At 69.4% G+C, this 223,701-nt stretch carries 217 protein-coding genes, 3 tRNA genes and 1 pseudogene (2 of these 221 only partly in view); 109 read left to right on the forward strand and 112 right to left on the reverse strand.

Going from position 1 to position 223,701, the window contains the following annotated elements; all coding sequences use genetic code 11:
* Positions 1-790, reverse strand: partial view of a BGTF surface domain-containing protein gene (locus tag HZS55_RS03360; protein WP_179910337.1) — the 5' portion only. Its footprint begins 731 nt before the window's first position; only the first 790 of its 1,521 coding nucleotides appear in the window; it begins with the start codon at positions 788-790; its stop codon lies off the left edge, out of view.
* A gap of 276 nt (positions 791-1,066) precedes the next feature.
* Between HZS55_RS03360 and HZS55_RS03365 the strand changes: the two genes are divergently transcribed.
* On the forward strand, positions 1,067-1,315 hold the full coding sequence (locus HZS55_RS03365; RefSeq protein WP_179910338.1) for a glutathione S-transferase N-terminal domain-containing protein: 249 nt from the start codon (positions 1,067-1,069) through the stop codon (positions 1,313-1,315).
* A 33-nt stretch (positions 1,316-1,348) separates the two neighbouring features.
* Here the strand turns inward: HZS55_RS03365 and HZS55_RS03370 are convergent, their stop codons facing one another.
* A complete protein-coding gene (locus tag HZS55_RS03370; protein ID WP_179910339.1) occupies positions 1,349-2,746 on the reverse strand; it encodes a UDP-N-acetyl glucosamine 2-epimerase in 1,398 nt (465 codons plus the stop codon).
* Between the two features lie 127 nt (positions 2,747-2,873).
* Complete coding sequence (gene nirK, locus HZS55_RS03375) at positions 2,874-3,959, reverse strand: copper-containing nitrite reductase (RefSeq protein WP_179910340.1); 1,086 nt, start codon at positions 3,957-3,959, stop codon at positions 2,874-2,876.
* Between the two features lie 162 nt (positions 3,960-4,121).
* Between nirK and HZS55_RS03380 the strand changes: the two genes are divergently transcribed.
* The gene (locus tag HZS55_RS03380; RefSeq protein WP_179910341.1) at positions 4,122-5,204 is read left to right on the forward strand and encodes a halocyanin domain-containing protein; all 1,083 of its coding nucleotides are present in this window, start codon (positions 4,122-4,124) and stop codon (positions 5,202-5,204) included.
* 52 nt (positions 5,205-5,256) lie between these two features.
* Here HZS55_RS03380 and HZS55_RS03385 read toward each other — a convergent pair whose 3' ends face one another.
* A complete protein-coding gene (locus HZS55_RS03385; RefSeq protein ID WP_179910342.1) occupies positions 5,257-6,225 on the reverse strand; it encodes a transcriptional regulator in 969 nt (322 codons plus the stop codon).
* Between the two features lie 142 nt (positions 6,226-6,367).
* Here HZS55_RS03385 and HZS55_RS03390 point away from each other — a divergent pair, with 142 nt between their 5' ends.
* Complete coding sequence (locus HZS55_RS03390) at positions 6,368-7,639, forward strand: tRNA(Ile)(2)-agmatinylcytidine synthase (RefSeq protein WP_179911780.1); 1,272 nt, start codon at positions 6,368-6,370, stop codon at positions 7,637-7,639.
* A gap of 36 nt (positions 7,640-7,675) precedes the next feature.
* Here HZS55_RS03390 and HZS55_RS03395 read toward each other — a convergent pair whose 3' ends face one another.
* Positions 7,676-8,089 carry an SRPBCC family protein gene (locus HZS55_RS03395; RefSeq protein ID WP_179910343.1) on the reverse strand — a complete coding sequence of 138 codons (414 nt, stop codon included), beginning with the start codon at positions 8,087-8,089 and terminating at the stop codon, positions 7,676-7,678.
* Between the two features lie 167 nt (positions 8,090-8,256).
* Between HZS55_RS03395 and HZS55_RS03400 the strand changes: the two genes are divergently transcribed.
* The 3 genes from HZS55_RS03400 (at position 8,257) to HZS55_RS03410 (ending at position 10,502) form a co-directional block, all read left to right on the forward strand.
* Positions 8,257-8,496, forward strand: coding sequence for a DUF2249 domain-containing protein (locus tag HZS55_RS03400; protein ID WP_179910344.1), 240 nt, complete (start codon positions 8,257-8,259; stop codon positions 8,494-8,496).
* 70 nt (positions 8,497-8,566) lie between these two features.
* Complete coding sequence (locus HZS55_RS03405; protein ID WP_179910345.1) at positions 8,567-9,220, forward strand: hypothetical protein; 654 nt, start codon at positions 8,567-8,569, stop codon at positions 9,218-9,220.
* Between the two features lie 91 nt (positions 9,221-9,311).
* Positions 9,312-10,502, forward strand: a complete 1,191-nt coding sequence (locus HZS55_RS03410) for an MFS transporter (RefSeq protein WP_179910346.1) — start codon at positions 9,312-9,314, stop codon at positions 10,500-10,502.
* A gap of 511 nt (positions 10,503-11,013) precedes the next feature.
* On the opposite strand, the gene HZS55_RS03415 is transcribed toward HZS55_RS03410, so the two are convergent.
* From HZS55_RS03415 to HZS55_RS03440, 6 genes are all read right to left on the reverse strand, one after another.
* A tRNA-Ser gene (locus tag HZS55_RS03415) sits at positions 11,014-11,094 on the reverse strand.
* A gap of 74 nt (positions 11,095-11,168) precedes the next feature.
* Positions 11,169-11,308 (reverse strand) — tRNA-Ser (locus tag HZS55_RS03420).
* Between the two features lie 65 nt (positions 11,309-11,373).
* Positions 11,374-11,679 carry a hypothetical protein gene (locus HZS55_RS22960; protein WP_246308348.1) on the reverse strand — a complete coding sequence of 102 codons (306 nt, stop codon included), beginning with the start codon at positions 11,677-11,679 and terminating at the stop codon, positions 11,374-11,376.
* Entirely contained in the window at positions 11,679-12,056 is a 378-nt protein-coding gene (locus HZS55_RS03430) for a Rid family detoxifying hydrolase (RefSeq protein ID WP_179910347.1), read from the reverse strand. Before HZS55_RS03430 ends, HZS55_RS22960 begins: the two co-directional genes overlap by 1 nt.
* A 60-nt stretch (positions 12,057-12,116) precedes the next feature.
* Entirely contained in the window at positions 12,117-12,458 is a 342-nt protein-coding gene (locus HZS55_RS03435) for a glutaredoxin family protein (RefSeq protein ID WP_179910348.1), read from the reverse strand.
* A gap of 87 nt (positions 12,459-12,545) precedes the next feature.
* The gene (locus tag HZS55_RS03440) at positions 12,546-12,962 is read right to left on the reverse strand and encodes a VOC family protein (RefSeq protein WP_179910349.1); all 417 of its coding nucleotides are present in this window, start codon (positions 12,960-12,962) and stop codon (positions 12,546-12,548) included.
* A gap of 192 nt (positions 12,963-13,154) precedes the next feature.
* On the opposite strand from HZS55_RS03440, the gene HZS55_RS03445 reads away from it, so the two are divergent.
* Positions 13,155-13,379, forward strand: a complete 225-nt coding sequence (locus tag HZS55_RS03445; RefSeq protein ID WP_179910350.1) for a hypothetical protein — start codon at positions 13,155-13,157, stop codon at positions 13,377-13,379.
* A 1-nt stretch (position 13,380) separates the two neighbouring features.
* On the opposite strand, the gene HZS55_RS03450 is transcribed toward HZS55_RS03445, so the two are convergent.
* The 4 genes from HZS55_RS03450 to HZS55_RS03465 are packed head-to-tail and all read right to left on the reverse strand — an operon-like array spanning position 13,381 to position 15,808.
* Entirely contained in the window at positions 13,381-13,977 is a 597-nt protein-coding gene (locus HZS55_RS03450) for an NUDIX hydrolase (RefSeq protein ID WP_179910351.1), read from the reverse strand.
* Entirely contained in the window at positions 13,977-14,384 is a 408-nt protein-coding gene (locus HZS55_RS03455; RefSeq protein ID WP_179910352.1) for a type II toxin-antitoxin system VapC family toxin, read from the reverse strand. Before HZS55_RS03455 ends, HZS55_RS03450 begins: the two co-directional genes overlap by 1 nt.
* Positions 14,381-14,674, reverse strand: coding sequence for an antitoxin VapB family protein (locus tag HZS55_RS03460; RefSeq protein ID WP_179910353.1), 294 nt, complete (start codon positions 14,672-14,674; stop codon positions 14,381-14,383). The genes HZS55_RS03455 and HZS55_RS03460 overlap by 4 nt, the downstream gene beginning before the upstream one ends.
* 42 nt (positions 14,675-14,716) lie before the next feature.
* Positions 14,717-15,808, reverse strand: a complete 1,092-nt coding sequence (locus HZS55_RS03465) for a threonine synthase (protein WP_179910354.1) — start codon at positions 15,806-15,808, stop codon at positions 14,717-14,719.
* Between the two features lie 150 nt (positions 15,809-15,958).
* Between HZS55_RS03465 and HZS55_RS03470 the strand changes: the two genes are divergently transcribed.
* The gene (locus tag HZS55_RS03470; protein WP_179910355.1) at positions 15,959-17,035 is read left to right on the forward strand and encodes an aminopeptidase; all 1,077 of its coding nucleotides are present in this window, start codon (positions 15,959-15,961) and stop codon (positions 17,033-17,035) included.
* A 266-nt stretch (positions 17,036-17,301) separates the two neighbouring features.
* Here HZS55_RS03470 and citZ read toward each other — a convergent pair whose 3' ends face one another.
* On the reverse strand, positions 17,302-18,438 hold the full coding sequence (gene citZ, locus HZS55_RS03475; RefSeq protein ID WP_179910356.1) for a citrate synthase: 1,137 nt from the start codon (positions 18,436-18,438) through the stop codon (positions 17,302-17,304).
* A gap of 359 nt (positions 18,439-18,797) precedes the next feature.
* Complete coding sequence (locus HZS55_RS03480) at positions 18,798-19,097, reverse strand: DUF7536 family protein (RefSeq protein WP_179910357.1); 300 nt, start codon at positions 19,095-19,097, stop codon at positions 18,798-18,800.
* 138 nt (positions 19,098-19,235) lie between these two features.
* Here HZS55_RS03480 and HZS55_RS03485 point away from each other — a divergent pair, with 138 nt between their 5' ends.
* On the forward strand, positions 19,236-20,192 hold the full coding sequence (locus HZS55_RS03485; RefSeq protein WP_179910358.1) for a succinylglutamate desuccinylase/aspartoacylase family protein: 957 nt from the start codon (positions 19,236-19,238) through the stop codon (positions 20,190-20,192).
* Between the two features lie 15 nt (positions 20,193-20,207).
* On the opposite strand, the gene HZS55_RS03490 is transcribed toward HZS55_RS03485, so the two are convergent.
* The 4 genes from HZS55_RS03490 to HZS55_RS03505 form a co-directional block, all read right to left on the reverse strand.
* Entirely contained in the window at positions 20,208-20,636 is a 429-nt protein-coding gene (locus HZS55_RS03490; RefSeq protein WP_179910359.1) for a type II toxin-antitoxin system VapC family toxin, read from the reverse strand.
* Positions 20,636-20,872 carry an AbrB/MazE/SpoVT family DNA-binding domain-containing protein gene (locus HZS55_RS03495; protein ID WP_179910360.1) on the reverse strand — a complete coding sequence of 79 codons (237 nt, stop codon included), beginning with the start codon at positions 20,870-20,872 and terminating at the stop codon, positions 20,636-20,638. Before HZS55_RS03495 ends, HZS55_RS03490 begins: the two co-directional genes overlap by 1 nt.
* Before the next feature lie 66 nt (positions 20,873-20,938).
* A complete protein-coding gene (locus HZS55_RS03500; RefSeq protein ID WP_179910361.1) occupies positions 20,939-21,424 on the reverse strand; it encodes a dihydrofolate reductase in 486 nt (161 codons plus the stop codon).
* 24 nt (positions 21,425-21,448) lie between these two features.
* Positions 21,449-22,858: an MATE family efflux transporter gene (locus HZS55_RS03505; protein ID WP_179910362.1), complete on the reverse strand. Its 1,410-nt coding sequence runs from the start codon at positions 22,856-22,858 to the stop codon at positions 21,449-21,451.
* Positions 22,859-23,055: 197 nt separating this feature from the next.
* Here HZS55_RS03505 and ilvA point away from each other — a divergent pair, with 197 nt between their 5' ends.
* Together ilvA and HZS55_RS03515 are read left to right on the forward strand one after the other, a co-directional pair.
* Positions 23,056-24,267 carry a threonine ammonia-lyase gene (ilvA, locus tag HZS55_RS03510; RefSeq protein WP_179910363.1) on the forward strand — a complete coding sequence of 404 codons (1,212 nt, stop codon included), beginning with the start codon at positions 23,056-23,058 and terminating at the stop codon, positions 24,265-24,267.
* A gap of 214 nt (positions 24,268-24,481) precedes the next feature.
* Positions 24,482-24,727, forward strand: a complete 246-nt coding sequence (locus HZS55_RS03515) for a BolA family protein (RefSeq protein WP_179910364.1) — start codon at positions 24,482-24,484, stop codon at positions 24,725-24,727.
* A gap of 133 nt (positions 24,728-24,860) precedes the next feature.
* Here HZS55_RS03515 and HZS55_RS03520 read toward each other — a convergent pair whose 3' ends face one another.
* From HZS55_RS03520 to HZS55_RS03540, 5 genes are all read right to left on the reverse strand, one after another.
* Positions 24,861-26,036 (reverse strand): DUF7118 family protein, encoded by a 1,176-nt coding sequence (locus HZS55_RS03520; protein WP_179910365.1) that lies wholly within the window; start codon positions 26,034-26,036, stop codon positions 24,861-24,863.
* A gap of 4 nt (positions 26,037-26,040) precedes the next feature.
* Positions 26,041-26,406: a phosphoribosyl-AMP cyclohydrolase gene (gene hisI, locus HZS55_RS03525; RefSeq protein ID WP_179910366.1), complete on the reverse strand. Its 366-nt coding sequence runs from the start codon at positions 26,404-26,406 to the stop codon at positions 26,041-26,043.
* A gap of 69 nt (positions 26,407-26,475) precedes the next feature.
* On the reverse strand, positions 26,476-27,435 hold the full coding sequence (locus tag HZS55_RS03530) for a GNAT family N-acetyltransferase (protein WP_179910367.1): 960 nt from the start codon (positions 27,433-27,435) through the stop codon (positions 26,476-26,478).
* Positions 27,436-27,448: 13 nt separating this feature from the next.
* On the reverse strand, positions 27,449-28,702 hold the full coding sequence (gatD, locus tag HZS55_RS03535) for a Glu-tRNA(Gln) amidotransferase subunit GatD (protein WP_179910368.1): 1,254 nt from the start codon (positions 28,700-28,702) through the stop codon (positions 27,449-27,451).
* Positions 28,703-28,776: 74 nt separating this feature from the next.
* Positions 28,777-29,193, reverse strand: coding sequence for a DUF5802 family protein (locus HZS55_RS03540; protein WP_179910369.1), 417 nt, complete (start codon positions 29,191-29,193; stop codon positions 28,777-28,779).
* 191 nt (positions 29,194-29,384) lie between these two features.
* Between HZS55_RS03540 and HZS55_RS03545 the strand changes: the two genes are divergently transcribed.
* Positions 29,385-30,089, forward strand: a complete 705-nt coding sequence (locus HZS55_RS03545) for a DUF1405 domain-containing protein (RefSeq protein ID WP_179910370.1) — start codon at positions 29,385-29,387, stop codon at positions 30,087-30,089.
* Positions 30,090-30,170: 81 nt separating this feature from the next.
* Positions 30,171-30,818 carry an ArsR/SmtB family transcription factor gene (locus tag HZS55_RS03550; RefSeq protein ID WP_179910371.1) on the forward strand — a complete coding sequence of 216 codons (648 nt, stop codon included), beginning with the start codon at positions 30,171-30,173 and terminating at the stop codon, positions 30,816-30,818.
* A 10-nt stretch (positions 30,819-30,828) separates the two neighbouring features.
* Here the strand turns inward: HZS55_RS03550 and HZS55_RS03555 are convergent, their stop codons facing one another.
* Entirely contained in the window at positions 30,829-31,452 is a 624-nt protein-coding gene (locus HZS55_RS03555; protein ID WP_179910372.1) for a hypothetical protein, read from the reverse strand.
* A 141-nt stretch (positions 31,453-31,593) separates the two neighbouring features.
* Here HZS55_RS03555 and HZS55_RS03560 point away from each other — a divergent pair, with 141 nt between their 5' ends.
* Both HZS55_RS03560 and HZS55_RS03565 read left to right on the forward strand, forming a co-directional pair.
* Positions 31,594-32,442 (forward strand): alpha/beta fold hydrolase, encoded by an 849-nt coding sequence (locus HZS55_RS03560; protein ID WP_179910373.1) that lies wholly within the window; start codon positions 31,594-31,596, stop codon positions 32,440-32,442.
* 180 nt (positions 32,443-32,622) lie between these two features.
* Positions 32,623-33,075 (forward strand): hypothetical protein, encoded by a 453-nt coding sequence (locus HZS55_RS03565; protein WP_179910374.1) that lies wholly within the window; start codon positions 32,623-32,625, stop codon positions 33,073-33,075.
* Between the two features lie 76 nt (positions 33,076-33,151).
* Here the strand turns inward: HZS55_RS03565 and serA are convergent, their stop codons facing one another.
* The 3 genes from serA to HZS55_RS03580 all read right to left on the reverse strand — a co-directional run bounded on the left by serA (position 33,152) and on the right by HZS55_RS03580 (position 36,040).
* On the reverse strand, positions 33,152-34,741 hold the full coding sequence (gene serA, locus HZS55_RS03570) for a phosphoglycerate dehydrogenase (RefSeq protein WP_179910375.1): 1,590 nt from the start codon (positions 34,739-34,741) through the stop codon (positions 33,152-33,154).
* A gap of 245 nt (positions 34,742-34,986) precedes the next feature.
* Complete coding sequence (locus HZS55_RS03575) at positions 34,987-35,154, reverse strand: DUF7556 family protein (RefSeq protein ID WP_179910376.1); 168 nt, start codon at positions 35,152-35,154, stop codon at positions 34,987-34,989.
* A 208-nt stretch (positions 35,155-35,362) separates the two neighbouring features.
* Positions 35,363-36,040, reverse strand: a complete 678-nt coding sequence (locus HZS55_RS03580; RefSeq protein ID WP_179910377.1) for an MBL fold metallo-hydrolase — start codon at positions 36,038-36,040, stop codon at positions 35,363-35,365.
* Between the two features lie 100 nt (positions 36,041-36,140).
* On the opposite strand from HZS55_RS03580, the gene HZS55_RS03585 reads away from it, so the two are divergent.
* Together HZS55_RS03585 and HZS55_RS03590 are read left to right on the forward strand one after the other, a co-directional pair.
* Positions 36,141-36,350 carry a hypothetical protein gene (locus HZS55_RS03585; RefSeq protein ID WP_179910378.1) on the forward strand — a complete coding sequence of 70 codons (210 nt, stop codon included), beginning with the start codon at positions 36,141-36,143 and terminating at the stop codon, positions 36,348-36,350.
* A gap of 79 nt (positions 36,351-36,429) precedes the next feature.
* Complete coding sequence (locus HZS55_RS03590) at positions 36,430-37,089, forward strand: helix-turn-helix domain-containing protein (protein WP_179910379.1); 660 nt, start codon at positions 36,430-36,432, stop codon at positions 37,087-37,089.
* Positions 37,090-37,252: 163 nt separating this feature from the next.
* Here the strand turns inward: HZS55_RS03590 and HZS55_RS03595 are convergent, their stop codons facing one another.
* A complete protein-coding gene (locus tag HZS55_RS03595; protein WP_179910380.1) occupies positions 37,253-38,347 on the reverse strand; it encodes an aminopeptidase in 1,095 nt (364 codons plus the stop codon).
* Positions 38,348-38,558: 211 nt separating this feature from the next.
* On the opposite strand from HZS55_RS03595, the gene HZS55_RS03600 reads away from it, so the two are divergent.
* A complete protein-coding gene (locus HZS55_RS03600; protein WP_179910381.1) occupies positions 38,559-39,395 on the forward strand; it encodes a hypothetical protein in 837 nt (278 codons plus the stop codon).
* 176 nt (positions 39,396-39,571) lie between these two features.
* Here the strand turns inward: HZS55_RS03600 and HZS55_RS03605 are convergent, their stop codons facing one another.
* Positions 39,572-40,660 carry a nucleotidyl transferase family protein gene (locus tag HZS55_RS03605; RefSeq protein WP_179910382.1) on the reverse strand — a complete coding sequence of 363 codons (1,089 nt, stop codon included), beginning with the start codon at positions 40,658-40,660 and terminating at the stop codon, positions 39,572-39,574.
* A 186-nt stretch (positions 40,661-40,846) separates the two neighbouring features.
* Between HZS55_RS03605 and HZS55_RS03610 the strand changes: the two genes are divergently transcribed.
* Both HZS55_RS03610 and HZS55_RS03615 read left to right on the forward strand, forming a co-directional pair.
* The gene (locus HZS55_RS03610; RefSeq protein WP_179910383.1) at positions 40,847-42,094 is read left to right on the forward strand and encodes a hypothetical protein; all 1,248 of its coding nucleotides are present in this window, start codon (positions 40,847-40,849) and stop codon (positions 42,092-42,094) included.
* Positions 42,095-42,143: 49 nt separating this feature from the next.
* On the forward strand, positions 42,144-43,154 hold the full coding sequence (locus tag HZS55_RS03615; RefSeq protein ID WP_179910384.1) for a threonine aldolase family protein: 1,011 nt from the start codon (positions 42,144-42,146) through the stop codon (positions 43,152-43,154).
* A 36-nt stretch (positions 43,155-43,190) separates the two neighbouring features.
* Here HZS55_RS03615 and HZS55_RS03620 read toward each other — a convergent pair whose 3' ends face one another.
* A complete protein-coding gene (locus HZS55_RS03620; protein ID WP_179910385.1) occupies positions 43,191-43,343 on the reverse strand; it encodes a DUF7859 family protein in 153 nt (50 codons plus the stop codon).
* 184 nt (positions 43,344-43,527) lie between these two features.
* Between HZS55_RS03620 and HZS55_RS03625 the strand changes: the two genes are divergently transcribed.
* Positions 43,528-44,157 carry an ArsR/SmtB family transcription factor gene (locus HZS55_RS03625; RefSeq protein WP_179910386.1) on the forward strand — a complete coding sequence of 210 codons (630 nt, stop codon included), beginning with the start codon at positions 43,528-43,530 and terminating at the stop codon, positions 44,155-44,157.
* A gap of 179 nt (positions 44,158-44,336) precedes the next feature.
* Here the strand turns inward: HZS55_RS03625 and HZS55_RS03630 are convergent, their stop codons facing one another.
* Entirely contained in the window at positions 44,337-44,888 is a 552-nt protein-coding gene (locus tag HZS55_RS03630) for a metallophosphoesterase (RefSeq protein ID WP_179910387.1), read from the reverse strand.
* Between the two features lie 120 nt (positions 44,889-45,008).
* On the opposite strand from HZS55_RS03630, the gene HZS55_RS03635 reads away from it, so the two are divergent.
* The 4 genes from HZS55_RS03635 to HZS55_RS03650 all read left to right on the forward strand — a co-directional run bounded on the left by HZS55_RS03635 (position 45,009) and on the right by HZS55_RS03650 (position 49,905).
* Positions 45,009-45,971 carry a cation diffusion facilitator family transporter gene (locus tag HZS55_RS03635; RefSeq protein ID WP_179910388.1) on the forward strand — a complete coding sequence of 321 codons (963 nt, stop codon included), beginning with the start codon at positions 45,009-45,011 and terminating at the stop codon, positions 45,969-45,971.
* A gap of 93 nt (positions 45,972-46,064) precedes the next feature.
* Complete coding sequence (locus HZS55_RS03640; protein WP_394353550.1) at positions 46,065-48,314, forward strand: ATP-dependent DNA helicase; 2,250 nt, start codon at positions 46,065-46,067, stop codon at positions 48,312-48,314.
* A 346-nt stretch (positions 48,315-48,660) separates the two neighbouring features.
* Entirely contained in the window at positions 48,661-49,134 is a 474-nt protein-coding gene (locus tag HZS55_RS03645; RefSeq protein WP_179910390.1) for a GyrI-like domain-containing protein, read from the forward strand.
* An 81-nt stretch (positions 49,135-49,215) separates the two neighbouring features.
* On the forward strand, positions 49,216-49,905 hold the full coding sequence (locus tag HZS55_RS03650) for an HAD family hydrolase (protein WP_179910391.1): 690 nt from the start codon (positions 49,216-49,218) through the stop codon (positions 49,903-49,905).
* Positions 49,906-49,911: 6 nt separating this feature from the next.
* On the opposite strand, the gene HZS55_RS03655 is transcribed toward HZS55_RS03650, so the two are convergent.
* On the reverse strand, positions 49,912-51,204 hold the full coding sequence (locus HZS55_RS03655; protein WP_179910392.1) for an O-acetylhomoserine aminocarboxypropyltransferase/cysteine synthase family protein: 1,293 nt from the start codon (positions 51,202-51,204) through the stop codon (positions 49,912-49,914).
* Between the two features lie 191 nt (positions 51,205-51,395).
* Between HZS55_RS03655 and HZS55_RS03660 the strand changes: the two genes are divergently transcribed.
* Positions 51,396-51,692, forward strand: a complete 297-nt coding sequence (locus HZS55_RS03660) for a hypothetical protein (RefSeq protein ID WP_179910393.1) — start codon at positions 51,396-51,398, stop codon at positions 51,690-51,692.
* A gap of 109 nt (positions 51,693-51,801) precedes the next feature.
* Positions 51,802-52,098, forward strand: a complete 297-nt coding sequence (locus tag HZS55_RS03665) for a hypothetical protein (protein WP_179910394.1) — start codon at positions 51,802-51,804, stop codon at positions 52,096-52,098.
* A gap of 59 nt (positions 52,099-52,157) precedes the next feature.
* Here the strand turns inward: HZS55_RS03665 and HZS55_RS03670 are convergent, their stop codons facing one another.
* Positions 52,158-53,819 carry a DNA-directed DNA polymerase II small subunit gene (locus HZS55_RS03670; RefSeq protein ID WP_179910395.1) on the reverse strand — a complete coding sequence of 554 codons (1,662 nt, stop codon included), beginning with the start codon at positions 53,817-53,819 and terminating at the stop codon, positions 52,158-52,160.
* A 161-nt stretch (positions 53,820-53,980) separates the two neighbouring features.
* Between HZS55_RS03670 and HZS55_RS03675 the strand changes: the two genes are divergently transcribed.
* On the forward strand, positions 53,981-55,018 hold the full coding sequence (locus HZS55_RS03675; RefSeq protein ID WP_179910396.1) for a S26 family signal peptidase: 1,038 nt from the start codon (positions 53,981-53,983) through the stop codon (positions 55,016-55,018).
* 36 nt (positions 55,019-55,054) lie between these two features.
* Here the strand turns inward: HZS55_RS03675 and HZS55_RS03680 are convergent, their stop codons facing one another.
* A complete protein-coding gene (locus HZS55_RS03680) occupies positions 55,055-56,833 on the reverse strand; it encodes a Cdc6/Cdc18 family protein (RefSeq protein ID WP_179910397.1) in 1,779 nt (592 codons plus the stop codon).
* Between the two features lie 1,042 nt (positions 56,834-57,875).
* On the opposite strand from HZS55_RS03680, the gene HZS55_RS03685 reads away from it, so the two are divergent.
* Genes HZS55_RS03685 through HZS55_RS03695 form a run of 3 tightly spaced genes read left to right on the forward strand, consistent with a single transcriptional unit; the run spans position 57,876 to position 59,877 of the window.
* On the forward strand, positions 57,876-58,517 hold the full coding sequence (locus HZS55_RS03685) for an Era-like GTP-binding protein (RefSeq protein ID WP_006882467.1): 642 nt from the start codon (positions 57,876-57,878) through the stop codon (positions 58,515-58,517).
* A gap of 4 nt (positions 58,518-58,521) precedes the next feature.
* Positions 58,522-58,911, forward strand: a complete 390-nt coding sequence (locus tag HZS55_RS03690) for a DUF2073 domain-containing protein (RefSeq protein ID WP_123535269.1) — start codon at positions 58,522-58,524, stop codon at positions 58,909-58,911.
* 6 nt (positions 58,912-58,917) lie between these two features.
* Complete coding sequence (locus tag HZS55_RS03695) at positions 58,918-59,877, forward strand: OapC/ArvC family zinc-ribbon domain-containing protein (protein ID WP_179910398.1); 960 nt, start codon at positions 58,918-58,920, stop codon at positions 59,875-59,877.
* 440 nt (positions 59,878-60,317) lie between these two features.
* Here HZS55_RS03695 and mdh read toward each other — a convergent pair whose 3' ends face one another.
* Positions 60,318-61,241, reverse strand: a complete 924-nt coding sequence (gene mdh / locus HZS55_RS03700) for a malate dehydrogenase (protein WP_179910399.1) — start codon at positions 61,239-61,241, stop codon at positions 60,318-60,320.
* Between the two features lie 174 nt (positions 61,242-61,415).
* On the opposite strand from mdh, the gene HZS55_RS03705 reads away from it, so the two are divergent.
* Positions 61,416-62,186, forward strand: a complete 771-nt coding sequence (locus tag HZS55_RS03705; RefSeq protein ID WP_179910400.1) for an Sjogren's syndrome/scleroderma autoantigen 1 family protein — start codon at positions 61,416-61,418, stop codon at positions 62,184-62,186.
* Between the two features lie 64 nt (positions 62,187-62,250).
* Here HZS55_RS03705 and HZS55_RS03710 read toward each other — a convergent pair whose 3' ends face one another.
* The 11 genes and pseudogenes from HZS55_RS03710 to HZS55_RS03760 all read right to left on the reverse strand — a co-directional run bounded on the left by HZS55_RS03710 (position 62,251) and on the right by HZS55_RS03760 (position 74,331).
* Positions 62,251-62,784, reverse strand: a complete 534-nt coding sequence (locus tag HZS55_RS03710) for a redoxin domain-containing protein (protein ID WP_179910401.1) — start codon at positions 62,782-62,784, stop codon at positions 62,251-62,253.
* Between the two features lie 132 nt (positions 62,785-62,916).
* Complete coding sequence (locus HZS55_RS03715; RefSeq protein WP_179910402.1) at positions 62,917-65,502, reverse strand: DEAD/DEAH box helicase; 2,586 nt, start codon at positions 65,500-65,502, stop codon at positions 62,917-62,919.
* A gap of 78 nt (positions 65,503-65,580) precedes the next feature.
* Positions 65,581-65,910, reverse strand: a complete 330-nt coding sequence (locus HZS55_RS03720; RefSeq protein ID WP_179910403.1) for a hypothetical protein — start codon at positions 65,908-65,910, stop codon at positions 65,581-65,583.
* A 92-nt stretch (positions 65,911-66,002) separates the two neighbouring features.
* Positions 66,003-66,584 (reverse strand): diacylglycerol/polyprenol kinase family protein, encoded by a 582-nt coding sequence (locus HZS55_RS03725; RefSeq protein ID WP_179910404.1) that lies wholly within the window; start codon positions 66,582-66,584, stop codon positions 66,003-66,005.
* Positions 66,585-66,618: 34 nt separating this feature from the next.
* Positions 66,619-68,418, reverse strand: a complete 1,800-nt coding sequence (gene glyS / locus HZS55_RS03730; RefSeq protein ID WP_179910405.1) for a glycine--tRNA ligase — start codon at positions 68,416-68,418, stop codon at positions 66,619-66,621.
* Positions 68,415-69,263: a CBS domain-containing protein gene (locus HZS55_RS03735; protein WP_179910406.1), complete on the reverse strand. Its 849-nt coding sequence runs from the start codon at positions 69,261-69,263 to the stop codon at positions 68,415-68,417. The genes glyS and HZS55_RS03735 overlap by 4 nt, the downstream gene beginning before the upstream one ends.
* Positions 69,264-69,348: 85 nt before the next feature.
* Positions 69,349-69,807, reverse strand: a complete 459-nt coding sequence (locus tag HZS55_RS03740) for an Lrp/AsnC family transcriptional regulator (RefSeq protein ID WP_179910407.1) — start codon at positions 69,805-69,807, stop codon at positions 69,349-69,351.
* Positions 69,808-69,831: 24 nt separating this feature from the next.
* A pseudogene (locus HZS55_RS03745) lies at positions 69,832-71,691 on the reverse strand (ammonium transporter).
* A gap of 368 nt (positions 71,692-72,059) precedes the next feature.
* Positions 72,060-72,524 carry an Lrp/AsnC family transcriptional regulator gene (locus HZS55_RS03750; protein ID WP_179910408.1) on the reverse strand — a complete coding sequence of 155 codons (465 nt, stop codon included), beginning with the start codon at positions 72,522-72,524 and terminating at the stop codon, positions 72,060-72,062.
* Between the two features lie 6 nt (positions 72,525-72,530).
* Positions 72,531-72,884, reverse strand: a complete 354-nt coding sequence (locus tag HZS55_RS03755; RefSeq protein WP_179910409.1) for a P-II family nitrogen regulator — start codon at positions 72,882-72,884, stop codon at positions 72,531-72,533.
* Positions 72,877-74,331, reverse strand: a complete 1,455-nt coding sequence (locus HZS55_RS03760; protein WP_179910410.1) for an ammonium transporter — start codon at positions 74,329-74,331, stop codon at positions 72,877-72,879. Before HZS55_RS03760 ends, HZS55_RS03755 begins: the two co-directional genes overlap by 8 nt.
* 475 nt (positions 74,332-74,806) lie before the next feature.
* Between HZS55_RS03760 and HZS55_RS03765 the strand changes: the two genes are divergently transcribed.
* Together HZS55_RS03765 and HZS55_RS03770 are read left to right on the forward strand one after the other, a co-directional pair.
* Positions 74,807-76,414, forward strand: coding sequence for a methyl-accepting chemotaxis protein (locus HZS55_RS03765; protein WP_179910411.1), 1,608 nt, complete (start codon positions 74,807-74,809; stop codon positions 76,412-76,414).
* The gene (locus tag HZS55_RS03770; RefSeq protein ID WP_179910412.1) at positions 76,411-77,439 is read left to right on the forward strand and encodes an ATP-binding protein; all 1,029 of its coding nucleotides are present in this window, start codon (positions 76,411-76,413) and stop codon (positions 77,437-77,439) included. The genes HZS55_RS03765 and HZS55_RS03770 overlap by 4 nt, the downstream gene beginning before the upstream one ends.
* 42 nt (positions 77,440-77,481) lie before the next feature.
* Here the strand turns inward: HZS55_RS03770 and hemB are convergent, their stop codons facing one another.
* The gene (gene hemB / locus HZS55_RS03775; RefSeq protein WP_179910413.1) at positions 77,482-78,462 is read right to left on the reverse strand and encodes a porphobilinogen synthase; all 981 of its coding nucleotides are present in this window, start codon (positions 78,460-78,462) and stop codon (positions 77,482-77,484) included.
* A gap of 124 nt (positions 78,463-78,586) precedes the next feature.
* Here hemB and HZS55_RS03780 point away from each other — a divergent pair, with 124 nt between their 5' ends.
* Both HZS55_RS03780 and HZS55_RS03785 read left to right on the forward strand, forming a co-directional pair.
* Positions 78,587-79,234 carry a DedA family protein gene (locus HZS55_RS03780; protein WP_179910414.1) on the forward strand — a complete coding sequence of 216 codons (648 nt, stop codon included), beginning with the start codon at positions 78,587-78,589 and terminating at the stop codon, positions 79,232-79,234.
* Positions 79,235-79,299: 65 nt separating this feature from the next.
* The gene (locus HZS55_RS03785; protein ID WP_179910415.1) at positions 79,300-79,839 is read left to right on the forward strand and encodes a GNAT family N-acetyltransferase; all 540 of its coding nucleotides are present in this window, start codon (positions 79,300-79,302) and stop codon (positions 79,837-79,839) included.
* Between the two features lie 2 nt (positions 79,840-79,841).
* Here HZS55_RS03785 and HZS55_RS03790 read toward each other — a convergent pair whose 3' ends face one another.
* The 4 genes from HZS55_RS03790 to HZS55_RS03805 all read right to left on the reverse strand — a co-directional run bounded on the left by HZS55_RS03790 (position 79,842) and on the right by HZS55_RS03805 (position 82,948).
* Positions 79,842-80,582, reverse strand: coding sequence for a competence/damage-inducible protein A (locus HZS55_RS03790; RefSeq protein WP_179910416.1), 741 nt, complete (start codon positions 80,580-80,582; stop codon positions 79,842-79,844).
* Positions 80,583-80,673: 91 nt separating this feature from the next.
* On the reverse strand, positions 80,674-81,927 hold the full coding sequence (locus tag HZS55_RS03795; protein ID WP_179910417.1) for a DNA double-strand break repair nuclease NurA: 1,254 nt from the start codon (positions 81,925-81,927) through the stop codon (positions 80,674-80,676).
* Entirely contained in the window at positions 81,924-82,316 is a 393-nt protein-coding gene (locus tag HZS55_RS03800) for a DUF7522 family protein (RefSeq protein WP_179910418.1), read from the reverse strand. Before HZS55_RS03800 ends, HZS55_RS03795 begins: the two co-directional genes overlap by 4 nt.
* 62 nt (positions 82,317-82,378) lie before the next feature.
* Positions 82,379-82,948 (reverse strand): NUDIX domain-containing protein, encoded by a 570-nt coding sequence (locus HZS55_RS03805; protein WP_179910419.1) that lies wholly within the window; start codon positions 82,946-82,948, stop codon positions 82,379-82,381.
* Positions 82,949-83,100: 152 nt separating this feature from the next.
* Between HZS55_RS03805 and gpmI the strand changes: the two genes are divergently transcribed.
* From gpmI to HZS55_RS03820, 3 genes are read left to right on the forward strand one after another with little or no spacing between them, the layout of a single operon-like run.
* Positions 83,101-84,657 carry a 2,3-bisphosphoglycerate-independent phosphoglycerate mutase gene (gpmI, locus tag HZS55_RS03810; protein WP_179910420.1) on the forward strand — a complete coding sequence of 519 codons (1,557 nt, stop codon included), beginning with the start codon at positions 83,101-83,103 and terminating at the stop codon, positions 84,655-84,657.
* Positions 84,658-84,694: 37 nt separating this feature from the next.
* Positions 84,695-84,976 (forward strand): type II toxin-antitoxin system HicB family antitoxin, encoded by a 282-nt coding sequence (locus tag HZS55_RS03815; protein ID WP_179910421.1) that lies wholly within the window; start codon positions 84,695-84,697, stop codon positions 84,974-84,976.
* An 8-nt stretch (positions 84,977-84,984) separates the two neighbouring features.
* On the forward strand, positions 84,985-85,239 hold the full coding sequence (locus tag HZS55_RS03820) for a type II toxin-antitoxin system HicA family toxin (protein ID WP_179910422.1): 255 nt from the start codon (positions 84,985-84,987) through the stop codon (positions 85,237-85,239).
* Between the two features lie 21 nt (positions 85,240-85,260).
* Here HZS55_RS03820 and HZS55_RS03825 read toward each other — a convergent pair whose 3' ends face one another.
* The 3 genes from HZS55_RS03825 to HZS55_RS03835 all read right to left on the reverse strand — a co-directional run bounded on the left by HZS55_RS03825 (position 85,261) and on the right by HZS55_RS03835 (position 87,713).
* Positions 85,261-86,220, reverse strand: coding sequence for a Gfo/Idh/MocA family protein (locus HZS55_RS03825; protein ID WP_179910423.1), 960 nt, complete (start codon positions 86,218-86,220; stop codon positions 85,261-85,263).
* Positions 86,221-86,305: 85 nt separating this feature from the next.
* On the reverse strand, positions 86,306-86,542 hold the full coding sequence (locus HZS55_RS03830) for an amphi-Trp domain-containing protein (protein WP_179910424.1): 237 nt from the start codon (positions 86,540-86,542) through the stop codon (positions 86,306-86,308).
* A gap of 94 nt (positions 86,543-86,636) precedes the next feature.
* Positions 86,637-87,713 (reverse strand): saccharopine dehydrogenase family protein, encoded by a 1,077-nt coding sequence (locus HZS55_RS03835; protein ID WP_179910425.1) that lies wholly within the window; start codon positions 87,711-87,713, stop codon positions 86,637-86,639.
* Positions 87,714-87,962: 249 nt separating this feature from the next.
* Between HZS55_RS03835 and HZS55_RS03840 the strand changes: the two genes are divergently transcribed.
* From HZS55_RS03840 to HZS55_RS03850, 3 genes are all read left to right on the forward strand, one after another.
* Complete coding sequence (locus HZS55_RS03840) at positions 87,963-88,457, forward strand: YciE/YciF ferroxidase family protein (RefSeq protein ID WP_179910426.1); 495 nt, start codon at positions 87,963-87,965, stop codon at positions 88,455-88,457.
* Positions 88,458-88,562: 105 nt separating this feature from the next.
* On the forward strand, positions 88,563-88,907 hold the full coding sequence (locus tag HZS55_RS03845) for a hypothetical protein (protein ID WP_179910427.1): 345 nt from the start codon (positions 88,563-88,565) through the stop codon (positions 88,905-88,907).
* A gap of 138 nt (positions 88,908-89,045) precedes the next feature.
* Positions 89,046-89,333 carry a GYD domain-containing protein gene (locus HZS55_RS03850; protein ID WP_179910428.1) on the forward strand — a complete coding sequence of 96 codons (288 nt, stop codon included), beginning with the start codon at positions 89,046-89,048 and terminating at the stop codon, positions 89,331-89,333.
* A 65-nt stretch (positions 89,334-89,398) separates the two neighbouring features.
* Here the strand turns inward: HZS55_RS03850 and HZS55_RS03855 are convergent, their stop codons facing one another.
* Complete coding sequence (locus HZS55_RS03855) at positions 89,399-90,604, reverse strand: site-2 protease family protein (protein ID WP_179910429.1); 1,206 nt, start codon at positions 90,602-90,604, stop codon at positions 89,399-89,401.
* Positions 90,605-90,710: 106 nt separating this feature from the next.
* Between HZS55_RS03855 and HZS55_RS03860 the strand changes: the two genes are divergently transcribed.
* From HZS55_RS03860 to HZS55_RS03870, 3 genes are all read left to right on the forward strand, one after another.
* A complete protein-coding gene (locus tag HZS55_RS03860) occupies positions 90,711-91,550 on the forward strand; it encodes a sugar phosphate isomerase/epimerase family protein (RefSeq protein WP_179910430.1) in 840 nt (279 codons plus the stop codon).
* 73 nt (positions 91,551-91,623) lie between these two features.
* Complete coding sequence (locus HZS55_RS03865; protein WP_179910431.1) at positions 91,624-92,103, forward strand: cupin domain-containing protein; 480 nt, start codon at positions 91,624-91,626, stop codon at positions 92,101-92,103.
* A 103-nt stretch (positions 92,104-92,206) separates the two neighbouring features.
* Positions 92,207-93,826 (forward strand): hypothetical protein, encoded by a 1,620-nt coding sequence (locus HZS55_RS03870; RefSeq protein WP_179910432.1) that lies wholly within the window; start codon positions 92,207-92,209, stop codon positions 93,824-93,826.
* A gap of 101 nt (positions 93,827-93,927) precedes the next feature.
* Here the strand turns inward: HZS55_RS03870 and HZS55_RS03875 are convergent, their stop codons facing one another.
* Positions 93,928-95,184 carry an RNA-guided endonuclease InsQ/TnpB family protein gene (locus HZS55_RS03875; protein WP_179910433.1) on the reverse strand — a complete coding sequence of 419 codons (1,257 nt, stop codon included), beginning with the start codon at positions 95,182-95,184 and terminating at the stop codon, positions 93,928-93,930.
* A gap of 236 nt (positions 95,185-95,420) precedes the next feature.
* Here HZS55_RS03875 and HZS55_RS03880 point away from each other — a divergent pair, with 236 nt between their 5' ends.
* Positions 95,421-95,894, forward strand: coding sequence for a DUF6789 family protein (locus HZS55_RS03880; RefSeq protein WP_179910434.1), 474 nt, complete (start codon positions 95,421-95,423; stop codon positions 95,892-95,894).
* A 24-nt stretch (positions 95,895-95,918) separates the two neighbouring features.
* On the opposite strand, the gene HZS55_RS03885 is transcribed toward HZS55_RS03880, so the two are convergent.
* Both HZS55_RS03885 and HZS55_RS03890 read right to left on the reverse strand, forming a co-directional pair.
* Entirely contained in the window at positions 95,919-96,941 is a 1,023-nt protein-coding gene (locus HZS55_RS03885) for a DUF1611 domain-containing protein (RefSeq protein WP_179910435.1), read from the reverse strand.
* Positions 96,942-97,468: 527 nt separating this feature from the next.
* On the reverse strand, positions 97,469-98,368 hold the full coding sequence (locus HZS55_RS03890; RefSeq protein WP_179910436.1) for a Vms1/Ankzf1 family peptidyl-tRNA hydrolase: 900 nt from the start codon (positions 98,366-98,368) through the stop codon (positions 97,469-97,471).
* 210 nt (positions 98,369-98,578) lie between these two features.
* Here HZS55_RS03890 and HZS55_RS03895 point away from each other — a divergent pair, with 210 nt between their 5' ends.
* A complete protein-coding gene (locus HZS55_RS03895) occupies positions 98,579-99,856 on the forward strand; it encodes an adenosylhomocysteinase (protein ID WP_179910437.1) in 1,278 nt (425 codons plus the stop codon).
* A 243-nt stretch (positions 99,857-100,099) separates the two neighbouring features.
* Here the strand turns inward: HZS55_RS03895 and HZS55_RS03900 are convergent, their stop codons facing one another.
* The 3 genes from HZS55_RS03900 to HZS55_RS03910 all read right to left on the reverse strand — a co-directional run bounded on the left by HZS55_RS03900 (position 100,100) and on the right by HZS55_RS03910 (position 101,370).
* The gene (locus HZS55_RS03900) at positions 100,100-100,879 is read right to left on the reverse strand and encodes a response regulator (RefSeq protein ID WP_179910438.1); all 780 of its coding nucleotides are present in this window, start codon (positions 100,877-100,879) and stop codon (positions 100,100-100,102) included.
* A gap of 100 nt (positions 100,880-100,979) precedes the next feature.
* Positions 100,980-101,135 carry a hypothetical protein gene (locus HZS55_RS03905; protein WP_006882497.1) on the reverse strand — a complete coding sequence of 52 codons (156 nt, stop codon included), beginning with the start codon at positions 101,133-101,135 and terminating at the stop codon, positions 100,980-100,982.
* Position 101,136: 1 nt separating this feature from the next.
* Positions 101,137-101,370 carry a HalOD1 output domain-containing protein gene (locus HZS55_RS03910; protein ID WP_246308350.1) on the reverse strand — a complete coding sequence of 78 codons (234 nt, stop codon included), beginning with the start codon at positions 101,368-101,370 and terminating at the stop codon, positions 101,137-101,139.
* A 275-nt stretch (positions 101,371-101,645) separates the two neighbouring features.
* Here HZS55_RS03910 and HZS55_RS03915 point away from each other — a divergent pair, with 275 nt between their 5' ends.
* The 4 genes from HZS55_RS03915 (at position 101,646) to HZS55_RS03930 (ending at position 110,404) form a co-directional block, all read left to right on the forward strand.
* The gene (locus HZS55_RS03915) at positions 101,646-107,168 is read left to right on the forward strand and encodes a PAS domain S-box protein (RefSeq protein WP_179910440.1); all 5,523 of its coding nucleotides are present in this window, start codon (positions 101,646-101,648) and stop codon (positions 107,166-107,168) included.
* A 104-nt stretch (positions 107,169-107,272) separates the two neighbouring features.
* Positions 107,273-108,106 carry a class I SAM-dependent methyltransferase gene (locus HZS55_RS03920; RefSeq protein ID WP_179910441.1) on the forward strand — a complete coding sequence of 278 codons (834 nt, stop codon included), beginning with the start codon at positions 107,273-107,275 and terminating at the stop codon, positions 108,104-108,106.
* A gap of 160 nt (positions 108,107-108,266) precedes the next feature.
* Positions 108,267-108,833: a type IV pilin gene (locus tag HZS55_RS03925; RefSeq protein WP_179910442.1), complete on the forward strand. Its 567-nt coding sequence runs from the start codon at positions 108,267-108,269 to the stop codon at positions 108,831-108,833.
* Positions 108,834-108,991: 158 nt separating this feature from the next.
* On the forward strand, positions 108,992-110,404 hold the full coding sequence (locus HZS55_RS03930) for a hemolysin family protein (RefSeq protein WP_179910443.1): 1,413 nt from the start codon (positions 108,992-108,994) through the stop codon (positions 110,402-110,404).
* 190 nt (positions 110,405-110,594) lie between these two features.
* Here HZS55_RS03930 and HZS55_RS03935 read toward each other — a convergent pair whose 3' ends face one another.
* Genes HZS55_RS03935 through hisB form a run of 4 tightly spaced genes read right to left on the reverse strand, consistent with a single transcriptional unit; the run spans position 110,595 to position 112,750 of the window.
* Positions 110,595-111,200, reverse strand: a complete 606-nt coding sequence (locus tag HZS55_RS03935; RefSeq protein ID WP_179910444.1) for an IMPACT family protein — start codon at positions 111,198-111,200, stop codon at positions 110,595-110,597.
* Positions 111,201-111,237: 37 nt separating this feature from the next.
* Positions 111,238-111,633: a 2Fe-2S iron-sulfur cluster-binding protein gene (locus HZS55_RS03940; RefSeq protein ID WP_179910445.1), complete on the reverse strand. Its 396-nt coding sequence runs from the start codon at positions 111,631-111,633 to the stop codon at positions 111,238-111,240.
* Positions 111,630-112,166: an amino acid-binding protein gene (locus tag HZS55_RS03945; protein WP_179910446.1), complete on the reverse strand. Its 537-nt coding sequence runs from the start codon at positions 112,164-112,166 to the stop codon at positions 111,630-111,632. The genes HZS55_RS03940 and HZS55_RS03945 overlap by 4 nt, the downstream gene beginning before the upstream one ends.
* Positions 112,163-112,750 carry an imidazoleglycerol-phosphate dehydratase HisB gene (gene hisB / locus HZS55_RS03950; RefSeq protein ID WP_179910447.1) on the reverse strand — a complete coding sequence of 196 codons (588 nt, stop codon included), beginning with the start codon at positions 112,748-112,750 and terminating at the stop codon, positions 112,163-112,165. Before hisB ends, HZS55_RS03945 begins: the two co-directional genes overlap by 4 nt.
* 177 nt (positions 112,751-112,927) lie before the next feature.
* Here hisB and HZS55_RS03955 point away from each other — a divergent pair, with 177 nt between their 5' ends.
* Positions 112,928-113,095 carry a hypothetical protein gene (locus HZS55_RS03955; protein ID WP_179910448.1) on the forward strand — a complete coding sequence of 56 codons (168 nt, stop codon included), beginning with the start codon at positions 112,928-112,930 and terminating at the stop codon, positions 113,093-113,095.
* A 15-nt stretch (positions 113,096-113,110) separates the two neighbouring features.
* Here the strand turns inward: HZS55_RS03955 and HZS55_RS03960 are convergent, their stop codons facing one another.
* Positions 113,111-114,349 (reverse strand): MFS transporter, encoded by a 1,239-nt coding sequence (locus HZS55_RS03960; protein ID WP_179910449.1) that lies wholly within the window; start codon positions 114,347-114,349, stop codon positions 113,111-113,113.
* Positions 114,350-114,475: 126 nt separating this feature from the next.
* Here HZS55_RS03960 and HZS55_RS03965 point away from each other — a divergent pair, with 126 nt between their 5' ends.
* Complete coding sequence (locus HZS55_RS03965; RefSeq protein ID WP_179910450.1) at positions 114,476-115,549, forward strand: TrmB family transcriptional regulator; 1,074 nt, start codon at positions 114,476-114,478, stop codon at positions 115,547-115,549.
* On the opposite strand, the gene HZS55_RS03970 is transcribed toward HZS55_RS03965, so the two are convergent.
* The gene (locus tag HZS55_RS03970) at positions 115,530-115,853 is read right to left on the reverse strand and encodes a hypothetical protein (RefSeq protein WP_179910451.1); all 324 of its coding nucleotides are present in this window, start codon (positions 115,851-115,853) and stop codon (positions 115,530-115,532) included. The genes HZS55_RS03965 and HZS55_RS03970 overlap by 20 nt on opposite strands.
* Before the next feature lie 181 nt (positions 115,854-116,034).
* On the reverse strand, positions 116,035-116,754 hold the full coding sequence (gene hisA / locus HZS55_RS03975; RefSeq protein WP_179910452.1) for a 1-(5-phosphoribosyl)-5-[(5-phosphoribosylamino)methylideneamino]imidazole-4-carboxamide isomerase: 720 nt from the start codon (positions 116,752-116,754) through the stop codon (positions 116,035-116,037).
* Positions 116,755-116,905: 151 nt separating this feature from the next.
* Here hisA and HZS55_RS03980 point away from each other — a divergent pair, with 151 nt between their 5' ends.
* The 3 genes from HZS55_RS03980 (at position 116,906) to fer (ending at position 120,347) form a co-directional block, all read left to right on the forward strand.
* Complete coding sequence (locus HZS55_RS03980) at positions 116,906-118,549, forward strand: globin-coupled sensor protein (protein ID WP_179910453.1); 1,644 nt, start codon at positions 116,906-116,908, stop codon at positions 118,547-118,549.
* Between the two features lie 74 nt (positions 118,550-118,623).
* Positions 118,624-119,832: an inorganic phosphate transporter gene (locus HZS55_RS03985; protein ID WP_179910454.1), complete on the forward strand. Its 1,209-nt coding sequence runs from the start codon at positions 118,624-118,626 to the stop codon at positions 119,830-119,832.
* Positions 119,833-119,960: 128 nt separating this feature from the next.
* Complete coding sequence (fer, locus tag HZS55_RS03990; protein WP_179910455.1) at positions 119,961-120,347, forward strand: ferredoxin Fer; 387 nt, start codon at positions 119,961-119,963, stop codon at positions 120,345-120,347.
* Positions 120,348-120,831: 484 nt separating this feature from the next.
* Here the strand turns inward: fer and HZS55_RS03995 are convergent, their stop codons facing one another.
* Positions 120,832-123,192, reverse strand: coding sequence for an urea ABC transporter substrate-binding protein (locus HZS55_RS03995; RefSeq protein ID WP_246308351.1), 2,361 nt, complete (start codon positions 123,190-123,192; stop codon positions 120,832-120,834).
* Between the two features lie 304 nt (positions 123,193-123,496).
* Here HZS55_RS03995 and HZS55_RS04000 point away from each other — a divergent pair, with 304 nt between their 5' ends.
* Positions 123,497-124,555 (forward strand): A24 family peptidase, encoded by a 1,059-nt coding sequence (locus HZS55_RS04000; protein WP_179910456.1) that lies wholly within the window; start codon positions 123,497-123,499, stop codon positions 124,553-124,555.
* A gap of 27 nt (positions 124,556-124,582) precedes the next feature.
* Here HZS55_RS04000 and HZS55_RS04005 read toward each other — a convergent pair whose 3' ends face one another.
* The 7 genes from HZS55_RS04005 to HZS55_RS04035 all read right to left on the reverse strand — a co-directional run bounded on the left by HZS55_RS04005 (position 124,583) and on the right by HZS55_RS04035 (position 130,888).
* Positions 124,583-124,840, reverse strand: a complete 258-nt coding sequence (locus HZS55_RS04005; protein ID WP_179910457.1) for a hypothetical protein — start codon at positions 124,838-124,840, stop codon at positions 124,583-124,585.
* Positions 124,841-124,901: 61 nt separating this feature from the next.
* Positions 124,902-126,182 (reverse strand): S8 family serine peptidase, encoded by a 1,281-nt coding sequence (locus HZS55_RS04010; protein WP_179910458.1) that lies wholly within the window; start codon positions 126,180-126,182, stop codon positions 124,902-124,904.
* A 159-nt stretch (positions 126,183-126,341) separates the two neighbouring features.
* A complete protein-coding gene (locus HZS55_RS04015; RefSeq protein ID WP_179910459.1) occupies positions 126,342-126,743 on the reverse strand; it encodes a hypothetical protein in 402 nt (133 codons plus the stop codon).
* Positions 126,744-126,809: 66 nt separating this feature from the next.
* On the reverse strand, positions 126,810-127,634 hold the full coding sequence (locus tag HZS55_RS04020) for an MBL fold metallo-hydrolase (RefSeq protein WP_179910460.1): 825 nt from the start codon (positions 127,632-127,634) through the stop codon (positions 126,810-126,812).
* 302 nt (positions 127,635-127,936) lie between these two features.
* Positions 127,937-128,344 carry a pyridoxamine 5'-phosphate oxidase family protein gene (locus HZS55_RS04025; protein WP_179910461.1) on the reverse strand — a complete coding sequence of 136 codons (408 nt, stop codon included), beginning with the start codon at positions 128,342-128,344 and terminating at the stop codon, positions 127,937-127,939.
* 43 nt (positions 128,345-128,387) lie between these two features.
* Positions 128,388-128,999: a zinc metalloprotease gene (locus HZS55_RS04030; RefSeq protein WP_179911783.1), complete on the reverse strand. Its 612-nt coding sequence runs from the start codon at positions 128,997-128,999 to the stop codon at positions 128,388-128,390.
* A gap of 89 nt (positions 129,000-129,088) precedes the next feature.
* Positions 129,089-130,888: a TraB/GumN family protein gene (locus HZS55_RS04035; RefSeq protein WP_179910462.1), complete on the reverse strand. Its 1,800-nt coding sequence runs from the start codon at positions 130,886-130,888 to the stop codon at positions 129,089-129,091.
* 260 nt (positions 130,889-131,148) lie between these two features.
* On the opposite strand from HZS55_RS04035, the gene HZS55_RS22540 reads away from it, so the two are divergent.
* Together HZS55_RS22540 and HZS55_RS22545 are read left to right on the forward strand one after the other, a co-directional pair.
* Positions 131,149-133,170 carry a cache domain-containing protein gene (locus tag HZS55_RS22540; RefSeq protein ID WP_246308352.1) on the forward strand — a complete coding sequence of 674 codons (2,022 nt, stop codon included), beginning with the start codon at positions 131,149-131,151 and terminating at the stop codon, positions 133,168-133,170.
* Complete coding sequence (locus tag HZS55_RS22545; protein ID WP_246308353.1) at positions 133,170-134,432, forward strand: methyl-accepting chemotaxis protein; 1,263 nt, start codon at positions 133,170-133,172, stop codon at positions 134,430-134,432. Before HZS55_RS22540 ends, HZS55_RS22545 begins: the two co-directional genes overlap by 1 nt.
* Before the next feature lie 58 nt (positions 134,433-134,490).
* Here HZS55_RS22545 and HZS55_RS04045 read toward each other — a convergent pair whose 3' ends face one another.
* Positions 134,491-135,498, reverse strand: a complete 1,008-nt coding sequence (locus HZS55_RS04045; RefSeq protein WP_179910463.1) for an AI-2E family transporter — start codon at positions 135,496-135,498, stop codon at positions 134,491-134,493.
* 293 nt (positions 135,499-135,791) lie between these two features.
* Positions 135,792-136,535, reverse strand: a complete 744-nt coding sequence (locus HZS55_RS04050) for a DNA polymerase sliding clamp (RefSeq protein ID WP_179910464.1) — start codon at positions 136,533-136,535, stop codon at positions 135,792-135,794.
* 159 nt (positions 136,536-136,694) lie between these two features.
* Between HZS55_RS04050 and HZS55_RS04055 the strand changes: the two genes are divergently transcribed.
* Both HZS55_RS04055 and HZS55_RS04060 read left to right on the forward strand, forming a co-directional pair.
* Complete coding sequence (locus HZS55_RS04055) at positions 136,695-137,351, forward strand: hypothetical protein (protein ID WP_179910465.1); 657 nt, start codon at positions 136,695-136,697, stop codon at positions 137,349-137,351.
* Between the two features lie 69 nt (positions 137,352-137,420).
* Positions 137,421-138,155 (forward strand): sporulation protein, encoded by a 735-nt coding sequence (locus HZS55_RS04060; RefSeq protein ID WP_179910466.1) that lies wholly within the window; start codon positions 137,421-137,423, stop codon positions 138,153-138,155.
* A gap of 97 nt (positions 138,156-138,252) precedes the next feature.
* On the opposite strand, the gene HZS55_RS04065 is transcribed toward HZS55_RS04060, so the two are convergent.
* From HZS55_RS04065 to HZS55_RS04075, 3 genes are all read right to left on the reverse strand, one after another.
* Positions 138,253-139,167, reverse strand: coding sequence for an NmrA/HSCARG family protein (locus HZS55_RS04065; protein ID WP_179910467.1), 915 nt, complete (start codon positions 139,165-139,167; stop codon positions 138,253-138,255).
* 169 nt (positions 139,168-139,336) lie between these two features.
* Positions 139,337-139,849, reverse strand: a complete 513-nt coding sequence (locus HZS55_RS04070) for a DNA-binding protein (RefSeq protein ID WP_179910468.1) — start codon at positions 139,847-139,849, stop codon at positions 139,337-139,339.
* Positions 139,842-140,522 carry a nucleotidyltransferase domain-containing protein gene (locus tag HZS55_RS04075; protein ID WP_179910469.1) on the reverse strand — a complete coding sequence of 227 codons (681 nt, stop codon included), beginning with the start codon at positions 140,520-140,522 and terminating at the stop codon, positions 139,842-139,844. The genes HZS55_RS04070 and HZS55_RS04075 overlap by 8 nt, the downstream gene beginning before the upstream one ends.
* A 171-nt stretch (positions 140,523-140,693) precedes the next feature.
* Here HZS55_RS04075 and HZS55_RS04080 point away from each other — a divergent pair, with 171 nt between their 5' ends.
* Positions 140,694-141,479 carry a 23S rRNA (uridine(2552)-2'-O)-methyltransferase gene (locus HZS55_RS04080; RefSeq protein ID WP_179910470.1) on the forward strand — a complete coding sequence of 262 codons (786 nt, stop codon included), beginning with the start codon at positions 140,694-140,696 and terminating at the stop codon, positions 141,477-141,479.
* A 12-nt stretch (positions 141,480-141,491) separates the two neighbouring features.
* On the opposite strand, the gene rio1 is transcribed toward HZS55_RS04080, so the two are convergent.
* The 6 genes from rio1 to HZS55_RS04110 all read right to left on the reverse strand — a co-directional run bounded on the left by rio1 (position 141,492) and on the right by HZS55_RS04110 (position 144,965).
* Positions 141,492-142,364, reverse strand: coding sequence for a serine/threonine-protein kinase Rio1 (gene rio1, locus HZS55_RS04085; RefSeq protein ID WP_246308354.1), 873 nt, complete (start codon positions 142,362-142,364; stop codon positions 141,492-141,494).
* Between the two features lie 72 nt (positions 142,365-142,436).
* Positions 142,437-142,724 (reverse strand): translation initiation factor eIF-1A, encoded by a 288-nt coding sequence (gene eif1A / locus HZS55_RS04090; protein WP_179910471.1) that lies wholly within the window; start codon positions 142,722-142,724, stop codon positions 142,437-142,439.
* Between the two features lie 109 nt (positions 142,725-142,833).
* The gene (locus HZS55_RS04095) at positions 142,834-143,754 is read right to left on the reverse strand and encodes a metal-dependent hydrolase (RefSeq protein WP_179910472.1); all 921 of its coding nucleotides are present in this window, start codon (positions 143,752-143,754) and stop codon (positions 142,834-142,836) included.
* Positions 143,755-143,842: 88 nt separating this feature from the next.
* On the reverse strand, positions 143,843-144,169 hold the full coding sequence (locus tag HZS55_RS04100) for a DUF5783 family protein (protein ID WP_179910473.1): 327 nt from the start codon (positions 144,167-144,169) through the stop codon (positions 143,843-143,845).
* A gap of 86 nt (positions 144,170-144,255) precedes the next feature.
* Entirely contained in the window at positions 144,256-144,537 is a 282-nt protein-coding gene (locus HZS55_RS04105; RefSeq protein ID WP_179910474.1) for a hypothetical protein, read from the reverse strand.
* A 206-nt stretch (positions 144,538-144,743) separates the two neighbouring features.
* Positions 144,744-144,965, reverse strand: coding sequence for a hypothetical protein (locus HZS55_RS04110; protein WP_179910475.1), 222 nt, complete (start codon positions 144,963-144,965; stop codon positions 144,744-144,746).
* A 136-nt stretch (positions 144,966-145,101) separates the two neighbouring features.
* On the opposite strand from HZS55_RS04110, the gene HZS55_RS04115 reads away from it, so the two are divergent.
* On the forward strand, positions 145,102-145,962 hold the full coding sequence (locus HZS55_RS04115) for a DUF7551 domain-containing protein (RefSeq protein WP_179910476.1): 861 nt from the start codon (positions 145,102-145,104) through the stop codon (positions 145,960-145,962).
* 175 nt (positions 145,963-146,137) lie between these two features.
* On the opposite strand, the gene HZS55_RS04120 is transcribed toward HZS55_RS04115, so the two are convergent.
* The gene (locus tag HZS55_RS04120; protein ID WP_179910477.1) at positions 146,138-147,565 is read right to left on the reverse strand and encodes a single-stranded-DNA-specific exonuclease RecJ; all 1,428 of its coding nucleotides are present in this window, start codon (positions 147,563-147,565) and stop codon (positions 146,138-146,140) included.
* Between the two features lie 207 nt (positions 147,566-147,772).
* Between HZS55_RS04120 and HZS55_RS04125 the strand changes: the two genes are divergently transcribed.
* Positions 147,773-148,120 carry a hypothetical protein gene (locus tag HZS55_RS04125; RefSeq protein ID WP_179910478.1) on the forward strand — a complete coding sequence of 116 codons (348 nt, stop codon included), beginning with the start codon at positions 147,773-147,775 and terminating at the stop codon, positions 148,118-148,120.
* A gap of 156 nt (positions 148,121-148,276) precedes the next feature.
* The gene (locus HZS55_RS04130) at positions 148,277-148,828 is read left to right on the forward strand and encodes a mechanosensitive ion channel domain-containing protein (RefSeq protein ID WP_179910479.1); all 552 of its coding nucleotides are present in this window, start codon (positions 148,277-148,279) and stop codon (positions 148,826-148,828) included.
* On the opposite strand, the gene HZS55_RS04135 is transcribed toward HZS55_RS04130, so the two are convergent.
* Positions 148,829-149,212, reverse strand: coding sequence for a hypothetical protein (locus tag HZS55_RS04135; RefSeq protein WP_179910480.1), 384 nt, complete (start codon positions 149,210-149,212; stop codon positions 148,829-148,831). It abuts the gene before it with no gap.
* A 163-nt stretch (positions 149,213-149,375) separates the two neighbouring features.
* Here HZS55_RS04135 and HZS55_RS04140 point away from each other — a divergent pair, with 163 nt between their 5' ends.
* The 4 genes from HZS55_RS04140 (at position 149,376) to HZS55_RS04155 (ending at position 153,424) form a co-directional block, all read left to right on the forward strand.
* Positions 149,376-150,365 carry a formylglycine-generating enzyme family protein gene (locus HZS55_RS04140; RefSeq protein WP_246308355.1) on the forward strand — a complete coding sequence of 330 codons (990 nt, stop codon included), beginning with the start codon at positions 149,376-149,378 and terminating at the stop codon, positions 150,363-150,365.
* 102 nt (positions 150,366-150,467) lie between these two features.
* Positions 150,468-152,000 carry an alpha/beta hydrolase gene (locus HZS55_RS04145; RefSeq protein ID WP_179910481.1) on the forward strand — a complete coding sequence of 511 codons (1,533 nt, stop codon included), beginning with the start codon at positions 150,468-150,470 and terminating at the stop codon, positions 151,998-152,000.
* A 125-nt stretch (positions 152,001-152,125) separates the two neighbouring features.
* Complete coding sequence (locus HZS55_RS04150; protein WP_246308356.1) at positions 152,126-153,103, forward strand: winged helix-turn-helix domain-containing protein; 978 nt, start codon at positions 152,126-152,128, stop codon at positions 153,101-153,103.
* Between the two features lie 63 nt (positions 153,104-153,166).
* Positions 153,167-153,424, forward strand: coding sequence for a hypothetical protein (locus HZS55_RS04155; RefSeq protein WP_179910482.1), 258 nt, complete (start codon positions 153,167-153,169; stop codon positions 153,422-153,424).
* 144 nt (positions 153,425-153,568) lie between these two features.
* Here HZS55_RS04155 and HZS55_RS04160 read toward each other — a convergent pair whose 3' ends face one another.
* Both HZS55_RS04160 and thrC read right to left on the reverse strand, forming a co-directional pair.
* Positions 153,569-154,348 carry an SDR family NAD(P)-dependent oxidoreductase gene (locus tag HZS55_RS04160; protein WP_179910483.1) on the reverse strand — a complete coding sequence of 260 codons (780 nt, stop codon included), beginning with the start codon at positions 154,346-154,348 and terminating at the stop codon, positions 153,569-153,571.
* 65 nt (positions 154,349-154,413) lie between these two features.
* Complete coding sequence (gene thrC, locus HZS55_RS04165) at positions 154,414-155,694, reverse strand: threonine synthase (RefSeq protein WP_179910484.1); 1,281 nt, start codon at positions 155,692-155,694, stop codon at positions 154,414-154,416.
* 117 nt (positions 155,695-155,811) lie between these two features.
* Here thrC and HZS55_RS04170 point away from each other — a divergent pair.
* The 4 genes from HZS55_RS04170 to HZS55_RS04185 all read left to right on the forward strand — a co-directional run bounded on the left by HZS55_RS04170 (position 155,812) and on the right by HZS55_RS04185 (position 159,062).
* Positions 155,812-155,886 (forward strand) — tRNA-Arg (locus HZS55_RS04170).
* 254 nt (positions 155,887-156,140) lie between these two features.
* Complete coding sequence (locus HZS55_RS04175) at positions 156,141-157,109, forward strand: hypothetical protein (protein WP_179910485.1); 969 nt, start codon at positions 156,141-156,143, stop codon at positions 157,107-157,109.
* A 251-nt stretch (positions 157,110-157,360) separates the two neighbouring features.
* Entirely contained in the window at positions 157,361-158,341 is a 981-nt protein-coding gene (locus tag HZS55_RS04180) for a hypothetical protein (RefSeq protein ID WP_179910486.1), read from the forward strand.
* Position 158,342: 1 nt separating this feature from the next.
* Positions 158,343-159,062, forward strand: coding sequence for a hypothetical protein (locus HZS55_RS04185; protein WP_179910487.1), 720 nt, complete (start codon positions 158,343-158,345; stop codon positions 159,060-159,062).
* On the opposite strand, the gene HZS55_RS04190 is transcribed toward HZS55_RS04185, so the two are convergent.
* Together HZS55_RS04190 and HZS55_RS04195 are read right to left on the reverse strand one after the other, a co-directional pair.
* A complete protein-coding gene (locus HZS55_RS04190; protein WP_179910488.1) occupies positions 159,056-159,568 on the reverse strand; it encodes a hypothetical protein in 513 nt (170 codons plus the stop codon). The two genes, HZS55_RS04185 and HZS55_RS04190, sit on opposite strands and share 7 nt — an antisense overlap.
* A gap of 252 nt (positions 159,569-159,820) precedes the next feature.
* On the reverse strand, positions 159,821-160,018 hold the full coding sequence (locus HZS55_RS04195; protein WP_179910489.1) for a hypothetical protein: 198 nt from the start codon (positions 160,016-160,018) through the stop codon (positions 159,821-159,823).
* 114 nt (positions 160,019-160,132) lie between these two features.
* Between HZS55_RS04195 and HZS55_RS04200 the strand changes: the two genes are divergently transcribed.
* Positions 160,133-160,414, forward strand: coding sequence for a hypothetical protein (locus HZS55_RS04200; RefSeq protein ID WP_179910490.1), 282 nt, complete (start codon positions 160,133-160,135; stop codon positions 160,412-160,414).
* A 22-nt stretch (positions 160,415-160,436) separates the two neighbouring features.
* Here the strand turns inward: HZS55_RS04200 and HZS55_RS04205 are convergent, their stop codons facing one another.
* Positions 160,437-160,736 (reverse strand): hypothetical protein, encoded by a 300-nt coding sequence (locus HZS55_RS04205; protein ID WP_179910491.1) that lies wholly within the window; start codon positions 160,734-160,736, stop codon positions 160,437-160,439.
* Positions 160,737-160,775: 39 nt separating this feature from the next.
* Entirely contained in the window at positions 160,776-161,549 is a 774-nt protein-coding gene (locus HZS55_RS04210) for a creatininase family protein (RefSeq protein WP_179910492.1), read from the reverse strand.
* 251 nt (positions 161,550-161,800) lie between these two features.
* Here HZS55_RS04210 and HZS55_RS04215 point away from each other — a divergent pair, with 251 nt between their 5' ends.
* The 11 genes from HZS55_RS04215 (at position 161,801) to HZS55_RS04265 (ending at position 180,402) form a co-directional block, all read left to right on the forward strand.
* Positions 161,801-163,633 carry a hypothetical protein gene (locus HZS55_RS04215; RefSeq protein WP_218927271.1) on the forward strand — a complete coding sequence of 611 codons (1,833 nt, stop codon included), beginning with the start codon at positions 161,801-161,803 and terminating at the stop codon, positions 163,631-163,633.
* Positions 163,634-163,676: 43 nt separating this feature from the next.
* Positions 163,677-165,497, forward strand: a complete 1,821-nt coding sequence (locus HZS55_RS04220) for an FtsZ/tubulin family protein (protein ID WP_179910494.1) — start codon at positions 163,677-163,679, stop codon at positions 165,495-165,497.
* 2 nt (positions 165,498-165,499) lie between these two features.
* Positions 165,500-167,128, forward strand: coding sequence for a coiled-coil domain-containing protein (locus HZS55_RS04225; RefSeq protein ID WP_179910495.1), 1,629 nt, complete (start codon positions 165,500-165,502; stop codon positions 167,126-167,128).
* A gap of 136 nt (positions 167,129-167,264) precedes the next feature.
* Positions 167,265-168,488, forward strand: a complete 1,224-nt coding sequence (locus HZS55_RS04230; RefSeq protein ID WP_179910496.1) for an FtsZ/tubulin family protein — start codon at positions 167,265-167,267, stop codon at positions 168,486-168,488.
* Positions 168,485-168,766, forward strand: a complete 282-nt coding sequence (locus HZS55_RS04235; protein WP_179910497.1) for a hypothetical protein — start codon at positions 168,485-168,487, stop codon at positions 168,764-168,766. Before HZS55_RS04230 ends, HZS55_RS04235 begins: the two co-directional genes overlap by 4 nt.
* On the forward strand, positions 168,763-169,833 hold the full coding sequence (locus HZS55_RS04240) for a hypothetical protein (protein WP_179910498.1): 1,071 nt from the start codon (positions 168,763-168,765) through the stop codon (positions 169,831-169,833). The genes HZS55_RS04235 and HZS55_RS04240 overlap by 4 nt, the downstream gene beginning before the upstream one ends.
* Complete coding sequence (locus tag HZS55_RS04245; RefSeq protein WP_179910499.1) at positions 169,830-171,935, forward strand: hypothetical protein; 2,106 nt, start codon at positions 169,830-169,832, stop codon at positions 171,933-171,935. Before HZS55_RS04240 ends, HZS55_RS04245 begins: the two co-directional genes overlap by 4 nt.
* A complete protein-coding gene (locus tag HZS55_RS04250; RefSeq protein ID WP_179910500.1) occupies positions 171,936-173,177 on the forward strand; it encodes an FtsZ/tubulin family protein in 1,242 nt (413 codons plus the stop codon).
* Between the two features lie 5 nt (positions 173,178-173,182).
* Positions 173,183-176,485 carry a carboxypeptidase regulatory-like domain-containing protein gene (locus HZS55_RS04255; protein ID WP_179910501.1) on the forward strand — a complete coding sequence of 1,101 codons (3,303 nt, stop codon included), beginning with the start codon at positions 173,183-173,185 and terminating at the stop codon, positions 176,483-176,485.
* Between the two features lies 1 nt (position 176,486).
* Positions 176,487-177,521, forward strand: coding sequence for a hypothetical protein (locus HZS55_RS04260; RefSeq protein WP_179910502.1), 1,035 nt, complete (start codon positions 176,487-176,489; stop codon positions 177,519-177,521).
* Positions 177,514-180,402 carry a COG1361 family protein gene (locus HZS55_RS04265; protein ID WP_179910503.1) on the forward strand — a complete coding sequence of 963 codons (2,889 nt, stop codon included), beginning with the start codon at positions 177,514-177,516 and terminating at the stop codon, positions 180,400-180,402. Before HZS55_RS04260 ends, HZS55_RS04265 begins: the two co-directional genes overlap by 8 nt.
* 144 nt (positions 180,403-180,546) lie before the next feature.
* Here the strand turns inward: HZS55_RS04265 and HZS55_RS04270 are convergent, their stop codons facing one another.
* The 5 genes from HZS55_RS04270 to HZS55_RS04290 are packed head-to-tail and all read right to left on the reverse strand — an operon-like array spanning position 180,547 to position 187,872.
* A complete protein-coding gene (locus HZS55_RS04270) occupies positions 180,547-183,495 on the reverse strand; it encodes an outer membrane protein assembly factor BamB family protein (RefSeq protein WP_179910504.1) in 2,949 nt (982 codons plus the stop codon).
* A gap of 3 nt (positions 183,496-183,498) precedes the next feature.
* Positions 183,499-185,115, reverse strand: a complete 1,617-nt coding sequence (locus tag HZS55_RS04275) for an ATP-binding protein (protein WP_179910505.1) — start codon at positions 185,113-185,115, stop codon at positions 183,499-183,501.
* Positions 185,116-185,118: 3 nt separating this feature from the next.
* Positions 185,119-185,751 carry a hypothetical protein gene (locus HZS55_RS04280; protein WP_179910506.1) on the reverse strand — a complete coding sequence of 211 codons (633 nt, stop codon included), beginning with the start codon at positions 185,749-185,751 and terminating at the stop codon, positions 185,119-185,121.
* A gap of 9 nt (positions 185,752-185,760) precedes the next feature.
* Complete coding sequence (locus tag HZS55_RS04285) at positions 185,761-186,819, reverse strand: hypothetical protein (RefSeq protein WP_179910507.1); 1,059 nt, start codon at positions 186,817-186,819, stop codon at positions 185,761-185,763.
* A gap of 15 nt (positions 186,820-186,834) precedes the next feature.
* Positions 186,835-187,872, reverse strand: coding sequence for a hypothetical protein (locus HZS55_RS04290; RefSeq protein ID WP_179910508.1), 1,038 nt, complete (start codon positions 187,870-187,872; stop codon positions 186,835-186,837).
* Between the two features lie 215 nt (positions 187,873-188,087).
* On the opposite strand from HZS55_RS04290, the gene HZS55_RS04295 reads away from it, so the two are divergent.
* The 4 genes from HZS55_RS04295 (at position 188,088) to HZS55_RS04310 (ending at position 191,587) form a co-directional block, all read left to right on the forward strand.
* A complete protein-coding gene (locus HZS55_RS04295) occupies positions 188,088-188,852 on the forward strand; it encodes a class I SAM-dependent methyltransferase (RefSeq protein WP_179910509.1) in 765 nt (254 codons plus the stop codon).
* An 86-nt stretch (positions 188,853-188,938) separates the two neighbouring features.
* Positions 188,939-189,490, forward strand: coding sequence for a (2Fe-2S)-binding protein (locus tag HZS55_RS04300; protein WP_246308357.1), 552 nt, complete (start codon positions 188,939-188,941; stop codon positions 189,488-189,490).
* A 1-nt stretch (position 189,491) separates the two neighbouring features.
* Positions 189,492-190,418 carry an FAD binding domain-containing protein gene (locus tag HZS55_RS04305; RefSeq protein WP_179910510.1) on the forward strand — a complete coding sequence of 309 codons (927 nt, stop codon included), beginning with the start codon at positions 189,492-189,494 and terminating at the stop codon, positions 190,416-190,418.
* Complete coding sequence (locus HZS55_RS04310; RefSeq protein WP_179910511.1) at positions 190,415-191,587, forward strand: XdhC family protein; 1,173 nt, start codon at positions 190,415-190,417, stop codon at positions 191,585-191,587. Before HZS55_RS04305 ends, HZS55_RS04310 begins: the two co-directional genes overlap by 4 nt.
* A gap of 37 nt (positions 191,588-191,624) precedes the next feature.
* Here HZS55_RS04310 and HZS55_RS04315 read toward each other — a convergent pair whose 3' ends face one another.
* The gene (locus tag HZS55_RS04315; protein ID WP_179910512.1) at positions 191,625-192,407 is read right to left on the reverse strand and encodes an SDR family NAD(P)-dependent oxidoreductase; all 783 of its coding nucleotides are present in this window, start codon (positions 192,405-192,407) and stop codon (positions 191,625-191,627) included.
* Between the two features lie 164 nt (positions 192,408-192,571).
* Between HZS55_RS04315 and HZS55_RS04320 the strand changes: the two genes are divergently transcribed.
* The 3 genes from HZS55_RS04320 to HZS55_RS04330 all read left to right on the forward strand — a co-directional run bounded on the left by HZS55_RS04320 (position 192,572) and on the right by HZS55_RS04330 (position 198,990).
* A complete protein-coding gene (locus HZS55_RS04320) occupies positions 192,572-192,994 on the forward strand; it encodes a PPC domain-containing DNA-binding protein (protein ID WP_179910513.1) in 423 nt (140 codons plus the stop codon).
* Between the two features lie 79 nt (positions 192,995-193,073).
* Positions 193,074-198,428 carry an LAGLIDADG family homing endonuclease gene (locus HZS55_RS04325; RefSeq protein WP_179910514.1) on the forward strand — a complete coding sequence of 1,785 codons (5,355 nt, stop codon included), beginning with the start codon at positions 193,074-193,076 and terminating at the stop codon, positions 198,426-198,428.
* Positions 198,429-198,768: 340 nt separating this feature from the next.
* Positions 198,769-198,990 carry a DUF7535 family protein gene (locus tag HZS55_RS04330; protein ID WP_179910515.1) on the forward strand — a complete coding sequence of 74 codons (222 nt, stop codon included), beginning with the start codon at positions 198,769-198,771 and terminating at the stop codon, positions 198,988-198,990.
* A 39-nt stretch (positions 198,991-199,029) separates the two neighbouring features.
* Here the strand turns inward: HZS55_RS04330 and HZS55_RS04335 are convergent, their stop codons facing one another.
* Genes HZS55_RS04335 through HZS55_RS04345 form a run of 3 tightly spaced genes read right to left on the reverse strand, consistent with a single transcriptional unit; the run spans position 199,030 to position 202,167 of the window.
* Positions 199,030-201,369: a xanthine dehydrogenase family protein molybdopterin-binding subunit gene (locus HZS55_RS04335; protein WP_179910516.1), complete on the reverse strand. Its 2,340-nt coding sequence runs from the start codon at positions 201,367-201,369 to the stop codon at positions 199,030-199,032.
* A gap of 57 nt (positions 201,370-201,426) precedes the next feature.
* Complete coding sequence (locus tag HZS55_RS04340; RefSeq protein ID WP_179910517.1) at positions 201,427-201,936, reverse strand: 2'-5' RNA ligase family protein; 510 nt, start codon at positions 201,934-201,936, stop codon at positions 201,427-201,429.
* Between the two features lie 48 nt (positions 201,937-201,984).
* Entirely contained in the window at positions 201,985-202,167 is a 183-nt protein-coding gene (locus tag HZS55_RS04345; RefSeq protein ID WP_179910518.1) for a DUF7554 family protein, read from the reverse strand.
* Between the two features lie 110 nt (positions 202,168-202,277).
* Here HZS55_RS04345 and HZS55_RS04350 point away from each other — a divergent pair, with 110 nt between their 5' ends.
* From HZS55_RS04350 to HZS55_RS22775, 12 genes are all read left to right on the forward strand, one after another.
* Positions 202,278-203,414, forward strand: a complete 1,137-nt coding sequence (locus HZS55_RS04350) for a helix-turn-helix transcriptional regulator (RefSeq protein WP_179910519.1) — start codon at positions 202,278-202,280, stop codon at positions 203,412-203,414.
* 155 nt (positions 203,415-203,569) lie between these two features.
* On the forward strand, positions 203,570-204,547 hold the full coding sequence (locus HZS55_RS04355; protein ID WP_179910520.1) for a DUF7096 domain-containing protein: 978 nt from the start codon (positions 203,570-203,572) through the stop codon (positions 204,545-204,547).
* Between the two features lie 396 nt (positions 204,548-204,943).
* Positions 204,944-206,200 carry an argininosuccinate synthase gene (locus tag HZS55_RS04360; protein WP_179910521.1) on the forward strand — a complete coding sequence of 419 codons (1,257 nt, stop codon included), beginning with the start codon at positions 204,944-204,946 and terminating at the stop codon, positions 206,198-206,200.
* Between the two features lies 1 nt (position 206,201).
* Positions 206,202-207,743: an argininosuccinate lyase gene (gene argH / locus HZS55_RS04365; RefSeq protein ID WP_179910522.1), complete on the forward strand. Its 1,542-nt coding sequence runs from the start codon at positions 206,202-206,204 to the stop codon at positions 207,741-207,743.
* A 191-nt stretch (positions 207,744-207,934) separates the two neighbouring features.
* On the forward strand, positions 207,935-208,099 hold the full coding sequence (gene lysW / locus HZS55_RS04370) for a lysine biosynthesis protein LysW (protein ID WP_006882170.1): 165 nt from the start codon (positions 207,935-207,937) through the stop codon (positions 208,097-208,099).
* A 2-nt stretch (positions 208,100-208,101) separates the two neighbouring features.
* Positions 208,102-209,001: a lysine biosynthesis protein LysX gene (gene lysX / locus HZS55_RS04375; RefSeq protein ID WP_179911787.1), complete on the forward strand. Its 900-nt coding sequence runs from the start codon at positions 208,102-208,104 to the stop codon at positions 208,999-209,001.
* A 16-nt stretch (positions 209,002-209,017) separates the two neighbouring features.
* Positions 209,018-210,067: an N-acetyl-gamma-glutamyl-phosphate reductase gene (gene argC / locus HZS55_RS04380; RefSeq protein WP_179910523.1), complete on the forward strand. Its 1,050-nt coding sequence runs from the start codon at positions 209,018-209,020 to the stop codon at positions 210,065-210,067.
* A 14-nt stretch (positions 210,068-210,081) separates the two neighbouring features.
* Complete coding sequence (locus HZS55_RS04385; protein ID WP_179910524.1) at positions 210,082-210,936, forward strand: acetylglutamate/acetylaminoadipate kinase; 855 nt, start codon at positions 210,082-210,084, stop codon at positions 210,934-210,936.
* The gene (locus tag HZS55_RS04390) at positions 210,933-212,066 is read left to right on the forward strand and encodes an aspartate aminotransferase family protein (protein ID WP_179910525.1); all 1,134 of its coding nucleotides are present in this window, start codon (positions 210,933-210,935) and stop codon (positions 212,064-212,066) included. The genes HZS55_RS04385 and HZS55_RS04390 overlap by 4 nt, the downstream gene beginning before the upstream one ends.
* Positions 212,059-213,141 (forward strand): [LysW]-lysine hydrolase, encoded by a 1,083-nt coding sequence (locus tag HZS55_RS04395; protein ID WP_179910526.1) that lies wholly within the window; start codon positions 212,059-212,061, stop codon positions 213,139-213,141. The genes HZS55_RS04390 and HZS55_RS04395 overlap by 8 nt, the downstream gene beginning before the upstream one ends.
* Complete coding sequence (gene argF / locus HZS55_RS04400; RefSeq protein ID WP_179910527.1) at positions 213,138-214,025, forward strand: ornithine carbamoyltransferase; 888 nt, start codon at positions 213,138-213,140, stop codon at positions 214,023-214,025. Before HZS55_RS04395 ends, argF begins: the two co-directional genes overlap by 4 nt.
* A gap of 108 nt (positions 214,026-214,133) precedes the next feature.
* Positions 214,134-214,256: a hypothetical protein gene (locus tag HZS55_RS22775; protein WP_281372955.1), complete on the forward strand. Its 123-nt coding sequence runs from the start codon at positions 214,134-214,136 to the stop codon at positions 214,254-214,256.
* Positions 214,257-214,448: 192 nt separating this feature from the next.
* On the opposite strand, the gene HZS55_RS04405 is transcribed toward HZS55_RS22775, so the two are convergent.
* Entirely contained in the window at positions 214,449-214,934 is a 486-nt protein-coding gene (locus HZS55_RS04405) for a hypothetical protein (RefSeq protein ID WP_179910528.1), read from the reverse strand.
* A 166-nt stretch (positions 214,935-215,100) separates the two neighbouring features.
* On the opposite strand from HZS55_RS04405, the gene HZS55_RS04410 reads away from it, so the two are divergent.
* The 4 genes from HZS55_RS04410 to HZS55_RS04425 all read left to right on the forward strand — a co-directional run bounded on the left by HZS55_RS04410 (position 215,101) and on the right by HZS55_RS04425 (position 217,273).
* Positions 215,101-215,913: a DUF5518 domain-containing protein gene (locus HZS55_RS04410; protein ID WP_179910529.1), complete on the forward strand. Its 813-nt coding sequence runs from the start codon at positions 215,101-215,103 to the stop codon at positions 215,911-215,913.
* Between the two features lie 165 nt (positions 215,914-216,078).
* On the forward strand, positions 216,079-216,360 hold the full coding sequence (locus tag HZS55_RS04415; RefSeq protein ID WP_179910530.1) for a DUF5789 family protein: 282 nt from the start codon (positions 216,079-216,081) through the stop codon (positions 216,358-216,360).
* 222 nt (positions 216,361-216,582) lie between these two features.
* A complete protein-coding gene (locus HZS55_RS04420) occupies positions 216,583-216,816 on the forward strand; it encodes a hypothetical protein (RefSeq protein WP_179910531.1) in 234 nt (77 codons plus the stop codon).
* Positions 216,817-216,883: 67 nt separating this feature from the next.
* Complete coding sequence (locus HZS55_RS04425) at positions 216,884-217,273, forward strand: helix-turn-helix domain-containing protein (protein ID WP_179910532.1); 390 nt, start codon at positions 216,884-216,886, stop codon at positions 217,271-217,273.
* A 275-nt stretch (positions 217,274-217,548) separates the two neighbouring features.
* Here the strand turns inward: HZS55_RS04425 and lpdA are convergent, their stop codons facing one another.
* The 4 genes from lpdA to pdhA form a co-directional block, all read right to left on the reverse strand.
* Entirely contained in the window at positions 217,549-218,973 is a 1,425-nt protein-coding gene (gene lpdA / locus HZS55_RS04430; RefSeq protein ID WP_179910533.1) for a dihydrolipoyl dehydrogenase, read from the reverse strand.
* Between the two features lie 103 nt (positions 218,974-219,076).
* On the reverse strand, positions 219,077-220,696 hold the full coding sequence (locus HZS55_RS04435; protein ID WP_179910534.1) for a dihydrolipoamide acetyltransferase family protein: 1,620 nt from the start codon (positions 220,694-220,696) through the stop codon (positions 219,077-219,079).
* 3 nt (positions 220,697-220,699) lie between these two features.
* The gene (locus tag HZS55_RS04440; protein WP_179910535.1) at positions 220,700-221,725 is read right to left on the reverse strand and encodes an alpha-ketoacid dehydrogenase subunit beta; all 1,026 of its coding nucleotides are present in this window, start codon (positions 221,723-221,725) and stop codon (positions 220,700-220,702) included.
* 2 nt (positions 221,726-221,727) lie between these two features.
* Positions 221,728-222,831, reverse strand: a complete 1,104-nt coding sequence (gene pdhA, locus HZS55_RS04445) for a pyruvate dehydrogenase (acetyl-transferring) E1 component subunit alpha (protein ID WP_179910536.1) — start codon at positions 222,829-222,831, stop codon at positions 221,728-221,730.
* A gap of 389 nt (positions 222,832-223,220) precedes the next feature.
* Between pdhA and HZS55_RS04450 the strand changes: the two genes are divergently transcribed.
* Positions 223,221-223,701, forward strand: partial view of a hypothetical protein gene (locus HZS55_RS04450; RefSeq protein ID WP_246308358.1) — the 5' portion only. 383 nt of this gene lie beyond the right edge of the window; only the first 481 of its 864 coding nucleotides appear in the window; the start codon lies at positions 223,221-223,223; its stop codon lies beyond the right edge, outside the window.

Consider the following 223,701-nt stretch of genomic DNA (forward strand, 5'->3'; position numbering starts at 1 on the left):
GCACGCTGCTGAAGTCGGCCGGCGCGGAGAACGCGCCGTCGTCGTCGACGGCCGTCTCGACCTGCATGAGGAACGGCGACTTCGACGACCGGGAGGTCACCCGGATCGACAGCGCCGTCCCGGGGTCGAGCGTCGTCTCGCCGGTGATCGACTGCTGGGCGGCCGCGTCGACGACGACCCGACCGTCGCCGTTCGTGTCGATAGTCGTCCCGTCGTGCAGCGGGCGCGGCGTCGCCGTCCCGTCGCTCCCGTCGCCGTCGCCCCCGTTCGAGCGCTCGTCGGCACGCATCAGCGCCAGCGTCCCGATCGCGGTCGGATCCGCGGGGTCGCCCAGCGTGAGGTCGTAGGCCGTCGGCGCGAGCGGGTCGTCGGTGCCCGCGCGTTCGGTCCGATTCTCGATCGCGTCGTCGCCGGCGACGGTGAGGTACGACTCGGGGCCGCCCTCGTCGACGGCGGCGGTGTCGAAGCGGACGAGAACGGTTCCGTCGCCGTCGGCGTCGGTGACCGTCCCGCGCGCCTCGAAGTTCTGGTCCTCGGCCTCGGCGTCGCCGATCACGAACTGGACGCCGTCGCCGGCGGAACCGGTCGTGCTGATGGCGATCTCGGCCGTCTCGCCCTGGCGGACCGTGGTGAGCGACTCCTCGAAGGAGGGGTCGGGGCCGTCCGCCCCACCGGCAGCGACGACGCCGGCCAGCGGACCCGTGACCAGCGTCGCGACGAGGAGCGCGACGAGAGCGGGCCGCGCACTGCGGCGCACTCGCGCGGAGAGTCGGCCGTCGAGGCGGGTCATTCGACCGCCTCCGCGGGGCGGGCGCGGGCGTCACGGGGCTGTCTGCGGGCGATACGTCCGTCGTGGAGGCCGGTCGCGGGCGACCGGTCAGGGTGGCGGTCGTCTGTCATCGCACTCGGATCGTCGGTCGGTACACAAATACCACTCCCGTAAGCTTCAACCTGGCTTTGAGCGGCGTCGGGCCGCTCCGTCGACGGTCCGTCGCCACGGTCCGTTCCTGCGTCGCGGGTACACACGACCGTTGGCCCTTTTACCGTGGATCCCCAAGTCGGACCGATGGCAAACCTCGAACTGTACGAACTCGAAGGCTGTCCCTACTGCGCGAAGGTCACGAGCAAGCTCGACGAACTCGATCTGGACTACGAGTCGCACATGGTCCCCCGGTCCCATTCCGAGCGGATCGAGGTCGAAGACGTGAGCGGCCAGACGGGCGTCCCCGTCCTCGTCGACCCCGAAAACGACGTCGAGGGCATGCCCGAGAGCGACGACATCGTCGAGTATCTCGAAGAAGAGTACGGCAGTTAGAATCTCTATCGGCCGTTTTCGGTCCGTTCGCCGCTACAGATAGTCGACCGACTGCCCGGCGAGGTCGTCGAAGCCGTTGCGTTCGTGTGACCACTCGAAGACGTCGGCGTCGCGGCGCTCGGCGAGGAAGTCGACGATGCGCTCGCCGACCGACTCGCCGTAGAGGTCGGGACCGGACTGCAGGCGCTCGCGCACGGCGTCGGTCTCCAGGGCGTGAGTCACCGTCTCGTGGACGAACTCGCCGGAGACCGGCGGGACGAGCAGGTTCGTCTCGGCGTCGAAGACGGTCTCGGGCCGGTCGGTGTTGAACCGGACGGTGAGACAACAGGCCTCGTCGATGTAGTTCAGTTCCTCCTGCATGCTGCCCGAATCGGTCAGTTCGGCGAGACACTGCCCGGAGCGGAGGAACTCGTAGACGTGGGCGTGTTTCTTCCAGAGACCGGTGAACAGGAAGTTGTCGCGCTCGTCGGCCAGCCGCTGGAGCCGGTCGCGGTAGCCGTGGCGTTCCAGCGCGTGGCGCGTGGCGTTCAACTCGACGAAGTTGACGTTGTAGCCGTCCTCGACGAGGGCGACCACGCCCTCGACGAGCGCCGTGAACCGTCCGGGCAGGAGGTTCGCGCGGCGGTGGATGTCGACGCGGATCCAGTCGTCCCGTTCTTCGAGGACGGGGTAGACGTCGAAGACGCTCTCGCCGTCGTGGTCGGCCTTCATCTCGATGGCGTCGACCACGGAGTTGCCAACAACGGGGACGCGCTCGTCGCCGTTGACTTCCTGCGGGTAGCCCTCGGATTCGAGGTGGTCGCGGTTGAGTTCGACCGGCGCGAACTGGTAGCGGGCGGCCGCCGAGCCGACGAAGGTGTCGTACTGCTCGGGGAACGGCTCGGTGCGGTCGACCGACCACTCGCCGTCCCACTGGGCGTCGACGAGGGCGGCCGGGTCGGGGTAGTTGCCCTCGTGAGCATCGGGAACGGCGCCGTAGTCTGGAGCCATCGCGCGCAGGCCGGCCTCGTTGTGAGCCACTTGCTGGTTGGTGGCGAACAGCCAGGCCTGGGGGAAGATAGCGGCGGCGTGGGTGTCGCCGTGGACCAGCGGGAGGACGGTGGTATCGGGCCACTCGTCGAGGCGCTCGGCCAGCTGGCGAACGGCGAGCATGGTCTGGGCGGTCTTCTCGCTCAGGTCGCCGCGGATGCCCAGGTCGGCGGCGATGGCCGGTTCGAGGTCGTACTCCTCGAGACCGTGGCCGAGCAGGTCGTCGTAGTGCTGGCCGGTGTGGACCACGAAACAGGGCAGCCCGCGCTCGCGGGCGGCGGCGACGACCGGCGCCTGCTTGTAGAAGTCGGGTTTGGTCGCGGTGACGACCGCGAGGACGAACTCGCCCCGATCCATCTCGGCGGCGAGGCGGTCGTCGTAGATCGTCGGGTCGGCATCCATACCCGTCCTCCAGTCGGGGACCGCTTGTCGGTTTCCATGTCTGTCCGGCGGCCCGTCCGCGGGGAGCCGTCCACGGAGGCCCGTCCGCGGCGGTCGTCGGCCCCGTCGTGGCGCCGGCGACGGCCGGTCAGGCGTCGGGGTCCGGGTCGAATATCTCGGGGTTCTCCTCGCCCTCGACGCCGACGACGGCCATCGCGCCCTTGCGGGCGACCCGCGAGAGGGCGTGGTCGACCAGCTTGATCGGGCCGGGAACGGGGAACTGCATCGTGGCGATGGCGGTGCTGCCGGGCTGGACCGGCGTGGTCTGGATGTTCCGCTGTGGTCGGCCGCCCAGGCCACCTTGGGGGTACACCTCGTCCCAGACGCTCCCGATAGGGTGGAAGGAGCTGGCGAGGTTCGGACCGCCGACGCAGTAGTACACCCGAGCGGTCTCGCCCGTCTCGGCGGCCATCGCGCCGTAGTTGTCCGGCGTGACGGCGTACTTCTCGCCGTTGATCAGCACGTAGGTGGGCTCCTCGCGGGCCATCGCGCCCATGTCGAAGGTGTGGTGGCCCTCCTGGCCGGTCTCGCCGTCGGTGTACACCTCGTGCTGGCCGAGGTAGAACTCGCGGTCCACCTCGGGGAGGCCCTCCTCGGGTTCGACGAGGACGATGCCGAACATCCCCGAGGAGATGTGGTAGTCCATGTTGGCGACGGCGCAGTGATAGATGAAGGCGCCGGGGTAGGTGACCTTGAAGCGGACCCGCTCGGTCTCGCCGGGAGCGACGTTGGTCGCCTCGGCGCCGCCGCCCGGGCCCCGCACCGCGTGCAGGTCGACGTTGTGGGGCATGCGGTTGTCCTCGGCGCTGCGGACGGTGAGATCGACGGTGTCGCCGACGCGGGCGCGGATCATCGGCCCCGGGATCTGCCCGTCGAAGGTCATGTACTCGAAGGTGACGCCCGGTTCGATCTCGGCGGTCACCTCCCGCGTGGTGAGTTCGGCCTCGACCGTGGCCGGTTCCGACCGGTCGACGGGGTCGGGGATCGCCGTCGGGTCGGCGGCGACCCGGTCGACCGTCGGCTCCTTCGGGGCGTCGAGCGACCGCGGGGCGCTGTCGACCTCGGTGACGGTGACCCTGTCGTCGGGGATCTCGCCGGCACAGCCGGCGACGGCCGCAGCGCCCGCCGCGGCGCCGGTCTTCAGGAACGTTCGACGGGTGGATTTTCGGGTCATGGCCGGTTCACATCCGGACGTGAGTTGACCGCACGGATAAGGGGGACGCGGGTTCTCGCCCCGAGAGCGGCGGGCCGAACACGTTCGCCGCCGGGCGGCGGCGTTCCCAGCCTCCGGGAACGCCCGAGGGAGGTTATTTGCAGAAGGCGGCAACGGACGTGTATGAGCACGGACGACGGTATCGACGAGGGGCGGCGGAGCGCTATGAAGACCCTCGCTATCGGGGCGACGGTCGGCGGGCTGGCCGCGGCGGGCGCGCGGCCGGCGGCCGCCCAGTCGACGGACCTGACCGACTGGTTCTCGAACGTGGGCAACGCCGACGGCGTCGTCGACGAGACCGGGAGCGACGAGGTGACCGTCGAGGTCGGCGTCCAGGCCAACAACGGCGCGTTCGGGTTCGGGCCCGCCGCCGTCCGGGTCGACCCCGGGACGACGGTCGTCTGGGAGTGGACCGGCGAGGGCACGCCCCACAACGTCGTCGCCGAGGACGGCAGCTACGAGAGCGACATGATCAGCGAGGCCGGCGCCACGTTCACCCACACCTTCGAGTCGGCGGGCGTCTCGAAGTACTACTGTGGTCCCCACCGGACGATGGGGATGAAAGGCGCCGTCGTCGTCGGCGACGCCGACGTGACGGTCTCCGCCGGGAGTTCGACGGCGACGCCGGCCGGCGGGAGCGCCACCGGGAACGAGACCAGCGGGAGCGGTTCCGGCGGCGACTTCGTCGAACCCGACTACGAGGGCTGGTTCGACGGCGTCGGCAACTACGACGGCACCGTCGACATGACCGGCCAGGACGAGGTCACCATCGAAGTAGGCACCGAGGGCAACGGCGGCCCGTTCGCGTTCGGGCCCGCGGCGGTGCGGGTCGACCCCGGGACGACGGTCGTCTGGGAGTGGACCGGACGGGGCGGCTCACACAACGTCGTCGGCGAGAGCCACGACTTCGAGAGCCCGATGCAGGGGTCGGAGGGCGACAGCTACGCCCTCGAACTCGACGGCGAGGGCGTCGTCACGTACGCCTGCACGCCCCACGAGGCCGCCGGGATGAAAGGCGCCGTCGTCGTCGGCAACCCCGCCGCGGCGAGCGGCGGCGACGCGGGGATCGACCTCTTCGAGACCTCGCTGTGGGGCCTGGCCGGCGCCATCGTCGCCGCGCCGTTCGTCGCCAGCCAGATCGTCGCCAGTCGACGGGCGAGCGACGACGACGAGCGTCGCCGCGGGCCGCACCAGCCCGCGGACTGAGCGCCGCTGGGCGGCGCGGTGCGGTACCGGACGGACTCGAAAAACGGACGGCCTACGCCGAACTGCCTTCGATGTCGGCCCGTTCGCGGATGATGTCCCGGAGTTCGTCGGCCTCCCGGATGTCCTCCATCTCGCTTTCCTCGACGATTGCGGTGCCCTCGACTGACTTCCTGGTCGCGCGCTCGACGACGTACACCGACCGCGTCCGGGTGACCCTGCCAACAGAGGACATGATACGGGCGCGCTTCTCCGCGGTCTTGGTGAGTTCGGAGTGGCCGGTCAGCATCTCCTCCTCGCGGCGCTCGTTCTCGCTGACCGTCTTGAACGGGGCCCTGTCGGTGGGGTGGACGTCGAAGCCGACCCGTGTGAGGACGGCGACGATGGGTTCGTCTTCGGGGTCGACCTCGGGGTCCTCGGGCGTCTCCTCGTCTTCCCGTACTTCGTCGGCGCCGTCGAGGACCTCGACGGGAGAGGTGAGCGGTGCGTCGAAGAGTTCCTGCAGCTGGCTGGCGACCTCGACGGAGGCGTCCATGCCGTCCTCGTACTTCGAGACCGTCCGTCTGGAGACGCCGAGTTCGTTGGCGAGCCGGCCGAGCGACCAGTCCCGGTCCTCGCGGGCGTCGGCGAGCACTTCGCTCTCGATGTTGACGTAGAGGCCGCCCGGCGCCGCGTAGATGAGCGGCGGGACCTCCTCGACGAACAGATCCATGGCGGTGTCGGGCGAGAGCACCGGGACGCCGTGGCGGAAGTAGGTGACGCCCGGTTTGAGTTCCTCGTCTCTGGTTCGCAGGCCGATGACCATCGGCGTGGCGCCGAGGTAGGTTCCCAGCCGGCGCATCTCGGCGCCGGTGTGACCGTCGAAGGCGTCGATGTTGCCGAGGATCTTCACGAGGAGGACCTCCTCCCCGCGGCGGGCCGCGACGTCGAAGCTCTTGGGCCGGATGGCACAGCGTTCGCTCACCACGAAGCCCGCGTCCTCCAACATCGCGGTGACGTTGCCGACCAGTGCCGACCGTGACATGGTGAGAGGTAAGTAGGTCTTGGCATATATGCGTTGTGCCCCCGCAGACTCCGCGTGCGCCCCGTTTTTTCACGCCGACCGATAGATTGATATAGAATTTCTCGGTCGAAACCCGTTTGCCCGCGGTCGCGTAATGGCCGCTGTGACCGTCATCGGGCTCGACGACACGGATTCCCGCGAGCGCGGGATGTGTACCACCTTCGTCGCCGCAACCCTCGCCGAGCGCGTCGAGGCGGCGGGGGCGAGCGTCGACCGGCGCGTCCTCGCGCGACTCAACCCCGGCGTCGAGCACAAGACTCGCGGCAACGCCGCGCTCGCCGTCCACACCGACCTCGACCCCAAGCGCGCGCGCGAACTCGCCGTCGAACACCTCGACCTGGCGGAGACGGCGGACCCGCGGACCAACCCCGGCGTCGTCGTCGCGCCGGGGGAGCCGAGCGCGGTCCCCGACGCGGTGGCCGCGTTCGCCCGCGACGCCGTCCGCGACTACCACGACATCGACGACGCCGTGGCGCTGGCCGACCGGGCGGGCTACGAGCACGCCCACGCCGGCAACGGTCGCGGCCGCATCGGCGCGCTGGCCGCCGTCGGGGCCTGGCGCGCGTTCGACGACTGGACCTGCGAGTGCATCTCCTACCGCGAACGCGACCGCTGGGGGACCGACCGGGAGGTCGACCGCGAGAGCGTCTTCGCCGCCGCCGACGCGGCCTCCCCCGACGCCTGGGACACCGTGGACCGGGGCGAGGGCTACCCCGTCTGCGTCCCGCGGACGCCGTGTCCGATCCTCCACGGTATCCGCGGCGACGACTCCAGTACTGTGCGCGGCGTCGCCGAAGCGATCGACGGCGAACCGGTCGCGAGCCGCGCGCTGTTCGTCACCAACCAGGGCACGGACGCCCACCTCCGCCGCGTCGACGGGTTCGCGGACGCCTCGGAGGGGCGAGCCTACCGGGTCGACGGGAAGGTCGTCGCCGAGCCCGAGACGCGCGAGGGCGGCCACGTGTTCGCCGCCCTGCGGAGCGCCGACGGCGAAACCGCCGAGGTCGCCGCGTTCGAACCCACCAAGCGGTTCCGCGACCGCGTGCGGGCGCTCCGCGTCGGCGACCGGCTGACCGTCTGCGGCGAGGTGAGCGACGGGACGCTGAAACTGGAGAAGTTCGCCGTCCGGGAGCTGGTGCGAACCGAACCGGCCAATCCGGAGTGTCCCGACTGTGGCCGCTCGATGGGCTCGGCGGGCGCCGGTCAGGGCTACCGCTGTCGGGACTGCGGGACGAGCGCCGACGGGAAGGTCGCGGTCCCCGTCGAGCGCGACATCGAGCGCGGCTGGTACGAGGTGCCGCCCTGCGCCCGGCGACACGTCGCGAAACCGCTCGTCCGCGGCGGCTTCGACGCGCCCGTCCACCCCGAGCGGTAGGCTCCGTTCGCGACCCGGCGGCGTCGGCGACCGGAGCTACCCCGCGAACTCCGACTCCAGCCAGTCGAACTGCGATTCGAGTTCGTGGCGGCGCTGTCGCTTGATCACGGTGGCGTCGAGGATCTGCCCGACGAGCGCTACGTCGAGTTCGAAGTCGGTGGTCGCCGTTATCTCCGAGCCGCCGTCGACGGGCTCGACGCGGTAGGCGGTGTCCATGGTCTCGAAGAAGCCGTCGGCCTGCTCGTAGGCCAGGTCGGCCCCCGTGTCGACGAGTCGCAGGTCGAGCGTCACGGTCGCGAGCCCGACCTGGTTCTCCAGGTGCATGTCGTCGCCGTCGACGGTCACCTCGGTGAACCCCGCGGCGAGCATGAACACCTCCAGATCGTCCATCGCGGCGCGCACCTGTTCGGGCGGGGCGTCGACCCGTCGCGAGACCGTGACCGTCTGCATACGCGCCCGGACTCGCCCCAGCCCCGTCAGTGTCACGCCGCACCGGTTCGGCGCGACCGAGAGCCGCGACGGCGGTGACCGGCCGCCCGCCGAGACTCCCGCACGGCGACGAGCCACCCGAACGTCTTCGGGGCAACGCGCTCGCCCGCGGACCCGCAAGTACGGGTATGGCCAGCGACGTACCGAGGGAGGCGACGCGAACGCTCGACGCCCGGGAGATCGACGGCGAACCGTTCGGCGACATCGTGGCCGCGCTGGAGGACCTCCCCGCGGAGGGCACGCTCGAACTCGTCAACAGCTTCGAGCCGGAGCCGCTGTACGGCGTGCTCGACGACCGCGGGTTCGCCCACGAGACCGAGCGCGTCGCCGACGACGAGGTCCGCGTCTACATCAGCCGCGCCGATTGACATCCTCCCCGCGACCGCGCCCGAACCAGTTCGGGGCGACTCATAGCCCGACGGCGACCCAAGCCGGGGTATGGTCAACGTTCCGTCGCCGTTCGGCGGGAGCGACGACACCTTCGACGCCTACGACGAGTTCGTCCCGGGACACGCGCCGGCGCCCGGGCAGTTCCTCGACGGCCACGACGTGCTCGACGGGCGACGCCACCTCGCCGTCCACCGGCTGGCCCGCGAGCTGTTCGAGGCGCGGGCGGTGTACGACATGACCTTCGGCTACAACCTCGCGCGGCTCAACAACGACCGGCGCCACCCCGACGCGGGGTATCGCTACGCCGTCGAACGGGCCGAGGCGGTCGACGACGACCTGCCGGCGCCCGACGGTGCGGCCGAGGGGGCAGACGGCGACGCGGTGCGCGTCCTGCGCGCGGAGTTCACGCCGACGACCGCCTTCTGCCCGCAGAGCGACACGCTCACCAGAGGGTCGCTGCGCGCGTGGAACGGCCTGGCCGACCGCCACGAGTTCGACCTCGTGCGCGTCCGCGTCGCGCCGATGCACCAGCGCGCGACCGAGATCGACGCCGCGCTCCGCGAGGCGGAGACGGCGCTCGTCGAGACCGGAGAGTTGCCCGAACCGGAGGGCGGCGGCGACACCTCGCCGACCGGGGACGGGTTCGACGACGACGCCGTCCCGGGGTCGGCCGGTCGAGACGGGTCCCGCGCGCCGTTCTGAACGCTCGGCGCCGCTCGCCGCTTCCGCCCCCGCCCCGGCGCCGCGTCGCTTCCGACAGTCGGATATCCCAGTGGTCCCTTCGAGACGGTAGATGACGAACTCGCGGGACCGGGCGTGGCTGGCGGCGATGGTGTTCGCCGTCCTGCTCGCACAGGTGCTGCTGTACCCGGGCGTCGACCGGCTGGTCGGCGCGCTCGGCGCGACGACGGATCTGGACGCGAGCATGTGGTTCCTCGCGGCGGAGTTCGCGGCGTTCGTCGCCTTCGCCGGCCTCTGGGGCGCCGCCAGCGACCGCGCCGGTCGACGGACACCGTTCATCGCCGCGGGCGCGCTGGGCGGCAGCGTCGGGTATCTCGCGCTCGCGCTGATCCCCGGATTCACCGCGCTCTCCTTCGAGGGCGTGCTCGCCGTCCGCGCGGCCCAGGGCGCCGCCACGATCGGCGCCTTCTCGCTCGCGATGACGATGCTGATGGACCTCGACGGGGGCCACGGACGCAACATGGCCGCCGCCGGTGCAGCTATCGGCGGCGGGACGGCGCTGGGCGCGCCCCTTGGCGGCCAGCTCTACGAGGTCGGCCCGTTCGTCCCCCTCTACCTCGCGAGCGCCCTGCTCGCAGCCGTCGCGGTCCTCGCGCTGGCGGTCGACGACCGCGCGCCCGCCGGCGGCCGCGACTCGCTGGCTCGCGCCGTCGCGAACCTCCGCGGGACGCCGACGCTCGCCGTCCCCTACGCCTTCGGCTTCCTCGACCGGCTCACCGCCGGCTTCTTCGCGCTCGTCGGAACGCTGTATTTCAGGTCCGCCTTCGAACTCGGCCCCGGCGCCACCGGCCTGATGCTCGCCCTGTTTTTCGCCCCGTTCGCGCTCCTGCAGTACCCGATGGGCATCCTCTCGGACAGGGTCGGACGCACCGCCCCCATCGTCGCCGGGTCGGCCTGTTACGGCCTGGTCGTGATCGGCGTCGGCCGCGCGCCGACGGTCGCGCTCGCCGGCGCGGGGATGCTCGCGGTCGGGATCCTCGGCGCGCTGATGTCGCCGGCGACGATGGCGCTCGTGAGCGACCTGGCCGACGACACCGAACGCGGTGTCGCGATGGCCGGCTTCAACGTTTTCGGCAGTCTGGGCTTCCTGGCCGGCGTCGTCGTCGGCGGCGGCGTCGCGAGCGCCTACGGCTACCCCGAGGCGTTCCTCGTCGCCGGCGGCCTGGAGATCCTCGTCGCCGGCGCGACCCTGCCCGTGTTCCTGCGGCTGGACATCGGCCGGACCGCGACGTTCGCGGAGTGAACGGCGGCTGGGCGGTGCGGTGTGGAGCGGCGGCTGGGCGGTGCGGTGTGGAGCGGCGGCTGTGCGGTGCGGTGTGGAGCGGCGGCTGTGCGGTGCGGTGTGGAGCGGCGGCTGTGCGGTGCGGTGTGGAGCGGCGGCTGTGCGGGACAGTGAACGTACCGTGCGAAGCGCCGTGAGCGGAGCGAGCGCGGTTTCACCGGTCGCGACCGATGGGAGCGACCGGCTTTTTTGCCCCATCTTTTTCGAGGAGTCCTCCCGCAGCGCAGCCGTCAGGCTGCGCGAGGAAGGGCGACGACGAAAAAGGTGGTACGCCAGGACTGGGAGTGAGCGAACGCGCCGCGTTCGCTCACCTCGCGGGACGCAGAGCGTCCCGCGGTGTTTGAACCCGATGCCAGACGGTCGCTCACTCCGTTCGTGCTGCGTCTGCCGTGATTCAAATCCCAGTCGGCGACGATTCGGCGCTCACGATGGCGAGCACACGAGGTGCTCGCCGGGGTGTTCGCGACAGAAGCGCCAGGACTGGGATTTGAACCCAGAATCCCAAAGGGAACACGCTTTCCAGGCGTGCGCCTTACCGTTCGGCCATCCTGGCACGCGTCTGCGTATCCGCAATCGGTCGGTTAAGGGCTTTCGTTCTGAGCCGGCAGTCGAGGTGGACGGCCGAACCGTCAGGACTGGGAGTGAGCAAACGCGAAGCGTTTGCGAACGCCGAGAGACGAACGGAGTGAGTCTCTCGGAATTTGAACCCAGAATCCCAAAGGGAACACGCTTTCCAGGCGTGCGCCTTACCGTTCGGCCATCCTGGCTCAGGTGGAAATACCGCGGTCGGGTGGTTAAGGGCTTTCGTTCTCGGTCGGCAGTCGACGACCGGTCATCGGCCGCCGCTGGCTGGCAGCCGACCCCGGGCGAGGTACGTCGCGACGGCCGCGAGCCCGGCGACGACCATCGCCACCGCGACCTTCGCGCCGAATCCGACGCCCAGGTCGCCGAGCAGTTCGTAGCCCTGGGCGAGCACGAGGAAGGCCAGCCCGCCGACGACGCCCCACAGCAGGCTCGCCTTCGTCGCGGGGGCGAGTAGCGGTTCCCGCGGGGCAGCGTCGTCCGAGCCAGGGCTGCTGCCGGACGTGCGGTCGGCGGGGGAGCCGGCGTCGGTGGGCCCCTCGGCGGAGTCGGCCATCACTTCGCCGCGATGGCCTCGATCTCGACGCCGACGCCCTTGGGGAGGTCCTCGACGCCGACGGCGCTGCGGGCGGGCGGCTCGTCGTCGAAGAACGTCCCGTAGGTGTCGTTCATCTCGTCGAAGTCGTCGATGTCGTCGAGGTAGACGGTGACTTTCAGCACGTCGTCCATGCCCGCGCCGGCCTCCTCCAGAACCGCTTCGACGTTCTCCAGAGCCTGCTGGGTCTGGACGTCGATCGCGGCGTTGTCCAGGAGTTCCCCGTCGGGGGTCAGGGGGATCTGGCCGGCGGTGAAGACCAGATCGTCGGTCTCGGTCGCCTGGCTGTACGCGCCCACTGCCTCGGGTGCCGCGTCGGTGCTGACGATGCGCTTCATACCGGATGGGCGGTCGCGACGGGCTTAAACTCCGTGACGGCCGGACGGGTCGAACCGGGCTCAGGCGGTCAGCTTCGGTTCGAGGTCGCCGCGCTCGTCGAGCTGTTTGAGGATGTCGCTGCCGCCGACGAACTCGCCGTCGACGAAGGTCTGGGGGACGGTCTCGCGGCCGCTGTGGCGTTCGAGCGCGGCGCGGAACTCGTCGAGCGATTCGAGTGTGTCGACGACCTCGACGTCCTCGCGGTACTGCTTGAGCAGTGTCAGCGCGCGGTCGGAGTAGCCACACTGGGGCATGATCTCCGTCCCCTTCATGAACAGCACTACCTCGTTGGCCTCGATGGCCTCGTCGACGCGTTCGTCGACCTCCTCCTGCGGGAGGCTCTCGTTGGGTTCGAACGTCATACCCGTGGTCTGGGTCCCCTCGTGGATACCTCTTGCGACGGCGCGGGTCCGCGTCCGCAGTTCGGGTCGGGAGCGCGGGCCGAAGCCCTACGCGTCGAGGACTTCGATCAGGTTGCCCTCGGGGTCGCGGACGAAGAGGATCGTGGTGCCGGTGCTGGAGGTCTGCGGTTCGCTGACCGTCTCCACGTCGTCGGGCAGGTCCTCGTAGAAGGCCTCGACGTCGTCGACGCCGAAGCCGAGGTGTTTGGCGCCGCGGTCGTTGACGCTCTCGGCGACCGCCTCGCCGCCCTCGGGCTCGTACTCGACGAGTTCGACGCGAGTCCCGTCGCCGTCGAGGTGGGCGAAGCGGCCGGTGGCGTTCTCGACGCCGACGCCCCGGGAGAAGTTCTCCCCCGACGATTCGAACTCCGCGAGCACGTCGAGGTCGAAGACCTCGGTGTAGAACTCGACGGCGCGATCCAGGTCGGCGACGGTCGTCCCGGTGTGGTGGACGCTTCCGGACATGGGCGAGTGGGGGCGGGCCAGCGCCGAAACGGTGTCGGTCGAAGGGCGGCCGAGCAGTCGCGAGGCGTCGGACGGCGGGACCGGTCGGACGGCCCGAGGTGGGCCGGTAGGGACCGTCCAATCCGCGGTTATACGGCCCCGATCGCGGGTAACTGACCGGTAACAATGCTCGGTGTCGGCGTAAGCCGAGCCATGCGAGAGGAACACTCGGACCCACCCGAAGGGCGGGTCGTCGTCGGGCCGCCGCCGCCACCGACCGCCGCGCCGGAGGACGTGCTCCCGGCGGTCGTTCGGACCCGCAGCGACGACAGCGAGCGGTACATCTGCTACTCCGCGGCCCCGGAGTACGACGGCGTCGCCGAGACGCGGCTGTCGGTCGACACCGACGCCGTCGTCGAGCGGGAGCTGTGGCGGTAGTTCAGTCGAAGCGCACGCCGCCCTCGTTCCGGAGTCGTTCGACGGCCGCCGCGACCCGCCGCCGATCGATCGGCCGAATCCAGGCGTCGGCCGCCGACAGCTCCGCGATGGGCCACCAGCGCGCGTCGGCGCACTCCGGACCGGGGTCAAGCGACCCCGTCGTGTCGGCCCGCCCGATGGCGAAACAGACCGAGAGGTAGGAACCCTCGTCGGGGTCGTCGATATCGAATCCGGTGCGGACGAGTTCGAGCGCGTCGGGGTCGACCGCGAGCCCGGTCTCCTCTTCGAGTTCGCGGGCGGCGCCGACGCGGGCGGGTTCATCGACTTCGAGGATACCGCCGGGGACCGCCCACGCGCCCAGGTCCGGTTCGATGGCGCGTTCGATCAGCAGGACGGAGTCGCCGTCGTGCGGCTTCGCCGCACCGCCCGGGGGATTCCGTCCGCCGCCGTCGAGGACGACGACGTGCGCGCCGGGAAACGGGTTCTGGAAGACGATGTCGTCGCAGTCGGGACAGTACCGGCGGTCCCGATCCTCGAAGCGTTTCGTCTCCAGCGCGGCCCCGCAGTACGGGCAGTAGTCGGGTCGACGCTTGGTCATCAGTAAGACGCCACCGGGACGCCGAGCGTCTCGAAGTCGTCGGCGTTCTCGGTGACGACCGTCGCGCCACGGTTCTCGGCGACGCCGGCGATCAACACGTCGCCCGCCAGCGCGTTGATCCTGTCCTGAGCGACGGTATCGTCCGTGTAGAGATCCGCCTCGATCCCGGCGGCAGCGAACGCGTCCGCCGGTTCGAACGACAGGATCGTGAGCCAGCCCAGTTCGACGAAGATCGACTCAAGCGACGGATCGTCTTCGACGGTGTGGACGCCGACGGCGATCTCCTCGACGTTGATCGCCGAGGTGACCAGATCCTCTTCTCCGTCGTCGTGGGCGTCGAGAAACGACTCGACGCGGTCGTCGCCGCGGTAGTAGTGGGCCAGAAACGTCGTGTCGAGGAGCTTCACGCGTCGTCCTCGTGGCTCGGATCGCCGGCGTCGCCGTCACCCGTCAGCGCGTCGAGCACCTCGGACTGCCTGTCCGCCAGCCCCGCTCCACGGCGCTCCCGACTCTCTCGGGCTGCCCGCTCAAAGCGCTCACCGTCGGCGTCCTCGTACTTCCCGAACCCGCGTCGCCAGTCGGTCCGGACCGCCTCGGTCACCCGCTTGACCACGTCACTGAAGCTCTCCCCCTCCCGTTTCTCGGCGCTGAGGCGCTCGTAGGCCTCGTCGTCGAGTCCGATCGTCTTCGTTCCCATGAGTTGTGTTTGTGCGCACAAGCACAAAATCGTTCGGTCGAGCTACCCCTTCAATCCTGTCCCGGTGAGCGCGACGACCGCGTCGTCGTCGGGTGCGACGACGCCCCTGTCGCGATACTCGGCGAGCGCCGCCGTCGCGGTCGCACAGGTCGGCTCGACGTGAAACCCCGCGCGAGCGAGACGCTCGTGTTCGCGCTCGGTCGCGTCGGGCCCGACCGCGAGTGCATCGCCGTCGGTCGCTTCGATAGCGTCGAGAATCTGGCTGGACCGGGCGGGTTCGCGGATCTGGATGCCGTCGGCGGCGTCGTTGGTCGGCGAGTCCATCGCGACCCCCTCGCCGTGTAGTTCGTCCGCGACCGGCGCGGCGCCGGTGGCCTGCACGCCGAGCAGTCGCGGCATGCCGTCGGTCCAGCCGGCGTCGCGGAGCGACCGGAAGCCGCGATAGGCGCCGAGAAAGAGAGTGCCGTGGCCCAGCGGCGTGACGACGGCGTCCGGGACGTCCCAGCCCCGTTGTGCGGCGAGTTCGAACGCGAACGTCGCCGTCCCGCGGAAGAAGGCGGGGTTCCAGGCGTGGCTGGCGTACCAGCCGCTCTCGCTGCTCGCTACTGCTTCGACGCAGGCGTCGGTCACGTCGCCCCGGGCGCCCTCGACGCGAACCACGTCGGCGCCCGTCCGCTCGATGGCCCGGAGCTTGCCGGGGTTGGCGTCGGCGGGAACGTAGATCTCGGCGTCGATACCCGCACGGGCGGCGTAGGTGGCGATCGCGAGCCCGGCGTTGCCCGATGAGTCTTCGAGGACGCGTTCGACGCCGAGTTCGACCGCTCGCGAGATCGTGAGGGCGGCGCCGCGGTCCTTGAAACTCCCCGTCGGAAAGATCGATTCGAGCTTGAACTGCGCGTCCCACTCGGGCGCGTCGACGACCGGCGTCCACCCTTCGCCCAGCGTGACCGCGCGTTCGGTATCGAGGAACGGATCGAACGCCCACAGCCCGCGGTCGCGGTCGAGGTGTGCCGGGGGGTGGTCGGTGTCCGGCAGCGGGGTGTCGGCGTAGTCGAACGCGCCCCCGCAGTCGCAGCGCCACGGAGCGTCGGCGTCGTCGGGGTAGGTGCGGCCGCAGTCGCCGCAGGTGAGCATAGCGGCCGTTCGGTCCGGCCCGACCAGTAGGTGACGGTCCCGCCCGGCGCCCTCGACCCAACGGCCGCTCGTTGGCCCCCGCGGACGGACCGTTCACTTTCACTCCGGCCGGCGGAGGTTCATGACGGACCCGTCCGTGGGTCCGGCGACATGGACGACCGCGTCAGACGACACGCCGAGATCCTCGTCGACCACTGTACAGATGTCTCCGCCGACGACAACGTGCTCGTCCGGGCCCCGACCGCCGCGGCGGACCTCGTGGAGGCGCTGTACGAGCGCCTCGGCGAGCGCGGTGCCCGCCCGACGACCGAGTGGCGCCACCGCCGTGCCGCCCGGGCCTATCGCCGGGCGCTCGACGCCGGAGACGTACGGACCGCCGACCACCGGCTGGCGGCGATGGCGGAGACCGACGTGGTCATCCTGATCAAGGGCGGGGAGAACGCCGCCGAGGGGAGCGACGTCGACCCCGAGAAGAGCGCCGCGGCGAGCCGCGCGAAACGGCCGATACTCGAGGAGCGCCTCGACACCCGCTGGGTGATCACCCAGCACCCGACGCCGGCCGACGCCCAGCGGGCCGAACTGTCCACGCGGGCGTGGGAGGAGTTCGTCTACGACGCCGTCGACTGCGACTGGGACGCCCAGCGGCGGTTTCAGGAGCGACTCGTCGACGTGTTGGAGCCCGCCGCGTCGGTCCGCGTCGTCTCGGGCGACGACACCGACCTCCGCCTCTCGGTCGACGGGATGGGGACGTTCAACGACGCCGGCGAGGACAACATGCCCGGCGGCGAAGTGGCGACCGTCCCGGTCGTCGACTCCGCCGACGGACGGATCGCCTTCGACCTGCCGGTCACCCGCAACGGCCGGGAGATCCGCGGCGCTCGGCTCACCTTCGAGGACGGCGAGGTCGTCGACCACGCCGCCGAGCGCAACGAGGCGGTCCTGACGGCCCTGCTGGAGACCGACGACGGCGCCCGCCGGCTCGGCGAACTCGGGATCGGGATGAACCGCGGTATCGACGAGTTCACGGACAACCTCCTGTTCGACGAGAAGATGGGCGACACCGTCCACGTCGCCCTAGGCGACGCGATGGCCGAGTGCGTCCCCGACGACCGCGAACTGAACGAGAGCGCCGTCCACGCGGACATGCTCGTCGACGTGAGCGAGCGCTCGCGGATCGAGGTGGACGGCGAGGTCGTCCAGGAGAACGGGACGTTCGTCTTCGAGTGAGCGAGCGGGCGCTCGTCGACGGCGGGAGTTATCGCTCGTCGATCGGGGGGTACGTCAGATCCTCGGGGCCGGTGTAGCGGGCCCGCGGGCGGATGAGGCGGTCGTGCCACCACCTTTTTCTTCGACGGGTTTCCTCGCTCACTCGGCTCACGGCTTCGCCGTTCGCATCGAGGTCTCCCTTCGGTCGACCTCGCCCCGTTCGCTGCGGGAACCCGCCTCGAAAAAAAGGGGGCGAAAAGCGGCCGCTCACTCCGTTCGCGGCCGTGCTATCGCTCGTCCAGCGGCGGGTACTCCAGATCCTCGGGACCGGTGTACCGCGCACGGGGACGGATCAGGCGGTTGTCCTCGACGTACTCGGCGGCGTGGGCGATCCAGCCGGCCGAGCGACTCATGGCGAAGATGGGGGTGTAGATGTCGACGGGGATACCCATCTGGTAGTACGTCGACGCCGAATAGAAGTCGACGTTCGGGGCCAGCCCCTTCTCGTCGGCCATGAACTGCTCGATCTTCGTGGAGTACTCGTACCACTTGGGGGTGCCGGCGGCCTCGCCGAGCTCCTGGGAGCGCTCGCCGAGGATCTTCGCGCGGGGGTCCTTGACGTTGTAGACGCGGTGACCGAACCCGGAGACGCGGCGGCCCTCCTCCAGGGCCTTCTCCGCCCAGCCGACGGGGTCGCGGTCGCTCTCGTCGACCTCCTCGAGCATCTCCATCACGTCCTGGTTGGCGCCGCCGTGGAGCGGGCCCTTCAGCGTGCCGATGGCCGAGGTGACGGAGCTGTGCAGGTCCGAGAGCGTCGAGGCCGTGGTGATGGCGGAGAACGTCGAGGCGTTGAACCCGTGGTCGGCGTGCAGAACGAGCGCCATGTCGAACGTCTCGGCAAGCACCTCGTCGGGCTCCTCGCCGTTGAGCATGTAGAGGAAGTTCGCGGCGTGGGAGAGGTCCTCGCGGGGTTCGACGGGGTCGTCGCCGTCGCGCATCCGCGTGAACGCCGCGAGGATCGTGGGGATCTTGGCGGTGATGCGCCGCCCCTTGCGGAGCGTCGCCTCGCGGTCGGTGGCGGGCTCGTCGGCGTCGGGGTCGTACGCCGAGAGCATCGAGACCGCCGTCCGGAGCGCGGCCATCGGGTTCTCGTCGGCGGCGGCGAGCTGGCCGACCGTTTCGAGCACGTCCTCGTCGACCGAGCGCTCGGCGACCATCGAGTCGGTGAAGGCGTCGAGGCGGTCGGCGTCGGGCAACTCGCCGTGCCAGAGCAGGTGGATGACTTCCTCGTAGCTCGCGTGTCTGGCGAGGTCCTCGATCGCGTAGCCGCGGTAGATGAGTCGCCCCTCGTCGCCGTCGATCTTGCTGAGATCGGACTCGGCGACGAGCACGCCCTCGAGGCCCTTCCGTAGCTCGTCGGTCATACCCCATTCGTTCGCCTGGACCGGCCAAAAGGGTTACCGTTCGACGGTGGACGCGTACGGAATCACCGAACACCTTTCTGGACGAACGTCTACACACCCGACGGCGACACCTTCCCGGGATCGTCGCCCTCCGCACCGCAGCCCCCGACGTATCGGCGATCCAGTCGTCGATACACAGTTCGTCGATCGTCGTTCTCGTATCGTTCGATCCCGGCGATGTTCGATTCTCGCGAACGTCGGTGCCCCGCGCCGGACGGGGCGTTCGGACGGGCGGCGGGAGTGATTCGAGAGGCGGTCACGTGCAGCTGTTCGGGAGATAGCGGGCACGACGGACCGTTTCGCGGGAGCGGCGACCGCGGTCACAGCCGCCGGGAGAGGCGGACGGCGCGGCCCAGCGTCAGGAGAAATGCGACGAGGCCGGCGGTCGACAGCGCGAGGACGAACCCGAGCCCGACGTACAGCGCGGGCGAGCGCCGCGACCCCGGGAGGAGGACGAACAGGACGAACGCCGCGAGCGCGAGCGCGAGGCCGGCCGCGAGACCCCACTTGGCGTTACGGCGGACGCGGAGCGCGGCGACGAAGGCGGCTCTGCCGCTGTCGGCGTCGGCGGCTTCGGGGACGGGGGCCGACTCGCCGCCGTCCCGTCGCTCGCTGGCCATATCCGTAGTTGGGCCACGACCGGCAAAGTCGCGTCGATCGACGGCCGTCGAGGCGGGGCGCGAGCGGAGGGCGCCGCCGGTCCCGACGGCCGGGAGACACCGAACCGCTAAAGAACGGGCGGTCCCGCAGTGTTGGTAATGACGACGCTCGGTACGGCCCAGGCGGCCCCCGGCGAGATGGACACGGGGCGCCTGTCGGTCGGCGAGACGCGCGACGGGACCGAGGTGGGGCTCCCGGTCGCGGTCATCAACGGCGCCGACGACGGCGACACCCTCTACATGCAGGCGGCCAGCGACGGCGACGAACTCAACGGCGTCGGCGTCCTCCAGCGGGTCGTCCCGCAGCTCGACCCCGCCGAGCTGTCGGGGACGATCCTCGTCGTCGGCATCGTCAACTACCACGCCTTCCAGGTGGCCGAACACCGCAACCCCATCGACGACACCAAGACCAACCGCGCCTACCCCGGCGACGAGACGGGCACCTCCACCGAACGCATCGCCGCCGCGACGTTCGGCGCCGCCCGCCGCGCCGACCTGATCCTCGACCTCCATCAGGGGTCGACCTCCCGGATGATCGACGAGTGTCGCGTCCGCTGTGGCAAACGCCACCGCCTCCACGACGCCTGCCTCGAACTCGCGAAGGTCTTCGACTGCGGCTACGTCTTAGACCAGAAGGGCCCCGACGGCCAGCTCGCCCGCGCCGCCCCCGACGAGGGCATCCCCACCATCGACCCCGAGTTAGGGGGGTGTGTCGGCTGGGACGAGCAGTCCATCCGGGCCGGCGTCGAGGGCGTGTTCAACGTCCTCTCCTATTACGGATTCGCCGACGGAACCGTCGACACGAGCCCGCAGACCCGCGCCAGCGGCTTCGAGCAGTACGGCGCCCCCGCCGGCGGCCTCGTCTCGCTGAAACCCGACCTGGGCCAGCGCGTCGCCCGGGGCGACACCCTCTTCGAGGTCACCGACCCCTTCGGCGGCGTCAAGGAGACCGTCACCGCCGACTCCTCGGGCGTCTTCTGGCGCGCCCGCCGGCTCCCCCAGGTCGCCACCGGCGAGTACGTCTGCTCGGTCGGGACGGACGTGGATTCGTACTGAACGGCGGGGAGCCGATCAGCTGAACGGGTCGTCCGCCGTCGTAAGTCTCGTCACGCCGTCGAACCTGTCGAAGTCGTCGTCGAAGCTGTAGATGTATTCGGTATCGGTCCGCCGCATGTGCGCCACCAGAACTGCATCAGTGATCTCCAACCCCGCCTTTCGACGAAACAGGGCGCGTCCCCGCTCGAAGTCCTCCTGTGCCACCTGCCGGATCTGGAACCCCCGGCTCTCGGTCAGAACGTCCAACGTCTCGACGGCGCGGTCGTGGCCGCCGAGCTTCGTAATCGGGTTCAGGATCTCCGGAACGGAGTAGTTCGTCACGACGCCGCGAGGAAGGTCTCCGTGGTCGATCGCTTCCACGATCGGCGTCGCTCGGTCGTGGTACTGGTCACGGCTGTTCCGATACGCCAAAATGACGTTCGAATCGACTATCGCGTCGGCCATCAGGACCAGTCGTACCTCTCTGTCACTTCGACAGCGTCCGTCTCACCCATGTCGACCGGCTCGACATCGTCGGTGACGCCATACCGCTCGCGAACGATCTCGGCGACCAATCGCCCCTCGTCGTCCACGTTCCACTTGAGTTGATCACCGGGCTCTAAGTCGAGGTCCTCTCGGACAGAAGCAGGGATCGTGACGGCGTAGCTTCGATTGACTGTCGTCTCGTCTTCCGCGGCCATACCAATACGTACCGCTCCCTGCCCGAAAACAATTTCCCAGGCAATTGGAGTGTCCCGGGCGTTCAGCTACCGGTCGTTAGTTCCCGTTCGCTCCCACCGCTCGACGGCGAAGTTCTCGTACTCCTCGCGCTCGACGAGTCGCCAGTCGTCCTCGCTCCACTCGGGGTAGTAACTGTCGCCCTCGTACTCGCCGGGAACCCGTGTCAGGACCATCCCGTCGAGATGGGGCTGGAAGAGCGCGTAGATGCCGGCGCCGCCGAGGACGTAGGCGCGGTCGGCGTCCAGCGACTCGGCGATTTCGGCCGCGTCGTCGACGCTCTCGGCGTGGTAAGCGTTCTCGCGGTCGTAGGCCCGTTCCGTCCGGCTGAGGACGACGTACGCCGAGCCGGGCGGGTCGTCGAACATCTCGTAGGTGCGCCGCCCGTAGACGGTGGGGTAGTCGGCGACGCGCTCGCGGTACTGCCGCTTGTCCTCCGGGAGGTGCCAGGGCACCTCGTCGTCGTCGCCGATGACGCCGTTGTCGGCGACCGCGGCGACGGAGATCAGCTGCATACACCCGCTTCGGACGGGAACGGCTTAATCGCCCGCCTCCGCGTCGCCGGCGCCGTCGCCGCTCGCGCTCCCGCGTTCGTCCATCATCGCGGCGGCTTTCTCCGCCCACCCGCCGTACGCGAACCCCCAGGCGACGACGGCGAGCGCCCAGAACTGCTGGAGCGCGATGGCGGCGTAGATGCCGATCACGCCCCAGCCGAGGAGCACGCTCGTCAGGTAGCCGAAGCCGAGGAGGAAGCCGAACATCCCCGTCGTTCGCGCGATAAAGGGCGTACGGGTGTCGCTGCCGCCCTGAAGCGACCCCGAGATAGCGAGGTAGGCGCCGATAGCGGGGGCGGCGACGGCGTAGGCCCGACAGAAGCCGACGGCGTACTCGGCGGTGGAGGGGTCGCTCGTGAACAGCGAGACGAACCAGTCGGCGCCGAAGAAGAGCGCGACGGCGATGGCGCCCATCGTGAGGACGGCGAGGACGGTCGTCGCCCACCCCTGGAAGCGCGCGGCGGCCACGTCGCCGTCGCCCAGCGACTGCCCGACGACGACGCTGGCGGCGGTGTGGTAGGCCCGCCCCAGCGGCGAGGTGACCTGCTGGTACATCCGCCGGCCGATCTGGTAGGCGGCGTTGACGTCCGTCCCGAAGGTAAGGAGGAGGGCGTTGAACGGGAACTCCGCCAGCGTCGTCACCAGTCCCTCGCCGATCCGGGGGGCGCTGACCGTCAACAGCTGCTTGGCGATGACCAGATCCCGCGGGCGGGCGAACGACGCCTCCGTCCGGGAACTCCAGATCGCGACGGAGAGCGCGCCGGCGGTGACGGTGTTGCCGACGGCAGTCGCGATCCCGACGCCGACGATGGCGAGTCTGGGCGCGCCGAAGAGTCCGAGACCGAGCACGAGCGACCCGACGATGTTGAGCAGCGAGGAGGTCACGTCGACGTACATCGGCGTCCGGGTGTCGCCGGTGCCCTGCAGCGCCCGCGCCGCGACCAGCGCGACGTGTCTCGCGGGCGCGCTCGCGAAGACGATCGCGAGATAGGTCCCGCCCATCTCGGCCACGTCCGCCGGGGCCCCCAGCAGGGCGATGGCCGCCTCGCCGAAGAGGAACCCGAACGCGACGAAGGGGATGCCCGAAAGCAGCCCCAGCAGGACGGCCTGGGTGACCGCCTGGTCGCGGTTCTCGACGGCCGCGCTCCCGGTGTCCTGGCTGGACAGCGCGATGGCGCCGCTGCCGAGACCGAGGCCGATCCGCAGCGGGAAGCGGGCGTACAGGTCCGCGAGGCCGACCGCGGCGACCGCCGCCGGCGAAAAGAGCCCGGTGACGACCACGTCGGTCGTCCGCATGAGCGTGCGGAAGACGTGCTGGATCATCATCGGCCACGACAGCGAGAGCACTCGCCGCCAGACACCGAGTCCGCGCTCGCGCACGCTCGCCGCCGACATTGCCCGTGCTGGGGACCCGCTCCGATTGAAGGTGTCGATGGCCGACGCGTCCCGGTCGAGACGAGAGCGGCCGTCCGCTGTCCGCCGGTTTCACGTTCACTCCGCGTGGCTCGCCGTCAAGTACACGCCCGCGGTAGTCGTCGGTGTCACACGCGTCCTCCCCTTACATCTAACTCCCGTCGAGCGGTAGCGGTGGTATGATCGAACTCGCGGACGTGCTCGACGCGCGCGAACGGGTGGCCGCGACGGCGCGGCACACGCCGCTGGACTACTCGCACACGTTCTCGTCGATGACCGGCGCCGACGTACACCTGAAACTGGAGACGTTCCAGCGGACGGGGTCGTTCAAGATCCGCGGCGCCACCAACAAGATCGCGACGCTGTCCGACGAGGAGCAGGCGTCGGGGGTCGTCACGGCCTCCGCCGGCAACCACGCCCAGGGCGTCGCCCTCGCCGCGACGCGGATCGGCGTCGACTCGAAGATCGTCATGCCCGAGCACGCCCCGGTCTCGAAGGTCGAGGCCACCCGCAGCTACGGCGCGGAGGTCGTCCTCCACGGCGCCGACTACGACGAGGCCGCCGAGAAGGCCCACGAGATCGAGCGCGCGGAGGACCGGGTCTACGTCCACGCCTTCGACGACCCCATGGTGATGGCCGGCCAGGGCACCATCGGCCTCGAAGTCCTCGAAGAGCTCCCGGAGGTCGAGACCCTCGTGGTCCCCATCGGCGGCGGCGGACTCATCAGCGGCATCGCGACCGCCGTGAAGGCGAAGAGTCCGGACACCCGCGTCGTCGGCGTCCAGGCGGAGGGCGCCTCCAGCGTCGCCGATTCCCTGCAGAAAGGGGAGATCGTCGAACGCGAGAGCGTCGACACCATCGCCGACGGCATCGCTACTCGCAAGGTCGGCACGGAGACCTTCGAGGTGATCCGCGAGCGCGTCGACGAGGTCGTCACCGTCACCGACGCCGAGACCGCCGTCGCGCTGACGACGCTGCTGGAGCGGGGCAAGACGCTCGTCGAGGGCGCCGGCGCGGTGCCGCTCGCGGCCCTGCTGGAGAGGAAGTTCGACTACGCCGACGACGAGGTGGTCGTCCCCTGTTGCTGCGGCGGGAACATCGACCTGAACGTCCTCACCACCGTGATCATGCGCGGGCTGGTCGAGACGGGGCGGTACCTGCGGATCCGCACGACGCTCAAGGACCGACCCGGGGAACTGGAGCGACTGGTCGAGGTCATCAGCGACGCCCGCGCGAACATCCACGCCATCGAGCACGACCGCGCCGGCAAGGACGTGGCCATGAACGCCGCCGAGGTGGAGCTGGACCTGGAGACGAAGGGACCGGACCACGCCGAGAAACTGCTGGCGGCGCTGCGCGCGGAGGGGTACGAGGTCGACGTGCTCGTGTGAGCGGTCCGGGCCGTGGAGCGCGGGTTGGGGCGTCGGCGCCGCTACCGGGTTCGGAACCGCGGCGGCTCGGAGTCCCGTGTCGTCACAAGGGGCTCGGAGGGGTAACCATTCGTCATCGCCGCCACGTCGAGAGAGCGAGCGCCGGCGTATGAAACTCCCGTCTCCCGAGCGGACAGTGGCAAGCGTTTTTCCGCTCGCCCGCCTCGCTCCGGACATGCAACTCGGCGACATCGAGTCTCTCATCGAGGAGTCGATCCCCGACGCGGAGGCCACCGTCACCCGCGCCCGCGGCGCCGACGACGACGACCACCTCGCCGCCACCGTCGTCTCACCGGCCTTCGCCGACGAGTCGCTCGTCGACCGCCACCAGATGGTCTACGACGCGCTGGGCGAGCGCATGACCACCGACATCCACGCCCTGGAGGTCGAGACCTACACGCCCGAGGAACGGGAGGCGTAGTACCCGAACGAACTGAGAGCGGCTCTACTGCGGCGACCCGTCCGACCGCACCGCAGAACAGCGTGAAAGCCCCGATCGATCCGGGCGCGGTACCGGCGGCGACGGATTCGGCGAGAACACCGAAACGAACGGCTCAAACCGCTGGATATTCGCCGAGCGCGTCCTCCAGCCGTTCCTTCGCGTCGCGACACGCCGCCAGTTCGTCGGCCACGTCTCCGCTCGCCAGGCGCTCGCGCTCGTCGGAACCGAGCTGTGCGCGGGCCTGCGCGCTGTTGCGGAGGCGCTCGTAGTCGGTCTCGCGAGGCAAGTCCCGCACGTCACGCAACGCCACGAGCGCCGCCTCGCCGCCCTCGACTTCGTCGGCGAAGCGAGCGACGACGCTGGTCAGCTCGCGAGCGCGATACCGCAGGGTTTCCGCCTCGACGGGCGGCCAGTCGACGGTCAGCGGCTCGGCGTCCAGCCGCCGGAGGTACGTCCGGCGGGTCGAGACGTTTCGCTTCAGCGCGTCGGGGTCGCCGACGTAGTGGTCGAGCTTGGACTTCGAGTACTCGGCGTACTCCAGCAGTTGCCCGACCGACTCCTCGCCGGCGGCGCGGGTCTCGACGTACTCCCGGAGGTCGTCGGGGGGTGACTCGAATGGGACGAGGGGGTAGGCGTCGGTCTTCGCGACGAACGCCAGCAGGTCCCGGGCGCTGGCCGAGGTGCGAAAGGCCGCGAAGGCGTCGGCGACCCGGTCGTTGTACGCCTCGATGGGGTCGCGCAGCCGCTCGGTCGGGGCGTCGAGGTCGGCGTCGCCCAACCGCCGCAGGTCCTCCAGGTCGGCGATGCGGTCGGCGAGGTCGTCGATGCGGCGCTCGGCGGAAAAGCGGGCGTCCTCGTAGCGCTCGCGGGCCTCGTCGCGGTCGTCGAGCCGTGACACGTCGGCGCGGACGGGTTCGAGCGCCGAGCGGACCTTCCGCCAGTCCGACTCGGTGAGCCGGCGCTGCTGGAGCAGGTCGTCGACCTCCTCGAAGACCTCGCGGTGGCGCACGTCCTCGGGGAGTTCCTCGGTGATCGCGGCGATCTGGCTCTGGAACTCGATGAACGTCTTGAAGTCGCCGTCGCCGGTGACCTCCTCCTCGTAGCGGTCGAAGAGGGTGGTGAGGTCGTCGTAGGCGTCGGCGACGGCCTGCAGTTCGGACTCGCCGACCTCGTCGACGCGGTCGCGAGCGCGGTCGAGGGCGTCGCGAGCCTCGCGCAGTTCGGCGACGAGGTCGTCGGCGACGGCGCGGGCGTCGTCGGTCGCGGGGTCGAAGGCGGCGTCGCTCATCCGGCTACTCGTAGACCTCGTCGGGGTCGAACACCCGCTCGCCGACGGTCTCGCCGTCGAGGGTCCGGTAGAAACACGACTCGTAGCCGGTGTGACAGGCGCCGCCCTCCTGGTCGACGAGGTACAGCAGGGCGTCGCCGTCGCAGTCGACGCGGATCTCTTCGATCGACTGGACGTGGCCGCTGGAGCCGCCCTTCTTCCAGAGCTCCTCGCGGCTGCGCGAGTAGTAGTGGGCGAAGCCGGTCTCGCGGCTGCGCTCGACGGCCTCGGGGGTGACATACGCGAGCATGAGTACCTCCCCCGAGTCGGCGTCCTGGGCGACCGCGGGGAGGCGTTCGTGCTCGTCGAACGCCAGCTCGATGTCGGTCATACCCGCAACTGGGACCGACCGCCGAATAGGTCTTTTGTCGCCGGCGACGAGGGGCGCGGAACCGCCCGCTCAATCCCGACCGGTCAGGTCGGCGGCCATGACGAAATCGGGGGTCTCCGAGACGGCGATACCGGCGTAGGCCGCGTCGGAGACGTGGCGCGCCGTCTCCGGGATCAGGACTCTCGTCCGGTCGGCCCCGAGATCGGCTGCGTCGCGGGCGATAGCGGCAAAGAGCGTCTGGGCGGCCGGCACGTCGTCCCAGGCACCGACGCCGTACTCGACCCACCGCTCCGATCCGTCGTCTCCGTCCCCCTCGCCGCCGTCGCCGCCGCTCTCGCGCTCGTACTCGCGCGTCCGGACGGCGGCACCGCGGGTCCCGTCGTTCCCCCGGACCGCGAACGCCTGCCGCTCGTCGGCGGCCGTCCTGAACCGCTCGCGGGTCACCTCCGAGAGCGCCCACGACTCGTCGGGGTCGAGCGCGAGCCCGGCGAGTTCCCGGGCGGCGTCGCTGCGCTGCCAGTAGCTCCAGGCGGCGTCGGGGTCGGCGGTCGCGTCCAGCCCGCTCGCGCCGTCGGTGTCCGCGCGGGCGTCCGTGTCGGGGTCGGGGTGCGCCCAGCGGAACTCGGTGGCGGGGTCGTAGCCGACGCCGCGGGCGGCGCCGAGGCCGGGCGCGTTCCACGAAAACACCATGTTGCGACAGACCGTCGCACCGCGGTCGCGCGCCCACTCGAAGCAGGCGTCGTTCATCGCCTCCGCGACCCCCTTCGCCCGCGCGTCGTCGGCCACGCGCATCCCCTGGGCCCACGTCTCGTGGGCCGAGAGCGCGACGACCTGGCAGACCCCGACAGCGCGGCCGTCGTCCGCCTCGGCGACGACGGTGTGCTGGTCGGGCCCGTCGCCCTCGACCCACTCGGGGAACACCTCGGGGACGTAGTCGCCCCGGTCGAAGCGGTCGCTCCACGTGTCGCTCGCGAACGCGATAACGTCCTCGTGGTCGTCGGCGCGGGCCTGGCGGACCTCGATCGTCATCGGGTCGCCCCCGTCAGGTCCACGGCACCGACCGCTCGTTGATCTCGCCGACGAGCGACGTGCCCATCGCCTCCGCGACGCTCTCGGTGTTCGCCAGCGCCCACATCAGCTTAACCTTCGCCGTGCCCGGCAGGGTGTCCTCGCCCTCGACGATGCCGGCCTCCAGCAGGTCGCGACCGGTGTCGTACACCCGGTCGCAGACCCGCCCCTCGAGACACTGGCTCGTCATCACGACCGTCGTCCCGTCGTCGACCAGCTCCTCGATACGCGGGATCCAGTCGGTGTGGACGTGACCCAGCCCCGTCCCTTCCAGCACGACCCCCGATTTGCCTTCGAGGGCATCGAGGAACGCGGGGTCGGTGCTGGGCGTGAACTTCAGCAGTTCCACGTCGGTGTCGAGGTCGGGGTCGATATCGAGGTCGACGCCGTCGCGCTCGCGGTGCTCGCGGCGGAACGACACGTCGGTCTCGCCGTCGACGTCGTAGTCGACGACCCCGAGCGGCTTCGCGCCGACGGTCTCGAAGGCGTCCCGGCGGGAGGTGTGGTTCTTCCGCGCGCGCACCCCGCGGTGGAGCGCGCAGCGGTCGTCGGACTCGCCGGCGTGCATGCAGATCAGCACCTCGGCGCACTCTGATTTGGCCGCCTCGACCGCCGAGACGGCGTTCATCACGTTGTCCGAGGACGGGCGGTCCGCAGAGCGCTGGCTCCCGGTGAAGACGACCGGGACGGGCGTGTCGAGCATGAAAGCCATCGCCGCGGCGGTGAACTGCATCGTGTCGGTGCCGTGCATGACGACGACGCCGTCGGCGCCGGCCTCGATCTCCTCGTGGATCGCCTCGGCCAGGTCCCCCCACACCTCGGGCGTCATGTTCTCCGAGAGGATGTTCGCGACGACGCGCCCGCGGTAGTTGGCGCGGCCGGCGAGGTCGGGGACGGCCCGGAGCACGTCCTCGGCGTCGAACTGCGCGGTGACGGCGCCGGTGCGGTAGTCGACCGTCGAGGCGATGGTCCCGCCGGTCGAGATGAGCGACACGGTGGGCAGCTCGTCGTCGAACTCGATGGTCGACCGGTCGCTCTCGGCCTGGGCCGATTCGACGTCGTACACGTCCGATTCGAGGACCTCCACGTCGGCCTCGCTCCGGTCGACGCCGACGTTGTACCCCCCGTCGAGTTTGACGACCAGGTGTTCGCCCGTCGTCGAGGGCAGGAGGACCCCTTCGTAGCTCTGGTCCGCGCGGTCGACGCGGACGCGGTCTCCGGCGTTCATGGGAGTCGCTTCCGCCGCGGCGGACTTGAATCCACTCGTTCGTCGGACGACCGGGCCGTCCCGCCGGTCGCCGCTCAGATCCCGGCCGGTCCCCCGAACCCGTCGTCGAGGGGGTGGTCGGGGACGGCTTCGTCCATCGCTTCCTCGCTGGTGGGGGTGCCGGCGGCGACCGAGAGGAGCTGCCTGGCGCGCTCGGCCTTGGCGAGGAACACCTCCCGGAGCGAAGGCGGGTTGCGGACGTTCGTCTCTTCGACGAGCGACTCGGGGATCGCGACGGTGTCGGCGGGGACGCGCTCGTCGCCGTAGACGGTGAAGTGTGTGTTCTCCAGTTTCATGACCAGCGGGAGGTCCGTCCGGGAGACCCCCTCGCCCGCGTACAACTGCTCGTTGACCCGCTCGTGCTGGGCGGCCGCGATGGCCGCCGCGTCGCTCTCTCTGGGTTCGACGTAGAGCCGCCCCAGGTAGTAGCCGCTGGAGAACTGTTCGAACATTGCTGTGCGAGTGGATCACAACCATGGTAACGCATAAGTCTTCCCCGGTAGCCTTATGCCGACGCGCTTTCAGACCGCACGACGCGACCGCGACGCGACCGCACCGAGGTCGGTCAGCGAGGTGACAGGGGAGGTCCGCGGGCGTCTACGGCTCCGGTACGGCTATGTGGTCGGGGGACTCGGAGTCGACCATGGACGAGTCGGTCGGCGACGAGCGGGCGGACGGGGAAGCGGCCGGCCGCCACGCCGTCGTGCCGCGGCGGTGGGCCCGGTACTACCTGGAGAACGCCCCGAGTCTCGTCTGGCTGATCTTCGCCAACGTCGCTGGCGTGTTCGTCGGCGTGTTCTTCTACCTGGAGACGCTGCCCGAGGTGGACACGCTGGCGTGGCCGGTGTACATGGACTCGCCGGTCGCGACGCTGCTGATGGCGCTGGCGCTCGCCACGCTGCTGCCGAACCTCGGCCGCCGACTCGACGCCGCGCCCGCCAACCTCGTGCTCGCCTACCTGTACACGATATCGTTCGTCTGGCTGGTCGAGACCGGACTGTGGCTCGCGCTCGCGCTGAACCTCCACTTCGGGCTGTACTACCCCGACGTGTGGCGCTACTTCGGCGTGCTGATCACACATCTCCTCTTCATCCCCGAGGCGTACCTCCTGCCGCACTTCGGGCGGACCACTCCCGGCGCGCTCGGCCTCGCGCTGGCGCTCGCGCTGGGCAACGACCTCGTCGACTACGGCTTCGGCCTCCACCCGCCGCTGCGCTACGAGACGGGCGCGCTCTTCTCGGCGGGCGGGCTCACCGCCTCCGGAGTCGTCCTGACCGTGGGGAGCGTCGTCACCTCGGTCGTCGCCGTCGCCCTCGCCGCCCGCGCGTTCCCGCGGCTGCCGTCCTGAGACTCGGCGTCCCACCGACCGCACGACTGCAACGGGGCGCCGGGGACACGCTTATCAGGCTCGACCGCGAACCTCAGGTGAATGGACTCCGCCGAACTGCTCGACCTGCTGGGCAACGCCAACCGTCGGCGGATCCTCCGGTTGCTCGCGCACAAGCCCTGTTACGTCACGGAGATCAGCGAGTACATCGGCGTGAGCCCGAAGGCGGTCATCGACCACCTCGAACGGCTGGACGACGCGGGCCTCGTCGAGAGCAGCGTCGACGACCAGCGCCGCAAGTACTTCCGCATCGCGCGCAACCTCCGGCTGGAAGTGACCGTCTCGCCGTACACGTTCGGCACCAAGAGCGCCTACCCCGGCAGTTCCATCGACGTGACCACCTGCCGGCACGTCTCCATCGACGCCGAGGTTCAGGAGGAGTCGGACACGGGCGAACTCGCCGCGGAACTCGACCGCCTGCAGGACTTAGACCGGGAGCTGTCGCTGGCACAGCGGTGGGTCCACGGCCGCCTCGCGGAGGTGATGGGCGAGCTGACCGACCAGTTCGAGGGCGAGGACGCCCGGCTGCTGGGCGACGTGGTCTCGGCGCTCGCCACCCGCGCGGGCACCGTCGAGGAACTGAGTCGCCGCGTCGAGGCCCCCCCGGAGGTCGTCGAGGAGGCGCTCGAACGGCTCGCCGAGGAGGACGTGGCCGAACGCGACGGCGACGAGTGGTCGCTGCCCGACTGACGACGGAGCCCTACACGTCGCGGGTGAGCCCGTCGCGCAGGTCTCGGCCGAAGTAGTGGCCGACGACGGCGACGAGGATGCCGGTAGTCGCGCCGAGCGCGGCGGTCGGGGCCAGGCCGAGGCTCTCGACGGCCGTCAGCGTGAGCACGCCCTGCATCATCGTCGCGAAGACGGCCGCGCCCGCGCCGGCGACCGCGACCGGGACGTACCGGCGGGTGCCGCTGGCCGCGCCCAGGAGGAAGGCCCCCAGGAACAGGCCGACCAGACCGGTGACCGACCCGATAAAGGGGACGGCGCTCCCCGCGAACATCCCGCCGACCACGACGACCGCGGCGAGCAGGAACGAGCGCAGCGACGGGACGCTGATCCCGAGGCTCGGGCGACCGAGAGAGGGCGTGAGCCGCGAGCGCAGGCTCGGTCCCGAGTCGGTGCTCGATGCGGTGCTCGACGCGGCGCTCGACTCGCCCTCGGCGTCCGGGGTCGCGGTCGACCCGCCGCCGCCGTCCGGCCCGCTCGTCAGCGCGTCCACGTCGACGCCGAGTTCGTCGTCGCTGAAGCCCACGTCGCCGTCGTCGGCGTCGCCGAGGTCGCCGTCGAAGCGGTCCTCGACCCGCTCGTCCGTCCGCTCTGACATACCCGACACTCCGGACCGAGGGCCCATGTGCCTTTTCCTCGCGTCGCCCGTGCGACGACAGAACGCGACGGGAGCGGTGGAGTGGCGGCGCGCGGTGCCGGTGTCCGCACGCTTTTCCGCCCGATCGACGTACGAGGGGCCATGACGGTCGAAGCGCGGCCGCCCGCCGAGTGGGAACAGGCGTTCGTCGAGGTCGACGACGGGGTACGACTGCACTACGCCCGCACCGGCGGCGACGGCCCGACGGTGGTCGTCGCCCACGGCGTCTTCGACGACGGGCGCTGCCGGACGCCGCTGGCCCGCGACCTGGCGGACGACTACGACGTGGTCTGCTACGACGCCCGCGGCCACGGCCAGTCCGACGCCCCCGAATCCGGCTACGACGCCGACACGCGCGCCGCCGACCTCGTCGGGCTGCTCGACGGGCTCGACGTCGCGGACCCGATCCTCGTCGGGCACTCCATGGGCGGCGACACGGTGCTGGCGGCCGCTGCAAACTACCCCGACCGTCCGCGGGCCGTCGTCGCGGTCGACCCGGCCTGTCTGCTGGGCCACAACGCCGAGAACCGCGGCGAGGACCGCGTGGACGACGCGGAACTCGAGGGGATCCGCCAGCGGGTCCTCTGGTGGCAGGACCACACCAAGGCCGAGCTGCTCGACGCCGACGACGAACTCGCCGGCCACGTCGCTGCCGGCGACGAGGAACTGGCGAGCCTGCTCGCGGACGCCCGCCTGCGGGTCAGCCCCAACATCGTCGAGGTGTTCGCGAGCGGGTGGGTCGACCCCGAGGCGGCCTTCCCCGGGATCGAGACGCCGACGCTCGTCCTCCGTGCCGACGTCGACGAGACGGCCCGCGAGCGCGACCGAGCGGCCGTCGACCGGCTCCCGGACGGTCGGCTGCTGCACGTCGACGACGCAGGCCACTGCGTCTTCCGCGACCGCCGCGAGCGCGCGACCGAGGAGCTGCGGTCGTTCCTCGACGGGGTCTGAGCGACGGCGCGCGGCGGTCGGGCGACCGAGGGCGGGAAGCGAAGCGGCACGCTCGCGAGCGCGTCGAGACGACGAGGCGGTAGACCGCAAGACTGCGACCGGATCGGAACGGGCGTCAGACGCGCGTCGGGTGTCCGTCTGCCCCGTCTTTTTCCGCGAGCGACACCTCGGTTCGGAGGCATGGCCGCGAACGCCGACCCACCAGAACAGGGGGAGCTCTACCCATGCACCGACCGCCAGTCGGCGGGCGAGTCGTGCGGCCACTCGACGAGCGACGCCGGAGCGACCGGCGGGACCGACGCCGGAGCCGCCGGCCGGACCGACCTCACGGTAGACCACACGGCCGAAACGCTCTACCTGGCGAAGATCGCGCTGCTGGAAGCGAGAGTCGCGACGCTCGAACGACGTCTCGAATCGAGCGAGGCCGACCTCCAGCACGTCGTCGACCGCTACGAACGCGTCCTCCAGGGACGCGACGCCTGCCGCGACGAACCACTCGTGACCGACGAGTTCGACATCGAAGCCGGCCGTTCCGCGGACGCCGACCGCACCGCCGGAGCCGACCGGACCGCCGAGCGCGACGGCGAGCGCTCGACCGGCCCGCTCGGCCGGCTCCGCGAACTGCTGGGCTAGTCGCGGCCGTCGCGTGGGGAGGAACCTTCGTTTTCGAACGCGCCGAGTATCGACCGAACCGGTGCGAAAAGCGAGCTTACTGCCCGTTCAGGGAGATCTGCGTGATGTCGGTGACGCGCTCGTCGTCGAGCAGTCGCGCGACGGTGTCCTCGGAGACGGGGTCGTCGAGGTTGTACACCGTCAGCGCCTCGCCGCCGATGGTCTCGCGGCCGTTGAACATGCCGGCGATGTTCACGTCGGACTCGCCGAGGACGGTGCCGATGAAGCCGATGACGCCGGGCACGTCCTCGTTGCGGGCGACGAGCATGTGGCCGTGCGGGACGGCGTCGACGCGGTAGCCGTCGATGCGGACGATGCGGGCGTCGTCGCCGGCGAACTGCGTCCCGGAGACGCTGATGGACTCCTCGCCGTCGGAGACGGTGACGGTGATCAGGCTCTGGAAGTCCTCGGCGGAGCTGGTCTTGGACTCGGTCACGTCGATGCCGCGTTCCTCGGCGATGCGCTCGGCGTTGACCGCGTTGACCTGCGTCTCGACGACGTCCTCGAAGACGCCCTTGAGCGCGGTGGCGGTGACGATCTCGGTGTCGTGCTCGGCGATGTCGCCGGCGTAGGTGACCTCCACGTCGGAGACGCCGCCGTCGAACAGCTGGACGGCGATCGTGCCGGCGGTGTCCGCGAGTTCGAGGTACGGCTCGACGGCGGGGAACGCGCTCTCGTCCATCGACGGGGCGTTCAGCGCGTTGAGGACGGGCTCGCCGTTGAACGCGGCGACGATCTGGTCGGCGGTGGAGGTGGCGACGTGCTCCTGGGCGGCCTCCGTGGAGGCACCGAGGTGGGGTGTGACGACCACGTCGTCCACGTCGAGCAGCGGGTTGTCCGGGTCGAGCGGCTCGTCGGCGAAGACGTCGATGGCGGCGCCCTTGAGCAGGCCGTCCTCGACGGCCTCGGCGAGGGCCGGCTCGTCGATGATGCCGCCGCGGGCGCAGTTGACGACGTAGCCGCCTTCGAGCTGGGCGAGCTCCGCCTCGCCGATCATGTTCTCGGTCTCGTCGGTCAGCGGCGTGTGGATGGTGATGAAGTCGGCGCGGGCGAGACACTCGTCGAGGCTGTCGACGAGTTCGGCGCCGAAGCGCTCGGCGCGCTCCTGGCTGATGTAGGGGTCGTAGGTGACGAGATCCATGCCGAGCGCGTCGAGCCGGCGGGCGACCTCCTGGCCGACGCGGCCGAAGCCGACCACGCCCAGCGTCTTCTCGTTGAGTTCGGTGCCGAGGAAGTCGCCCTTGGCCCACTCGCCGTCGCGCAGGCGGTTGTGGGCCTGCGGGATGGAACGGGCGGTGGCGAAGGCCATCGCGACGGAGTGTTCGGCGGCGGCACGGACGTTGCCTTGGGGCGCGTTGGCGACGATGACGCCGTGGTCGGTCGCGGCCTCGATGTCGATGTTGTCGACGCCGATGCCGGCGCGGCCGACGATCTGGAGGGTCGGCGCGGCGGCGAACACCTCGGCGGTGACCTCCGTGCCCGAGCGGACGACCATCGCGTCGGCGTCCGCGACGGCGTCCAGCAGCGCCTCACCCTCGACATCGTAGGCTGTCTCGACTTCGTGGCCCGCATCGCGCAGCCGGTCCAGACCCGCGTCCGCGATCGGGTCCGTGACGAGTACCTTCATGCGGGTGGGATCCGCTCGCCGGGGTATAACGCTTGTTTTCTCCGGACGGCGCCGAGGACACCATCGACACTGTCGACACAGTCGGGACGGCCGGGACGGCCGCTTCCCGACGGTAGAACGACCGCAGTGACGGCGACGAGACGGGCGACCGCAGTCACGAACAGTGAGAATCGGGCCGATCGGCGGGCCGAGTCGTCACGGACTCGGCGACGGAAACGCCGAGGCGGAACGGAACGGGGCGGCCGTCACCGCCACTCCGCGAGGGTGGCGGTGTCGGCGAGCGGCGCTGTGAGATAGGCGTCGTCGCAGCTGATGTCGGCGATTACGAGCGTCTCGGTGGGGCCCTCCTCGACGGAGGCCATGACTTCGGCGTTCGTTTCCACCTCGGCTTCAGCGACCATATCCGGCGCCATGCATGACAACATGTAGCAACCACCTATATACCTGTCGGAACGATTCTCATGGACTGAAAACCCGGTGTCAGACGGGCGTCAGACGGGCGAACGACGCGGGTCCGGCCGTCGCAAAAACTGCCGCGGTTTTTCCCGCCGTAGTGCGCGAGTGGGCCGTCCGGACCGGCGCTGGGTCGGTCGCGAGCGAGTCGAACGCTCGGTCGCGGGCTCAGCCCTCGATCGACCGGCCGATCGCGGCGATCCGGTCGTCGTCGGCCGCGGCGAACCCGCCGTGATAGCAGAGGACGCCGTCGACGGCCAGACTCGCGAGCCGGGCGACCGACTGGCCCGCCTCAGTCACGTCGAGCGTGAAGTGTTCGCTGGGGCCCTGCAGTTCCCCGTCGGCGGCCGTCAGCGCGTCGGCGGCCAGCAGCAGTCGCTCCTCGGGCAGGTACAGCGAGACGTGCCCCGGCGCGTGGCCGGGCGTGTAGACCACCCGCATCGGTCCGGCGGTCGTCCGGACGGTCTCCTCGCCGACGAGTTCCACGTCGACCGGGACCGGCGGATAGCGCTCGCCGTCGCCCTTGATCGGCTCCTCCCGGCCGTCGACGTACGGCGCGCAGGCCTCGTGAGCGAACACGACCGCGTCGGTCTCCTCGCGCACGCTCGCGAGCGCTCCCGCGTGGTCGCCGTCCTGATGTGTTATCAGCACGGCCCACACGTCCGCCCACTCGAAGCCGGCCGCTTCGATCTCCGCGCCCAGGGCCTCGGCCTGACCCCCGAGACCGGCGTCCAGCAACAGGAGCCCGCGTTCGGTCTCGACCGCCGCCGGGTGGAAGGCCCGCTCGCCGTCGTCGGTCTCGATCGTCTCGGTGAACGCGTAGACGCCCTCGGTGAGTTCCTCCATACGCCGAGTTCGGGAGCGAGCCACAAAGTACGACGGGCCGCGGCGACCCCAGCTCACCGGCCGATGGAATTTTGACGGATCGATGTCGTATCGAGGCCGTATGGACGACGACGCCCTCCGGGCGCGGCTCCGCGGTATCGAGCGCCGACAGTACCTCCTGCTCGCGCTGCTGGTCCCACCGAACTACCTCGCCGCCGCCGACCTGTTCGGCTACTGGGTCGCGGGCGTGGTACTGTTCGCACTCGTGTGCCTGGGCTTCTCGTTCGTCCTCGTCAAGGGCAGACAGCGCCGCGACAGCGCGGGCGTGTGACACCGCCCGTCGGGCCGGAACGGGTCACCGCTGGTCCGGGAATCGACGAACCTTTGCCGAGCGGGCCGTACGCCCGCCCATGCGGTACGTCACGCTGCTGGTGAGTCCGACCGAGGGCCAGGGGTTCCACCCCGTCGGCGAGGCGATCGCTCGCGACCCCGACGTGACCGGCGAGGCGATCCACCGGATGAACGACCTGGGCGACGGGACCGTGACGCTGTTGACCGAGCTATCCGGCGACGTCGACCGCTACCGTGAGATCATGACCGACACGCCCGAGGTCCGCGAGTTCACCGTCGCCGTCGACGACGAGGGCCACGGGTGGGCGTACTCCCGCGTCGAGACGAACGATCTGGTCGAGTATATGCTCGCCCGCGGACGCGACCTCGAACTCGTTCGCGACATGCCGATCGAACTCACCGAGCGGGGCGGCCAGCGGGTGACGCTGATCGGCACCGAGGCGGCGTTCGCCACCGCCGCCGAGTTCGACGAACCCCCGGGCTACGAGATCACGGTCGAGAAGACCGGCGAGTACCACCCCGAGGGCGGCCGCCTGCTCGACGCGCTGACGGCCCGCCAGCGCGAAGTGCTCGAAGCCGCGGTCGCCGTCGGCTACTACGAGGCTCCCCGCGAGGCGACCCACGAGGACGTGGCCGACGCCGTCGGCTGCTCGCCCGCCACCGCCGGCGAACACCTCCAGAAGGTCGAGCGGGCCGTCTTCGGCGCGCTGGTTGGCTAAATCCGTCGTTCGACGCGTCGCTTTCACTGACCCCTCGAACCCGTCCTCACGGCTCGCTCCGTTCACCGTTCGACCCTCCGAGACGCTCACTTCGCTCGCGTCTCGCTATTCCTCCGCGGCTCCCGGCGGTCGCCGCTTCGGTACGAGGCCTCGTTCCCTCCAGTCACTCGGCCTCGCTCTCCTCGAACCGGAAGGTACCGTTGCGCTGGACGACCTCGCCGTCGACCTCGATGTACGACTCGTCGCTCATGTCGACGATCATGTCGACGTGGACCGCCGAGTCGTTCTGCTCGTTGCCCTCGCCGACGGTGTCGTCGTAGGCGCGGCCGACGGCCATGTGGACCGTATCGCCCATCTTCTCGTCGAACAGCATGTTGTACGTGAACTCGTCGATGGCGCGGTTCATCCCGATGCCCAGCTCGCCGAGGCGGTTCGACCCCTCGTCGGTCTCCAGCACGTTGGTCAGCACGTCCTCGTTCTTCCCGGCGGAGTGCTCGACGACCTCGCCGTCCTCGAACTTGCAGTACACGTCGGTCACCTCGCGACCCTGGTGGTACAGCGGCTTGTCGAAGTAGACTTCGCCCTCGACGGAGTCGGGGACCGGAGCGGTAAAGACCTCGCCGCCGGGGAGGTTGCGCTCGCCGTAGTCGTTGAGCGTGGGGTTGCCCGCGACGCTCATCGTCACGTCCGTCGAGTCCCCGGAGACGATCCGCACCTCCTCGGCGTCGTCCATAATCGAGACCATCTGGGCCTGGAACTCGCGCTGTTCGTCCCAGTCGCGGAGGACGGCGTCCCAGACGAAGTTCTCGTAGCCCTCGGTGCTCTTCTGGGCGAGCTGGGCGTTGGCGGGGGCGGGGTACTGCGTGAGACACCAGCGCTTCGACAGTCGCTCGGCCAGCAACGGCTGGACCGCGGCCTCGTAGGCCGTCGACGTTTCGGGGTCCACGTCGCTGGTCTGAGTGACGTTGTCGCTGCCGCGGATCACGATGTACACGTCCATCTCCTCGTACAGCGCCATCTGGTGGTCGGGCAGCTCGAAGTCGCCGTCGTGGTTGCGGAGGAAGGCTCGCCGGAAGCGCTTGCCCATCCGGTCCTGGATCACGAGGGGGTGAGCGCCGCGGTCGGCGACGACCTCGTGCAGCGCGGCCACCAGGTCCTCGGCCTCGGGGTGGGCGTCGATGACGACCTCGTCGCCCGCCTGCAGGTCGACGGAGTGGTCACAGATGATCTCGGCGTGTTCGCGAACGCGCGCGTCCATGCCGGGGTGGTCGGGCGGCGACGTGAAACCGGTTTCGTCCCGACTTTCTGCGATCCTCGGGGCCGATCCGCGACCGCACGGACCGACGCGACGACATCGCACACGGACGACGTGGTGACATCGCCCGCCGGTCCCGTCGGGGAAAGAACTACCCCGCGGTGATACCACGTAGCGCTCACAAGTGACCCGGGAATTCGACGAGTTCGAGCGGATGTCGGACAGTCGCGAACGAGCGATACTCGCGTCGACGCGGGATGGCGAACGGATAGTCCGTCTCGACGGGGCGCTGGACCCGGAGACGGTCGCCCTCGGCGGCGCCTGCGGGGCCGTATTGCGGGAGGCGTTCCATCTGGTCAAGTGGGACGGCGTCGGGAACGTGGCCGACGAGACGGTCCCGCGTTCGGACCTCATCGCGGGCGTCCGCGGCGAGGCTTACGGGCCCGCCGAAGTCGACTCCGAGGCGCAGGCGACGGCGCTCGTCGATTGCTTCGTCGACGCGGGCGTCTGGACGGACGAGGGGTTCCGCGTCGGGCTCTTCGAGAGCCTGGAGCCGAGCGACGACCCTGGCGCCGACGAACTCACGAAGTGGATCGCGCTCGCCGAAGTCGCGATCGAGCGCCACGAGTCGGCGATCGCCGAACTCGAAGAGATCGAGGGGACGGTCAGAGCCGACCCGTCGAGCGAACTCGCCAGGCACGTCGACGGCGAGGCGCTCCAGCTACGGTCGGAGAACCTCGACCGGACGCGGGAGATCCTCGAGACGAAGCGGCGGCAGGCCGAACACATCTACAAGTACCGCGAGGAGACCGACGCCGAGAAGGCGACCGAGATCGCCACGGATCTGCGGACCATCGTCACGTCCGACGCGGAGACGGAGGACGACCGGACGGCCGACGATCCCGGGGAAAACGAACCGGAATCGACGATAGAAGTCGCCGAAAGAATGCTCGACGACACAGAGGACATCGACGTGGAAGACATGTGTGCAACGTCCGATGACGACTCGACGGACGACGACGGACTGGGTGACCTCGAATACAACAACTAGGTTGATCCCGGCCGAGACCGTCCGGGGGGAGCGCGGCCGGGATAGCCGCGGTACCCGCTGGCCCGTCCCGTCGGTCGGCACGGCTGTCCGAACGGCGGTCACGTTCAGACCGCGTGCGAGAGACACCGTCCGGTCGATCGCCGTCCGCGCGCTCCTCGGCGCCTGATCCGTCGGTCTCAGTCGCCGGTCGCCCGCCAGCGCTCGGCCAGTCCGACCACGAACTCGGCGTACGCCGCCTTCGCTCGGTCCCACTCATCGCCCCCTGCCTCACAGGCCGCCTCCAGTCGGTCCAGTCGCTCGGCGTCGTAGTGCGAGGCGAGACACATCGCCCCGAAGACCGGCGACCGGGCGGGGTCGCCACCCGAATCCCCTCCGATCCGATCGCGGATCTCGGCGGGGGCCATCGCGAGCGAGACGCCGGATCCGGGGATCGACTTCGCCATCTTCGGCGTCCCGTCGAATCCCGGGAGCATCCGAGTGTACAGTCCCGCCACGCCGCCCTCCACGGGCGCGGCGTCGCGGAACCGGCGGGTCATCCGGGTCAGATGGCGCTCGTCGACCCCGAGCTGGAGGACCAACTGCTCGTAGTCGCCGGCGTACAGCGGGTGGAGGAAGTCGGCGCCGTGCAGGACCGCGCTGTGGTAGTCGGCGGCCTCGGAGGTCGGTCCCGAACGCTCGACCGCGGCGGTCGCCGGTCCCTGCTCCCCGTCGGCCGCCTCGTAGGCCTCGCGCACGGCCCGCTCCCACTCGGTCGGCGGCGGATCGGCGTCCGCGGCGGCGTCGCCGTCGCCGGCATCCCGGCCCTCGTCCCACGCCTCGGGATCGTAGTACGGCGCCAGCAGCTGGGCGGTGTGCATCACCTCGCGGGCCTCGCTCTGGGTGCGGAGCCGGCCCCGATCGGGGTCGAAGCCCAGGTCGAGCGCGAACGCGCGGTAGCGCTCGGCGAGCGCCCGCACGCGGTCGAGCGGTACACCGCTGTGATACGGCTCCAGGTCGGCGATCACGAACTGCACGTCCAGCCCCGCCTCCTGCAGCGCGACCGCGGTCAGGAACTGGCCGACGGTGCCGAGGTGGGGCGGACCGGTCATCCCGACCCCGGTCGCGACCAGCGTCCGGCGCTCGTCGGTTCGGGTCAGGACGCCCCCGTCGTCGACGGCGACGAACCGCCGCCGCTCGGCGGCCGGGACCGGACCGACGGCCCCCTCGACCGGTTCGTAGTCGTCGCGTTCGCGGACGGTCTCGTAGTGGTCGGGCAGCGAAGTCACGTGCGGAACGCGTAGCCGAGGCGTAAAGTGCTAATTTGTGACGAGGTATCGAATCACATACACGCCCGACCGCACCGGCGACGGTAGCGTCGCGATCCGGTGAAAGCGCGGGGTCGATAACCCGTGCCTACCGGGAGTTGTGGGCCTATAACGAAATAGGGGGTTCCCCCTACCGGGGAGCGTGCTATGACGGACCGACCACTGCGGAACACGAGACGCACCTTCCTCGCGTCGAGCGCCCTGGGGGCGCTCTCGGCGGTCGCAACCGGTGCAACGGCGGCCGCAACCGACGAAACTGTCGAGCCGACGACGACGGTCGAGTGTTCGACGGTCAGCGTCGACGACTGGGGGAGCGCCGTGAGCGCGCGGGCGGTGTTCGACGACGGGAGCGTCGTCACCGTCGGGGAGGGGAGGCCCGAGACCTTCGGGGCGCCCGGGCGCGTGATCGAATCGGTGACGTTCGCTGATCTCGACGGCAACGAGTGGACGGTGGCGAACGACGCGCCCGACTGCGACGCCGGCGGGAAGTCGGTCACGTTCACCGACTCGCGGGCGACCGTCCGGCCGGGGCAGTTCCTGGAGATGGACACCTATCCCGGGGAGCTGATCTCGCAGGTCGACCTGCACTTCGTCGACGGGACGAGCCAGGAGAAGGTCCACCTCGACGGCCCGGAGTCGCCGGACGGCATCACCGGCGTCTACCGTGGCACCGGCGAGCACGCGGGCACGGTCGTCGAGGCCATCGAGATCTTCCACGACCTCGGCTACGTGAGCCACTACGTCCGCAACCCCGCCGCCGAGCAGTACCTGCTCGGGAAGGCCACCCCCCAGGAGCGACTCGTCGAGGTGATGGGCGCGACCGAGGGCGCGGTCGACTACGAGTTCACCGTCGAGGGGGCGGTCCGCGCCGTGACGCTCTCGGACCGCCGCGGCGCCTCGCCCGGCGGCAACGACGCCATCTCGACGAGCGGCGACACGACGACCGTCACGGGAACGACCGGGAACCCGGGCTACAGCGACGTGTACGCCGTCGACGGCGCGATCACGGATTTCACCCAGACCGGCGGGGACGGCGACTACCTCCTCCGGGAGGCCGAGTGGCGCATCGTCGAGGACACCGCGCCAGCGACCGACCTGCTCGCTGTCGTCGCGACCGAGGAGGGCGAGGTCCCCTACGAGCTCACCGTCGACGGCACCGTCCGTCCGATCGGTAACGCCGGCCCGAAGCGCTCGACCTCCGGCAACGACGAAGTGACCGACAACGGCGACGGCACCGTCACCGTCAGCGGGTTCACCGGCAACACCGGCTACGGCGACACCTACGCCGTCACCGGCGACGTGACCGACTTCACCCGCACCGGCGGGTCCGCCGCGTTCCGCATCGACTACAACGGCCGCGAGCGGACGCCCGAGGAACTGGTCGACCAGCACTGACGGCGGTCGGCGAGCCACCTATTTCCCGCGCGAGCGCCAACCGGGTGCTATGATCGACCTGCGCAGCGACACGGTCACGAAGCCCGACGAGGCGATGCGCGAGGCCGCCCGCGACGCCGATGTCGGCGACGACGTCTACGGCGAGGACCCGACCGTCAACGAGCTGGAGACCCGCGTCGCCGACGTGCTGGGCTTCGACGACGCCCTCCTGGTCCCCTCCGGGACGATGGGCAACCAGGTCGCCGTCCGCACCCACACCGAGCGCGGTCAGGAGGCGGTCCTCGAACGCGAGAGCCACGTTTACAAGTGGGAACTCGGCGGCGTCGCCCAGCACTCCGGGGTCCAGACTCGTCCGGTGGACGGCGACGACCGCGGCGTGATCTCGGCCGAGCAGGTCCGCGAGGCGTACGTCCCGGCCGACGGCCACCGCGCCGGCACCGGCCTGCTCGCGCTGGAGAACACCCACAACAGCAAGGGCGGCACCGCCATCGCGCCCGAGGCCGTCGACGCCGCGGCCGGGGTAGCCCGCGAACGCGACGTGCCGGTCCACCTCGACGGCGCGCGGCTGTTCAACGCCGCCGCGGCGCTGGACACCTCGGCGGAGCGGATCGCCCGCGAAGTCGACTCGGCGATGGTCTGTCTCTCGAAGGGACTGGGCGCGCCGGTCGGCTCCGTGCTGGCGGGGAGCGACGAGTTCGTCGAGCGCGCCCGCCGCCACCGCAAGCTCATGGGCGGCGGGATGCGCCAGGCCGGCATCCTCGCCGCGCCGGGACTCCGGGCGCTGGAGAACCGCGACCGCCTCGCCGCCGACCACGAGCGCGCCCGGCGGCTGGCCGCGGGGCTCGACGACATCCCGGGGGTCGCCGTCCCCGAACCGGAGACGAACATCGTCGTCGCCGAGACGGCCGACCCCGCCGACGAGGTGGTCGACGCCTGCGAGCGCGAGGGCGTCGGCTGCGTGGCCTTCGGCGACTATCGGGTACGCTTCTGTACGCACTGGGACGTCGACGACGAGGATATCGACGCGGCGCTGTCGGCCGTCGAACGGGCGGTCGAATGAGCGATCGGAGCCGACCGACGAGACGCGCGGACGCCGCTACTGCCGGCCCCGGTCCATGCCCTCTTTGAACCCCTGGGCGGTCCGGCGGAGGAACAGGTAGACGAGGAAGACGAACCCGAGGATGATCGCGACGATGGCCACGAGAACGGGGTCCTCGAAGAACCACGAGACCAGATCACCGATCTGCATACGCCGGCTACCGCGCCACCGGGCAAAGAGGTTTCGGCACGGCGACAGTCCCCGGTGCGCCCGCTGGGGACAGCGCCGAACCGTCGGCGGGGTGGCGATAGCGCCGCCAACCTCGACGAACGACGCCTGGCGCGTCTGTCAGGTGGTAAGACTGATACTGCAGGGGACCAAAGCGCGACGTGAGATGTCGCTGCTGCCCTCCAAACCCGACACCACCGCGGCCGAGGACGCGGAGCCGCGGGTAGTCGGCGTCGAGAGCGACGACGCCGACGACCTCCTCTCTGCCCTCTCCTCGGAGACCGCCCGTCGCCTCCTCGGCGAACTCCACGAGTCCCCCGCACCGCCGGCGGAGCTCGCCGAACGGGTCGACACCTCGTTGCAGAACGCACAGTACCATCTGGAGAACCTACAGGAGGCCGGCGCCGTCGAAGTCGTCGACACGGCTTACTCCCAGAAGGGCCGCGAGATGGACGTCTACGCCCCGGCCGACCAGCCGCTGGTCATCTTCGCCGGCGACCAGGAGAAGTCGACCAGCATCAGGACGGCCCTCTCGCGACTGCTCGGCGCCGTCGGCCTGCTCGCCGTCGTCAGCCTCGTCGTCTCGGCGCTGGCCGGCCGGGACCTCCCCTCTCTGGGCGCCGGGTCCGACGCGGCCGGCGAGGGCGCCGCGGCCGCCGCCCATACCCCGACGCCCGCCGGCGTCCCCGCCGCCTCGACCGGCGTCGTCGAGGGACTGGGACCGGGCGCCTTTTTCTTCCTCGGCGGCGCCGCGGTGCTCGCCGGCGCCTTCGCCGTCTGGTACGTCCGGGGCTGAGCGCCGTCCGGTACGTCCGGGGCTGAGCGCCGTCCGACACGCCAGGACGCGTCCGCTCGCCGGCGGACGGTGAAACGACCGTTTGAGTTTCCGCCGGCTACTTTTCCGTCCCCGTCGAAGGGACGGATGCACGCCGCCCCGCCCTGCCCCGCTTCGACCCGCTCCGCTTCGGCCCGTCGTCACTCCCGCCCCGTGGCGGCGAGGTCGAACTCGTCGAAGACCTCCCCGTCGGGCGCCACCAGCCGGCCGGTCGCCCCCTCCCCGGTCGGTTCCAGTTCCGCGTGGCCCGGGCGGTACCAGCGCGGGTCGGCGTGGCTCCCGGGGTTCAGGACCGTGACCGCCCCTACCCGTCGCCGCCCTGGCTCGTGGGAGTGCCCGACCACGACGACGTCCGCTCGCTCCTGGCGCCCCAGCAGCGATAGCGACGTGTCGTCGTGTTCGTGGCCGTGAACGACGACGAACCGGACGCCGGCGTGCTCGACGGTCCGCTCCGCCGTCAGCCGCCCCCGGACCTCCGGGCCGTCGTTGTTTCCGTACACCGCGACGAACTCCGCGCCGCCACCGTCGCCGCCGCGTTCGGTCCCGGTCTCCGCCTCGAACGCGTCGAGCACCGCCTCCGTGGTGAAGTCGCCGGCGTGGATCACCAGCTCCGCCTCGCGGACGGCTTCCAGCGTTCGCCCTTCGAGTCGGTGCCCGCCGGTACCGTGAGTGTCCGAGACGACCGCGATCATACCCCGAGTTCGCGGCCCCGCCCGAAGACTCCCTCGGCTCGCGCCCTCGCCCGCGCGCTCTGGCCGGCCGTCACCCGCGAAAACCCAAGGATTTTGATTGGTCCGGGAGTGGCTCGGACAATGGCAGAGAGCAAGTCGGTCGTGATGGCGGCGCTGATCGCGAACGGGGCCATCGCGATCATGAAGTTCGCCGGCTTCCTGTTGACCGGGAGCGCCGCGATGCTCTCGGAGACGTACCACTCCATCTCCGACACCGGCAACCAGGTGTTCCTGCTGATCGGCCTCCGCTACGGCGGTCGCGAGGCCGACCGGCGCCACCCCTTCGGCTACGGCAAGGCGCAGTTCTTCTACGCCTTCCTGGTCTCGGTGTTCCTGTTCGGCATCGCCGGCTGGGAGTCGGCGAAACACGGGTTCAACGCGCTGTTCGGGTCGGGCGGCCACGGCGGGGGCGGCGAGGCCGTCGAGTTCCTCTGGCTCTCCTTCCAGCCGCCGGGGTTCGACCCGATCCTCGTCAACTACACGGTGCTCCTGCTGGGCATCGCCTTCGAGAGCTGGGCGTTCAGGAAGGCCTACGCGGGCATGAAGACTCAGATCGAGGAGAACGACTGGTCGGGCTTCCGCGAGGCGTTCCGCAAGACCAGCGACGTGACCACCCTCACGGCGCTGACCGAGGACACCATCGCACTCATCGGACTCGGGCTGGCGCTCGCCGGCGTCTTCCTCGAACAGCAGACCGGCGACCCGATCTACGACGCCATCGCCGCCCTGCTCATCGGGGTCATGCTGATGGGCTTCGCCGTCGCGCTCGCCTGGGAGAACAAGCGGCTCATCCTCGGCGAGAGCCTCCCGGCCGACGAGGAGCGAAGGCTCCGAGCCATCGTCGAGGACCGCGAGGAGGTCGAGCGCATCGTCGACTTCCGCACCGTCTACTTCGGCCCCGAGCGCATCGTCGTCTCCACGGACGTGGAGTTCCATCCCGGATTGGACGGGACCGACCTCGACGCGACCATCACCGAGATCGAGGAGGCGATGAAGTCGGCCAACGCCAGCGTCCGCACCGTCTACCTCGAACCGGAGGTCTGAGCGCTCCGGCCGATCCCATCGTGGTCGCGACCGTTCCACTTCCGCCGCGGTGGGGCCAGGGCTTTTACCCGGGCGCGCAAACAGATGTCCACAGTGGCGAGTGCGTCAGACCCGGATCCGGACTACCTGCGCTTTTTCCCCTACGACCAGCCCTACGACCACCAGACGGAGGCGATGGGGACCATCTACGACGCGCTCGACGAGCGGCGGAACGTCCTCTTCGAGGGCGCGACGGGGACGGGCAAGACCCTCTCGGCGCTGGCGCCCGCGCTGGAGTACGCCCGCGAGACGGGCAAGACGGTCGTCATCACGACCAACGTCCACCAGCAGATGCGCCAGTTCGTCCGCGAAGCGGCCGCTATCACCGACCAGGAGCCCATCCGCGCCGTCGTCTTCCAGGGGAAGGCGTCGATGTGTCACATCGACGTGGGCTACGAGGAGTGTCAGGCGCTGCGCGATACGACCCGGGAACTCGTCGACGCCGAGGAGAACCGCGCCGAACTGGAGGACCAGCAGCGCGCGCTGCTGGAGGAGAGCCAGGACGGCAGCGCCGAGGCGGCCGACGCCCGCGGCGCGGTGATGGACGAACTCGAGTCGGTCGAGGCGGAGATCGACCAACTGCGCGAGGAACGGAACGTCTGCGACCACTACTACCGGAACCTGACCGCCGACACCGACGCCTTCTACGGGTGGCTCTACGACGACGTGCGCACGCCCGAGGACGTGTACGGCTACGCCGAACGGGAGGGCATGTGCGGCTACGAACTCCTCAAGGAGGGCATGGAGGGGGTCGATCTCGTGGTCTGCAACTATCACCACCTGCTCGACTCGATGATCCGCGAGCAGTTCTTCCGGTGGCTGGGCCGCGACCCGGAGGACGTGATCGCCGTCTTCGACGAGGCCCACAACGTCGAGGACGCCGCCCGCGACCACGCCCGGCGCACGCTCACCGAGACGACGCTGGACCAGGCGGTCGAGGAGCTAGAGAGCGCCGAGGACCCCCGCGCCGAGGGGGCGCTGAACGTCCTCGACACCTTCCGGCGGGCGCTGGTCGACGCCTACGACGAGGCCTTCGGCTTCGGCGAGCGCGAGGGGGTCGGCGAGGACTGGTACGACCTGTCGATCGACAACGAGGACGCCCGCGACGAGTTGACCCTCGCCTTTCTACAGAACTACTCCGGACCGGGCTTTCACGAGGAACTCGACCGGACGCTGGACCTGGCGCGGGAACTCGACCAGTCCTACGAGGAGGCCTACAAGAACGGGGAGACGACCACGCGCCAGGAGTGCCAGACGCTGCAGGCCGCCACCTTCGTCGAGGCGTGGCTCGACGAGTCGGCCGCCGAGGGGCAGTACCCGGTCGTGAGCGTCCGCCGCGCCGAGGAGGGCGGGCCGCGGGAGGCCGGCGAGATCTACGGCCGCGCGGAGCTGTACACCTGCATCCCGAGTCAGGTGACCGCCGATCTGTTCGGCGACCTGCACGCGGGCGTGCTGATGAGCGCGACGCTGCGGCCGTTCGACGTGACCGAGGACGTGCTCGGCCTCGACGACCCGGAGACGCTGGCCTACGGCCCGCAGTTCCCCGAGGAGCGCCGGCGGACCTACGCCGTCGACGGGCCGGCCCTGTTCGCCAGCAAGCGCGACGACATGCAGGTCCAATCGACCGTCGCCGGCGCGCTGGAGGACGCCGCGCGGTTCACGCCCGGCAACACCCTGGCCTTCTTCCCGAGTTACGCCGAGGCCGAGCGCTACCACCAGCGCGTCGACACCGGCGGCGCGACCTACCTCGACCGCCCGGGCACCTCGGCCAAGGAGTTGCGCGAGCGGTTCACCGACGACGACGACGCCGTCCTGTTCACGTCGCTGTGGGGCACCCTCGCGGAAGGGGTGAGCTTCGACGGCGACGACGCCCGGACGGTCGCCGTCGTCGGCGTCCCCTACCCTCACCTCGACGACCGCATGGAGGCCGTTCAGGAGGCCTACGACGCAGAGTTCGGTGAGGACGGGGACGCGGGTCGCGGCGGCTCGGGGTCGGGCGGCGGCCGGGACGACGGCGAGGGCGCCGGCTGGCGCTACGCCGTCGAGATCCCCACCGTCAGAAAGACCCGCCAGGCGCTCGGCCGCGTCGTCCGCTCGCCCGAGGACTTCGGCGCCCGGATCCTGCTCGACCGGCGCTACACCGAGCGCTCGGAGGTCGAGATGTCCGACTACTCCGTCCGCACCACCTTCCCGCCCGAGGAGCGCCGCGAGATGGTCGACGTCGAGCCCGGGAAGCTGAAGTTCGCGCTGCTGAACTTCTATCGGGACGTGGACGGCTACGACGGCGAGCCGCCGCGACCGTAGGGAGACACCTCGTCCGCGAACGAAGCGAGCGGTTCGCCGCGCCGAGCGGAGCGAGACGCGGCCTTTTCGCCCACGTTTTTCGCCGAGTGGTCCCGAGCGAAGCGAGCGACCCCCGGCGAAAAAGGTGGTCTCATCAGGACGTGGACGGCTACGACGGCGAGCCGCCGCGGCCGTAAGGTCGAGTTACCCGACCCGGGCGCCGACAGCGACGAGACGGCGGTCCCGTTCGGACGGCTGAACTCGCAAGCGCAGGTTGCGGGTCACCCCGGTCTGGACGCGACCTGTTCGCGGAGTGGTCCCCCGATTCCGGATACGTAAGCCGGGCCCGACCCAACGACGCCACGCTATGGTACTCGACACAGAGGAGCCCGAGACGGAACGGCACGGCAACTTCACGGTCGCCGGCGTCGCCCACCGCGGGACCGATGTCGACGAGGCCGCGCTGTGGGACTCGATCGACGACTACGCCGACGACCTCGACGACGCCGCGGTCGGCACCGACCGCTACGCCGTCATGTTCGACGTGGACGCCGACAGCGGCGAGTTCACCTACGTCGCCGGCCGCGAGGTCGCGGACACCGACGGTCTCTCGGCGGAGCTGACGGCCGTCGAGATCCCGCAGGCGACCTACGCCGTCCTCCACCCCGAGTACGAGTCCGTCGAGGAGATGGTCGTCGAGATCCACGAGGAGGAACTCGACGGCGACCGCGACGACGACGTACCCGCGCCCGTCTTCGAGCGCTACGACTCCGGCCGCGACCCGACCGCGACCGCCGACCGCGAGATCTACGTCCCGGTCCGCGACGACGACGAGTACTGACGCCGCCGCTCCGGCACCCGACGGGCGCTCGTCCACCCGAAATCGGGGGCTTTGAATCCCCCCGTGGCGAACCGACGAGCAATGACCGTAGTCGCGTTCGACTTCGACGGCACGCTCTCGGACTCGGAGATGACCGTCCTGCTGGGCGAGCGAAACGGGACCGCCGACGACATGGCGGCGATCACCGAGCGGGCGATGAACGACGAGATCGAGTACGCCGAGAGCCTCCGCCAGCGCTGTGCGCTGCTGGAGGATCTGCCCGACGAGGAGGCACAGGCCGCCTTCGACCAGGTGGAACTGCGGCCGGGCGCCGCCGACGTGATCGCGGCGCTGCGGGAAGCCGGCGTCTACGTCGCCATCCTCACCGGCGGGTTCGAGCGCGGGGTCGCCCGCGCACTCGAAACGGAGGGCGTCGAGGTCGATGCCATCGTCGCGAATCGGCTCCCGGTCGCCGACGGGGAGAGCGAGGCGCGAAGCGCCTCGGAAGACGCGAGCGGGCAACGCCCGCGAGCGCTGACCGGCACCGTCGAGGGGCCGCTCATCGAGGGGACCAAAGACGACGCCCTGGAGGTGCTGACCGCGGTCGTCGGCGCCGACCGATCCGACACCGTCGCCGTCGGCGACGGCGCCAACGACCTCCCGATGTTGCAGGTCGCGGGGCTGGCCGTCGGCTTCGACCCAAAACCGGCCGTCGCGCCCGCCTGCGACACTATCGTCGAGACGATGGAAGACCTCCACGAGGTGCTGCAGGGCGAAGACGTGCTCGACTGACCGGCCTCAGTTCGTCGCTTCGTCGATCGCCTGGTCGAGGTCGCCGACGATGTCGTCGACCGATTCCAGCCCGACCGAGAGGCGGACCATGTCGTCGGTGACGCCCGCGGCGGCCTTCTCCTCGTCGCTCAGTTGCTGGTGGGTCGTCGAGGCGGGGTGGATGATCAGCGTTTTCGCGTCGCCGACGTTCGCCAGGAGGGAGGCGATCTCCGTCGATTCGACGGTGGTCCGGGCGGCGTCGTAGCCAGCCTCCAGCCCGAAGGTGATCATCCCGCCGTAGCCGCCGTCGAGGTACTCGCTCGCCTCGCCGTGGGTCTCGTGGTCGTCGAGGCCCGGGTAGGTGACCCAGGAGACCTCAGGGTGGTCGGAGAGGTGCTCGGCGACGGCCATCGCGTTCTCGCAGTGGCGGTCCATCCGCATGGGCAGCGACTCCAGACCCTGCATGGTGGTCCAGGAATCGAACGGCGACTGCTGGCAGCCCAGGTCGCGCAGGCCGCGGGCGACCGCGGCGTAGGTGAACGCGGCGTCGCCGAAGCGCTCGCGGAAGTTGACGCCGTGATACGCGGGGTTCGGCTCGGCGATCTCCGGGAAGGAGTCGGCGTGCTCGTCCCAGGGGAACGAGCCGCCGTCGACGAGGACGCCGCCGACGGTGGTGCCGTGGCCGTGGATCCACTTTGTGGTGGAGTTCCACACCAGATCCGCACCGTGGTCGAGCGGCCGGCAGAGATGCGGCGTCGCGAACGTGTTGTCGACGAACAGCGGGACGCCGTGGTCGTGGGCGATGTCGGCGATGCGTTCGATGTCGGGGGTCACCAGCGCGGGGTTGCCGATGGTCTCGAAGTGGACGTAGGCGGTGTCGTCGTCGATGGCCTCCTCGTAGGCCTCGTAGTCGAGCGTGTCGACGAACCGCGCCTCGACGCCCATCCGCGGCGCCGTGTGCGTGTAGTAGGTGTAGGTGCCGCCGTACAGCGACGACGCGGTGACGACGTTGTCGCCCACGTCCGCGAGCATGAAGGTAGCGAGGTTCAGCGCGGCCATCCCCGAGGACGTGGCGATGGCGGCGGCGCCGTTCTCCAGGGAGGCGATGCGCTCTTCGAGCATCGCGTTCGTCGGGTTCATCAGCCGCGAGTAGATGTGACCCGGCTTCTCCAGGGCGAACTGCTCGGCGGCGTCGTCGGCGTCGTCGAAGACGTAGCTCGTGGTCTGATAGATCGGCGGCGCGCGCGCGCCGGTCGCCGCGTCGGGTTCCTCCTGGCCAACGTGCAGTGCTTTGGTCGCCGGGTCCCAGTCGTCGGACATACCCCGAACCCACGCCCGCCGACCACATAAGTTCCCCTCAGCGCGGCGAGACCCGCGCGCTGTCAGCGATCGCGGCAGGATTTCGCGCCGACCGAACGGGTTCGCCGCCGAACTGACGGGGGCTCACCCGCGGACGCCGACCGTCCCGTGTAACGCGCAGTTAAGTCACTGGAAGCCGTTCGTATCCGGTAATGAGCTCCTCCGGGATCGGATCGCGGCTGGTGACGGCCGTCAGCGCGCACGTGTTGCGGGTCGTCGGCTGCCTCATGATCGCCCTCTCGGTCGGTATCGCCGCGGCCAGCGTCTCCACGGACTACGGGCTGGGCGGCGCCAACGCGACCGGTGTGGCCGCGGCCTACACCGCCAACGCGGGAGCGGTCGCCGGCCTCGTCGAGTTCGCCGCCGCCCATCCGGCCTACCCCGTCGCGGTGCTGGTCGGACTGGTTCTCGTCGCCGCCGGCGATGAAGCGCCGCTGATCGGGAGCTAAGCCGGTCAATCGACGGGTGTCCCCGCGGCGGTTTGGACCGGTCGATCTGCCACCGACCCGGACCGCGTCTGACGTAGATTTATGCGGTCGTGACGCCTGCACACGCTCGATGGCGAGACTCGGTGGCGAAGCCGGAACGGGAACGGTGCTCGACGGGCAGACGCTTCGGATCGCCGGGCTGGTGACGATCGTCTGTTCGGCGACCGTCACCGCCGCGAGTATCGGCACGTCCCACGGGCTCTCGATCCACAGCCAGTCGACGGCGAACACCGCGCCGGTCGTCGCCGACGTGGGCGCCGCGACGGCGCTGGTCGAGTTCGCCGCCGCACACCCCGCGTATCCGGTGGCCGCGCTGGTCGGTCTCGTCCTCGTCGTCGCCGGCGAGGAGACGCCGCTGCTCGGCTGAGACCGGCTCGACCCGAAACGACGGCGTCGCACCCGTCTCACTCTCGGTACTGCGCGGCCCTACTCGAAGTCGTGGATGCGCAGGTCCAGCGTGTCCAGCGAGACGATGGGCGCGAAGCCCACGTCGGGGTCGATGTTGACGCTCTTCTGGAAGTCGGTCTGGGCCTGCCAGCAGCCGGAGTTGATGGCGAGGACGTTGTGGTACTTGCCGTATCCCAGCTTGTGGACGTGGCCCGTGTGGAAGACATCGGGCACCGATTCCATGACGAGGTGGTCCTCCTCCTCGGGGGCGAGACGGGTCTGCCCGCCGAACTGCGGGGCGACGTGGCGCTTCTTCAGCAGCTGGTACATCGGTTTGTGGGGTTCGTCGTAGCTGGCCTTCTCGTCGGGCAGTTCGGCGATCACCTCGTCGAGGCTGACGCCGTGGTACATCAGCACGTCGACGCCCTCGACGGTGACGGTGGAGGGGTTGCCCGAGATGCGGGCGTCGTGGGCGTTCATGATATCCCGGAGTTCCTCGTCGAAGGCCGGCTGGGGTTCGGCCAGGCGGACCGCGTCGTGGTTGCCCGGGATCATGACGATCTCCACGTCCCCGGGCACCTCCTTGAGGTACTCGCTGAATCGCTCGTACTGCTCGTAGATGTCGACGATGTCGAGTTCCTCGTCCTGGTTCGGGTAGACGCCGACGCCCTCGACCATGTCGCCGGCGATGAGGAGATATTCGACCCGGTCGGCGTCGGCGGTGTGGAGCCAGTCGGTGAAGCGGTGCCAGGCGTCGGCCTCGAACTCCTGGCTGCCGACGTGGACGTCGCTGATGAGCGCCGCCTCGACCTCGCGGTCGGCGGTCGAGGGCTCGTAGGTGCGCGGGATCTCGGGGAAGTACAGCGAGTCGACGAAGAGGATGCCGCCGTCGTCGGCGAGCGTCCCGTCGACCGCGATCACCTCGTCGAGCAGGAGTTCGTTCACCAGGTCGGCGATGTCGCGGTCTTTCATCACCAGACACGGGAACGTCCCGTTGGTGTCTTCGAGCTCGACCAGCCAGTGACCGCTGGCGGTCGAGCGGATGTCCGAGACCATCCCGACCATCGCGGCCTCGCTGTTGCCCGGCATCGACTCGATGGCGTCGGTCGGCCGGTGGTTGACCCGCCCGCGCAACTGCTTCGAGAGCTTCTCGTAGCGGTCGCGGAACACCGCGACGAAATCGGAGTACTCGCCCGTTCCCGTGCTCTGGATGTCGCCCTCGACGGCGACCGACTGCTTCGTGGGGTCGGCCGGCGTCCGTCCGCCACCGGTCGCCCCCGCCGCGTCCGCCGAACCCGGGTCGGCCGTCGCCGCCTCGCTCTCAGCGGGCGCGACGCCGTCCCCCCTCCCTGCGGACCCCCCCGTTTCGACTGCAGCGTCCGCATCACCGTCCGACGATTTCGGGGCGCCCGTTCCAGTTGAAACAGAGGGGTCTTCCGTGGAGGGTTCCGTGGTGGTGTCCGCGGTCGGTTCCGGGTCGGCCCGAGCCGACGAACCACCGGACCGCGAACGGGTCTCGACGGCTTCCTTGACGTGGTCGGCGGTGAGCACGACGGCGTCGTCGGGGACCGTTTCGAGTGTACGGTCGAGCGCGCCGGCCGGGTCGGAGGTCGAGGCGAGAAGGGTGACCGCCTCGGGTTCGGCGTTGTAGCCCCGCCTGGCGAGTTCGTTGGCGACGTGGACCGGCGTCTCGAGCGGCACAGTCGGTGATCGGCGGCGGTCCGCAAAAGCGTAGCGAACCCGTCGGCCGGCGGAGCGGGGCGCTCGCCCGAACCGATCCCGCCGCGAACGGGAATCGACCGACGGGACCGGGCGGATGCGGGTCAGAACATTCAAACGCCCACTGACCCAACGGGCTGGCAATGAGTCCGCCCCGCGACGACGAGTCGCCCTCCGAGTCCCCCGACGGACCCGTCCGCGGTAGTGGCTCCGGCGAGGCCGACGACGGTGCTCTCGACGACGGGAACACGGATCCGGAGCGACCGGGCGGCGCATCGTCCGACCGGGAAGACACCGGCGTCGACGAGGGTCGGGACGCCGAGGCCGACGGGGAGCGAGGGCCGGAGGATCGGACCGGAGTTCCGGAGACGGGTGAGAGCGCGGCCGGCGGAACGGAGGCGGGCGTCGCCGTCAACGGCGGCGAGCCGACGGCGGACGCGCCACCGGTTCGACACCGCGACGGCGACGAGAGTGAGACCACCGAACGCAGCGGGGTGCGGACCTTCGTGGTGGACGTGGTGTCGAGCGCGCTGGCGGTGTTGCTGGTCGGCGCGCTGCTGTTCGCGGTCAGCGGGGTGTGGCCCCCGATGGTCGCCATCGAGAGTTCGAGCATGGCGCCGCACATGCAGACCGGCGACCTGGTGTTCGTGATGGAGGAACAGCGGTTCCCCGGCGACGGCGCAGTCGCCGGCAGCGGTATCGTCACGCTGGAGTCGGGACGGGAGACCGACTACACGATGTTCCAGCGCCCGGGGGACGTGATCGTCTACAAGCCCGACGGCAACGACGGGACCACGCCGATCATCCACCGGGCGATGTTCTACGTCGAGGAGGGCGAGAACTGGTACGAGGAGGCCGATCGACAGTCGATCGGCCGTTTCAGCGAGTGCGGGGAGTCGCCGGACGAGGCGCTGCCGTACTGCCCGGCACCGCACGCCGGGTTCATCACGAAAGGCGACGCCAACGGCGGGTACGACCAGGCGCAGGCGGACCCGCTGAGCGCACCGGTCAAACCCGAGTGGGTCGTCGGCACCGCCGAGGTCCGCGTCCCGAAGCTCGGGTGTATCCGCCTGCGGAACGAGCGGTGTCTCGGCGGCAGTCGCGCGGCGACCACCGGTACGACGCTCGCGACCGGCACGGCGGATCGGAGCGCAGTGAATCGGAGCGCAGCCGCTCGGTAAAGGCGAGTCCTGAGTTCCGAGGGACAGTTCACCGGCTCAGCTCGAGTCGTTGTCGAAGCGGGTCTGGACGAACGGCTGGGTGTCCTCGATGTCGGAGAGCCGCGAGTCCGAGAGGAGCACGGCCTCGGTCTCGTCGATGGGCACCGACAGGGAGATCTCCTTGGTGCGCCCGTACCGGCCCTTGCTGACGACGACCGCGTTGACGATCCCGAGCATGTCGAGTTCGGAGATGAGGTCGGTGACCCGCCGCTGCGTGAGGGTGTCGACGTCGATCTCCTCGCAGAGCCGTTGATAGACGTTGTACACCTCGCCGGTGTTGATGTTGTGGACGCCGTTCTTCTCGAGCATGATGATGGCGAAGAGGACCAGCTTCGACTGGGTGGGAAGGGTACGGACGACCTCGACGACGCGGTCGAGTTCGATCTTCTCCTGGGCCTTGCGGACGTGGTCCTCGTCGACGTCGTCGGTCTGGTCGCGCTCGGCGAGTTCACCGGCGGTCCGCAGGAGGTCGAGCGCGCGGCGGGCGTCGCCGTGTTCCTGGGCGGCGAAGGCCGCACACAGGGGGATCACGTCGTCGGTCAGCGCGTCGCCCTCGAAGGCGACCTCGGCGCGGTGTTCGAGGATGTCCCGCAGCTGGTTGGCGTCGTAGGGCGGGAAGACGATCTCCTCCTCGCCGAGGCTGGACTTGACGCGGGGGTCGAGGAAGTCGGTGAACTTCAGGTCGTTCGAGATGCCCATGATCGACACGCGCGAGCGTTCCAGCTCGGAGTTCATCCGCGAGAGGTTGTAGAGTGTGTCGTCGCCCGATTTCTCGACGAGCTTGTCGATCTCGTCGAGCATGATGACGACGACCCGCTCGTGGTAGTCGACGGCGTCGAAGAAGGTGCTGTACACCCGGTCGGTGGGCCAGCCGGTCATCGGGACCTGTTCGAACGACTCGCGGTCGTCCTCGAGTTGCTCGATGCGGTCTTCGACGGCGGCGACCGAGTCGTACTCCGTCCCGGCCAGCACCGTCGGGTCCTCGTGTGCGCGCTCGCGCAAGTCTTCGAGGTCGTCGAGTTCCTCGTCGATGACCGCCTCGTTCTTCTCGATGAACTTGTTTGCGAGCTGGGCGAGCACGCGGTACTGCGTGTCGGTGACCTCGCAGTTGATGTACTCCACCTCGCAGGGGACTTCGTACTTCTGGGAGGTCGATTCGAGCTCCGTGCTGACGAACTTCGCGCTGGCCGTCTTGCCGGTCCCCGTCTTCCCGTAGATGAGGATGTTCGAGGGCGAATCCCCGCGGAGGGCGGTCACGAGGATGGTCGCCATGTTGTTGATCTGCTCCTCGCGATGGGGGAGCTTGCGCGGCGTGTAGGAGGGGCGGAGGACCTCTTTGTTCTCGAAGATCGGATCGCCGGCCAGCAGGTCGTCGAACAGCCCCTGGGAGGCCTCCTCGGGGTCCTCGGACCCGACATCGTCGAGCATCACTTCGTCGAGTACCGACGAGTCGACGTCGTCGCCGCTCCCGGAGTCGACATCGACGCCCGACGAATCGACGCCGTCCCGGACGGGCGACGCCGAGTCGGTGTCGACGGGGTCCGCTGTCTCGGGATCGAGCGGCTCGTCGTCCGTCGACTCTTCGCCTCCGGCGGTCGGCTTCTCGGTCCCGTCGGCCGACTCCTCCCGGTCCGCCGACTCCTCCTCGGCGTCGGGTTCCGGTCGCGTTCCGTCCCCACCCGCCGACGAGGGTAGCTGTTCGTCGTCTCCGTCCGCCCCATCCACGAACCGCTGTGAATCGAGCGTCGTGTCCTGGTCTGTGTCGTCCCCGTTCATCGTAGTCGTTCGAGTACCGCGATACCGAACCCCTCTGTTTCGTCTGGAAGTGCCGTCGCGCACCCGCGGAGCGCGACTCATACCGATGATATCACCGCGTTCCGTCGATTCCGACGAGAGCGGCGAGTCCAGTTGAACCACAAGAACCCGTGGTTGATACGATATTAAATATTTCGGTGACTATCGCGGGGAGCCCCGCGGCGACGACCGAATCGCCCCGACATACCATTTCAGCCGGGATTATCGAGGGATATCACGATGCCAGTGTCGCATCGGTCTGCGGACTCCGCCGGAGACTGCGTCGGACAGGTTCGAATATATCACTGTAGTGTCCGATTTGGCCGACCCACCCCCACCCCTTCGTTTCGGGTGGAGCGACCAAAAGGAGGGGTGGGGGGGGGGTCAGCGACGAGCGTTCGACCCCTATAGAGAGAAAGATTTACTATCTAGACCGTAAAACCAAATCCGCACTAGAGAGAAAACAATATTTCGTATAGTTTTGTGTCTAGTTGTAGAGCATCTACGTTCCCTAGTTATGGTGAAATCACTAGAGGTAATCCTAGACTAGGTCGAAATCACTGAGCCGCATCTCTTTCCGACCCCGGTCCGAGGACACATCCCGACACCGCTCGAACCGCCCCCACGGGTCTCGACCGTTCCAGTTGAAACGAAGGGGTGGGGGTTGGTGAAGTTCCGTCGATAAGTCGAGTGGACATGTGACAGCCTGTCGGAGTTCGGGAGTACCGACTCGACTCACCGACCCGTCTCCGAGCCGACGGAACCACACCGCGTTCGGCTCGCCGCACACGCTCCGTCGCGCGGGTGACATCCCGTCTCGCCCCGTCCGACATCTATCCGTCTCGCCCCGTACTATATCTTCCCTGACCGTTTTCGCGAGTGTGCTCGTAACCTGCGGTGACGGAGGCTGAACCGACCGAAATCCGGCAGTAGTATCGGAATATTTATATATGTCTGACGTAGGCTTAAGTGAGTCGGAGCGGCTTATTCGCTCAGATGCGCCCTCGCGGCGCAGGAGGATAGGATGGGACTGTTCACAGAACTCAAAGACAGTATTTCGCGGGCAGCATCGACGCTGTTCTCCGAGGAGGATCCGAAACGTATCGGCATCTACGGCCCGCCGAACGCGGGGAAGACGACGCTTGCCAACCGCATCGCCCGGGACTGGACCGGCGACGCGGTCGGTCCGGAGAGCCACGTTCCCCACGAGACGCGCCGGGCTCGCAGGAAGGAAGACGTCGAGATCGAGCGCGACGGCAAGACGGTCAACATCGACATCGTCGACACCCCGGGCGTGACGACGAAGGTCGACTACACGGAGTTTCTCGAACACGACATGGAGAAAGACGACGCCGTGCGTCGCTCCAGGGAGGCGACGGAGGGCGTCGCGGAGGCGATGCACTGGCTCCGCGAGGACGTCGACGGCGTGATCTACGTCCTCGACTCGACGGAGGACCCGTTCACGCAGGTCAACACGATGCTCATCGGGATCATCGAGAGCCAGGACCTGCCCGTGCTGATCCTCGCGAACAAGATCGACCTGGAGGAGTCGTCGGTCCAGCGGATCCGCAACGCCTTCCCCCAGCACGAGACGACGGAGCTGTCGGCCCTCGAAGGTGACAACATGGACGAAGTGTACGACCAGATCGCGGAGTACTTCGGGTGATATCATGGCGGAAGCAAAACACCCCGAAGACGAAGACGGAGTGCAGATCGACCTGATCAGCGCCGAGCGGATGGACGGCAAGACGACGATGGAGAAGATCCGGATGATCTTAGACGGCGTCCGGGACAACAACATCGTCATCCTCGAAGCCGGTCTCACGCCCGACGAGGAGTCGCGGCTCATCGAGGTCACGATGACCGAGATCAGCCCCGACGAGTTCAACGGCATCGAGATCGAGACCTACCCCAAATCGCAGGCCGACGATTCGAGCCTGCTCGGCCGGCTGATGGGTAAAGAGGAGACCAAGAAGCTGACCGTCATCGGGCCGGCCAACCAGATCGAGACGCTCCACAAGGACGAAACCCTCATCAGCGCGCTCGTCTCACGGAAATAGCCAGGTATGCCCCACCAGTGTACGAACTGCGACCGGACGTTCGCCGACGGCTCCAAGGAGATGCTGTCGGGGTGTCCGGAGTGTGGCGGCACGAAGTTCCAGTTCCGTCCGGACGGCTTCGACGGCTCCGCGGGCGGGTCCGGCCCGGCCGACAGCGGCGCCGACGATTCGGGTACCGACGACGGCGGCGCCGTCGACGCGACGGCCGAGTCGCCGCCCGACCCGACCGACCGGTCGGGCGACTCGGTGAGCCGGACGGTCGGCAACGCCGCCGCGACGGTTCGAGACCTGGTCGGCGGCTCGGCGGGCAGCGACGCTACGGAGGCCCGCCCCCCGGCGGAGTCCGGCGGAGCGGGCCCCTCAACCGACGCCGCGAACGCCTCGGACGCCGCGACCGTCGGTGCCTCGGCGGCCACCGCCGAGGGTTCGGAATCGCCCGCCTCGACGGGTGAGTCGTTCGACGACGACATCATCGTCGCCGAGTCCGAGCCCGGTACCGAGGACACCGCCCAGGCCGACGCGCGCAGTCAGCTCGTCGACCCCGACGAGATGCCCGACTCCGGAGGGTTCGACCCGACGGAAGCCGACGACGCGGTCGAGGAGGCTGACCCGTCACCCGGCGACGCGGCGACCGACTCCGTCGAGGACGGGGTCGACGAACCCGCCGACGACGGAGCCGAACCTGCCGATATCGACGGTTCGGCCCACGGGGTGGCCGACGGTGACTCGGCGGACGAGCGCACCGTCGCCGAGGAACCGGACGCCGAGCGGGCGGACCGACCGGACCTGGCCGAGTTGCGCGAGGAGCTCAACGACCAGTTCGAGAGCATCCGCGTCCTCGAACCCGGCCAGTACGAACTCAACCTGATGGAGCTGTACGACCGCGAGGAGTACATCATCGCGCTCCAGGAAGACGGTCGCTACAGCATTCAGGTACCCGAGACCTGGCGTCAGGCCGACGCCTGAACGGCTCCTCCTGCGCCGCTCGACGCCCCGGTTTCGACTCGACAGCTTTCGTATCGACGATTCCACAGCGACGGTTCTACGCCGACGATTCCGTATCGACGATTCCGTATCGACGATTCCATATCGACGATTCTACAGCGTCCACTTCGAAGCGCCGCGATCTCGCGATCCACGGCCACGGCGGCGAGGATGCGCTCCGGAAGTAGCCGGTGCAGGCACAATCGTTATACTCTCGGCCGTCGATACTCGGGCCAACGGAGGATATCCGTGACTCACCAGCGTTCACACCTCGAGGAGTGGGCGTCACTGCTCGACGAGCGAGTGTCCGAAGAAGCCCTCGACGAGGGTCGCCCACCGGACGGTCGCGTCGACCGGTCGGAGCCGCGCCGGGGCGGCTAACTCGTCAGCGCCGGGTCGTCGTCACGCTCCGCTCGACGCCGTCACTCCTCGCTGGTCATCTGATCGTACTGGTCGGAGAGCTTCTCGGCGGCGTCGTCCATCAGTTCCCGCTCGTACTCGGAGAGTTCCCACTCGACGACCTCCTCGACGCCGTCGGAGCCCAGCTTGACCGGGACGCCGAAGGCGGTGTCCTCGTAGCCGAACTCGCCGTCGAGGACGAGCGAACCGGGGAGCACCTCGCCGGTGTCGCGGAGGATGGCCTCGACCATGTGGGCGACGCCCGTGGCGGGGCCCCACTCGGTGGCGCCCTTGCGCTCGATGACGTTCATGGCCGACTCCTGAAGATCCTCGAGGATGGCCTCGCGCTCGTCGGCGTCGAACTCGGGGTCGCGGCCGTCGACGCGGACCTTCGAGAACACGGGGACCTGCGCGTCGCCGTGCTCGCCGAGGATGGTCGCCTCGACGTTGCCGACCTGCGTGTCGAAGCGCTCCGAGAGGACGTAGCGGAAGCGCGCGGAGTCGAGGCGGCCGCCGAAGCCGACTACTTTCTCGCGTGCGCGCGAGCCCGTCTCGTAGAGGTGGCGGTTGAGCAGGTCGACGGGGTTGGAGGTGGTGACGGTCACGAAGTCGTCGTTGTGTTCGGCGAGCGAGGAGCCGATGTCGTCCATGATCGGCGCGTTGTCGCCCGCCAGATCGATCCGGGTCTGGCCGGGCTGGCGCGGGATACCGGCGGTGATGACGACCACGTCCGAGCCGGCGGTGTCCTCGTAGGTGCCCTGCCGGACGGTCGTGTTCGAGTCGTAGGCGACGCCGTGGTTGGCGTCCGCGGCCTGGCCGATCGTCACGTCCTCCTGGTCCGGGATGTCCACGAAGAGGAGGTCGTCGACGATGTCCCGAAGCGCCAGATTGTACCCCGCTGCCGCCCCGACGGTGCCCGCGGCACCGACGATGCTGACTTTCGTCATATCACGTCAAACTGTGTCACGTTCAGGGGGTAAATCTATCGAAACCCGACCGTTGGCCGCGTCGTTCGTCACTTCTCGATTCGACAGTCGTCGATCCGATCGCGGTCGGCGGGGGGCCGACGGTGGGGGAACCGTGGCGACGGTCTTTTTGGCGGTGGCCGGTATCCTACGGGTATGAGCGACTTCGACAAGGAAGCCGAGCGCGAGCGGCTCCGCGAGAAGTACGAAGAGGACAAGCAAAAGCGGGAGGCCAGCGAGCGGATGAGCGACCTGCTCCTGAAGGGCGCGACGATGACCAACGCCCACTGCAACGACTGCGGCGACCCGATCTTCCGCTACGACGGCGACGAGTTCTGTCCCACCTGCCAGCGCGTGGTCACGAACGACGAGGCCGTCGAGGAAGCCGCCGAGGGCGAGGGGCAGGTCGACGAACCCGTCCAGACACCCGACGAGGGCGGGGACGCCGCTCCCGCCGAGGCGGACGGGACGACCGCCCAGCCCTCGGCGACGGAGAACGGCGATACTCCCGACCACATCGAAGTCAAACAGCCCGACGGTCCCGCCGTCCGAACCGGCGGGGACGAGACCGGTACCGAGCAGGCGACGGCCGAGGGGCCGAGCGCAGACGCCGGCCCCGCGGGTGACCAGCAGCAGCCGACCCAGTCGCAGCCGACCCAGTCGCAGCCGACCCAGTCGCAGTCGACCCAGTCACAGCCGACTCAGCAGCGGTCGACCCAACAGCCGTCGGCGTCCGGGCCGGCGGGATCCGCGGTCGCCGCCGGCGCCGGCGACGACTTCGGCGCGGCTCGCGCGTCGCTGGTGCGAACCCTCCGGAAACACGCCGAGCGCGCCGAGAACGCCGACGACCCGCGCCGCGCCCGCGACCACCTCGCGGCGGCACGCGAGGCGGCCGAGGCGCTGGGCGCGCTGTCCGGGTCGTACTGAACGGAACCGTCCCACCGCGCTTTCCCCTCCTGCGGCCGATCGTCCCGGTCGACAGCCGTCGTCCCTACGTTCCCAGTGCGTCCCGCCCCGCGTCGAGCGCTTCGGCCGGGCTCGGACACTCCTGGAGCGTCTCCCCGCCCTCGGTGTGGACGAGCCGCGGGAACTTCGAGCGCGTGTCGAGGACCCCGATCCCCGGCAGCGTGTCGACGCCGACCTCGATGTCGGAGAAGGCGTCGAACCGCGGCGTCCCGTCGGTCATCGCCGTCGCGGCCCCGGCGTCGGCGTCCGCGGCCGACGGCCCCTCCGAGGAGTCGGCGAGGACGGGATAGGTCAGGTCGTACCGGCGCCGCCAGTAGCCGGCCCGCTCGGCGGTGTCCGGGAGCGCCCCGACGACGGCGATATCCTCGGCGGCGAACTCGTCGAACGCCTCGCTGTAGGCCGTGGCGCGCTCGCGTGATACCTGACAGTAGTGGTCTCGCAACAGGAGTACGACCACGGCGTCGAACTCGCCCGCGAGATCCTCGCTCGCGACCGTGTCCGGCCCTGGCCCCCCGTTCGGCAACTCGAACCTGACGATCCATTGCATGCCGTCGCTCATCTGTGGCCCCCTGTTGGTACCGGCTTTGAACCCGGGGGTAATCGTTGTTCGGATCGTTCGGAATCTCGACTCGAAACGAAGGGGTGTCGAGGCCGGGACGCCGCCGGCCGGTCCGACGGTCGGGCCCCGCAGTCACCCGTCGTAGTCGCTTCCCACCACTTCGCGGATCCGTTCGGCGGTCACCTCGCCGACCCCCTCCGCAGCCACGAGTTCGTCGGCGCCGGCGGTCATCACGGCCTCGACGCTGCCGAACTCGGCCAGCAGGGATTCGGCGGTTACGGGTCCGACTTCGGCGACGCTGGCCACGACGTACTCCTGCTGTTCGGCCAGCGTCTTCGAACTCTTCTCGCCGTGGACGCTGACCGTGCGGTCCTCGTCTTCCTGCTCGCGGGTCGCGACGGCCGCCAGGAGGTCCCGGGTCTCGTCGGCGTCGGCCGTCCGGAGGACGCTCGCGCCGAAGTCCACCGCTATCGAGGCCAGCGCACCGTGGATCGCGTTGGGGTGGACGTTGCGCTCGCCGTAGAGGTCCTCGCCTTCGACGACGACCACGGGTCGGGCGTAGTAGCGGGCGGCGTCGGTGAGTTGCTCGAACAGCGAGCGCTCGTCGTCGCCGGTCAGCGTGTCGAGGAAGTCCGCGACGGTCTTGCGCTCGACGACCACCCGGTCGGAGAGCACGTAGTCGCCGACCGCCAGCGTCTCCAGGCGCGTCACGACCCCCTCCTGGCGCGAGAGGTCCTTCGCGATCGACGCGTCGAGCTCCCGCTGGTCGACGACGATCTCCACGGTCTCGCCGTCGTCCGCGCTCGCCGTCGCGATCTCGCCCTCCGGATCCTCGCGGTCTGCGGTGCCGTCGGAACCCCCCTCGCCGTCCACAGCGGTACTCCCGTCTTCACCACCCCCCGACCCGCCACCGGCGAACGCGTCCAGCCCCGCCTGGCCGTCGCCGTCACTACCGCCGCTGTCGTCGCCGTCGGACGTTTGCGAGTCGGTTGCGGACTCCCCGGTTTCGGGTGCGGCGTCGCCCGCCTCCGATGCGGTTTCCCCGTCGTCGGCTGCGGGTTCGCCCTCCGTTTCGTGTGGAGCCGAACCGTCCCCCGCTGCCCTGCCGGCACCACCGCCGGCGTCGGCGAACTCGTCCATCCCGGTCTGGGTGAGCTCGCTCTCGATCTCGCCGGCCATCGACTTCAGCGAGCGCAGTTCCTTCTCCATGCGCTTCTGGTCGTTGCGGGCCTTCCAGAAGTAGGCCTCGTCGCGGGTGTCCTCCGCGAGCAGCACCGAGACGGCGCCCTCGGTCTGGCGGCCGGTTCGCCCCTTGCGCTGGATCGCCCTGATCGCGGTCGGGACGGGCTCGTAGAACAGCACCAGGTCGACCTCGGGCACGTCCAGGCCCTCCTCGGCGACGGAAGTCGAAACGAGCACCTCGAACTCCCCGGCGCGGAACTCGTCTAAGGTCTCCTGTTGCTCGGTCTGGGTCATCCCGTCGCTGCCCTCGGTGTCGGACTGGCCGACGAACTTGCGGGTGGTGAAGTGCTCGCCGAGGAAGTCAGTCAGCGTCTCGGCGGTGTCCCGGGACTCGGTGAAGACGATGACGCGCTCGCCGTTCTCGATGCCGAGCGTCTGAGCGAGGAGCATCCGTGTCCGCCTGAACTTCGGGTGCAGGTCGTCGTAGTCCTCCGCGCGCCGGATCGCCTCTCGAACCTTGGGCTCGGAGATCATCCGCTGGTCGGCCTTCGAGGCGCCCGAGGAGCGAGCGGCCTGTTTCTGGCGCTCGAAGTAGCGTCGGAGGCTCTCGACGCTCTGGGTCTCGGCGTAGGTCACCGCGGTCCGGAGCTTGCGGATCTCCGCCAGGAAGCTCATCCCCTCGTAGCCCTCCGACTGGTCGTTGTTCATCAGCTCCCGGAGCTTGCCCTGGATCGTCTGGATCTCCCGTTCGGACACGTCCGGCTTGCTGGTGTTCGTGACCCCCAGGTCCCGCAGCTTCGACAGCCGGTCGGCGATCACGTCGTTGATCGCGTCGCGGAGCTCGACGACCGTCTCCGGCAACTCTACGCGCTCCCAGTCGACGGTGGTCTCGTGAGTGTAGGTCGACACGTCGGCGTCGTCTTCGGTCATCACCTCGACCTGGGCGAGCCCCAGGTTCCCGCAGACTTCGAGGATGGCCTCCTCGTCGTCGCCGGGGGAGGCGCTCATGCCGGTCGCCAGCGAGTCGCGGGCCTGTTCGTGGTAGCGCTCGGCGATGTAGTTGTAGGCGTAGTCGCCGGTGGCGCGGTGGCACTCGTCGAAGGTGCAGTGGACCACGTCGGTCAGGTCGACGCGGTTGCCGACGAGGTCGTTCTCGACGACTTCGGGGGTCGCGACGACGATGCGGGCCCCGTTCCACAGCTCCGCGCGGTCGTCGGGGCGGGTGTCGCCGGTGTAGACGACGATCTCGTCGTCGGGGACCTCCAGGGCCTCGCGGTAGAACTCGGCGTGCTGGGTGACCAGCGGTTTCGTCGGCGCGAGCAGCAGCGACTTGTTCACCACGTCGCCGGCCAGCCGGTCGGCGGTCACCAGCAGGCTCACCGTCGTCTTACCCAGCCCCGTGGGGAGACAGACCAGGGTGTGTGTCTCCAGCGCCGCGTCGGCCAGCTTGCGCTGGTAGGTCCGGTCTTCGAGAAAGCCGTCCGCGAGGAGCGGCCCGGAGACCCCCTCGCCGTCGCCCTCGTCGGTCGTCGCCATTTCGTGTGGCTTGGCCCCGCCACCCGATAAGGGTTCAGATACCACGGCGGAAGTGGAACGGCGGCACTCCCCGACGCTTCAGGTCGCGTTCACCAGTCGCAGTTCTCCGCCGTCCCCGCTCTCTTCGAGGCGAGCATTGGGGAGCCGGCAGGGCCACTCGTCGAAGTCGACGGGGAGGTCGCTCTCGCCGTCGCGCCAGCGGTCGTAGTCCACGTCTTCCCAGTTGCGGTCGTAGTCGGCGCGGTCGCCCCACCCCAGCCCGTTCCAGGTGTTCTCGTCGAGCTCCGGCGAGGGTTCGAGGTAGAACGCCGCGCGGTCGGCGTCGAAGTCCACGACCGTCCCGACGGGTTTGCCGCGGTCGCGAACCTGAACGCCGAGGTACGACTGCCAGTTCGGGTCGTCGAGCATACCCGCATTTGCCCCGAGGCCCGGATGAACGCCGGGCCTGCCGTGGCAAGCCCCGAGACGCGGCGTCGGGGCCGCGAGCGGTCGGCAGTCGCTCAGAGCGCGCTCGCGGGCAGGAACTGTATCGCGAGGGACATCGCGGCGGCACTGGCGAGTGGGATCGAGAGGTTGTCGTCGATCACGTACCCGCGGATCACGGGCTTGATGCCGTCGGCGACGGTCGCGGCGGCGCCGCCGAGGACCGCCGCGATGGGGGTGACGAACGGGACCGCCAGTAGCGTCGCGACGGCGAAGGTCACGAGAAGCACCGTCACGTCCTTCGCGGTCCGCAACTCGCCCGATCCGAGCAGTCCCGAGACGGGGTCGGCGATCGTCAGCATCAGGATAGCGGGGACGGCGACCCTCGGGTCGAAGGCGAGCGCGACGACGGCCATGCCGAAGACGGCGAGGAAGTAGCCCGCGAGGTTGTCCTGTTCGTACTCGCGGGTGAGTTTCTCGTAGACCCACCAGTCCAGTCCGACGACCAGCCGAACGACTTCCAGCACCAGCGCGACGGCGAGTCCGCCCACGAGGAGCGCCTGGACGTGGACCCACTCCACTGCCGGCACGAGCACGTAGGCCAGCGGCACGGCTGTCCCGCTCGCGTGGACCAGCCGCCGGAGTATCTCGTCGCGCATTGGTGAGAGCGGGTCGCCCGGTCCCGGGCGAGGGTTACAGCTCCGCGAACGCCAGGTCGCCCTCACGGAGCGCGTCGAGCGTCTCCGGGAGGGCCTCGACGTCGACGCGCTTCTGGGCTGTCGTGTCCCGTTCGCGGACCGTCACGGTGCCGGGTTCGCCCTCGTCGTCGTCGCGGGCCTCGCCGATGGTCGCGTAGTCGACGGTGACGCAGAACGGTGTGCCGACCTCGTCCTGGCGGCGGTAGCGCCGGCCGATGGCGCCCGAGTCGTCGTAGGCGACCGAGAGGCCGCGCTCGCGGAGTTCGGCGGCGACCTCGCGGGCCTCCTCGCCGAGGCCGTCGCGGTCCATCAGCGGGAAGACGCCGACGGTCGTCGGCGCCACTTCCGCGGGGAGTTCGAGGAAGGTTCGTTCCTCCCCGTCGATCTCGTCCTCGCGGTAGCAGTGGTCGAGGACGGTGTACAGCGCGCGGTCGATACCGAGCGACGGCTCGACGACGTGGGGCGTGATGTGCTCGCCGGACTCGGTGACTTCCTCGACGGCGAAGCCGGTCTGCCCGACGGGCACCTCGTGGGAGTCGCCGTCGACCTCGACGGTGACCGTCCCCTCGCCGTCGGCGTCGGTCTCGGCTTCCCGGAACGCGTCCGGATCTTCCTCGGCCAGCGCTTCGAGCGCGTCGGCCACGTCGCCGGCGGCGCCGCCGAACTCGGGCCCGAGGTAGCTCATGTCGGGGTCGACCGTGGGGCGTTCGACGGTGATCGGTTCGTCGTACTGTTTGAACACCGTGTAGTCCTCGTCGGAGTACTCGTCGTGTTTCGAGAGGTCGTAGTCCCCGCGGTAGGCGAAGCCGGCGATCTCCACCCAGTCACCCGTGACGTAGCTCTCGGCGTCCCAGCAGTCGGCAGCGTAGTGGGCGAGTTCGCCGGACAGGTGCTGGCGGAACCGGAAGCGGTCCATGTCGACGCCGATGCGCTCGTACCACTCCGTCGCGACGCCGAGGTAGTAGGCGATCCACGGGTCGGTGACGACGCCCTCCTCGACCGCCTCCCCGATCGTCAGCTCTCGCGGCTCGCCCCCGTCGGCCTCCTGAGCCTCGGCGCTGTAGAAGGGCGCGACGACGTCCTCGACCGTCGAGAGGTCCGGTTCGTCTTCCTCGGGGTCGATGAACAGTTCGAGTTCGGCCTGCGTGAACTCCCGGACGCGCACCAGCGACTTCCGGGGGCTGATCTCGTTGCGGTAGGCCCGGCCGATCTGCGTGACGCCGAACGGAAGCTGGTTGCGGGCGTACTCGGCTAGCTGGGGGAACTCGACGAAGATTCCCTGTGCGGTCTCGGGGCGCAGATAGCCCGGCGAGGACGAGCCGGGACCGATGTTCGTCTCGAACATGAGGTTGAAGTCCTCGACGGCCTCGCCGGCGAGGCCGGTGCCGCAGTCGGGACAGACGAGTTCGTACTCGGCGATGATCTCGCCGACGCGTTCCGGACCGAGCGCCTCGGCCTCCTCGTAGTCGGTCTCGTCCTCGACGACGTGGTCGGCGCGGTGGGACGCCCCACACTGGGGACACTCGACTATCATGTCGTCGAAGCCGTCGAGGTGGCCCGACGCCTCGAAGACTGGTTCGGGCATCACGGTGGGCGCGTCGATCTCCATGTTACCCTCGCGGACGGTGAAGCGGTCGCGCCAGGTGTCCTCGACGTTGTCTTTGAGACTGGCGCCGTTGGGGCCGAAGGTGTAGAAGCCGGAGACGCCGCCGTAGGCGCCGGCGCTCTGGAGGAAGAAACCCCTGCGCTTGGCGAGTTCGGTGAGGTCGCCGCTCCGGTCCTCGCCCTCGCTCATCGAAGCGCCTCCAGCAGGTCCATGTCCCGGACGACGCCGGTCAGGTCGTCGCCGGAGACCAGGGGGATCTGCTCGATGTCGTGTTCGATCATCAGCTGGGCGGCCTCGGTGGCGGTGCGGCGGCCGCTGATGGTGACCAGATCCGTGGTCATGAACTCCGAGACGGAGCCGGCGGGGATCTCGACGTTGCGGGTGGGCATGTACCGGGAGCCGACGGCCTTGACGCTCTCCCACTTCCAGTCGTCGTCGTCGGCGGCGAGGCTGTCGCCGGTCTCCTCCTCGCCCTCGACGACACGGGCCACGTCGATGATGTCGACCTCGGTGATCATCCCGCTGGTCTCGCCGGCGTCGTCCAGCGCGACGCCGTAGGGGGCGTCGGCGTGGGAGAGCTCCCGCTCGGCGACGGGCAGCGGCGCGCCCTCGTAGACGCAGTTGATCTCGCGCTGGGCGAGTTCGTCGACGGTCACGTCGCCGTCCACGTCACCGGTGGCGATGGCTCGGACCACGTCGGTGATGGTGACGATCCCTTCGAGTCGGCCGTCGACGACGGGGACGCGGCGGGCGCCCTCGGCGAGCATGAGCTCGGCCAGTTCCGTGAGGGTGGCGTCGGCGGCGGTGGTGGGGACCGCCTCGACGAGCATGGCGAGCTGGTCCTCGTCGGGCTGGTCGATCAGCGCGTCACGGGAGACGAGGCCGCGGAACTCCTCGCCGTCGTCGCTCTCCTTGATCACGGGGACCGACGAGAACGCCCGCTCTTGGAGATACTCGAGGACGTCGTCGCGGGTACCGGGTAACTCGACCGTGACGAGGTCCTCGCGGGGCGTCATTACGTCTGCGACGTTCATAGTACAGCGTACTCCCAGCCCCAAATACTAAGACCTTACACTTCACCGCTCGCACGAGCGTCGGCGCGAAAATACCGGGTGTCGCTCAGTCCTCGGCGAGCGGGAGCGGCTCGTTCTCGGCGACGACCTCCAGCGCGATGTTCGTCGCGATCGACTCGATGTCGTCGTCGACGAGCAGCTCCTTGATCCGGGCGTTCAGCGACGCCGTGTCGGTGAACTTCCCGATCGCGATCACGTCCTGCGAGCCGGTGACCTCGTAGACGCCGACCATGTTGCCGGCGTCGGCCAACTCCGCGACGACCGCCTCGATCCCGCTGCCGGCCACGTCGAGGTTGAACACCGCGGTCACCGCGAACCCGAGCGCGCCGTAGTCGATGTCGGGCCGGTAGCCGTCGATGACGCCCTCGTCTTCGAGGGTCTGTACGCGCTTGGTCGCGGTCGCGGTCGCGATTCCGACCTCCGCGGCGAGTTCGTTCGCGCTCGCCCGACCGTCGGCCAGCAGCGCGTCGACCAGCCGCCTGTCCGTCTCGTCGATGTCGACCATTGCGCTCTCCGCCCTCCGGGTCCGTTAGACTGCGTCCCGGCCGGTCTTGCCCGTGCGGATCTGCGTGGCGCCCTCGACGGGCAGGACGAACACTTTCCCGTCGCCCTTCTCGCCGGTGTTGGCGCCCTCGACGATGGCGTCGACCACGTCCTGAGCCGGGATGTCCGCGACGACGCACTCGATTTTGACCTTCTGGTGGAGGTCGACGACGTACTCCTCGCCGCGCCACTGCCCCTTTTTCGCCGGCTGGGAGCCCCGTCCCGAGACGTTCGTCACCGTCAGCGACGGGGCGCCGATCTCCGCCAGCGCCTGCTTCACGTCGCCGAGCTTGTCGGGGCGGACGACCGCGACGACCATCTTGATCTCGCCGTCGTTGGGTTCGTCCTCGCCGCCGTCCGTGCGAATGTCGTGTTCGTTCGTGTCGATGCCGCCGTCCGTGCGAATGTCGTTGTCGGTCATGGTCGTGGTCTCCGTGTTCGCGTGGTCGTCCGTCTCGATGTCGTCGGTCCCCGTGTCGTCGTTCATCGGTCAGTCACTCCGTTCGTCCGTCGTGCGTTCGGCGGGGACGGGGGTCTCGCCGCTCACGAACCCACCGTCGGCGACCGCGGCGCCCTCGTCGCCGAACTCGGGGTAGGTCTCGACGCCGTGTTCGCTCACGTCGAGGCCCTCCTGCTCGTGTTCGCGGCTGACGCGGGCCTGACCGAGCGCCTTGAGGACGCCCCAGACGAGGCCGGTCATCACGACCGTCCAGGCGACGATGACGACGACGCCGGTCAGCTGGGCGAGGAACATGTTGACGCGGCTGGTGCCGCCGAGGTAGCTCGGCGCGACGACGAGCGGCAGCATGAGCGTCCCGATGACCCCCGCGCTCCCGTGGACGGGGAACACCGCACACACGTCGTCGATGTTCAAGCGCTTCTCGACGAAGCTGAAGACGACGGGCAGCTGCGCGCCGCAGACGCCGCCGACGAGGAACGCGCCCCACCACGAGGAGGCGTGGGGGATGGCGGTGATGCCGACGAGGCCCGCGAGCAGGCCGTTGGCGACGTAGAGGGTGTCGACCTTGCCGGTCTTGGCCCACGCGACGCCGCCGGCGGCCATCGCGCCCGCGGCCATCGCGAGCGTGGTCGTCATCGCGACGCGGCCGAGCTGCTCGCCGAGGAAGGCGCCCTCACCGTTGAAGATCGCCGAGGTGCCGACGTTGAAGCCGTACCAGCCGAAGGCGAGCATCAGCGTGCCGAGCACGGCGAAGGTCATCGAGTGGCCGGGGATGACGTTCGCGGAGCCGTCGTCGTTGAACCGACCGATGCGGGGGCCGAGCACCCACGCGGCGGTGAGGCCGGCGATGCCGCCCATCGCGTGGACGACCGTCCCGCCGGCGAAGTCGTCGAAGGCGACGCCGAACGTCGAGCCGACGAACCCGTCGATGCCGAGCAGGCCGGCGTCGTACCAGGCCATCCCGGAGACGACCGGGTAGATGACCGCGGCCAGCAGGAACGTGTACGTCACGTAGGCGCGCAGCTTCGCGCGGCCCGCGACGGCACCCGAGACGATGGTCGCGGCGGTCATCGCGAAGACGGCGCCGTAGAGCCAGTCGATCCAGCCCGTGCCGCTGGAGCCGAACGCCGGCGCGAAGCCGCCGCCACCGACGGCGCTGTCGACCCCGGCACCTATCAGGAAGAACACCGAAACCCCGACCGACCAGGTCAGCAGGTTCTTGGTCAGCTGGTTCGAGACGTTCTTCGAGCGCACCTGGCCCGCCTCCAGCATGGCGAAGCCGGCGTGCATGAAGAAGATGAGGAACGTCACGACCAGTACCCACGTGTAGTTGATCGCGTCTATCAGCGTCTGGGTCTCCGTCTGCAAGGCGGTGAGTTCGAGCATGTGTTGTGTGATTGTGGCGCCGACCGGTTTCGGATCGTTCAGTCGAACGCTGTTTTGCCCTCCGAACGTTTCGGAGAGTACGGGAGAACTGTGCGGAATCACATCGTATAAGGGTTGGCTTTAAAATAGGGCAGATTTCAGGGATTCCGTAGACACTCGTCAAAATTATGGTAGAGTATTATCCATTTAAGGTTGTATTCCGTCCAGAAACGGTGGGTTGACACGCGTCTAATTTGGACGCTCGTAAACCGGGAAAGGCGGCAAAATCGGCCTATCAGGGGGGTAGACGCTCTCGCGCGTTCGACGTGACGATCGGACGCGAGTGGAGCGGAAAGTGATCGGCTGTGCTCAGGCCGCGGGGACGACCGTTACTCGTCGGCGTCGACCGGGAGGCGGTCGTACTCGCAGACGGTGTCGAGGACGATGCTCGTCCGGGCCGAGCGCACTTCGGGGTGGGTGAGCACCGACTTGATCTGGGCGTTCAGGGCTTGTGTGTTCTCGAACTTCCCGACGGCGACCACGTCGTCGCTCCCGGTGACCTCGTAGACGCCGACCATGTTGCCGGTGTCGCGCAGGTCGTCGACGACCGTCTCGAGGCCGGCGCCGTCGATGTCGAGCCGGAAGACAGCCGTGACCTCGTAGCCGAAGGCGCCGTAGTCGACCTCCGGCTGGTAGCCGTCGATGACGCCGTCCTCTTCGAGGCGCTGGAGCCGCTTGGTCGCGGTCGCGGTGGCGACCTCGGCCTGCTCGGCGAGTTCGCTCGCGCTGGCGCGCCCGTTGTCGAGCAGGGCGTCGATGATCCGCCGGTCGGTGTCGTCCAGATCAGCCGACATCGAATTTCAGACGGCCTCTGGCCCCGACTCGCCGGTCCGGACCTGAACGGCGTCCTCGACGGGCAGGACGAAGATCTTGCCGTCGCCGGGCTCGCCCGTCTGGGCGGCGTCGGCGATGGCGTCGACCACGTCCTGTGCGGGGATCTCGGAGACGACGCACTCGATTTTCACTTTCTGGTGGAGGTCGACGACGTACTCCTCGCCGCGCCACTGGCCCGTCTTGGCGGGCTGGGAACCACGACCGGAGACGTTCGTCACCGTCAGCGACGGGGCGCCCGCCTCCGCGAGCGCCTGTTTCACGTCGCCGAGCTTGTCGGGGCGGACGACCGCGACGACCATCTTGATCTCGTCGTCACTCATCGGTCTCACCCCCGTCGACCGCGGTGGACGCGTCGACTGCGGTGTCGTCCGTGACGCCGCCGTCGGTCCGAACTTCGCCGCCGTCCGCGCTCACGGCCGGGCTGTCGCGGCTGCCGCCGGCGGTGAACTCGGGGTAGACCGAGACGCCGTGTTCGCTCTCGTCGAGGCCGGCCTCCTCTTCCGCCTCGGAGACGCGCAGTCCGAAGAGGGCACCGGCGACCTTGAACGCGACGGCGGTGGCGAGGATGGTCCAGACCGCGATGACGAGACAGCCGGCGACCTGCATGATCAGCTGGTCGACGCCGAGGAACGTGTAGCCGCCCGTGCTCGTCACGCCGAAGACCGGGATGAGGATGGTCCCGATGGCGCCGGCGCTGCCGTGGACCGCGAAGACGCCGCAGACGTCGTCGATCTTCAGCGAGTCGACGACCCAGCGGTAGGTCGGCAGGACCAGCGCGCCCGCGAGGCCGCCGAGGATGACGCCGCCCCACCAGGTGACGTGGGGAACCGCGCCCGTGACGGCGACCAGGCCGGCGAGCAGACCGTTGGCCGCCCACAGCGGGTCGGGCTTGCCCTGCCACGCGTTCGAGACGACCATGGCGGCGACGCCGCCGGCGCCCATGCCGAGGGTCGTGTTCAGGACGACCTGGCCCAGCGCGCCGCCCATGAAGGTGACGCCGGAGTCGCCCGCCGAGAGGACGGTCGCCTGCGTGCCGACGTTGAAACCGTACCAGCCGAAGGCGAGGAACATCGTGCCCAGCACCGCGAGCAGCATCGAGTGCCCGGGGATGGGCTGGCTGTTCCCGCTGGAGTCGTAGCGGCCGGCCCGCGCGCCGACCATCTTCGCGCCCACGAGACCGGCGAGGCCACCGACCATGTGGACGACCGTCGCGCCGGCGAAGTCGAGGTAGCCGACGCCGATGGCCTGCCCGAGGAACCCGTCGGCGGAGAGCAGACCGCCGGCCCACGTCATCCCCGTCACGACCGGGTAGATGACCGCCGTCATCGCCGCGGCGATGAAGACGTACGCCGAGAAGTTCATGCGCTCGGCGACCGCGCCGGAGACGATGGTCGCGGCGGTCATCGCGAAGACCGCGCCGAAGAACCACCCGATGTACGCGCTCGGGTCGTTGACGTGGCCCCACGCACTCGCGAGGTCGAACGCCGTCCCGGGGGCGGTCAACTGCCCGACGAGGGTGCTGACCGCTGCACCGAGAGCGAAGAAGACCAGCACACCGAGCATCCAGTCGGTCATGTTCTTCATCAGGACGTTGCCGACGTTCTTCGCGCGGACCTGCCCGCTCTCCAGCAGCGCGAAGCCGGGCTGCATGAAGAAGATCAGGAAACAGACCACGAGGATCCAGACGTTGTTCACCCCGTCGGCGACCGCGCCCGGGTCCAGCTGGAGCACCGCGTCGGCCGCCGGCGCCAGCAGCGCCGCCGTCATGAGGCCGTCACCTCCGCCCCGTCGGAACGCCCCGAATCATCTTGATGATCGCATACCTTTCCACCCGTTCTCACTACGTTCGTAGTGTACATCTCGATTGAGGGTCATGGAATGCTACTACATAAGGGTGTGCTTGAAAAATACGTAATTCTGAACGCATAATGAGACGGGTGTCAGAAGTATCCCATGATATTATGGATATAAGGCCATTGTTCGTCCAGATATCTGGCCGTTCGTCCGGTCGAATCGAACGTTCGTCGACCGGTTCGCGGGGGAACGCGGGTCGATCCGCGACGTTCGGCTCGCGCGCGGCGGTCCCAGCGGGTCGCGCGAATTGTGCCAATCCGTGGTCTTATTTACGTTGCGGAATGTCGTAAATCCGATTACGAATGTCTGGTTATACTCCGAAGAACATACTTGCCTATGGTGGTATCGGCGCTATCGCTGTCGCTTCTGGCTCCTCGGGATCGGTACGATGACGGTCGGGGAGCAGCGGGTCCGGTCGGAGGCGGAGCGAACCGACCGCGACGAGCAGATGATCGCGAACGCGGCCGGCGCGCTGGACGTCGTCAGGACGGCGTCGGCGACGGTCGACACGGAACTCGACGCGATCGCCGAGGCGGCGAGCCGCCAGGTCGGGGAGGTCGATTCGGCGGTCGACGACGTTTCGTCGCTATCGGCGACGATCGAGGAGGTCGCCGCGACGGCGACGTCGGTCAGCGAGCAGTCCGAGCGCGCGGCCGCTGAGGCCGCCGACGGGCGGGGGTCGGCCGCCGAGGCCACCGAGACGCTGCGGGAGGCCCGCGAAGCAGGGCAGGCGGCGCTCGAACGGATCGACGCGCTCACGACCCAGATCGACCGGATCGCGGAGGCGCTCGCGGGGATCGAGGACATCGCCGACCAGACGAACATGCTCGCGCTGAACGCGAGTATCGAGGCGGCCCGCGCCGGGGACGGCAGCGACGGGTTCGCGGTCGTCGCCGAGGAGATCAAGTCCCTGGCCGGGGACTCCCAGTCCCAGGCCGACGACATCGATTCGCTGCTGTCGGACGTGCGGGTCGCCACCGACGAGACGGTCGCCCAACTCGAACGGGCGGTCGAGCGGATAGACCGGGCGAGCGCCCGCGCCGAGGAGACGAAGGCGGCGTTCGACGACGTGACCGACGCCGTCGAGGAGACCGCCGCGGACATCGGGTCGGTCTCGGCGGCGGCCGACGAGCAGGCCGAGACGAGCGAGCGGGTCGCCGCGACGGTCGAGACCGTCGCCGAGAGCGCCCGGAGCGTCGAGCGCGACATCGAGACGATCCGCGATGCCCGGAGCGAGCAGACGGAGATGCTGGCCGAGATCGAGGAGGCCCTGGAGGGCGCGGGCGGGTCCCGCGACGGCGAACTCGCCGATGCGGCCCGGATCCCGACGGGAGTCGACGCCGTCGACGCGCTCTGTGACGGCGGGATCGCTCAGGGCGCCCGCGCGGTCGTCCGTCACGACGGGTCGCCGGCGGTCGACCGACTGCTCGCCCAAGCGTGTGCGGCCGCGATCGCCGACGAGCGGGCGGTGTCGCTGTCGCCGCCGCCCGGCTTCGAGCGAGGGACGCTCGACGCCGCGCTGGACGCGGTCGGGACCGGCGTCGGCGAGGCGCTCGCGGCCGACCGGCTGTTCGTCCTCGACATGTTCGACGAGTGGAGGGGCGGCCGCAACGTGTTCGACCTCGACCGCCGGTCGCTGGGCGAGGTGAACGAACGCACCGCCGAGCGGCGCGACCGCCCGCTCTTGGTGGTCGGGAACGTCGCCGGCGAGATCGAGGTCCTGGGCGAGCGGACCGCCCGGGCGGCCCGCTACGACAACGACGACGGGGTCTTCGAACCGACCGACACCGTGGTCAACGTCGTCGACGACAGCGCCGTCAGCGAGTCCTTCGCGGCGTTCTACGACGGGGCGGCCGACCAGGTCCTGTCGGTGAGCGGCGAGGACCGCCCGACCGTCGAACTGGCGACCGCCGTCGGCCGGGGCGGCGGGGGGAGCCGTCGGCTGACGGTGTCGTCGGAGCCGCCGTTCTTCGCCGTCGCCGACGGTGGACCGTGACCGGCACTGACCACCCCGCCGAGCGGTTCGAGGCGCTGTTCGGGCTCATCGACGACGCCGTCGTCGAGGTGGAGGTCGCGGACATGCGCCCGGTCGTCCGCGCGGTCAACCCCGGGTTCGAGTCGGTGTTCGGCTGGTCGGCCGAGACCGTCGTCGGCGAGTCGCTCAACGACTTCATCGTCCCGGACGGCCGGGTCGAGGAGGCGGTCGACCTCGACCGGCGCACCGCCGACGGGAAAGTCAACAGCGAGACGGTGACCCGGCGGACGGCGGACGGACTCCGCCAGTTCATCTACCGCGGGATCCCCTACGAGCGCGACGACGGCGGCCGGGGCGGACTGGCGATCTACACCGACATCACCGAGCGGAACCGCCGCAAGCGCCACCACGCGGTGCTCCACCGCGTCCTCCGGCACAACCTCCGCAACGCCCTGACCGTGATCCTCGGGAGTGCCTCGGAGATCGAGCGCCGAGCCGACGACCCGCTCGTCGAGCAGGCGCGGCTCACCCTCTCGGCGGCCGAAGATCTGGAGCGGCTCAGCGACCGCGCTCGCCTCGTCGAACGCGCCTTCGATGACGAGGTCGACCGTCAGGTGGTCGACGTCGCGGCCCTCTCGCGCTCGGTCGCGACCGCGGCCCGGGAGGCGGCGGACTCGGCGACGATCACCACGGAGCTGCCCGACCGACTGCCCGCCCTGGCCGGCGGCCCGATCGAGGCCGCGCTGGAGAATCTCCTGTCGAACGCCGTGATCCACGGCGGTGAGTCGCCGGCCGTTCGGATCGTCGGCCGGCGAGCGGGCGACGCGGTCGAGGTCGAAGTCGTCGACGACGGACCGGGGATCCCCGACGGCGAGCGGGCGGTCGTCTTCGAGGACCGACCGCTCACCCAGCTCTCCCACGGGACCGGACTCGGTCTCTGGCTGGCCAAGTGGGCCGTCGAGTCGTGTCACGGCCGCATCGACCACGAACGGACCGACGGCGAGACCGTCGTCCGCGTGACGCTTCCCGCGGCCGACGCGAAGTGACCCCGGACGTCGACGCGGCCACCTTCGCTCGCGCGCGGCCCGCTACAGCCGCCGGGCCACGTCCTCGGCGAAGTAGGTGAGGATCAGGTCCGCGCCCGCCCGTTTGATCGACAGCAGCGACTCGCGGGCGACCCCTTCGAGGTCCAGCCACCCCTTCTCGGCGGCCGCGTGGAGCATCGCGTACTCGCCGGAGACGTTGTAGGCGGCGACCGGATGGTCGAAGTGCTCGCGCACGTCCGCGACCACGTCCAGATAGGGGAGCGCCGGCTTGACCATCAGCACGTCGGCGCCCTCCTCGACGTCCAGGGCGACCTCGCGCATCGCCTCGCGACCGTTGGCGGGGTCCATCTGGTAGTGGCGGCGGTCGCCGAAGGCGGGCGCGCCGTCGGCGGCGTCGCGGAACGGCCCGTAGAACGCCGACTCGTACTTCGCCGCGTAGCTCATGACCGGCAGCGACTCGAACCCGCGCTCGTCGAGTTCGGCGCGGATCGCCCCGACCATCCCGTCGGTCATGCTGGAGGGCGCGACCATGTCCGCGCCCGCCTCGGCGTGGGAGGCGGCGGTCTTCGCCAGCAGGTCGAGGGTCCGGTCGTTGTCGACGGTCATGTGCGGGTCCGCGCGGGCGTCGTCCTCAACCACGCCGCAGTGGCCGTGGTCGGTGTACTCGCAGAGACACACGTCGGTGATCACGTAGGCGTCGGTCTCGTCGGTGATCGCCCGGACGGCGCGCTGGACGACGCCGTCGTCCGCCCACGCACGCGAGCCCTCGGCGTCTTTCGACTCGGGGATCCCGAAGATCATGACCGCCTCGACGCCGGTCTCGCGGACTTCGCGGACGCGCTCGACCGCCTGGTCGACGGGCACGCGCTCGTGGCCCGGCATCGACTCGATCGGGACTCGTTCGTCGGTCGTCGCGTCGACGAACACGGGGGCGATCAGGTCCGACGCCGAGAGCTCGGTCTCTCGCACGAGCGGGCGGACGCCGTCGCTCCGGAGTCGCCGGGGTCGGCGTGACATGTCCATACCCGCATTCGTCGTCTCGGGGTAATCAGGGTAGCGACCCGGCGGCGCCGGGCCCGGTCGAGCGGCGGTCGCGTCGCCCCCGAGCGGAAGACATTTGACCGATACGCCCGGACCGTTCGGGTGAATGGCATCACTGGACTCGACCCGTCGGTCCCGGCTGCGCGGGTTCGCCGAGGACTACGGGTTGATCGTCGTCGCCGGCTTCTTCTTTCTGCTGGCGGTCGCGGGCGCCGTCCTGTTCGTCTTCGGCGACGAGCAGTTCGCCCAGCGGATCATCGACACCTACGGCCTGCCCGCCCTGCTCCCCATCTTCGTCCTCGAAGGCGCGATGCTGCTGTACTTCGCTCCCAGCGAGGCGCTCGTGCCGGGCGCCATCGAGTTCCTCGCGACCGAGTCGGCCGGCTACGAGTGGGCGACGATCGCGCTCATCTTCGCCGTCGCGACCGTCGGCGCGACGCTGGGGCAGGTCGCGCTGTTCCAGCTCGCCAAGCGCGGCGGTCGCGAGTGGCTGCTGCAGAAGCCGTGGTTCCGGATCGACGAGTCCAAGCTCGACCGTTTCGACCGCTGGTTCGACCGGTGGGGCAAGTGGGCCGTGCCCGTCAGCAACGCCCTCCTGTTCACCCGCGGCATGCTGACCGTCCCCGCCGGCGTCGCCGAGATCGACACCCGCGAGTTCGCCGCCCTCTCCGCGGCCGGCACCGTCGTCTTCGAGGCCTGGCTCGCGCTCGCGTACCACTACGCCGTCTCGCTGGGTCTGCTGAACTTCTTCTGAATCGCCCTGTCACTGCGTGACGGGGCACCGCAACGTTTTCGCGGACCCGCCGAGAGTCGCCGGATATGTCAGCCCCCGCGTTCCTCCCTGGCGACGGCGTCTCGCTTCACCCGGTCGAGGAGAGCGACCACGAGTTCCTCCAGCGAAACCTGAATCGTCCCGAAGTCCGCGCCGGCTTCGGCGCAGCGACGCTGCTCGACGAGGACGGCGTGGCGGAGTACGTCGAAGGGCTCGCCGACGGGGACGATACGGAGATATTTCTCGTCCGTGCCGGCGGCGAGCGCGTCGGCGAGGCCTTCCTGTTCGAGCTGAACGAGCAACGGGGGACCGTCGAGATCGGCTACTGGATCGCCCCCGAACACCAGGGCAACGGCTACGCGACCGCCGCCGCCGAACTGGTCGTCGACTACTGTTTCACCGAGCGGCGCCTCCACAAGGTCAACGCGCGCGTCCTGACGTTCAACGACGGGTCTCGGTCGGTACTCGAAACCGTCGGCTTCGAACGAGAGGGGTGCCGACGGGACGACTTCTACGTCGACGGCGAATACGTCGACGCCGATCTCTACGGGATCGTCGAGAGCGAGTGGGACGGATTGGAGAACTAAACTCACTCCTCGCCGTCGGGGTCGGCGACCCGCTCGTCGACCCACTCGACGGCGCGCTCGACCGTCGCGGGGTCGGTCCCGGTGACCTTCACGCGGCCGGGCTTGCCCCGCCGGGCGGGGTAGCTGCCGACCGCCACGTCGAACCGCTCGCGCACGCCGTCGAGCACGTCCTTCAGCGCGCCCTCGGGCGTCGCGGTCTCGACCGACGCGGAGACGGCGTCGCCCCCGAACTCGCCGGCGACCGAGTCGAACATCACCCGCAGCTCCTCGGGGAACCCCGGGAAGACGTAGACGTTCTCGACGACGCAGCCGGGGTTGAAGCTCTCGGCCGTCTGGAGCGGCCGGGCGCCCTCGGGCAGCGCCGCCGTCTCGTCCACATCCAGGTCGAAGTCGTGGGTCTCGTAGTACTCGGGGTCTTCCTCGCGGAACTGCCTCGCTTTCTCGGCGATCCGGTCGCGCACCTCGGGCTGGACTGCCAGGTCCCGGTCGAACGCGTCGGCGACGGCCTCGATCGTCACGTCGTCGGGCGTGTCGCCCAGCCCGCCGGTGACGATGACGGCGTCGAAGGCCTCGGAGTAGTCGCCGACCCACCGCGCGATCAGCGCGCGGTCGTCCGGGATGGTGAGCATCCGCGCGACGGTCGCGCCGCGTTCGGTGAGCTGGCGAGCCAGCCAGGTCGCGTTCGTGTTCTCGGTGTCCCCGGCGAGCAGTTCGTCCCCGACCGTGACGAGCGCGACTTCCATGGACGTGTGCAAGGTGTAGAACGGGTAAACGCTACCGGGTCGGCGACGACGAGCCGTCCGTGTCGTGAGCGGGAACGAGAGGACGGCGGTCTCAGACCAGCTCCTCGACGTCGACGCCCCAGCGCTTGTCGTCGTACTCGCGGTGGCGGTCGCTGCCGAGTTCGCGCTCGATGCGCCGGCGCAGTTGCTCGTTGGCCTGGCGGTCGATGTGGGCGAGTTCGTCGGCCTTGGCGACCGCCAGCGGCGGCCCCTGTTCGCCGGCCACGTCGTGGAGCACCTGCAGGCGCAGGGCCTCCCGGGTGTCTTCGTCCTCCGTGAACGCGTAGGGCGCCTCGACGCGGTAACAGAGGTCGTCGCGGGGGTCGTACAGCACGAAGAAAGTGACCTCGTAGGCTTCGGGATCGAGGCGGCGCTCGATGCCGAGCGCGTCGCCGTCGGCGGCCATCACGCGGTCGGTGCCGACCCGCGAGCGGAACCAGCCCGTCGCCGTGAGCGCGTCGGTCCGCAGCTCCCCCCGGTCGTCGCGGCGGGCGAGCACCCGCTGGAAGAAGGCGTTGTCGTTGGCCCAGGGGGCGTTGGTCTTCTCGCGGACGACCCTCGTGATCGCCTTGGCGGTGCTGTTCTTGATGAATCCGACCAGCGGCACGTCCCGGTCGACGAAGGTCTCGACGAGGCGGACGTAGTTCTCGACCACGTCGCGCGGGCGCTCGTCTTCGAGGAGCAAGTCCGCGAGTTCCGTGTCCCGTTCGCCCCACTTCAGGAGGCCGGTCGGATAGAGCGGCCCGTCGAGGATCAGCAGGTCGTCGACGATTTCGGCCTGCTCGCGTGCGTGTTCGCTCTCGGCGAGGTACAGCGCGAGCGCGTGGACGACGTTCTGCTCGTAGCGGTCGACGCTGGGGGCGTGCAGCGCCCGCTCGCGGACGTAGCCCTCGTCCTGCATCGTCCAGTCCTCGTGACCGATGCGGTAGGCGTCGTCGTTGGAGTGGGCGGTCATCACGATGGTCCGGGCGCGGTGGAGGTCGAGATCCGAGGGCACGGCGGCCATCGCGGCCTGGGACACGTCGAGGACGAGCCCGTTCTTGAAGGTCGTGGGGTTGATCGTCCCCGAGTCCAGCCCGTGCTGGGTGGGGAACGGGGCGTCCCGGAGCGCGACGGCGTCGATCGGCACCTTCTCGCGGCGCTGCTCGCCCAGCGGTTCGAGGACGGGGCCGTCGTCGCGGAGCGGGTCGAGGAACTCCGCCCAGACGGTCTCGGCGGCGTCCTGGTGGTCGTCCTCGTCGACGCCCTCGCCGACGCGGCCGGCCAGGCGGGCGATGCCGTCGACGTGGACGGGGTCGAGTGTCATTCCGTGGTGGGGTCTTCGGCGAGCATCTTCTCGATGGCGTCGGCGATCTCCTCGTAGGACTGCATCTGGAGGCCGTCGGTGGTGATGAGCACGCCGCGGCGCTCGCCGGTCACTCGGAGGAGGTAGCCGTTGGTGAAGGCGCGGACGGTGAAGCGGTACTCGCCCAGCTCCGAGGACTGGTAGGCGTTGCGCGTGTCGCGGAAGCCGCGCCACTCGTGGCCGACGAAGGTGTCCAGGTCGGCGTCGCGTTCGAGGTCTTCCCGGAGGTACAGCTGCTCGAAATCGGAGCGCGTGAAGTAGGTCACCGACCGGAGGCTGTCGCCGGTCGCGGTCCGGGCCGTCGTCACGATCTGGTCGGCGAGGTCGTCCGATAGCAGTTGCGCGTCCATGCCCTAACGATGGGGGGGCCACTCACAATAACTTTCCGCGGAATCGGGGGATCCGACCGGCGTCAACGGGTCGCACGCTCTAGCGCCGCCCGACCGCCCGCGACCCACGTCCGGAACAGGTCCCGGTCGAGGGTCGGTTCGTCGGTCGCCGCGAGCGTCTCGGCGGTCCAGAAGCGCGCCGCCCCGGCGTCCGAGCCCGCCTCGATCTCGCCGCGCACGTCCGCGTAGTCGACCGCGAAGCGGATGCCGACGGTGTGCTGGGTCTCCGTGATCACGTACGTCGCGGTGTCGAACAGCACGAGGTCCTCGGGGTCGACGACCAGCGAGGTCTCCTCTTCGAGTTCGGCGGCGGCGTGTTCGTCGGGATCGTTCCCGACTTCGACCTTCCCGCCCGGCGAGATCCACTTCCCGTCCGGCCGCGTGACGAGCAACATCGCGTCGCCGTCGTGCGGCTTCGCCGCACTGCCCGGGGGACTCCCTCCCCCGCTGTCGAGCACCGCGACGCGCGCGCTCGGGACTGGGTTGTGGAAGACGTACTCCTCGCAGTCGCGACAGCGCTGGACCGTCGGCTCGTCCACGCCGACCAGCTCGCCCCCGCAGTGGGGACAGTAGTCCGGTGGCTCGTTGACCATGCTCCCTGAGCACACGCCACACGTGTAAAAAATTTCTACACAGAACGACCGTGAAGAAGGCGGTGCCGGTGGGCAGCGAGTCGGTCCGTGCGACCGTCAGATCGGTCGTGCGGACCGACACCGACTTGGGCGGCCCGGGCGGACTCGGAGATATGAAAGCCGCACTCGTGATCCTCGACGGCTGGGCGTTCAACCCCGACGAGGGCGTCCGCGACGCCGTCGCAGCCGCCGAGACGCCGAACTTCGACCGCTTCTGGTCGGCGGGCGGCCACGGCACGCTCGTCACCTCCGGCCGGCGCGTCGGCCTCCCCGAGGGCCAGATGGGCAACTCCGAGGTGGGCCACCTCAACATCGGCGCCGGCCGCGTCGTCACGCAGGAGTCCGCGCGCGTCACCGACGCCATCGCTCGCTGGCGCGGCGAGGAGCGTCCGGACCCGCAGGGCGACGGTGCCATCGACGACAACGAGGCGATCCGGTCGGCGTTCGACTACGCCGACGGCAACGACGGTCGCGTTCACTTCATGGGCCTCGTTTCCGACGGCGGCGTCCACTCCTACCAGTCCCATCTCCACGCGCTGATCGAACTCGCCGCCGACGAGGGATGCGAGGCGGTCACCCACGCCTTCACCGACGGCCGCGACACCTCCCCGACCGGCGGCGAGGCGTACCTCGCGGACCTCGAAGCCCACGCCGACGAACAGGGCACGGGCCACGTCGCGACGGTCTCGGGCCGCTACTACGCGATGGACCGCGACGAGAACTGGGACCGCACCGAACTCGCCTACGACGCCATCGTCGAGCGCCACGCCGGCCACACCGCGGAGTCGGCGGTCGACGCCGTCACCGAGTCCTACGACCGCGGCGACACCGACGAGTTCGTCGAGCCCACCGTGATCGAGGGACAGCCGGCGCTGGCAGACGGTGACTCGGTCGTCTTCTTCAACTTCCGCTCGGACCGCGCCCGGCAGCTGACCCGGATGCTCGCGGACGTCCGCTCGGACGCCTGGGGCGGCCGCACGGACCCGCCCGAGACCCGCGTCGTGACGATGACCCAGTACGACGAGACGTTCGACCTCCCGACGGCCTTCCCGCCGATCCGACCGGAAGACACCCTCGGCGAGGTGGTCTCGGAAACGGGCCACACCCAGCTCAGACTCGCCGAGACCGAGAAGTACGCCCACGTCACCTACTTCCTCAACGGCGGCCGCGAGGTGGAGTTCGACGGCGAGATCCGCGAGATCGTCCCCAGCCCCGACGTGCCCACCTACGACCAACAGCCCGAGATGAGCGCCGCCGAGGTGACCGACACGGCCATCGCGGCGATCGACGAGCGCGACCCCGACCTGCTGGTGTGCAACTACGCCAACCCGGACATGGTGGGCCACACCGGCGACTTCGACGCCGCCGTCGCCGCGGTCGAGGCCGTCGACGAGCAGTTGGGCCGGCTGGTGGAGGCGATCGGCCGAGCGGGCGGGCACGTCCTCGTCACCGCCGACCACGGCAACGCCGACGACATGGGCACCGAAGCGGAGCCCTACACCGCCCACACGACCAACCCGGTGCCGCTGATCTACCTCGATCCCGCCGGGACCGACGGTGGCCGGCAGATCCGTGCCGACGGCGCGCTCGAAGACATCGCGCCGACCCTGCTGGCGCTGATGGGGATCGAGAAGCCGTCCGTGATGACCGGCGAGAGTCTGCTGGAGTAGCCGAGAGCTTATCACTCATCCCGACCTGATTCGAGGTATGAGCACCGACACCGACGGGACGGGCGAGGAGGACCCGACCGCGCCGGTCGAGATAACCCTCTCGCTCGGCGAGAGCGGTGACCTGTGGGTCGCCCGCGACGAGGAGACCGGCGTCGCCTCTCAGGGGGAGACCCGCGAAGCTGCCCTCGACAACCTCGACGAGGCGGTCGCTCTCTATCACGGCGATATCGGTCGCGAACCGACGGACGAAGAGCTACGCGAGGTCGGTATCGACCCCGAGGCGAACACCTCGGGGGACCTCCCGGACGTGCTGCAGTAGCCCGAGGGATGGTCGCGCGCGATTTCTCCGGCGACGACGTGATCAAAGTGCTCGGGAACGTCGGGCGCTTCGAGTGGCAGCGGACGACCGGTGACCACGTCATCCTCACGTGGTCCCCACCGGAGGACCACGACACGGACCCGCGGACGGTGAGCGTGCCGCGCCACGACCGCATCGATACGGGAACGCTCCGACACATCGCCGAGCAAGCCGGCGCGGACGATTTCGACGCGTTCTGCGAGTGGATCGACCGCAACCGCTGAGAGCGGTCGGCGATCGAAACGCTACAGCTCGATCGGCTCGCCGTCCTCGATGGACTCGGTGACCGCCAGCGTCAGATCGAACGTCCGGCGGGCGTCGGCGTAGGGCGAGCGCAGGCCGGCGCCGTCGCCCGAGGCCACGGCGTCGACGAACGACTCGACCTCGGCGGCGTAGGGGTTGCGGTCGAACGCCTCGTCGATCTCCTCGCCGTCGACGACGCCGGAGACGGACTGCTCCGTGACTTCGATGGTCGCGCCGTCGGCGACGACCTCCAGCCCGTGTTTGTCGTCCTCGGCGGCGCAGGTGGTCGAGACGTGCGAGACCGCACCGTTCTCGTGGGTCATCGTCGCCGAGGTGGCGTCGGAGAAGTCCACCTCGTCGGCGAGGCGGTGGCTCCCGGCCGCCGACACCCGGTCCACGTCGCCGACGAGGTGGCGGACGGTGTCGTAGACGTGGGTCGCCTGCTCGACGACCTGGCCGCCAGACTGCTCGGCGTGGCGCCACCAGTGGTCCTCGCCGCCGGCGACGCCGCCCCACCAGTAGCCGTCGACGTAGCCAACGTCGCGACCGGACAGGATCTCCCGTGCGCGCTCGACGCCCGCGGAGTAGCGCCAGTCGTAGCCGACCTGCGCGAGCACGTCGTTGTCCTCGATCGCGGCCTCGATCTCACGCGCTTTCTCGGTCGAGAGCGCGAGCGGCTTCTCGACGAACAGGTCGTAGCCGCGTTCGGCGGCGGCGATCTCCTGGTCCTCGTGGGCGAACGGTGGGAGACAGACGAAGACGGCGTCGGGGTCGGTCTCGGCGTAGCACTCGTGGTGGTCGGTGAAGGCGGGCGCGTCGAACCGCTCGGCCGCCGACTCGGCGGTCTCCTCGTCCACGTCGCAGATCCCGACGATGCGGGCGTCGTCGATGGATTCGAGGTTGTCGAAGTGCTGCCACTGGGCGATGCCGCCGGCGCCGACGAAGGCGATGTCGACCGTCATTGACGGACCCGCGCGCCGACCGGGCAAAAAGGCGGCGTCGGCGGAGAGCCCGGCCGGATCGACGACCGGGGAGCGACGACCGCCGCTACTCCGGTTTCCAGTCGAGTTTGACGGTGAAGGCCTCGCGGCTGCCCCGCAGCAGCGAGGACATCTCGCGGACACCGACCTCCACGCCGATGTTCTCGGGCGGCGCGAGGTGGACGGTGCGGTTGTTCACGTTCACGTCGAAGGATCCGTCGCCGCGCAGGTCGGCGGCGATCGATTCGAGCTTGTCGGCGGCCTCGTCGCGGGTCATGTCGTACGCTTCGAGCTCTTTCGACATGCCCGTCCCTCGGGAATCGCGGCGGAAAAGTAACGGGCGTGAACCCGCGGTAACGGCGGCTTACGGGCCGACGATCTGGGTCTCGGCGGACCGGTTACTGTACGACCCGCTCGGGCTCGGTCAGGACCTCCCGGTCGACGCCCTCGAAGGCCTCGGCGAACTCAGGGCCGAACGCGGAGGCGGGCGTCTGGAAGCCGTCGCCGGCCACGCCCGCGAGCACGCGCCGCGCGGCCTCGACGGCCGTCGCCGCGGTCAGGTCGTAGGTGTCCGGCGTCCGCATCCGGGCGCGGGCGACGGTGCCGTCGTCGTCGGTCACCTCGCCGTAGATGTGCGTCTCGCTGCGGGCGCGTTCGTCGGCCGTCGGCCCCGAGACGACCCGACCGGCGACGGCCTCGGCCGCTCGTCGGACCGGACCCGCGGCGAGGGCGGGAACCAGCCACCGGGTCCGCTCCATCACGTCGGCGGCGCGGTCGGGGACGCCCGCGTACACCTCGATGTTCGAGATACCCGTCGAGTAGTAGGCCGCGGACACGTCGCCCCAGGGGACGGTGACGGCGGTCCGATCGCCGGTCGGGAACTCGAAGGTGCGGCGCTTGTAGGCCACCGGGACGGTCTCGACGCGGCCCGCCCGGCGGACGGCGCCGGGGCGGTCGAGCCCGCGGAGCATCGACTTCGCCGTCCCCGGCGAGAACGTCCGTAGCCCGTCGATAGCGATCGTGAGCTCCTCGGCGTCGGGGAGCAGGCCGTGGAGGATCGCGGCCAGGCAGTCGGTCGGGACGACGTCGAAGCCGACGCCCGGAACGAGCGCGACGCCGGCGTCGGTGGCCTCGGCGTCGCGGGCGGCCGTCGCTTCGAGCACGTCGACGTTGCCCGCGAGATCGAGGTAGTCGGTGCCGGTCCGGAGACACGCGTCGATCAGCGGCTCGGCGGTGTCCTCGAACGGCCCGGCGCAGTTGAGCACCGCGTCGACGTCGGCGACCCGTCGCTCGACGACGGTGGGGTGTTCGAGGCTGAACACCCGGTGGTCGCAGCCGCGCTCGGTCGCCGCCGCCTCGACGCGCTCTGCCGATCGTCCGGCGAGGATCGGGTCGAGGCCGTCGACGACGGCTCGTTCGGTAATCAGCGCCCCGGTGTAGCCGTACGCTCCGTAGACGAGCAGGTCCCCTTCCATGGGGCCCCGTTCGCGCTCGACGCGAAAAACGGGCGCGTCCGTTCACTCGCGGTCGCGGGTTCGCGTCGGTTCGACCGGTTCGCGCCGGTCTCCGCCCCGTCCGGCCCGGTCTCGTCTCCCGATCCGAACCGCGTTCAGCCGAGCCTTCGAGCCGGTAACCCCCGAATACGGCGGCGCCGGCCTCGGGCGATCGGGTAGCGAACGGATTACTATCCGCGCGGCGGTCCGAGGGGTCGACGGAGGATCACCATGTCAGTCACATCTGCGAAAGAGCTGTTCACGCACGAGCTGGAAGACATCTACTACGCCGAGCACGAGCTGCTCGACGTGCTCGACCAGCTCGCCGACCAGACCAGCGAGGAGGAGATCGCGCGAGCCTTCGAGGAGCACCGCGAGGAGACCGAGGGCCAGATCGACCGGCTGGAGCGGGTGTTCGAGATGCTCGGGCAGGAGCCCGAGGAGGAGGAGTGCGAGGGGATCCAGGGCCTGATCGAGGAACACGAGGAGCTGCTCGACATGGACCCCGACGCGGACGTGCTCGACGTTCACAACCTGACGGCGGCCCAGAAGACCGAACACTACGAGATCGCGGCCTACGGCAACCTCGCGCTGCTGGCCGACCGCCTCGGCATGGGCGAGGCCGGCGACGTCCTCCACGAGAACTTAGAAGAGGAGGAGGCCGCCCTGGAGAAACTGAAAGGTCTCACCAGCGAGTACGACTACGAGCCGATCGTCGCGGCCTGAAGCGGTCGGGTGCGACCGGGACGAATTCCCCGACCGCGCAGCGTCTGACGCCTGACCGACTGGGGTTTATGGGCTGTGAGACCCTCCCGTAGAACCGAGACGAGGATGATCCCGACCACGGAACACGGCGACGACGCAGATGTCGGCGAGGCGAGTGGGGAGCGGTCGATTCCCATCGAGATCAGCGTCGCGACCGACGGCGACGAGCGGCCGCCGGTCGACGACGAGACCCGCGTCGACGTGGAGGTCGACGGGCAGATGTACCCGACGGCGCGGCTGGCCGACGGCCGCTACGTCGCGTGGTGGTTCGAGACCGACGCGCCGGAGCTGTCCGACCCCGTGACCACCGAGTGGGTCGCCGCGCCGACCCGATTCCTCGCCGCGGGCACCCTCCACGAGCTGTGGCAGGACCCCGCGGCCTTCGACCAGCTGCCCGACGACGAGCTGTAGCGCGGGTGGCGTCGCGAGCGAACGGACGGCTCGGACGAACACTGACCGCGTCCCGACCCCCACCGCCCCTCCACAGCAGCGGGCTTTCCGCGGCCGCCACCCTCAATTATCTCCCGTCCGTTGTGCGGGTGGGTAACGATGCCCACGTATCTCACGGAAGTCGACGTACACGAGGCGGAGTACCAGAACCCGCAGGAACTCGTCTCGGTCTGGGGGGCGATCCGCGAGGACATCCGGGAACTCGGCGGCGAAGTCGTCGACACGCACGCCGTCCTCGGCGACTACGACTTCCTCGTCGTCTACGCCGTCGACGACCAGGAGCGGGCGTTCCAGGTGACCCAGGCCATCGAGCGCCACGGACTCGACACGGAGACCATGCAGGGGCTCCCGATCGACCGGATCGGCGAACTCGTCGAGGACGTGTGACGGTGCCGGCCGAGCCCGGTCCCGGCGGTTTCGGCGCCGGCCGCCTGGGCGTCTGGTGACCGGACTTACCGGGACTCCTCCGCGTTGAACACGTCCGATCCCGCCGGGTCGGCGGGTTCGGACTGGTAGCGACCGCTGGACTTGATGATCGACAGCGCGCTCATGATGTCCGTCCGGGTGATCAGCCCCGCGAACTCGTCGTCGTCCATGACGAGCAGGCGGCCGACGGCGTGGGAATCCAGCTCCTCCAGCGCGGTCATCACGTCGTCGTCGGGCGCGACGGTGTAGATCTCCGTCGACATGACCTCGCTGACGCGGTAGGCGTCGCGCTCGACCTCCCGCACCGCGCGGGCGTCCTCCAGGGTGACGAGCCCGACGATCTCGCCGTCGCGCTCGACGGGGTAGCCGGTGTGCCGTTCCCGGAACATCGTCTCGATCAGCTCGGCGACCGACCCGTCGTCGTCGACGGTCGTCACGCGCTCGGCCGGCGTCATCACGTCCTCGACGACGACGCCCTCGAAGGCCGCCCGCATCGTCGTCTGCTGGGCCTCGCTGGCCGCGCCGATGTAGATGAAGAAGGCGATGGCGACCAGGAACAGGCCGCCGCCGCCGAACAGGCCGAACAGGCCGAGGCCGATGGCGAACAGCTTGCCCACCTCGGCAGCGATCTCGGTGGCTCGGGCGTACGGGCGAGTGCGGTTGAGCAGCGCCCGGAGGACCCGGCCGCCGTCCATCGGGAAGCCGGGCAGCAGGTTGAACGCCGCGAGGACGACGTTCATCAGCGCGAGGTAACCGAAGACGAACCCCGCCGCGGCCAGCGCCAGCGAGTCCCCGGTCGGCACCGCGAGGAACGCGGCGTAGGAGACGACGCCGAGCGCGATGCTCACGACCGGGCCGGCGATGGCGATGGTGAACTCCTGGCGCCAGTCCTCGGGCATCTCGTCGAGTTGGGCGATGCCGCCGAAGATCCACAGCGTTATCGAGGAGATGGGGAAGCCGTAGCGCATCGCCACCAGCGAGTGACCCAGTTCGTGGAGGACGACGCCGACGAACAGCCCCAGCGCCGCGACCAGTCCGAGCCCCAGCGACAGCTCGGTCGAGGTCGTCAGCACCTCGACGGGGATCGCCGACCCGAACAGGTCGTTGACGATCTCGACGTACCGCCCGATCTGCGACCCGATCGCCCAGGCGAACAGCGGCAGGACGAGGAGGAAAGTGAGGTCCACGTCGATCGGGATACCGAAGGCGCTCCCGATACGGAATCGTCGCATACCTTCGAGTAGTCCCGGCACGCCCTTAAGCCCGCGTGTGGGTCGAATAGCAGCGAGGACCGCCCCCTGCGAGGGGTATAAGCCCGAAGCGAGCGACACTCGGATCATGTACACGAGTTTCGGGCCCGACGCCGTCGGCGTCGATTGCCAGTTCCCCGAGGCGGCCGCCCTCGCCGCCGAAACCGGCTTCGACGCGGTCCAGATCGACCTCGGATACCTCCGCGAGCACGGCCCCGACGACTACCGCGCCGTGCTCGACGACCACGACCTCCGTGCGGGGAGCGCGACCCTCCCCGTGGACGTGACCGGCGACGCCGAGACCTACGGGAGCGACCTCGACGCGCTCGACGGGGTAGCCGAGGCCGCAGCTACCGTCGGTTGCACCCGGATATCGACGTATCTCATGTCGTTCAGCGACGAGCGACCGTTCGAGGAGAACTTCGCCTTTCACCGCGACCGGCTCGAACCGGTCGCCGAAATCCTGGCCGACCACGGCATCGACCTGGGGCTGGAGTTCCTCGGTCCCGAGACGCTGCGCGAGGGTCACGAGCACGAGTTCATCTCGACCGCGGAGGGCATGCTCGATCTTTGCGACGCGGTCGGCGACAACGCGGGCCTGCTGCTCGACAGCTGGCACTGGCACACCGCCGGCGGTGCCGTCGACGCGCTCGAATCGCTCGACGCCGACGACATCGTCGACGTACACGTCAACGACGCGCCGGAGGGACTCGGAGTCGACGAGTACGTCGACACCGAGCGCGCGCTGCCCGGCGCGACGGGCGTGATCGATATCGAGCGGTTCCTCTCGCATCTGGACGCCGTCGGCTACGACGGCCCCGTGATCGCCGAACCGTTCTCGGACGAGCTGGAAGCGATGGCCGACGCCGATGCCGCCCGCGAGACGGCCGCGTCGCTCGAACTGGTCTTCGACCGGGCCGGCGTCTGAGTCGGGGCGGTCGCCCGGACGTGCCCACGGTGGCGGGACCACAGTCATCATCCCCCGTCCCGTAGCCGCCGACATGAGCGACACAGACGCGACCGACGACGAGCCGGACGCGACGGACGACCACGCGACGGCCGACCCGGCGACGCCGCTCGTCCGCCGCGCGACAGACATCGAGTACGAACCCGTCGACGCCGCCGAGGGGCTGTCGAAGGCGGTGCTGATCGGCGAAGACCACGGCGCCGAGAACCTCGCGATCCGGCGGTTCACGCTCGCTCCCGGCGCCGAGGTGCCGAAACACACCAACGAGATCGAACACGAGCAGTACGTCCTGGCGGGCGAGTACGTGGTCGGCATCGACAGCGAGGCGTCGGAGACGCCTCGGGTAAACGGCGAAGCCGTCGACGGCGAGGAGTTCACGGTGCAGGGCGGCGACGCGCTGCACATCCCCGCCGGCGCCGTCCACTGGTACCGCAACGAGCGCGACCTGGAAGGAGCCTTCCTCTGTGCCGTCCCGACCGGCGACGACGCGATCGAACTCGTCGACGAGGAGTGAGACCGAGCGGGCGACCCGGCCGCCGCGGCGGGACCGGCGGTGGAGCGGCGACGACGACGCGCCGCCCGAGCCTTTTTTGACCGCGGTGGACCACCGTCCGGCAATGACCGACCACGAGTCGCTCGTCAGGCGCTCGCTCGCCGGGACCGACGCGTTCGACGAGCGGGTCCGCGCCCAGGCCGACCACCTCGCGACGGCGCTCGCCGACGGCGCCTTCGACAACGCGGCCGCCACGCTCGGCCTCGAACTGGAAGTGTACGCGCTCGCCGGCGACGGAGCGGACCGCTCGCTCGCACCGATTCCCGACGACGTGTACGACGGGCCGGCCGACAAGGAACTGGGGCTGCACAACGCCGAACTCAACGCCGCGCCGAGCGAGTTCGACGACGACGGCGTCGCCGCGCAGGCCGAGGAAATCGAAGCCGACCTGGCCGCCACGCGGGAGCGGGCGCGCGAACACGGGCTGGAGATCGTCCTCGACGCGATGCCCGCCGTCGCGCCCGCCGGCGGTACCCACGCCTACCTCGACGACGTGGAGGTGCGCGGGGCGGACGGCGGAGGAGCGACGGACGCCAACACCGACCGCCCGGTCGTCGTCCCCGGCGGCGACCCCGACGACCCCGTCCTCGTCGCTCGGAACATGCGCAAAGACCCCCGTTACGGCGCGCTCGACAACGTCGCCGTCCGGCGGGCGGGCGGCGAGATCGACTTCGCCGTGCCGGGCGCCGAGACGGGGTATCGCACCATCCTCTTCGAGTCGCTGGCGACCTCGATCCAGCCCCACGTCCAGGTGCCCGACCCGACGGAGTTCCCGCGCTACCACAACCTCGCGACCCGCACCCTCGGCCCGCTCGTCGCGCTGTCGGCCAACTCCCCGTTCCTGCCGGGCGACTGCTACGGCGACGTTGCCGACCCCGAAGGGCTCGTCGAGGAGACCCACCACGAGCTTCGGATCGCCGCCTTCGAGCAGTCGATGAACCAGGCCTGTCGAAAGGTCCGGGTGCCCGACGACCTCGGCGACCCCGCCGACGCCGTCGAGCACGTCGTCGCAGACGACAGCTTCGCGCCGTTTCTCAGGGAGTGGATCGAGGGCGAGGACGACGTGGAAGAGGAGGGCCAGAAGGGCGGCGACCCCACGAGTCAAGCCTGGGAGTTCGACTACAAACGCGGCACCTTCTGGCGGTGGGTGCGCGGCGTGGCCGGCGGTGACGCGGTCGACGGCGCCTGCGACGAGCGCTCGCTCCGAATCGAGTATCGCCCGCTGCCCACCCAGCCGACCGTCCGCGACATCGTCGGCCTGCAGGTCCTGACCGCGGGCCTCCTCCGCGGGCTCGTCGCCGCCGACCACCCGCTCGCCGAACTCGCCTGGGACGAGGCCGAGCGGAGTTTCTACGCCGCCGTCGAGGACGGCCTCGACGCCGACTTGGCGTGGGTGACCGCCGACGGCGAGCGGACCGACGACTCTCAGGAAGTTTTCGCCGAGGTGTTCGAGTTCGCCCGCCGCGGACTGGCCGAGCAGGGGATCGACGAGGCGACTCAGAATCGGTATCTCGACCCCATCGAAGCCCGCTGGGCGGCCGGCATCACCCCCAGCGCCTGGAAGAAAAGCCGCGTCCGCGAGCACCTGAACGACGGCGCGGACTTGGAGACCGCGCTCGCGCGGATGCAGGGCGAGTACGTCGAGTTGAGCCGCGAGCACGCGAACTTCGCCGAGTGGGTCTGAGGGGCGGGCCGCGCCGAGTCCGTGCGGATCGCTCGTCGGATAGTTCCCCTACTTGACATCCTCCTCCGCCTGAAGGCGGAGGAATCCCGAGCGTTGGGATATTAGGGTTTGCAGTCTCCCTGTTCTCTCGGTGTGAACCGTCCGCTCTCGCGGTTGAACAGGAAAACTCCGGGCTGTGCCAACCAGCCGTTACTCATATCCCCTGTTGGGGGACTCTGAGTTATCTTTCTCCGGATATTTACTGCACCATTCACGTCCGCGTTCATCGTCGTTTCACAAGACTCGCAGACGTACAGACCACGCTCCACGCGGTTCGCCTCTCGAATCTGCCCACAACACGAACACGTCTTCGACGTGTTCTCCTCGTCTACGCGGTCAACGAGGATGCCGTGTTCCTCGGCCTTGTATTCGAGGAGACGGGTGAATCGGTCGAACTCCCAGCCGTGGAGTTTCTTGTTCCCCGACGCACCCCAGCTCCGCGACTCGCCGTTCTCATCCTCGCGGATGTCGCTGAGGTCGCCAACCGCTATCTCCGCTATACCCTCTTCGACGCACTGTTGGACGATGTGCTTGCTGAGGGTGTGGAGGAAGTGATCTTTGCGTCGGGACAGTTTCCGCCGAGCCTTCGACGCCCGCTTCGATGGCCCGCTCTCGCCTTCGGTCTGGTACTCCTCGCGGGTGAAGTAGTGCTTGTCCTCTTTCAGCACATTCCCAGGATACAACTCCGAAGGGCCATCTTCGTAGTCGATGGCGAGATAGTTGCTAATGCCGAGGTCGATACCCGCCGTCTTGTCGCCGGGTACGTCCTCAACGGGGATTTCTTTCTTACAGACGAGGTGGAGTTCCCACTCGTCGCCGTTCCAGACGGCTCGTACCTGTTGAATGTTCTCCACCTGTACGTCAGGACGGGTTTCGTACTCTGCGAGGATGAAGTCCGACCGTCCGTCTTTCAGATTCCAACCTTTCGAGAGGCGGAGTTTGTTGTGCTTGGCGTCGTGTTTAATGCCTTTCTGTTTCCACGTCACGGTGGAGCGTGGGTGTCGGTCACCACGTTTCCGGTAGCCCGGTGGGTTGTTGCCGTCGTCGGAGTTGTACCAGCCGGTGAACGCTTCAGCAAGTTCTTCGAGAACTCGCTGACTTGACTGAGAATGCAGGTCACTGTAGCGTTCGTGGTCTTTCAACTCCGATTTCAGTTCGGCTTCGTCGGGTATCTCACCGTCCTCATCCCACCGTTCTTGGATGTAGTAGCGTCCGACGTTCCACAGCTTAGATGCGGAGTGCCCGCACTGGTCGAGGTCGTCACGAACCTGCCTGTGGTTCGTGATTTTGGCGACGTAGGTGCGGGTTGTCTCCAGCATCGTACTGTGTTCATAACTAGTTATGAGTCAAACTGTATTAAATTCTGTGTTTGGCGTGGAATATCCAGTTCTGTCGGTATCGGCGGAAGGCGTCATTGAGTGACGGCGCGTATCCACGGCCTGAAGGCCGTGGTATTGCGCCTGCTCCGCGTATAACCGTACCGCCGCCGTGCGTCGTGACGACACGGACACACTGCCGAGTCGACTTCTTTCCTCGCCCGCGAGTCGACTCGAATATGTCGACAGCCACCGAGGCTACGACGGAGGAACCGTACGCCAACGACTCCTGGCAGGCCGGCGTCGTCGGTGGAATACTCGGCGCGCTCGTGATGGGCGCCCTGGTCGTTGCGATGAACGAACCCACGATCGCGGTGGCGATCCCCTCGCTGTACGCGCTGGCGCCGCCGCCCAACGCCGCCGCGGGGCTGTTCGTCCACGCCTCCCACGGTGCCGTGCTGGGCGTGGTCTTCGCCGCCATCGTCGGCGCGCTCGACCTCGATTCGGTCGGCGAGCAGGTCGGCGCGGGCGTCGCCTGGGGGGTCGTCACGTGGGCGGTCCTCGCGGCGCTCGTGATGCCGCTGTGGCTCGACGCGGTGGGGTCGCCGGCGTCGCCGCCGTTCCCGAACTTCGCTGCCCCCTCGTTGCTGTGGCACGCCGTCTACGGGCTGGTGCTCGGCGGCGTCTACGCCGCGACGGCTGACCGGCTGTAGCTCGATACTGCCTGACCGAGGTGCTCACACCTCTCCCAGCACCGCCGGGAGCAACTCGGCCGCGTCGAAGCGGACGGGATCGGTCGCGGGGGCGTCGATGGCGTCGGCGTACGCCTCGACGGCTTCGCCGGCCGCGTCGTCGTCGAGGCGCTGGGTGTTGAGCGACCCGGCGACCACCTCGGCGGGCGCGACGGGCTCGGCCAGCGACTCGTACAGCGCCGCGTACTCGCCGGGTGGCGAAATGGGGACGTGCTCGTAGCCGTGGACGGCGTCGCGGCCGGCGGCGTGACAGAGCACCAGTCGATCCGGCATCGCGCCGTGCAGAATGGCCGTCGTCACGCCGGAGTAGGCCGGATGGGCGACGGCTCCCTGGCCCTCGACGAACAGCACGTCGTACTCGGCGGCGTGTTCCTCGACCATCCGCTCGACCGCGCCGGCGGCGAAGTCGGCGACGACCCGATCCACGGCGATCCCGTCGCCCTCGATGGCGATCCCGGTCTGGCCGGTCGGGACGACGCCGGCGTCGACGCCACGCTCGCAGGCCGCTTCGGCGAGTTCGAAGGTGGTCGTCATCTTCCCCGACGAGCAGTCGGTGCCGACTGTGAGAACTACCTCGGCGTCGACCTCGCCCGCACGGCCGTCGCTGACGGCCAGATCGTCGGGCGGTCGGCGCAGGTCGCGGATCTCGGCGCCGTGTTCGTCGGCGAGGCGGGCGAACTCGTCGTCGTCGCCGAGGAAGGAGTGCAGGCCGGCGACCACGTCGGCGCCGCGTTCGAGCGCCCCGCGCACGTCTGGTCGCCACGTCTCGTCGAAGCCGCCGCCGATGGGTGCGATCCCGACCACCAGTGCGTCGATCGGCTCCTCGACCGCGTCGAGACCGTCGACGATGGGGGCGTCGGCCACGTTCGAGACGTGGTCGCGGACGCGCTCGCCGGCGCGGGTCCGGTCGAGGACGGCGACCACCTCGTCGTCGCCGTACCGCAAGATTCCGACGGCGGTCTTCGCCCGGTCGGGGAACCCCTCGTGGGCCAGGATCGCGACGCGCATGGACGAGTGTTCGGTTTCGCCCGGTTTAATCGCATGGGAGTTCGAGAAACCGAGTCGACCAACCGAACAGCGACCAGCCGTACCGCAGGCTCGATCGTGACCGCGAACGGCGTGAAAGCCCCGAGTACAGACGGGACGACAGCGACCGCGAACAGCGTGAAAGCCCCGGCTCTGTCGACTCGGACGCCTCGCTGCGCGCTTCGCTCACTACGTTCGCTGCAGTGCTTGCGTCGTCGGCCTTCGTCGACAGAGCCGCCCCTTTCATTCCCGCCCACACAGACTGGTCGGTCAGCAGATGTGGGTGGGAATGAAAGGGGCCGTCCGCTTCGGGAAGACGGGTGACGCAAGCACCGCAGCCGAGCGAAGCGAGGTGAGGAGCGCAGCGAACCCCTCGACCGAAGCGGACGGGGGCTTTCACGCTGTTTGCACTACGATCTGACCGGCGGTGCGGTCCGTTGCTGCCGCTCTCGAGACTATCACGCCGCTTGCAGTCGCTGCCGTCCGGTTCACCCTCACGACAGTTCGAACTACAGCGCTCGCAACTGGACCTGCCAGAACTCGCGGAACGCCGACTCCAGCGCGGGCTCGGGGTCGCCGCTCGCACTGACCGACGAGACGGTGTCGGCCAGGTCCTCGAACTCGTCCAGTACCGTCCGCTCGCCGACGACGTACAGCCGGTCGGTGTCGGCGTCCTCGATGGCCACCTGACACCGCTCGACGTGGTTCTCGATCTGCTCGTCGCGCAGGCGCTCGAAGCGGGCCTGCGAGTAGCCGCCCTTGGAGTGTTGGCTCTTCAGCTCGGAGTCGAACCCCTGGAACGCCACGCGCTCGCGCCCGTCGTACTCCCCCATGGCGAACAGATCCGAGCGGACGAGCGCGAACGTAAAGGATCCCGTAGGCTCGAACCACGACCGGTCGAACTCGAAGGCGTCGCTCCACGTCGCGAACGATTCGGGCGGGTTCGGCACCGAGAGGCAGGCGTCGACGAGCGCGGCGTCGTCGGTGACGGCGAGACAGGGGGCGGCGCGGCCCACCAGCGCCGCGCGGTCGCCGAACGCCTCGCGGACGGGCTCGGAGAGGTCGTGTCCGTCGGGGACGTAGGCGGTGAACGCGCCCTCGGGGTCGGTCTCGACGGATTCCAGGCGGTCGAGGACCGCGCGGAAGCGGCCGTCGCGCAGCGTCTCCTCGGCGGCGAACGCTCGGTCGGCGCCGGCCTGCCCGTCCCGCAGGCGCTCGACTTCCCCCTCCAGCTCGGCGATGCGGTCTTCGAGGCGGTTGACCCGCTCTTCGGCCTCCTGTCGGTCGCTGGCGGCGTCGGCCCGCCGGCGCTGCTCGGCTTCGAGCTGTTGCTCGCGGCTGTCGAGTTCGTCCTCCAGTTCCGCGATGCGGTCTTTGAGTTCGGCGCGGCCGAGCACCCGGTCTAACATCACCGGATGGGGACGCCGCGGGCGGTTAAAACTACAGGGTGCCGGCGCGAGCGACCGCGCCGCTCGCACGCTCGCGACGGCCGCGCCCCCGGTGGTCGCGCCTCGCTCCGCTCGACGGGGGGCGCCGGTTCGGCGGCTCGGTCGGCGGTCCCGTTCGGCGGCTCCCGCGGATCCGGTGGGGTTTTCCCGGCGGTGCGCCTTTCTCCGGCCATGACAGAGCCGATCACCGAGCGCGTCGACGACCCCGAGGCCAAGCGGGAGTCGGGCCGCCGGAAGATGGAGTGGGCGCGCCAGCACATGCCGATCTGCGAGTCGCTGCGCGCCGAGTTCGAGGCCGACCAGCCCTTCGCCGAAGAGGTCGTCGGGATGGCGATGCACGTCGAAGCGAAGACCGCGATCCTCGCGGAACTGCTCGCCGTCGGCGGCGCCGAAGTGGCGATCACCGGCTGTAACCCCCTCTCGACCCACGACGACGTGAGCGTCGCGCTCGACGCCGTCGACGGTGTGACTTCCTACGCCGAACGCGAGGTCGACGACGAGGCGTACTACGCCGCCATGGAGGCGGTCATCGAGCACGAACCGACGATCACCGTCGACGACGGGATGGACCTGGTGGCGGCGATCCACGAGGACTACCCCGAACTCATCGACTCCATCGTCGGCGGCTGCGAGGAGACGACGACGGGCGTCCACCGCCTGCGCGCGATGGACGCCGACGGCGAACTCGCCTACCCGATGTTCGCCGTCAACGACACGCCGATGAAGCGGCTGTTCGACAACGTCCACGGCACCGGCGAGTCCTCGCTCGCGTCGATCGCGATGACCACGAACCTCTCGTGGGCCGGCAAGACCGTCGTCGTCGCCGGCTACGGCCACTGTGGCAAGGGCGTCGCGAAGAAGGCCAGCGGCCAGAACGCCGACGTGGTCGTCACCGAGGTCGAGCCCCGCCGCGCGCTCGAAGCCCACATGGAGGGCTACGACGTGCTGCCGATGGCCGAGGCCGCCGCCGAGGGCGACGTGTTCATCACGACGACCGGCAACCGCGACGTGATCGTCTCCGAGCACTTCGAGGACATGCAGGACGGCGTCCTGCTGGCGAACGCCGGCCACTTCGACGTGGAGATCGATCTGGACGCGCTCTCCGAGCTGGCCGTCGACAGCTACGAGGCCCGCGACGGCGTGCGGGCCTACGAGATGGCCGACGGGCGGCGGCTGAACGTCCTCGCGGAGGGGCGACTCGTCAACCTCGCGACGCCGATCGCGCTGGGTCATCCGGTCGAGGTGATGGACCAGAGCTTCGGCGTGCAGGCCGTCTGCGTGCGCGAACTGGTGGAGTCCGGCGACGACTACGAGGCCGGCGTCCACGACGTGCCCGACCGACTGGACAAGGAGGTCGCGGAGATCAAACTGGACGCGGAGGGCGTCGCGTTCGACGCGCTGACCGAGACCCAGGAGGAGTACATGGGGTCCTGGCAGCACGGGACGTAGGGCGGTCTGAGCGGAGCGAAGACCGCCGAACTGCGAGCGGGAGCGAACGGAGTGAGCGACACGCGAGCAGTAGCGAGGTCCCGACCGAAGTGAGCGCCTCGTAATTGCGAGCGGGGAGCGTAGCGACCCGCGAGCAGTAGCGAAGCGGCGAACGGCAGTGAGCCGCGGAGAACGGAGGGAGACACGGACGAAGTGAGCGGAGCGACCCGGCGCAGTCGGGCTTCGAGCGCTCGAACCGGGCGGCTACTCCTCGCCGGCGCCGGTGAGACAGAAGACGAGCGAGCCGTCGTCGAGGCCGGCGACGCGGGTCTGTGCAGTGAAGGTGTCGCCGCCGTCGGTTTCGCAGACGGTGCCGCCGGTCCACTGCCAGTCGTCGCGGACGGTCTCCAGCGCGGTGGATTCGAGCCGTTCGACCTCGTCGTCGGGGAAACACTCGCGCCACGGCCGGCCGAGCAGGTCGTCGGGGGCGGCGCCGAAGCGGCTGGCGAACACGCGGTTGACGAAGGAGAAGTCGCCGTCGGGAGTGACGACGGCGACGCCGTCGCCGGTGGCCTCGATCGCGGTCAGGGTCCGCTCGGCGGTCCGCATCGTGCGGTGGTGGTGGACGAGCCGTCGGATCCGTCCGGCGAGGACCGACATCGTGGTCGCGGGGCTGTTCTTCCGGAGGAACTCGGTCCACGTCGACTCGGGGAACCCCTCGGCGATGTCGGCCCGTTCGGACCCGGTGAAGAGGACGAACGGGAGCGTCGGCGCCCGTTCGCGCACGTCGGAGAGAAATTCGAGGCCGTCCGTCCCGGGCATGTCGTAGTCGCTGACGACGCAGTCGACGGCGTCGAGGTGGTCGAGCGCGTCGGCGGGGGCAGTCTCGGTTCGGACCGACAGGTCGTCGTGTTCGGAGAGATGGGCCGCTACCAGGGCCAGGTAGTCGCGGTCGTCGTCGACGCAGAGCACGTCGATCGACTCGTCGCCGCTCGCCGGCGCGTTCGCGGTCGCCGCAGCGATGTCTTCTATCACGGCTGTCATTTCCGAGTGCGTCGGTGCGCCGCCGGACGGGACGGCGGCGCGTCGGTCGTCCGTTCGGTCCGTTCGGTCGCCGCTCCGCTCCCCGTGTCCCCCGGACCCCTCATTGCTCGATCTGCTCGGTCACGTCCGACTGGATCCAGGCGTGTTCGTTCTCGGGGTCGGCGATCATCGCCAGGCGGGTGTCGCCCACGTCGTACTCCTCGTACGTCTCGCGGATCGCGCCCTCGGCGTCTTCGGTCGAGCCCGTCGAGGACATCTCAGGCCCCTCCCGCGCCGTCGACGGTGACCGTCCCGTCGCCGTCGACGACGACGCTGTGTCCGTCGTACTCGAACTCCACCGTCGCGGTCGCCCCGCTCTCGTAGAGCGCGTCCAGCGCGTCCGTGTCCACGACCTCGTACAGCGGCGGCTCCATCGTCAGCGGGTCGGTCCCGGTCACGTCGGCTATCGTCTCGATCACGTCGATGCTTATCTGCTCATCGGGCTCTTGCACTGCTATACCGTCCATCCTGTTTCCCCATAGGACGACGACCAGTATCGGACTGTCCGCTACGTACATACCGCGGCCGCCGGAACGGGGGCAATATGTATAGCGTCCGGATCTCGATGACGGACCGGTGACGTGTCTCGCACGCGGCGGCGGGGCGGCCCGGTGTGTCGGATCGGGCGGGTGTCGGCGCGTCGAACGGACGGGACGGTGACGGGTTCCCGATACGTATCAGCTGACGGAAACCAACCGTTAATTGCGCGCCCTCTCAACACCCTCCAATGGACGCTGGATCGCTCCTCGACGCCGTCACAGGCTGGGGCGTCGCGGACAGGGGGAGTACCACTGCCCGAGGGGATCCCGGACGCGTTCCGGGTCGACCGTCGGGCGTCCGTCCCGTACTCGTCGCGGTCGCCGCTGTCGCGCTCGCGGCGGCGGTCGCCGGGGTCGTCGCCGTCGACGGGGTGCCGTCGGTTCGGTCGGTCGGCCCGCTCGTCGGTCTCCTGGGGCCGGGCCTGCTCGGGCTCGCGGCGTCGGACGACCGCGACGAGGGGATCGCCGAACTGGTCGCGGACGTCGAGCGGGTCCGCGAGGGCGAAGACGTGACCTTCGAGACGGACCGCGAGGACGGCCTGGGGGACCTCGCCGAGGCCGTCGAGGGGCTGGCCCGAGACCTCCGCGAGTGCGAGCGCGAGCGGTCGCTGCAGGAACGCGTCATCGAGTCGGCGCCGGTCGGGATCACGGTCGCCGACGTGACCGAACCGGAGGAGCCGCTGGTCGCCGTCAACGACCGCTTCGAGGAGGTGACCGGCTACGACGAGGCGGAGTGTCTGGGTCGCAACTGCCGGTTCCTCCAGGGCGAGGATACCGACGAGGAATCGGTCGCGCGCTTGCGGCGGGCGATCGACGCCGAGGAGGAGACGACGGTCGAACTGCGCAACTACCGGGCCGACGGCACCGAGTTCTGGAACCGGGTCCGGCTGGCGCCCGTCGAGAACGACGGCGGCGAGGTAACTCACTACGTCGGCTTCCAGGAGGACGTGACCGACCGCGTCGAGCGGGCGGCCGAACTGGAACGGCAGTCGTCGCTGCTGGACTCCATCTTCGATCAGGTGCCGATCCACCTCTACGTCAAGGACCGCGAGGGCCGCTACGAGCGGGTCAGCAGCGCCTATATCGACGAGGCCTACGACTGGGACCCCGAGCGGGTGATCGGCGAGACGGACCGGGACCTCTTCGGCGACGAACTGGCCGAGGAGAGCCACGCGGACGACCTGCGCGTCGTCGAGACGGGCGAGCCCATCGTCGGCAAGGAGGAGTACGTGCCGGACGTCGAGGAGTGGAACCTGACGACGAAGGTTCCCTGGCGGGGCGCCGACGGGGAGGTCCGCGGGCTGTTCGGCGTCTCCCAGAAGGTCACCGAGCGCAAGGAGCACGAGCGCGAACTCGCGCAGTACCGCGAGTACACCGACGACATCCTCGACGCGATCGACGACGTGTTCTACGTGTTGGACGCCGACGGCGACCTGTTGCGGTGGAACGAGACGCTCGCCGAGGTGACCGGCTACGACGACGCCGAGATCGCCGAGATGAGCGCGGCCGACTTCGTCGTCGAGGCCGACCGTGAGGCGGTCGAACGCGGGATCGCGAACATCGACGAGGCCGCGGGCGTCCCGCTGGAGGGTCGCTTCGAGACGAAAGACGGTGAGGTGATCCCCTTCGAGATCGTCGCCTCGCCGCTGGAGAATCCGGACGGCGAACGGATCGTCGCGGGTATCGCCCGCGACATCTCCGAGCGCAAGGAGCGCGAGCGCCGACTGGAGGCCATCGTCGAGAACACCGAGGACCCGATCTACATCAAGGATCGCGAGGGGCGCTACCGGTTCGTCAACGAGGCAGCCGCCGAGAACTTCGGTAAACCGCCGGCGGCGATCACCGGAATGAGCGACGACGACCTCTTCGACGAGGAGACGGCCGCCGACATCCTGTCGGACGACCGGCGAGTCGTCGAAACCGGCGAGCCGGTCTCGCGGGAGGTCGTCCGACCGATCGACGGCGAGGAGCGGGTCTATCTCGACTACAAGTACCCCTACCGGGACGAGGACGGCGAGATCATCGGGCTGATGGGGATCAGCCGGGACATCACCGAGCGCAAGGCCGCCGAGAAGAAACTTCGCGATCGCGAGCGTCGCCTCCAGGAGTACCGCGAGTACACCGAGGACATCCTCGACGCCATCGACGACGTGTTCTACGTGTTCGACGGGACCGGCGCGATCCAGCGGTGGAACGACGCCGTCGCCGAGGTGAGCGGCTACGACGACGCCGAGATCGCCGAGATGCACGGGACGGACTTCTTCCCGGAGTACGCTCACGAGCGGGTGGCCGAGGCGATCGGGTCCGTCTTCGAGGGCGGCGAGGACCGCGTCGACGCGCCGGTGGTGACCAGCGACGGGGAGGAGATCCCATACGAGTTCGTCGCCTCCCGGCTGGAGAACCCCGACGGCGACCCCGTTCTCGTGGGCGTCGGCCGGGACATCTCCGAACGCAAGGCCCGCGAGCGGGAGCTTCGCGCCACCAAAGAGCGCATGCAGAAGTTCATCGAGACCTCGCCGGTGGGGGTAGTCGCGACCGACCCCGAGGGAACGGTCACGCTGTGGAACGACGCCATGGAGGACATCTTCGGCTGGTCGGCCGAGGAGGTGGTGGGCGAGCCCTACCCCGCGGTGCCCGACGACCGCGAGGGCGACGACGAGATCCGCCAGCGCGTCCTCTCGGGGGAGTCGTTCACACAGATCGAGCGCCAGCGCGTCCGGAAGGACGGCGAGCGCATCGACATCTCGCTGTCGACGACCCCGATCCGCGACGACGACGGCGAGGTCACCGAGGTCGTCGGCTACATCGAGGACATCACCGAGCGCAAGGAGCGCGAGCGGGAACTGGCCGCGCGGTCGGCGGCGATGGAGCAGTCCATCGACGGGATGGCGATCCTCGACGCCGAGGGCCGCTACGAGTTCGTCAACCGGGCCCACGCCGAGGTCTACGGCTACGACGACCCCGAGGCGTTCCTCGGGGAGACGTGGGAACTGTGCTACGGCGACGAGGCCGTCGAGCGCCTCGAACGGGAGGTGCTCCCCGTCCTCGCCGACGAGGGCGAGTGGCGCGGCGAGGCCGCGGGGCTGCGAGCCGACGGGTCGACGTTCCCCCAGGAGCTGTCGCTGACCGTCCTCGACGACGGACGGATGGTCTGCGTGGTCCGCGACATCACCGAGCGCAGGGAGCGCCAGCGCGAACTCGAACGGACGGCCGACCTGCTCGGTCGCGCCGAGAAGATGGCGGACCTGGGCGGCTGGACGGTCGACATCGCGAGTGGGGAATCCCGGCAGGTGCGGTGGACCGACAACCTCTACGACATCTGGGGGGTCGACGGCGAGGAGGGGCCGCTGACCGAGGGCGTGCTCGACCTCGTCCGTCCCGACGACCGCGAGGCCCACCGCGACCGGATCCGGCGGGCGACCGAGGCGGGCGAACCGTGGGACACCGAGTATCGGATCCGCGCCGGGGACGGCGCCGAGCGGTGGATCCACTCCATCTGCGAGCCCGTCGTCGAAGACGGCGAAACCGTCGAGCTGCGGGGGTCGATCCAGGACGTCACCGACCGAAAGGAGCGCGAGGAGGAGCTCGAACGGACGAAGGACCTGCTCCAGCAGGCCGGCCGCATCGCCGCCATCGGCGGCTGGGAGCTCGACCTGACCGGGGCGGAGCCGGAGATGACCTGGACCGACGAGCTCTACCGGCTCCACGGGGTCCCCCCGGACACGGACATCGACCTGGAGAGCGCCGTCGGGTTCTACCACCCCGACGACCGCGAGGAGATCCGCGATTACTTCCGGCGGGCGGTCGAGGTGGGCGAGAGCTACGACATGGAGGTGCGCCTGGGGACCGACGAGTCGCTCCGCTGGGTGCGCGCCATCGGCGAGCCCGTCCGCGACGACGACGGCGAGGTCGTCCGCGTCCGGGGCTCTATCCAGGACATCACCGAACAGAAGGAGCGCGAACTCGCCTTGGAGTCGCTCCACGAGGCGACGCGTGACCTCCTCGGCGTCGAGACCGACACCGAGACGGCCGAGCTCGTCGTCGACACCGCCCAGTCCGTGCTCGACGTGGCCGGCGTCGCCGTCTACCTGCTCGACGACAGCGCCAACCACCTCGACGCCGTCGCCTGCTCGGAGGGGTTCGACCGGCTCTGCGACGCCGCGCCGGTCGGCGCCGGCGCCGCCGACTCGCTGCTGTGGAACACCTACGTCACCGGGACGCCGACGGTGTTCGACGACACGGGGACCGTCGCCGAGTCGCAGGTGTTCGGGCCCGAGGTCAGCGGCGGGCTGCTCGTCCCGGTCGGCGACCACGGCGTGTTCGTCGTCGCCACCGAGGACCGGGCGGTCGGGGGGCCGACCCGCCAGCTCGCCGAGACGCTCGTCGCGACGACCGAGGCGGCCTTCGACCGGCTGGCCAGCGAGCGGACCCTGCGCGAGCGCGACGCCGAGCTCGCCGACCAGAACGCCCGCCTGCGCCGACAGATCGGGATCACCGACCTCATCCGGCGGATCGACCAGTCGCTCATCCAGGCCGAGTCCCGCGAGGCCATCGAGGCGGCGGTCTGCGACCGGCTCGTCGAGAGCGACGACGTGGCCTTCGCGTGGATCGGCGGCCTCGACGCCGCGGGCGAGCGCGTCGAACCGTCCGCCTGGGCCGGCGACGGCGCCGAGTACCTCGACGCGGTCGACCTCGCGCTCGGCGGGGACGAGCCCGCCGCCAGGACGGCCGCCGCCGAGACGCCGACGGTCGTCGGCAACGTCGTCGACGACCTCCAGCGCGAGCCCTGGCGCAAGGCCGCGCTCGCCCGGGAGTTCCACTCCGTCGTGAGCGTGCCCCTGGCCTTCGAGGAGTACTTCTACGGCGTGCTCACGGTGTACGCGTCGGAACCGGACGACTTCGGCGACCTCGAACGGGAGGTGTTCGCGGAGCTCGGCGAGAACATCGCGTACTCGATCAACGCCGTCGAGACCCAGCGGGCGCTGCACACCGACCAGCGGGTCGAACTCACCCTCTCGTTCGACGCCGAGGAGGACGTGCTGGGCCGGCTGGCCCGGGCCGCCGACTGCACCGTCGCGTTCGAGGGGCTGGCGGCCCACTCGGAGTCGGAGACCGGGCTGTTCCTCACGACCGCGGGCGCGCCGGTCGGGGCGGTGACCGACGCGCTGGACGCGCTCGTCTCCGTCCGGGACTTCCGGCTGGTCGGCGAGCCCGGGGCCGAGGGGGACGGCGGGAGCGGCGGGGACGACGCCGGGGCGAGCGCGCTGTTCGAAGTGACCGTCGACGGCGATTCGCTCGCCGCGGCGTTCGTCCGCCACGGCGCCGGCCCGCGGTCGATTCGAGCCGTCCCCGCGGACATCGAGGCGGTCGTCGACGTGTCCGCGGCGACGGACGTGCGGGCGTTCGTCGAGATGCTCGGCGAGACCTACCCCAGCGTCGAGCTGACGACCCGGCGGACCGTCGACCGCTCCGACGACCGCGAGCGCCGCGCCGGCTCGGCGTTCGACGCGCTCACCGACCGCCAGCTGGAGGTGCTGCGGACGGCCTACTACGCCGGCTTCTTCGAGTGGCCCCGCACCTCTACCGGCGAGGACGTGGCCGAGATGCTCGACGTGAGCCAGCCCACCGTCAACCGCCACCTCCGCGTCGGCCAGCAGCGCCTGCTCGACCGGCTCTTCGAGGACCACACCGCGTCCGCCGACGCGGAGTGACGACGGCCCCGGTCGGGCTCGTCGGCCGCAGGGCTCGCCGCGGCGGATGTCGAGCCGTCTCACGCCGCCGAAACGTTCAGGCGGCGGCGCGCCTCACTCGGCGTATGTCCGACGACGCGTCCGAGGAGTCGCCCGACAGCTCACGCGAGCGCTCGCCCGACGACGCCCGCAACGAGTGGGACCCCGACTCGTACGACGACCACACCGGCTTCGTCCACGAGTACGGCGGCCCCCTCGTCGAGTTGCTCGACCCCAGCCCGGGCGAGCGCGTGCTGGACCTGGGCTGTGGCACCGGCCACCTCACCGCCGACATCGACGAGCGGGTCGGCGGGTCCGGGGTCGCGGTCGGCGTCGACGCCTCGGCCCAGATGGTCGAACGGGCCCGCGAGACGTACCCCGACCGCCGGTTCGACATCGCCGACGCCCGCGAGTACGCGCCCGACCGGTCGTTCGACGCCGCCTTCTCCAACGCGGCCCTGCACTGGATCCCCCGCGACGACCAGCCGGCCGTCGCCGAGCGCGTCGCGGCCCTGCTGGAGCCGGGTGGCCGATTCGTCGCCGAGCTGGGCGGGACGGGGAACGTGGCCGATATCGCCGACGCGACGCTCGCGGAGCTGCGCGAGCGCGGGCACGAGGCCGACCACCCGTGGTACTTCCCGACCGTCGGCGAGCACACCGCGGTGCTGGAGGCGGCTGGCTTCGAGGTCCGACTCGCGCGGCTGTTCGACCGGCCGACCGAACTGGACGGCGGACCCGAGGGGCTGGCGAACTGGCTCGACGTGTTCGGCGACTCGCTGTTCGCCGACCTGGGCGACGCGGAGACGCAAGCGGTCGTGTCGGCCGTCGAGGACCGCCTCCGGGGCGACCTGTTCGACGCCGACACCGGGACGTGGACCGCCGACTACCGACGCCTGCGGTTCGTCGCCGTCCGGGAGTAGGATCGCGGTTCGGAGTCGACACCGCAGGTCGGTCCGACGGCTCCCGAAGGGCATCGTTTCGGGTGGAACACGCGTGGGATCGGCACCGACGAGGCGTGACGACGCTCGGGGGTTCGCCCGGTCCGTAGGTTTACGTCCGAACGGGCGACCACCCCTGCGCGTGACCGACGGCGCTCCGGCGATACCGACTCGCCCGTCCCCCCACAGCGACCGCGCCGCGACGCCCGTCGTCGGCGTCGTCTTGCTGGTGGGGCTGACGGTCCTGCTCGCGTCGGTCGCCGCCGCGACCGTCGGGTTCGAGAGCGCTCGCCCGGAACCGGCCCCGCAGGCCCGTCTGGACGCCGAGCTATCGGCGACCGACGGTTGGCCGGACGGTCAGCGACTCCGTCTCGTCCACGAGGGCGGGGACACCCTGGCGGTCGCGGAGCTGGCCGTCGTCGTGGCGTTCGAGCGCACGGGCGATCGCGCGCGGCTCTCGGGCTTTCCGACCCGGCGGCTCACCGACGACCACCGCCGGGGTGCGGATCTGTTCGACCGGACCTTCGCGGGCGTCGACGGGGCGCTGGACTCGACCCACGCCGACGGTCGCTGGACGGCGGGCGAGACGGCCTCGATCCGGGTCGCGCAGAACGAACTCGACGTGCGACCGGGCGACCGGGCGGCGGTCCGGGTGGTCCACCGGCCGACCGGCGCGCAGTTACTCCGGACGGAGGTGCGAGCCACGTGAGGGTCCCGAAACGGCGATCCGCGAGAGCCGGATGCACGATCCGGCAGGTAAAACGGCCGTTCCGTCCCGGGATCGGTCGCGAACGGATCGATATCTCGATCATGTGACAGTCCGGTATGACAAGCCTTAATTTCGCGCCCCGTCAACTCATGGCGTCGATGGGTATACCCGCAGCGGCGTGGTCACAAGTGATCCCCGCCGCACAGCAGACGATCGACGTGTTCGGAAACCAGATCCCGAAGAACAGCGTTGCAATCGCTGGAACGCTCCTGATCGTCGTGCTGATCGGGCTGTCGGCGTTTTTCTCGTCCTCCGAGATCGCGATGTTCTCGCTCCCGGCCCACCGGATCGAGGCGCTCGTCGAGAACGGGCGCCGCGGTTCGAAGACGCTCAAGGCGCTCAAGGACGACCCCCACCGCCTGCTGATCACCATCCTCGTGGGGAACAACCTCGTCAACATCGCGATGTCTTCGATCGCCACCGGGCTGTTCGGCCTCTACATGAGTCAGGGCCAGGCGGTGTTCGCCGCGACGTTCGGGATCACGGCGGTCGTCCTGCTGTTCGGCGAGAGCGCGCCCAAGTCCTACGCCGTCGAGAACAGCGAGTCGTGGTCGCTGCGGATCGCCCGTCCGCTGAAGATGGCCGAGTACGTGCTGTTGCCGCTGATCGTCCTGTTCGACTACCTTACCCGGGTCGTCAACAAGGTGACCGGCGGCCGCTCGGCCATCGAGGAGTCCTACGTCACCCGCGAGGAGATCCGCGAGATGATCGAAACCGGCGAGCGCGAGGGCGTCTTAGACGAGGAGGAGCGCGAGATGCTCCAGCGCACGCTCCGGTTCAACAACACGATCGCCAAGGAGGTCATGACGCCGCGGCTCGACATGGACGCCATCTCGACCGAGGCCTCCATCGACGAGGCCATCGAGCAGTGCATCCACAGCGGCCACGCCCGCATTCCCGTCTACGAGGGCAGCCTCGACAACGTCATCGGCGTCGTCAACATCCGCGACCTCGTCCGCGACCGCAACTACGGCGAGGCCGGGGGCGACGACCTGGAACTGGAGGACATCATCCAGCCGACGCTGCACGTCCCCGAGTCGAAGAACGTCGACGACCTGCTGACCGAGATGCGCAAGGAACGGCTGCACATGGTCATCGTCATCGACGAGTTCGGGACGACCGAGGGGCTCGTGACGATGGAGGACCTCACCGAGGAGATCGTCGGCGAGATCCTCGAGGGCGGCGAGGAGGAGCCCATCGAGTACGAGGGCGACGACACCGTCGTCGTCAAGGGCGAGGTCAACATCGAGGAGGTCAACGAGGCGCTCGATATCGACATCCCCGAGGGCGAGGAGTTCGAGACCATCGCCGGGTTCATCTTCAACCTCGCCGGCCGCCTCGTCGAGGAGGGGGAAGTGATCGACTACGACGGCGTCGAGATCGCCGTCGAGGCCGTCGAGAACACCCGCATCATGAAGGCGCGGGTCACTCGAACCGACGCCTACGACCCGGGCGACACGTCCGAGGACGACGAGATCGAACCCGACACCGACGAGGCCCAACCCGAGTGACCGCGGCTCGCGGGACCGTCGCCCCACCGCCGCGACCCGTCGCCGTTCCCGTCGTTCTCGCGCCCGTGTGACTCCTCCCCGAACGCCTTCGTTTCCGCTGGAGATACGCCCGAAAGCGACCGCGTCGGTCCGTTCGGTGGACTCGGAGTTCCACGTCGGTGAGGGTGGACCGCGACGGGTTCGCGTCCGGCTACCGGTCGATCTCGGCCCGGCCGCTGGTGGCGCTGCGGATCCGGTCGCGCAGCGCGCTCCCCTCGTCGACGGGGGCGCGCACGTCGAAGGCGACCCGCTCGGCGTAGTCGGCGTCGAACTTGACGGACTCGCTCTCCAGAATCCCTCTGACGGTGCCCGAATCGTCGTAGTCGACGGTGACGGCGAAAGTCTCGTGGGGGCGCTCGGTGGTCGTGCCGGCGGTGTCGAGGCCGTCCTTGACCGCGCGCGAATAGGAGCGGGCGAGGCCGCCGACGCCGAGGTTGGTGCCGCCGTAGTAGCGGGTGACGACGGCGACGACGTTCTCGATGTCCTCCTGCTGGAGGACGTTCAGCGCGGGGTCGCCCGCCGACCCCGAGGGCTCGCCGTCGTCGCTGGCCCACTCGCGGAAGGGGTCAGCGCGGACGCGGTAGGCCGGGACGTTGTGGGTCGCGTCGACGTACGCCTCGCGGACCTCGGCGACGAAGTCCTCGGCGGCCTCGACCGTCCGGGCGGGCGCGACGTGGCCGATAAACTCCGATCCCCGGACTTCGAAACGGGTCTCCCCGCGGCCGGCGACGGTCCGGTATGGCTCGCGCTGGCTCACGTCCGGGCGTTCCGGCGGGAGGCGAAAAGCGCTTGCGTTACTCGCCGCCGTCGCCGTCTCCAGACGGTGGCGCCGCCGTCGGGTCGCCGTCGCTCACACGGGTTCCCCACACCCGCTTGTCGAGCAGTTTCACCGCCATCCCGTCGCGGACGCGGAGCTGGCAGGAGAGCCTGGGATAGCCGAAGCGGTCGGCCAGGTCGTCGTGCCAGTGGTCGGGGTCGGGCGGCTCGGCGAGGCGGACGCCGCAGGTCGCACAGAGGCCGCGCCCGCCGCAGTTGACCCGCCGGGCGTAGCGGCCGTGCGGGGAGAGTCCGGCCGCCAGCAGGGCGTCCCGGAGGACCGCCCCCTGGCTCGCGGTCAGTTCGCGGCGCTCGCCGTCCGGCGTCTCGACCGTGAGTCGGGCGTGGTCGGTCACGTCGGAGTCCCGGGTCACCGCAGCTCGATCTTGTGGACGAACGGCATGTCGCGGATCTCCGTCAGCAGGTCCCCGGGGATCGTCCCGTCGGTGATGACGTACAGCTTGGGCTGGTCGGTGAACTCGGGGTCCTCGCTGATGGTCTGGCGGATGGAGAGGCCGCGGTCGGCGATGGCGCCGGTGACGGTCGCGACGATGCCCGACTCCTCGGCGTCCCGCACCGTGATCGCCAGCGCCGACAGATCGAGGACGGGGGCGAGATCCATCAGGCTCGGGATGGCCGAGATGTTCTGGAAGATCCGGCGTAGCTGGTCGTCGTCGAGGATGGCGTCGGTGGTGGCGTCGACGACCCGGCGGTCGACATCGACCTCGCGGGCGATGCCGGTGTTGGGGATCTCGATGCCGCCCGAGACCACTCGGCCCTCGTCGTTGACGGAGAACCCCCGTTCGAGCAGCAGGCGGATGACCGCCTGCTGGCTGGGCGAGTCGGCGAACTTCTCCATGATCGCGTCGAAGGTGGCCTCCTCGTCGGAGCCCCCGTCCTCGCTCATAGCTCGCCCTTCGTGCTGGCCACGTCGGTCCGGCGCTCGTCGATCCGGGTGGCGTCGTCGAGCGCGCGGGCCAGCCCCTTGAACAGCGCCTCGACCTCGTGGTGGGCGTTCTCGCCGTCGACGCCGGCGTGCAGGGTCAGTCCGGCGTTCGTGGCGAGCGACCGGCAGAAGTGCTGGGCCATGTGGCTGGTCATCCCGCCGACCTCGCTCTGGGAGAACTCGCCGTCGAAGTCGAAGTACGGCCGGCCGCTCACGTCGACGACGACGCTGGCGACCGCCTCGTCGAGCGGGACTTTCCGGTCGGCGAACCGGCGGATGCCGCGCTTGTCGCCCAGCGCCTCCGTGAAGGCCTCGCCGAGGCTGATCGCCACGTCCTCGACGGTGTGGTGGTCGTCGATCTCCAGGTCGCCGTCGCAGTTCACGGTGAGGTCGAACAGGCCGTGGGTGGCGAACGATTCGAGCATGTGGTCGAAGAAGCCGATCCCCGTGTCGACGGTGGCGTCGCCGTCGCCGTCCACGTCCAGGGTCACCTCGATCGCCGTCTCGGCGGTCTCGCGGGTCACCGCCGCCGTCCGCTCGGTCATGTCTCGACCAAGCACAGCCGTCTATTTGGCCGTTGTGTTCGTTCGAGCACCGCTCCGGACGGCGGCCTCGACGTCCGCCGCTCCCCGCTCCGTCGGTCGCCCGACGGCGGGGCGTCGGCCGCGCGTCAGACGCGCGTCTGCCCGGCCTTTATATCTGGTTGCGTCGATGACAGGAGTGTGGACCGACACTGGACGCATCACCTGGTAGCGCTGTCCGGCGTCCTCGCCGGGGTCGTCATCTTCGCGGCCGGCGACGCGACCTCGCTGGCCGCCGGCGTGGCCGCCGTCGGCGCCGCCGCCCTCCTCCCCGAACTGGCGTCCGGCCGTCGGACCAGTCCCCGCTGACGCGGCCCGCGCGAGTCAGTCGTCGACGGCCGTCGAGCCACTCGCGGCCCGGGCGTCCCGCCGTCCCTCGGCGACCCTCGCGAGCACGATCACGCCCAGCGCGGCGACCACGGGTACGGCGAGCAGCCGCATCGCCGTCGCGGCGTCGGCCCCGCCGACGACGACGCCCATGACGGCGGGCACGCCGCCGACCGAGACCGACGACACGGCCGACGCCAGGGCGTTGACCGGGCCGCTGTGCTCGGGGACGGCGTCGGTCGCGTAGGCCATCATCGTCGGGAACACGCCCGAGATCAGCAGGCCGATGGCGACGACGCCGCCCAGCACCGCGAGCCCGTCGGCGACGAAGAAGGTGAACGCGAAGGCGGGGACGAGCAGCCCGAGCACGCCCACCAGGAGCGTGAGCGGGCCCAGGCGCTCGGTCAGCGCGCCGCAGACGAACCGGCCGGGGATGTACGCGGCGAGCATGACCGTCAGCGTCAGCCCCGCCCACGCGTCGGGCAGCTCCGCCGCCGCGTAGTAGGGCAGCCAGGTGAACAGCCCGCCCTCGACGCCGGTCACGAAGAAGAGGGCGGCGAGCAGGGCGAGCACCTCGGGCCGGCGGATCAGCTCCGCCAGGTCAGCGCGGGTGAGCGGCTCCTCGTCCGACTCGACGGCGGGCGACCGGAGCGACCGGAACACGACCGCGAGCGCGAGCAGGGCGAGCCCGACCGCGCCGTAGACGAGCCGCCACGACCCGGCTCGCAGCGCGAGGACGACCGCCAGCGGGCCGAGCGCGGCGCCGACCGCCCAGGTCGCGTCGTAGCGGTTGTACACGCGTCCGCGCTGGCTCGGGTAGAAGTGACTGAGCAGCGGCCGGTCGAGCGCGCGGAACACCCCGACGGCCGCTCCCTGGACGACCAGCGACCCCAGGAACACCGGAAAAGAGGGCGAAAGCCCCATCGCCAGCAGCGCGCCCGCGGTCAGGAACGCGCCGCCGGCGATGAACCGCCGGGCGTCGACCCGCCCCGCGCTCGACCCGACCGCGAGGATGACCAGCAGGTACCCGACCGTCCCCGCCGGCGCGACGAGCCCGAGCTGCCACTCGGGGACCGTGAAATACCCCTCCAGCGTCGGTAGCACCGCGCCGCGGATCTGCATCACGGCGCCCGTACACGCCATCGTCAGGAAGATCGCGACCGTCCACAGCCGCCGGTTGCGGGCCTCGGCGGCGGCCCTGTCGCTCCCCGAGTCGACCGCCGACGGCCCGCTCACCGGGCGTCCTCCCGCGGTCGTCGGTCGCGTTGGGGCGTCGCGCGCCGCTCGCTCGTCGGTTGCATACCACTCCCTCTCGGTTCGATCCGGAAAACGTTTTTGTAGATAGTCCAAGAACGCTCGTCAATGAGTGAGTCGCGGATCCGGGAGCACCTGGGGGCGTTCGGGCTGTCGACGACGGAGGTGGCGACGTACCTCGCGATCCTTCGACGGGGGGAGGCGACGACGGGGGACGTGGCGGCCGCGGCGGACGTGTCCCAGGGGTACGTCTACGACGTGGTCGAGACGCTGGTCGACCGCGGGCTGGTCACCGTCGACGAGAGCGAGCGTCCGACGGTCCTGCGCGCGCGCCCGGCCGCCGAGGCCGTCGCGGAGCTGTCGACGCGCGTCTCGGACCTGCGGTCGGCCATCGAGGACGCCTACAGCGAGCCGACGACGGCCGACGTTGGCTTCGAGGTGGTCCGGTCGCGCCAGACCGTCGAACGGCGCGCCGAGCGGTTCCTCGCCGACGCGAGCCACGAGGCGTTCGTCGTCGTCCCCGCCACGGCCTTCGGGGCCCTCAAAGAGGCGATGGCCGAGGCGGTCGACCGGGGCGTGTTCGTCTACTGTATGCTGCTGGCGCCCGACACCGGGGTCGTCGCCGACGCCGTCTCCGACTTCGGTCGGTACGCCCACGTCGTCCGGACGTGGGAGGCCCGCCCGCAGGTGTTCGTCCTCAGGGACGCCCGCGCCGGCCTCGTCGGCTCCCACGGCGTCCTGACGGGGCGCCACGGCGACGAGTACGCCGTCGCGTTCGGCCAGCCGGAGGTCGCCAACGGCTTCTACGGCAACATGGTCAGCAACGTCTGGCCGATGGGCGAGGTCCGTCACGTCGCCGATCCCACCGAACTGCCGGCGACCTTCGAGTACTTCCGCAACGGCGTCACGACGGCCGCTCAGTGCCTCGACGCCGACCGCGACCTCGTCGCGGACGTGACCGTCGCCGACACCGGCGGCGACCACGAGATCGACTTCGAGGGCGTCCCCGTCCGGGCGGCCAACCAGACGCTCGTCCCGCCGGTCACGAGTTCGTTCCCCGTCGAGAGCGCGCTGGTCGTCGAGACCGACGGCGGCCCCGTCAGCATCGGCGGCGACTCACCCGGCTTCGACCCCTACTTCGAGGAGTTCGCCGCCCGGGAAGTCACCCTTCGCGAGGCGTGACCGCGGCGTCGGGCGCCGGGTCGCCCCGGCTGTCGCCGTCGTCCGTCGCGGCGCCCTCGCCCTCCTCGTCCCGTCGGCCCGCGCGGTTCGCGATTCGGTCGAGCCCCAGCGTCGCCAGGAAGCAGACGACTCCCACGTACAGCAGCGAACTCGGTTCCGTCACCAGTCGGCTCACGACGCTGTTGCCGTACCCCAGCACCGTGCCGAGAAAGCCCAGCGTCGAGGTGGTCCAGCCCAGGCCGGCGAGGCCCGCGAGTTGGTCGGCGAGGTCGGTATCGAGCGAGACGGTCGGCTTCCGGATCATTGCCCGTTGACTCCTCGCTCCGAGTATAACGGTTCACTTTTCGTGAGTACTGGGTCGGCAAGAATCCCCGAGAGGCCCGGATCCGATCAGTATCCGGAGCGGAACGCGCAGCGAACCGGCGACCGTCGCGCTCGGAGCGCGACCGCGTCCGAGACGGACCCGACGGCCCTTCGCTCGCCCGTTACACCGCGTCGAGCGCCTCGTCGAGCGTGAACGCCCCCTCGTAGAGGGCGCTGCCGACGACGACGGCCGCGGCGCCCGCGTCCTTCAGCGCGCGCACGTCCGCCAGGGTCGCGACGCCGCCGCTGGCGACGACGGGGATGTCGACCGCCTCGACGACTCGCTCGACCGGCTCCGTGCGCACGCCCTCCAGCTGGCCCTCCACGTCGACGTCGGTGAAGAGGATCCCGCCGGCGCCCAGCTCCTCGTAGCGCGCGGCGGCCTCGGCGGGGTCCAGGCCCGTGCCCTCGGTCCAGCCGGCGACGACGACCTCCCCGCCTTTCGCGTCGAGGCTCACGAGGACGCTCTCGGGGTGGTCCTCGCTGATCTCGGCGACGATATCCGGATTCTCGACGGCGGCGGTGCCGAGGATCACCCGGTCGATCCCGGCGTCGAGCAGGCCGACGGCGTCCTCGACCGTGCGGATGCCGCCGCCGAGTTGCGTCTCGGCGTCGACGGCGTCGACCACGGACTGGATGGCCGCGGCGTTCTCGCGCTCGCCCTCGAAGGCGCCGTCCAGATCGACGAGGTGGAGGGTGCGCGCGCCCTGCTCGACCCACCCCTCGGCGGCCTCGACGGGGTCGCCGTAGGTCTTCCCGGTACCGCGTTCGCCGCCGACCAACTGGACGACCTGCCCGTCCTGCACGTCGACCGCGGGCACGACCTCGAACTCCGGAAACATACTCGGTCGTGGGCGAGCGGGGGGCGAAAGCGTGTCGGTCGACCGCAAACACCACTAAACCGCCCGACTGCAGTATCACGCGCGAAAACTCGGTGCGTAGTGTTAAGAACACCAGCGGGGAACGGTCGCGTACGTATTCGGGTATCTACCGATGAAGGACTACGCTGACGAATTCGGCCGCGGGGGACTGAACTCGGAAGTCGATCTCGATTCGCTGCTGGCCGGGATCGGACTCGACGGCGAAGAGATCGGCTGGCGCAAGGAGTTCGTCGGCTTCGACGAGGCCGACGCCGAGCGCCTGGCCGCGCTCGAACCGCTGTTCGCGAGCCACGCCGACCAGATCGCAGAGGACTTCTACGACAACCTCACCGGTCACGAGGAGACCACCGCGGTCATCGACCGGTCGCCGAAGACCGTCGAACAGCTCAAGCGCACCCAGTCGGCGTACTTCGCGAGCCTGACCGCCGGGGAGTACGGCGAGGCGTACTTCGCCAACCGCGCGCGAATCGGCAAGATCCACGACGTGCTGGAGATGCCGATGAAACACTACATCGGCCAGTACGGCGTCTACTACGACCTGATCCTCGACCTGCTCCGCGAGCGACTGCAGGAGAACCTCGTCGAGTCGCTTCGGGCGGAACTCGTCGACGCCGCGACCGACGGCGGTGGCGCTGTCGCGGACACGGACGGCGACGGGCCGTCCTCCGACGACCGTTCGCCCGCGGGACAGCCGGTCGACATGGACGCCGTCGAGCGCGTCGTCGAGTCGGAGGTCGACGCCGGCATGGACGAGGTCCTGTCGGTGTTGCGGGTGATCAACCTCGACATGCAGGTGGTCGCGGACACCTACATCCACTCGTACAACGAGCGCCTGCAGGACGAGGTCGACCGCCGCGAGCGGGTCGCGGCCGAGCGCGAGCGACTCCGGGAGCAGGTCAGCGCCGACGTCGAGCGGCCGGTCGACCAGCTGCTCGACGCCTCCGAGGACATCGCCGACAGCGCCCGCGCGATGTCCGAGCTGACCGACGAGCAGGTCGGACGGGTCGACGAGATCGCCGGCGAGGTCTCGCGGATGAGCGCGACGGTCGAGGAGGTCGCGGCGACCGCCGACGAGGTCGAGACGACCAGCGAGCGCGCCCGTTCGCTGGCCGAGGAGGGCCGCGACGAGGCCGACGGCGCGGTCGAGGTGATGGACGAGGTCGGCGAAGCGGTCGACGGCGTGGCCGACGACGTGGACTCGCTGCAGGCCCGGATCGGCGAGATCGACGAGGTCGTCGAGGTGATCAACGACATCGCGGACCAGACGAACATCCTCGCGCTGAACGCCTCGATCGAGGCCGCACGCGCGGGCGATGCGGGGTCGGGCTTCGCCGTCGTCGCCGACGAGGTGAAGTCGCTGGCGACGGAGTCCCAAGAGCGCGCCGGGGAGATCGAGCGGATGGTCGCGGAGATCCAGGCCGACGCCGACGAGACGGTCGACAACCTCGCGACGACGACCGTGCGGGTCGAGGAGGGGATCGACCGCGTCGAGACGGCGATGGCGAACCTCGACGACATCGTCGCGGCCGTCGCCGAGGCCGCCCGGGGGATCGGCGAGGTCGCCGACGCGACCGACGACCAGGCCGCCAGCGCCGAGGAGGTCGCGAGCATGCTCGACGACCTCGTCGAGCGGACGGAGGAGGTCTCCGACGAGGTCGCCGACGTGGCGGCCGCCAGCGAGCAACAGGTCGAGATGGTCCGCGAGATCGACCGCACCGTCGACCGCCTCGACGCCGCCGGGACCGACGCCGCGTAGGCGGCCGCCACGCCGCTCCCGACGGCGGTCCCCCACTCCGCCAGTCTTTACTCGGCATCGGTCGACCGTCCGGTATGGTTTCCCTGTTGCTCGTGGCGGGGGTCGCCGTCGCGGCGTTCGTCGGATTCAACATCGGGGGCTCTTCGACGGGCGTGGCGTTCGGCCCTGCGGTCGGCAGCGACACCGTCTCGAAGGTGACCGCCGCGGCGCTGATGACCGGCTTCGCGCTGCTGGGCGGGTGGACCGTCGGTCGCGAGGTGATCGATACCCTCGGCAGCGACATCGTCACCACGGCGTTCACCCTGGAGATCAGCATCGGCGTCCTCTTTTTCGTCGGGCTCGCCCTCTTTCTCTCGAACGTCGCGGGCGTCCCCGCCTCGACGTCGATGACCGCCGTCGGCGCGATGGCCGGGCTGGGGCTGGCTCGCGGCACGCTCAACTGGGGCGAGATGGGCCGGATCGTCTCCTGGTGGCTCGTCTCGCCGGTAATCGCGTTCTGGGTGAGCGCCGTCGTCGGCCGCTACCACTACCCCCGGCTCGTCGAGTGGTTCGCCGTCACGCAGACCGAGGGGTCGCTGGTCGTCCTCGACCGCTCGGGAGCCCTGCCGCGGCCGGAACTCGGTCCCAACACCACCACTCGCGAACTCGTCGGGACGCTGCTGGTGATCGCGATCGGCTGTTACATGGCGTTCTCGGCGGGCGCGAGCAACGTCGCCAACGCCGTCGCACCGCTGTACGGCAGCGGCGACCTGGAGATGTCCCAGGCGATCCTGCTCGGCGGCGGCGCCATCGGGCTCGGCGCGTTCACGATCGCCCGACGGACGATGGACACGGTCGGCAACGACCTGACGGACCTGCCGCTGTTGGCGGCGCTGGTCGTCGCGACGGTCAGCTCGACCATCGTCACCGGACTATCGGCGCTGGGGATCCCCGCGAGTTTCGTCATCATCGCGACGATGAGCATCGTCGGCCTGGGCTGGGGACGGGCGACCCGGACGGTCACCATCGCCGACGCCAGGGGCGGCGACCCGCCGGCGGTGTCCGTCGGCGCGCTGGCCGCCGAGGCCGACGAGGCGCCGACGGTCGGCGGCGACGGCGGCGAGGGCGGCGCGTCCGACCCGCCCGACGCCCCGCCGATCGGCAGCGAGGACCGCGAGTCGATCCCCGACGCGGAGGATCTCTTCGAACCGGCGACGACGGCGCGGGTCATCTTCCTCCAGAACGTCGTCCCGGGAATCGCGACCGTCGCCTCGTTCCTGCTCTTCCGGTTCGTCCCGCTGTGATCCGTCGCCGGAATGGGACGTACGTCCACCCGTGAGCCGTCGAGCCCGGCAGATATTGCGCTCGCGAGCCGCGAATCGGTAGCACGAACAGCAAGGTCTAACAGTCAGGGGGTCGAATCCCGCAAGTGATGCCCACCGTAGAGTACCTGAATTACGAAGTACTGGACGACCAGGGTTGGGACATGGACGCATCGGCCTTCGACGAGGCCGCTGACGCCGACCTCGACGCGGAAGACCACGGCACACTCGAGGTCAACGAGGGCGAGTACATCCTCGAGGCCGCCGAGGCCCAGGGGTACGACTGGCCGTTCTCGTGCCGCGCCGGCGCGTGCGCCAACTGCGCCGCCATCGCGGTCGAGGGCGACATCGACATGGACATGCAGCAGATCCTCTCCGACGAAGAGGTCGAGGAGAAGAACGTCCGCCTGACCTGCATCGGTAGCGCCGCCACCGACGAGGTCAAGATCGTCTACAACGCCAAGCACCTCGACTACCTGCAGAACCGCGTCATATAACCAACAGCGTAACACGCTCGTCGAACAAGCGAATCCTGTCCCGGAAGCGGGCCGACTTCGATTCCGGGACTCTCTCGCGGTCGAGAGTCTCTACTGCCGACGTTATCTTCAGTTAGAGACGGGGTTCAGAACGATTCTGTGACACACGCCAGCGTGCTGTTCTCACCCGTCGCGATGCGGATTCGATACGGACCCGCTGTCGGTTCCGCAGTTTGTGGTAGTGGCGTTAGCGGGCCGGTCGGGTCGACTGAGCCGTCGAGGCGCGGTCCCGCAGTGGTATCAGCGGCGTGGGCTTCGGGAGCGATATCGGATACCGGGGTGCCGGCCGAGGTGGTGGCGATAGCTCACGCGCTATCGAACGCTCACCGGGGGTGTTGTACATCGATCCGGCCGGTTCTGACTCCGACCGTAGCGAGTGAAGCAACCGCTCAGTGCGGCCTCGAACTGACTGAACTACCGCAGTGGCGCGCACTCGGCAAGGCAGTCACTCTCTGTCCACATCGAACGCGTCGAGTCGCGTCCGGAGTTGTTTCGCCTGGGTGGCGAGCGACTCGACGTTCGAACTCACTTGACTCATCGAAGCGGCCTGTTCCTCCGCCGCGGCCGACGCGTTCTCCGCGGCATCCGCGGTGTGTTCGCCGAGTTCGACGACTTCGTTGACCATCGACAGGACCTCCTCGGCGCTGTTGGCCTGGTCGTCGACCGCGCGGGTTATCTCCTGAACGCCCTCGTCGGTCTCCTCGACGTTGTCCACCACGTCGACGAACGCATCTGCGGCGTTCTCGACCGACTCGGTCGACCCCTCGATTTCACGTTCGGTGGTCCGGATCCGTTCGACGGTCGTCGACGTGTGTTCCTGGACGTCTTCGATGAGACCGGAGACCTCGCTGGCCGAATCCCGCGTCTGTTCGGCCAGTTGCTTGACTTCGTCGGCGACGACGGCGAAGCCGTCGCCGGCGTCTGTGCCGCCGCTTCCCCCGGCTCGGGCCGCTTCGATATTTGCGTTGAGTGCCAGGATGTTCGTCTGTTCGGCGATCTCGGAGATCAGGTCCACGATCTCGTCGATCTGGGCAACCTGTTCGTCGAGTCGCTCGACGGACTCGACGACCGCCGACATCTCGGCCTGAATCCGCTCCATCTCCTCTCTCGCCTGTTCCGCAGTCGATTCACCGTCCTGTCCGACCTCGGCGGTGTCTTCGGAGAGTTGCGCGACGGTTCGCGCCGTCGACGCGACTTCTTCGACCGTCGCGGAGAGGTCGTTCATCTCGCCGGACACTCGATCGAGTCGCTCACGCTGCTGGTCGGCCCGGCTCGTGACCTCCTCGATCGACTCGCCGACCTCTTCGCTTGCCCGTTTCACTTCCCGGGCTCCCGAAGTGGCCTGTTGGCTCGCCGTCGCAACGTCGTGTGAGAAGTCCTGGATACGTCGCATCGTCTCTTCGATTTCGTCGAGCATCGCGTTGAACGCCGTCGCGATTTCGCCCATCGCGTCATTTTCGGCGTCCGTCGGCAACCGGACAGTCAGATCTCCGTCGGCACAGTCGCTCATTATCTCGCCGTATTCCTCCGCGCGTGCCTCGACCCGTTCGCGCAACTCCTGGGATTCGTGTGCCTCTTGAACCCGGTCTTGCAGCGAGTCGTGCATACTGTCGAACGTTCCCTCCTGGTGGAACAGCGCGGGTCTGTACTGCGTCGTTTCGGCGACCTCTCGGAGGTCACACCCGACCGTCTCGGAGAGGAACGTCTCCTCGGTTCTCTCCGCCCCGAAGAATTCGATATCGTGGTTCTCGTCGGCTCGTGCGATCCGCATGTTGTGGCTGATGTGATGGGTCGCGCCGTCGAGGGTCACGGTGCCTTCCGGTGCGTCGAAGGTTAGCCCGCTCCGGAGTTGGTCTATCACCGCAGCTTGATCGGTCGTTCCCGCGGCTTCGACAGCCTTCGCGTAGAGGTGTATCGAAACGTAGCTGTTCTGTGCCTCCTGATTGATGTACTCCGCGTTCGGGAACTTCTCGTAAAACCGCTCGACGAAGGCCTCGTTTTCCGGCGTCGAGATCTCCTCCATGTAATTAACTCCGACGTGGACATCCGCGAACGCCGGCGGCTCGTATCGTTCGTGTTCGAACGCCTGCGCCATCGCCGTCGACGTTCCGACGGGCATCGCGAGTCCGCGGTCGGCTTTCTCCCGGAAGAACTCCGCGTGGTTGTCCCCGACGAGCATCGACATGATCACGTCGGGATCAGCCTTCTCGATCCGATCTACTATCGGCCCGAACGAGGTCTGGGAGAGCGGGGCGAACGCCTTGCCGATCACCTCGGCACCGTGTTCCGCCGCGAGGATGTCCACCCAGTCGGAGGAGAGATGCCCGAAGTTGTAGTCCGCCGCCACCGTGAAGATCTCCGGCCCGTATTCCGATACGAGATACGGAAGTACGGTTCCGAGTTGCTGGTGAGCGGTCGCTCCCATGGGGAAGGTGTATCGGTCACAGACACCCCCCTCGTACTGGGTCGTGTAGAAGTAGAGCTGTCTGTGAGCGTCCATCAACGGACGGACGACCTCTCGCTCGGAGGAAGCGTACCCGGCCCAGACCGCGTCGGGGTCCTCCGTGCTCAGAATGTCGGTGACCAGTTGTCGGTATCGGTCTACGTCCGACGCCGGGTCCGGATCGACCACCTCGATCTCGCGACCGAGAATCCCGCCACTTTCGTTCAGCTCTTCGATCGCGAGAAGACTCGCCTGCCACTTTGAAGTGCCGAGTTCGGCGAACTTCCCCGACCGATTCTCGAGGATGGCTATCGTAATCGGCTCGTCCGACTCGTCAGCCCTACTAATCATCGTTGATACCACGACTGGGAATTGGCACCTTACGATATATCGGTTTGGATTGCATCAATATGCTCTACTCAACGATAATAATTGGATCTTTATCCACTAATTAGCCTGATTAGTGTGGAACGCAACTCTGGGCGATGGGCGATGGAGTCGAGGCCGAATACGGCCCAGCACCGCACTTGACGCAGATGCTACGTACAGCGGATCGCGCCGGTCGTCGTTTCCGGGCGAGATCCCGCTCACACACTCGGACGCCCACGACGGCCGCCCCGCCGCCCGCGCCGAAACCACTAATGTCCGCGGGCGCGCTGGTTCGGTCGTGATCGACTGGCTGGGAACCGTCCTGACGGAGAGCCCGCCGCCGGACCTGCTGCGGCTGGTGGCGGTCCCCGTCTTCGGCTGGGCCGCCTACCGGGACGTTCGGACCCGTCGGGTGCCCAACGCCACGTGGCTCCCGCTGGCGCTGCTGGGGGTCGCCTTGCTGGCCTGGGACATCGAGCGGATCGCAACCGGCGACCTCCCCTTCTGGGTCGAGTCGCGCGAGCTGTTCTACCTCCGGGTCGCGCTCTCGCTGGGGATGGTCGGCTCGATCGGCTACCTGTTCTACTACTTCGGCGGCTTCGGCGGCGCCGACGCGAAGGCGTTGATCGTCCTCGCCGTCCTCTTCCCGACGTTCCCGATGTACATCCTCCCGACGGAGGCGCTGCCGCTGACCCGGACGACCGTCGGCGTCTTCTCGCTGACGGTCCTCTCGAACACCGTCCTCGTCGGCGCGGCCTACCCCGTCGCCGTCACGCTGCGCAACGCCCTCTCGGGGCACCTCGCGCCGATCATGTTCCTCGGCAAGCCGATCCGCGCCGCCGACGCGACCGCCGAGTACGGCTCGTTGCTCCAGACGCCCGACGGGTTCACCCGCCGCGGCCTCGACCTCGACGCCCTGCGGATGTACCTGCGCTGGCGCGGGACGACGCTGGCCGCGGTCCGCGAAGCGCCCGAACGCCACCGCGACCCCGCGAGTCTCCCCGACGACCCCGACCCGCCCGGCGACGGCTCGATCCCCGAAAGCGGGGACCCCGCTGGCGGCGCCGACGGCGAAGTGGCCACCGACGGCGGGGAGCGTGCCGACGCGGAGACCGCCGGCGGGGCCGACGCCGACTACGACGACCCCTGGGGCGCGCGGGCCTTCCTCGACGACATCGAGGGGTCGGCCTACGGGACGACCGCCGAGGGACTGCGGGACGGATTGGACGTGATCGCCGACGAGGACGTGGTCTGGATCTCCCCCGGGATGCCCTTTATCGTCCCCATGTTCGTCGCGCTCGTGATCAGCCTCGTCTACGGCGACCTGTTCTTCAAACTCGTCTCGCTGCTGGTGTGAGGCCGTCGTTCGCGCCGGCGGGCGGCGCTACTCCTCGGGGACGAACCGCGTGTAGGCCGGCCCGATGATGAAGATGGAGACGAGCCACAGGACGGCGACGGCGATGTAGGCGAGCAGGACTCCGCGCTGGAAGCCGGGCGCGTCGGTCACGACCAGCAGGGCGAACGCGCCGACGAGCAGGCCGACGGCGCCGACGGTGTTGCTCGCGTCCCAGAGCAGAAACGCCCGGGTCCGCGCGTCCTCCTCGGCCATCGCCGCGAGGAACCGCCGGACGGATCCGATCATCGCCCGTGGGTTGTTCTCGGTCCGTCATAAGTGTGGGCGTCGAGGAGTCGACGGTCGGCGCTCACCGGGTCGCGTTGGCCGGCAGGTCGACGACGCGGCCGGGGACCACCAGCCCGTTGCCCGCCGTGGGGTCGGTGCCGTTCGGTCCCACGTCGCGGGCCGTCCGTTCGAGGCGCAACTCGACTGCTCGGGGCGAGCGGTCGGGGTCGGCGTCGAGGGCGAGCGCGGCGAGGCCGCCGACGTACGGCGTCGCGGCCGAAGAGCCGACGAGCGGCTCCTCGTACCCCGCGATTTCGTGTCGAGCGGGCGCGACCACGTCGACGCCGAGGCGGCCGTCGGCGGTTGGGCCCCTGGAGCTGAACGGCTCGACGCGGCCGGCCGCGGGGTCGTAGGCGCCGACGCCGATCACGCCGCGGCCGGTCGCGGGGGCGGCGACGCTCCCCTCGGACCGGGTCCACTGGAAGCGGTGGGTCGGCGACGAGAGGCGGACGCGGGCGCCCGTGGCGTTGGGCGGCCCCCGGACGACGACGTAGTAGGTGCCGCCCTGGAGGCGGGCGTTGATCCGGGCGTTGGGGACGCCGTCGCCGGGGAACGGGGCCGACCTGGCGACCAGGCTGGCCTCGCCGTCGTCGGTTCGGTAGAGCTCGGCGACGTAGGTCTCGTTCCCGTGGGCGCGGTCCCAGCCGAGCCAGATCCGCGTCTCGCTCCCGCGGCCGGCGAGGTAGTTGCGCGGCCGCTCGCCGAAGCGCAGGCGGCCGTCGCTGGGGTCGTCGTAGCGGCCGGCCCAGTGGCCCCGGGCGAGGTTGCCGGTCGGCGCGACGAAGACGACGCCCTGCCGGCGCGCCCACTCGCCGAGCCGCGCCACCGTCGAGGTCCCGTCGCCGGGGCGGCCGTAAAAGGACACCGGGGCGACGATCACGTCCACGTCGGCGGTGACGAGCCACGTCACCGCCCGCCGGAAGCTCGTCGTGTCGTCGAAGGTAGCGAGCCGCAGGTCGGCGTCGGGCGCGGTCCGCGCGACGACGGCGGCGGTCGCGGTGCCGTGGTGGTTGCGGCCGCCGTTGGCGACCGTCTCGCCGTCGCCGAACGCGCGACTCTCGGCGATCCGGTCGCCGATCGTCGGATGGTCGGTGTCGAAGCCGGTGACGCCGACGACGCCGACGGTGACGTCGTCACCGGTGACGCCGGCGTCGTGGAGCCGCTGGAGGCCGCCGTCGGCCGCCTCGCGCTGGCGTGTGTCGGCGGGGGCACCGGGGACCGACAGCGCGAGCGCGCCGATCGCGGCCAGGACACAGCAGAGGGCGACCGCGACGACCCCCAGCGCGCGGATACGGGCGGGCATGGAGGGGACTAGCGGTCGATCGGACCGCGACGATCAAAACGATACCGGTGTTCGGCGGTCTCGTCGCCGCTGTCGACCTCACTCGCCGAACGGGTCGCCGAATTCCTCGATTCCCTGTTCGTCGGGCCGGTCGGCTACGGGACCCGTGAGGGCCGCGGCTCAGTCGTCCAGCGCCTCGGGTTCGTCGTGCTGGACCGACCAGCCCCGGTTGACTCCGCAGGCCTCCCGTTCGGTGTACTCGATCTCGGTGTCGAGGCCGACCCGCGAGCCGCTGTCGACTGCGAGGTCGTCGTCGCCGACCTCGTTCTCCCGTGGTGGCTCCGTCACCACGCGCTCGACCACCAGCGGCACGTCCATCCGGCTGCCGCAACAGCCCACGTCGGTGAACTCGTCCCACTCGTCGCCCTCGGCGGCCGTGTCGTGAACCTTGGTGAGATACGTCCGGTAGTAGTCCGAGCGGATCCGACTGCGTCCGTGCTCGCCGATGTCCGCCGGGAAGGACAACACCACCCGGGCGGCGAGCGGCTCGGTCGTCCCGTCCGCGCGGTCCTGACTGCTCATACCCCCGGTTCGAGCGCGACCGGTATGGGGCTTCCGGGGCCCTGCGTCGCGGACGGACCGCTCGGGTCAGAGGCTATCGGTTTCCCCGTCGACGGCCAGCGGCGCCTCGAACGCTCGGTCGGCGTCGAGGAAGTGGGAGACGTGGACCACCCTCGTCTCCTCGGCACCGAGGTCCTCGCCCAGCGCGACCGCGCCCTCGACGGTCATGTGTTTCGTGCCGAACGTGCGGGCGACGCCGTCGTCGTCGAAGTGGTCGCCGCCCGCGGGGTGGTGTTCGCACAGGTCGGCGGTCACGATGCCGTCGGCCAACAGCAGGTCCGGGTCGGCGAGGGCCGCGCGCGACTCTTCGCCGATGCCGTAGGTCGTGTCCCCCGAGATCGACAGTTTCGCCCCGGTTTCGGGGTCCTCGACCGCGAGCCCGTAGCAGACGAGCGGCGGGTGGTCGACCGGGACGAGCGTCACCTCGAACCCGCAGGTCTCGAACGGCTCGAACGGGGTCTCGGGGACGACTTCCACCTGGTCGAGGTAGTCGTAGCGGCGGCGGACCGTCTCGGCGACGCTCTCGCCGGTCTCGGGGTCCCGTTCGTCGGCGGCGTGGACGGGCAAGCGGTCGAACAGGCGGTAGGCGTGCCCGAGCCCGTCGAGGTGGTCGAAGTGGATGTGCGTGATCACCGCGGCGTCGGGCAGGGCCACGTCGTGGTCGAGGAACTGCTGGCGGAAGTCGGGGCTGGTGTCGACGAGCAGGGACTCGCCGGTGCGCTCGTTGCGGACGTGGACCGAGAACCGCGACCGCTCGACGCCCCGTTCGCGGGCGCGCTCACAGGTCTCGCAGTCGCAGCCCGGCGTCGGCGTCCCCGTCGTGTCGCCGGTCCCGAGGAGGGTGACTTCCATCGCTCGACGGGAGGGCCGGCCCACGCCTAAAGGGCGCGGTCGACAGCTACCCCCGCGGTCAGTTCGGTGTGCGAACCCACTTTTTGCGACGGAGAGTTCCTCGGCGCGCTTCGCGCGCCTGCGGGAATCCTCCGTCGCAAAAACGTGGGGAAAAAGGCTGAATCCTCGCTCTGCTCGGATTCAGTGAATCGCGCTCGCTCCGCTCGCGCGAATGCTACTGATCAGCCTATCACCTGCACTGAACATCCGCACGCCCGCGACGCGCGGAGACGCCCGAGGGGTTCCCGACCCGGAAAGGGGGTTCAGTAGGTCCTGTGACTGGCCGACCCGACGGCGATGCGGACGAGCGTGTTGCCCGCCCAGTCGTCGGGGTCGGCGCCGTAGCGGCGGTTGATCCTCCGGTTGGCACGCTCGTTCTCGGTTTCGTCCTCGACGACCGTCGCCGTGCCGCGGACGGTGACCGTCCACTCGGGGTGGCCACCGTCACTGTCCTGGATCGAGAGCGCGACGCGGGGGTTCTCCCGGACGTTCGCGAGCTTCCGGCCGGTGGTCGTCACTTCGATCACGGGGCGGTCGTCGCCGTCGGCCGGTTCGTAGCGGAACCAGACCGGCGCGGCGTGGGGTCGGTCGTCGACACAGGTCGCGAGGTGGGCCGCGACCGGGTCGCCGGTCAGCAGTTCCTCGACTTCGTCGGGGACTGAGTCGGCCATGGGGACGCTACGGCCGTCAGCGACAAGTGAGTTGGTCGGTCTCTCAGAGGCCCAGACCGACCAGCGCGTACAGCGCGAGCAGCACGGTCGGGACGGCGACGGCGACGTACACCGGCTTGCTCCAGCCCAGCACTTTCCGGCCGTCCAGCGGGCCGTAGGGGATCATGTTGAACCCGGCGAGCAGGAGGTTGATGGTGAGGCCGCGCTGGCCGACCAGGCCGAGCAGGCCGGGACCGAACAGGAACAGCGGCAGGAAGACGGCCGCGAGGCCGACGTTCGTGACCGGGCCGGCCAGCGCGATGAGGCCGTTCTCGCGGGCGGTGATCCGACCGCGGTGGACGACCGCACCGGGCGCGGCGAAGAGGAACCCCGCCAGCGCCGACATCACGGCCAGGAAGAGCATACCGTAGTCGGCCTGGAACGCGGCGGCCTGACCGAAGCGGACGGCGACGACCTTGTGGGCGAGTTCGTGCAGGAGGAAGGCGACGCCGACGCTCGCCAGGGAGACGCCCAGCGCGATCGCGATCGTCGACGGCGCGACGGTTCCGCGGGCGACCGCGTCGACGAGCGACCGGTCGATGAACAGCATGAACGCGACGCCCAGCGCGAGCCAGGCGATCCCCAGGTCCCGGAGTTCGCGCCGGCTGAAGGAGATACCGTGCCAGCCGCGGCCGCCGCTCGACCGACCCGGACCGCCGGGGCCACCGCGGCCGCTCAGGCCGGCCCGTCCGCCCGCGGGTCCGCTCACGAGACCACGCCCCAGACGATCTGCCAGCCGTTGCGCGCGCCGTCGAGCAGCAGGCCCGGGATGGCGTCGACGCCGCCGATCGGCGCCGACAGCATCGGCAGGACCAGCGGGAAGACGACGAGGCTCGCGATCATGCTCCCGACGTTGGTGAGCCCGGCGATCAGGATCAGCCGGAACAGGGGGACCTGGCGCATCCGGGCGAAGATCTCGCTCACCGGCGCCGTCTCGTCGTCCATGATCTCGTTGAGCCGGGCGATGTCGGAGACGTTCACGTCGACGTAGCGCAACTCGACGTAGCCGGCGAACCAGCCGGGCGCCAGCAGCGGGTTGACGCTCGTCAGCCAGGCGACGCCGCCCCCGACGAGGGCGCTGGGCCAGGTCGCGCCCGCGAGCTTCGCCAGCCCGCCCGCCAGCACCGCGTTGACGATAAACCACGCGACGAACAGCTCGACCAGCCACTCGTTGCTCGCGCCGCCCAGCGCGAGCAGGGCGAAGAAGACGACGAAGCCGACCGTCAGCAGGTAGCCGACCGCCTTGTAGAGGTACCCCGTGAGACTCGTCCCGGAGGCCTCGCCGACCAGCGACTCCATCGGCGGCAGGCTCTCCGGGTCCGCGAGGTACCGTTCGATGCCCTCGCGGTGGCCGGCGCCGACGACGGCGACGACGCTGTAGCCCGCCTCCCGCAGCGCGACGAGCCGATGGGCGATGAACGCGTCGCGCTCGTCGATGAGCGCCTCCGCGGCGCCGGGGGCGAACCGGCGGAACTCCTCCATCATCGCCGTCACCACGTCCGCGTCGGTCAGTTCGTCGATGTCGATCTCCTCCAGTTCCTCCTCGTCCGGCAGGAACGCCGCGAGGACGGCGCCCCCGAGCGCGCCGAGGGCGGCACCGCCGACGGCGCCGCCGAGGACGCCCGTCCCGGTCTGGAGGACGAACCCGCCCAGGCCGGTCAGCCGGTCGCTCGACACGGCGAGCGGGCCGAGCGCGAGCCCCCCGCTGGCGGCGATCGCGACGCCCGCCGCCGAGCCGACGAGGACGCCGGCGGCGACTCTGACGTACGTGGTGTCGGGCACCGGGAGCGGTTCGAGCCACTCGGCGAGCCACGGTTCGAGCAGGCTCCAGAGGACGACGCCGCCGACGGCGCCGCCGACGAGGCCGCCCGCCAGCGCCACGGCGTCGGGACCCAGCGCGGCGACGAAGTCCGCGCTCGCGAACCCGAGCGCGCCCGCCCCGACCATCGCGAGGGCGAAGCCGGCGAACAGGCCGAACGAGAGGCCGAGGCCGGCGCCGACGGCGATCGGCGACCCGATCGCCAGCGTGAGGTTGCCGAGCATCGATATCTTGCGCAGCGGGCTGAGTCTGGCCCAGAACCGCTGGACGGTCATCTGGATGTCGCGGTCGACGAGGGCGACGCCGAGGCCGTGTTCCTCGGCGGCGTCGACGGCGGCCAGCATGTCGGCGCCGGGGTCGACGCCGAGCTTCTTGCCCATGCGGGTCTGGACGTAGGATAGCATCCAGTAGGCGAGAAACTGGAAGACGGTGTTGCCACGGAGCATGTCGCCGGGGTCGATGTCGTCGGGCGTCTCGCCTTTCAGCTGGCGGAACCGCCCCTCGTCGAGTTCGACGGCGACCACGTCCGGCTTCCGCTCGGCGATGGTCTCCTCGACCTTCTCGACGCTCTGTTCGGAGACGTGTGCGGTGCCGAGGACGTGGACTTCCCCCTCGCCGCGCTCGCGGGAGGGCGGGCGCGACAGCTCCCCGTCGACCCCGATGTCGTCACCGGCGGGCTCGGTCATTCACCCGCGCTACACGGCCGTCCCGTTTACCGTTGTCGGGACGGCGACGGGTCGAACCGCCCGAACGCGCCCACGACCGACCCGACCGCCCGATTCCGGCCACGAGGCGACCGTCCGGGACTCGCACCGGAGCGTACGCCCGGGCAACACGTCAGGCCGAAATCCTGTCGGATCGATCGTTCCGATGAGCCGGGAACGGGGCTATCAGCTGGGAAAATTTGCCGACAACATCTATATGCCGGCATCGGAGTCTCGTGAGTATGAATCTGAAGATCAAGCTGGTCGTCCTCTTTCTCGTCATCTCGCTGGTGCCGCTGACGGCCGTGGGGGCGGTCGCCACCACCAGCATGGGCGACCTGAACCAGCACGCGCAAAACCAGAGTTCGGAGTACCTGCGCGACGAGATCACGGCGCAGCTGGATCTGACAGTCGAGGCGAGACAGGACGGCATCCAGAACCAGATCGACGAGCGCGGCGTGGGCGTTCGGGGGATGGCCGCGTCGACGACGATGGAGAACTACGTCGCCGCGGGCGACGGGGAGATGGATCTCGTCCGGCAGATGAGCGAGGACCAAGTCGGGTACGTGGCGCTGCAGATGCGCAGCTCCATCGAGAACGCGCGGCGGACGATCCTCGAGTCCGACTACGACGGGCGCGCGTGGGACGACCTCTCCGCCGAGGAGCAACGCGAGGTCGAGCGCCGCGTCGAGGAGCAGATCGCCGGCACCACCGGCGACGGCGTCACCGACGACGGGACGATGTCCGACACGTTCCGACCCGGTTACATCGGCGAGACGGGCTACGCGTACATCACGGACATCGAGTCGAACGTCGTCGTCCACCACAGCCTCGAGGAGGGACACAACCTCAAGGAGGACTCCGGCGGGACGCTCACCGTCTTCGAGGACATCAAAGAGCGGATCCGGAGCGACGAGGCGATCCGCTCGGGCGAGGAGTGGGGCGTCGCCCAGTACGACTGGGAGGACACCACCCAGGAGGGCAACCCGGTCGAGACGAAGTTCATCTCCTACACCTACTACGAGCCCTTCGACTGGGTGCTGGCGCCGAACGTCTACTACTACGAACTCCAGCAGACGGCGGTCACGGACGCGAAAAACCGGATGGCGTCCTCGTTCGAACGGAACCTCCAGACCCAGACGATGACCGTCGCAGGCAGCGAACTGTCCGTCTTCGAGTCGATCACCTTCGTCGACGCCGACGGCCGGGAGGTCGTTCGGGCCGACCGCGAGGACGGCCGGATCGTCACCGAACGGGACGGCGGCGACTCCCGAGCCGACGAGGCGTGGTTCTCCGAGGCGCGACTGATCGGCCCCGGCGAGACGCACTTCGGGGAGGTTCGGTCCGTAGACGGTCACGAACGCGTGGCCATCGCGACCCCGGTGTACAGTGAGAGCGACGGCACCCTCCGCGGGGTCGTCGCGGCGGAGTTCAACTACTCGCTGATCACCGCGACGACCAACTCGGTCACCGTCGGTGACAACGGCCACCTCTACGTCCTCGACGAGGATGGGACGATAGTGAGCCATCCGAACCGGTCGGTGGTCGAGGCCGGGACCGACGCCGCCGCTGGCGAGTACGGCGAGGAACTCGGCGGGATCGTGACCGAGCGGATGCTCTCGGGCCAGTCCGGGATGGCGACCCACACGAAGCGCGTCGACGGCGAGAACGTCACCCGCTACGTCCAGTTCGCGCCGATCAACTTCGGCAACAGGCAGTTCACGCTCGTCGCCACGGTCCCCGAGGACGACGTGAACGAGCCGATCGCCGCGCTCGGCACGTCGCTGCAGAACAGGGCCGACGGTACGCGCAACATCATGATCGGTCTGATCGCCCTCGCAGCCCTCGTCGTCACCGGCGCCGGCTACGGCGCGGCCCGATACATCTCCCGCCCGATCGTCCAGATCAAAGAGCGCGCCAGGGCGATGTCGCGGGGACGCTTCGAGGACGACGACACCGAGATCTCCACCGGCGACGACGAGATCGGCGAGATGGTCGCCGCCTTCGACGAGATGCAGGCGAACATGGACCGGCAGATCGAGGGGATCGAGGCCGTCGGCGAGCGCCTCCGGGCCGGCGACATCGACGACGACATCGAGACGGACCTGCCGGGGAAGTTCGGCGAGATCATGATCGCTCTGGAGGACGGCATGACCCAGCTCCGGGCGAGTTTCGACGAGATCGACCGCGCGAGCGCGACGTCCGCGCCGGCCAGCTCGACCAGGAGCTGGACACCGACCTGCCAGGCGACTACGGCGCCGTGATGACCGAGCTCGACGACGGGCTCGAGCAGCTCTCGGAGAGTTTCGACCAGCTGGAGGCGGTCAGCGCCGACCTGCGGGACGGCCGGCTCGACCAGGACCTGGACACCGACCTGCCCGGCGACTACGGCGCCGTGATGGCCAACATCGACGAGGGGCTCGATGCCGTCGACGAGAGCGTCGCGCGGGTCCAGGCCATCGCCGAGTCGGTCCGGGCCGCCAGCGAGGACGTGGCCGGGAGCACCGACGAGATCGAGTCCGCCAGCGGGGACGTGGCCGACTCGGTCCAGGAGATATCCAGCGGGGCCGACCGCCAGGCGGAGAACTTGGAGGAGGCCGCCGGCGAGATGAACGAGCTGTCGGCGACCGTCGAGGAGATCGCCTCCTCGTCGGCGGACGTGGCCGAGACCGCCCGGCGGGCCGCCGAGCGGGCCGACGCCGGCCGCGAGCAGGCCGCCGACGCCTCCGCGGAGATCGCAGAGAGCGAGAGCGAGAGCGACCGGGCCGCCGACCAGGTCGCGGCGCTGGACGAGGAGATGGACGAGATCGGCGAGATCGTCGCCATGATCAACGACATCGCCGAGCAGACGAACATGCTGGCGCTGAACGCGAGCATCGAGGCGGCCAACGCCGGCGAGGCGGGCGAGGGCTTCGCCGTCGTCGCCGACGAGATCAAGTCCCTGGCCGACGAGGTCGCCACCGCGACCGACCGGGTCGAGGACCGCATCTCGGAGGTCCAGGCGACGACCGGCGACACCGTCGACGACATCGAGCGGATGCGCGGGCGCGTCGAGTCCGGCGTCGCGACCATCGAGGACGCGATCGGCCAGTTCGACGACATCGCCGACGCCGTCGAGGACGCCGAGGCCGGCGTCCGGGAGATCAGCGACGCCACCGACGACCAGGCCGCCTCCACCGAGGAGGTCGTCGCGATGGTCGACGAGGTCAGCACCGTCAGCGAGGAGACGGCCGCAGAGGCGAGCAACGTCTCCGCCGCGGCCGAGGAACAGGCCGCCTCGGTCAACAGCGTCGCGGCCAACGTCGACGAGATGGCCGACCTCGCGGCCGACCTGCAGGCGCTGGTCGACGAGTTCGAAGTGTCCGCCGCGGAGGCGGCCGACGGAGCGGACGACGGCGACGCCCCGGGCGGCGGCTCGCGCACCCTCGACGACGCGCTCGACACCGGCCCCGCTCCCGGCGCCCCCGACGGTTCCGAATCCGCCGGCTCGCCCGACGACACGCACGGAACGGCCGACGACGACTGAGCGGCGACGACCGGCGGCCGGGACGCCGGTTCCGCGGCGTCACCGCTCGTCGGGCCCTTCAGCCGTCGACGTAGCGCTCGTCGAACAGCCGAACGAGCGTCGCGAACAGACCGACGACGATCGGCCCGTAGAACAGCCCGATCGCGCCGAAGGCGTAGACGCCGCCGAAGACGCCGACCAGGACCGTCGCCGAGTGCAGCGACGACCCGCGGTCGACGACGCGGGCCCGGAGGTAGTCGTCGACGACCGCGACCGCCGTGGCCCCGTAGACGACCAGGAACGCGGCCGCGAGCAGCCGGTTCTGGAGGCCGAGCCACAGCGCCGCCGGCCCGAGGACGCCCGCGACGCCGACCACCGGGAACAGCTCCAGGACCATCATCACGAACGTCCAGAACAGGACGTTCGGGAGTCCGACGAGGAGGAGGCCGGCCCCGGCGACCGCGCCCTGGACGACCGCGACGAAGCCGTGGCCCTTCAGGACCGCCCAGGTCGTCCGGTGGGCGTCCTCGCGGAGCCGTTCGGTCGTCGCGTCGTCGAGCGGGAGGCGCTCGCCGACCCACTCGACCAGTCGGTCGCCGTCGACCAGCAGGTAGTAGAGGACGAACAGGAAGAGCACGGCGCCGAGGAAGAGGTCGGTCGTCGCGTTCACCAGTCCGGTGAGGTCGCCGACGAGCAACTCGCCCACTCGCCGCGGGACCGACTCGGCGATCGACGCCAGCGGGACCTCGACGCCGAACAGTCGCTCGACCCGCCGCTCGGCCGCCGCCGGGACCGACAGCCCCTCCAGCGTCGCCGAGAGGTCGCTCAGCCCCGTCGGCGCCGCGGCGACCAGCGCCGCCCCGACGGCCGCGGTCGCTCCGACCGACAGCGCGACCAGGGTGACGGCCGCGATCCGCTCGCCGATCCGGGAGGCGAGCCGCCGCTGGGCCGGCGCGAGCAACACCGCCAGCAGGAGGGCGAGCGACAGCGCCGTCAGGAACGGGCGGACGATCAGCACCGCGAGATACGCGAACGTCGCGATCAGGACGGCGAAGAACCCGACCCGCAGCTGCTCCGTGTCGGCCATCACGACCCCTCGCGGGCGACCGACCGACGGGGGGCCGTTCCCGCATCGCTGGTCGGTCGACGCTCCACGGACCGGTTCGAACTCGCTCCCGTCCGGGCGACGCTCCGTTCTCGCACGCCGGGATCGACGAGTGCCGGTCGGAAGGGCCTTGATCCGGGCTACGAGCGGGTCGGTTGCGGACTCCGTGCGAGGGGACGCCGCCGATCCGACGGGCGGCGGGAGACGAGCGACCGCCGCCGGAGCGGTCGCTGGCGGGGCGAAGAGACGCAGAACTGCGGAGCGCGGACGGTGGCTTACTCGCTCTGGATGCGCGGCGCGAGCATGAACGTGACCTGGCCCTCACCCTCGGCGATGTCGAAGTGCATCTTGACGGGGAACTCCTCGCCGAGCTCCATCCGCACCTCGGCGTCTTTCGGGATGGCCTTGTTCATGTCCTTCAGGTAGTCCAGCGAGAACAGCGAGTGGGCCGTGCCGGCGGTCAGGTCGATGAGGTCGTCGCGGGTGAGTTCGAGGTGGACGTCGTCGGTGTCGCCCTCCGCGTCGACGTAGAAGTACTCGTCGGCCTCGTTCACGCCGAGCGCGATGTGGTCGCTCACCATGTCCGCGGCGGTGACGGCGCGGTCGATGTCCCGGCCTTCGATGACGATCTCGGCGGCGAGATCGAGGTCTGGCAGGTCGGGCTCCTGGCGGATGGAGTCGGGGTCGATCAGCGCCAGCGTGTACTCCAGGCCGTCGATGGCGATGTGCAGTTTCCGGGTCTCCTCGTCGAGTTCGAGGTGGACCAGCTGGTCGGCGTCGGCCATGCCGGCGATGTCCTCCAGCCGCGAGAGGTTGACGCCGATGACGCCGCCGTCGGTCTCGTAGGACTCGAAGGCCGAGGCCGACAGTTCGAGGTCCACCATACCGACGTTGGCGGGGTCGACCGCCCGGATCTCCAGGCCCTCCTCTTCGAGGTGGATCTTGCACTCGTCCACCAGCACGCTCACGGAGTCCAGTGTCGTCCGGAGCGTGTCCGCGCTCACGATGGCGTTGAACATCTTGCCCGCGGCTACGCCCCCATCCGTTAAAAAGTCCCTTCTTTGCCCGCGAGCCCGCGCGTGGCCGCGTGGTGCGGTTTCGGCGGGTCGGAGCCGGCCGCCGCGGGAGCCTGCGAATGCGCGCACGTCGATTAGACGACTCAGCGACGAACCCCGACCATGGAGCGAGACCCGAACCGCGCCGACGAGTCGGGGGCCGGCACGCCCGGCGAGGTGGCGGTCACGCGTCGGTCCGTCCTCGCGAAGGGCGCCGCGACACTAGGGGCCGGGGCCGTGGCCGCCGGCGGTTTCGTCGGCGCCAGCGGCGTCGCGACGGCCCAGATCACCGAGGCCGGAGCGATCCCGCGGCCGTCGAAATGGGGCGACGACACCAACTTCGCCGGGTTCATGGTCCACGTCGGGGGATCGCTCTCCCCCGAGCGGGAACGAGTCGCCGCGGACTGCGAGCTGGTCGGCAGCGACACGTGGCCGCCCGACGAGATGCTCGCCTACGACGCACAGCTCATCAACCGGAAAGACGACAGCACCGAGCAGGCCGAGACGACGCTGTACATCGGCGAGACGGCGGACGTGACCGCCGGCAAGCTCTACATCGTCAACCGATTCGACCGCTGTGACGGCGACTTCCTCGGCGTCAGTCTCGAACAGATCGGTCTCTCGGAGGTGAACGTGGACGGCGAGGGACCGAACGCCGCGACGACGGAGCCCGGCGACGGCGGGTCCGGCGCCTTCGGTCCCGGGTTCGGCCCGCTCGCGACGGCGGTCGGCCTCCTCGGCGGCGGGGCGCTCCTCCGCCGTCGCGACGACGGGAACTGACGGTTCCCCGCAGTCCGCACTCGACCGCACGTATCTTTATGTGCCATCCCGGCAGAAATGTCGGATAGTATGAAGAAGATCCTCGCGTCAGTCGGCATCGGGAACGCGACTGTCGACACGGTCCTTCAGGACGAAACCGTGCGACCGGGCGACGCCGTCGACGCCGTCGTGCAGGTCGAGGGCGGCGACGCCGAACAGACCGTCGACCGGATCGAACTGGAAGTCGAGACCCGCTATCGCGGCGAAGAGGGCTACGAGGAGGCGACCGTCGACCGCCTCCACCTCACCGACGGGTTCACCGTCGAGCCCGACGAGTCGACGAGCTACGAGGCGACCCTCGATATCCCCTACGCGACGCCGCTGACGATGGGCGACGCCGACGTGTGGGTCGACACCGACCTCGAGATCGGGATGGCCGTCGACCCCGAGGACGAGGACCGCCTGGAGGTCCGGCCCACCGAGCGCATGGAGACGGTCTTCGACGCCGCCGACGATTTGGGGCTGTCCTTCCGGACCGCCGACTGCGAGGCCGACCCCTACGCCCGCTACACCGACCGCCGGTTCGTCCAGGAGTTCGAGTTCCGGCCGTCGGGCGGCCCGTTCCGCGGGGACCTGGACGAACTCGAACTCGTCTTCGACCCCTCGCCGGAGGCGCTGACCGTCTACGCCGAGGTCGACCGCCGCGCCGGGTTGCTCAGCGAACTCGCCGACGCCGACGAGCGCAAGACGAGCTTCGCCCTCCCCGAGACCGACCCCGACGCCGCCCGCTCGCAGCTCGAACGGACGATCGACCGGCTGGTGTAGCACTCGGAGCGGACGGGGGACCGATAGGGGAGTCGAGACTCGGACTGACGCACGGCCGACGGAACCGGGGATGCCCAGATTCGACGCTTCGAGGGCTCTACTGCATCGCCTTGACCCAGCCGGGGACCGAGGCCATGCCGTCCTTGCTCTCCCAGCCGTTGTCCCGGAGGTACGTCTCCAGGTCGTCGAACGCGAAGCCGAACTGCTCCTCGAGCGCCGGCACGTCCGCGCTGTAGCCGACCTCGTTGAACCACTCGCACATCACCGTGAACTCCTCGCCGAAGCTGTCGTAGGCGTCCTCGATGGGGACGTGGACGGCCTCGACGTCGACGCCGGTGACCTCCGAGAGGACCGCGGCGGTCTCCTCGAGGCTCTTCTCGTCGCCGGCCAGGTCGACCGCTTCGCCGACGAACTCGTCGGGGTTCGCCAGGGCGACGGCGGCGGCGTGGCCCACGTCGTCGTTGCTGACCATCTGCAGGCCGACGCCCTCGGCCAGCGGGAGCGCGAGCTGGCCGTCGTCGACGATGTCCTCGGCGAACGCCTCGAGGTTCTCGAAGAAGAAGACGGGCTTGAGGGTCGTCCAGTCGAGATCCGTCTCGCGAATGTGCTCGTCGATCTCGCCGGCGGAGTCGAAGTGCGGGACGCCCGTGTCCTCGTCGTGGCTACCGACGCCGGAGAAGACGAAGTGGTCGACGCCCTCCTCGTCGGCGACGGTCGCGAGGCGCTTGCCCTGTTCGACCTGCTGGTCGTAGCCGACGGTCCAGAAGTTCGTCACCGCGAACACCGCGTCGGCGTCGCCGACGGGGCCGCGCAGCGACTCGGGGTCGTCCAGGTCGCCCTCGACCATCGTCACGCCACGGTCGTCGAGCGCCTGCGCCGCGTCGCCGTCGGCATCACGAGTGAGCCCCCGCACGTCGAACGCCGTCTCGCTCGCCAGCAGGTGGTTCACGACCGCGCCGCCCTGATTTCCTGTCGATCCGACTACCAGTACGCTCGTGGGTTCGTCGCTCATTGTTCGTCGGATCAGGGTAGGGTCCCGACCCGTATATGTTTCAGGCTACGTACACGATACCGGCTGACATCGGTGTTACCGGGGTCGGCGTGGATCGCCACATGAGCGGCAAAACGAGTACTACGACGACTCATAACGGCCTGTTCGGCTACTGACTCAGCGGTCGTGGTCAGCGCCGGCACTGACATTCGTAGGAGCGGTTCGCGAAGCGTTTCACGTAGTCGTGGACGACTACCGCGAGATCGAACATCGCCTCGGCCTGCTGTGCGGCCGCGACCGTGTCCCGGTAGTACGCCGCTGCCCGGTTATCGCGGTACAGTTGTTTCAGCCGTCGAGCGGTTGCCTCGGTGATCAGATTCAGACTGGCGGCCCGGTCGTAGGCGCGATCGTGTCCTTCGCGGAAATCGTCGACGGTATCGTTCGACGCCGTTAGCGCGTAGAACTCCAGCGTCCGCTCGATGGCGGCGAAGGACATCTCGATGACGCTCGTGTGGTAGCCGTCGTGGTCGCGGAGCAGCCGACACGCGTCCAGCAGCCGGCACGCCTTCCGTAGCTGGATCACGTCGGCGTCATGGTCGCTGGGGTCGAGCCCTTTCTCGTAATCCGGCCGGCCCAGCTGGCCGCCAAATGCGTCCTCGGCGTGGGCGACGGCCTCAGCGAGTTCGTCGGGCTCGTCAGGCACCGCTCAACACCTCGTGTTTGAGATCCCGGAGCGTGTCGCTCTCGACGAGCGTGATCGCGTCGGCGAACACGTCTTCGAGGCGGTCGCCGTGACCGCGGGCCGATTCGGCCGTCTCGACGAGGATCTGGAACTCGTAGCGGTCGCCGTTGAACCGCTCGGTGCCCAGTTCCTTCGCGAGTTCGTTGGCGCGGTGCTGGTCGGCGCGGCCGTCGGCCAGCACCCAGAGGTCGATGTCGCTCTGGCGGTCGGCCCGGCCGCGGGCGACGCTACCGAACACGAGGACGCCTTTTACCGCGCCAAGCTCGTCGCGGATGCGGGCGAGCGCCGCGCGGACGGGCGGGTGGAACTCGGGTTGTGGGATGCTCAGGACGGGGTCGTCGGGCTTCGTCACGCGGCGGCGGTTGATGCCGACCAGCCGGCGGTTGCCTTCGCTCTCGACGACGACCAGTCCGTTGGGTTCGAGGACGTCGACAGCCCGTTTTACCGACTGGGCGGCGTTGTCGGTGAGCCGCCCGAGTTCGCGGATCGTGAACTGCTCGTCGGGGTTGTCGAGCAATAGCCGGAGGAGCTCGTCGGTGGCCGAGTGGCGGAACAGGTCGGGATCCGGTGCCGGTACCGGGAGCCCGACCGTGGCCCGTTCCGTCCCACCCGCCGCACTCTTTTGTCTCGTCATACGTTATGTGTCCCGCCTCACGAGACAATAGTCTTGGGCTGGCGTGGTCCGATACGGACGGCAAGCGCTATCCGACGGTCCTTTCCCCTTCGACGGCGTCTCTCCCCCTATGAACGAACATTCGCCCGCGGTTTCCACGCGATACACCACGGAGAACCCGGTGACGTACCCATGAGCGGCAAAGACGAGTACTACAACAAGGCCAAACAGCAGGGGTATCGCGCCCGCTCGGCGTACAAGCTCCAGCAACTGGACGAGACGGCCGGCCTCTTCGGGCCGGGCAACACCGTCGTCGACCTCGGCGCGGCGCCCGGCGGCTGGCTGCAGGTCGCCGCCGAGCGCGTCGACGACTACGGCACCATCGTCGGCGTCGACCGCCAGCGCATCGACCCGCTCGAAGAGCACGACACCGTCGAACTCGTCCGCGGCGACCTCACCGAGGAGTCGACCATCGACGAGGTCGTCGAGCGCGTCGGCGCCGACACCGGCGAGCGCCCCGTCGACGTGGTCATCTCCGACATGGCGCCGAACATGACCGGCGACTACGACCTCGACCACGCCCGCTCGGTCCACCTCGCCCGGCAGGCGTTCGAGGTCGCCGACCGCGTCCTCGACTCCGGCGGCGACCTCGCCGTCAAGGTGTTCGACGGGAAGGACCTGGACGACCTCCAGGCCGACATCGAGGAGCAGTTCGAGTACGTCCGCCAGGTCCGCCCGGACGCCTCCCGGGACTCCTCCTCGGAACTGTACCTGGTCGCCAAGGGCTACCTGACGGCGCCGGTCCGCGAGGGCGACACGGTCGAGGTCGAGATAATCGACATCGGGAGCGACGGCGACGGCGTCGCGAAGGTCGACGGCTACACGCTGTTCGTCTCGGGCGTCGAGGAAGGAGAGACGCTCGAAGTCCGGGTCGACGACGTGAAACCCAACTTCGGCTTCGCCCAGCCGGCCGAGTAGGGCCGTTCCCGGTCAGAACTCCTCGGCCACGGCTTCGTCCTCGTCCTGGTCGAGGATGTACGCCTTCAGCTCGTCGGCGGTCACGTCGTGGCCCTGGCGGCCGAAGAAGGCGGTGACGTTCTCGCAGTCCCGGTCTAAGAACTCCTCGGCGTTGGGGTGATGAACCGTCACCGCCTGGCCCAGATCGATGACGTATATCTCGTCGCCGTGGACGATCAGGTTGTACTCCGAGAGGTCGCCGTGGACGAGCCCGGCGTCGTGTAGCCGGCGCATGTACTCGCGGACGACCTCGTAGGCGGTCTCGGGGTTCTCGAGGTTCACCTCCGAGAGGCGCTTGCCGCGGCCCTCCTCGGTGCCGAGGTACTCCATGACGAGGACGTTGCGCTCGACGGCGATGGGGTCGGGGACGAGCACGCCCGCTTTCCGGGCGCGCATGAGGTTGGCGTACTCCTTGCGGACCCACGCGAGGACGACCTTCTTCTTGTCCGACCCGATCCCACGGAAGCGCGGGTCGCCGTCGAGGTAGCCGCGCATGTCGGTGAAATCGGAGGCGTTGATGCGGTAGACCTTGACGGCGACCTCGGTGTCTTCGTCGCCCAGCGCGGTGTAGACGTTGGCCTCCTTGCCCGTCGAGATGGGGCCGCCGAAGGCGACGATGTGGTCGTCCTGGACGAGCTTGTAGAGGGCGGCGTAGGTGGCGTCGTCGAACACCGAGTCCTCGACTTTGAACTGCTCGGTGTTCTTGATGCGCTTGCGGAACTCGCTGAACTCCCGGTCGCGCTGGCGAGCGATCGTGTCGGCCTCGGTGTCCTCGACGTCGATCTCCTCGAACTCGTCGCCGGGCGCGTCGGCCTCGTCAGTGTCGAGCAGGCGGTACTCCGGCATGGTCAGCGGCGCCACCCGGCGCGCGGGGAGAAAATAGGTGGTGCGCGCCGGGCGGTGATGAACTCGTTCATGCTACTCCTGGATGTGCCCCTCCTCGCGCAGCTGGTCGGCCTGCTGTTTCTCGTAGCGCCACGTGATGTCGCCCTTCTCGTCCTGCCAGTCCCACGGTTCGACGAGCACCACGTCGTCCTCGCGGATCCAGATGCGCTTTTGCATCTTCCCGGGGATGCGCGCGGTGCGGTTGGTCCCGTCCATGCAGCGTACCTCCACCCGGTTCGCCCCGAGCATCTCCGTGACGACGGCGAACACCTCGTCGTCCTCGGGCATCCGCAGGTCCGTTCGGCCCTCGTTGTCGCTCATACCCGACCGTTGACTCGGGAGACGTTTTAACTTTTGCAGAATCGGGATCGGTCGGCGCGGTCGGCTTCGGCGGCTCGCCGCCGATAGCGCCCCGATCCGGCGCTCGCGGTCACCCGACGACCAGATAGACGGCCGCGTAGGCGACGGCGGCGAGGCTGACGGCCGCGAGCGCGGTCACGCCCGCCCGCCAGGTCCGCACTCGCTCCAGCGACGGCGGCGCGACGCCGACGGACCCGACCGCGAGCACGCTGAACACGAAGTGATACGACACCTCCAGCGTGGGCGCGGGGAGCGCGAGCGCGGCGCCCGCGTAGGCGACCCCCAGCACCGCCCGGCGGTCGACGTGCGCCGCGGGTCGCTCGCCGGAGATGCGGAAGTACGCGGCCAGCGCCAGCCAGACGGTCGCGAGTTCGACGCCGAACGCGCCGAGCAGGTGCAGCGTCGGGTCCGTCGAGAGGACGACCCGCTCGGCGACCAGCGTCAGGTCGAACGGATAGAGCAAGGCGGGCGGTTCGCCGGTGAGCAGGTCGCCGAAGGGGTGGGTGAACAGGCCGACGAACGCCGCGCCCGCGAGGGTTCGCGGCGATGCACCCCGCCGGATCGCGAGCGCGACGAGCGCGCCCACGCAGAGAACGAACACGGCCGTCACCGCGCCGGCCAGCCCGCCGCTGACTGCTGCCACGGACGGAACGAGCGCCGCGAGTATCGCCGCGCCGACCGCTCGCGAGCGCACTTCGGTCCGCGCGGCCAGCCAGACCGCGCTCGTGACAACCGCGGCGACGGGCAGGGCGTGGGTGACGCCGCGGTGAACGCGGTTGCCGGCGTCCCAGAACGACTCGACGGGGACGAGCCCCGCCCCCGTACCGGACCCGATCAGTCCAGCCAGGCCGTACACGACGTCGACGTCCGGAAGCGTGGCGAACAGCGCGGCGAGGGCCGCCACGCCGAGCGCGCGCTCTCGGGACCACCCGAGGCGGTCGGCGCCGAGGGCGGCGACGGCGAACGCGAGACAGGCGTGGCCGACGAACATCACGCCAGCTTCGAAGCGCGGAGAAATAAGTGTCTCGCGAGACGCGGTCGCACACCTCCGAGAGCGTCGCGCCCCCGTCGAACGGGAGCTACGCGTCGCCGAACCCGAACACCGAACGGATCTCGGTCTCGATCTCGTCGACGTACCGGTCCAGGATCGTCTCGACCTTCTCGTCGTCGGCGACGACGACGCCGGAGAGCCGCTCGTGGGGGTCCTCGGGGAGCTCGATCCGGAACCGCCCGTCGCCCTCGTAGAACGGTTCGCTCTCGGCGAGGACCCGCTGGTCGATGGCGTGGATCAGCTCCGAGTCGTAGCGGTCGTTCATCGTCTCGAAGGCGCTCTTGTACGCGCGCTGGAGCTCGGTGAAGTAGTTGGCGTACTTGTCCTCGAAGCGCTCGGGGTCGAACTCGGCCATTGGTCGATGCCACGGCGACCGCCGACAAAAGTCGTCCGCCTCGGCTGTCTCGCGGGGCCGGCCGGGTTCACCCGTCCGGGCGCCGGTCACTCCTCGTCGCCGATCCCGAAGTCGACGTCTTCGACCGGAATCCTCGTGCGATTCTCCGGGAACGCGAGCAGGAACAGGCCGCACCCGACGATGCCCGCGAAGACGATCCCCCCGGCGACCGTCGCGACGACCGTCGTCGGGACCGGTCCGCCGTTCGCCGCTGCGACCGCTACCACGACGCCCAGCAACACCAGCGTCACCATCACCCCGAAGACGAACCCCGCCCCGAACAGGAGCTTCCCGTCGTCGGTCAGCGGTCGCGTCGGTTTCGTAGCCATACGTGTCTCACGATACCGCTTCTCGTATAAATATCTGCCACCCGTCGCCGCCCGTCGTCGGCCTCCCTTCGATGGCCGTCGTCCGCGAAAGTCGCCGTTCGATATATCGAAATGTGCTTTATCGACGGATCGGCGCGTCGCCGTCGCTCGACGATATTCGGGAGAGTGCGACGCTCTCGTGGCCGAAATCGAACGCGATCGCGGGGTCACTGCGTGGTCGGCAGGTACAGCACGGCGTAGGCCATGAACAGGATGCCGCCGACACCGAGGACGACCAGATAGGCGATCGGTCCGACGGACGCGACCGCGCTCACCGCTCGGCCGACGACCGCGACCGGGTTCGAGGCGGTGACCGACGATCCGAAGACGAGCGCCAAGGCTACGACGACGAGCGCCAGGTCGAACGCGTCGCGCTCCGAGACCGCCATCGCCCGAACGCTCGACGCCCGCCCCCATAGACCTCACGGCCCGGCGGCCCGTTCGCCCGCGCCTCGCTCCCGACCCCGTCCGTGCTACCGGAAACCACCCCCTGTTATGTACCGTCGGATTTTAGGTAGGCCTAAAATGATCGGACGAACGCTCACGGACATCAGGGCGGAGCTGGAGGGGCTCGCCGAGCCCTCGGGAGAGTACTACGTGCAGTGCGGGCGGACGGGCGAGCGACCAGTCCCCGTCGACGGTCGACGGTTTCCGGACCGCGAGACGGCGGTTCAGGCGGTGCGGGTGGCTCACGCCTATCGGGCGACGCTCCGTCGGTACGACCCGCGGGCGCCGTGGTACGACTTCGTGGTCTGCGAGGCGGACGCGAGCCGGAGAGGCGAGCGGACGTGGGCGTTCCCGCCGACCGCGGCGAGCGAGCCCCCGTCTCAGCGCGCGCTGGTCGCGTACTGTCACGACCTGGCCGGCGCGGTGTTCGAGGCGCTGTCGGCCAGCGACCACGACGGCGTCGAGCGCGCGGTGATGGACGAGTACCTCGCGGCCGCCGAACGGACCCCCGACCGCGACCGGCTCTGTCTCCAGTTGCTCGCGACGATGGCGACGGAGCTGCAGTCCCGGCTCCCCGAGCCGGCCCGCGCGGACGCCCTCCAGCGCGCCAGCGCGCACCTCCCCGCCGTCGAGGGGAGCGCCCGGCCCGTCCGCGCGGCGCTCGCACACCTGCGGTCGGTCGGACTGATCGACGGCTTCACCCTCGCCGACGGCCACTGGGACCGCCCGCGTGCGGTGACCGTCCGCGGCTACGAACTCCGGTCCCGGGAAGGGCGTCTCCCGACGCTCCCGCTCTCGGCCGAAACGGTTCGACGCACCGCCGGCCGCCCCCGCGTCGCCACGGCCGCGACGCCCGTCGACGAGGGGTGGCGCATCCGCCTCTCCCCGGCCGGCCCGACCGCCGGCTCGCTCGACACCGCGACGCCGGTCGACGGTTGAGCGCCGACAGCGCCGATTTTTCGCCCGTTCGTGGCTTCACGCCCGCCCCTTCGCCTTCGCTGGCCGTCGGCCGCCCCTCGTCGATAAACTGCATTCGGCTATATCGAACCGGCGCGTCGGCGCCGAACCCGTCGCTCCGGTCGGGGTCGGATCGACGGCGAAAACGGACTCCCGGTCAGCCGGTCTGGTCGGCGACGATGTCGTCGGCGGCGTCGACGAACGCTCGCTCTTCCCCGGCAGGGACCGTCGCGCCCGCCGCGATGTCGTGACCGCCGCCGTCTCCCCCGACCGACCGTGCGGCCTCGCCCATCACGACCGAGAGGTCCAGTCCCTCGCGGACGAGAGTCCCCGTGCCCCGCGAGGACACCTTCGTCTCCGCCTCGTTCTTCCGGGCGAGCGCGACGATGGGTTTGCTCGCCGAGACGCCGTCGGTCCCCAGCGCCATCCCGGCGACGATCCCGACGATCGTCTCGCGGATCGCCTCGCCGGCGTCGAACCACTGGAGGTGGTCCTCGTGGGTGACGCCCTCCCGGCGGACGTACTCCAGCCCCTCCGAGAGGTTCCGCCGGTGGTTCGAGAGGAGCGTCTGCGCGCGGTCCAGGGCTCCGTCGCGATCGCCGAGACAGACGCCCAGGCCCACGTCCGCCCGCTCGTATCGCGCGGTCGCGTTCAGCAGCGTCGAGAACTCGCTGGCGTCGCGCAGTTCCGTCCCGCGGGGCTCGTCGACCAGTTCGTAGGTCGTCCCGACGAGCGTGTTGATCTTCTTGGCCGGGACGCCGCGCTGGACGGCGTGTTTCACCAGCGCGCTCGCGACCGTCTGGCGCTCGTCGTCGGTCAGGTCGACCCACGTCCGCCACTCGCCCGCCTCCTTGAGATCCACGTCCAGCCCCTCCAGGAAGCGGACCGACCCGGCCTCGTCGCCGGAGACGCCGGGGATCTGCACCTCCGTCGCGTACTCGAACAGCTTCGGCAGCGGTCGGGTCTGCTTGCCGTACAGCGACAGGTCCGTCCCCTCCGCGAGGACGCCCGCCGCGACGCCCTCATCGACGATCCCCCGGTTGGCGCCGACGAGTTCGCCGCCGACCGCCTGCATGTCGCCGACGGCGCCGACGACCGCCAGCGCCGCCAGGTCGCGGTTGTCCGCGGACTGGCCGCCCCGGGCTTCGAGCGCCCGCGCGAGGACGTACGCCGCGCCGGCGCCCGACAACTCGGAGGCGCCGTTGATACCCTCCAGCAGCGGATTGAGATGATACTCCGTCTCGGCGTCGGCGGGCTGGTGGTGGTCGGCGATCACCGGCTGGAAGTCGCCCGCCCGCTCGTGGGCCGCGATGGCGTCGAGCTGCCCGCTCCCGAAGTCGGTGAACAGCACGGTGTCGTACTCCCGGGCGGCGATCGTCGCGATCTCCGTCTCGTCGAGCTGTTTCTTGAAGACGGTCTCGAAGGGCAGGTCGGCCCGCTCCAGCGCCGTCGACGCCACGGCCGCGCTCGTCAGTCCGTCGGCGTCGATGTGCGACGCCAGCAGCACTTCGTCGGCGTCCAGCAGTCTGTCGGCACAGGCGGTCGCTCGCCCCGCCAGGTCGGGAACCGGCCCGGTCGTACTCATCGACCGGTTCTTATCGCGGCTTCGGGTTTAAGCGTCCGGGTGTGCGGCCGTCGTCGGCCGCCCGTCCGTCGCGCGTCCGACGCCCGTTCGACGCGTGCCCGACGCGCGCACGACGCCCGCGGAATCGGCTCGACGCCGCGGTAGCCGCGCGCTACCGCTCGCTCGCACCGAACCTGTTTAGTTCGGGTGTACCCAACGGGAGGTATCGTGAACGCGGTCGACCGCTGGGAGGCCGCGCTCGCCGAGGCGGGGGAACTGGCCCCCGAGGCCGTCGACCTGATCCTCGACACACACGGCGAGCGCGGCGCCCGCGCCATCGACGCGGTCTCCGAGCGGCGCGTCAAGGAGTACCGCGACTTCACCGTCGTCGTCGGCCACGACGACGAGTACGTCATCGAAGACGACTCCTGTGACTGCAAGGACGCCGAGTACAACCTCGACGACGACGACCCCGAGGAGCTGTGCTGGCACGCCATCGCCGTCCGCATCGCCCGCGCCGTCGACGCGCTCGACCACCACGACATGTGGTACTCCGAGGTCCGCGAGTTCCTGTAGGCCTCTCCGGGGAGAGGGGACGACCCGTGACCGCCGCCGCTACCGCCCAGCCGCGACCACCGCACTGCAACTGCCTCCGCTCCGCGACCGCCACCCCCTCCGTTTCCGGTCGAACCGTCCCCGCAACTCTTGGATCCGCCGTCCTTTGGGGGCGCTATGCAGACGCCAGTCGAGTTCGTCGTCGACCTCGCGACCGAGACGGTGAACGAACTCGGGGCCGCGCTCACCGAGGCGGTCCCGCGGCTCGTCATGGCGATCGTCTTCGTCTCGCTCGCGTACGTCGCGATCAGGGTCGTTCTGTCGGTCGCCCGGCGGTTCTTCGGCGGTATCTACCCAACCGAGCAGGACCTGATCGCCCAGCTGTGGGTGACCATCGTCGGCGTCTTCCTGTGGTTCGGCGCCGCGCTCGTCCTCCTGAACATCCTCGGGCTGGGCGCCATCGCGGCGAGTCTCGGCACCGCGACCGGCTTCCTCGCGCTTGGGGTCTCCTACGCCCTGTCGAGCATGATCGAGGACGCCGTCGCCGGCATCTACCTGCTCCGGGACCCCGACTTCAACCCCGGCGACCGCGTGACGACCCAGTCGATGACCGGGACGGTACGGGCGATCGAACTCCGCAAGAGCCGCTTCGAACTCGACGACGGCGACACGGTTATCCTCGCGAATCGAGAGGTGGAGAAACGCTGGACGAAGGAGGGCCCGGAGTAGCTACGGGTCGAGCCGGTAGCGGACGGTCGGCTGGCCTTCGAAGGTCGGCCCGGATCCGGTCCGCTCGAAGCCGGCGTCCTCGGCGGTGTCTCGGGTGGCGCTCTCGGCCTCCGGGACGAGCAGCTCGACGGCCATCCCCTCCGACTCGGCGAAGCGGATCGGTTCCTCCAGCAGGCGGTCGCGCACGTCGTCCGTGCCTTCGAGCTGTGTGACGTGGACCGTCTCCTCGCGCGCGTCGTAGCTGACGAACCCCTCGATCGTCTCGTCGTCGGTCGCGACGCGGACGGTCCGGTCGTGGACGAGGTTGCGCATCACGTCCTGGGGCGACCCCGTGAGTTCCGCCAGCCGCTCCGCGTCCGCCTCGACTGCGTCCCGGATTTCCATGTCCGCCACCACGCCCCCTGCGCCATTAAATCCACGCCTGGATGTGAGAATAGACAGCAACGACAGGGGCACTCGAACCGCGATCGCGAACAGCGTGAGAGCCCCGACCGACTCCCGTTCGCCGCACCCAAACCGTTTCCTCCGCGCCGCTCGAAGCGCGGGCGTGAGCGAGGACCGCGCGTGCTGTAGTCCCGGTCGCGGAGCGGACGACTCCCGAGCCGCGACCACCGACCCAGCGACCGACGGGTGGCGCACCGACCCCGCCACCGACGACGACCCGCGGACCGACCGGATGGTCCGCGTCGGCGCGGGGACGTTTCGGATGGGTACCGATTCGGACGTGGGCTTCCCCGAGGAGGGCGAGGGGCCGGTCCGCGAGGTCACCACCGACGCCTACTACGTCGACCGCTACGCCGTCACGAACGCCGAGTTCCTGGAGTTCGTCCGCGAGACGGGCCACACCACCGACGCCGAGCGGTTCGGCTGGTCGTTCGTCTTCGAGGAGTTCGTTGCCGAGGCCGACCGCGAGCACGTCCGCGACCGCGTCCCCGGCGCCGAGTGGTGGGTCGCCGTCGCCGGCGCCGACTGGTTCCACCCGCGCGGCCCGAGTTCGAGCGTCGTCGCCGACGACCTGCTCGACCACCCGGTCACGCACGTCTCCCACCGCGACGCGGCGGCCTACGCCGACTGGGCGGGCAAGCGCCTCCCGACGGAGGCCGAGTGGGAGCGGGCCGCCCGCGGCGGCCGCGAGGGGACCCGGTTCCCGTGGGGCGACGACCTCGAACCCGACGGCGAGCACCGCTGTAACGTCTGGCAGGGCGAGTTTCCCGAGCGCAACACGGGCGCCGACGGCTACCGGGCGACCGCGCCGGTCGACGCCTTCGAGCCCAACGGCTTCGGCCTCCGGAACGTCTGCGGCAACGTCTGGGAGTGGTGTCGCGACCGGTTCGGCGCCGACTACCACACCACCGACGCCTACGACCCCGAGAACCCGACGGGGCCGGCGGACGGCGACGAGCGGGTGATGCGCGGCGGCTCCCATCTCTGTCACGAGTCGTGGTGCAACCGCTATCGCCTGGCCGCCCGGTCGAGCAACGACCCCGACGGCTCGACCGGGAACATCGGCTTTCGGTGCGTGGTCGACGCCGCCTGAGACGGGCGCGCCCGGCGGTCGCGGCCCCGAACGTTCGGATCGCGGACAGAAATCCCGTTCGCCACACGCTGAAGTCCCCGCGTCGTGTCAGATCGACCGACGATGCAGTCCGACCCTGATACCGTCTCGGACGCGTCGCGCAGACGACTCCTCCGCACGGTCGCCGGCCTCGCTGGCGCCGTCGCCCTCGCCGGCTGCAACGGGGGCGGCGACGGCACCGGCAGCTCGCCGGCGCCGGGCGAGAGCGCCACTTCGGCCCCGAGTTCGACCCCGTCGCCGACCCCTGCGGCGGCGACCGCGCCGCCGACGGCGACGCCCACGGCGACCCCGACCGCCACCGCGTCGCCGACCGCGACGGCCGCGTCGACACCGGCCGGTCGGTCGACCGCCCGCGAGTTCGTCGCCCGTCTCCGGGCCGGCGAGTTCGACGCCGCCCACGCCATGGGCACCGACGAACTCGCGTCGAACCTCCCGCGGTCGGCCCTGGAACGGCTCTGGCTCGGTCTGCTGGCCCAGCACGGTGCCGTCGAGTCCGCGGGGGCCGTCGAGACGACGACCCGCGGCGGCTCGACGGCGTTCGTCGTCCCCGTCGACTGCGCCGAGGGGTCGGCGCGGGTCGAAGTCGGCGTCGACGCCGAGGGCCGCGTCGGCGGTCTGTGGTTCCCCGCCGAGTACGGCTCGCCCGACTACGTCGACACCTCGGCGTTCACCGAGCGGACGCTGACGCTCGAACCCCAGGGCTGTTCGCTCCCGGCGACGCTGACCGTCCCCGCCGGCGCGAGCGGCGGGTCGGGCGCGGCGACCGCCACCGCGACCGACGCCGGCGTCGTCCCCGGCGTCGTCCTCGTCCACGGCAGCGGTCCGCACGACCGCGACGAAACCGTCGGTCCGAACAAACCCTTCCGCGATATCGCCCGGGGGCTCGCCACGCGCGGCGTCGCGGTCCTGCGCTACGCCAAGCGCACCTACGCCTGCGACGTGCCCCGCGCCGAGTGGGCCATCGACGACATCGTCGTCGACGACGCCGTCCACGCGCTGGGCGTCCTCCGCGACCAGCCCGAGGTCGACCTCGAGCGGTCGGTCGTCGCGGGCCACAGCGTCGGCGCGGCCTGCGCCCCGCGGATCGCCGAGCGCGACGGACGGGTCGCCGGCGCGGCCGTCCTCGCTGGGAACGCCCGCCCGTTCACCGAGGTCTACCCCCCACAGGTGAGACGAATCTTCGAGGTGCAGGGCGGGCTCTCCGCCCGCGAGGAACAGCAGCTCGCTGCGGTGACGCAGCTGATGACCGCCGTCGAGAACGGCTCGGTCGCCGACGGTCGCCCCATCGGCCCGCTGCCGGGGATCTGGTGGAAGACGTTCTACGAGTACGACCAGGTCGCGACCGCCGATCGGATCGACGCCGACCTCCTGTTCGCTCACGGCGGCCGCGACTTCCAGATCCCGGCCGATCCGGCGATGTCGGGCTGGCGCGAGGGCATCGACGACGCCGACGCGGCCCGCTTCGAGCGCTATCCCGACCTGTCGCACCTCTTCCAGCCCGGCGCCGAGCCGTCGTTACAGACGGAGTACCGCTTCGCCGACAACGTCGCCCGGGACCTCGTCGTAGACCTCGCCGACTGGGCGACCGGGCTGTAGCGGTCGCCGGCCGACCCGGCCGTCGATTCCACGGGGGGCCCACCGCCGCGGTCAGCCGATGGATTTGTGCCCGTCGACGCGGAACGATGGCGTATGTACCGGGTCGCGACCGGGAGGGTGGGACCGTGACGACGCCGCACAGCGGCGATACCGAGGAGCCGGGCGAAGCCGCAGCCACAGACGGATCCGCCGGCGACGACGCCTCCGACGGGACCGGCGATTCGAGCGAGCCGGCCGCGGTCGCCGAGCGGCGTATCGACCCCTCGGAGGCGTTCGCGGCGCTGTCGGACCCGCTACGGGTGGACATCCTCCGGGAGCTCGCGACCGCCCACCGCGAGCCGGGGGTCGAGACGGTCGGGTTCGCGGATCTGCGCAAGCGCGTCGGGGTGCGCGACTCCGGGCGCTTTCGCTACCACCTCAACGAACTCCGGGACAACTTCGTCCGGAAGGCCGACGGCGGCTACCGGCTGACCGTCACGGGCGTCGAGACGGTCGCCGCGATCCTCGCCGGGACCTACACCCACGGCGGGTCGCTGGGCCCCGAGCCGATCGACAGCGAGTGCTCGGCCTGTGACGCCGACGCGGTCGCGGTCTACCGCGACGGCCGCTGCGCCGTCACCTGCGAGAACGACCACCTGCTGTTCGGCTGGACGCTCCCGCCCGCCGCGGCCGCCGACGCGACGCTCCCGGAGGTGGTCTCCCTGACCGAGCTGTACGCCCGCCAGGCCATCGAGCGCGCCCTCGCCGGCGTCTGCCCGAAGTGCTCGGCGCCCGTCGACCCGCGGATCGCCGTCGAGGGCGACGACGCCGAGCCGATCGACCCCCCGGGCCTGCGGGTCCGCTGTGAGACCTGCGGCGGGCGCCTCGTCGGCCCCGTCGGCTTCTGCCTCCTGGTCGACCCCGCCGTCGCGGCGTTCTACCGGCGCCACGACCGCCCGCTCGACGCCTGCCACGTCTGGGAGCCCGCCTTCGTCGCCGACGACGGGACGGTCGACGTGGTCGAGCGCGACCCGCTTCGCGTCGCCGTCGAAGTCACGCTGGACGGCGACCGCCTCGCCGTCACCGTCGACGAGTCGGGCCGCGTGTCCGTCCGCGAGGGATGACAGAGCGCGAACAGAAGATCCGTTCGCCGAGCGCCCAAGTGGGCGCCGGCCGGAGCGATCGATATGGCAACGAACGCTGTCGACTCCGATTCGGAGGGGATCGCGAGCCTGTACGCCGAGGCGAAGTCGATGGCGGCCTCGCCGCTCCTGTACGTCGGCGCCGTCACGGTCGTCGTCGGGACCGAGATCGCCGAGTGGCTCCCGCTCGGCGACTTCTACTCGACGCTGGCGCTGTTCCCGATCGCCCTCGTGTTGCTGTACGGCCAGCTGACGCTGCTGGCGTACCTGCGCCGGCTCGGCCTCGACGGCGACGGCTGTTGAGAGTGGCCGCTCCGTCCGGATAGTGGGTCGAGCGAAGCGAGACCCGCTCGGTGTCCGTGGTCCTCACTCCGTTCGGACCACGCTCCTCCTCACGGCTCGCTGCGCTCGCCGTTCGGGTCCGAGGGCTTCCTACGGTCGCCCTCGCTACTCTTCGAACGTCGCGGCCCCGAACCCGTCGTCGACGGCGACGATCTCCCCGGTCGTGTAGCTCGCCGCGTCGCTCGCCAGGTAGACCGCGGCCCCCGCGATCTCCGCCGGTCGGCCCAGCCGCTCCTGGGTCGTCCGCTCCCTGATCGTCTCGAAGCGCGGCTCGCCCTCCGTGTAGGTGCCCTGGGTCTGCTCGCTCTCGACGAACCCCGGCCGGACGGCGTTGACCCTGATCTCCGGGCCGAGTTCCTCGGCGGCGACCCGGACGAGCGTGTCCAGCCCGCCCTTGGCGACGGAGTACGCCGCGAGGTTCGGGATCGCAGAGCGGGCCGACTCCGAGGCGACGTGGAGGATCGACCCCTCGTCCATCGCCTCGGCGAACAGTTGCGTCGCGCGGTAGGCGCCCTTCAGTTGCACGTCGAACACGTCGTCCCACTGCTCGTCGGTGACCTCGTCGATCGGCTCGCGAGCGATGTAGCTGGGGGCGTAGACGAGCACGTCGATACTACCGAACGCCTCGCCGACGGCGTCCCGGAGCGCGACCACGTCCTCGCGGTCGGTGGCGTCGCAGGTGACTTCCATCGTCTCCGCACCGCGTTCGCGGATCTCCTCGGCAGTGTTCGCGACGCGCTCGGCCGAACGCGAGGTCGCGACCACGTCCGCCCCCTCCGCGGCGAACGCGAGCGCGATCGCCCGCCCGATCCCGCTCGTCGCCCCGATCAGGACCGCCGTCTTGCCCTCGACCGTGACCGGCGTGTGCGTGTCGTCCAGTGACATCTGGATCCGTCGTCGCGCCCGCGGGCCTTGGTCGTTCGTCTCCGGGGACGCCGACCGACGGCGGGTTACTCGCCGAGGTGGTCGAGGACGGCCTCGGTGTCGTTGGGCACGGGCTCGGGGTCGCCGCCGGCCTCGTAGGCGGCGTCGGGGTCCTTGAGCAGGTGGCCCGTCGTCAGGCAGACCACGTCCTCGTCCGCCCCGATCTCGCCGGACTCGCGGAGCTTGCGGAGACCGGCGAGGGAGGCGGCGGAGGCGGGTTCGACGCCGACGCCCTCCTGAGCGAGCGAGCGCTGGGCGTCGGTGATCGCCTCGTCGGAGACGGCGACGGCGGTGCCGCCCGTCTCGCGGATGCCCGGCAGCGCCTTCGGGGCGTTGACGGGGTTGCCGATGCGGATGGCGGTCGCGCGCGTCTCGACGTCCTCCCAGCGGCGCACCTCGTCGTTGCCCTCCTCGACGGCCTCGACCATCGGCGCGGACCCCTCGGCCTGCACGCCGGTGAGTTTCGGCACGTCGCCCTCGTCGATGGCGCCCGCTTTCCGGAGTTCGCGGAAGCACTTGTACAGCGCCGCGGTGTTGCCGGCGTTACCGACCGGGAGGACGATCCGGTCGGGATAGGTCCCCTCGTCGGCGTGGAACCGCTCCATGATCTCCAGGCCGATGGTCTTCTGGCCCTCCAGACGGAAGGGGTTCAGCGAGTTGAGCAGGTACGCCTCGCCGCGGGCGGCCAGATCCTGCACGATGTCGAGACAGGAGTCGAAGTTGCCGTCGACTTCGAGGATGCGGGCGCCGTGGAGGCTCGCCTGGGCGACCTTCCCGGCGGCGACCTTCCCGGCGGGCAGGAGCACGAGCGTCTCCATGCCGCCGCGGGCGCCGTACGCGGCCAGCGCGGCGCTGGTGTTGCCGGTCGACGCGCAGGCCAGCCGATCGACGCCGACCTCCTTCGCCACGCGGACGCCGACGGTCATCCCGCGGTCCTTGAAGCTCCCCGTCGGGTTCATCCCCTCGTGTTTGATCCGCAGGTTGTTCACGCCGACCTCCTCCTCGATGCGCGGGACGTAGTGCAGCGGCGTCCCACCCTCGGGCAGGGAGACGCCCTCCTCGAAGGGGAGGCCCGCCGAGTAGCGCCAGACGCCGTAGGGGCCGCTCTCGGGCGAGCCGCCGGCGCCGAAGTCGTCCCACGTCGGGAGGTCGGCGTAGCGAACCTCCAGCAGGCCGTCGCAGTCGTCGCAGGTGTAACGGATCTCGGCGAAGGGAGCGAACGTCTCGCCGCACTCGATGCAGGTGAGCCAGACGCCGTCGTCGGCGACGGCGGGCTCGGGCTCGTCGAGGTCCAGATGCGCGCTCATTGGAAGGGTCTGGTCGCCCGGCGACCAAAAGAGGGCCGGTTGTTCGGTGACCTGCGAATCCCGTCGGCGGTAGAACCCGCGCCGCTTTTTAGGCGCGGCCGTCCAACTCGAAACACGGGGCGCGTAGCTCAGCCCGGATAGAGCGTCGGACTTCTAATCCGACGGTCGTGGGTTCGAATCCCACCGCGCCCGTGCAGGGAGGAGCGTAGCGACGACCGAACCGGCGCGCAGGGGATTCGAACCCTGGAAGTCGCAGCGCCCGAGCGGAGCGAGGGCGACCGTCTTCCTCCGGTTCGAATCCCACCGCGCCCGTACCACTTTTTGCGGCGGAGAGTTCCTCGCGCGCCGAGGGCACGCTGCGGGAATCCTCCGCCGCAAAAACTTGGGGAAAACACCGTCAGAGCAAGCTCTGACGAGGTCTCGTTTGCTCCGCTCCCTCGCGTCCGGTGAACCGCCTCGCTTCGCTCGGTGGATGCTGGAATCTTTCGGATTCTCCTGTGGCGACGTGCGGCTGGCGACCGGAGCATGATGAATCGGTCACTGGGCGACCTCGATGCTGCCCCGACTACATCAAGGCGCTCAAATTCATCGAGAAGGGGTATCCGCACCTGCACGTTCTCTTCTTCAACGTTCCCAAGCGGGAGAGTGACGGAATGCCGTGGCTCTGCGACAAGCCGGAGCTGGCGAAGAAGTGGTCTGACTACGGTCAGGGCGAGATCGTCGACGCGTATCCCTTGGTCTATCGGGACGACCTCGACGACCTCGCTCCCGAGTTCCAGGACGACGAGGGATTCGTCGACTGGTACCGGTTCGGGGAGCATGATCATAATGAGGAATGGATTCGAGAACGAACTCGTGCTCATGATCTAACTGAGTTCGATGACGAGACAGAAGAGATGGAATCTACGGCTGGTGCCTATCTCGGGAAATACCTCAGTGCTACATTTGGGTCGCTCTTAGACACCGCTGAATCATTTGAAGAACCCAACGAAGAGAACCGTAGTTCCTTTGCTGATAAGGCGGCAACTTGGAAGCTCGCTCTTTACTGGGTCACGAATCGTCGATTTTGGTATTGTTCTCAATCTAGTTCATATAGCATTAGCATTGAGGAACATCTTCATGATCCCGCTGTTCGCGAATCAATCCGAAATTTGTCTATCGATTCAATACGACGTGCTTGTAGTCCAGTAATAACTGAATCCCTCGCACGCCGTACGTGGAGACATATTGATGCACTAGAAGCGGGAGGAGAACGCGCAATTATTACACTGCAACAAGACCTTCTCCAGTTTATATTGCCCGAAGAGATTCGGTTCCGATGTGTCATCAACTATCTTGGCGCGTTTGCTTCCTGGGATCTGCCTGCTGAGGAGACAAAGAGATGGCCAAAGCCCAAAGCAGTTGGAAAACACTAAATTCAGACATATGTATCTACAGCCAGGTTGAGAAAAGTTGAGGATATGTGAGTGACCGGAGAAACAGGCACTTCGACCAAGTATAGACGAAAGAGGCTATCTAGCGGTAAGAAATCAATATTTGATCCGATGAGTAACTTCTTTCAACCCCTTGCCCCAACTACTGATGAGAGACACCACGTTCGCCCCTGAAGAATATACGATATACTGCAATTAATTAATACCCCAATGGACCAAAGTTTGGAGGGAGCATGACCTGGATTGATTGGGAAAAAGAGAGTGCGCTGGTGACTGATGTCAGAGCAGGTTTAGAAGCTGCGCTTGACGAGATAGGTGCAGACCTCCAATCCCAGGATTTCAATGAAGTTTCCGGCTACAACGAAGCAAACATTAAAACGAATAAGATCGTTCACCGGGTGATTGAAAGGCGGGAACTGCCCATCCTACATACGTGGTTCCGATACGGTCAGTATGAGCCACACGACGAATTTAAACCACAATATATTCATCCTCGACCATTAGAACAAACGAACGTTAAGCAACCTGACGAGCCTAGTCTCCCCCGTCGCGGCTATTATAGTGCTGAAGAATACAAAGGGCTATTTCTGAGTATCGGGTTAGAGGAAATATTGGAGAGGGATCTCTACGACTTTTTGGAAGAAAACTACGTAGAATTTGCGCCTGATGAGTTCACTCAGTTGTATTTGGAGAATCTAAAGATACTTGACCTATTAGATGATATGATGGTAGATGATTCATTCATAGAGAATTCTGACTTCTATTACTCGGAATTCCAGTCGATTTCGGTCGATCTGCAAGCAGAACTCATATCGAACGAAAAGTTCGAATTAGAAATTGAAAACCACGTTGAGAAATCACTCGACACGCTTCAAGATACCCTACTTGTCGTTTCCAATCGAGAAGAGCTATCAGATGACCAGAGAGACATCGTCCGTGGCATCCGGGAGTTCTATCATGAATCTGTATGGAGGTGGCCTGCGCTTATTATATCCAAGCATGAAGCCAGCGGAGCTGGAGTCAGTACTTTCAGGGACGGATGTATATCAGAACTAGAAAGAGTTCGAAATACATACCCAGAAGATACAGAAGACCTGCGACAGGATGCCCGCAGAGTTGGGGTTGAACCAAGCTCCGAGGATTACAGAGAAGTGTTTGATGGGATCAGCGACTCGCTAGTTGAGCTCGAGAGAGCATCAATGGACGTATACTAAAATGTCCTCAACCTCTCCCAAAATATTTTTTGATAATTCAGTACTTTCTGATTATTGCCGCATCTATGCCGACAACCATGAATATGCTAACAAGGTCTTTTCAGAATATGATGGCGAAGTGTGGGTTGGTGAATTTGGCGAAGAGCGCTTTGATGAGGAAACAAGTAACCGCCAACGACTATTCTCATATTTAAAGGATGAAATAAGTGGCCGTATCAGTAGCCATTCGTCACTTTCTGGAGAGGAGGTTAAAGAGGAAATTCGAGAAGAAGTACTGGATGTTGACCGTATCAACTCCAGTCTTTTATTTCCAATTAAGGAAAACCACACAGACATAATTGAGCATGTTTGTGAGGAACTAGAACGTAAATCCCCAAAAGACCTATTAGAAGAGATCAGGGATCTTAGTCGAGCAGCCCGAACATTAGAATCAAATCTAAAGCGAACCAAAATAGACGAACGTCAACCGCGCCGTCCTGAACCCTTGTTCCGAGCTATGGTCGTTAGCCATGTCGAAAACGAAATTCAAGCAAAGAACGTCGTAGATGCTGTATTTTGGTCCCGTGAGACGGGCGGAGAGCATATCCTTATTAGAAATTCAGATGATGGTTATCAAAATCGGGATGGGGTGAACGCTGGTATTGAAACAAAAATGAGTCACCAAGACCAGCTTGAAATTGAATCGCCAAAATCTGTAGTTACAAAACTGAGTCTTCAGTAATAGGGCGGCTCTTCATATCTTTCAGATAATTCGGACACTTGATCCATCATATTCTGAGTGTCGCTAACCAATCTATCGCGAATATCTGTTGTCGTGGGGTCGCTTTCTTCAATATCAAGATTATCGAACCAATATCCAATATCTTCTATGTCTTGGAGTACATCGCGCTCGATCTCCGGTGGCGCATTCGTGTGAGTGTTCAACAATTCATCAATTAAGCTGATGATTTTTTTCATTTCTTGAGCACCCTCATCACCGTTTTCAGGCAGTTTGGTCGCCTCATTAAGATCCACCCCATAAGGCAGTTCTAAACAAGTACGCCAAATCCGAAGATTTATTGAATTTACTTGATGATACCAGTGTTCTCGTTCGCGTTTTATCTCCTGATCTCTTTGTTTCTTAATTCGCTTCCCCATCAGAAACCAGCTAATTAAACCACTACTTCCAACAGCTCCACCAACACTGATTAGAACTGTTGTCCAGTTTATCGCTGATGAACTCTCCATTTTGTGATCGGCCTATAAATGGATGGTTTGTCTGCCTGCCGTATGGTGATTTTCCCATTCTAGTGCAAGAGCCATTAGTATATTATGCTGCATGGCAACCCAAGATACTCCATCTTTCGATGACCTCGAAACCGTCGACACGAGCGGCGAATCGGACGACTACGACACTGACTGGCTCGACCTCGAACCCGGCGAGAGCGTCGTCGGGGAGATCCGCGCGATCGAACCGAACTGCGATCGATGCGACCCGACTTATACTTCAGACAGCGGCGTCAGTTCGTCACGGTCTACGTTACGTACTTCTCTCGTGCGCTCGGAGAGATCTCGGCGATGGTGTTCTCGAATCAACTCTCGAAGCACCTCGTCGTAGGTTTCGCCCGCTTGCTTGAGTTCGTTCAGTTGCGCCCACTGCGCTTCGGTGACCGGGATCCGCTTGTCGCCGTTGGACATCTGCTTCGACTTCCCGATCGATCCAGACAGTCAAAACGTTTGTCCGCCGGTGACCGAGGAGACAGTCGTCTCTGCCCCCCGAAGACCCTTGCCGCTCGCGCCGAACGGGAACGCGTGGTCGAAGACCTGCCGACGGACGTGCGGACGGTGCTGTCGCAGTTGTTCGCCGAGGGCCGGCGCGCGCTCGGCGACGACGACACCGCCACGGCACGCGAGACCGTGACGAGCGCCGCCGCGGTCGTCCGGAACAAACTCCCCGAGGGCGAGTTCGAGCGGGAACTCCGCCACGGCTGCGAGCGAGTGGTCGACCTGCTCGACGCCGGAGACCCGGCCGACGCCGAGGCCGCGGCGGAGTACCTGACCGCGATGGAGCGGCGGCTGGCGAACGTCGAGTGAGACCCGAAGGGAATCGGACCGCTCAGAAGCCCTGATTCGGCTCGGCGGCCATCGGGTCGTAGCCGGCGATGCGGTACTCGCGGGAGTCGGTGCAGTCGTCGTTGGCCGACGCCAGGTCGCCGACGGCGTAGTCGAATCGATGCTCGAAGTCGCCGCTGTGGGCCTCGACGCGGTCGAGTACGTCCGCCGCGGATAGCTCCTCGTCGTGGTCCTCGCGGAACGCGGCGGCGTTTTCGGCGGCCGTCGCGGCGGTCTCTCCGTCGGCGTCGAACTCGCTTTCGAACGCGTCGGCCAGTTCGTGCTCGAAGTCGTCGTCGCTCATGTGCGAGCGTTCGGAACCGTCCCACCTGTCTCTTGCGACTCAGACGTGGTCGCGGGGCATCAGCTCCTCGAAGGGCTGGTCGTCGAGCCACTCGGCGAGCCGAACTAACTGATCGCTGGCGGCCTCGAACAACTGCTCGCCCTTCTCGCGGGTCGCGTCGGTCTGGTCGCCCAGCACGCCGCTCTCGGTGTTGTCGATGGCGTCGTAGAAGGTGCGGGCGCCGTGTTTGCGCAGGCCCTCGAAGTGCTCCACGTCGCGGACGCCCTCGTCGCGGGCGCGCTCGAACTGGTCCTCGCGGACGAGGGCGTCGTCGATGTGGAGCATCATGGCGGTCTCCTTGGGGCCGCCGTGGGGGCCGTTGTACTCGAACAGGTCGTCGACCAGATCGGGGATGGACTCGTCCCACATCCACTCGACGGCGTAGGCGACCTCGTCGTCGCGGACCCGCCGACCGACCTCGCGGAGATGCTGGACGTTGCCGCCGTGGGCGTTGACGAAGACCACGCGGTCGACGCCGTGGTAGGTGAGATTGCGGGTGAGCGACTCGACGTAGTCGCGGAAGACGCCCGGCTCGACCCACATCGTGCCGTTGAACTGGCGGTGGTGGGGGCTGACGCCGACGTTGATGGTCGGGGTGCAGAGATACCCCGTGCGCTCGGCGGCCTCGCGGGCGAGCGCCTGCGCGATGCGGTGGTCGGTCGATTCGGGGAGGTGCGGGCCGTGCTGTTCGGTCGATCCGAGGGGGACGAGCGCCAGCGACTTCTCGGCGAAGTACTCGCCCAGTTCCGGCCACGTGTGGTCTCCGAGGTACATACAGGCCCGTGTGACTCGGCGGGCTTACCGTTTGCCCGTTGCGTGGGCACTGTAGTAGCATTTGAAAGACATCGCTCGGATGACCGCAGGCAGTCGTGCGGTCGACCGTGCAAACGCTTTCAAATTCTACTATAGGTCGACACGCGTGGGGGAACTTATTTGCCGAGTACTGATCAAAACGATGAGATACCGCTATGGAAGCTCTATCGAACCGTGGACGGCTTTCCCTCGGCTGCTGGGTCGTCGCAGGGGTGCCGATCGCGGCCTCGTTCGTCCAGGCGGCGATCGCGCTCGCCGGCGTCAACGCCCTCGAGATACCCGTTATCGGGGCGATGACGGCGCTCCTGCAGTCGGTCGCGGTGTTCGACGCCGCGGCCGTCGTGTTCAGGAACAGTCCGGAGGCCCTGCTCGCGCTGTTCGTGCTCGTGCTAGTCGGCTGGCTCGCCGAAGGTGGCGCCGTGTTCGTCCTGCGAAACCGGACGGCGGGGCTCGGCACCGCGGGGTTCGTCACGCTGTTTTTCGCGCTCTTCCTGCTCGTGTACTCGCCGCTGTTCGGCGCCGATGTCCCGGCGGTCGAGCTGGCCGGTTTCGTGCTGGTTCCGGTCGTCGCGTCCGGCGCGAGCTGGGCGGCGGTCCTGACCTACGAGTGGTCCGAGACGCTGGACGAGGAGACCGAGGAGACCCTCGCGGCTGCGGAGCGCCGAGCGGACGACGCCCGCGACACATTCGACGCGGCGATCCGGAAGCGGGCCGGCGAGCGGGTCCGCGAGCGGGTCGACACCGTCGTGCCCGACGCCGTCGAGGCGCTCGACGCGCGCGCGGCGTCGTTCCGGGCGGACTGCGACGGGGTGACCGACGAGGTCGCGGAGCTCCGGTCGGCGAGCGGCGTCGATAGCCGAGAGCGCAACCAGCGGGCCGACCAGTTGCTGGCGACCGCGGGGGACCTGGACGGGCAAGCGGCCGCGGACGACGCCCTCGAGACGTTCCGGACGGCGCTCGCCGACGCGGTTCGCGACCGGTTCGACGACGTCCACGTCGTCTCCAGATACGGCGAGGCCTACGAGGTCCGAAACGTCCGCGAGTACGCCGAACTCGACCTCCCGTCGCTCGGCCTGACCGCTCAGGTCGGGGGGAACAGACACGACCTCGCCGACCGGATCGCCGCCGCGATCGACGAGGGGACAGCGCTGTCGGACGTCGCTCGGGCCGTCGAGCGGGCCGACGAGCACCTCGCCGCGCTGAAGCGGACGATCGACGAACACGAGTCGGCGGTCGCCGAGGCGACCGAGGCGGCGGAGGAGCGTCTCGAGAGGGTCGCGGCACTGACCGAATCGATGGACGGGGCGGCCGGCGAGCGACTCTCGGAGTTCCTCGTCGAGGGGCGGTTCGACCGGGAGGGTGCGGACGTCCCGTCGGCGGTCGGCGTCAGGGAACGACTGCGCACGGCGCGCGAGGACCTGCACGCGTGCCGGTTCGACGACGCACGACGCCGCGCCGAGGGGGCGCGAGACACCGCCGAGCACCTCGTGGCCACCGCGGAGTTCTTCGCAAACAGCGTCGTCGCGACGATCGAACAGCGGGTGGAGTCGGTTCCGCTCCCGCCGGATGTCGACCGGGAGTTGGCGGCGGCGATGACCGTCCCGATCGGCCGGACGCATCCGGTGAGCGCCACCGTCGACGAGGACACCGTGCGCCTGCGCTACGAGGACGACTCGGTCGACGACGACCGCGGGGCGGCCGACGGGCCCGCACACCAGCGCTCGGGACCCAGCGTCGACCAGACGGACGCGAACGTCGACGACGTTCGGTATCTCCTTCGGGAGCTCCGGGACGGCGCGTCGACGTCGAGCGCCGACGACACCGTCGAGCTGCAGACCGACGCGCTCCCGGAGCGGTACGTCACCGAGCCGCTCCTCTCGGCGGTCGAATCGCTGGCGAGCAGGCGCTCGGACGTGGTCGAGGTTTCGATCCCGGCGAACGCGCCGCCGGGCTTTCTCACCGTCGTCGTCGCGGACGGGGAGAGCCCCAAATCCGTCGTCGCCGAACTCTACGACGAGTTCCTCGACACCCAGCGGCCGGACTGAGCGAGGGCGAAAAGCAAAGTGAGTCCCTACCAATAAACTGACAATGGACACGACCTGTAAGATCTGTTTCGAGGAGGTAGCGGCACCGTCTCTCGAGGCGCATCTCGCGAACCAACACGGGGACAGCCCGGCCTCGGTTCGCGAAGTGTACCCCGAGCAGTACGACGAACTCTTCGTCGGCGACGAACTCGCGCCCGGGTGGGCCGACGACGCTCCGGCGGACGGAAACGGGGAGTCGGACGGCGACCGTGACGACGGCGGCCGCGAGGACGGCGAAGCCGGCGCCGGAGCCGCCCGCCAGGCGAGCGACAGCGGGTCCCGGACCGACCGGGCGGTGGCGTCGGGCGGGAGCGGCTCCGCCTCGGCGCGTACGAGAGAGGAGACGGGGGCGACCGGAGCCGACGGGTCGCGTGCCGGGAACGCCGGCGAGCCGCGGGGAACCGGGACGGGTAGCCCGGCGGTCGGGCAGGACGCCCCCGGCGCGGAGGGGCTCCAGTCCGGGAAGAAGTGGCTGATGATCGGCGTGGGCGGCGCGGGCAATCACATCATCGACGCGGTGTTGATGCGCCGCGATACGCTCCGCGAGCGCGACGAGCCGCTCGCGGGCGTCTGGGAGGGCGGACTGGCCGACTACGGGAGCCTCAACACGAACATCGCCGAACTGGGCGACACTTACTACGCGCGCGAGGACCGCGGCTACGACCGCCAGCAGCTCCTCCAGAACGCGATGATCGCGGCGCGCAAGCACAACCACCAGGGCGCGGGGCGCAAGTGGACCGTCGGGCGCAAGCTCATGCAGGCCGACTTCGACGGCGAGTCGAACGCGCTCCGGGACCGGTGGGACATCTCGGCGAACAGCCTCGAGGCGTCGCAGGCGGTGATGCTGGTCCACAGCGTCACCAAGGGGACCGGCTGCGGGGCGACGCCGGTCCTCGCGGAGAACATCAGCGAGATGGCCGGCCAGGGTGTCGGTCTCGACGACGAACTCGCGGTCACGAAACCGATCCTGAGCTCGGTCATCATCCCCGAGGACGACGACTTCGGCGGGAGCGAGATGGTCCGCGGCGTCGCGGGGATGGCCCACCTCTCGAAGGCCGTCGACGGGATCATCCCGTTCGACAACCAGCGTCTCGACGAGGTCGGGGCCGACATCTCGGTCGCCATCGACGAGGAGCGGCTCAACGCCTACAACCCGATCAACTACGTCGACATCAACAGGCTGCTGGTGGCGTTTCTGGAGGCGTTCACGATGTCGTCGACGCCCCAGAACTACGACCAGTCGGCGACGCGGCAGATCAACGGCGAGGTGTTCGACGTGCCCGACAGCTTCCGGCCGGCCGAGCCGAAATACCCCGCGGACAGCGACCGCGACCACCAGCCGGCGGTCATCATGGCGCCGGTGATCGGACGGTCGTTCGCGTCGTCGTTCGACCGGTCGACGCTGAGCACGCTCGCCCGCACCGCGTTGTTCAAGGGTCAGCTCATCGATTTCGACCCCTCGACCGCCTGGGGCGGGTCGTTCATGATCTACGGCCCCGAAGAGAAGATGGAGGAGATCGCACCGCTGGTCAACGCCAACGAGCTGAAGGACATCCTCAGTGGCGAGGAGTTCCTCGACCGCGGTTCGACCGATCCCGGACAGTCGGTCGACCTGTACGTCAACCAGCTCGTCGTTCCCGGGATCGACAGCGTCCATCTCTGGGGCGTGCTCTGGAACCCGCAGATCCCGTCGCTCGGCAAGATGTACGACCACGTGAAGGAGCTGTCCGAACAGAGCGACAGCCAGCAAGCCGACAACGTCCGCGAACTCTGGCCGCTCGTCGAGTCGCTGTTCGGTGCGATGGGCCGCGACGCGATGGGGTAACCATGGTTACGACACTCACACTCGCGGTCGGCGTCGTCGGCTTCGTCGCCGGGCTCGGTGCGGGCGTGCTCGGCTACTGGCGGTTCGCCGGCGACGACTCGCCGGACTCGCTGGGGCGCATCGCTTCGAAACTGGACACCGATCCCGACACCGAGGCCGTCGCGGCGGCCGTCGACGACCTCGTCGGCGCCGTCGAGACGATCGGGCGGGCCGGGGAGTTCCCGGACTCCGTGTCGGTCCCGCGGACGGACCCGCCGGCGGCGCAGGCGTCGGCGCTCGAACGGGCCGTCTCCGACCGCGAGGTCGTCGTGTCGACGCCCGACGACGCGTCGTCGGGGTCGTTGGACCCGCTCTCGTCGCCCGACGGCGACTCGACCGCGGGGAACGGCGGGACGACGCCGCTCGACGTCGACGCCGCGGCGGAGACGGCCGACTCGACGGAACGGGCGAACCACGTCAGCGAGGCGGCCCAGGCCGTCGAGCGGACGCGGTCGACGCGGAGCCGGGACGTCGAGCGACTGCTGGGGTACCTGGCCGACCCCGACGGCGTCGACCAGCGACGCATCGAGGAGACGCTCACGTCGGTCGTCGAGACGACCGCCGTCCACCACGAACTCGAGGAGGCGCTCTCGCGGGTCGACACCTCGTCCCTCGACTCGGCCTACGAGGCGACCGCGCTGCGCGACGCGCTCAGGGATGTCGAGGGCGAGGTCGCCCGGGGCGTGCGCGACCTCGCTGACGGCTACGCCACGACCGTCGAGGCGGCCGCGGACTGCCGGTCGGACCTCGAGTCGTTCGAACGGGCGGCGACGGACTTGGTCGCCACGGCCGCCGAGCAGACGACGGTCGACCTCTCCGGCGAAGGCTCGACCCGCAGTCAGATGGCCGCGCTGTCGGCGGCCGTCGACCGCGGCGAGGTGGCGATCCGAGCCGACGAGCAGCGGATCGAACGGGCCGCGACCGACGTCGAGCAACGCGTCGGGCCGGAGTCGTCGCTCGCCCAGGACCTCGTCGATCAGCTGGCCGAGCGCCGGACCGTCGACGGCCAGGAGTTCGAGGCGACGCTCGCGCGAGTTCTCGAGGCGCTCGACGAGGCCGAGACGGTGCGCCACCGGCTGGACGACGTCGACCGCGACGCCGTCTTGGACGTGGCCGACGACCTCGCCGAGGCGCTCGACCGGTCCGAACCGGTCGAGGGGCTCCTCGCCGACCGCGTCGACGAGATCACCGATACCGTCGAGCGGGCCAACGACGCCGACACGGTCGTCGTCTACGCGGCCCGCCGGGAGCTGTCGTACTACGACCGGACGCTCCTCCCGCTGCTCCGGGAACGCGAGCCCGAAGACACGCAGAACGCGGCGCTGGAGCAGCGCCTCTCGGAGGTCGAACAGCGACGGTCCGACATCAGGACGAACTACCCGACCCGCTACCCGGAACACAACCACACCATCCCGATCCACTTCCTGGAACTCGTCGAGGCGCTCCACGAGGCCGCCACGGACGCCAGAGCCGACGGGGACTCCGAACGGGCCGACGGACTGCTCACCGCCGCGGAGCTCGCGATGGACTGGGTCGAAGAGCTCTACGAGCGCCACGCCTACAGCGTTCTCCTCCAGCAGCTCCGGGGCTGAGTCCCGCTCCGGGACCGACCGGGACGGGGATCGGCCCGCGACTGGCAACCATCCGGATACCGAACGAACCTGTTCGGATATCAAAATTGATTGATTCGGATACTCTTATCATTCTGGATACGCCTGTTGGGTAGTAATGCCATACCTGTTTGTCGGGGCAGGACAAGCGGGAAGCGGGATAGTAGACGACATTTTCGAACATACAAATATGTCAAAGATAGCCACACCTGTTATTTTCAACTCCACAATTAGAGACCTACAGAATCTATCGAACGTCGAGGCCGACCGGTGGTACGGGATCGCCGAACAGTACGGGCTCGTTGAGGGCACGACCGAGGGGTTCGAGGAGCAGGTAACGGGTGGATTCGGCCGGGACCCGGTCCGGGCCGACGAGGTCATGGACGAACACGCCGACGAGTTGCAGTCCGCGCTGCGGGAGCAGGTGGGTAGCGCGGAGGTCGACGCGGACGAGGACGAGGTCCCGGGGTCGGGCGACGTGCCGTTCGCGTTCCTGTTTTTCGGCCTGGGCGGCGGGACGGGCTGCGGGATCGCGCCGCACATCGCGGAGGCGATCTCGTCGTTCACCGACGGCACGACGCGGATCATCGCCGTCTGCGTCCTCCCGAACACCGAGGGACCGGTCGGCGGCGACGAGGAGGAGGCCAGTCCGAGCAGGCAGGCCTGGAACGCCCGCTACGGGCTCGACCGGATCGAAGACGTCGTCGACGGCGTAGTTCTCGTCGACAACCAGCGCCTCTCCTATCACAACGCGGCGGAGGGGCAGTTCACCGAGTACAACGAGTACATCGCCGACGCCGTCGTCGACTTGATCTCCGGGCCGATCCTCGAGCGGATCGACCGGAGCGACTACGATGTCGACCCGCCGATCATCGACCTGCAGGACATCGTCACGTCGCTGTCGTTCGGCGTCGGGGAAGACGACAGGGAACCGGGGTACGCGGCGCTCGGGCGATCCGTCGCGATGACGCGCTCGCTGCGCGGATACCTCCTCCCGTTCGTCGGCAGGAAATCGGTCGACGCGCTCGCGCTGGCCAACCTCGCCGACTCGAAACAGACGGTCGCGGGCGCCGACTCCCGCGATGCGCGGAAGGCGATCGGCCTCCTGCGGGCGCCGAGCCGGTACATCCGCGAGACGGACTACCGGATCGGCACGTCGAAGCTCCGCACGTTTCTGACCACGCGCTGCGACGAGGTCAACCTGGGCGCGACGCTCACCCGGCGCAACCTCGTCTCGTTCACCGCCCTGTTCACCTACCACCGGGACGACATCGACCGGATCGCCGAGATCGAGCGCCTGGCGGCCGAATACGAGGACGAATCGGAGGCGGTCGTCGCATGAGCCGTCGGCTCCGGGTCGCCGGAGTCGCGGTCGGGCTGGCGTGTCTCGCGCTCGCGCTCGCGACGGGAGGCGCGGCCGGTCAGGACGAGGCCGACAACGAGTCGGTGGGGTCGCTGGTCGACGACGCCGGGAATGCGACGCTCGCACTGGAGCGGGCGAGCGACCTGCGCGACGACCGGTTCCGCCACATCGGGAGCGGGGGGACCGTCGGACTGGGGCTCGGCCTCGTCGTCGGTAGCATCGCCTCCTTCGGGTTGTGGAGGGCACGGCTCCGATGAACAGGCGGCTGGTGTCACTGGCGGGCGCGATCCTGCTCGTCGCGTTCGCGCCCGGCGCCGCCGGGGCGGCCGACCCGACCGAGCCCTGTTCCGGGGTCGCCGACTCCCTCGACGGCGAGGAGAAGGCGGTGGTCGCCACGACGGTCGCGGGCACGCGAACGAACGGTTCGGAGATGGTCCTCTACCCCGGAAGTCGACTGTCGCTGACGCTCTGTCAGGCGGACGGGGAGGCGCTCCGGACCGCGGGCGGCGACCTCTGGGACCTCGGGGCACACCCGGCGATCGCCAACAAGAGCGACGGAGAGACCCACTGGACGGTGACCGTCGACGGGGCCGACGAGTCCGCGGCGTTCCCCGCGCTCGTGCGGAACCAGTCCCAGGTCGTTCAGGGACCGTCACTTCGGGTCCAGACGGGGCTTCGATACGACTCACAGGTCACGAACGGGACGCTCCTGTTCGCGGACGGCGCCTCGCGGGCCGCGGTCGAGCGCAACGAGAGCGACTTCTTGGCGGCCATGGAAGCGGTTGGGGCGAATACGACGACGCTGAACGGGACGGCGATCGCGACCGGCGAGCCGGTCGACGCCGGGGCGCTCGAACGGGCGAACGAGACGCTGTCGAACATCACTGGGGCGACACAGGCTATGACGACGCGAAAGCAAACAACGGAGCGACTGCTCTACGGGCAAGCGGCGAGTCGGATCGGGAACGAAGACGCGCTGACGGTCATCGAGGCGATGAACGACGAGGAGCGGGCGGTGCGCCGGGACACGCGCGAGCGGTTGCGGGCGTACGCGGCGGCGGTCGACGAGCGGCGCGCGGCGCTGCGCGACGCCGCCCGGACGAACGTCCTCCTCGGGCTGGTGGTCGGGTGCCTGGTCGGGCTGGTGGCCGGCGCGGTCCGCCCGTATCTGGCTTACCAGGAGTACGACGACTTCCGCGCGACGACCAGCTCGGGGTCCTACGAACGGCAGGTGGTCTACGCTCCGGTCGCCGTCGGTCTCGCGCTCGTCGCGATCGGGATCGGGCTCGCGGCCTGGACCGGCGCTCTGGGGGTGATCGCGTGAGGCCCGCGACCCGAGCGGTCGGCGGTATCTTCCTGCTGGTCGTGCTCGGCGGCGCCGTGAGCGCCGGCGTGTTCGTCTCCGTCGGCTCGCAGGTCGCCGTCTGGTCGACGGTGGCGATCGTCCCGCTGCTGGTGGCCGCGGGCGCGCTGTGGGTGCGAAACACGATCCACACGACCGGGACGAGCCAGACGGAGTACGCCAAGCGCCGCGCGCGGGAGGTCGGCGAGCAGTTCAAGCAGTTCTGGGAGCGCCGTGAGCGCGTCCACGAGGCATACCCCGAGCTGTTTGCACAGGGCGACTCGCTGTCGGTCGACGGGGTGGTCACCGACCTCGCCGAGCGAGGCATCGAGTTCGACACCGACACCGGCGCGCTCTCGCTGTCGGACCGGCACCGCGACCTCGAGGAGATAAACCGACTCGAGGGGGAGATCGAATCGCTCGAGGACCGCCTCGACGCCGAGATCGCCGACCGCGTCCGCGACGAGGTCGGACGGGTGAACGCGGAGTTCGACCGCCTGTCGGACCTGGTGGCGGTCGACCCGCCGTGCGTCGCCGCCGATGTCGCCGACCCCGACGAGACCGACGACTTCCAGTGGCGAGCGGTCGGCGAGCAGTACACCGCGCACCGCGAGTGGGCCGACGAGACGGTCGACGCCGCGGTCGACCGCGTCCGCTCGACGCTCGAATCCGCGGACGACGTCGACGAAGCGACGGTCGCCGACCACCTCGACGACGCCCGGTCGGCCCGCGCCGCCGGCGAGTACGCGGCGGCGGTCGACGCGCTCCTGCGGGCGCGGGACGTGCTCCGACAGACCGGCGAGGACGTCTTCCGCTCCGAGACCGCGGCGCTGGAGTCGCTCGTCGGGACCGTGCGGGACTCGGGCGCCCTTCGGTACGCCGACGACAGCCGCGTCGAGGACCTGGAGGCGGTCGCCGCGGAGGCCGACGCGCTCGACTCCGCGATGGACATGGACGCGGTCGGGTCCGCGCGGGCGGACCTCCGGAGGGTCTGTTTAGCCGTGCTCGAAGACCTCTCGTCGGACGTCTCGTCGCGGCTCGCGGCGCTCGACCGCGCGGACCCGCCCGAGGGGTACTACGACCGACCGGACGCGGCGGACATCGACTACGCCGCCCGCCTGCGGGACGTCGACGACCTCGAGACGTTCGAGCAGCGATGGGGGACTGCGGCCGAACAGCTGACCGAGGCCCTCGACGCGCTCGGACCGAAGGCCGAGGTCGTGGGCGCCTACGACCAGGTGGCCGAGCGCATCGAGGAGGAACTGCGCTCGACGGGGACCGTCGAAGGCGCGGACCTCCCCGTTCGCGAACACGAGGAGCAGTTTCTCGGGCTGTACTACCGACAGAACGACGGCGTCGAGTTCGACCCGAGCGCGCCGCTGCTGACGACGGGCGCCGACGGCGGAGAGACCCACACGCTCGAGGTGACGGTCCGGTTCGAGACGGGCGGTTCCGAACGGGCGGCGACCGTCTCGGTCGCCGGTCCCGGCTTCGAGGACGAGCGGACCGTCGAGACCCACCTCGCGACGACGGTCACGTTTTCCGAGGTACCGTTCGGCGAGTACACGGTCACGGCGACCCCCGGCGTCGACGACAGCAGCCCCGCGACGACGACGGTCACCCTGGACGGCGACGCCGAGTGCAAACTCGAGATGGCGGACGTGACGCTGCGCGACCGGCTGTGCGACGACATCGACGACCCCGACACGTACCTGTCGGAGCTCGGCGACCGGTTCGCCGACGAGTTCGACGCGGAGGGACATCTGTCGTCGGCGATGTCGTTCCCGATCGACGACGACTACGCGCCCTGTCTGCTCGCGGTCTGGGCCGACCGCGAGGGCCACTCGGTGACGCTCGCCGACGACACGGTCCTCGTCTACGACGAACGGACGCTGCGGCAGGAGATCGAAAACGTGATCCAGTACAACCTCGAGGCCGGCGAGACGGTGGCGTTCGACAAACTGCGCGACACCTTCCTGTCCGCGCCAGTTCCCGACGAGGAGCTGACGGCGCTGGTCGAGGGATCCGAGGAGGCCGACGCCGTTCGGACCGACGACGGCGCGCTCACGAAGGGGGACGAGTAGATGTCGGGCTCCGACACCTACACGCGGTGGGCGGTCCTCGCGGCGGGCGAGGGCGGCGGGCGCATCGCCTCGAACCTCTTCGGCCGCGCGGACAACCCGGGGATCGACGACCGTATCCTGGTGATGAACACCAACCGCGCGGACATCCGCAACACCATCGACCGGATGGAGGCCGAGACGACGATCGACACGGAGTCGATCGAGCTGAACCACACGGTCACCTTCGGCGACCTCGACGGGGTCGGGAACTACTTCCCCGGCGGCGAGGCCTGCGCCGAGGCGGACCTGGACCGCATCATCGAGCAGCTCGACGCCGCCGAGGTGGAGAACGCCGACGCGTTCCTGTACGTCACGACGCTGGGCGGCGGGACCGGCAACGGGTCGGTGCCGTATCTCATCAACAGCCTGAAATCGAACCCGCCGTCGGCCGCGCTCGACGACACGATCCACGTGGCGCTGGCGGCCTGGCCGTACAGCCACGAGGGCGGCCAGCGACACTTCAACGCGGTCTGCGGGCTCTCGCGGCTCCTCCGGTGGTACGACGGCAGCCAGAACGCCGACATGGTCGTGCTCATCTCGAACTCTCACATCGCGGACGACGCCGGGTTCGAGGATGTGGTCGACCCGGACGGGGACCGGTACTCGACGGTCAACGAGATGGCGATCAGCGCGATGGACCTCATGATCGGCGCGGGCCGCGAGACACGCGGGGTCGTCGACGTGAGCGACTACGTGACCTGGCCCTCGCGGCTCGACGCCTACCACTTCACGCCCGGCGTCGCGCTCGAACAGCCCTCGGTGTTCGAACTCGACCTGCTGTTCGACAAGGCCGCCGACAACGGGTTCGTCCCGCTGGACCCGACGACCTCGCGCGTGGTCTACGGGATCGTCCGCGCACCGACTCACCTCGTCGAGCAGGGCGAGTACAGCGAGGCCGAGCTCGACGCGGCGCTCCACGAGTGGCTCGACGCCAACGGGTACGACGACATCGTCCACCGGATGACGACGCTGACGCCCGTCGACCGGCGCGATGACACCCTCGACGTCCTGCTCATGTTCGGCGGCTTCGACCTCGACCCGCTGCTCTCGGAGTCACGCACCTCCTTCGACGCGATCATGGAACAGGCGACCGAGCGCGGCATCCAGTCGGACGTGGACACGCCCGGCGAGGAGTTCTCGACGGATCGCTTCCGGGCGATCCGGCGTAACCTCGAGGACTATCTCTCGGCGAGCAGGGGGTGATCCCGATGAGGACACAACACCTCCGGACGGCGACGCGCGCGACAGCGACCGCCGCGCTCGTCGCCGTCGCCATCTTGGCGCTGGCTACCGGGGGCGCCGCCGCGGCCGAGGGCGACGCCGCGGGACAGTCGGCGGTCGCCGCGGCGACGGCGCCGGGCGGCCCCGCCGCTACCGGTCCGAGCGCCTCGGTCGCCGCGGCGAACGTAACGGCGAACCGCACCGGTCCCGACAACGTGACGATCAGCGTCCAACAGGGCCTGTTCCCGCCGAACACGAGTGCCGCCAACGCGACGGTCACGCTCTCGGCGCCGGGGCGGGACGCGACCGACCCCTACCCGGCCAGCGGGACGCAGTCGGGCGCGTTCGTCTACCGCGTTCCGCTCGCCGACCTCTCGACGGCGGCTCGGGACCTCGGCTCGGCGACGGTCGCGGTCACGCCCGGCACGCCCAACGCCACCGCCCACGAGGTGTCGCTCGACCTCCGGTCGCTCTCGTTCGGGTCGGCGGACAACGCGACGCTCAACGAGTCGACGCTCAGCGTCCCCGTCGACCGATCGCTTGGCGTCGTCGACGGGGCGGCCATCGCGGTCTCGGCGGGGTTCAGCGAGTCGGGGCCGGTCACTCAGTGGACCGCCCACCTCGACGGGAACGGGACGGGCCGTCTCACCGTCCCGCTGGCCCGGTTCAACCCGTCGCGGCTGCTCAACGAGACGCTCGCGCTGCAGCCCCAGTTCGGCTTCGAACCGGACGCGCAACTGGCGGTGAACCCGCGCGAGGCGGCGGGCGACGCGACCGTCAATCGAATCGCCGACGGTCTCGCGGTCCGCCACCCGCTCCTGTTCGAGAGCGTGCGGTACGCGGTCACCGTCGACACGACAGACCCGGACGGCAGCTACGTCCGCGCACACACGCCGGCTCAGCGCGGGCGTCTGGCGCTCCCCGGGCGGTTGCTCATCGGTGAGCAACGGCGGATCACCGTCGACGCCGCGGCACACTCGACGGCGGTCTTCTCGGTGACGCACACGGTGTCCCGGCCGGAACGCGTCGTCAACGGGACGGCGCTGAACGTCTCCGGACTCGTCCCGTCGGGGCTCCGCGCGGTCTGGGTCGACAACGGAACGGCGGTGACCAAGCTCTCGAACTCGACGACCGAGCGCGGCGCGCTGGCGCTCCCGGCGGATCTCGTCGGGAACGGCGTGGAATCGGTGTTGCTCCAGGGCGAGACGCTCCAGCCGGTCGGGATCGCCGACGTGGTCGGCACGGCGAGCGCCCAGCAGACGGGCGCTGCCGACGGCGCGACCGCCGGGGCGACCGCCACCGGCACCGACGGGTCGAGCGGGACGACGACCGAAACCGCGACGGGGAACGCCACCGGGCTCGTCGGTGCCGGCACGACGGCGGCCGACCCGACGCTGGGTCTCTCAGCGCTCGCCGCGCCGCTGATCGCACTCGTGGTCGGCGTGCTCTGTTTCGGGATCGGGTACTTGCTCGAACAGAACGGAGACAGCGAACACGGCGCGACCGGCGGTCTCCTGGCGTTCTTCGCGGTGTTCGGAGCGGGGCTCGGCTACTGGCTTGGCGGGAGTTCCGCCAGCGGCGCCCTGCTGTTCGAACTCGCCGCGATCGCGGGCGGGGTGGTGTTCGGCGCCGCGTATCTGGGCGTCGGAGCCGTAACCCGGACGCGGCCGGCGAGTCAGCGCAACCAGCTAGCGGCCCTGCTCGTCGCGACGACCGTCCCACTGGCCGCTGCGGCACTGCTGGTCGCGTTCGCGTCGGATCTGTCGCTGCTCGCCGCCGGCGGCGCCTACAGCGCGGTCGCGGGCGGACTGGTCGGCGTCGCGGCGAACACGGCCGGCGGCGCGAGCGGCGAGGCGGCCGCCGCCGGTGCCGCGACGCGAACGGCGACCGTGACCGTCCGCCTCGTCGACGACCAACTCGATCGCCGGGTCCGCGACGCCGTCGAGGTGACCGTCACGCGCGCGTCGTCGTTTGATCCCCAGACCGAGCGGGAGCCGACGAGCGACGGCACGGCGGCGTTCGACCTCTCGAAGGGGACCTACACCGTCGAGGCAACTTACGGCGGCCGCACGGAGTCGACGGAGATCCAGGTCGACCGGGACGACCGGTCGGTCGAACTCCGGTTTTCCCCGCGGGCGGTCGCGTTCGCGGTGCAGGACACCGACGAGCGGCCGCTCCCGGACGCCGACGTGACCGTCGTCGGCGACGACGGGTCGACGACGCGCCCGACCGACGCCGACGGACGGCTGTCGTTCGACGAGATCCCCGCCGGCGTCGACTCGCTGGACGTGAGCGTCTCCCGGCCTGGCTACGCCGAAAAGTCGCTGACGGTCTCCGTCGGCGGACAACGGACCGTGCCCGTCGAACTGGAGCCGCTCACGGGGACGTTACGGGCGACCGCCACGCTCGACGGGCGACCCGTCGACGGCTTCTCGGTGACGGTCACGCCGGAGCGGGTCGACGCGGTCGGCGAGACCGACCGCGACGCGGAGACCGACGGGAGCGGGCGGGCGCAGTTCGACGACCTCGCGGTCGGCGAGTACAGCGTCGGCGTGTCGCTCCCGCAGTCGCTCGACGGGTTCGGCACGACGGACGCGACGGTCACCGTCGAGGAGGACCGGACAGCGACCGTCGACGTGCCGGTCGTCTTCGAATTCGACCTCTCGCGGGCCCAGCGGGACCGCGTGTCGGACGTACGCGCGACGCTGGCGGACATCTCGAGCGCGTCGACCCGCGACACCGCGATCCCGGCCTACTACGCGAGCGTGGTCGAACGCGTCCTGGAGACCGCCGAGTCGATCCCCGATTCGGGGCACCCGTTCCTCGTCCACCGCACCGACCCGTCGGCGGTCGTCGACGCGTTGCTCGACGCGACGGAGGCCGCCGCCGACCAGATCGACGAGGCGATGGGGTCGAAACGCAACGTCGACCTGTTCTCGGCGTGCTCGGACCTGCCCGACGCCGACATCGAGTGGCAGGGATCGATCGCGGTCGACGACACGCTCGCGCTCGCCGAGCGCGGCGTCGGCGAGCAGCGCGGCAGGTTCGCCGACCGGCTCGACACCGTCGACGAGGGCATCACCGACGAGCTCAGCGGACTGGCGGAGATCAGCCCCGCCCGCGAGATGTGGGACAGCAGTCGAACGCTCGTCCGCGAGAGCACGGGCGTCGACACGACGGAACTCGACTCGGCCGCCGCGGTCGTCACCGCGGAGGCGCTGCTCGATGCCGTCGAACAGCTCTTCGAGCACGAACCGCTCCGCAAACGCATGAAACAAACCGTATTCTGATATGAGCCGAACAGCCCAGATCGCACGAATCACGTTCGCTGCCGCCGCCGCGACCGCGCTGGTACTCGCCGGGGTCACGACACCGGTCGGCGCGGCCGCCGCCGACAGTCACGGGTCCGCCGCGCAGGCGGCCCAGCCAGAGACCCAGGAGGAGTATCTCGACCGGTTCCGGGCGCTCAACGGCACGGCGGCGTTCGCGCAGTATCAGGAACTGGAAGTGATCCGGTCGCAGGCCGTCCTCGAGGTACAGGTCGGCAACTTCACGGACACCAAACGCCAGCGGATGGGACGCGTCCTCGACCTGCTGGTCACCTTCCGCGAGGCGGTCGCGGCCCGTGCGAACGGGTCGAACGCGCGGAGCCTCGAACTCGGTAACGAGACGGACTCGATCACCGATTCGCTGCTCGAGACCGAGGGCGGCCGCCAGTACGCCGTCCTCGCGGACCTGGCGCTGGACCGCTTCTTCGAGCGCAACGGACAGGCGTTCCTCGAGCGGGCGGAGGGCATCGAGCGGACGCCCGACCGCCTGACGGTCCTCGAGCGGTCGGCGACCGCGTTTCGCCGGGCCGGCGCGGCCGACCGCTTCTCTCAGATCACGCTGCGCATCGAGACGACCAGACAGCAGTACCGGTCGGATCTCGAGGAGATGAACGAATCCGCGGCCGTGACCGACGCGTTCCTCGCCTCGTGTGGCGGGTGTGACGCGCCCACCGAGGCGCTCCAGCGCCACCGGCTGAACGTGTTCGCGCTCTACTCCCAGTCGCTGCGTGCGGACATCGAGGCCCAGCGCGGCGAGACGCTCGCCGCGCGCCACGCGCTCAGCGATCGGACGGGGCAGTTCCAGTCGGAGACGGCGACCATCGACCGCTACCGCCAGACGCTGGCGGTCACCGGCGCGGGCGTCATCGTCGGGTTCGCCGTCGTCGTCGCGCTCGTCGGCGCGCTCGTCACCTGGCGCCTGATGCGCTGGCGCCGAGATCTGGTCGACGCACAGGCCGGCGACGTGGTCCTCGTGGGGGAGATCCTCCATGGCTAAGCGCCACACGCGCGCCGCGGTCGCCCTCGTGGCCGTCGCGGTCGCGTGCGTCCTCGTCAGCGGCCCCGCGGCCGCCGGACCCCTCGGCCAGCCGACGACCGACGCTCCCGACCGGATCGAGCACTTCGAAGGGGCCGCGGAGGCGACCCCGGACCAGCACAGCCAGTCCGCGACGGACCGCGCGGCGGACGCCGCCGGGCCGGCCTCGACGAACGTTTCGGCGTCAACGTCGCTGCGGTCGACCGTTGACCTCGACGTCGAGCAGGCGCTGTCCGGCGACTCGGACTCGGACCGGGTCACCTTCTCGTTCCGCGTGAGTGGCAGCTCCAACATGTCGACGAGGGTGAGCGTCACGCCGTCACAGACGACCCGGTCGTACGGCGACGTCGAGTTCGAGTTCGTCGAGTGGTCCGACCAGAGCGGGGGCGGCTCGGGGACTAGCAGCAGCTGGACGGCGACGGGCGGCCACACGTACCAGGTCACGTACGAGGTGAGCGCCAACAACGGCGCCACCGAGGGATCCTACTCGATCACCGCGACGGCGTCGAGCGGGCTCGGCGACCAGCACACCGAGCGGATCGTGGCGGACGTGGAGGTCAGGGAACCGGAGTTCGAGCAGCCGTCGGGCACCACCGAGGACATCCGCTTCGACGAGTCGACCGGAGACCGGGCGAACACGGAGACTCAGGTCGAGATCGGCAACGGCGGCGACGGGGTCATGGTCATCGACTCCGTCTCGGTCGGCGCGACGCCGCGCGGGATCGACGCGTCGGTCGCGAACGAGCCCGACCGGATCGGCGCGAATGGGAGGGACGGGATCGACCTCGACATCAGCGTCGACGACACCGTCGAGGAGGGCGACCACAGCTTCACCGTCACGGCCAGCGACAACCTCGGGAACCGAGAGACCTACGAGGTGACCGTCAGAGTCGAGAAGGTCCCGGTCCTGAGCGCCGATTCGACCGTCATCTCGCTGGGGGAGGTCCTCGTCGGCGAGTCGACCGTGAAGTCGTTCACGCTCCGCGAAGCCGCCGGATACGAGTCGGTGTCGGACGTGGTGACGGAATTCGCCGAGCGCGACTCGCGGGGGAATCTGGCGTTCGGCGGGCTGGGTGAGACGACGATCTCGGCCGGCGAGAGCACCTCGCAGTCGGTGACGGTCCAGGTCGACGAGGACGTCGAACAGGGCTCCCAGCTCCGGTGGGAAGTGAGCTTCGCCCCGCAGGACAACCGCGACGGCAACGCCCGCGTCGTGTTCACGGCGCAGGTCATCTACCCGCCGTACTACGACGGCGTCTCCGTCGGCGGCGCCGACTTCGTCTTCGACAGGCCGCGTTCGGAGGTCACCTCGTACACCGAGACCACGACCATGCAGGTCAGAAACGGCGGCGACCTCCCGATGAATATCGAGTCGGTCTCCCCCAGCGTCGACGCACCGGGGATCGACGCGACCGTCGTCGACCGTCCGGACACGATCCCCGCGCGCTCCTCGCGCACGTTCGGCGTCCGGATCGAGGCCCAACCCGAGGCGAGCGAGGGCGAGCACACGCTCTCGATGGACGTTCAGGCGGCCGAGCCCGGGTCGACGACGGTCTCGTCGACCGTCACCGTCGACCGCCAGGCGGACCTGGCCGTCGACCCCGGGAACCTCTCGGTCGGCGAGGTCATCGTGACCGAGCGGGCGTCGACGGCGACGGTGCTCTCGGAGCAGCTCGGTTACGAGTCGGTGCGTGACTTCGGATTCGAGCAGGTGTCCGGGCCCGACCGCGGGTGGATAACCGTCGTCGAGCGCCCGTCCACCATCGCTGCCGGCGAATCGGGGGAGGTGGTCCTCGCCGTCTCCTTCGACCCGAGCGCGACGCTCTACCGGACCTACAACTGGACGTTCGCCGCGTCCGGCACCAACGTCGAGACCGAGCGGTTCACGGTGTCGGCCGTGCCGCGACCGATCGACTTCTCGCAAGTCAGAGACGACCTCACCGCCCTCGAAGGCGAGGTCGAGGCGGGCGACGGGATGGTGACCGAGATGGACGGCGTGCTGGGAACGCTCGAAGAGAAGCTCCGGGCCGGGAACGCGCCGCGGTCGGACATCGTCGCCGTCAGCACGGCGGGCCGTAGCACCACGCTGTTCCTGCAGTCCGCCGAACAGGCGCGGACCGCGCTCGACGCCGGGAACCACTCGGCCGCTCAGCTCCACCTGACCCGGACGGCGGCCGCCTACCGCACGCTCGGCACGTACACCGACCGGATCTCGAACGACGAACTCGCCCAGCGAGCCGCCGGCGTCACCGAGCGCGCGGACGAGATCCTCGCCGCGCTCACCGACCGCCAGCTCTCGTACTACCGCGGCCGGCTCGAAGCCGAGAACACGACGATGCTCGAACGCGCGCGGATCGAACGCGACCTCTCCAGGCTCGCCGCGCTCCGGGGCGACAGCGACCGGGCCGGCGAACTTCGCACCGAGGCCGACCGGGCGTTCTCGAACTACTCGACGCTCGTCGCCGAGGGCAACGAACGCCTCGAGGCCGGCCGGAGCCAGCGCGACGACCTCGACGAGTCGCTGTTCGTCTCGGCGCTCGGTCAGCGCGTCTTCTGGATCGGGAGCCTCGACCGCTTCGAGTCGGCGACGCGAGCGACCCTCTCCGAGTACGACACCGCCGAACAGCGGTTCCGCGCCGCCGGCGCTGTCGAACGCGCCGACAGCGCGGCCGCCGAGCGGGCGTCCCTCGCGGCGGCCTACGACGGGGCACGCACCGTCTCGCTCGGGATCGGCGCCGGCCTCGGACTGGTCTTCCTCGTCGTCGTCGTCCTCGAGAGCAGGGCGCTGTACCGGTACATCCAGGAGTCGCGCGCCGCAGTCAGCGGCGACTTCCTGGTCTGAGAGCGGACCGCTTCCGGTCGGCCGACCCCGTCCGACGGGTGACTGTCGGGTTCGCCGCAACGCTTCCCCGTATCGACCGACCGCTCCGAGACGACCCGCTGGAAGCGAAAAACGACGTGGCGCCCGCACCGTCGGCGGGTACGGTCAGGTACCGTCCGGGTCCTCGGCGGGTTCGTACCCCGAACGGAGGTGTGTCGGGCGCTCCGGCTCGTCGGTGTCGTCCCGCACGCTCGCGGTCCACTGGTCGAGTTGCTCGGCCGATGCCGACTCGCGGTCGGCGGCGACCGGTCCGGCGACGCGAGCCGGGACCTCGACCGCCCCGTCGGGGCCGGTGGCCGAACAGGTGACGTGTATCGAGAGGTCGCCGGCCGACTCCGGTTTGACGTCGAGGTTGACTCCGACCCTCTCGTCGGGATCGACGGTCGCGACCTCGGCGGGGGAGAACAGCGAACTGTTCTCGACGGCGGTGCCGCTCGCCTCGACGCGGAGGTCGGACAGTGTCCGGTCGCTCCGGTTAGTCACGCGCAGTGGGATCACGCCGTTGGTCCCCGCTGCGACGGCGCTCCCGTCGCCGACCTCGACCGCGAGGACCGGACCGGACGTGTCGAGGACGGCCGCCAGCGAGTGGCAGAACGCCTCGTCCTCGCCCGCCGGACGGTACTTGACGCCGGCGTCGAGCACGTCCGCCTCGGGCACGCGATCCGACGAGAGGCGCCGCTCCAGCGTCCGCGTCTCGCCGCTCGGGAGCGCCCCGTCCTCGATGTCGAACCGGGGCCAGGTGTCCTCCCCGACGTCGACGCCGAACACGTCCAGTTCGCACTCCCGAGACCCCTCGTTGACCGCCTCCAAGGCGATGGCCGCGTCGCTACGACCGCGCTCGACGACGAACTCCGGGTGGAAGCCGCCGCGCTCGACGGTCACCGTCGCATCGGGCAGCGGGTACGCGTCGCCGGCCGCCGTCACGCGGCCGCCCGAGACGGTTCGCTCGCCGTTCCCGTGGAAGACGTGGTCGCGCTGTAGCGTCACCGTTTCGCCCGCCGCGACGGCACCGACCGCGTACGACTCCCCGTCGGCTTCGATCGCGAGGTCGTCGACGCCGCGCTCCTCGACCGATATCTGGACCCGCTCGGAGCAGGCCGCTCCCGACGCGACGTGTTCCGGGATGGCGCGCTCGACGGTCACTGCCGGCGCCGGCGACGCTCCGGCGGCCTCAGCGCCGCCCGCCACCCGGCCGTCGTCGGGAGTGCGGTCCGTCTCGCCGTCGGCGCGTCCCCGCCGCTCCGGTTCTGCCGTCGCCTCCTCCCGCGGCTCCCCCGGCTCGTGCGGTTCCGATCGCGAGCGGCCAGCCCCGTCACGCCGACCGTGGGCGGGTCGCTCGTCGGACTCCCGGCGCCGGCCGCGGCGGTCGGTCGGCACTGCGCGGTCGTCGAGGTCCGGCCAGCCGGAGAGCCGACTGCGCTTATCGGTGTCCGTGCCGGAGCAGGTCACCGCCACCGGGAACGGTTCCGAGGGGGCGACCGGAAGCGCGAGCGCGACGACCGTCGCGGTCCCGGGCGCCAGTTCGTAGGCCCGTTCGCGCGTGAACTCGTCGGCGACGGAGATCGTCACGTCGGCGGCCACCGGCACGTCGCATTCGCTGGTCAGTTCGACGTCGACGTACGGGTAGCCCCCGGAGCGGTCCTGCTCGACGGCGACCGACAGCGGGCGGTCCGGCAGGTCGACGGCGAACGGGAGCGTCTCGCTGGCGCCGTCGGTCGCGAGCGTGACCGTCCGCTCGACCCGTGCTCCCGGCTCGTACGCGCTCTCAAACTCGAACTCGCGCTCCTCGCCGGGCTCGAGGTGTCTCGTCTCACCCTCGCCGGACACGTCGACCGCGACCGATCCGGTGTGTTCGAGGACCGCGCACCACCGCGCCCGGCCGCGGTCGAGGCGATCGAGGCGCGTCCGGGTCGCGACCTGTTCGGCGAGCGCCTCGGGCTCCTCGAAGCGGACCGTCCCGGTCGCGACCACCGCCTCGTCGACGGTCACGGTCACCGTCCCGTCACCGGGGTCGTCGACCGCGGCGACGCCGACCTCGAACGCGGCGCGCTCGCCGGCTTCGAGGTCGACGCGGCTGGGCGCGCCGGCGGCGACGGCCCGCTCCCCGAAGTCGACCCCCAGGTCCGCGACCGCCGCTCTGTCGCCCTCGTTCTCGACGACGACGCGAACCGGCCGGGAGGGGTCGGCCCGGTCAGTGTCGACCGACGCGGTGACGGCCGCGACGGGGTCGGTCACCGGGCGGTACACCGCGACCGACCCCTCGCCGACGGTCGCCAGCGCGGCTCCGTCGGGTATCGCGGCGGCGAGCGTCTCCGCCGGCACGTCGAGGGGGTCAGCGTCGCCGTCGTCGTCGACGACCGCGAGTTCGTCCGCGAAGGCGACCAGCACGGCCGCCTCGTCCGCGGGCGCGACGGCCCCCGCGCCGTCGTCGACCGCCCAGGCCTCCTCGCCGGCGGTCAGGTCGACGCCGACCAACCGCCCGTCCTTGAGCGCCGCGACGGCCAGGTTGGCCGTGAGTGCGATATCCGTGACCACGCCGTCGAACGAGTGGTCGAGGACGACCTCGCCGCCCTCCGAGACGACCGTCAGGAACGACCAGGCGGCGACGGCGATCCGACCGTGCCCGCCGGTGACCGCGCTCACGTCCGAGACGTCGTCGTGCGGCCGCTCGCGGCGGAACCGCTCGCTCCCCGTCTCCGGGTCCAGCCCGACGAGCTCGCCGCCCTCGGTGACGACACAGAGCGGGCCGCCGCCGCTCGGCGCGACGAGGTGGGTCCCGTCCGCGACGCGCTGGCGCCACAGTTCCAGCCCGCCGCTCGTGAACGCGGCGACCGCCGCGTCGAACAGGGCGAAGGGGTAGCGCCCGGCCGCCACGTCGACGACCGGGTCGTCCGTCCGGATCCGGTTCCGGTCGGTGCCCGTGACGATGTCGAGCCGCCCCTCGTCGCTCCCGAACACGAGACAGTCGTTCCCGGCGGCGACGCGCGTCCGGCCGCCCGAGGAGAACGTCTCGTCGACGCTGTATTCGTCGTCGAACGACCCGTCACTCCCCATCGCCTACTCCTCCGCCTGGTCCCCACCCAGGTCGCGCAGCTGGTCGAACACGTCGCTGCCCCCGCCGACCGCGATCCCGAGCCGGTCCGCCTGCTCTTCGACGTACCGACGCATCTCCGGGTACCCCTCGAGCTCGTCGACCTCCTCGCGGACGCTGGTGATGAACTGTCGGACCGTCTTGGGCTCGTTGCGGTCGAGCCGCTCCAGCAGGTACTCCGTATCCGGGACGATCGGCTCGGAACCGTCCTCGACGACACTGCGGACGAGTTCGCGCTGGAGCTCCGTTCCAAGCACGCGGTCGGCGATCTCGGCCGGGGTGTACCCCGCCGACGCGGCGCCGAGTCGCTCGTAGCTGATCTCCACGTCCGGGTTGGCCGCTTCGAGCGAGTCCAGTTCCTTGTGCCACACCTGAGACATCACCTCGTCGCCGGGCTGAGGGATGAACTGCTGGACGGGGAAGCGCCGGCTCGCCGCCGGGTCGATCGTGAACGGCATGTTCGTCGCGCCGATGACCAGCAGGTTGTCCTCGATCTTGTCGGTCCCCATCTCCTGCAGGAAGGCGTTGGTCAGCGACCGCTCGTGGCGCTGGAGGTCGTCGTCGCTGCGGTCGGGGATGAGCGTCTCGATCTCGTCGAAAAAGAGCACCGCGAAGCCGTCCTGTGCGATGCTGTGGGCGCGGTCGAACACCGCCTCGACGCGGCGCTCGGCCTCGCCGGGGTACCGCGAGAGGATGTCCCCGCCCTTGACCGGGAGGAACTTCACGTCGCCGTACTCCGACTCGATGTTGGTGTTGTTGGCCGCCTCGTAGGCGATCGCCTCGGAGACGAGCGTCTTCCCGCAGCCCGGCGGCCCGTACAGCAGCATGCTGCCGCCGCGCGCGGCGAACTCCTCCCCGTAGCGCCCCTCGACCTCCCGTTTGGTCTCCGGGTCGAACAGCGCGAGCAGCATCTGCGCGGTGCTTTTCACCTCGTCCAGGCCGGCCACGTCCTCCTCGAAGCTCACCGTCGGCTTCTCCGGGGAGATGTCGATGTCGACGTCCTCGTCGTCGCGGCCCTGACCGCCGCCGCGGCCCTGGCCGCCGGGACCGGGACCGGCCCCCTGGCTCGGTCCGCGGTCGCGTCGCTCGTCGCGCTCCTCTCGGTCGACGAACTCGAACTCGGTCTCCTCGTCGACCATCAGGGTCGGGAACCCGCGCGGTTGCAGGTCGAGCACCTCGAAGTGGGTCAGCTCCCCGTCGATGAGCGCGACCTCCTCGATCTCGTGGAGCAGGTAGTTCGTGGACCGCAGAAACGAGGCCAGCCGCTCCTCGCCGATGTCGCGGGTGTACAGCGTCGCGGACTTGCACGGCTCGACGTCGCGACCGCTGACATCGGCCTCGACCTGGAAGGGCTGCCCGCGGGCGATCCCGCCGAAGACATCGGCGACGTTCTCGTGGAACTTGACCTTGTTCCGGATGTTGCTCGCGACCAGTTCCTCCTCGGGGTCGACGTAGAAGAACGCCGACCGGTTGTTGTGCGTGACGGCGACGATGTTCGACGACCCGACCTTCGTCTCCCCGATCGTGAGGTGCGAAGTCGGCCGGTCCGTCTCCGTCACCGGCTGTAGATTCAGTTTGCTCATGTCTTAGGTATCCAGTCGTTCGACGACCCAGCTGCCGAACCGCTGCGGCCGGTCGTCCGACCGCCCGGCGCGATGGCTCACCCACCGGTGCCTGGTGAGCGTGTGTCTGAGCACCCGTCTGATGTCCGCGAGCGTCTCGACGACCGACCGCCAGACCCGCTCGAAGACCGTCTCCGCCTTCCCCGAACGCGCGATGCGGTCGCGGACGTGCGCTCCCTTCTCGCGGAGCGCGTCGAGGCGGTCGTGGACGAACGCGAACACCACCGCCCAGTTCCCCGCGGCGGGTCCGGCCCGCGCCAGCGGGACGTGTACGGATCCGTCGGCGACGGCGAGGAGCCCGCAGTCGCACGCCCTCGCGAGGCGGTCGACGTCGGCCGGCGTCGCGTCGCCGCGGTCGTAGACCGTCTCCAGGACGGTGGCGACGCTCGCGTCGAGCCGTTCGTCACCGTCGTCGACCGCCGTCGGTCCGGGGATCGGTTGGCTCGCTCTCGTGAGTTCGCAGAGGTCACTCAGCGTCCGCAAGACCGCGAGGCCCTTCGTGAGGACCGACTCGTTCGTGACCGTCGGCTCCCCGAGGACGGCGTCGATGTCGTCCTCGACCGCGCTCGCCGTGCCGACGAACGAACGTCCCTCCATTCGGATCGCTCAGTTGTTGAACTCGTAGCTGCCGGTCTCCTCGTCGGCCTCCGCGTCGGTGCTCATCTCCTCGGCGTCGATGTCCTCGGTCGCGTCGAGCACCTGCTGGACCTTCTCCATCGTGTTCTGTTCCTCCTTTTTCTCCGCGGCGGAGTCGACGTCCGTCAGCGAGGTCGCCAGGTTCGAGAGGTTCTTCGCCATCTCCATGGCCCGCTCGGGGGCGATCTCCTCCTTGTACTTGTAGGCGCGTTTGACCCGCTGTTTCTGCGTTTTCAGCACGTCGTCGATCTCTTCGAGCTTCTGCATCTGCGCGCCGAGTTCCTCCGCGGCCCGCCGGAGTTCGTCCTCGAGGGTCCCGCCCTCGGCCGCCTCCTTCATGCTCTCCAGGTGGAAGAGTCGCTCTTCCAGGCGCTCGTACTCGGCCTGGTCGGGCGGGCTGAGGTCGGTCTCGTCGAGCTGTCTGCCGTTCGTGAGGTTCATCAGCTCCTGAGCCACTTCCTGCTGTTTGTGATCGAACTCCTGTACCTTCTCGGCGGCGTTGGACTCGCCGATCTCCTCGCGCAGCTCCTGTTCGGTCTGTTCGATCGTCTCGATCGTATCGTCGATCTTGTTCGTACAGCCCTCAATCGCCGAGACCCAGTTCAGCAGCATCTTCGGTTTCGTCTCGTCGTTCTCGCTGCCGATGTCCTGGAGCATGCTCGGGTCCTCCAGCACCACCAAGTCGGTGCCGTCGGTGTCCAGCACGTCCTCGTCGACGAAATAGTCGATGACCGCCTCCGCCTGCGCCTCGCTCTCGATCGGGATCGTCTTGTCCTCGGACGCGATGAGGCTGTTCAGCGCGTCATCTCGCTGTATCTTCCCCTTTCCCGATTCGAGGTTCAGCGCGTTGGAGATGTCGTACTGGACGAGTTGGCCGACCACGTCCGTCCACGTCTCGTCGGGGTCCTCGGTGTTCCCGATGGCACCCGGGATCCGGACCGGCTCGTCCCGGTCGTTTTTCGGCTGCGCGATGATGTACTCCTGACCACCCTGCGTCGTCGTGCTGAAGTTCTGGTATTTCGTCGTCATCGTTTCTGTGTCCCGTTATTCGGTTGATTTGTTGCCGACCTGAAACATGGCGTCGACCTTGCGCTCGAAGCGCTCCTCGATAGCGTCTCTGACGTACCCGTTCACCCGTTCCGCGTCGCTGACCACGATCTCCGCTATCTGGGGCCGCCCCTCGTCGACGAGGTCGCTGGGCTGACCGAGCGCCTGCTGGTCGATATCCTCGAGTATCTGGTCGGCCCGCGCGTCGACGTACTCCTCGAAGTCCTCCTCGTGGCGGATGACCGCCTTGTCCTCCGTGAGCCCGTACTCCTCCTTCAGTTGGCCTCGGATCTCGTCGAACAGCTGTTCGGTGTCGTTGCGGTCGAGGTGGAGCAGGACGTCGTAGCGCTCGGAGATCTCGTTCTCGACGACCTGTTCGAACTCGTCGAGGGTGAGCACGCCGATATCGTCGAACTCGTCGACGACATCGTCGCCGATCTCGTCGACCAGGAACTCGGCGTACTCGTCGAAACAGCTCCGGACGAGGTAGTCGTCGCCCATGTCGACGACGAACCCCTCGTTGACGAGGTGTCGGATCACGTCGCTCGTCGCGGCCACGTCGATGACGTTCTCCAGTTTCGAGTGCGAGAGCGTCCCGAGCGTCGCCTCCTTCTCGAGGCGCGCGGAGACGCTCGCGTCGCCGGAGGTCTCGTCGCGCAGGTCCGGGCCGCTCCGGTAGTAATCCCTGTCGCCCGTCGAGATACGGCTGATGTACTGCTGGTCGACCAGCCGTTCGGCGAAGAAGTCGACGTCCGCGGGCGCGATGTCGAACTGCGACTGGATGTCCTGAGTGTTGACCACGAGCTTCCGCTTGAACAGGTGTTTCAACTCGCCGGTCACCGAGGTCCCCTCGGGCAGCCCGAACGGGTCGTAGTAGTAGGCCCCGTTCCTGAGCTTCTCGAACTCGGAGAACTCGTCGTTGGCGAGATCTCGCAGTCCCTCTTTGATGTCCGTCGCCGACAGCGATCCCGTGTTCAGTAACCCGGTGTCCCGACTCTCGTAGCCCTCCTTTATCGCCTCCTTCGTATCAGTCACGTATAAGAAGCCGTAGTTATCGAGAGCCAGCTCCCGAGAGATATCTTCGAGAGCTTCGGTTTCTACTGGCCGAACCATACCACTCAGTGGTGTAGTATCGGTAGTAAAAGTTGTCCCCCGAGATCACATTTTGCGACGGCACTGGCCGAGATATCTCCGTTCCACCGATAGCAATCCCCCTCTTCCCGGCCCGCGAATCGGTCTGTCGGATCCCGGTGACTGAACCACAGACACCCGGGTCGCGACGGGGCGACGCCTTCGGTGCGATGCTCCGGGAGTACCGCGAGATCGGCGAGGGGTGCGAACTGGTCGAACGCGACGACGGCTGGGTCGGGATCAGCGCCGGCGGCGAGTTCTACTTCGCCGAGGACGACGAGTGGCCCGACCCCGACCGGCGCGCGCTCGACCGCGTCGAGGGGCGGGTCCTCGACGTGGGCTGTGGCGCGGGCCGGGCCGCGCTCGCCCTCCAGGAGCGAGGCCACGGCGTGACCGCGGTCGACGTGTCGCCCGGTGCGGTCGAGGTGTCCCGCGACCGCGGCGTCAGGGACGCTCGCGTGGCCGACGTGGCCGACGAGTTCGATCCAGACACGTTCGACACGATACTGATGCTGGGCAACAACTTCGGACTCGTCGGGACCGCCGAGACCGCCCTCGACCGGCTCGGGGATCTCGCGACGGTGGCGACCGACGACGCGACGCTGGTGGTACAGAGCCGCGACCCCGTGATGACCGACGACGAGCATCACCTCGCGTACCACGAGTACAACCGCGAGCGCGGCCGACTTCCGGGCGCGCTCCGGATGCGCGTCCGCCACGAACGACTCGCGACGCCGTGGTTCGACTACCTGATGGCCGCACCGGACACGATGGCGAACCTGGCAAGTGAGACCCCGTGGACCCTCGTCGACACGATCGAACCGGAGGCGGGGCTGGACCCCGCGGGCGGCGACTACGTCGGGATCCTGGAAATCGAGGGGTGAGCTCCGGGTCGGAGCGCCCGCCCGCGTCACCGAGACCAACACTTTACTCGCTCGCTACCGTTGTCGGGACAAGCGATCACCCTCTCATGTCGACACACGATATCTCACTCACGGTGGACGGGACGACCGAGGAGTTGACCGTCGAGTCGCGGACGCTGCTGGTCCACGCGCTGCGGGACGAGCTGGGGTACACCGCGCCGAACGTCGGCTGCGAGAGCGGCAAGTGCGGCGCCTGCACGGTCGAGATGGACGGTGACGCGGTCAAGTCCTGTACGGTGCTGGCGGTCCAGGCCGACGACAGCGACGTGACGACCGCCGCCGGCCTCGCCGAGGGGGGCCTCGACCCCGTCCAGCGGGCGTTCCACGACGAACACGGCCTGCAGTGCGGCTACTGTACCCCCGGAATGCTCGCGACGACCCACCAGCTACTCGACGAGAACCCCGACCCCACCCGCGCCGAGATCCGGACGGCGCTGAAAGGGAACGTCTGTCGCTGTACGGGGTACGGCAACGTCGTCGACGCCGTCGAGACGGCGGCCGAACGACTCTCGGACGCCGAGTCGTCCGCCGAGCCGGCGGGCTCGGAGGGCGAGCGGGACCAGCGCGCGGAACCGCCGCGGCCGGAGGGCGAGGACTGAGATGTTCCCGGCCGAGTTCGACTACGAGCGGGCCGAGTCGGTGAGCGAGGCGCTGGAGGCGCTGGAGCGGTACGCCGACGCGGACGTGGAGATCCTCGCGGGCGGCCACAGTCTCGTCCCGGCGATGAAGACCGAGGGGCGGGAACCGGACGTGGTCGTCGACCTCGACGTGCCCGCGCTCGACGCGGTCAACGCGCTGGACGACCGGACGGTCCTGGGGGCGCTGACGACCTACGCGACGATCGCCGACTCCGGAGCCGTGCGGTCGACCGTCCCGCTGGTGGCCGAGGCGGCGAGCGAGGTGGGCGACCTGCAGATCCGGAATCGCGGGACGATCGGCGGGAACCTGGCGGCGGCCCACCCCGGCGCGGACCTGCCGGCGGCCGTCCTGGCGAGCGACGCGACGATCTTGCTCCGGAATCGCGACGGCAAGCGGGAGGTCCCCGCGACCGACTTCTTCCGCGGCGACGGCGAGACGGCGGTCGAGCCCGGAGAACTCCTCGCGGGCGTCCGCGTGCCCCACGCCGACGGCGGCGGGTTCGCGTACGCGAAGAAGACCCATCCGGCGACGGGGTACGCGATGGTCGGCGTCGCCGCGGTGGTCGAGACGGACGGCGGTGGGGACGGCGACGCGGACCGGGACGCCGGCGGCGAGGGGACCGTTTCGAGCGCGCGCGTCGCCGCGACCGGCGCGGTCGACCGCGCGGTTCGCCTCCCGTCGGTCGAGGACGCGCTCGTGGGCGACCCGCTGGATTCGGCGCCCATCGACGCGGCGGCGAGCGAGGCGCGGGCCGACATCGACCCCGAACGGCTGCGCGCAGACGCCTCCGCCTCGGCGGAGTTCCGCGGGGAGCTGTTGGAGGCGTACGTCGCCCGCGCGCTGGAGACGGCCGCCGACCGGGCAGCCGGCGACACTCCGACGGCATGAGCGGCGACCGAGTCCAACCGGACTGGTCGGCGCCCGAGCGCGCGGTCCGCGCGACCGCCCGGGAGTACCTCGATTCGGGCGAGCCGGCGGTCCTGGCGACGGTCGTCGCCGTCGACGGCCGGGCGTACCGGCGACCGGGCGCGAAGATGGTCGTCGCGCCCGGCGGCGGAGCGGCCGGCGACGAACCGGCGGACGACGCCCGACCGGAGCCCGACCCGGGCTCGACCGGTGCGGGTTCGGTGACCGCCGGCTGCCTCGCCGACTCGGTGGTGGACCTGGCGAGCGACGTGCTGGCCGACGGGTCGGCCCGCGTCGAGCGGTTCGACCTCCGCTCGGACGAGACGTGGGGACTGGGCGTCGGCTGCGACGGCGTCGTCGACCTGTTGCTCGAACCGCTCGGGGAGCGCCACCGGCCGCTGGCGGCTCCGGACGACGAACTGCCGACCGGGCGAACCGCCGCGGTCGTCGTCGAGAGCGGCGATCCCCGCCTCGCGGTCGGCGACCGGTGGGACGACAGCGACGGCGATACGGCCGGAGCGTTCCCGCCGGCCGTCACTACCGAGATCCCCGACGACGCGGACGGAACCCGTTCGGTTCGAGTCGAAACGGGGGGCGGTGCGGTTCGGCTGTTCGTCGAGCGGGTGACCCCCGCGCCGCGGCTCGTGGTCGTCGGGAGCAACGCGGACGTGCGGCCGGTGGTCGCGTCGGCGCGGTCGGCGGGCTTTCGAGTCACCGTCGTCGGCTTCCGCGGCGGTCGCGCGACGAGCGAGCGGTTCCCGCGGGCCGACCGGGTGGTCGCGACCTCACCGCGGGACCTGTGCGGGGCCGTCGGCTTCGGCGCCGACGACTCGGTCGTGCTGATGACCCACAACTTCGTCGACGACCGCGTGGCGCTGGCGGAGTTGCTGGCGACGCCGGTCGACTACCTCGGCGTGCTCGGGCCGGCCGAGCGGTTCGACCGCCTCCGCCGAGCCCTGGCCGACGACGGCGTCGAACTGGACGAACGGGACCGCGACCGGATCTACGCCCCGGTCGGGCTGGACCTGGGCGGGGGAAGCCCCGCACAGGTCGCCCACAGCGTCGTCGCCGAGGTCCTGGCGGTTCGCAACGACCGGACGGGCGGGCACCTCCGCGGGGTCGACGGACCGATCCACGAGCGCCCGGACTGATCGAACGCGGTATCGGCGGGCGGTCGAACCCGTCGTCCTATCGGTTGTCCAGTCGCCAGTCGGGGATGGGGACCTGGCCGCCGTCGACGCGGAGTTCGTGGCCGTTGACGTAGTCGGCGGCGGGAGAGGCGAGGAAGGTGACGCCGTTGGCGATGTCCTCGGGTTCGGCGAACTGGCCCAGCGGGTTGAGGTCCTGAATCTGCTCGGTGACGGCCTCGGAGAAGCCCTCGGTCATGCGGGTGTTGACCCAGCCGGGGGCGACGGCGTTCACCCTGATGCCCTCGTGGCCGAGTTCGAGCGCGAGGCTCTTGGTGAGTCCGAGCAGGCTCCACTTGCCCACGTCGTACTGGGGGGACTGGCCGACGGCGTTTTTGGTGTGGATCGAGGTGATGTTGACGATCTTTCCGTACCCCTGTTCGATCATGCCGTCGACGACGGCGCGCGTGCAGTTGATCGAGCCGAACAGGTGGACCTCGATGTTGAGCCGGAAGTCGTCGTCGTAGTCCTCGTCGAGGAACGGGCCGGCGTTGCCGACGCCGGCGTTGTTGACGAGGATGTCGACGCTCCCGAGTTCCTCGACGCCGTGTTCGACCATCGCCTGCACTTCGGCTTCGTCGGTCACGTCGGCGGCGACGCCGACGGCGTCGCTGTCGTCGTCGCGGTCGCGGATGGTCGCGGCGGTGTCCTCGGCCACGTCCTCGTCCAGATCGTTGACGATCACGTCGGCGCCGTGGGTGGCGAGTTCGAGCGCGATCGCGCGGCCGTTGCCGCGGCCGCCGCCGGTCACGAGTGCGGTCTGACCTGTCAGGTCGAGATCCATGACGCCCCGTTCGAACCCGCGCGTCTTCAAGCCCGGCGGTGGGGGAACGACCCTCCGCCATCCGAGCGGCCGGTGGTCGCGCCGACGGGAGTCGCCCGGACCGCGGCCGCGGGTTCGCGTCCCCGCTCGGAACGTTTTTTGTGACGCCCGTCCCTCGTAGGCGTATGGATTATCTGGAAGTCGAGGGCGCCCGCGAGTTCGTCGCCCGCCTGGCCCACGGCGACGACTGGCGCGGCCAGATCGAGGCCTTCGCCGCCGACGAGGGGGTCGACGCCGCGTTCTTCTTCGGGCTCGGCGCCGTACAGGACGCCGAGATCCTGTACTACGACCAGGACGACGAGGCGTACTACCCCGAGCGCTTCGACGAGCCCCTGGAGATGGCCGCCTGCGTCGGCAACGTCTCCCACCTGGACGGCGAGCCGTTCGCCCACACCCACGCCGTCCTCTCGCGGGAAGACGGCACGACGCTGGCGGGCCACCTCGACAGCGCGACCGTCTTCGCCGGGGAGATCTACGTCCGCGAGTTCGACGCGGAACTCGACCGGGAGTACGACGAGGAGACCGCGCTGGACCTGTGGCCGCTATGAACGGGCCGCGGCACCGACGATGAGAACGGGAACGCGACGATGACACGGGAGCCACGACGATGAAACGGGAGCCACGACGATGAAACCCGAGGACGAACGCTACTTCGAACGGCTGGAATCCGGGCTCGACGAGGCCTTCGACGTGGCCGAGGCGGCCCGCGAGCGCGGCGGTGACCCGACCGATAGCGTCGAGATCCCCGTCGCCCGGGACATGGCCGACCGCGTCGAGAACATCCTCGGAATCGACGGCGTCGCCGAGCGCGTCCGCGAGTTAGAGGGCGAGATGAGCAGGGAAGAAGCGGCGCTCGAACTCGTCTCGGACTTCGTCGACGGCGACGTGGGCGACTACGACTCCCGGGCCGGCAAGGTTGAGGGCGCGGTCCGCACCGCGGTCGCGCTGCTGACTGAGGGCGTCGTCGCCGCCCCCATCGAGGGGATCGACCGCGTCGAGATCTTAGAGAACGACGACGGGACGGAGTTCGTCAACGTCTACTACGCCGGCCCGATCCGTTCCGCAGGCGGGACCGCACAGGCGCTGTCGGTGCTCGTCGCCGACTACGCCCGCGCGATGCTCGGTATCGACCAGTACAAGGCGCGCGACGACGAGATCGGTCGCTACGCCGAGGAGATCGACCTGTACGACAAGGAGACCGGCCTGCAGTACTCCCCGAAGGAGAAAGAGAGCAAGTTCATCGCCGAGCACATGCCGATCATGCTCGACGGCGAGGCCACCGGCGACGAGGAGGTGTCGGGATACCGGGATCTGGAACGGGTCGACTCCAACTCCGCCCGCGGCGGCATGTGTCTCGTCATGGCCGAGGGGATCGCGCTGAAGGCCCCGAAGATCCAGCGATACACCCGAAATCTGGACGAGGTCGACTGGCCGTGGCTGCAGGACCTCATCGACGGCACCATCGGCAAAGAGGAGGGTGACGACGAGGGCGACGCGGACGGCGACGAGGAGGGCGCCGACGACGACGAGAGCGAGGCCGACGACGACGAGGGCGAAGCGCCCGCGGGACCGCCCCGGCTGGACCCCTCGAAGAAGTTCCTCCGGGACCTCATCGCGGGGCGGCCGGTCTTCTCGCACCCGAGCGAGGCCGGGGGCTTCCGACTGCGCTACGGCCGGGCGCGCAACCACGGGAACGCCACGGCGGGCGTCCACCCGGCGACGATGCACCTCGTCGACGACTTCCTCGCGACGGGCACCCAGATCAAGACCGAGCGCCCGGGGAAGGCCGCCGGGGTCGTCCCCGTCGACACCATCGAGGGACCGACCGTCAGGCTGGCGAACGGCGAGGTCCGCCGCATCGACGACCCCGAGGACGCCCTCGAAGTCCGCAACGGCGTCGAGAAGGTGATCGACCTGGGCGAGTACCTCGTCAACTACGGCGAGTTCGTCGAGAACAACCACCCGCTGGCCCCCGCCTCCTACACCGTCGAGTGGTGGGCCCAGGAGTTCGACGACGCCGGCGCGGACGTGCAGGCGATGCGCGACTCGCTGGACGTGGATCTGTCGGACCCGAGCGCCGAGGAGGCCCTCGAGTGGGTCGAGGCGTACGACGCGCCGCTGCACCCCAAATACACCTACTGCTGGCACGATCTGTCCGTCGACGAGGTGTGCGCGCTGGCCGACGCCGTCGACGAGGGGCGGATCGCGCAAACGGACGGGGCGAGCGAGGCGCGAAGCGCCTCGAAAGTGAGCGGGGAGAGCGAGGTGCGGAGCGCCTCGGACACGAGCGGGGACGAAGGACCCGCGAGCGGCGACCCGCGAGCAGTCGTCCGGGACCCCGACGACGAGGACGACAGCGACGACGGCGCGGCCGACACCCAGCACGACGCCGCGACGGACGGCCACGACCGCGACGCGGGCGCCGCGGCGGCGGGCGACCTCGTGCTCCCCCGTTCCGAGACGGTTCGGGAGGCCGTCGAGCACCTCCTCGTCGAGCACACCCAGACCGAGGACACGCTGGTGATCCCCGATTGGCGCCCGCTCGCGCGGACGCTCGGGTTCGACGACTCGCTCGACCGCGACTGGGCGCCCGAGGACCTCTCCGAACGCGCGAGAGCCTACGGCGGCGGCGAGGCCAGCGACGCGCAACTGGAGTCGTCGGCGGCCTCGACCGAGGACGGCGCCAACGCCGTCCTCGCCGTCGGCGAGATAGCACCCTTCGACGTGCGCGAGCGAGCGCCGACCCGCATCGGCAACCGGATGGGTCGCCCGGAGAAGTCGGAGAGTCGCGACCTCTCGCCGGCGGTCCACACTCTGTTCCCCATCGGCGAGGCCGGCGGCTCCCAGCGGAAGGTCGGCGACGCCGCCGTGGCCGGCGACAGCTACGACGACACCCAGGGGAAGGTCGAACTCGAAGTCGGCCGCCAGGAGTGTACCGACTGCGGCGAACGAACCTTCAAACCCCGCTGTCCCGACTGCGGCGGCGTCTGCGAGGCCGTCTACGTCTGCCCCGACTGCGACCACGAGGTCGAACCCGACGAGTCCGGCCGCGCGGAGTGTTCGCGCTGCGAGACGCTCGCCCGACCCACCCAGACGACGGTCGTCGACATCAACTCGGAGTTCAAATCCGCCCTCGCGAACCTCAACGAACGGCCGACCGCCTACGACGCGCTCAAGGCGGTGAAGGGCCTCTCCTCGGAGCAGAAGACGCCCGAGCCCATGGAGAAGGGCATTTTGCGCGCGAAACACGGCGTCTCGGCGTTCAAGGACGGCACCGTCCGCTACGACATGACCGACCTGCCCGTGACGGCGGTCCGCCCCTCCGAACTCGACGTGACCGCCGACGCCTTCCGGGCGCTGGGCTACGAGGAAGACATCCACGGCCAGCCCCTCCAGCACGACGACCAGCTCGTCGAACTCAACGTCCAGGACGTGGTGCTCTCGGAGGGCGCCGCCGAGCACATGCTCAAAACCGCGGACTTCGTCGACGACCTGCTCGAATCCTACTACGGCCTCGAACCGTTCTACAATCTCGAGGAGCGCGACGACCTCGTCGGCGAGCTCGTCTTCGGGATGGCCCCCCACACGAGCGCCGCGACCGTCGGCCGTATCGTCGGATTCACGACGGCAGCGGTCGGGTACGCTCACCCCTATTTCCACGCCGCGAAGCGCCGGAACTGCTTCCATCCGGAGACGAAGGTGTGGTACGAGGACGAAGGTGGGGAACTCAATCACGAGTCGATCGAACGGCTCGTCGAGGGGTATCTCGATCCTGACAGTGCCGAACGGGACGACTTCGGGACGCTCGTAGACGACCTCGACCACCTCGACGGTGAACTCTCCGTCCCCTCGTTCGACAACGGCGGGTCGCAGTCTACACAGCCCGTGGAGGCGCTCAGTAAGCATCCGGCGCCGGATCACCTCGTCGATATTCAAACCGAATCCGGCCGAGAACTGAAACTGACTGCGGACCACAAGGTCCACATATACGAACCGGACCTCGGCCGGATGGTGTCTGTACCCGCGGGGAAACTCGACGAATCGGATTGTCTCGTCACACCGAAACATCTCGACAGTACCGACCCAGCTGACGAGCCGAAGCGGTTCGACCTCCTCGAAGCGTTCATCGAGTCCGACGTCGTCGCCGACGACAGGCTGATGATCAAAGGGCTCGACAAGGATCGCCTGTACGAGCGCTTCGAACACCGGCTCGCCGACGATTGGGACGGTCGCTTCTACCCGCTTCAGAGTACTGCCGACTATCTCGGGCTGACGAAGAAAACGTTGAGTAACTACCTCTACCGAGAGAGCATTCCGGTCGCGCTACTCGACAACTTTTTCGATTCGACAGAGAACTTGCTGTCGTTCGTCCCCGAGGACGCGACGCTCGGTGTCAAACGCGACGGGACGGAGATCGATCGATACATCACACTCAACGAGCGGGTTGCCACACTTCTCGGGTACTACGCCGCCGAAGGATTCGCCCGGGATCAGGACACCCCGAAGGGAACGATCCATCAGACGACAGTCTGCGGCACGGACGAGGAGGCACGGGAGTTCTTCCTCGACGTACTGGCGGACGAGTTCGGCGTCGAACCCTACGTCGAGAATCACGCGAAGATTACTGTCTCTGGCCGACTGCTTCGCGGGTTCTTCGACTCGGTGTTAGAGGCTGGTATCTTCGCTCACACCAAGCGGGTCCCGCAGTGTATCTTCGATTCCCCCGACCGGATCGTCGGTGCGTACCTCGCCGGATACTTCAGCGGTGACGGGACCGCCGACGGACAGGCACCTCGCGTCTCGGCGACGACTGTGAGTCCGGAACTCAGGTCCGACCTCCTCGCGCTGCTGACCCGGTTGGGTATCACCGCGACTGTCGACCATACGGAACCAGTAGCACTCTCCGACGCATTTCCGGAACTCTACGACGAGGACGACGAGTCGCTCTCGCGCCACAGTTACGAGTTGGCCGTCTCTCGGGACGACGCTGTCCGGTTCGCGGACCGCGTCGGGTTCCACCGCTCTGCGAAGGACGACCGCCTTCGCCAACAGGTCGGAAGTCGTGAGTCTGCCAGCCGCCACGCCTACGTCTTCGACGGCGGCGCCGACGAGTACCACCTCGATCCGGTCCAGGAGGTGTCGTACACCGAGTCCGAGACCGATCACGTCTACTGTCTCACCGTCGCAGAGAATCACTCGCTCGTCGCGAACGACCTGTCGGTAAAGCAATGTGACGGCGACGAAGACTGTGTGATGCTGCTGATGGACGGGCTGTTGAACTTCTCCCGGCAATTTTTGCCGGATCAGCGAGGTGGTCGCATGGACGCGCCCCTCGTCATGTCCTCGCGGATCGACCCCGCCGAGATCGACGACGAGGCCCACAACGTCGACATCATGCGGGAGTACCCGAAGGAGTTCTACGAGGCGACGCGCGAGCTCGCCGACCCGGAGGACGTGGAGGACGTCATGACCATCGCGGAGGAGACGCTGGGCACCGACGAGGAGTACACGGGCTTCGACCACACCCACGACACGACGGACATCGCCGCGGGGCCGGCGCTCTCGGCGTACAAGACGCTGGGGTCGATGGAGGACAAGATGGACGCCCAGCTGAACCTCTCGCGGAAGATCCGCGCCGTCGACGAGACGGACGTGGCCGAGCGCATCATCGAGTACCACTTCCTGCCCGACCTCATCGGGAACCTCCGCGCCTTCTCGCGCCAGGACGTGCGTTGCCTCGACTGCGGCGAGAAGTACCGGCGGATGCCGCTGTCGGGCGACTGCCGGGAGTGCGGCGGCCGCGTCAACCTCACCGTCCACGAGGGGTCGGTCAACAAGTACATCGAGACGGCGACGCGGGTCGCCGAGGAGTTCGGCTGTCGCACCTACACCAAGCAACGGCTGGAGGTCCTCGAACGGTCGATCAACCGCGTGTTCGAGGACGACACGAACAAGCAGAGCGGCATCGCCGACTTCATGTAGGGCGGTCGCAGGGTACGCGCCCGCCGACCGGAGGGAGGCGGCTTTTTCGTCCACGGTTTCCGACGAGTGGGGCCCGCAACGAGCGTCGCGGCCGAGGATACCGGCGCGAAAACCGCGGGACTGACACGAACAAGCAGCGCGGCTCGCCGACTCCGTGTGAGACCGTCGTTTCGGGGGCCGTTCTCCTCGGGCGAGCGCGGCGAGGGCTTTCAGCGCTCGCTGTCGTCTCCGTCTCTTTCACGCACCAACCGACCGGATCCACTACTCGACGAGCACACCGAACCGACCAGTTCCGTTCCCCGCCACCGGGTGTATCGTTTCGGGAGACCGACAGGAACGCATGAGCGAATCCATCGAGCGCCAGGACCCGAGCGTCCCGCGGAAAGTGCTCCGGACGGTCACACCGAGGTCGAAGGCCCGCCCCGACGCGGAGGTGGACTCGATCGGCCGGGCCATCTTCCTCGGGCTGGTGATCCTATTGATCCCGTTGCTCCCGTTCGTCGGGATCGTCTGGGGGCTCTCGAAGGTACTGGACTTCCTCGCGCGCCAGCGCGGGGAGTGACGCGAGACCGGGGAGGCGACCCGGGTGAGCGGGTGGGCCTCACTCCTCGGCGTCGCGGATCGCCGAGCGGACGCGCTCCCCGGTGAGCGGCATGTCGACGTGGTCGACCCCAAGGGGTTCGAGCGCGTCGCAGACGGCGTTGACGACGGCCGGCGGGGCGGCGATGGTGCCCGCCTCGCCGATGCCCTTGACGCCCAGGTCGTTGGTGGGACTGGGCGTGACGGTCGCCTCCGTCTGGATGTCGGGGACGTGGAACGAGCGGGGGACGGCATAGTCGAGCATCGAGTCGGTTTCGAGGGTCCCGTCGTCGGCGTAGACGGCCCCCTCGTAGCGGGCCTGTCCGATGCCCTGGGCGACGCCGCCCTCGACCTGGCCCTCGACGATGACGGGGTTGACCCGCTCGCCGCAGTCGTCGAGGGCGACGTAGCGCTCGATGTCCACGGCGCCGGTCTCGGGGTCGACGGCGACGCTGACGACGTGCGTGCCGAAGGTGTAGGCGGTCGCCTCCTGCTCGAAGAACGTCGTCGCTTCGAGCCCGGGGTCCATCCCCTCGGGGACGCCCCAGCCGTAGGCCGCCTCGGCCACGTCGGCGAACGAGCGGGTCTCGTCGGTGTGGCCGGACGCCGAGAACTCGCCGTCGTCGTACTCGACGGCGTCTTCGGGCGCGTCGAGCAGGTTCGCGGCGAGTTCGCGGGCCTTCTCGCGCACGGCGCGGGCGCTCTCGGCGATGGCGTTGCCGCCGGTGATGGTCGAGCGACTGCCGAAGGTGCCGGTGCCGGTGGGGGTGGCGTCGGAGTCGCCCTCGTTCACGTCGATAGCGTCGTAGTCGACGCCGAGTTCGTCCGCGACGATCTGTGCGTAGGTGGTGCCGTGACCCTGCCCGTGGGAGTGGGTGCCCGCGTAGACGGTGACGGTGCCGTCGGGGTGGGCGCGGACGACGCCGCTCTCCGTGCCGCCGCCGGTCGACTCGACGTAGCAGGCGAGGCCGACCCCGAGGTAGCGACCGTCGTCGTCGCGGTCGGGCCGACGCCGGCGGTCGTCCCACCCGGCGGCGTCCAGCGCCTCGTCGAGTCCGCGTTCGTAGTCGCCGCTGTCGTAGGTGGCGCCGACCGCCGTCTCGTGGGGGAACTCCGCGATCTGGTTCGCCCGGCGTAGCTCGGCGGGGTCGACGCCGAGTTCGCGGGCGGCGGCGCCGACGAGGCGCTCGGCGACGTAGTTCGCTTCCGGGCGGCCGGCGCCCCGATACGAGTGGATCGGCGCGGTGTTCGTGAACACGGCGCGGGTCTCGCAGTGGATGGCCGGGATGTCGTACTGGCTGGACAGCAAGGAACCGTACCAGCCGGGCATCCCGAGGCTACCGCCGAGGCCGTAGGCACCGACGTTGGCGTCGGTCTCGACGCGCAGACCGCGGATTGTCCCGTCGTCGTCGACGCCCAACTCGGCGGTCGTGCGGTGGTCCCGACCGTGAGCGCCCGCGAGGTAGTTCTCGCTCCGCGTGGCGGTCCACTTCACGGGCCGCTCCAGATCCATCGCGGCGAAGGCGGCGGCGGCCTCGCCGGGGTGGTGGTGGCCCTTGTGGCCGAACCCGCCGCCGACGGAGGGCGCGACGACACGGATGGCGCGCTCGGGGAGGCCGAGCGTCGTCGAGAGCTTCCCGCGGTGGCCGTGGGGCGACTGGCTCGTCAGCTCGACGGTCAGGCGCTCGTCGCCGGCGTCCCAGCGGGCGACGGCCGCCCGGGGTTCGAGGGCGTTCGGGATGAGGCGGTTGTTCGTCAGATCGAGTTCGACCGCGTGGTCGGCGTCGGCGACGGCCGCCTCGGTCGCCTCCCGATCCCCGAGTTCGGAGGTCGCGGCGACGTTGTCGGGGGCGTCGTCGTAGAGCGCCGGTGCGTCGGCCCGCCGAGCCTCGCGCTGGTCGACGACGGTCGGGAGCGAATCGGCGGTGACTTCGACCGCGTCGGCGGCGTCGCGGGCGCGGTAGCGGTCGTCGGCGACGACCGCGGCGATCGGCTGGCCCTGGTAGCGGACGCGGTCGCGGGCGAGCACGGGGTGGCCCGGCGGGTCGCAGTCCAGCCCGTGCGTCGAGAGCGGGAGCACCCCCGGGATCTCGGAGGCGGCCAGGTCGTCCCAGGTGTAGACCGCGAGGACGCCGTCCATCGACTCGGCGGCGGCGGTGTCGACGGCCTCGACGTCGGCGTGGGCCACCTCGCTGCGGAGGAAGGCGAGATAGGTCAGGTCCGGGTGGTCGATGTCGTCGGTGTAGGTGGCGTCGCCGGTCAGCAGCGCCGCGTCCTCGCGGCGGTCGACGCCCTCGCCGACCAACTGCCCCGAGTCCGCGGATCCGTCGGCCGGCGGGTCAGCCTGCGCGTCGTCGCTCATGGAACGTACGTGCGGCGACAGCGGCTAAACTGTTGTCCCGGCGGGGTCGCCGAGCGCTCAGACGGGCAGGGAGACCGAACTGACCGACTGGGAGCGCTCGGCGTCCCAGAACTGCAGGCGCTCGACGGTCCAGTCGACGGGGTCGAAGGGGGTGTCCCGGAGGGCGGCCGCCCGTTCGACGGAGCCGCCGCGAGCGACGGTGACGTGGGGTGTGTAGTCGTCGCCCTCCACGTCGGCGACGGGGTCGAAGCGGTCGCAGAGCCGCTCGTGGAGGGATTCGAGGCCGGGGCTGTCGACGGCGAGGTAGACGACGGGGCCCTCGCCGCGGGGCACGTCGGTGAACACGTCGACGCCGGTGACGCGGACTTCGAAGGGTGGCTCCCCGCGGAGCGCCTCGCGGGCGCGGGCTTCGAGCTCGTGGTAGCTGGCGGCGTCGCCGCGACCGAGGCGCTTGGCGACGAGGGTGTGCTCGCCGCGCTGGCGGAGTTCGGCGGTGCCGAGGCGGGTGCCCAGGTCGCGGGCGAGCGAAGCGACCGTCCCGGGGACGGGGACGTTCAGGCTGTACACGTCCGCGGAGAGGGGCCAGCGGCCGAAAAGACCGTCGTTCGTCGCCGTTCAGATCCGGTCGAGCAGCCAGAGGACGATCAGGACGACGATTATCAGCCCGAACACGGACTTCAACGGGCCGAGGACGAAGGATAGCGCGGCGTCGAGTATCTCGATCGCGATCCAGACGACGACGAGGACGAGGACGACTTTCAGCAGCGTCTCGGCGTCCAGATCGGCTCGTGAATCCATGAACGGACCGTCGGTTTCCGGCCCGAAAGGCGTTGTGGCCGCCCCGTCACGGCGCGACTCGGCGGTCCACTACCCAAAGCATATCGCCGTCCGGACTAACCCCAGTGACGATGAGAGGCACGTCGCGTCGGGTCGCCGTGTCGGTCGCGGTCGCACTCGTCTGTCTGTCGGCGGTCGGGCCCGCGCTCGGGGCCGGCGGGCAGTCGGTCGACCGGACGGGCACGGAACGAGCAGCGCTCGGACAGCAGGCCGCGGCCGCCCAGCAGGTGCCGGGCTTCCAGTCGGCGGTCGACCCCGACTCGGTGGAGCTCCGGGCAGCCGTCGGCGAGGACGGCACGGCCGAGTGGACCGTCGAGTTCCGGGTGCGCCTGAGCGACGAGAACGCGACGGCGGCCTTCGAGTCCGTGCAGGACGACGTCGCGGCGAACGCGACGGCGTTCACGAGCCAGTTCGCGGACGGAATGGAGCGCACGGTCGCGAGCGCCGAGAACCGAACCGGCCGCGAGATGGCGCTCGAGAACGTCACCGTCACCGCGACGACGGAGCGACTCCCGCAGGAGTACGGCGTGCTCACCTACCGGTTCACGTGGACGAACTTCGCGGCGACCGACGGCGACCGCCTCCGGATCGGCGACGCCATGTCGGGCTTCTTCCTCGACAGCGAGTCCGCACTGGTGTTCGCGTGGCCCGCCGGCTACGAGCGCCAGTCGGTGACGCCCGGCCCGGACGACACGGGTAACGGCTCGGTCACGTGGCGTGGCCCCGCCGACTTCGGTCCGAACGAACCACGCGTCGTCGTCGCACCCGCCGGCGGACTACCGACGACCGCGCTGGCCGGGGTCGCCCTCCTCGTCCTCGCGTTGGCGGCCGGCGGCCTGCTGTATCGCTCTCGACGTGGCGACTCCGACCCGGGGACCGAGACCGACGCCGGCGATGCCGTGGTCACCGACGAGGCGACCGCCGCCGGGGCGGCGAGTGGCGGGGCCAGTTCGGACGAGTCGGACGAGTCGGACGACGAGGCCGACGACGGACCGCCAGAGGAACTCCTGAGCAACGAGGAGCGCGTGCTCCGCCTGCTCGACGACAACGGCGGTCGGATCAAACAACAGCAGATCGCCGGGGAGTTCGACTGGACCGACGCCAAGACCAGTCAGGTCGTCGGGACCCTCCGCGACGAGGACGCCGTCGAGACGTTCCGGATCGGTCGCGAGAACGTCGTCGCGCTTCCCGAAGCGAGCGACTTGTAGCTACCGGTCGTTCACGCCCCCGCGAACCCAGTTATCGGAGACGTATCCCCGGACGGCGTGGCGGTCTATCGACCTCGAAATCCGGCTTAATCGGGATTGAACGGGATTGAGGACTGTGGGTTTATATGCGATGCCCGGACCAAGGAGGAGACAGGATGGACCAAGTATCACCCGTCGCCGCGGCGCTGCTGGTCGTGCTCGCCGCCGTCGGCGCAGTGCCGGTCGCCGCGCTGTCGGGTTCCGGGCTCGACGCACGACAGACCGCCGCGAACGAGACGGCGAACGAGTCGCTGGCGCCCGGCGAACGGTTCGCCGGCGTCGTCGGCGTCGAACAGGCCGAGATATCGGGCGAACTCGAGGCCAGAGCGTTCGGCCAGCGGATCGCCGCCGCACGGTCGAACGCGTCGACCGCCGGCGTCGTCGCCGACGAGGTGTCGAACCTGAACGAGCGGCTGGCGGAGCTCGACGGACGGATGGCCGAACTGGAGCGGGCCCACGAGAACGGGACGCTCAGCGAGGGGCAGTACCGCGCTCGACTGGCGCGAGTCCACGCCGAGCAACGCGCGCTCCAGCGGCAGGTCAACCAGACCGAGTACGTCGCCCGCGAACTCCCCGCCGCGGCGCTCGAAGCGAAGGGCGTGAACGTGAGCGCCATCGAGACGCTCCGGACGCGGGCCAGCGAGATGAGCGGACCCGAAGTCGCGGCCATCGCGCGGAGCATCGCCGGGAAGAACGCCGGCAGCGGCATGGGCGGCCCGCCCGAACAGGCAGGCCCACCGGCGTTCGTGCAGAACCGAACTAGCGGTCCGGGCGCACCCGGGAACGGCAACGGAGGCGGACAGGGAAATGGCGGTCCGCCCGCTGACGCCGGCTCGAACAACGAAACCGGCCCGCCCGCCGACGTTGGCCCGAACAACGAAACCGGCCCGCCCGCCGACGTTGGCCCGAACAACGAAACCGGACCGCCTGCCAACGTTGGTCCGAACAACGAAACCGGTCAGCCCGCCGACGCCGGCGCAAGTAACCAGACCGGATCACCCGCCGACGCCGACCAGAACGACGGGACCGAACGCGCCGGGAACGGCGGTTCGGGCGGCAGTGACGACGGTGCCGGCGGTTCGAACGCCGAGTAGGCGGCGGTCCTGTTCGGCGTCTCGGTCGTGCGTTCGTACGCACCCGATAGCGGCGCTCGGTGCGGTGTTTCTTGGGAAGCGATCGCAGACGATAGTCGCCCGCTCGAGGGCGCTTCGGAAAGTTTTAGTACCGAACTATCGGTAGTAGCAGGTACATGGCTCGGACCAGCCCTACCGGCACGCAGGCCGCGTCGAGTGGCGGGTCCGCCGACCGACTTTTCACGCGTCGAGTCGCGTCCGCGGCGGGCAGCCGCGTCGAGACTCGACGACCGCGGCGACGACGACCGGGCCGTTAGGCCCGCAACTACTCCTCCCCACGTCGCCACGTCTCGATTTCGACTCCCGCCACCGTCGGGTTCCGGGCGGACACCTCACCCGACAGTCACCACACAACACATGACATCCGACCCATCCGGCACCGTCGCGCTCGCCTTCTCCGGCGGGCTCGACACGACAGTCTGCGTCCCGCTCATCAAGGAAGAGTACGGCTACGACGACGTCATCGGCGTCACCGTCGACGTCGGCCAGCCCGAGAAAGAGTTCGACGAGGCCGCCGAGACCGCCGAGGAACTCGACCTCGAACACTACGTCGTCGACGCCAAGGAGGAGTTCGCCGACCTCTGCCTCCAGTCCGTCAAGGCCAACGGCACCTACCAGGGCTACCCGCTGGGCACTGCGCTCGCCCGCCCGGTCATCGCCAACGCCATCCTCGAGGTCGCCGAGGAACAGGGCTGTAGCGCCCTCGCCCACGGCTGTACGGGGAAGGGCAACGACCAGCTCCGGTTCGAGGCCGTCTGGCGCGCCTCCGACCTGGACGTGCTCGCGCCGGTGCGCGAACTCGGCCTGACCCGCGAGTGGGAGAGCGAGTACGCCGCCGAGAAGGGCCTGCCCGTCGAGGGCGGCGACGGCGGCCGCTGGAGCATCGACACCAACCTCTGGAGCCGTTCGGTCGAGGGCTCGGAGCTGGAGGACCCCGCTCACGTCCCCGGCGAGGAGATCTACGACTGGACGACCGCGCCCGGCAACGCCGAGCCCGAGACGGTCGAGGTCGAGTTCGACCAGGGCGAGGTCGTCGCCGTCGACGGCCAGGAGCAGGACGCGGTCTCGCTGATCGAGGACCTCAACGAGCGCGCCGGTGCCCACGGCGTCGGCCGCTCTGACATCATGGAGGACCGCATGCTCGGGCTCAAGGTCCGCGAGAACTACGAGCACCCCGCGGCGACGGTGCTGCTGACGGCCCACGAGGCGCTCGAATCGCTCGTGCTCACGCAGGAGGAGCGCTCGTTCAAGACGCAGATAGACCAGCGCTGGGCCGAGAAGGGCTACGAGGGCCTGGTCGACGCGCCGCTGACGAAGGCCTTGGAGAGCTTCATCGAGCAGACCCAGACCAAAGTGACGGGGACCGTGACGGTCAAGCTCGACGGCGGCCAGGCCCGCGCGGTCGGCCGCGACAGCGAGTACGCGGTCTACAGCGAGTCCGCGGCCTCGTTCAACGAGGAGGCGGTGACCGACGACATCGAACAGGACGACGCGACCGGCGTCGCGAAGTACCACGGCTTCCAGTCGCGCCTGGCCAACCGCGTCGCCGAGAACGTCGCCGCGAAACAGGCCGAAGCCGCCACGGACGGCGGCCAGAGCGAAGACGAGAACTGAGATGACCGACGGCGAGGACACTCCCGACGCGGGCGAGTCGACAGCGGCGAGCGGCGCGGACGGGGCCGACGACGGCGCCGACGCGACCGGCGGGACCGCGATCCGCCGGGACCGCTTCTCGGGCGGCCCCGCCCGCGGATTCATGTCCTCGCTGGCCGCCGACGAGCGCATCTTCGCCGCGGACCTGCAGGTCGACCGCGCCCACACGGTGATGCTGGCCGAGCAGGACATCGTCGACGACGACGACGCGGCGGCCATTCTGGGTGCCCTCGACGACGTGGCGGCGGCGGGCCACGGCGAGTTACCCGGCGCCGAGGACGTCCACGAGGCCATCGAGACGGCGGTCATCCAGCGCGTCGGCCCCGAAGGCGGGCGGATGCACACCGCGCGCTCGCGCAACGATGAGGTGGCGACCTGCATCCGCTACCGGCTGCGGGCGGACCTGTTCGAGGCGCTGGAGACGGTCGTCGGCGCGCGCGAGCAGTTGCTCGACGCCGCCGAGGCCCACACCGAGACGGTGATGCCCGGGTTCACGCACCTGCAGTACGCCCAGCCGGTGACGGTGGCCCACTGGGTCCTGTCCTACGAGGGTCCCCTCGCACGCGACACCGAGCGCCTGCTTTCGGCGTTCGACACGACCAATCAGTCGCCCCTCGGTGCGGCCGCCTTCGCGGGCACGCCCTTCGACGTCGACAGGGAGCGCACGGCCGAACTGCTGGGCTTCGACGGCACCGTCGCCAACTCGATGGACGCCACGTCCTCGCGCGATTTCCTCGTCGAGACGACGAGCGCCCTGACGACGCTGGCGACGACGCTGTCCGGCATGGCCGAAGACCTGGTCGTCTACAGCGGCCGGGACTACATCGAGATCAGCGACGACTACGCCTCCACGTCGTCGATCATGCCCCAGAAGAAGAACCCCGACACGCTGGAGATCGTCCGGGCGACCGCCGGCGAGGCCCAGGGCGCGCTCCAGCGATTGCTGACGACGCTGAAGGGGCTGCCCCGCTCGTACAACATCGACCTGCAGGAGGCGACGCCGCCGGCCTGGACCGCCGTCGATTCGGTGCCGCCCGCGCTGGAAGTGGTGACGGGCGCGCTGACGACCGCCGAGTGGCACGAGGACGTGCTGGCCGCGGAGGCGGCGGCCGGGTTCTCGACGGCGACGGGTGTCGCCGACCGGCTGGCGATGGCGGGCGTCCCGTTCCGGACGGCCCACGAGGTCGTGGCGACGGTCGCCGAGGACCTCGACCCCGGACAGGACGCGCCCGCGATCGACGACCTCGAAGCGGCCGCCGAGGAGATCCTGGGCGAGCCGCTCACCGCCTACGTCGACCGGGAGACGCTGGAAGCGACGCTCGACCCCGTCGAGAGCGTGGCGATGCGCGACTCGGCGGGCGGCCCCGCGCCCACCGCAGTGGCGGCACAGATCGACGACGCCCGCGAGCGCCTAGCGGTCGACGAGGACGCGGTCGCCGAGCGCACCGACGCGGTCGCGACGGCGCTCGCCGACCTCGAATCGGAGGTGGCCGCGTATGAGTGAGATCCGCGACCGCCGTCACCGACCGCAGCCGCTCCCACGACCCCGCGAGGGGAACTAACATAAAACTGATACAGTGAACGGACTGTCCACGAAATCGGACTCGCGACGCGCTTAGCGTCGAGTACGCGTAACTATTTTTGTCTGATAGGTTCGAAGCGTTTAAGTAGATAGCAGGGTGAGTAGGGGGTACGATGGCAGAATGCGTCGAGTGCGGAGCGGAAGTAACTCTGCACGACGGCATCGAGATAGGAGAGATCGTCGACTGTGGCACCTGCGGTGCGGAGCTCGAAGTCGTCGACACCGAACCTCCAGTCCTCGAGACGGCCCCCGAGCTCGAAGAGGACTGGGGTGAGTGAGAGTGAAGGTCGGCATCCTCTACTCCCGGATCCGCCGGGACGAGAAGCTCCTGCTGAACGAGCTGCGTGAGCGCGACCACGAGGTCGTCAAGGTCGACGTGCGCAAGCAGCGCTTCGGGCTCTCGGAACCGCCCGAGGACATGCGCGGCGTCGACGTGCTCGTCGACCGCTGTCTGGCGACGAGCCGCTCGCTGTACGCCACGGAGTTCGCCGACGCCTACGGCATCCCGGTCGTCAACAGCGCCGAGACCGCCGAGGTCTGTGCGAACAAGGTGAAAAACAGCCTCGCGCTGGAGAAGGCGGGGGTCCCCACGCCCGCGACGGACGTGGCGTTCACGAAGGACGCCGCCCTCGAGAGCATCGAGGACTTCGGCTATCCCTGTGTCCTCAAGCCCGTGGTCGGGTCGTGGGGTCGCCTGATGGCGAAGATCGACTCCCGGTCGGCCGCGGAGGCGATCCTCGAACACAAGGAGACCCTGGGCCACTACGAGCACAAAGTCTTCTACATCCAGGAGTTCGTCGACAAGCCGGGCCGGGACATCCGTATCGTCGCGGTCGACGGCGAGCCGGTCGCCGGCATGGTCCGCTCGTCGGACCACTGGCTGACCAACGCCGCCAAGGGTGCCGAGACCTCGGAGATCGAGATCACGCCGGAGATGGAAGACCTCGTCACCAAGGCCAGCGACGCGGTCGGCGGCGGCCTCCTGGGGATCGACCTCATGGAGACCGGCGTCGGCGAGGACGGCGAGCCCTCGGGCTACACCGTCCACGAGGTCAATCATACTGTGGAGTTCAAGGCGCTCGACGAGGTCACCGACGTGGACGTGCCCGCGACGGTCGTCGACTGGCTGGAGACAACCGCCGGCGCCGGCGAGAGCGAGACCGCAGAGGCGGCGACATGACGGGAGAGGAGACCGCATGAGCGACGACGCGACCTACACGGCATCGGTCGTCGGCGGTACGGGCTTTACGGGCGGCGAACTGCTTCGCCTGCTCGCGGGCCACCCCGAGTTCGATGTCGTCCAGGCGACCAGCCGCTCGAAGGAGAACAAGACGGTGGGCCACGCCCACCCGAATCTGCGCGACCTGGACCTGCGCTTTTCCTCCCCGGAGGAGCTAGAGAGCGTCGACGCCCTGTTCGCGGCGACGCCACACGGCGTCTCGATGGAGCAGATCGACGAGTTCCAGACGGCCGCCGACACCGTCGTCGACCTCTCGGCGGACTTCCGGCTCGATACGGAAGGACAGTACGACGAGTGGTACGACGGGCACACCCGTCCCGAGCTGCTCGAAGACTCGGTCTACGCGCTCCCGGAACTGACTCGCGACGAGCTCCCGGGCGCGGATCTGATCGCGTCGGGCGGCTGCAACGCCACGGCGACGATCCTCGGGCTCAAACCGCTGGTCGAGGAGGGGATCCTCACCGGCGACGAGCAGATCGTGGTGGACGTGAAGGTCGGCTCCTCGGAGGGCGGCGCGGGGGGCGGCGAAGCCTCCTCCCACCCCGAGCGCTCGGGCGTCGTCCGCCCGTACGCGCCGACGGGCCACCGCCACGAGGCCGAGATCGAGCAGTTCCTCGGCCTGGACGTCTCGTTCACCGTCCACGCGGTGGACATGATCCGCGGCGCGAGCGCGACCTGTCACGTCTTCCCGGGCGAGCCCGTCTCGAAGGGCGACCTCTGGGGGGCGTATCGCGGCGAGTACGGCGAGGAGCCGTTCGTCGAACTCGTGGCGGGCGGCGGTGGCGTGTATCGCTACCCCGAGCCCAAGGCGGTCGCGGGGACGAATCGTGCGGAGGTCGGGTTCGAGCTCGACCCCGGAAACAGGCGCCTCGTCGTCTTCTCGGCGATCGACAACATGATGAAGGGCTCGGCGGGGCAGGCGGTCCACGCCGCCAACGTCGCCCTCGGTATCGAGGAGACCGCGGGGCTGGAGTTCGGGGGCCTCCACCCGGTCGGCGCCCCCTGAGCAGGTGATTTTTCGTGACTACAGTCGTCAAGATCGGCGGCGCCCGCGCGGTCGACCCGGCGGGCGCTCTGGCGGACGTTGCAACGCTTACCGAGGACAGAGAGGAGTCGGTCGCCGTGGTTCACGGCGGTTCGACGGCCGTCGACGAGACGCTCGAACGGCTCGGCATCGAACCCGAATACGTCGAGACGCCGTCGGGCGTCGTCGGCCGGTTCACCGACGAGGACACCATGGAAGTGTTCGAGATGGTCTTCGGCCACCTCAACACGCAACTCGTCGCGGGGCTCCAGAGCCAGGGCGTCGACGCAGTTGGCCTGAACGGCGTGGACGGCAAACTGCTGTACGGCCCGCGCAAGTCCGCCGTGCGGGTCATGGAGGACGGCACGCGCAAGATCAAACGGGGTGACCACTCGGGGTCGATCAAGCAGGTCAACGCTGACCTGCTCCAGACGCTGTTTTCGGACGGCTACACGCCGGTTGCGTCGCCGCCGATGGCCGGCAAAGACGACGACGAAGTGATCCCGGTCAACACCGACGCCGACCGCTCGGCGGCTCACGTCGCCGGTGCGGTCGACGCGACGCTCGTCTTGCTGACGGACGTGGAAGGCATCTACGCGGACCCCGACGACCCCTCGACGCTCATCGAGTCGGTCGAGACGAGCGAGGAGTGGGCCGACCTGGAGGACGCCGCCGAGGGGTTCATGGAGCGCAAGGTGATGGCCATCGAAGAGGCCATCGAGGGCGGCGCCGCGGAAGTGGTGGTGGCGGACGCCAACGCCGAGGAGCCGATCCTGTCGGCGCTGGACGGCGGCGGCACGCACGTCCATGCGTCGGCGCTTTCAGATACTGCGGAGGAGGAGACACAATGAGCGGATTCGTCTTTTCGGAGAAACCCATCCAGATCGAGGAGGGCGACGGCGCCTTCCTCTACGACGACAGCGGCAACGAGTACCTCGACTTCGGCGCGTCGTACGCCTGCGTCCCGCTGGGCCACGGCCACGAGGCCGTCCACGACGCCGTGACCGAGCAGTTCGAGAAGCTGACCTACGTGCAGGCGTCGTACCCCAACGCCGCGCGGACGGCGCTGTACGAGCGACTCGCAGACACCGCGCCGGACCCGATCGACTACACGTGGCTCTGCAACTCCGGGACCGAGGCCAACGAGGCGGCGCTGAAGTTCGCCCGCGCGGCCACCGGGAACTCGAAGATCGTCGCGACGATGAAGGGGTTCCACGGCCGGACGATGGGCGCGCTCGCGACGACGTGGAAGAGCAAGTATAAGAAGCCCTACGAGCCGCTGATGGGCGACGTGGAGTTCGTCCCCTACGACGACGGCGACGAACTCGCCGACGCCGTCGACGACGAGACCGCGGCGGTCATCGTCGAACCCGTCCAGGGCGAGGGCGGCATCAACCCCGCCTCCGCCGAGTTCCTCCAGCGCGCCCGCGAGGAGACCGAGGAGGCCGGCGCGGCGCTGATCTTCGACGAGGTCCAGACCGGCATGGGCCGGACGGGCTCGCTGTGGGCCGCGGAGCAGTCCGGCGTCGTCCCGGACATGATCACCGCGGCGAAGGGCCTCGGGAACGGCTTCCCGGTCGGCGCGACGCTCTGCCGGGAGTGGATCGCCGACAACTACGGCAGCCACGCCTCGACGTTCTCGGGCGGGCCGGTCATCTCGGCGGCCGCGGGCGCGACCGTCTCGACCATCGTCGAGGAGGACGTGCCCACCCACGCCGGCGACGTGGGCGCGTACATGCAGGAAGAACTGGAAGCGGCGATCGGCGACGACGTGCGCGAGGTGCGCGGCGAGGGGCTGATGGTCGGCGTCGAGGTCGGCCGCGGCGCCAACCGCGCGCTGAAACAGCTCGCCGTGAACCACGGCGTCCTCGCGCTGCCGGCCGGGCGGACCGTCGTGCGGTTCCTCCCGCCGCTGACGGTCACCGAGGACGAGGTCGACCGGGTGGTCGACGCCATGGCGGAGGTCGTCGGCGATGAGTGAGAGCGCCGGCGAATCGGAGGACGCGAGCGCGTCGGTTCCCGTCGACGAGCAAGCGCGCGAACTGCTGGTCGACGTGGTCGACACGCCGTCGGTGACCGGCGAGGAGGAAGAAGCGGCGAGAGTCCTCGTCGACTTCTTCGAGCGCCACGACCGCGAGGTGTGGGTCGACGACGTTGGCAACGTCCGCGCGCCGGCCGACGACAGCGTGCTCCTGACCTCCCATATCGACACCGTCCCGGGCGACATCCCGGTGCGCGTCGAGGAGAACGACGAGGGCGAGGAACAGCTCTGGGGCCGTGGAAGCGTCGACGCGAAGGGGCCGCTCTGTTCGATGGCCGTCGCGGCCGTCCGCACGGGCGCCTCGTTCGTCGGCGTCGTCGGCGAGGAGGTGGACTCGCGGGGTGCGCGCCACCTCGTCGACGAGCGCGACGCCGAGCCCGGGGCCGTCGTCAACGGCGAGCCCTCGGGCTGGGACGGCATCACGCTCGGCTACCGCGGGCTGCTCGCCGGCACCTACGTCGCCACCTCGGAGTCGGGTCACTCCTCGCGGCCGGAGAACAACGCCGTCCAGGACGCCATCGCCTGGTGGTCGGCGGTCGAAGAGGAGTTCGCCCACGACGACTGGGTGCCCGTTTTCGAGCGCGTGACGGCCAAGCCCATCAGCTTCGAGGGCGGGATCTCCGACGACGGCCTCTCGGTCGAGGCGACGGCGGACGTGCAGCTGCGAGTCCCGCCGGAGTACACGACCGAGGAGGTCCGCGAGATCGCCGACGGTCACCTCGAAAACGGGACGGTCCACTGGCACGACGCGGTCGAGCCGGTGATGATGAACCCGCGGACAGCGGCGGCCCGAGCCTTCCGCGCGGCGGTCCGGCAGGTCGGCGGCGACCCCCGTCTGCTGCGCAAGACCGGCACAAGTGATATGAACGTCTACGCACAGGAGTGGGACTGTCCGATGGTGACCTACGGACCCGGCGACTCCGACCTGGACCACGCGCCCGACGAGCACGTCTCGCTCGCCGAGTACGACCGCGCCGTGGCCGTCCTGGAGACCGCGACGGAGCAACTACAATGAACTTCCTCGACGTCGACGACCTCACGACCGGCGAACTGGCGGCCGTCCTCGACCGCGCGGCGGCGATCAAGACCGACTACCGCGAGGACGGCGCGACCGACCTGCTGGACGGTCAGACACTCGGGATGATCTTCGAGAAACCGTCGACGCGGACGCGCGTCTCCTTCGAGACCGGCATGACCCAGCTGGGCGGTCACGCCGTCTTCCTCGGTCCAGACGACATCGGGCTGCACGGGCGCGAACCCGTGAAGGACATCGCGCGGGCGCTCGGTCGCTACGTCGACTTCGTGATGGCCCGCGTGTACGACCACGCCGACGTGGTCGAACTCGGCGAGTACGCCGAGGTCCCCGTCATCAACGCGCTGACCGACGACGCCCACCCCTGCCAGACGCTCGCCGACCTGCTGACGATCCGCGAGCACTTCGACGACCCGACGGTCGCGTGGGTCGGCGACGGCAACAACGTCTGCCAGTCGTTCGTCCTCGGCGCGGCGATGTCCGGCCTAGACCTGACCGTCGCCACGCCCGAGGGGTACGGCGTCGACGAGGGCGTCCTCGAGCGCGCCGAGGGGCTCGGGACCGCACCGGCGACGACGACCGACCCCGAGGCCGCCATCGCCGACGCGGACGTGGTGTACACGGACGTGTGGGTCAGCATGGGTCAGGAGGACGAGCGCGCGGAGAAGCTGGCGGCCTTCGAGGGCTTTCAGATCACGCCCGAGTTGCTTGGCGACCGCGCGCTGATGCACTGTCTGCCCGCCCATCGCGGGGAGGAGGTCACCGACGCCGTCATCGAGAGCGACAACGCCATCGTCTGGGACCAGGCCGAGAACCGCCTGCACGCCCAGAAAGGGCTGCTGGCGTGGCTGGCCGAGCAGGAATAGCGTCCGCGCGAGCGAAGCGAGGTGCGACGAAAGGAGCACCTCGTTGCGAACGGCGCGAAGCGCCGTGAGCGCAGTGAGCGCGTTTTTCGCCCACGTTTTTCTCCTCGGGTGTCCTCAGTCGCTTCGCTCCCTGCGAGCACCACTCGTCGAAAAACGTGGCTGCCGGACCAGGCCGAGAACCGCCTGCACGCACAGAAAGGGCTGCTGGCGTGGCTGGCCGAGCAGGAATAGCGTCCGCGCGCCCGCGGCGCGCGGTTCACCGGGCCGAACGGAGTGAGGCCCGCTTTTTGCCCCACCTTTTTGCGCGGGTGGTCTCGGAGCGAGCGGAGTCGTTCGAACGAGCGCTACGCGCTCGGTCGTGATGACGAGAGAGCTTGGCTCTCTCGGAGTACGAGCGAGGATACCCGAGCGGAAAAAGGTGGGTTAGGACCGGACGAGCCTGAGGAACTGTTTCCCGTCGCTGTCCAGTCCGGCGTAAGCGCCGCGGGAGTACGTCCGCGGCACGATGGTCTGGACGGCCCGGAAGAATTCGCTGTAGAAGATCGCCCGCAGGCAGAACGATATCGGGGTGGTACCGTCGCGGAACATGACCGGGCCCAGCGCCGCGACGATGAGGACCGTCATCGCCGGCCCGGCCGCGATGGAGGCCGTTCGGACGCGCTTCGAGTGCGTCCCCTCCCACTCGTGATACCCGTAGGCCACGAGCTTCCGGACGCCGTCGAACCCGACCGTTACCGTCAGCGGACCGAAGCGGGCCGTCCGCCCCGAGTCGCTCCCGACCGAGATGTGTGAACTGCCGCCCGCGAGCAGGACCGGCGCGGCGTGGGCGGCCTCGTGGAGGAAGAGCGCGACGACGATCCCGACGACAGCGGCCGGGACGGCCAGCGCGTACAGTAGCACGTCGCTCATGTAAATGACGTTCGACTCACAGGTCTGTAAAGCTACTCTTCACGCGAGCGGGAGCCGCCGTGTTCACGAACCCGCGTCGCCCTAGGTTCGGACTATCGTCGGTAAGGCGTCTCGACCGGCGAGAACGGTCTACGATGGTCAAGGTGTCGCCGGTCCAATGTATCGTATGGCCTCGACGGAGACGACCGTGACCGAGCGCGGACCGGCAAGCGGGAGTACAGAGCGACGGGCGCGGCGAGTCGTGGACTGGGCGGTGCCGATACTACTGGGGCTGTACGGGCTGGCGGTGAGCTTCGGCGGGGCGGCGCTGGCAGTGGCCGCGGACCGTGACGTCATCGCCGAGCTGGTCGCGGAGGGGATGATCGTCTCCGAGGTGTTCACGGACGCGGCGCTGGTGGACGTGAGCTTCGCGACGGCGCGCTGGAGCGGGATCGGACTCGTGGTGACGGGGCTGTCGTCGTGGGCCGCGGCGCTGGCGTTCGTCGCACATCGGCGGCGCGAGCGGAGCCGGGAAGCCGGGACGGGACCCGACCCGACGTACACGTGGACAGACGCGGCCGCCGGTGGCGTGGTGACGGCGGTCGCCTCGTTCCTGTTGCCGTTCGCACCGATGCTCGGCGGGTTCGCCGCCGGGTACCTCCACCGCAACGAGCGGACGAGCGCGACGCGGGTGGGCGCGCTGTCGGGGCTGCTGTCGGTGCTGCCGCTGGCAGTGGCGTTCCTGTTCGTGGCCGCGGGCGTCGCCGTCGGGACCCTGCGGGTCGACGCCGTGGGCGTCGCGCTGCTGGTCGTCGGCGTCGTGCTCGTGTCGCTGCTGTTCGCGGCGCTCTTCTCGGGCGGATTCGGTGCGCTCGGCGGTTACATCGGCGGCCGGCTCCGCGACCGCGACGCGGACGGACCCGACGAGTTCGGCGGCGAACGCGAGGAGGGCCGCCTCGGCGACGACAGACCCGACCGCGACGAGTCGACCGCCGACTGAGCGTTCCCCTCGCGGGCACGACGGACCGACCGGTGGCACCGGACTCGTCAGTTCTTCCGGGGCGCCGTCCACGCTCGTCCAGAACGGGGCCCCGAATCCGTGCGAGATATTGACACCCAGAAACCCTAATGATTTATAATGCAGTAGAATAATCGTGGCGTACAGATGCGGATCACAGAAACGCGGCAGTTGTTCACGGAATCGTGCGAGTATCCGACGGACGCGGCGACGGTCGCCGACCGGGTCGGCGACGTGGAGATCGAGGCGCCGACGGGCGACACGACGACGGTCGAGACGGTGCTGGCGCGGTCGAACGTCGGGACCTACGAGTCGGCCGACGACGTGTACACGGCGCTGATGGGCAACCTCGACGATTCGTTCATCGGGCTGAAGTACTACGACGACCGCGGCGACAACCAGCCCCACCCCCACCGCAACTGGCACTGAGCCGGGCGATCCCGGCGGTGGGACAACGGTGCCGGCGACGTGGCGGGCCGAGCCGGCAGTGAGACGGGTGGGGCCGCGGTGGGCATCCGCGGAGGGTCGGAACGGGTGGTTCGGTCCGCGGTGGATCGGAACTCCGGGACGGGGAGACGCGGACACCGGCGTGTGTGCGACCGCCGCGCGACCGGCGAACACTGATTGTCGGAGCGGTCGAAGCGGGCGGTGATGGCCGACCCGCCCGTCGTCGACGCCGGCGCGCTGGACGCCGACGAGCTGCTCGACCGGATCAAATCGGAGGGCCGGGTCCGACTGCGGACGGATTTTCTCGACGCCGAGCACGAGGTGACGCTCCGCTGGGACGGCGAGGTCTTCTACTGCGACACGCCGACGCGCTTGCACAGACACGAGACCGAGTCGGCGATGCGAACCTGCTTGATCGAGCAGGGGTACGGTCGCTGACTCGCCGGTCGTCCCGGCCGGGTTACCGTGTCCGTTTAAGCAGCGGGGGTGCCAAGTCAGCGACACCATGGTCGAGGCGGACCCTTCGCCCCAGCGGTTTCGGGAGTTGATGCTCGACGAGCAGCCGGGCTTCGCGGACGTGCTCGCCTGCGTCTTCAACATTCAGGAACACGAGGTGCGGACGTTCCTGACGCTGCAGGACTACCCCGGGAGCACCGTCGCCGAGCTGGCCGACCAGCTCGAACGCGACCGCAGCAACGTCAACCGCTCGCTGTCGACGCTCCGCGAGAAGGGCCTGGCCGAACGCGAGCGGCGACTGTTAGACGGCGGCGGGCACGTCTATCAGTACGCCGCGACGCCGCTGCCCGAGGCCCGCGAGCTGATGCACGAGACCCTCGACGAGTGGACCGCCTACGTCCACGACCGCATCGACGAGTTCGGCGAGGAAGACCTCTGATCGGTCGAATCCCCCTCTGAGGTGGCGGTCCTATCCGTCCAGCGTGAGAGCTGAGAGCCTTCGGCCCGCGCTCTCGAACCACGCGACACATCCCCGCTCTCGGCACTGTCCGCTCACGGCAAAGCCGCTGCTCGCGGGCAAGAGGCTCGCTCGCACGGTCCGCGGGAGCTTCGCTCCCGCGCGATTCACTTCGAGGCGCACAGCGCCTCGCACCGCTCGACAGCACGCGCCAACACGGAACGCACGTCGGCACAAACGGACAGGCCGGCCGCGAGTCACCGATTCAGCGTGTGGATCGCCTCTCCGAGCGCGTTCGCGCAGGCCTCGCCGACGGCCTCGGAGAGGGTGGGGTGGGTGTGGATGGTGGCGGCCACGTCTTCGAGTTGGGCGCCCATCTCGACGGCGAGGGCGAGTTCGGCGATCAACTCGGAGGCCTCGGGGGCGACGACCTGGGCGCCCAGGAGGAACCCGCTGTCGTCGTCGCCGACGACGCGGACGAACCCGTCGCGCTCGTCGAGCGTGAGCGCGCGGCCGTTGGCCCGGAGCGGGAACTGCCCGACGACGGGGTCGAACCCGGCCTCTGCGGCCTCGTCCTCGGTCATGCCGACGGTGCCGATCTCGGGGTCGGTGAACACGGCCGCGGGGATCGCCTGGTGGTCCAGCGCGGCGGGCTCGCCGGCGACGACCTCCGCGGCGACCTCGCCCTCGGCGCTGGCCGTGTGGGCGAGCATCGGCTCGCCGGCCACGTCGCCGACCGCGAAGACGTGCTCGACGTCCGTGCGGGCCTCGTGGTCGGTCTCGAGGAACCCGTCCTCGTTCGGTTCGAGGCCGACGGCCTCCAGATTGAGGGTGTCGGTGACGGGCTGGCGACCGACGGCGACCAGACATTTCTCGGCGCCGAACTCCGCGATCTCGCCGTCCTCGTCCTCGGTGCGGACGGTGATGCCGTCGCCGGCTTCCTCCCAGCTATCGGCGGCCTGGCCGAAGTGGAAGTCCACGCCGAGGGCTTCGGCGCGCTCGCGGACGACGCGGGCCACGTCGTCCTCGTACCCCGGGAGCACGTCGTCCAGCATCTCGACGACGGTCACGTCGCAGCCCAGTTTCTGGTAGACGGTGGAGAGCTCCATCCCGATGTAGCCGGCGCCGACGACGACCATGCTCGCCGGGACGGCGTCGAGGGCGAGCGCCTCGCGCGAGGAGAGTATCTGCTCGCCGTCGAACTCGAAGCCCGGCACCTCGATGGGTCGAGACCCCGTCGAGACGACGGCGTGCTCGAACTCGATGGTCTCCGATCCCTGGCCCTCGCCGCCGTGGACGATTCGGGCCGTGTGCTCGCCGGCGAACTCCGCGCGGCCCTCGACGAGGTTCACCCCCGAAGCCTTGCAGAGCTTCTCGACGCCGCCGGTGAGCTGGTCGACGACGCCGTCTTTCCACTCGACCATGCGCTGCAGGTCCACGGCGGGGTCGGCGTAGATGCCCATCTCCTCGGCGTCGCCGGCGTCGTGGGCGACGTCCGTCGCGGAGATCAGCGCCTTCGAGGGGATGCAGCCGTAGTTCAGGCAGGTGCCGCCGTAGGCGTCTCTCTCGACGAGGGTCACGTCCAGACCGAGCTGCCCGGCGCGGATGGCGGCGACGTAGCCGCCCGGTCCCGCGCCGATGACCAGTACGTCAGTTCCGGTAGTCACGTCTCCGACGACCATTGTCGGAGGGTGGAGTGCCCGCGTAAAAAGAGGCGGGTTGACGGCACCGTCGCGGTCACGCTCGCCCGGCGGGACACCGAGTCGCTGCTCGCCGCCCTCCGAACTACTCCAGCAACAGCAGCGTCGGGTCTTCGAGGTACTCTTTCAGCGTCTCGACGAACCGCGCGGCGTCGGCGCCGTCGACGACCCGGTGGTCCACCGACAGCGACAGGGGCAACACGTCCCGGGCGACCACCTCGCCGTCGACCGCTACCGGCCGTTCCTCGATGGTGCCCAGCCCCAGGATCGCGGTCTCGGGGTAGTTGACGATCGGCGTGGCGTACTCGCCGCCGATGGCGCCGAAGTTGGTGATCGTGAAGGTACCCCCCTGCATCTCCGCGCGGGCGATCGAGCGGTCGCGAGCCTTCGCGACGAGTTCGTTCGTCTCCGAGGCCAGTTGCAGTAGGCCCTTCTCGTCGACGTCGTCGACGACCGGCACCATCAGCCCGGCGTCGGTCGCGGTCGCGACGCCGACGTTGCGGTCCGATTTGAAGACGATCTCCTCGCTGTCCTCGTCGAGTTGCGTGTTGAGCACCGGATGCTCGTCCAGTGCGGCGACGACGGCCTTCATCACGAACGGCATGTAGGTGAGCTTCACGCCGCGTTCCTCGGCGCGCGCTTTGAGCTTCTCCCGCGTCTCCACGAGCGCCGTCGCGTCCACCTTCTCGTGGTGGGTGACGTGGGGCGCGGTGAACTTCGAGCGCTGCATCGCCTCGCCGATAGTACGGCGCATCCCCGCGTAGGGCTCGCGGCGGTCGCCCTCGGCGGCGTCGACGGTTTCGCTCGCCTCGCCGCCGGCCGCAGTCTCCGTTTCGCCGGCGTCGTCGGCGAGCGCCTCGGCGTCCGCCTCCTGGGCCCGCTGCTGGGCCTCGGTGTACTCGCGGACGGCGGCCTCGTCGACGAACGCCTGCCCGTCGCGCACCTCGTCGGTCGGCACGTCGTCGATGTCGACGCCCAGGTCGTCGGCGACCTGCCGGGTGGCCGGCGCGGCCAGCGTCCGATCGCGGCTCGCGGCCTCGACGGCGCCGCCGGTCGCTTCGGACGGGCTCGCTTCCGTATCGCCGTCGTCGACGCGGGAGACCGCGGACTTCAGTCCGTCGCCGACGCTCGATTTGCCGTCGCCGCCCTCACCGTCGTCGATCCGCGAAACCGCGGATTTGAGCTGTTTGCCGTCGTCGGTCCCGTCGTCGCTGGCATCGTCGGACTCGGCGGCGGCGCGCACGTCCGACTCGGTGACGCGACCGCCGGGACCGGACCCGTCGACGGCGGCGATGTTCACGCCGAGTTCGCGGGCGAGCCGGCGGGCGCTCGGGGCAGCGAAGACGCGCCCGCCCTGGCCGTCGCCCGACGCCGAATCGGTCGCGTCCTGCTCGCTCTCCGCCGACGCCTCACCGCCGTCTCGCGGCTCCGCCGCTTGACTGCCCGAGGCGCCGGTCGGCGCCTCGCCCTCCACGTCGAAGGTGATGATGACCTCGCCGACGGGGACCACGTCGCCGGGCTCGGCGAGCAACTCGCGGACGGTGCCGTTCACGGGGGAGGGCACGTCGACGACGGCCTTGTCGGTCTCGACGTCGGCGACGACCTGATCCTCGGAGACGGTGTCGCCCGGTTCGACGTGCCACTCCAGCAGTTCGCCCTCGGCGACGCCCTCTCCCACGTCGGGGAGCTTGAACTCGCGGACCATGGCTCAGAACTCGACGGCGTCCCTGATGCCGTCTTCGATGCGTTCGGGCTCGGGCAGGTAGTAGTCCTCCAGCGCGTACAGCGGGTACGGCACGTCGAATCCCGTGATCCTCTCGATCGGTGCCTCCTGGTAGATCAGCGCTTCCTCCTGGATGGTCGCCGTGATCTCGCCGGCGAGCCCGCCCGTCTTGGGCGCCTCGTGGACGACGGCGGCGCGACCGGTCTTCTCGAACGACTCGACGATGGTCTCCTCGTCCATCGGCGAGAGCGTCCGCAGATCCACCACTTCGACATCGATCTCGCCCGACAGGTTGTCGGCCGCCTCCATCGTCGGGCGGGTCATCGCGCCCCAGGTGAACACGGAGATATCGGTGCCCTCCTTGCGGACCGCGGCCTCGCCGAGCGGCACGGTGTACTCGCTCTCGGGCACGTCCTCGCGGAACGCTCGGTAGATGAGCTTGGGTTCGAGGAACATCACCGGGTCGGGGTCCCGGATGGCCGCGGCGAGCAGCCCCTTCGCGTCGTGTGGCGTGCTCGGGATCACCACCTTGAGGCCCGGTTCGTGGACGAAGAAGGCCTCCTTGGACTCGGAGTGGTGTTCGGGGGCGCGGATGCCGCCGCCGTAGGGCGCGCGGATCACGAGCGGACAGGTGAACTCGCCGCGCGAGCGCGTCCGCAGGCGCGCAGCGTGGGAGACGATCTGGTCGAACGCGGGGTAGATGAACCCCATGAACTGGATCTCGGGGACCGGGCGCAGCCCGTAGGCGGCCATGCCGATGGCGGTGCCGACGATGCCCGACTCGGCGAGGGGGGTGTCGATCACGCGGTCCTCGCCGAACTCGTCGAGCAGGCCCTCGGTGGCGCGGAAGACGCCGCCGTTTTTCCCCACGTCTTCGCCCATCACGAGGACGCGCTCGTCGCGGCCCATCTCCGTCGCCAGCCCGTCGCGGACCGCCTGGACGAGCGTCAGGCTCTGCGATTCGTCGCTCGATACCTCGTCGTCGATCTCGGTGTCGGTGGTCTCGCTCATGGTCACTCCAGCAGGGCTTCGTCGCCGTGTCGGTCGCGCAGCCGCCGCAGGTACGCGAGCTGTTCGTCCAGCCGGTCGGGCATCCCCTCGTAGACGTGCGCGAACAGCTCCGCGGGGTCGGGCCGCTTGACGCTCTCGGCGGCCGCAATGGCGTCGGCCACCGCGTCTTCCACGTCGCTCTCGATGGCGTCGACGCGCTCGTCGTCGAGGATCCCCCGGTCGCGGAGGAACCGCTCCATCCGCGGGATCGGGTCCTTCGCGCGCCACTGTTCGACCTCCGCGTCGTCCCGATACACGGAGGGGTCGTCGGCGGTGGTGTGGGCGCCGTAGCGGTACTGGACCGCCTCGATCAGGGTGGGTCGCAGCTCGTCGGGGTTGGGGTGTCTGGCCTTCTCGACGGCGGCCTCCGTCACCTGGTAGACGGCGAGCGGGTCCATCCCGTCGACCTGTACCCCCTCGAACCCGTAGGCGTCGGCCTTCTGGGCCAGGGTGGCGCTCGCCGTCTGGCGTTCGCGCGGGACGGAGATGGCCCACTGGTTGTTGTTGCAGAAGAAGACGGCGGGGGCGTCGAACACGCCCGCGAAGTTGAGCCCCTCGTGGAAGTCGCCCTCCGACGTGGCGCCGTCGCCGAAGTAACAGAGGAAGGCCTTGTGCTCGCCTTGCAGCTTCGACGCCCACGCCGCGCCCGTGGCGTGGGGGATCTGCGTGGCGATGGGGACGGCGACGGAGAAGATGTTCACGTCCTCGCGGACGTTGCCCTCCTCGTGGCCCATCCAGTACAGCAGGGTCTGCTCCAGCGAGAGGCCCCTGTGGAGCATCGCGGCGTGCTCGCGGTAGCTCGGGAACAGCCAGTCGTCGTCGGCCAGCGCGTGGGCGCTGCCGATCTGGGCGCCCTCCTGGCCGGACATCGGCGGATACGTCCCCATCCGACCCTGGCGCTGGAGGCTCACCGCCCGCTGGTCGAAGTGCCTGGCGAGTTTCATCTCCCGGTACATCTCGACGAGCGTCTCCTCCGACAGGTCCGGGACGGTCGCGCCCTCCCGTACCTGGCCGTCCTCGTCCAGGATCTGGACCCGGTCTCCCGGGTCGCGCTGCAAAGTACTCACGAAAACTCCCTCCTCGGGAACATACCCGGAGCAAGGGGGGCTGTCGGCTTAAGGATTTTCGTAAATAGCTTTCGCTGTGGCCCATTCTTGCCGGTCGCGGTGGGCGAAACGGCGCTATCGGGGCGGAAATATCGAAGATATCTCCGTCCGAACCGGGTCGAAACTGGTCGTTCGTCCAAAGGGCACGATCGTACCCTCGTGGGCACGTCGCCGCCGTCGGGGAACGGTCGGACGCCCCGAGCCGTCGGAGGTTGCGAGTCGGTTGCGCTATGACTGCTCAATAGCCGTTGGATCGTCTCCCTGGCGAACGTCCCGGTACCGAACCGTCAATCCGGGGATATAGCACTCATACCAGCGGTTAAGGGACGAGTCGGTGGATCGCCGCCCGTATGGCGACGACTACATCGGCGGATTCGAGCGGGGTGTTCAGTTTCGACCACAGGGACATGATGGCGTTCATCCTCGTCATGTCGCTGCACGGTCTGCAGAGCATGATCACGGAGCTGCTGCCGGAGTTCTCGGTGGGCGGGCTCGGCGTCTCGATCGGACCGTTCTGGTTCGTCGCGATGTCGGTCGTCCTCCTGTTTCGCTCCTTTTGGGCCTGTCTGGCCATTCCGGTCGGCGGGATCGTCTTCGGCGAGATCCTCATCGGCGACTTCAGCGCGCTCGGGGCGGTGGAGGGGCTCGTCGTCATCACGGCGTCGTGGTTCTTCGCGATGTCGCTGATCACCGACCCGTCGGACGTCAAGCAGGTCGCGGCGGTCGGCTTCCTCGCGAAAGCCATGGAGGAGACCGCCGCGTGGTTCATCGACGTGGGCAAGTTCTACGTCGGCGTCGAGGAACTCGAAGCGATCTCGTGGCTCCCCGCGA

Source organism: Halosimplex rubrum (genome assembly GCF_013415885.1).
Lineage (GTDB): Archaea > Halobacteriota > Halobacteria > Halobacteriales > Haloarculaceae > Halosimplex > Halosimplex rubrum.

Coding starts and splice junctions, on each gene's coding strand:
- HZS55_RS03655 (WP_179910392.1), bottom strand. CDS start 51,204: ATGTCCGACGACTGGGACCCGGCGACCAAAGCACTGCACGTTGGCCAG.
- lpdA (WP_179910533.1), bottom strand. CDS start 218,973: ATGGTCGTCGGAGACGTGACTACCGGAACTGACGTACTGGTCATCGGC.
- serA (WP_179910375.1), bottom strand. CDS start 34,741: ATGAAGGTACTCGTCACGGACCCGATCGCGGACGCGGGTCTGGACCGG.
- fer (WP_179910455.1), top strand. CDS start 119,961: ATGCCCACCGTAGAGTACCTGAATTACGAAGTACTGGACGACCAGGGT.
- HZS55_RS22545 (WP_246308353.1), top strand. CDS start 133,170: ATGACCGAGCTCGACGACGGGCTCGAGCAGCTCTCGGAGAGTTTCGAC.
- HZS55_RS03485 (WP_179910358.1), top strand. CDS start 19,236: ATGACGACGCTCGGTACGGCCCAGGCGGCCCCCGGCGAGATGGACACG.
- HZS55_RS04305 (WP_179910510.1), top strand. CDS start 189,492: ATGTTCCCGGCCGAGTTCGACTACGAGCGGGCCGAGTCGGTGAGCGAG.
- HZS55_RS03400 (WP_179910344.1), top strand. CDS start 8,257: ATGGCCAGCGACGTACCGAGGGAGGCGACGCGAACGCTCGACGCCCGG.
- HZS55_RS04265 (WP_179910503.1), top strand. CDS start 177,514: ATGGCTAAGCGCCACACGCGCGCCGCGGTCGCCCTCGTGGCCGTCGCG.
- HZS55_RS04115 (WP_179910476.1), top strand. CDS start 145,102: ATGATCGGACGAACGCTCACGGACATCAGGGCGGAGCTGGAGGGGCTC.
- argH (WP_179910522.1), top strand. CDS start 206,202: ATGACCGACGGCGAGGACACTCCCGACGCGGGCGAGTCGACAGCGGCG.
- HZS55_RS04320 (WP_179910513.1), top strand. CDS start 192,572: ATGGATTATCTGGAAGTCGAGGGCGCCCGCGAGTTCGTCGCCCGCCTG.
- HZS55_RS03875 (WP_179910433.1), bottom strand. CDS start 95,184: ATGCTGGAGACAACCCGCACCTACGTCGCCAAAATCACGAACCACAGG.
- HZS55_RS03595 (WP_179910380.1), bottom strand. CDS start 38,347: ATGGACGCGCGCGTTCGCGAACACGCCGAGATCATCTGTGACCACTCC.
- hemB (WP_179910413.1), bottom strand. CDS start 78,462: ATGGACATGTCACGCCGACCCCGGCGACTCCGGAGCGACGGCGTCCGC.
- HZS55_RS03885 (WP_179910435.1), bottom strand. CDS start 96,941: ATGCGCGTCGCGATCCTGGCCCACGAGGGGTTCCCCGACCGGGCGAAG.
- HZS55_RS04300 (WP_246308357.1), top strand. CDS start 188,939: ATGTCGACACACGATATCTCACTCACGGTGGACGGGACGACCGAGGAG.
- HZS55_RS04060 (WP_179910466.1), top strand. CDS start 137,421: ATGAAGAAGATCCTCGCGTCAGTCGGCATCGGGAACGCGACTGTCGAC.
- HZS55_RS03735 (WP_179910406.1), bottom strand. CDS start 69,263: ATGAACGTCGCAGACGTAATGACGCCCCGCGAGGACCTCGTCACGGTC.
- hisB (WP_179910447.1), bottom strand. CDS start 112,750: ATGACCGAGCGGACGGCGGCGGTGACCCGCGAGACCGCCGAGACGGCG.
- HZS55_RS04315 (WP_179910512.1), bottom strand. CDS start 192,407: ATGGATCTCGACCTGACAGGTCAGACCGCACTCGTGACCGGCGGCGGC.
- HZS55_RS03905 (WP_006882497.1), bottom strand. CDS start 101,135: ATGTCCTCGACGGGCTCGACCGAAGACGCCGAGGGCGCGATCCGCGAG.
- ilvA (WP_179910363.1), top strand. CDS start 23,056: ATGATCGAACTCGCGGACGTGCTCGACGCGCGCGAACGGGTGGCCGCG.
- rio1 (WP_246308354.1), bottom strand. CDS start 142,364: ATGCCGGAGTACCGCCTGCTCGACACTGACGAGGCCGACGCGCCCGGC.
- HZS55_RS04405 (WP_179910528.1), bottom strand. CDS start 214,934: ATGAGCGACGTGCTACTGTACGCGCTGGCCGTCCCGGCCGCTGTCGTC.
- HZS55_RS04055 (WP_179910465.1), top strand. CDS start 136,695: ATGGAGCGAGACCCGAACCGCGCCGACGAGTCGGGGGCCGGCACGCCC.
- HZS55_RS03965 (WP_179910450.1), top strand. CDS start 114,476: ATGAGTGAGTCGCGGATCCGGGAGCACCTGGGGGCGTTCGGGCTGTCG.
- HZS55_RS04325 (WP_179910514.1), top strand. CDS start 193,074: ATGAAACCCGAGGACGAACGCTACTTCGAACGGCTGGAATCCGGGCTC.
- HZS55_RS03500 (WP_179910361.1), bottom strand. CDS start 21,424: ATGCAGCTGATCTCCGTCGCCGCGGTCGCCGACAACGGCGTCATCGGC.
- HZS55_RS03555 (WP_179910372.1), bottom strand. CDS start 31,452: ATGTCAGAGCGGACGGACGAGCGGGTCGAGGACCGCTTCGACGGCGAC.
- lysW (WP_006882170.1), top strand. CDS start 207,935: ATGGCAGAATGCGTCGAGTGCGGAGCGGAAGTAACTCTGCACGACGGC.
- HZS55_RS03380 (WP_179910341.1), top strand. CDS start 4,122: ATGAGCACGGACGACGGTATCGACGAGGGGCGGCGGAGCGCTATGAAG.
- HZS55_RS04185 (WP_179910487.1), top strand. CDS start 158,343: ATGTCCTCAACCTCTCCCAAAATATTTTTTGATAATTCAGTACTTTCT.
- HZS55_RS03560 (WP_179910373.1), top strand. CDS start 31,594: ATGACGGTCGAAGCGCGGCCGCCCGCCGAGTGGGAACAGGCGTTCGTC.
- HZS55_RS03430 (WP_179910347.1), bottom strand. CDS start 12,056: ATGAAGCGCATCGTCAGCACCGACGCGGCACCCGAGGCAGTGGGCGCG.
- hisA (WP_179910452.1), bottom strand. CDS start 116,754: ATGTTTCCGGAGTTCGAGGTCGTGCCCGCGGTCGACGTGCAGGACGGG.
- HZS55_RS04235 (WP_179910497.1), top strand. CDS start 168,485: ATGAGCCGTCGGCTCCGGGTCGCCGGAGTCGCGGTCGGGCTGGCGTGT.
- eif1A (WP_179910471.1), bottom strand. CDS start 142,724: ATGAGCGACAACGAGGGCCGAACGGACCTGCGGATGCCCGAGGACGAC.
- HZS55_RS04240 (WP_179910498.1), top strand. CDS start 168,763: ATGAACAGGCGGCTGGTGTCACTGGCGGGCGCGATCCTGCTCGTCGCG.
- HZS55_RS04020 (WP_179910460.1), bottom strand. CDS start 127,634: ATGGAAGTCACCCTCCTCGGGACCGGCGACACGACGGGGACGCCGACG.
- HZS55_RS03880 (WP_179910434.1), top strand. CDS start 95,421: ATGTCGACAGCCACCGAGGCTACGACGGAGGAACCGTACGCCAACGAC.
- HZS55_RS03435 (WP_179910348.1), bottom strand. CDS start 12,458: ATGACGTTCGAACCCAACGAGAGCCTCCCGCAGGAGGAGGTCGACGAA.
- HZS55_RS04335 (WP_179910516.1), bottom strand. CDS start 201,369: ATGAGCGACGACGCGCAGGCTGACCCGCCGGCCGACGGATCCGCGGAC.
- HZS55_RS04435 (WP_179910534.1), bottom strand. CDS start 220,696: ATGGTCCGCGAGTTCAAGCTCCCCGACGTGGGAGAGGGCGTCGCCGAG.
- HZS55_RS03870 (WP_179910432.1), top strand. CDS start 92,207: ATGACCGACCACGAGTCGCTCGTCAGGCGCTCGCTCGCCGGGACCGAC.
- HZS55_RS04270 (WP_179910504.1), bottom strand. CDS start 183,495: ATGGGGAGTGACGGGTCGTTCGACGACGAATACAGCGTCGACGAGACG.
- HZS55_RS03680 (WP_179910397.1), bottom strand. CDS start 56,833: ATGAACGGGGACGACACAGACCAGGACACGACGCTCGATTCACAGCGG.
- HZS55_RS04100 (WP_179910473.1), bottom strand. CDS start 144,169: ATGGCCGAGTTCGACCCCGAGCGCTTCGAGGACAAGTACGCCAACTAC.
- HZS55_RS03665 (WP_179910394.1), top strand. CDS start 51,802: ATGGCGAGACTCGGTGGCGAAGCCGGAACGGGAACGGTGCTCGACGGG.
- HZS55_RS03710 (WP_179910401.1), bottom strand. CDS start 62,784: ATGAGCGACGGCATGCAATGGATCGTCAGGTTCGAGTTGCCGAACGGG.
- HZS55_RS03505 (WP_179910362.1), bottom strand. CDS start 22,858: ATGTCGGCGGCGAGCGTGCGCGAGCGCGGACTCGGTGTCTGGCGGCGA.
- HZS55_RS04135 (WP_179910480.1), bottom strand. CDS start 149,212: ATGGAAATCCGGGACGCAGTCGAGGCGGACGCGGAGCGGCTGGCGGAA.
- HZS55_RS03790 (WP_179910416.1), bottom strand. CDS start 80,582: ATGGAAGTCGCGCTCGTCACGGTCGGGGACGAACTGCTCGCCGGGGAC.
- HZS55_RS04310 (WP_179910511.1), top strand. CDS start 190,415: ATGAGCGGCGACCGAGTCCAACCGGACTGGTCGGCGCCCGAGCGCGCG.
- HZS55_RS03520 (WP_179910365.1), bottom strand. CDS start 26,036: ATGAGCGACGCCGCCTTCGACCCCGCGACCGACGACGCCCGCGCCGTC.
- HZS55_RS03845 (WP_179910427.1), top strand. CDS start 88,563: ATGATCCCGACCACGGAACACGGCGACGACGCAGATGTCGGCGAGGCG.
- HZS55_RS03660 (WP_179910393.1), top strand. CDS start 51,396: ATGAGCTCCTCCGGGATCGGATCGCGGCTGGTGACGGCCGTCAGCGCG.
- HZS55_RS03630 (WP_179910387.1), bottom strand. CDS start 44,888: ATGATCGCGGTCGTCTCGGACACTCACGGTACCGGCGGGCACCGACTC.
- HZS55_RS03915 (WP_179910440.1), top strand. CDS start 101,646: ATGGACGCTGGATCGCTCCTCGACGCCGTCACAGGCTGGGGCGTCGCG.
- HZS55_RS03820 (WP_179910422.1), top strand. CDS start 84,985: ATGGTCGCGCGCGATTTCTCCGGCGACGACGTGATCAAAGTGCTCGGG.
- HZS55_RS04415 (WP_179910530.1), top strand. CDS start 216,079: ATGCGGATCACAGAAACGCGGCAGTTGTTCACGGAATCGTGCGAGTAT.
- HZS55_RS03470 (WP_179910355.1), top strand. CDS start 15,959: ATGGACGACCGCGTCAGACGACACGCCGAGATCCTCGTCGACCACTGT.
- HZS55_RS04095 (WP_179910472.1), bottom strand. CDS start 143,754: ATGTTCGTCGGCCACGCCTGTCTCGCGTTCGCCGTCGCCGCCCTCGGC.
- HZS55_RS03850 (WP_179910428.1), top strand. CDS start 89,046: ATGCCCACGTATCTCACGGAAGTCGACGTACACGAGGCGGAGTACCAG.
- nirK (WP_179910340.1), bottom strand. CDS start 3,959: ATGACCCGAAAATCCACCCGTCGAACGTTCCTGAAGACCGGCGCCGCG.
- argF (WP_179910527.1), top strand. CDS start 213,138: ATGAACTTCCTCGACGTCGACGACCTCACGACCGGCGAACTGGCGGCC.
- HZS55_RS03365 (WP_179910338.1), top strand. CDS start 1,067: ATGGCAAACCTCGAACTGTACGAACTCGAAGGCTGTCCCTACTGCGCG.
- HZS55_RS04420 (WP_179910531.1), top strand. CDS start 216,583: ATGGCCGACCCGCCCGTCGTCGACGCCGGCGCGCTGGACGCCGACGAG.
- HZS55_RS03460 (WP_179910353.1), bottom strand. CDS start 14,674: ATGGGAACGAAGACGATCGGACTCGACGACGAGGCCTACGAGCGCCTC.
- HZS55_RS04025 (WP_179910461.1), bottom strand. CDS start 128,344: ATGGCCGACTCAGTCCCCGACGAAGTCGAGGAACTGCTGACCGGCGAC.
- HZS55_RS04065 (WP_179910467.1), bottom strand. CDS start 139,167: ATGAGCGACGAACCCACGAGCGTACTGGTAGTCGGATCGACAGGAAAT.
- HZS55_RS03945 (WP_179910446.1), bottom strand. CDS start 112,166: ATGAGCGAGGACGGGGGCTCCGACGAGGAGGCCACCTTCGACGCGATC.
- HZS55_RS03830 (WP_179910424.1), bottom strand. CDS start 86,542: ATGTCGAAAGAGCTCGAAGCGTACGACATGACCCGCGACGAGGCCGCC.
- HZS55_RS03825 (WP_179910423.1), bottom strand. CDS start 86,220: ATGACGGTCGACATCGCCTTCGTCGGCGCCGGCGGCATCGCCCAGTGG.
- HZS55_RS04190 (WP_179910488.1), bottom strand. CDS start 159,568: ATGGAGAGTTCATCAGCGATAAACTGGACAACAGTTCTAATCAGTGTT.
- HZS55_RS04350 (WP_179910519.1), top strand. CDS start 202,278: ATGAGAGGCACGTCGCGTCGGGTCGCCGTGTCGGTCGCGGTCGCACTC.
- HZS55_RS04390 (WP_179910525.1), top strand. CDS start 210,933: ATGAGCGGATTCGTCTTTTCGGAGAAACCCATCCAGATCGAGGAGGGC.
- HZS55_RS04120 (WP_179910477.1), bottom strand. CDS start 147,565: ATGAGTACGACCGGGCCGGTTCCCGACCTGGCGGGGCGAGCGACCGCC.
- HZS55_RS04180 (WP_179910486.1), top strand. CDS start 157,361: ATGACCTGGATTGATTGGGAAAAAGAGAGTGCGCTGGTGACTGATGTC.
- HZS55_RS04015 (WP_179910459.1), bottom strand. CDS start 126,743: ATGAGCAGTCAGGACCGCGCGGACGGGACGACCGAGCCGCTCGCCGCC.
- HZS55_RS03490 (WP_179910359.1), bottom strand. CDS start 20,636: ATGGCCGACGCGATAGTCGATTCGAACGTCATTTTGGCGTATCGGAAC.
- HZS55_RS03440 (WP_179910349.1), bottom strand. CDS start 12,962: ATGTCCGGAAGCGTCCACCACACCGGGACGACCGTCGCCGACCTGGAT.
- HZS55_RS04035 (WP_179910462.1), bottom strand. CDS start 130,888: ATGACCGAGCCCGCCGGTGACGACATCGGGGTCGACGGGGAGCTGTCG.
- HZS55_RS04355 (WP_179910520.1), top strand. CDS start 203,570: ATGGACCAAGTATCACCCGTCGCCGCGGCGCTGCTGGTCGTGCTCGCC.
- HZS55_RS04110 (WP_179910475.1), bottom strand. CDS start 144,965: ATGGCGGTCTCGGAGCGCGACGCGTTCGACCTGGCGCTCGTCGTCGTA.
- HZS55_RS04225 (WP_179910495.1), top strand. CDS start 165,500: ATGGTTACGACACTCACACTCGCGGTCGGCGTCGTCGGCTTCGTCGCC.
- HZS55_RS03920 (WP_179910441.1), top strand. CDS start 107,273: ATGTCCGACGACGCGTCCGAGGAGTCGCCCGACAGCTCACGCGAGCGC.
- HZS55_RS03795 (WP_179910417.1), bottom strand. CDS start 81,927: ATGACACTCGACCCCGTCCACGTCGACGGCATCGCCCGCCTGGCCGGC.
- hisI (WP_179910366.1), bottom strand. CDS start 26,406: ATGACCGACATCGAGCTGGCGTTCGACGAGCACGAACGCCTCCCCGCG.
- HZS55_RS03980 (WP_179910453.1), top strand. CDS start 116,906: ATGAAGGACTACGCTGACGAATTCGGCCGCGGGGGACTGAACTCGGAA.
- HZS55_RS03615 (WP_179910384.1), top strand. CDS start 42,144: ATGATCGACCTGCGCAGCGACACGGTCACGAAGCCCGACGAGGCGATG.
- HZS55_RS03695 (WP_179910398.1), top strand. CDS start 58,918: ATGCCCCACCAGTGTACGAACTGCGACCGGACGTTCGCCGACGGCTCC.
- HZS55_RS03785 (WP_179910415.1), top strand. CDS start 79,300: ATGTCAGCCCCCGCGTTCCTCCCTGGCGACGGCGTCTCGCTTCACCCG.
- HZS55_RS04045 (WP_179910463.1), bottom strand. CDS start 135,498: ATGGCCGACACGGAGCAGCTGCGGGTCGGGTTCTTCGCCGTCCTGATC.
- HZS55_RS04080 (WP_179910470.1), top strand. CDS start 140,694: ATGAGCGGCAAAGACGAGTACTACAACAAGGCCAAACAGCAGGGGTAT.
- HZS55_RS03685 (WP_006882467.1), top strand. CDS start 57,876: ATGGGACTGTTCACAGAACTCAAAGACAGTATTTCGCGGGCAGCATCG.
- HZS55_RS04220 (WP_179910494.1), top strand. CDS start 163,677: ATGGACACGACCTGTAAGATCTGTTTCGAGGAGGTAGCGGCACCGTCT.
- HZS55_RS04050 (WP_179910464.1), bottom strand. CDS start 136,535: ATGTTCAACGCCATCGTGAGCGCGGACACGCTCCGGACGACACTGGAC.
- HZS55_RS03750 (WP_179910408.1), bottom strand. CDS start 72,524: ATGTCGGCTGATCTGGACGACACCGACCGGCGGATCATCGACGCCCTG.
- HZS55_RS03690 (WP_123535269.1), top strand. CDS start 58,522: ATGGCGGAAGCAAAACACCCCGAAGACGAAGACGGAGTGCAGATCGAC.
- HZS55_RS03545 (WP_179910370.1), top strand. CDS start 29,385: ATGGACGAGTCGGTCGGCGACGAGCGGGCGGACGGGGAAGCGGCCGGC.
- HZS55_RS03495 (WP_179910360.1), bottom strand. CDS start 20,872: ATGGCCGCGGAAGACGAGACGACAGTCAATCGAAGCTACGCCGTCACG.
- HZS55_RS04005 (WP_179910457.1), bottom strand. CDS start 124,840: ATGATCGGATCCGTCCGGCGGTTCCTCGCGGCGATGGCCGAGGAGGAC.
- HZS55_RS03765 (WP_179910411.1), top strand. CDS start 74,807: ATGACGGTCGGGGAGCAGCGGGTCCGGTCGGAGGCGGAGCGAACCGAC.
- HZS55_RS03900 (WP_179910438.1), bottom strand. CDS start 100,879: ATGACAGCCGTGATAGAAGACATCGCTGCGGCGACCGCGAACGCGCCG.
- HZS55_RS03780 (WP_179910414.1), top strand. CDS start 78,587: ATGGCATCACTGGACTCGACCCGTCGGTCCCGGCTGCGCGGGTTCGCC.
- HZS55_RS04155 (WP_179910482.1), top strand. CDS start 153,167: ATGGCAACGAACGCTGTCGACTCCGATTCGGAGGGGATCGCGAGCCTG.
- HZS55_RS03600 (WP_179910381.1), top strand. CDS start 38,559: ATGTCGGACAGTCGCGAACGAGCGATACTCGCGTCGACGCGGGATGGC.
- HZS55_RS03800 (WP_179910418.1), bottom strand. CDS start 82,316: ATGGACGCGCAACTGCTATCGGACGACCTCGCCGACCAGATCGTGACG.
- HZS55_RS04395 (WP_179910526.1), top strand. CDS start 212,059: ATGAGTGAGAGCGCCGGCGAATCGGAGGACGCGAGCGCGTCGGTTCCC.
- gpmI (WP_179910420.1), top strand. CDS start 83,101: ATGAAAGCCGCACTCGTGATCCTCGACGGCTGGGCGTTCAACCCCGAC.
- HZS55_RS04160 (WP_179910483.1), bottom strand. CDS start 154,348: ATGTCACTGGACGACACGCACACGCCGGTCACGGTCGAGGGCAAGACG.
- gatD (WP_179910368.1), bottom strand. CDS start 28,702: ATGAACGCCGGAGACCGCGTCCGCGTCGACCGCGCGGACCAGAGCTAC.
- HZS55_RS04230 (WP_179910496.1), top strand. CDS start 167,265: ATGCCATACCTGTTTGTCGGGGCAGGACAAGCGGGAAGCGGGATAGTA.
- HZS55_RS04345 (WP_179910518.1), bottom strand. CDS start 202,167: ATGGATTCACGAGCCGATCTGGACGCCGAGACGCTGCTGAAAGTCGTC.
- HZS55_RS04425 (WP_179910532.1), top strand. CDS start 216,884: ATGGTCGAGGCGGACCCTTCGCCCCAGCGGTTTCGGGAGTTGATGCTC.
- HZS55_RS04285 (WP_179910507.1), bottom strand. CDS start 186,819: ATGACGACGAAATACCAGAACTTCAGCACGACGACGCAGGGTGGTCAG.
- HZS55_RS03835 (WP_179910425.1), bottom strand. CDS start 87,713: ATGGAAGGGGACCTGCTCGTCTACGGAGCGTACGGCTACACCGGGGCG.
- HZS55_RS04280 (WP_179910506.1), bottom strand. CDS start 185,751: ATGGAGGGACGTTCGTTCGTCGGCACGGCGAGCGCGGTCGAGGACGAC.
- HZS55_RS03645 (WP_179910390.1), top strand. CDS start 48,661: ATGGTACTCGACACAGAGGAGCCCGAGACGGAACGGCACGGCAACTTC.
- HZS55_RS04105 (WP_179910474.1), bottom strand. CDS start 144,537: ATGGCTACGAAACCGACGCGACCGCTGACCGACGACGGGAAGCTCCTG.
- HZS55_RS03715 (WP_179910402.1), bottom strand. CDS start 65,502: ATGGCGACGACCGACGAGGGCGACGGCGAGGGGGTCTCCGGGCCGCTC.
- HZS55_RS03705 (WP_179910400.1), top strand. CDS start 61,416: ATGAGCGACTTCGACAAGGAAGCCGAGCGCGAGCGGCTCCGCGAGAAG.
- HZS55_RS03445 (WP_179910350.1), top strand. CDS start 13,155: ATGCGAGAGGAACACTCGGACCCACCCGAAGGGCGGGTCGTCGTCGGG.
- HZS55_RS03515 (WP_179910364.1), top strand. CDS start 24,482: ATGCAACTCGGCGACATCGAGTCTCTCATCGAGGAGTCGATCCCCGAC.
- HZS55_RS03970 (WP_179910451.1), bottom strand. CDS start 115,853: ATGATCCGGAAGCCGACCGTCTCGCTCGATACCGACCTCGCCGACCAA.
- HZS55_RS04275 (WP_179910505.1), bottom strand. CDS start 185,115: ATGAGCAAACTGAATCTACAGCCGGTGACGGAGACGGACCGGCCGACT.
- HZS55_RS03610 (WP_179910383.1), top strand. CDS start 40,847: ATGACGGACCGACCACTGCGGAACACGAGACGCACCTTCCTCGCGTCG.
- HZS55_RS04075 (WP_179910469.1), bottom strand. CDS start 140,522: ATGACGAGACAAAAGAGTGCGGCGGGTGGGACGGAACGGGCCACGGTC.
- HZS55_RS03740 (WP_179910407.1), bottom strand. CDS start 69,807: ATGGTCGACATCGACGAGACGGACAGGCGGCTGGTCGACGCGCTGCTG.
- HZS55_RS03405 (WP_179910345.1), top strand. CDS start 8,567: ATGGTCAACGTTCCGTCGCCGTTCGGCGGGAGCGACGACACCTTCGAC.
- HZS55_RS04010 (WP_179910458.1), bottom strand. CDS start 126,182: ATGCCCGCCCGTATCCGCGCGCTGGGGGTCGTCGCGGTCGCCCTCTGC.
- HZS55_RS03580 (WP_179910377.1), bottom strand. CDS start 36,040: ATGGAGGAACTCACCGAGGGCGTCTACGCGTTCACCGAGACGATCGAG.
- HZS55_RS04195 (WP_179910489.1), bottom strand. CDS start 160,018: ATGTCCAACGGCGACAAGCGGATCCCGGTCACCGAAGCGCAGTGGGCG.
- HZS55_RS03585 (WP_179910378.1), top strand. CDS start 36,141: ATGGACGACGACGCCCTCCGGGCGCGGCTCCGCGGTATCGAGCGCCGA.
- HZS55_RS03620 (WP_179910385.1), bottom strand. CDS start 43,343: ATGCAGATCGGTGATCTGGTCTCGTGGTTCTTCGAGGACCCCGTTCTC.
- HZS55_RS03675 (WP_179910396.1), top strand. CDS start 53,981: ATGAGTCCGCCCCGCGACGACGAGTCGCCCTCCGAGTCCCCCGACGGA.
- HZS55_RS03465 (WP_179910354.1), bottom strand. CDS start 15,808: ATGCTCACCTGCGGCGACTGCGGCCGCACCTACCCCGACGACGCCGAC.
- HZS55_RS04130 (WP_179910479.1), top strand. CDS start 148,277: ATGCAGACGCCAGTCGAGTTCGTCGTCGACCTCGCGACCGAGACGGTG.
- HZS55_RS03895 (WP_179910437.1), top strand. CDS start 98,579: ATGACAGAGCCGATCACCGAGCGCGTCGACGACCCCGAGGCCAAGCGG.
- HZS55_RS03720 (WP_179910403.1), bottom strand. CDS start 65,910: ATGCTCGACGACCCGAACTGGCAGTCGTACCTCGGCGTTCAGGTTCGC.
- HZS55_RS03385 (WP_179910342.1), bottom strand. CDS start 6,225: ATGTCACGGTCGGCACTGGTCGGCAACGTCACCGCGATGTTGGAGGAC.
- glyS (WP_179910405.1), bottom strand. CDS start 68,418: ATGAGCGAGGGCGAGGACCGGAGCGGCGACCTCACCGAACTCGCCAAG.
- HZS55_RS03865 (WP_179910431.1), top strand. CDS start 91,624: ATGAGCGACACAGACGCGACCGACGACGAGCCGGACGCGACGGACGAC.
- HZS55_RS03855 (WP_179910429.1), bottom strand. CDS start 90,604: ATGCGACGATTCCGTATCGGGAGCGCCTTCGGTATCCCGATCGACGTG.
- HZS55_RS03575 (WP_179910376.1), bottom strand. CDS start 35,154: ATGGCGCCGGATATGGTCGCTGAAGCCGAGGTGGAAACGAACGCCGAA.
- HZS55_RS03815 (WP_179910421.1), top strand. CDS start 84,695: ATGAGCACCGACACCGACGGGACGGGCGAGGAGGACCCGACCGCGCCG.
- HZS55_RS22540 (WP_246308352.1), top strand. CDS start 131,149: ATGAATCTGAAGATCAAGCTGGTCGTCCTCTTTCTCGTCATCTCGCTG.
- mdh (WP_179910399.1), bottom strand. CDS start 61,241: ATGACGAAAGTCAGCATCGTCGGTGCCGCGGGCACCGTCGGGGCGGCA.
- argC (WP_179910523.1), top strand. CDS start 209,018: ATGAGCGACGACGCGACCTACACGGCATCGGTCGTCGGCGGTACGGGC.
- HZS55_RS03625 (WP_179910386.1), top strand. CDS start 43,528: ATGTCGCTGCTGCCCTCCAAACCCGACACCACCGCGGCCGAGGACGCG.
- HZS55_RS03930 (WP_179910443.1), top strand. CDS start 108,992: ATGGGTATACCCGCAGCGGCGTGGTCACAAGTGATCCCCGCCGCACAG.
- HZS55_RS03805 (WP_179910419.1), bottom strand. CDS start 82,948: ATGGTCAACGAGCCACCGGACTACTGTCCCCACTGCGGGGGCGAGCTG.
- citZ (WP_179910356.1), bottom strand. CDS start 18,438: ATGACCGACGAGCTACGGAAGGGCCTCGAGGGCGTGCTCGTCGCCGAG.
- HZS55_RS04260 (WP_179910502.1), top strand. CDS start 176,487: ATGAGCCGAACAGCCCAGATCGCACGAATCACGTTCGCTGCCGCCGCC.
- HZS55_RS04210 (WP_179910492.1), bottom strand. CDS start 161,549: ATGTACCTCGGAGACCACACGTGGCCGGAACTGGGCGAGTACTTCGCC.
- HZS55_RS03410 (WP_179910346.1), top strand. CDS start 9,312: ATGACGAACTCGCGGGACCGGGCGTGGCTGGCGGCGATGGTGTTCGCC.
- HZS55_RS04440 (WP_179910535.1), bottom strand. CDS start 221,725: ATGAGCGAGACCACCGACACCGAGATCGACGACGAGGTATCGAGCGAC.
- HZS55_RS03395 (WP_179910343.1), bottom strand. CDS start 8,089: ATGCAGACGGTCACGGTCTCGCGACGGGTCGACGCCCCGCCCGAACAG.
- HZS55_RS04360 (WP_179910521.1), top strand. CDS start 204,944: ATGACATCCGACCCATCCGGCACCGTCGCGCTCGCCTTCTCCGGCGGG.
- thrC (WP_179910484.1), bottom strand. CDS start 155,694: ATGAGCGCGCATCTGGACCTCGACGAGCCCGAGCCCGCCGTCGCCGAC.
- HZS55_RS04145 (WP_179910481.1), top strand. CDS start 150,468: ATGCAGTCCGACCCTGATACCGTCTCGGACGCGTCGCGCAGACGACTC.
- HZS55_RS03565 (WP_179910374.1), top strand. CDS start 32,623: ATGGCCGCGAACGCCGACCCACCAGAACAGGGGGAGCTCTACCCATGC.
- HZS55_RS03725 (WP_179910404.1), bottom strand. CDS start 66,584: ATGCGCGACGAGATACTCCGGCGGCTGGTCCACGCGAGCGGGACAGCC.
- HZS55_RS03590 (WP_179910379.1), top strand. CDS start 36,430: ATGCGGTACGTCACGCTGCTGGTGAGTCCGACCGAGGGCCAGGGGTTC.
- HZS55_RS03650 (WP_179910391.1), top strand. CDS start 49,216: ATGACCGTAGTCGCGTTCGACTTCGACGGCACGCTCTCGGACTCGGAG.
- HZS55_RS03890 (WP_179910436.1), bottom strand. CDS start 98,368: ATGTTAGACCGGGTGCTCGGCCGCGCCGAACTCAAAGACCGCATCGCG.
- HZS55_RS03985 (WP_179910454.1), top strand. CDS start 118,624: ATGGTTTCCCTGTTGCTCGTGGCGGGGGTCGCCGTCGCGGCGTTCGTC.
- HZS55_RS04255 (WP_179910501.1), top strand. CDS start 173,183: ATGAGGACACAACACCTCCGGACGGCGACGCGCGCGACAGCGACCGCC.
- HZS55_RS04205 (WP_179910491.1), bottom strand. CDS start 160,736: ATGAGCGACGACGACTTCGAGCACGAACTGGCCGACGCGTTCGAAAGC.
- HZS55_RS03480 (WP_179910357.1), bottom strand. CDS start 19,097: ATGGCCAGCGAGCGACGGGACGGCGGCGAGTCGGCCCCCGTCCCCGAA.
- HZS55_RS04410 (WP_179910529.1), top strand. CDS start 215,101: ATGGCCTCGACGGAGACGACCGTGACCGAGCGCGGACCGGCAAGCGGG.
- HZS55_RS03860 (WP_179910430.1), top strand. CDS start 90,711: ATGTACACGAGTTTCGGGCCCGACGCCGTCGGCGTCGATTGCCAGTTC.
- HZS55_RS03530 (WP_179910367.1), bottom strand. CDS start 27,435: ATGACGATCGAGGTCCGCCAGGCCCGCGCCGACGACCACGAGGACGTT.
- HZS55_RS03450 (WP_179910351.1), bottom strand. CDS start 13,977: ATGACCAAGCGTCGACCCGACTACTGCCCGTACTGCGGGGCCGCGCTG.
- HZS55_RS03635 (WP_179910388.1), top strand. CDS start 45,009: ATGGCAGAGAGCAAGTCGGTCGTGATGGCGGCGCTGATCGCGAACGGG.
- HZS55_RS03760 (WP_179910410.1), bottom strand. CDS start 74,331: ATGACGGCGGCGCTGCTGGCGCCGGCGGCCGACGCGGTGCTCCAGCTG.
- HZS55_RS04250 (WP_179910500.1), top strand. CDS start 171,936: ATGTCGGGCTCCGACACCTACACGCGGTGGGCGGTCCTCGCGGCGGGC.
- HZS55_RS03550 (WP_179910371.1), top strand. CDS start 30,171: ATGGACTCCGCCGAACTGCTCGACCTGCTGGGCAACGCCAACCGTCGG.
- HZS55_RS03370 (WP_179910339.1), bottom strand. CDS start 2,746: ATGGATGCCGACCCGACGATCTACGACGACCGCCTCGCCGCCGAGATG.
- HZS55_RS03540 (WP_179910369.1), bottom strand. CDS start 29,193: ATGTTCGAACAGTTCTCCAGCGGCTACTACCTGGGGCGGCTCTACGTC.
- HZS55_RS04330 (WP_179910515.1), top strand. CDS start 198,769: ATGAGCGAATCCATCGAGCGCCAGGACCCGAGCGTCCCGCGGAAAGTG.
- HZS55_RS03755 (WP_179910409.1), bottom strand. CDS start 72,884: ATGAGTGACGACGAGATCAAGATGGTCGTCGCGGTCGTCCGCCCCGAC.
- HZS55_RS22960 (WP_246308348.1), bottom strand. CDS start 11,679: ATGGCCGACTCCGCCGAGGGGCCCACCGACGCCGGCTCCCCCGCCGAC.
- HZS55_RS03840 (WP_179910426.1), top strand. CDS start 87,963: ATGTCAGTCACATCTGCGAAAGAGCTGTTCACGCACGAGCTGGAAGAC.